The sequence below is a fragment of the Synechococcus sp. MIT S9451 genome (genome assembly GCF_047304725.1).
Classification (GTDB): Bacteria; Cyanobacteriota; Cyanobacteriia; order PCC-6307; family Cyanobiaceae; genus Synechococcus_C.
This window is the reverse complement of record NZ_CP138971.1, coordinates 1,234,264-1,458,671: the sequence shown is the minus strand read 5'-3', so window position 1 is coordinate 1,458,671 and position 224,408 is coordinate 1,234,264. Positions and strand designations below refer to the sequence as shown.

The 224,408-nt window shown below is 58.0% G+C and carries 241 protein-coding genes, 11 tRNA genes and 3 rRNA genes (2 of these 255 only partly in view); 166 read left to right on the top strand and 89 right to left on the bottom strand.

Annotation, left to right across the window (positions count from 1 at the left end):
- Positions 1-807: the 3' portion of a hypothetical protein gene (locus tag SIB72_RS07445; RefSeq protein ID WP_413743490.1), read on the top strand. 48 nt of this gene lie to the left of the window's left edge; 807 of the gene's 855 nt are visible here — the last part of the coding sequence; its start codon lies beyond the left edge, outside the window; it ends in the stop codon at positions 805-807.
- A 72-nt stretch (positions 808-879) separates the two neighbouring features.
- Here SIB72_RS07445 and SIB72_RS07440 read toward each other — a convergent pair whose 3' ends face one another.
- Both SIB72_RS07440 and SIB72_RS07435 read right to left on the bottom strand, forming a co-directional pair.
- The gene (locus tag SIB72_RS07440; RefSeq protein ID WP_413743489.1) at positions 880-1,569 is read right to left on the bottom strand and encodes a DUF4079 domain-containing protein; all 690 of its coding nucleotides are present in this window, start codon (positions 1,567-1,569) and stop codon (positions 880-882) included.
- A 407-nt stretch (positions 1,570-1,976) separates the two neighbouring features.
- Positions 1,977-2,684, bottom strand: a complete 708-nt coding sequence (locus SIB72_RS07435; protein ID WP_413743488.1) for an ROK family protein — start codon at positions 2,682-2,684, stop codon at positions 1,977-1,979.
- 330 nt (positions 2,685-3,014) lie between these two features.
- On the opposite strand from SIB72_RS07435, the gene SIB72_RS07430 reads away from it, so the two are divergent.
- Entirely contained in the window at positions 3,015-3,314 is a 300-nt protein-coding gene (locus tag SIB72_RS07430; RefSeq protein ID WP_413743487.1) for a hypothetical protein, read from the top strand.
- A gap of 2,223 nt (positions 3,315-5,537) precedes the next feature.
- On the top strand, positions 5,538-6,230 hold the full coding sequence (locus SIB72_RS07425) for an AAA family ATPase (RefSeq protein ID WP_413745069.1): 693 nt from the start codon (positions 5,538-5,540) through the stop codon (positions 6,228-6,230).
- Between the two features lie 207 nt (positions 6,231-6,437).
- On the opposite strand, the gene SIB72_RS07420 is transcribed toward SIB72_RS07425, so the two are convergent.
- Both SIB72_RS07420 and SIB72_RS07415 read right to left on the bottom strand, forming a co-directional pair.
- A complete protein-coding gene (locus tag SIB72_RS07420; RefSeq protein WP_244281594.1) occupies positions 6,438-6,710 on the bottom strand; it encodes a DUF3764 family protein in 273 nt (90 codons plus the stop codon).
- A gap of 122 nt (positions 6,711-6,832) precedes the next feature.
- Positions 6,833-7,441 (bottom strand): hypothetical protein, encoded by a 609-nt coding sequence (locus SIB72_RS07415; RefSeq protein WP_413743486.1) that lies wholly within the window; start codon positions 7,439-7,441, stop codon positions 6,833-6,835.
- A 971-nt stretch (positions 7,442-8,412) separates the two neighbouring features.
- Here SIB72_RS07415 and SIB72_RS07410 point away from each other — a divergent pair.
- The 4 genes from SIB72_RS07410 to SIB72_RS07395 all read left to right on the top strand — a co-directional run bounded on the left by SIB72_RS07410 (position 8,413) and on the right by SIB72_RS07395 (position 11,702).
- A complete protein-coding gene (locus tag SIB72_RS07410) occupies positions 8,413-8,598 on the top strand; it encodes a hypothetical protein (RefSeq protein ID WP_115120553.1) in 186 nt (61 codons plus the stop codon).
- A gap of 223 nt (positions 8,599-8,821) precedes the next feature.
- Positions 8,822-9,370, top strand: a complete 549-nt coding sequence (locus tag SIB72_RS07405) for a hypothetical protein (protein WP_413743485.1) — start codon at positions 8,822-8,824, stop codon at positions 9,368-9,370.
- 310 nt (positions 9,371-9,680) lie between these two features.
- Positions 9,681-10,934: an aminotransferase class V-fold PLP-dependent enzyme gene (locus tag SIB72_RS07400; RefSeq protein WP_413743484.1), complete on the top strand. Its 1,254-nt coding sequence runs from the start codon at positions 9,681-9,683 to the stop codon at positions 10,932-10,934.
- Positions 10,935-10,955: 21 nt separating this feature from the next.
- Entirely contained in the window at positions 10,956-11,702 is a 747-nt protein-coding gene (locus tag SIB72_RS07395; RefSeq protein ID WP_413743483.1) for a hypothetical protein, read from the top strand.
- 33 nt (positions 11,703-11,735) lie between these two features.
- Here the strand turns inward: SIB72_RS07395 and SIB72_RS07390 are convergent, their stop codons facing one another.
- From SIB72_RS07390 to yidD, 3 genes are read right to left on the bottom strand one after another with little or no spacing between them, the layout of a single operon-like run.
- Positions 11,736-13,259: a UDP-N-acetylmuramoyl-L-alanyl-D-glutamate--2,6-diaminopimelate ligase gene (locus SIB72_RS07390; protein ID WP_413743482.1), complete on the bottom strand. Its 1,524-nt coding sequence runs from the start codon at positions 13,257-13,259 to the stop codon at positions 11,736-11,738.
- A gap of 27 nt (positions 13,260-13,286) precedes the next feature.
- Entirely contained in the window at positions 13,287-13,562 is a 276-nt protein-coding gene (locus tag SIB72_RS07385; protein WP_244281643.1) for a glutaredoxin family protein, read from the bottom strand.
- 13 nt (positions 13,563-13,575) lie between these two features.
- Positions 13,576-13,875: a membrane protein insertion efficiency factor YidD gene (gene yidD / locus SIB72_RS07380; RefSeq protein WP_115121054.1), complete on the bottom strand. Its 300-nt coding sequence runs from the start codon at positions 13,873-13,875 to the stop codon at positions 13,576-13,578.
- Between the two features lie 42 nt (positions 13,876-13,917).
- On the opposite strand from yidD, the gene rpsD reads away from it, so the two are divergent.
- Entirely contained in the window at positions 13,918-14,526 is a 609-nt protein-coding gene (rpsD, locus tag SIB72_RS07375) for a 30S ribosomal protein S4 (protein WP_115018303.1), read from the top strand.
- A 482-nt stretch (positions 14,527-15,008) separates the two neighbouring features.
- Here rpsD and SIB72_RS07370 read toward each other — a convergent pair whose 3' ends face one another.
- The gene (locus SIB72_RS07370; RefSeq protein WP_413743481.1) at positions 15,009-15,320 is read right to left on the bottom strand and encodes a DUF3104 domain-containing protein; all 312 of its coding nucleotides are present in this window, start codon (positions 15,318-15,320) and stop codon (positions 15,009-15,011) included.
- Between the two features lie 227 nt (positions 15,321-15,547).
- Here SIB72_RS07370 and SIB72_RS07365 point away from each other — a divergent pair, with 227 nt between their 5' ends.
- The 3 genes from SIB72_RS07365 to cysK all read left to right on the top strand — a co-directional run bounded on the left by SIB72_RS07365 (position 15,548) and on the right by cysK (position 19,348).
- The gene (locus tag SIB72_RS07365; RefSeq protein ID WP_413743480.1) at positions 15,548-16,714 is read left to right on the top strand and encodes a trans-sulfuration enzyme family protein; all 1,167 of its coding nucleotides are present in this window, start codon (positions 15,548-15,550) and stop codon (positions 16,712-16,714) included.
- Entirely contained in the window at positions 16,711-18,201 is a 1,491-nt protein-coding gene (locus SIB72_RS07360) for a PLP-dependent transferase (protein ID WP_413743479.1), read from the top strand. The genes SIB72_RS07365 and SIB72_RS07360 overlap by 4 nt, the downstream gene beginning before the upstream one ends.
- A gap of 160 nt (positions 18,202-18,361) precedes the next feature.
- Positions 18,362-19,348 carry a cysteine synthase A gene (cysK, locus tag SIB72_RS07355; protein WP_413743478.1) on the top strand — a complete coding sequence of 329 codons (987 nt, stop codon included), beginning with the start codon at positions 18,362-18,364 and terminating at the stop codon, positions 19,346-19,348.
- Between the two features lie 59 nt (positions 19,349-19,407).
- On the opposite strand, the gene queA is transcribed toward cysK, so the two are convergent.
- From queA to lipB, 6 genes are all read right to left on the bottom strand, one after another.
- Positions 19,408-20,544 carry a tRNA preQ1(34) S-adenosylmethionine ribosyltransferase-isomerase QueA gene (queA, locus tag SIB72_RS07350; RefSeq protein ID WP_413743477.1) on the bottom strand — a complete coding sequence of 379 codons (1,137 nt, stop codon included), beginning with the start codon at positions 20,542-20,544 and terminating at the stop codon, positions 19,408-19,410.
- Between the two features lie 44 nt (positions 20,545-20,588).
- Entirely contained in the window at positions 20,589-22,451 is a 1,863-nt protein-coding gene (locus SIB72_RS07345; RefSeq protein WP_413743476.1) for an APC family permease, read from the bottom strand.
- An 81-nt stretch (positions 22,452-22,532) separates the two neighbouring features.
- Complete coding sequence (locus SIB72_RS07340; protein WP_413743475.1) at positions 22,533-23,870, bottom strand: dihydrolipoamide acetyltransferase family protein; 1,338 nt, start codon at positions 23,868-23,870, stop codon at positions 22,533-22,535.
- Positions 23,871-23,933: 63 nt separating this feature from the next.
- A complete protein-coding gene (locus SIB72_RS07335) occupies positions 23,934-24,377 on the bottom strand; it encodes a YlqD family protein (RefSeq protein WP_115121043.1) in 444 nt (147 codons plus the stop codon).
- 84 nt (positions 24,378-24,461) lie between these two features.
- Entirely contained in the window at positions 24,462-26,408 is a 1,947-nt protein-coding gene (locus SIB72_RS07330; protein ID WP_413743474.1) for an AMP-binding protein, read from the bottom strand.
- A gap of 29 nt (positions 26,409-26,437) precedes the next feature.
- Positions 26,438-27,208 (bottom strand): lipoyl(octanoyl) transferase LipB, encoded by a 771-nt coding sequence (gene lipB / locus SIB72_RS07325; RefSeq protein WP_413745068.1) that lies wholly within the window; start codon positions 27,206-27,208, stop codon positions 26,438-26,440.
- Between the two features lie 12 nt (positions 27,209-27,220).
- On the opposite strand from lipB, the gene hpf reads away from it, so the two are divergent.
- Genes hpf through SIB72_RS07300 form a run of 5 tightly spaced genes read left to right on the top strand, consistent with a single transcriptional unit; the run spans position 27,221 to position 31,944 of the window.
- Entirely contained in the window at positions 27,221-27,808 is a 588-nt protein-coding gene (gene hpf, locus SIB72_RS07320) for a ribosome hibernation-promoting factor, HPF/YfiA family (protein WP_413743473.1), read from the top strand.
- 18 nt (positions 27,809-27,826) lie between these two features.
- The gene (gene deoC / locus SIB72_RS07315) at positions 27,827-28,534 is read left to right on the top strand and encodes a deoxyribose-phosphate aldolase (RefSeq protein ID WP_115121040.1); all 708 of its coding nucleotides are present in this window, start codon (positions 27,827-27,829) and stop codon (positions 28,532-28,534) included.
- Complete coding sequence (gene recO / locus SIB72_RS07310) at positions 28,527-29,333, top strand: DNA repair protein RecO (protein WP_115121039.1); 807 nt, start codon at positions 28,527-28,529, stop codon at positions 29,331-29,333. The genes deoC and recO overlap by 8 nt, the downstream gene beginning before the upstream one ends.
- Positions 29,334-29,352: 19 nt before the next feature.
- Complete coding sequence (locus tag SIB72_RS07305) at positions 29,353-30,732, top strand: MFS transporter (RefSeq protein WP_115121067.1); 1,380 nt, start codon at positions 29,353-29,355, stop codon at positions 30,730-30,732.
- A 33-nt stretch (positions 30,733-30,765) separates the two neighbouring features.
- On the top strand, positions 30,766-31,944 hold the full coding sequence (locus SIB72_RS07300) for a glycosyltransferase family 4 protein (RefSeq protein WP_413743472.1): 1,179 nt from the start codon (positions 30,766-30,768) through the stop codon (positions 31,942-31,944).
- On the opposite strand, the gene proC is transcribed toward SIB72_RS07300, so the two are convergent.
- The 6 genes from proC to der form a co-directional block, all read right to left on the bottom strand.
- Complete coding sequence (gene proC, locus SIB72_RS07295) at positions 31,945-32,763, bottom strand: pyrroline-5-carboxylate reductase (protein ID WP_413743471.1); 819 nt, start codon at positions 32,761-32,763, stop codon at positions 31,945-31,947.
- A 22-nt stretch (positions 32,764-32,785) separates the two neighbouring features.
- Positions 32,786-33,367 (bottom strand): cell division protein SepF, encoded by a 582-nt coding sequence (locus SIB72_RS07290; protein WP_413743470.1) that lies wholly within the window; start codon positions 33,365-33,367, stop codon positions 32,786-32,788.
- Between the two features lie 92 nt (positions 33,368-33,459).
- Entirely contained in the window at positions 33,460-34,152 is a 693-nt protein-coding gene (locus SIB72_RS07285; protein WP_413743469.1) for a YggS family pyridoxal phosphate-dependent enzyme, read from the bottom strand.
- A 9-nt stretch (positions 34,153-34,161) separates the two neighbouring features.
- Entirely contained in the window at positions 34,162-34,428 is a 267-nt protein-coding gene (locus tag SIB72_RS07280) for a PipX family protein (protein ID WP_115121036.1), read from the bottom strand.
- Between the two features lie 21 nt (positions 34,429-34,449).
- The gene (locus SIB72_RS07275) at positions 34,450-35,364 is read right to left on the bottom strand and encodes an energy-coupling factor transporter transmembrane component T family protein (protein ID WP_413743468.1); all 915 of its coding nucleotides are present in this window, start codon (positions 35,362-35,364) and stop codon (positions 34,450-34,452) included.
- Between the two features lie 3 nt (positions 35,365-35,367).
- The gene (der, locus tag SIB72_RS07270) at positions 35,368-36,735 is read right to left on the bottom strand and encodes a ribosome biogenesis GTPase Der (protein WP_115121034.1); all 1,368 of its coding nucleotides are present in this window, start codon (positions 36,733-36,735) and stop codon (positions 35,368-35,370) included.
- Between the two features lie 133 nt (positions 36,736-36,868).
- On the opposite strand from der, the gene SIB72_RS07265 reads away from it, so the two are divergent.
- Positions 36,869-37,252: a L,D-transpeptidase gene (locus tag SIB72_RS07265; RefSeq protein ID WP_115018411.1), complete on the top strand. Its 384-nt coding sequence runs from the start codon at positions 36,869-36,871 to the stop codon at positions 37,250-37,252.
- 31 nt (positions 37,253-37,283) lie between these two features.
- Here SIB72_RS07265 and SIB72_RS07260 read toward each other — a convergent pair whose 3' ends face one another.
- Positions 37,284-37,772 (bottom strand): DUF1823 family protein, encoded by a 489-nt coding sequence (locus tag SIB72_RS07260; protein WP_244281641.1) that lies wholly within the window; start codon positions 37,770-37,772, stop codon positions 37,284-37,286.
- 59 nt (positions 37,773-37,831) lie between these two features.
- On the opposite strand from SIB72_RS07260, the gene SIB72_RS07255 reads away from it, so the two are divergent.
- Genes SIB72_RS07255 through SIB72_RS07245 form a run of 3 tightly spaced genes read left to right on the top strand, consistent with a single transcriptional unit; the run spans position 37,832 to position 41,476 of the window.
- Positions 37,832-38,413 (top strand): hypothetical protein, encoded by a 582-nt coding sequence (locus SIB72_RS07255; RefSeq protein ID WP_413743467.1) that lies wholly within the window; start codon positions 37,832-37,834, stop codon positions 38,411-38,413.
- A gap of 37 nt (positions 38,414-38,450) precedes the next feature.
- Entirely contained in the window at positions 38,451-39,470 is a 1,020-nt protein-coding gene (gene dusB, locus SIB72_RS07250; protein WP_413743466.1) for a tRNA dihydrouridine synthase DusB, read from the top strand.
- The gene (locus SIB72_RS07245) at positions 39,467-41,476 is read left to right on the top strand and encodes a glycosyltransferase family 2 protein (protein WP_413743465.1); all 2,010 of its coding nucleotides are present in this window, start codon (positions 39,467-39,469) and stop codon (positions 41,474-41,476) included. The genes dusB and SIB72_RS07245 overlap by 4 nt, the downstream gene beginning before the upstream one ends.
- On the opposite strand, the gene SIB72_RS07240 is transcribed toward SIB72_RS07245, so the two are convergent.
- Together SIB72_RS07240 and cobI are read right to left on the bottom strand one after the other, a co-directional pair.
- Positions 41,469-42,128 carry a DUF4079 family protein gene (locus SIB72_RS07240; RefSeq protein WP_413745067.1) on the bottom strand — a complete coding sequence of 220 codons (660 nt, stop codon included), beginning with the start codon at positions 42,126-42,128 and terminating at the stop codon, positions 41,469-41,471. The two genes, SIB72_RS07245 and SIB72_RS07240, sit on opposite strands and share 8 nt — an antisense overlap.
- Positions 42,129-42,143: 15 nt before the next feature.
- Positions 42,144-42,863, bottom strand: a complete 720-nt coding sequence (cobI, locus tag SIB72_RS07235; protein WP_413745066.1) for a precorrin-2 C(20)-methyltransferase — start codon at positions 42,861-42,863, stop codon at positions 42,144-42,146.
- Positions 42,864-42,981: 118 nt separating this feature from the next.
- Here cobI and SIB72_RS07230 point away from each other — a divergent pair, with 118 nt between their 5' ends.
- The gene (locus SIB72_RS07230) at positions 42,982-43,527 is read left to right on the top strand and encodes a 1,2-dihydroxy-3-keto-5-methylthiopentene dioxygenase (protein WP_413743464.1); all 546 of its coding nucleotides are present in this window, start codon (positions 42,982-42,984) and stop codon (positions 43,525-43,527) included.
- A gap of 27 nt (positions 43,528-43,554) precedes the next feature.
- Here SIB72_RS07230 and SIB72_RS07225 read toward each other — a convergent pair whose 3' ends face one another.
- From SIB72_RS07225 to SIB72_RS07205, 5 genes are all read right to left on the bottom strand, one after another.
- Positions 43,555-43,788, bottom strand: coding sequence for a hypothetical protein (locus SIB72_RS07225; RefSeq protein WP_115121061.1), 234 nt, complete (start codon positions 43,786-43,788; stop codon positions 43,555-43,557).
- A gap of 217 nt (positions 43,789-44,005) precedes the next feature.
- Entirely contained in the window at positions 44,006-45,154 is a 1,149-nt protein-coding gene (grrM, locus tag SIB72_RS07220; protein WP_413743463.1) for a cyclophane-forming radical SAM/SPASM peptide maturase GrrM/OscB, read from the bottom strand.
- Positions 45,151-45,459, bottom strand: coding sequence for a GrrA/OscA1 family cyclophane-containing rSAM-modified RiPP (gene grrA / locus SIB72_RS07215; RefSeq protein WP_115121028.1), 309 nt, complete (start codon positions 45,457-45,459; stop codon positions 45,151-45,153). The genes grrM and grrA overlap by 4 nt, the downstream gene beginning before the upstream one ends.
- Before the next feature lie 48 nt (positions 45,460-45,507).
- Positions 45,508-46,428 (bottom strand): extracellular substrate binding-like orphan protein GrrP, encoded by a 921-nt coding sequence (gene grrP / locus SIB72_RS07210; RefSeq protein WP_115121027.1) that lies wholly within the window; start codon positions 46,426-46,428, stop codon positions 45,508-45,510.
- Between the two features lie 720 nt (positions 46,429-47,148).
- Entirely contained in the window at positions 47,149-47,334 is a 186-nt protein-coding gene (locus SIB72_RS07205) for a hypothetical protein (protein WP_115121026.1), read from the bottom strand.
- A 197-nt stretch (positions 47,335-47,531) separates the two neighbouring features.
- Between SIB72_RS07205 and SIB72_RS07200 the strand changes: the two genes are divergently transcribed.
- Entirely contained in the window at positions 47,532-47,696 is a 165-nt protein-coding gene (locus SIB72_RS07200) for a hypothetical protein (RefSeq protein WP_206749557.1), read from the top strand.
- A gap of 251 nt (positions 47,697-47,947) precedes the next feature.
- Positions 47,948-48,202: a hypothetical protein gene (locus SIB72_RS07195; RefSeq protein ID WP_413743462.1), complete on the top strand. Its 255-nt coding sequence runs from the start codon at positions 47,948-47,950 to the stop codon at positions 48,200-48,202.
- 376 nt (positions 48,203-48,578) lie between these two features.
- On the opposite strand, the gene SIB72_RS07190 is transcribed toward SIB72_RS07195, so the two are convergent.
- The 3 genes from SIB72_RS07190 to aroQ all read right to left on the bottom strand — a co-directional run bounded on the left by SIB72_RS07190 (position 48,579) and on the right by aroQ (position 50,215).
- Positions 48,579-48,731, bottom strand: coding sequence for a hypothetical protein (locus SIB72_RS07190; RefSeq protein ID WP_170953917.1), 153 nt, complete (start codon positions 48,729-48,731; stop codon positions 48,579-48,581).
- 369 nt (positions 48,732-49,100) lie between these two features.
- A complete protein-coding gene (locus SIB72_RS07185) occupies positions 49,101-49,763 on the bottom strand; it encodes a tRNA-(ms[2]io[6]A)-hydroxylase (protein WP_413743461.1) in 663 nt (220 codons plus the stop codon).
- Complete coding sequence (gene aroQ, locus SIB72_RS07180; RefSeq protein WP_115121022.1) at positions 49,763-50,215, bottom strand: type II 3-dehydroquinate dehydratase; 453 nt, start codon at positions 50,213-50,215, stop codon at positions 49,763-49,765. Before aroQ ends, SIB72_RS07185 begins: the two co-directional genes overlap by 1 nt.
- A gap of 107 nt (positions 50,216-50,322) precedes the next feature.
- Between aroQ and SIB72_RS07175 the strand changes: the two genes are divergently transcribed.
- Positions 50,323-50,404, top strand: a tRNA-Tyr gene (locus SIB72_RS07175).
- Between the two features lie 10 nt (positions 50,405-50,414).
- Positions 50,415-50,486: transfer RNA gene (locus SIB72_RS07170), tRNA-Thr, on the top strand.
- Positions 50,487-50,657: 171 nt separating this feature from the next.
- Here SIB72_RS07170 and SIB72_RS07165 read toward each other — a convergent pair.
- Positions 50,658-52,136, bottom strand: coding sequence for a glycoside hydrolase family 13 protein (locus SIB72_RS07165; protein WP_413743460.1), 1,479 nt, complete (start codon positions 52,134-52,136; stop codon positions 50,658-50,660).
- 52 nt (positions 52,137-52,188) lie between these two features.
- On the opposite strand from SIB72_RS07165, the gene glpK reads away from it, so the two are divergent.
- Together glpK and SIB72_RS07155 are read left to right on the top strand one after the other, a co-directional pair.
- Positions 52,189-53,706, top strand: a complete 1,518-nt coding sequence (gene glpK / locus SIB72_RS07160; RefSeq protein ID WP_413743459.1) for a glycerol kinase GlpK — start codon at positions 52,189-52,191, stop codon at positions 53,704-53,706.
- Positions 53,703-55,271, top strand: coding sequence for a glycerol-3-phosphate dehydrogenase/oxidase (locus SIB72_RS07155; protein WP_413743458.1), 1,569 nt, complete (start codon positions 53,703-53,705; stop codon positions 55,269-55,271). Before glpK ends, SIB72_RS07155 begins: the two co-directional genes overlap by 4 nt.
- Here the strand turns inward: SIB72_RS07155 and SIB72_RS07150 are convergent.
- Positions 55,255-56,946, bottom strand: a complete 1,692-nt coding sequence (locus tag SIB72_RS07150; RefSeq protein WP_115121019.1) for an alpha-amylase family protein — start codon at positions 56,944-56,946, stop codon at positions 55,255-55,257. The two genes, SIB72_RS07155 and SIB72_RS07150, sit on opposite strands and share 17 nt — an antisense overlap.
- 101 nt (positions 56,947-57,047) lie before the next feature.
- Here SIB72_RS07150 and SIB72_RS07145 point away from each other — a divergent pair, with 101 nt between their 5' ends.
- Positions 57,048-58,448, top strand: a complete 1,401-nt coding sequence (locus SIB72_RS07145) for an aldehyde dehydrogenase family protein (protein WP_413743457.1) — start codon at positions 57,048-57,050, stop codon at positions 58,446-58,448.
- Between the two features lie 57 nt (positions 58,449-58,505).
- Positions 58,506-59,606, top strand: a complete 1,101-nt coding sequence (locus SIB72_RS07140) for a LysM peptidoglycan-binding domain-containing protein (RefSeq protein ID WP_413743456.1) — start codon at positions 58,506-58,508, stop codon at positions 59,604-59,606.
- A 12-nt stretch (positions 59,607-59,618) separates the two neighbouring features.
- Here the strand turns inward: SIB72_RS07140 and SIB72_RS07135 are convergent, their stop codons facing one another.
- Together SIB72_RS07135 and SIB72_RS07130 are read right to left on the bottom strand one after the other, a co-directional pair.
- Positions 59,619-61,097: a RecQ family ATP-dependent DNA helicase gene (locus SIB72_RS07135; protein WP_413743455.1), complete on the bottom strand. Its 1,479-nt coding sequence runs from the start codon at positions 61,095-61,097 to the stop codon at positions 59,619-59,621.
- Between the two features lie 42 nt (positions 61,098-61,139).
- Positions 61,140-62,225, bottom strand: a complete 1,086-nt coding sequence (locus SIB72_RS07130) for a hypothetical protein (protein ID WP_413743454.1) — start codon at positions 62,223-62,225, stop codon at positions 61,140-61,142.
- Positions 62,226-62,296: 71 nt separating this feature from the next.
- Between SIB72_RS07130 and SIB72_RS07125 the strand changes: the two genes are divergently transcribed.
- Genes SIB72_RS07125 through mtnC form a run of 4 tightly spaced genes read left to right on the top strand, consistent with a single transcriptional unit; the run spans position 62,297 to position 64,774 of the window.
- Complete coding sequence (locus SIB72_RS07125; protein ID WP_115121015.1) at positions 62,297-62,506, top strand: photosystem I reaction center subunit IV; 210 nt, start codon at positions 62,297-62,299, stop codon at positions 62,504-62,506.
- 5 nt (positions 62,507-62,511) lie between these two features.
- Complete coding sequence (locus SIB72_RS07120) at positions 62,512-63,378, top strand: DNA-formamidopyrimidine glycosylase (protein ID WP_413743453.1); 867 nt, start codon at positions 62,512-62,514, stop codon at positions 63,376-63,378.
- A gap of 38 nt (positions 63,379-63,416) precedes the next feature.
- A complete protein-coding gene (gene mtnB, locus SIB72_RS07115) occupies positions 63,417-64,022 on the top strand; it encodes a methylthioribulose 1-phosphate dehydratase (RefSeq protein ID WP_413743452.1) in 606 nt (201 codons plus the stop codon).
- Complete coding sequence (gene mtnC, locus SIB72_RS07110; RefSeq protein ID WP_115121013.1) at positions 64,019-64,774, top strand: acireductone synthase; 756 nt, start codon at positions 64,019-64,021, stop codon at positions 64,772-64,774. The genes mtnB and mtnC overlap by 4 nt, the downstream gene beginning before the upstream one ends.
- Before the next feature lie 159 nt (positions 64,775-64,933).
- Here the strand turns inward: mtnC and rrf are convergent.
- The 5 genes from rrf to SIB72_RS07085 form a co-directional block, all read right to left on the bottom strand.
- Positions 64,934-65,050: ribosomal RNA gene (rrf, locus tag SIB72_RS07105) — 5S ribosomal RNA — on the bottom strand.
- 108 nt (positions 65,051-65,158) lie between these two features.
- Positions 65,159-68,024 (bottom strand): 23S ribosomal RNA (locus tag SIB72_RS07100).
- A gap of 403 nt (positions 68,025-68,427) precedes the next feature.
- Positions 68,428-68,500: transfer RNA gene (locus SIB72_RS07095), tRNA-Ala, on the bottom strand.
- Between the two features lie 9 nt (positions 68,501-68,509).
- Positions 68,510-68,583, bottom strand: a tRNA-Ile gene (locus tag SIB72_RS07090).
- A gap of 184 nt (positions 68,584-68,767) precedes the next feature.
- Positions 68,768-70,252: ribosomal RNA gene (locus tag SIB72_RS07085) — 16S ribosomal RNA — on the bottom strand.
- Together the 16S, 23S and 5S rRNA genes with 2 tRNA genes alongside form the textbook arrangement of a ribosomal RNA operon.
- Before the next feature lie 681 nt (positions 70,253-70,933).
- Between SIB72_RS07085 and SIB72_RS07080 the strand changes: the two genes are divergently transcribed.
- Positions 70,934-72,427, top strand: coding sequence for a glycoside hydrolase 100 family protein (locus tag SIB72_RS07080; RefSeq protein WP_115016364.1), 1,494 nt, complete (start codon positions 70,934-70,936; stop codon positions 72,425-72,427).
- 56 nt (positions 72,428-72,483) lie between these two features.
- Here the strand turns inward: SIB72_RS07080 and petD are convergent, their stop codons facing one another.
- Both petD and petB read right to left on the bottom strand, forming a co-directional pair.
- Positions 72,484-72,966: a cytochrome b6-f complex subunit IV gene (gene petD / locus SIB72_RS07075; protein ID WP_115016366.1), complete on the bottom strand. Its 483-nt coding sequence runs from the start codon at positions 72,964-72,966 to the stop codon at positions 72,484-72,486.
- Between the two features lie 48 nt (positions 72,967-73,014).
- Positions 73,015-73,671 (bottom strand): cytochrome b6, encoded by a 657-nt coding sequence (gene petB, locus SIB72_RS07070; protein WP_115016368.1) that lies wholly within the window; start codon positions 73,669-73,671, stop codon positions 73,015-73,017.
- A 59-nt stretch (positions 73,672-73,730) separates the two neighbouring features.
- Between petB and ctpZ the strand changes: the two genes are divergently transcribed.
- The 7 genes from ctpZ (at position 73,731) to SIB72_RS07035 (ending at position 78,569) form a co-directional block, all read left to right on the top strand.
- Positions 73,731-74,996: a carboxyl-terminal processing protease CtpZ gene (gene ctpZ / locus SIB72_RS07065; RefSeq protein ID WP_115121377.1), complete on the top strand. Its 1,266-nt coding sequence runs from the start codon at positions 73,731-73,733 to the stop codon at positions 74,994-74,996.
- An 8-nt stretch (positions 74,997-75,004) separates the two neighbouring features.
- Positions 75,005-76,276, top strand: coding sequence for an HD domain-containing protein (locus SIB72_RS07060; protein WP_115121376.1), 1,272 nt, complete (start codon positions 75,005-75,007; stop codon positions 76,274-76,276).
- Between the two features lie 44 nt (positions 76,277-76,320).
- Positions 76,321-77,037: a septum site-determining protein MinC gene (gene minC / locus SIB72_RS07055; RefSeq protein WP_115121375.1), complete on the top strand. Its 717-nt coding sequence runs from the start codon at positions 76,321-76,323 to the stop codon at positions 77,035-77,037.
- Between the two features lie 63 nt (positions 77,038-77,100).
- Entirely contained in the window at positions 77,101-77,916 is an 816-nt protein-coding gene (minD, locus tag SIB72_RS07050) for a septum site-determining protein MinD (protein ID WP_115121374.1), read from the top strand.
- Between the two features lie 5 nt (positions 77,917-77,921).
- Positions 77,922-78,203, top strand: a complete 282-nt coding sequence (gene minE / locus SIB72_RS07045; protein ID WP_115016375.1) for a cell division topological specificity factor MinE — start codon at positions 77,922-77,924, stop codon at positions 78,201-78,203.
- A gap of 61 nt (positions 78,204-78,264) precedes the next feature.
- The gene (locus SIB72_RS07040) at positions 78,265-78,471 is read left to right on the top strand and encodes a response regulator transcription factor (protein WP_115121373.1); all 207 of its coding nucleotides are present in this window, start codon (positions 78,265-78,267) and stop codon (positions 78,469-78,471) included.
- A 26-nt stretch (positions 78,472-78,497) separates the two neighbouring features.
- A tRNA-Thr gene (locus SIB72_RS07035) sits at positions 78,498-78,569 on the top strand.
- Between the two features lie 44 nt (positions 78,570-78,613).
- On the opposite strand, the gene SIB72_RS07030 is transcribed toward SIB72_RS07035, so the two are convergent.
- The 5 genes from SIB72_RS07030 to SIB72_RS07010 all read right to left on the bottom strand — a co-directional run bounded on the left by SIB72_RS07030 (position 78,614) and on the right by SIB72_RS07010 (position 81,923).
- A complete protein-coding gene (locus SIB72_RS07030; RefSeq protein WP_170953947.1) occupies positions 78,614-78,772 on the bottom strand; it encodes a hypothetical protein in 159 nt (52 codons plus the stop codon).
- Complete coding sequence (locus SIB72_RS07025; protein WP_115121372.1) at positions 78,760-79,392, bottom strand: L-threonylcarbamoyladenylate synthase; 633 nt, start codon at positions 79,390-79,392, stop codon at positions 78,760-78,762. The genes SIB72_RS07030 and SIB72_RS07025 overlap by 13 nt, the downstream gene beginning before the upstream one ends.
- Positions 79,393-79,419: 27 nt before the next feature.
- Positions 79,420-80,316, bottom strand: a complete 897-nt coding sequence (gene prmC, locus SIB72_RS07020) for a peptide chain release factor N(5)-glutamine methyltransferase (protein ID WP_413743451.1) — start codon at positions 80,314-80,316, stop codon at positions 79,420-79,422.
- A gap of 8 nt (positions 80,317-80,324) precedes the next feature.
- The gene (gene dprA, locus SIB72_RS07015; RefSeq protein WP_413743450.1) at positions 80,325-81,392 is read right to left on the bottom strand and encodes a DNA-processing protein DprA; all 1,068 of its coding nucleotides are present in this window, start codon (positions 81,390-81,392) and stop codon (positions 80,325-80,327) included.
- Between the two features lie 81 nt (positions 81,393-81,473).
- Positions 81,474-81,923, bottom strand: a complete 450-nt coding sequence (locus tag SIB72_RS07010) for an acyl-CoA thioesterase (RefSeq protein WP_413743449.1) — start codon at positions 81,921-81,923, stop codon at positions 81,474-81,476.
- A 52-nt stretch (positions 81,924-81,975) separates the two neighbouring features.
- On the opposite strand from SIB72_RS07010, the gene SIB72_RS07005 reads away from it, so the two are divergent.
- Positions 81,976-82,824 carry a universal stress protein gene (locus SIB72_RS07005; protein ID WP_413743448.1) on the top strand — a complete coding sequence of 283 codons (849 nt, stop codon included), beginning with the start codon at positions 81,976-81,978 and terminating at the stop codon, positions 82,822-82,824.
- Positions 82,825-82,851: 27 nt separating this feature from the next.
- Here SIB72_RS07005 and psbM read toward each other — a convergent pair whose 3' ends face one another.
- On the bottom strand, positions 82,852-82,956 hold the full coding sequence (psbM, locus tag SIB72_RS07000; RefSeq protein WP_115016385.1) for a photosystem II reaction center protein PsbM: 105 nt from the start codon (positions 82,954-82,956) through the stop codon (positions 82,852-82,854).
- 59 nt (positions 82,957-83,015) lie between these two features.
- The gene (locus SIB72_RS06995) at positions 83,016-83,504 is read right to left on the bottom strand and encodes a 2Fe-2S iron-sulfur cluster-binding protein (RefSeq protein ID WP_413743447.1); all 489 of its coding nucleotides are present in this window, start codon (positions 83,502-83,504) and stop codon (positions 83,016-83,018) included.
- A 253-nt stretch (positions 83,505-83,757) separates the two neighbouring features.
- Here SIB72_RS06995 and psbB point away from each other — a divergent pair, with 253 nt between their 5' ends.
- The 11 genes from psbB (at position 83,758) to SIB72_RS06940 (ending at position 92,203) form a co-directional block, all read left to right on the top strand.
- On the top strand, positions 83,758-85,317 hold the full coding sequence (gene psbB, locus SIB72_RS06990) for a photosystem II chlorophyll-binding protein CP47 (protein ID WP_115121367.1): 1,560 nt from the start codon (positions 83,758-83,760) through the stop codon (positions 85,315-85,317).
- A 21-nt stretch (positions 85,318-85,338) separates the two neighbouring features.
- Positions 85,339-85,434, top strand: coding sequence for a photosystem II reaction center protein T (locus tag SIB72_RS06985; protein ID WP_028953714.1), 96 nt, complete (start codon positions 85,339-85,341; stop codon positions 85,432-85,434).
- A gap of 173 nt (positions 85,435-85,607) precedes the next feature.
- On the top strand, positions 85,608-86,084 hold the full coding sequence (nrdR, locus tag SIB72_RS06980; protein ID WP_115016391.1) for a transcriptional regulator NrdR: 477 nt from the start codon (positions 85,608-85,610) through the stop codon (positions 86,082-86,084).
- Positions 86,085-86,184: 100 nt separating this feature from the next.
- Positions 86,185-87,279 carry a 30S ribosomal protein S1 gene (locus tag SIB72_RS06975; RefSeq protein ID WP_413743446.1) on the top strand — a complete coding sequence of 365 codons (1,095 nt, stop codon included), beginning with the start codon at positions 86,185-86,187 and terminating at the stop codon, positions 87,277-87,279.
- A gap of 16 nt (positions 87,280-87,295) precedes the next feature.
- Positions 87,296-88,114: an HAD family hydrolase gene (locus SIB72_RS06970; protein WP_115121366.1), complete on the top strand. Its 819-nt coding sequence runs from the start codon at positions 87,296-87,298 to the stop codon at positions 88,112-88,114.
- Positions 88,115-88,151: 37 nt separating this feature from the next.
- Complete coding sequence (gene metK / locus SIB72_RS06965) at positions 88,152-89,378, top strand: methionine adenosyltransferase (protein WP_115121365.1); 1,227 nt, start codon at positions 88,152-88,154, stop codon at positions 89,376-89,378.
- Positions 89,379-89,384: 6 nt separating this feature from the next.
- The gene (locus SIB72_RS06960; RefSeq protein WP_413743445.1) at positions 89,385-90,638 is read left to right on the top strand and encodes an FGGY-family carbohydrate kinase; all 1,254 of its coding nucleotides are present in this window, start codon (positions 89,385-89,387) and stop codon (positions 90,636-90,638) included.
- Positions 90,639-90,855: 217 nt separating this feature from the next.
- Positions 90,856-91,128 carry a DUF2470 domain-containing protein gene (locus SIB72_RS06955; RefSeq protein ID WP_115016399.1) on the top strand — a complete coding sequence of 91 codons (273 nt, stop codon included), beginning with the start codon at positions 90,856-90,858 and terminating at the stop codon, positions 91,126-91,128.
- A gap of 46 nt (positions 91,129-91,174) precedes the next feature.
- Positions 91,175-91,891, top strand: coding sequence for a ComF family protein (locus SIB72_RS06950; RefSeq protein ID WP_413743444.1), 717 nt, complete (start codon positions 91,175-91,177; stop codon positions 91,889-91,891).
- Positions 91,882-91,954 (top strand) — tRNA-Phe (locus SIB72_RS06945). Before SIB72_RS06950 ends, SIB72_RS06945 begins: the two co-directional genes overlap by 10 nt.
- Entirely contained in the window at positions 91,925-92,203 is a 279-nt protein-coding gene (locus SIB72_RS06940) for a hypothetical protein (protein ID WP_413743443.1), read from the top strand. Before SIB72_RS06945 ends, SIB72_RS06940 begins: the two co-directional genes overlap by 30 nt.
- A gap of 9 nt (positions 92,204-92,212) precedes the next feature.
- On the opposite strand, the gene SIB72_RS06935 is transcribed toward SIB72_RS06940, so the two are convergent.
- The gene (locus tag SIB72_RS06935; protein WP_413743442.1) at positions 92,213-92,359 is read right to left on the bottom strand and encodes a hypothetical protein; all 147 of its coding nucleotides are present in this window, start codon (positions 92,357-92,359) and stop codon (positions 92,213-92,215) included.
- On the opposite strand from SIB72_RS06935, the gene SIB72_RS06930 reads away from it, so the two are divergent.
- The 12 genes from SIB72_RS06930 (at position 92,360) to SIB72_RS06875 (ending at position 103,083) form a co-directional block, all read left to right on the top strand.
- Positions 92,360-92,812, top strand: coding sequence for a hypothetical protein (locus tag SIB72_RS06930; protein WP_413743441.1), 453 nt, complete (start codon positions 92,360-92,362; stop codon positions 92,810-92,812).
- Complete coding sequence (locus SIB72_RS06925; RefSeq protein ID WP_413743440.1) at positions 92,788-93,330, top strand: CpcT/CpeT family chromophore lyase; 543 nt, start codon at positions 92,788-92,790, stop codon at positions 93,328-93,330. Before SIB72_RS06930 ends, SIB72_RS06925 begins: the two co-directional genes overlap by 25 nt.
- Before the next feature lie 426 nt (positions 93,331-93,756).
- Positions 93,757-94,338: a phycobilisome polypeptide gene (locus SIB72_RS06920; protein WP_115121360.1), complete on the top strand. Its 582-nt coding sequence runs from the start codon at positions 93,757-93,759 to the stop codon at positions 94,336-94,338.
- Positions 94,339-94,407: 69 nt separating this feature from the next.
- Entirely contained in the window at positions 94,408-95,166 is a 759-nt protein-coding gene (locus tag SIB72_RS06915; RefSeq protein ID WP_115121359.1) for a phycobilisome rod-core linker polypeptide, read from the top strand.
- A 419-nt stretch (positions 95,167-95,585) separates the two neighbouring features.
- Positions 95,586-96,488 carry a phycobilisome rod-core linker polypeptide gene (locus SIB72_RS06910; RefSeq protein ID WP_115016414.1) on the top strand — a complete coding sequence of 301 codons (903 nt, stop codon included), beginning with the start codon at positions 95,586-95,588 and terminating at the stop codon, positions 96,486-96,488.
- Between the two features lie 531 nt (positions 96,489-97,019).
- Positions 97,020-97,739 (top strand): pentapeptide repeat-containing protein, encoded by a 720-nt coding sequence (locus tag SIB72_RS06905; protein ID WP_115016416.1) that lies wholly within the window; start codon positions 97,020-97,022, stop codon positions 97,737-97,739.
- A gap of 164 nt (positions 97,740-97,903) precedes the next feature.
- The gene (locus SIB72_RS06900) at positions 97,904-98,788 is read left to right on the top strand and encodes a phycobilisome linker polypeptide (protein ID WP_413743439.1); all 885 of its coding nucleotides are present in this window, start codon (positions 97,904-97,906) and stop codon (positions 98,786-98,788) included.
- A gap of 64 nt (positions 98,789-98,852) precedes the next feature.
- Positions 98,853-100,499 (top strand): phycobilisome rod-core linker polypeptide, encoded by a 1,647-nt coding sequence (locus tag SIB72_RS06895; RefSeq protein WP_413743438.1) that lies wholly within the window; start codon positions 98,853-98,855, stop codon positions 100,497-100,499.
- Between the two features lie 77 nt (positions 100,500-100,576).
- Positions 100,577-101,311 carry a phycobilisome rod-core linker polypeptide gene (locus tag SIB72_RS06890; RefSeq protein WP_413743437.1) on the top strand — a complete coding sequence of 245 codons (735 nt, stop codon included), beginning with the start codon at positions 100,577-100,579 and terminating at the stop codon, positions 101,309-101,311.
- 294 nt (positions 101,312-101,605) lie between these two features.
- Complete coding sequence (locus tag SIB72_RS06885) at positions 101,606-102,142, top strand: phycobiliprotein lyase (RefSeq protein ID WP_115016426.1); 537 nt, start codon at positions 101,606-101,608, stop codon at positions 102,140-102,142.
- Between the two features lie 20 nt (positions 102,143-102,162).
- Entirely contained in the window at positions 102,163-102,774 is a 612-nt protein-coding gene (locus SIB72_RS06880; RefSeq protein ID WP_413743436.1) for a chromophore lyase CpcT/CpeT, read from the top strand.
- A gap of 3 nt (positions 102,775-102,777) precedes the next feature.
- Positions 102,778-103,083 carry a CpeR family transcriptional regulator gene (locus tag SIB72_RS06875; RefSeq protein ID WP_115121353.1) on the top strand — a complete coding sequence of 102 codons (306 nt, stop codon included), beginning with the start codon at positions 102,778-102,780 and terminating at the stop codon, positions 103,081-103,083.
- A 1-nt stretch (position 103,084) separates the two neighbouring features.
- Here the strand turns inward: SIB72_RS06875 and SIB72_RS06870 are convergent, their stop codons facing one another.
- From SIB72_RS06870 to SIB72_RS06860, 3 genes are read right to left on the bottom strand one after another with little or no spacing between them, the layout of a single operon-like run.
- A complete protein-coding gene (locus SIB72_RS06870) occupies positions 103,085-103,306 on the bottom strand; it encodes a Nif11-like leader peptide family natural product precursor (RefSeq protein ID WP_115016432.1) in 222 nt (73 codons plus the stop codon).
- Positions 103,307-103,341: 35 nt separating this feature from the next.
- Positions 103,342-103,638: a Nif11-like leader peptide family natural product precursor gene (locus SIB72_RS06865; RefSeq protein ID WP_413743435.1), complete on the bottom strand. Its 297-nt coding sequence runs from the start codon at positions 103,636-103,638 to the stop codon at positions 103,342-103,344.
- Positions 103,638-103,958 carry a hypothetical protein gene (locus SIB72_RS06860; protein WP_413745065.1) on the bottom strand — a complete coding sequence of 107 codons (321 nt, stop codon included), beginning with the start codon at positions 103,956-103,958 and terminating at the stop codon, positions 103,638-103,640. The genes SIB72_RS06865 and SIB72_RS06860 overlap by 1 nt, the downstream gene beginning before the upstream one ends.
- A 121-nt stretch (positions 103,959-104,079) precedes the next feature.
- On the opposite strand from SIB72_RS06860, the gene SIB72_RS06855 reads away from it, so the two are divergent.
- The 5 genes from SIB72_RS06855 (at position 104,080) to SIB72_RS06835 (ending at position 108,842) form a co-directional block, all read left to right on the top strand.
- A complete protein-coding gene (locus SIB72_RS06855) occupies positions 104,080-105,273 on the top strand; it encodes a HEAT repeat domain-containing protein (RefSeq protein WP_413743434.1) in 1,194 nt (397 codons plus the stop codon).
- Between the two features lie 198 nt (positions 105,274-105,471).
- Positions 105,472-106,008 (top strand): bleomycin hydrolase, encoded by a 537-nt coding sequence (locus tag SIB72_RS06850; protein ID WP_115016439.1) that lies wholly within the window; start codon positions 105,472-105,474, stop codon positions 106,006-106,008.
- A 46-nt stretch (positions 106,009-106,054) separates the two neighbouring features.
- On the top strand, positions 106,055-106,552 hold the full coding sequence (gene mpeA / locus SIB72_RS06845; protein WP_413743433.1) for a class 2 C-phycoerythrin subunit alpha: 498 nt from the start codon (positions 106,055-106,057) through the stop codon (positions 106,550-106,552).
- Between the two features lie 368 nt (positions 106,553-106,920).
- The gene (locus SIB72_RS06840; protein WP_115121347.1) at positions 106,921-107,802 is read left to right on the top strand and encodes a phycobilisome rod-core linker polypeptide; all 882 of its coding nucleotides are present in this window, start codon (positions 106,921-106,923) and stop codon (positions 107,800-107,802) included.
- 170 nt (positions 107,803-107,972) lie between these two features.
- A complete protein-coding gene (locus SIB72_RS06835; protein ID WP_413743432.1) occupies positions 107,973-108,842 on the top strand; it encodes a HEAT repeat domain-containing protein in 870 nt (289 codons plus the stop codon).
- Between the two features lie 5 nt (positions 108,843-108,847).
- On the opposite strand, the gene SIB72_RS06830 is transcribed toward SIB72_RS06835, so the two are convergent.
- The 3 genes from SIB72_RS06830 to SIB72_RS06820 form a co-directional block, all read right to left on the bottom strand.
- Positions 108,848-109,477, bottom strand: a complete 630-nt coding sequence (locus SIB72_RS06830) for a HEAT repeat domain-containing protein (RefSeq protein WP_413743431.1) — start codon at positions 109,475-109,477, stop codon at positions 108,848-108,850.
- 86 nt (positions 109,478-109,563) lie between these two features.
- Entirely contained in the window at positions 109,564-110,883 is a 1,320-nt protein-coding gene (locus SIB72_RS06825) for a HEAT repeat domain-containing protein (RefSeq protein WP_413743430.1), read from the bottom strand.
- Positions 110,884-111,370: 487 nt separating this feature from the next.
- Positions 111,371-111,796: a DUF2656 family protein gene (locus SIB72_RS06820; RefSeq protein ID WP_413743429.1), complete on the bottom strand. Its 426-nt coding sequence runs from the start codon at positions 111,794-111,796 to the stop codon at positions 111,371-111,373.
- Between the two features lie 86 nt (positions 111,797-111,882).
- On the opposite strand from SIB72_RS06820, the gene SIB72_RS06815 reads away from it, so the two are divergent.
- Entirely contained in the window at positions 111,883-112,776 is an 894-nt protein-coding gene (locus tag SIB72_RS06815; protein WP_413743428.1) for a HEAT repeat domain-containing protein, read from the top strand.
- A 62-nt stretch (positions 112,777-112,838) separates the two neighbouring features.
- Here the strand turns inward: SIB72_RS06815 and cpeA are convergent, their stop codons facing one another.
- Both cpeA and cpeB read right to left on the bottom strand, forming a co-directional pair.
- Entirely contained in the window at positions 112,839-113,333 is a 495-nt protein-coding gene (gene cpeA / locus SIB72_RS06810; protein ID WP_115016455.1) for a class 1 C-phycoerythrin subunit alpha, read from the bottom strand.
- 53 nt (positions 113,334-113,386) lie between these two features.
- Positions 113,387-113,941: a class 1 C-phycoerythrin subunit beta gene (gene cpeB, locus SIB72_RS06805; RefSeq protein WP_115016457.1), complete on the bottom strand. Its 555-nt coding sequence runs from the start codon at positions 113,939-113,941 to the stop codon at positions 113,387-113,389.
- A 364-nt stretch (positions 113,942-114,305) separates the two neighbouring features.
- On the opposite strand from cpeB, the gene SIB72_RS06800 reads away from it, so the two are divergent.
- The 9 genes from SIB72_RS06800 to SIB72_RS06760 all read left to right on the top strand — a co-directional run bounded on the left by SIB72_RS06800 (position 114,306) and on the right by SIB72_RS06760 (position 120,518).
- Positions 114,306-114,539, top strand: a complete 234-nt coding sequence (locus SIB72_RS06800; RefSeq protein ID WP_115016521.1) for a hypothetical protein — start codon at positions 114,306-114,308, stop codon at positions 114,537-114,539.
- 26 nt (positions 114,540-114,565) lie between these two features.
- On the top strand, positions 114,566-115,162 hold the full coding sequence (locus SIB72_RS06795; protein ID WP_413743427.1) for a phycobiliprotein lyase: 597 nt from the start codon (positions 114,566-114,568) through the stop codon (positions 115,160-115,162).
- Positions 115,155-115,862 (top strand): 15,16-dihydrobiliverdin:ferredoxin oxidoreductase, encoded by a 708-nt coding sequence (locus tag SIB72_RS06790; protein WP_413743426.1) that lies wholly within the window; start codon positions 115,155-115,157, stop codon positions 115,860-115,862. Before SIB72_RS06795 ends, SIB72_RS06790 begins: the two co-directional genes overlap by 8 nt.
- A complete protein-coding gene (locus tag SIB72_RS06785) occupies positions 115,859-116,632 on the top strand; it encodes a phycoerythrobilin:ferredoxin oxidoreductase (RefSeq protein ID WP_413743425.1) in 774 nt (257 codons plus the stop codon). Before SIB72_RS06790 ends, SIB72_RS06785 begins: the two co-directional genes overlap by 4 nt.
- 179 nt (positions 116,633-116,811) lie before the next feature.
- Positions 116,812-117,330: a phycocyanin subunit beta gene (locus SIB72_RS06780; RefSeq protein ID WP_115016465.1), complete on the top strand. Its 519-nt coding sequence runs from the start codon at positions 116,812-116,814 to the stop codon at positions 117,328-117,330.
- A 42-nt stretch (positions 117,331-117,372) separates the two neighbouring features.
- The gene (cpcA, locus tag SIB72_RS06775; protein WP_115016467.1) at positions 117,373-117,861 is read left to right on the top strand and encodes a phycocyanin subunit alpha; all 489 of its coding nucleotides are present in this window, start codon (positions 117,373-117,375) and stop codon (positions 117,859-117,861) included.
- A gap of 74 nt (positions 117,862-117,935) precedes the next feature.
- Positions 117,936-118,523 (top strand): chromophore lyase CpcT/CpeT, encoded by a 588-nt coding sequence (locus SIB72_RS06770; protein WP_115016469.1) that lies wholly within the window; start codon positions 117,936-117,938, stop codon positions 118,521-118,523.
- 98 nt (positions 118,524-118,621) lie between these two features.
- Positions 118,622-119,998: a HEAT repeat domain-containing protein gene (locus tag SIB72_RS06765; protein WP_115016470.1), complete on the top strand. Its 1,377-nt coding sequence runs from the start codon at positions 118,622-118,624 to the stop codon at positions 119,996-119,998.
- Between the two features lie 43 nt (positions 119,999-120,041).
- On the top strand, positions 120,042-120,518 hold the full coding sequence (locus tag SIB72_RS06760) for a low molecular weight protein-tyrosine-phosphatase (protein ID WP_413743424.1): 477 nt from the start codon (positions 120,042-120,044) through the stop codon (positions 120,516-120,518).
- On the opposite strand, the gene SIB72_RS06755 is transcribed toward SIB72_RS06760, so the two are convergent.
- Both SIB72_RS06755 and SIB72_RS06750 read right to left on the bottom strand, forming a co-directional pair.
- Positions 120,499-122,031 carry a bifunctional pantoate--beta-alanine ligase/(d)CMP kinase gene (locus tag SIB72_RS06755; RefSeq protein WP_413745064.1) on the bottom strand — a complete coding sequence of 511 codons (1,533 nt, stop codon included), beginning with the start codon at positions 122,029-122,031 and terminating at the stop codon, positions 120,499-120,501. The two genes, SIB72_RS06760 and SIB72_RS06755, sit on opposite strands and share 20 nt — an antisense overlap.
- Positions 122,028-122,609, bottom strand: coding sequence for a septal ring lytic transglycosylase RlpA family protein (locus tag SIB72_RS06750; protein ID WP_413743423.1), 582 nt, complete (start codon positions 122,607-122,609; stop codon positions 122,028-122,030). Before SIB72_RS06750 ends, SIB72_RS06755 begins: the two co-directional genes overlap by 4 nt.
- Before the next feature lie 372 nt (positions 122,610-122,981).
- Between SIB72_RS06750 and purM the strand changes: the two genes are divergently transcribed.
- Both purM and SIB72_RS06740 read left to right on the top strand, forming a co-directional pair.
- Positions 122,982-124,019 carry a phosphoribosylformylglycinamidine cyclo-ligase gene (purM, locus tag SIB72_RS06745; protein WP_413743422.1) on the top strand — a complete coding sequence of 346 codons (1,038 nt, stop codon included), beginning with the start codon at positions 122,982-122,984 and terminating at the stop codon, positions 124,017-124,019.
- A 132-nt stretch (positions 124,020-124,151) separates the two neighbouring features.
- Positions 124,152-124,793 carry a histidine phosphotransferase gene (locus tag SIB72_RS06740; RefSeq protein ID WP_413743421.1) on the top strand — a complete coding sequence of 214 codons (642 nt, stop codon included), beginning with the start codon at positions 124,152-124,154 and terminating at the stop codon, positions 124,791-124,793.
- Between the two features lie 37 nt (positions 124,794-124,830).
- Here SIB72_RS06740 and SIB72_RS06735 read toward each other — a convergent pair whose 3' ends face one another.
- The gene (locus SIB72_RS06735) at positions 124,831-125,790 is read right to left on the bottom strand and encodes an aldo/keto reductase (protein WP_413743420.1); all 960 of its coding nucleotides are present in this window, start codon (positions 125,788-125,790) and stop codon (positions 124,831-124,833) included.
- 70 nt (positions 125,791-125,860) lie between these two features.
- On the opposite strand from SIB72_RS06735, the gene SIB72_RS06730 reads away from it, so the two are divergent.
- The 5 genes from SIB72_RS06730 to SIB72_RS06710 all read left to right on the top strand — a co-directional run bounded on the left by SIB72_RS06730 (position 125,861) and on the right by SIB72_RS06710 (position 129,324).
- Entirely contained in the window at positions 125,861-126,043 is a 183-nt protein-coding gene (locus SIB72_RS06730; protein ID WP_413743419.1) for a hypothetical protein, read from the top strand.
- Positions 126,044-126,063: 20 nt separating this feature from the next.
- Positions 126,064-126,585: a hypothetical protein gene (locus SIB72_RS06725; protein WP_413743418.1), complete on the top strand. Its 522-nt coding sequence runs from the start codon at positions 126,064-126,066 to the stop codon at positions 126,583-126,585.
- A 193-nt stretch (positions 126,586-126,778) separates the two neighbouring features.
- Positions 126,779-127,081: a DUF1311 domain-containing protein gene (locus SIB72_RS06720; RefSeq protein ID WP_413743417.1), complete on the top strand. Its 303-nt coding sequence runs from the start codon at positions 126,779-126,781 to the stop codon at positions 127,079-127,081.
- Between the two features lie 128 nt (positions 127,082-127,209).
- Positions 127,210-127,602, top strand: coding sequence for a mannose-6-phosphate (locus tag SIB72_RS06715; RefSeq protein WP_413743416.1), 393 nt, complete (start codon positions 127,210-127,212; stop codon positions 127,600-127,602).
- A gap of 315 nt (positions 127,603-127,917) precedes the next feature.
- Positions 127,918-129,324, top strand: coding sequence for a hypothetical protein (locus SIB72_RS06710; protein ID WP_413743415.1), 1,407 nt, complete (start codon positions 127,918-127,920; stop codon positions 129,322-129,324).
- A 501-nt stretch (positions 129,325-129,825) separates the two neighbouring features.
- On the opposite strand, the gene SIB72_RS06705 is transcribed toward SIB72_RS06710, so the two are convergent.
- Complete coding sequence (locus tag SIB72_RS06705; protein WP_413743414.1) at positions 129,826-130,005, bottom strand: hypothetical protein; 180 nt, start codon at positions 130,003-130,005, stop codon at positions 129,826-129,828.
- Between the two features lie 14 nt (positions 130,006-130,019).
- On the opposite strand from SIB72_RS06705, the gene SIB72_RS06700 reads away from it, so the two are divergent.
- From SIB72_RS06700 to SIB72_RS06685, 4 genes are read left to right on the top strand one after another with little or no spacing between them, the layout of a single operon-like run.
- The gene (locus SIB72_RS06700; protein ID WP_413743413.1) at positions 130,020-131,873 is read left to right on the top strand and encodes a carbamoyltransferase; all 1,854 of its coding nucleotides are present in this window, start codon (positions 130,020-130,022) and stop codon (positions 131,871-131,873) included.
- Positions 131,874-131,875: 2 nt separating this feature from the next.
- Complete coding sequence (locus tag SIB72_RS06695; protein WP_413743412.1) at positions 131,876-132,268, top strand: SxtJ family membrane protein; 393 nt, start codon at positions 131,876-131,878, stop codon at positions 132,266-132,268.
- A 3-nt stretch (positions 132,269-132,271) separates the two neighbouring features.
- On the top strand, positions 132,272-132,433 hold the full coding sequence (locus SIB72_RS06690; RefSeq protein ID WP_413743411.1) for a DUF5989 family protein: 162 nt from the start codon (positions 132,272-132,274) through the stop codon (positions 132,431-132,433).
- Between the two features lie 3 nt (positions 132,434-132,436).
- Positions 132,437-133,495, top strand: coding sequence for a hypothetical protein (locus SIB72_RS06685; RefSeq protein ID WP_413743410.1), 1,059 nt, complete (start codon positions 132,437-132,439; stop codon positions 133,493-133,495).
- Positions 133,496-134,065: 570 nt separating this feature from the next.
- Here SIB72_RS06685 and SIB72_RS06680 read toward each other — a convergent pair.
- The gene (locus tag SIB72_RS06680; RefSeq protein WP_413743409.1) at positions 134,066-134,308 is read right to left on the bottom strand and encodes a hypothetical protein; all 243 of its coding nucleotides are present in this window, start codon (positions 134,306-134,308) and stop codon (positions 134,066-134,068) included.
- 6 nt (positions 134,309-134,314) lie between these two features.
- Here SIB72_RS06680 and SIB72_RS06675 point away from each other — a divergent pair, with 6 nt between their 5' ends.
- Positions 134,315-134,641, top strand: a complete 327-nt coding sequence (locus tag SIB72_RS06675) for a hypothetical protein (protein ID WP_413743408.1) — start codon at positions 134,315-134,317, stop codon at positions 134,639-134,641.
- A gap of 579 nt (positions 134,642-135,220) precedes the next feature.
- Here SIB72_RS06675 and SIB72_RS06670 read toward each other — a convergent pair.
- The 3 genes from SIB72_RS06670 to SIB72_RS06660 form a co-directional block, all read right to left on the bottom strand.
- Positions 135,221-135,799: a recombinase family protein gene (locus tag SIB72_RS06670; RefSeq protein WP_413743407.1), complete on the bottom strand. Its 579-nt coding sequence runs from the start codon at positions 135,797-135,799 to the stop codon at positions 135,221-135,223.
- 307 nt (positions 135,800-136,106) lie between these two features.
- Positions 136,107-136,177: transfer RNA gene (locus SIB72_RS06665), tRNA-Cys, on the bottom strand.
- Positions 136,157-136,297, bottom strand: a complete 141-nt coding sequence (locus tag SIB72_RS06660; RefSeq protein ID WP_413743406.1) for a hypothetical protein — start codon at positions 136,295-136,297, stop codon at positions 136,157-136,159. The genes SIB72_RS06665 and SIB72_RS06660 overlap by 21 nt, the downstream gene beginning before the upstream one ends.
- Here SIB72_RS06660 and SIB72_RS06655 point away from each other — a divergent pair.
- Positions 136,232-137,497, top strand: coding sequence for a lipid-A-disaccharide synthase-related protein (locus SIB72_RS06655; protein WP_413745063.1), 1,266 nt, complete (start codon positions 136,232-136,234; stop codon positions 137,495-137,497). The genes SIB72_RS06660 and SIB72_RS06655 overlap by 66 nt on opposite strands.
- Entirely contained in the window at positions 137,475-137,744 is a 270-nt protein-coding gene (locus SIB72_RS06650; protein WP_413743405.1) for a hypothetical protein, read from the top strand. The genes SIB72_RS06655 and SIB72_RS06650 overlap by 23 nt, the downstream gene beginning before the upstream one ends.
- Positions 137,745-137,772: 28 nt before the next feature.
- On the opposite strand, the gene SIB72_RS06645 is transcribed toward SIB72_RS06650, so the two are convergent.
- Positions 137,773-138,417, bottom strand: coding sequence for a ribonuclease D (locus SIB72_RS06645; RefSeq protein WP_115121316.1), 645 nt, complete (start codon positions 138,415-138,417; stop codon positions 137,773-137,775).
- 136 nt (positions 138,418-138,553) lie between these two features.
- Here SIB72_RS06645 and SIB72_RS06640 point away from each other — a divergent pair, with 136 nt between their 5' ends.
- The 3 genes from SIB72_RS06640 to SIB72_RS06630 are packed head-to-tail and all read left to right on the top strand — an operon-like array spanning position 138,554 to position 140,408.
- Positions 138,554-138,952, top strand: a complete 399-nt coding sequence (locus tag SIB72_RS06640; protein WP_115121315.1) for a helix-turn-helix transcriptional regulator — start codon at positions 138,554-138,556, stop codon at positions 138,950-138,952.
- A 33-nt stretch (positions 138,953-138,985) separates the two neighbouring features.
- Positions 138,986-139,543: a cofactor assembly of complex C subunit B gene (locus SIB72_RS06635; protein WP_413743404.1), complete on the top strand. Its 558-nt coding sequence runs from the start codon at positions 138,986-138,988 to the stop codon at positions 139,541-139,543.
- Between the two features lie 4 nt (positions 139,544-139,547).
- Positions 139,548-140,408: an N-acetylmuramoyl-L-alanine amidase gene (locus SIB72_RS06630; protein ID WP_244281667.1), complete on the top strand. Its 861-nt coding sequence runs from the start codon at positions 139,548-139,550 to the stop codon at positions 140,406-140,408.
- Here the strand turns inward: SIB72_RS06630 and hemF are convergent.
- Positions 140,335-141,441: an oxygen-dependent coproporphyrinogen oxidase gene (hemF, locus tag SIB72_RS06625; protein ID WP_413743403.1), complete on the bottom strand. Its 1,107-nt coding sequence runs from the start codon at positions 141,439-141,441 to the stop codon at positions 140,335-140,337. The genes SIB72_RS06630 and hemF overlap by 74 nt on opposite strands.
- 119 nt (positions 141,442-141,560) lie before the next feature.
- On the opposite strand from hemF, the gene SIB72_RS06620 reads away from it, so the two are divergent.
- From SIB72_RS06620 to SIB72_RS06585, 8 genes are all read left to right on the top strand, one after another.
- Entirely contained in the window at positions 141,561-142,649 is a 1,089-nt protein-coding gene (locus SIB72_RS06620; RefSeq protein ID WP_413743402.1) for an Mrp/NBP35 family ATP-binding protein, read from the top strand.
- Positions 142,649-143,983 (top strand): rod shape-determining protein RodA, encoded by a 1,335-nt coding sequence (rodA, locus tag SIB72_RS06615; RefSeq protein WP_115121311.1) that lies wholly within the window; start codon positions 142,649-142,651, stop codon positions 143,981-143,983. Before SIB72_RS06620 ends, rodA begins: the two co-directional genes overlap by 1 nt.
- Entirely contained in the window at positions 143,980-145,359 is a 1,380-nt protein-coding gene (locus SIB72_RS06610; protein ID WP_413743401.1) for a sensor histidine kinase, read from the top strand. Before rodA ends, SIB72_RS06610 begins: the two co-directional genes overlap by 4 nt.
- A gap of 104 nt (positions 145,360-145,463) precedes the next feature.
- Complete coding sequence (locus SIB72_RS06605) at positions 145,464-145,895, top strand: photosystem I reaction center subunit II PsaD (RefSeq protein WP_115121398.1); 432 nt, start codon at positions 145,464-145,466, stop codon at positions 145,893-145,895.
- Between the two features lie 39 nt (positions 145,896-145,934).
- The gene (locus SIB72_RS06600) at positions 145,935-147,467 is read left to right on the top strand and encodes an anthranilate synthase component I family protein (protein WP_413743400.1); all 1,533 of its coding nucleotides are present in this window, start codon (positions 145,935-145,937) and stop codon (positions 147,465-147,467) included.
- Positions 147,464-148,606, top strand: coding sequence for a glutamate--cysteine ligase (gene gshA, locus SIB72_RS06595; RefSeq protein WP_413745062.1), 1,143 nt, complete (start codon positions 147,464-147,466; stop codon positions 148,604-148,606). Before SIB72_RS06600 ends, gshA begins: the two co-directional genes overlap by 4 nt.
- A gap of 32 nt (positions 148,607-148,638) precedes the next feature.
- Positions 148,639-151,614 carry a phosphoenolpyruvate carboxylase gene (gene ppc / locus SIB72_RS06590; protein ID WP_413743399.1) on the top strand — a complete coding sequence of 992 codons (2,976 nt, stop codon included), beginning with the start codon at positions 148,639-148,641 and terminating at the stop codon, positions 151,612-151,614.
- Entirely contained in the window at positions 151,615-152,076 is a 462-nt protein-coding gene (locus tag SIB72_RS06585; RefSeq protein ID WP_115121308.1) for an N-acetyltransferase, read from the top strand. It begins immediately after the preceding gene.
- Between the two features lie 17 nt (positions 152,077-152,093).
- On the opposite strand, the gene SIB72_RS06580 is transcribed toward SIB72_RS06585, so the two are convergent.
- A tRNA-Arg gene (locus SIB72_RS06580) sits at positions 152,094-152,167 on the bottom strand.
- 103 nt (positions 152,168-152,270) lie between these two features.
- On the opposite strand from SIB72_RS06580, the gene recF reads away from it, so the two are divergent.
- Together recF and speD are read left to right on the top strand one after the other, a co-directional pair.
- Positions 152,271-153,368 (top strand): DNA replication/repair protein RecF, encoded by a 1,098-nt coding sequence (gene recF, locus SIB72_RS06575; protein WP_244281673.1) that lies wholly within the window; start codon positions 152,271-152,273, stop codon positions 153,366-153,368.
- A 29-nt stretch (positions 153,369-153,397) separates the two neighbouring features.
- Positions 153,398-153,886 carry an adenosylmethionine decarboxylase gene (speD, locus tag SIB72_RS06570; protein WP_115121396.1) on the top strand — a complete coding sequence of 163 codons (489 nt, stop codon included), beginning with the start codon at positions 153,398-153,400 and terminating at the stop codon, positions 153,884-153,886.
- A 62-nt stretch (positions 153,887-153,948) separates the two neighbouring features.
- On the opposite strand, the gene SIB72_RS06565 is transcribed toward speD, so the two are convergent.
- The gene (locus tag SIB72_RS06565; protein ID WP_115121306.1) at positions 153,949-155,343 is read right to left on the bottom strand and encodes a glutamate decarboxylase; all 1,395 of its coding nucleotides are present in this window, start codon (positions 155,341-155,343) and stop codon (positions 153,949-153,951) included.
- Between the two features lie 82 nt (positions 155,344-155,425).
- Positions 155,426-156,301 (bottom strand): ATP-dependent sacrificial sulfur transferase LarE, encoded by an 876-nt coding sequence (gene larE, locus SIB72_RS06560; protein ID WP_413745017.1) that lies wholly within the window; start codon positions 156,299-156,301, stop codon positions 155,426-155,428.
- 108 nt (positions 156,302-156,409) lie between these two features.
- Between larE and SIB72_RS06555 the strand changes: the two genes are divergently transcribed.
- Positions 156,410-157,567: a cob(I)yrinic acid a,c-diamide adenosyltransferase gene (locus tag SIB72_RS06555; RefSeq protein WP_115121305.1), complete on the top strand. Its 1,158-nt coding sequence runs from the start codon at positions 156,410-156,412 to the stop codon at positions 157,565-157,567.
- Between the two features lie 40 nt (positions 157,568-157,607).
- Here the strand turns inward: SIB72_RS06555 and moeB are convergent, their stop codons facing one another.
- Positions 157,608-158,780 carry a molybdopterin-synthase adenylyltransferase MoeB gene (gene moeB / locus SIB72_RS06550; RefSeq protein WP_413745016.1) on the bottom strand — a complete coding sequence of 391 codons (1,173 nt, stop codon included), beginning with the start codon at positions 158,778-158,780 and terminating at the stop codon, positions 157,608-157,610.
- Between the two features lie 24 nt (positions 158,781-158,804).
- On the bottom strand, positions 158,805-159,317 hold the full coding sequence (locus tag SIB72_RS06545) for a M67 family metallopeptidase (protein WP_413745015.1): 513 nt from the start codon (positions 159,315-159,317) through the stop codon (positions 158,805-158,807).
- A 20-nt stretch (positions 159,318-159,337) separates the two neighbouring features.
- On the opposite strand from SIB72_RS06545, the gene SIB72_RS06540 reads away from it, so the two are divergent.
- The gene (locus tag SIB72_RS06540) at positions 159,338-159,727 is read left to right on the top strand and encodes a CAAD domain-containing protein (RefSeq protein ID WP_115019230.1); all 390 of its coding nucleotides are present in this window, start codon (positions 159,338-159,340) and stop codon (positions 159,725-159,727) included.
- Between the two features lies 1 nt (position 159,728).
- Here SIB72_RS06540 and SIB72_RS06535 read toward each other — a convergent pair whose 3' ends face one another.
- On the bottom strand, positions 159,729-160,640 hold the full coding sequence (locus SIB72_RS06535; protein ID WP_413745014.1) for a fructosamine kinase family protein: 912 nt from the start codon (positions 160,638-160,640) through the stop codon (positions 159,729-159,731).
- A 6-nt stretch (positions 160,641-160,646) separates the two neighbouring features.
- On the opposite strand from SIB72_RS06535, the gene crtD reads away from it, so the two are divergent.
- Positions 160,647-162,167 carry a C-3',4' desaturase CrtD gene (gene crtD / locus SIB72_RS06530; protein ID WP_413745013.1) on the top strand — a complete coding sequence of 507 codons (1,521 nt, stop codon included), beginning with the start codon at positions 160,647-160,649 and terminating at the stop codon, positions 162,165-162,167.
- A 43-nt stretch (positions 162,168-162,210) separates the two neighbouring features.
- Here the strand turns inward: crtD and SIB72_RS06525 are convergent, their stop codons facing one another.
- Complete coding sequence (locus SIB72_RS06525) at positions 162,211-163,083, bottom strand: prephenate/arogenate dehydrogenase (protein ID WP_413745061.1); 873 nt, start codon at positions 163,081-163,083, stop codon at positions 162,211-162,213.
- Between the two features lie 82 nt (positions 163,084-163,165).
- Between SIB72_RS06525 and SIB72_RS06520 the strand changes: the two genes are divergently transcribed.
- From SIB72_RS06520 to SIB72_RS06510, 3 genes are all read left to right on the top strand, one after another.
- The gene (locus SIB72_RS06520) at positions 163,166-164,614 is read left to right on the top strand and encodes a helicase (RefSeq protein ID WP_115121300.1); all 1,449 of its coding nucleotides are present in this window, start codon (positions 163,166-163,168) and stop codon (positions 164,612-164,614) included.
- 64 nt (positions 164,615-164,678) lie between these two features.
- Positions 164,679-164,918, top strand: a complete 240-nt coding sequence (locus SIB72_RS06515) for a DUF2839 domain-containing protein (protein WP_115121299.1) — start codon at positions 164,679-164,681, stop codon at positions 164,916-164,918.
- Positions 164,919-165,039: 121 nt separating this feature from the next.
- A complete protein-coding gene (locus tag SIB72_RS06510) occupies positions 165,040-165,414 on the top strand; it encodes a DUF1815 family protein (RefSeq protein WP_413745012.1) in 375 nt (124 codons plus the stop codon).
- A 43-nt stretch (positions 165,415-165,457) separates the two neighbouring features.
- Here SIB72_RS06510 and recA read toward each other — a convergent pair whose 3' ends face one another.
- The 6 genes from recA to SIB72_RS06480 form a co-directional block, all read right to left on the bottom strand.
- Positions 165,458-166,618: a recombinase RecA gene (recA, locus tag SIB72_RS06505; RefSeq protein ID WP_413745011.1), complete on the bottom strand. Its 1,161-nt coding sequence runs from the start codon at positions 166,616-166,618 to the stop codon at positions 165,458-165,460.
- 152 nt (positions 166,619-166,770) lie between these two features.
- On the bottom strand, positions 166,771-167,547 hold the full coding sequence (locus SIB72_RS06500) for an HAD family hydrolase (RefSeq protein WP_413745010.1): 777 nt from the start codon (positions 167,545-167,547) through the stop codon (positions 166,771-166,773).
- A 16-nt stretch (positions 167,548-167,563) separates the two neighbouring features.
- A tRNA-Gln gene (locus SIB72_RS06495) sits at positions 167,564-167,635 on the bottom strand.
- Between the two features lie 104 nt (positions 167,636-167,739).
- On the bottom strand, positions 167,740-169,392 hold the full coding sequence (locus SIB72_RS06490) for an AAA family ATPase (protein ID WP_413745009.1): 1,653 nt from the start codon (positions 169,390-169,392) through the stop codon (positions 167,740-167,742).
- 36 nt (positions 169,393-169,428) lie between these two features.
- Complete coding sequence (locus SIB72_RS06485) at positions 169,429-170,463, bottom strand: LdpA C-terminal domain-containing domain (protein ID WP_413745008.1); 1,035 nt, start codon at positions 170,461-170,463, stop codon at positions 169,429-169,431.
- Between the two features lie 48 nt (positions 170,464-170,511).
- Positions 170,512-170,973 carry an NAD(P)H-quinone oxidoreductase subunit N gene (locus SIB72_RS06480; RefSeq protein WP_115019249.1) on the bottom strand — a complete coding sequence of 154 codons (462 nt, stop codon included), beginning with the start codon at positions 170,971-170,973 and terminating at the stop codon, positions 170,512-170,514.
- A gap of 381 nt (positions 170,974-171,354) precedes the next feature.
- Here SIB72_RS06480 and rplC point away from each other — a divergent pair, with 381 nt between their 5' ends.
- The 30 genes from rplC to prfA all read left to right on the top strand — a co-directional run bounded on the left by rplC (position 171,355) and on the right by prfA (position 187,984).
- A complete protein-coding gene (gene rplC, locus SIB72_RS06475) occupies positions 171,355-172,011 on the top strand; it encodes a 50S ribosomal protein L3 (protein WP_115121295.1) in 657 nt (218 codons plus the stop codon).
- Positions 172,011-172,646, top strand: coding sequence for a 50S ribosomal protein L4 (gene rplD, locus SIB72_RS06470; RefSeq protein ID WP_115019251.1), 636 nt, complete (start codon positions 172,011-172,013; stop codon positions 172,644-172,646). Before rplC ends, rplD begins: the two co-directional genes overlap by 1 nt.
- On the top strand, positions 172,639-172,941 hold the full coding sequence (locus tag SIB72_RS06465) for a 50S ribosomal protein L23 (protein ID WP_115019253.1): 303 nt from the start codon (positions 172,639-172,641) through the stop codon (positions 172,939-172,941). The genes rplD and SIB72_RS06465 overlap by 8 nt, the downstream gene beginning before the upstream one ends.
- Before the next feature lie 15 nt (positions 172,942-172,956).
- The gene (gene rplB / locus SIB72_RS06460; protein WP_115019256.1) at positions 172,957-173,820 is read left to right on the top strand and encodes a 50S ribosomal protein L2; all 864 of its coding nucleotides are present in this window, start codon (positions 172,957-172,959) and stop codon (positions 173,818-173,820) included.
- Positions 173,821-173,855: 35 nt separating this feature from the next.
- Positions 173,856-174,131, top strand: coding sequence for a 30S ribosomal protein S19 (gene rpsS, locus SIB72_RS06455; protein WP_115019258.1), 276 nt, complete (start codon positions 173,856-173,858; stop codon positions 174,129-174,131).
- A 4-nt stretch (positions 174,132-174,135) separates the two neighbouring features.
- The gene (rplV, locus tag SIB72_RS06450; protein WP_115019260.1) at positions 174,136-174,501 is read left to right on the top strand and encodes a 50S ribosomal protein L22; all 366 of its coding nucleotides are present in this window, start codon (positions 174,136-174,138) and stop codon (positions 174,499-174,501) included.
- A gap of 19 nt (positions 174,502-174,520) precedes the next feature.
- Positions 174,521-175,252, top strand: coding sequence for a 30S ribosomal protein S3 (rpsC, locus tag SIB72_RS06445; RefSeq protein ID WP_115019262.1), 732 nt, complete (start codon positions 174,521-174,523; stop codon positions 175,250-175,252).
- A 16-nt stretch (positions 175,253-175,268) separates the two neighbouring features.
- On the top strand, positions 175,269-175,745 hold the full coding sequence (rplP, locus tag SIB72_RS06440) for a 50S ribosomal protein L16 (protein ID WP_413745007.1): 477 nt from the start codon (positions 175,269-175,271) through the stop codon (positions 175,743-175,745).
- Positions 175,746-175,747: 2 nt separating this feature from the next.
- The gene (rpmC, locus tag SIB72_RS06435) at positions 175,748-175,957 is read left to right on the top strand and encodes a 50S ribosomal protein L29 (RefSeq protein ID WP_115019265.1); all 210 of its coding nucleotides are present in this window, start codon (positions 175,748-175,750) and stop codon (positions 175,955-175,957) included.
- A 20-nt stretch (positions 175,958-175,977) separates the two neighbouring features.
- A complete protein-coding gene (rpsQ, locus tag SIB72_RS06430; RefSeq protein WP_115019267.1) occupies positions 175,978-176,244 on the top strand; it encodes a 30S ribosomal protein S17 in 267 nt (88 codons plus the stop codon).
- Positions 176,241-176,606, top strand: a complete 366-nt coding sequence (rplN, locus tag SIB72_RS06425) for a 50S ribosomal protein L14 (protein ID WP_115019269.1) — start codon at positions 176,241-176,243, stop codon at positions 176,604-176,606. Before rpsQ ends, rplN begins: the two co-directional genes overlap by 4 nt.
- Before the next feature lies 1 nt (position 176,607).
- Positions 176,608-176,964, top strand: coding sequence for a 50S ribosomal protein L24 (rplX, locus tag SIB72_RS06420; protein WP_115121294.1), 357 nt, complete (start codon positions 176,608-176,610; stop codon positions 176,962-176,964).
- Between the two features lie 47 nt (positions 176,965-177,011).
- The gene (rplE, locus tag SIB72_RS06415; RefSeq protein ID WP_115019273.1) at positions 177,012-177,551 is read left to right on the top strand and encodes a 50S ribosomal protein L5; all 540 of its coding nucleotides are present in this window, start codon (positions 177,012-177,014) and stop codon (positions 177,549-177,551) included.
- Between the two features lie 19 nt (positions 177,552-177,570).
- A complete protein-coding gene (rpsH, locus tag SIB72_RS06410; protein WP_115019275.1) occupies positions 177,571-177,972 on the top strand; it encodes a 30S ribosomal protein S8 in 402 nt (133 codons plus the stop codon).
- 15 nt (positions 177,973-177,987) lie between these two features.
- Entirely contained in the window at positions 177,988-178,527 is a 540-nt protein-coding gene (gene rplF / locus SIB72_RS06405; RefSeq protein ID WP_115121293.1) for a 50S ribosomal protein L6, read from the top strand.
- A gap of 33 nt (positions 178,528-178,560) precedes the next feature.
- The gene (gene rplR / locus SIB72_RS06400; RefSeq protein WP_115019279.1) at positions 178,561-178,929 is read left to right on the top strand and encodes a 50S ribosomal protein L18; all 369 of its coding nucleotides are present in this window, start codon (positions 178,561-178,563) and stop codon (positions 178,927-178,929) included.
- 13 nt (positions 178,930-178,942) lie between these two features.
- Positions 178,943-179,584, top strand: coding sequence for a 30S ribosomal protein S5 (gene rpsE / locus SIB72_RS06395; RefSeq protein ID WP_115121292.1), 642 nt, complete (start codon positions 178,943-178,945; stop codon positions 179,582-179,584).
- Positions 179,585-179,590: 6 nt separating this feature from the next.
- The gene (gene rplO, locus SIB72_RS06390) at positions 179,591-180,043 is read left to right on the top strand and encodes a 50S ribosomal protein L15 (protein WP_115019283.1); all 453 of its coding nucleotides are present in this window, start codon (positions 179,591-179,593) and stop codon (positions 180,041-180,043) included.
- A 101-nt stretch (positions 180,044-180,144) separates the two neighbouring features.
- Positions 180,145-181,452, top strand: a complete 1,308-nt coding sequence (gene secY, locus SIB72_RS06385) for a preprotein translocase subunit SecY (RefSeq protein ID WP_115019285.1) — start codon at positions 180,145-180,147, stop codon at positions 181,450-181,452.
- Positions 181,453-181,525: 73 nt separating this feature from the next.
- Entirely contained in the window at positions 181,526-182,083 is a 558-nt protein-coding gene (locus tag SIB72_RS06380) for an adenylate kinase (protein WP_115019287.1), read from the top strand.
- 51 nt (positions 182,084-182,134) lie between these two features.
- Positions 182,135-182,248 carry a 50S ribosomal protein L36 gene (rpmJ, locus tag SIB72_RS06375; RefSeq protein WP_007100636.1) on the top strand — a complete coding sequence of 38 codons (114 nt, stop codon included), beginning with the start codon at positions 182,135-182,137 and terminating at the stop codon, positions 182,246-182,248.
- 86 nt (positions 182,249-182,334) lie between these two features.
- Entirely contained in the window at positions 182,335-182,700 is a 366-nt protein-coding gene (rpsM, locus tag SIB72_RS06370) for a 30S ribosomal protein S13 (RefSeq protein ID WP_115019289.1), read from the top strand.
- 77 nt (positions 182,701-182,777) lie between these two features.
- Positions 182,778-183,170, top strand: coding sequence for a 30S ribosomal protein S11 (gene rpsK, locus SIB72_RS06365; protein WP_115019291.1), 393 nt, complete (start codon positions 182,778-182,780; stop codon positions 183,168-183,170).
- Between the two features lie 46 nt (positions 183,171-183,216).
- Positions 183,217-184,155 carry a DNA-directed RNA polymerase subunit alpha gene (locus SIB72_RS06360; RefSeq protein ID WP_115019293.1) on the top strand — a complete coding sequence of 313 codons (939 nt, stop codon included), beginning with the start codon at positions 183,217-183,219 and terminating at the stop codon, positions 184,153-184,155.
- A gap of 36 nt (positions 184,156-184,191) precedes the next feature.
- Positions 184,192-184,542 carry a 50S ribosomal protein L17 gene (gene rplQ / locus SIB72_RS06355; protein WP_115019295.1) on the top strand — a complete coding sequence of 117 codons (351 nt, stop codon included), beginning with the start codon at positions 184,192-184,194 and terminating at the stop codon, positions 184,540-184,542.
- A 22-nt stretch (positions 184,543-184,564) separates the two neighbouring features.
- Complete coding sequence (gene truA, locus SIB72_RS06350; protein WP_413745006.1) at positions 184,565-185,443, top strand: tRNA pseudouridine(38-40) synthase TruA; 879 nt, start codon at positions 184,565-184,567, stop codon at positions 185,441-185,443.
- 197 nt (positions 185,444-185,640) lie between these two features.
- On the top strand, positions 185,641-186,102 hold the full coding sequence (gene rplM / locus SIB72_RS06345; RefSeq protein WP_413745005.1) for a 50S ribosomal protein L13: 462 nt from the start codon (positions 185,641-185,643) through the stop codon (positions 186,100-186,102).
- Positions 186,099-186,503: a 30S ribosomal protein S9 gene (gene rpsI / locus SIB72_RS06340; RefSeq protein ID WP_115019299.1), complete on the top strand. Its 405-nt coding sequence runs from the start codon at positions 186,099-186,101 to the stop codon at positions 186,501-186,503. Before rplM ends, rpsI begins: the two co-directional genes overlap by 4 nt.
- Before the next feature lie 9 nt (positions 186,504-186,512).
- The gene (gene rpmE / locus SIB72_RS06335; RefSeq protein WP_115019301.1) at positions 186,513-186,782 is read left to right on the top strand and encodes a 50S ribosomal protein L31; all 270 of its coding nucleotides are present in this window, start codon (positions 186,513-186,515) and stop codon (positions 186,780-186,782) included.
- Between the two features lie 107 nt (positions 186,783-186,889).
- Complete coding sequence (gene prfA, locus SIB72_RS06330) at positions 186,890-187,984, top strand: peptide chain release factor 1 (RefSeq protein ID WP_413745004.1); 1,095 nt, start codon at positions 186,890-186,892, stop codon at positions 187,982-187,984.
- A gap of 27 nt (positions 187,985-188,011) precedes the next feature.
- On the opposite strand, the gene SIB72_RS06325 is transcribed toward prfA, so the two are convergent.
- A complete protein-coding gene (locus SIB72_RS06325) occupies positions 188,012-188,512 on the bottom strand; it encodes an HNH endonuclease (RefSeq protein ID WP_413745003.1) in 501 nt (166 codons plus the stop codon).
- A 73-nt stretch (positions 188,513-188,585) separates the two neighbouring features.
- On the opposite strand from SIB72_RS06325, the gene alr reads away from it, so the two are divergent.
- From alr to SIB72_RS06310, 3 genes are all read left to right on the top strand, one after another.
- Positions 188,586-189,767, top strand: a complete 1,182-nt coding sequence (gene alr / locus SIB72_RS06320) for an alanine racemase (protein WP_115121390.1) — start codon at positions 188,586-188,588, stop codon at positions 189,765-189,767.
- Positions 189,768-189,836: 69 nt separating this feature from the next.
- Positions 189,837-189,925 (top strand) — tRNA-Ser (locus tag SIB72_RS06315).
- Positions 189,926-190,067: 142 nt separating this feature from the next.
- The gene (locus tag SIB72_RS06310; RefSeq protein ID WP_413745002.1) at positions 190,068-190,391 is read left to right on the top strand and encodes a hypothetical protein; all 324 of its coding nucleotides are present in this window, start codon (positions 190,068-190,070) and stop codon (positions 190,389-190,391) included.
- 171 nt (positions 190,392-190,562) lie between these two features.
- Here the strand turns inward: SIB72_RS06310 and SIB72_RS06305 are convergent, their stop codons facing one another.
- Positions 190,563-191,456: a serine hydrolase gene (locus SIB72_RS06305; protein ID WP_413745001.1), complete on the bottom strand. Its 894-nt coding sequence runs from the start codon at positions 191,454-191,456 to the stop codon at positions 190,563-190,565.
- A gap of 17 nt (positions 191,457-191,473) precedes the next feature.
- Between SIB72_RS06305 and SIB72_RS06300 the strand changes: the two genes are divergently transcribed.
- From SIB72_RS06300 to SIB72_RS06290, 3 genes are all read left to right on the top strand, one after another.
- A complete protein-coding gene (locus SIB72_RS06300) occupies positions 191,474-192,205 on the top strand; it encodes an NlpC/P60 family protein (protein WP_413745000.1) in 732 nt (243 codons plus the stop codon).
- A 42-nt stretch (positions 192,206-192,247) separates the two neighbouring features.
- Positions 192,248-193,006, top strand: coding sequence for a hypothetical protein (locus SIB72_RS06295; RefSeq protein WP_413744999.1), 759 nt, complete (start codon positions 192,248-192,250; stop codon positions 193,004-193,006).
- A gap of 67 nt (positions 193,007-193,073) precedes the next feature.
- Positions 193,074-194,048: a glycosyltransferase family 2 protein gene (locus tag SIB72_RS06290; RefSeq protein WP_115121285.1), complete on the top strand. Its 975-nt coding sequence runs from the start codon at positions 193,074-193,076 to the stop codon at positions 194,046-194,048.
- Between the two features lie 182 nt (positions 194,049-194,230).
- Here SIB72_RS06290 and SIB72_RS06285 read toward each other — a convergent pair whose 3' ends face one another.
- Positions 194,231-194,701 carry a HEAT repeat domain-containing protein gene (locus SIB72_RS06285; RefSeq protein WP_413744998.1) on the bottom strand — a complete coding sequence of 157 codons (471 nt, stop codon included), beginning with the start codon at positions 194,699-194,701 and terminating at the stop codon, positions 194,231-194,233.
- A 131-nt stretch (positions 194,702-194,832) separates the two neighbouring features.
- Between SIB72_RS06285 and SIB72_RS06280 the strand changes: the two genes are divergently transcribed.
- The 4 genes from SIB72_RS06280 to SIB72_RS06265 all read left to right on the top strand — a co-directional run bounded on the left by SIB72_RS06280 (position 194,833) and on the right by SIB72_RS06265 (position 200,502).
- Positions 194,833-194,949, top strand: coding sequence for a photosystem I reaction center subunit VIII (locus tag SIB72_RS06280; RefSeq protein WP_115019370.1), 117 nt, complete (start codon positions 194,833-194,835; stop codon positions 194,947-194,949).
- A 42-nt stretch (positions 194,950-194,991) separates the two neighbouring features.
- Positions 194,992-195,483, top strand: a complete 492-nt coding sequence (locus SIB72_RS06275) for a photosystem I reaction center protein subunit XI (RefSeq protein ID WP_413744997.1) — start codon at positions 194,992-194,994, stop codon at positions 195,481-195,483.
- A 263-nt stretch (positions 195,484-195,746) separates the two neighbouring features.
- Entirely contained in the window at positions 195,747-198,896 is a 3,150-nt protein-coding gene (locus tag SIB72_RS06270; protein ID WP_413744996.1) for an efflux RND transporter permease subunit, read from the top strand.
- Positions 198,897-199,449: 553 nt separating this feature from the next.
- On the top strand, positions 199,450-200,502 hold the full coding sequence (locus SIB72_RS06265) for a fatty acid desaturase (protein WP_413744995.1): 1,053 nt from the start codon (positions 199,450-199,452) through the stop codon (positions 200,500-200,502).
- A 649-nt stretch (positions 200,503-201,151) separates the two neighbouring features.
- On the opposite strand, the gene psaB is transcribed toward SIB72_RS06265, so the two are convergent.
- Together psaB and psaA are read right to left on the bottom strand one after the other, a co-directional pair.
- On the bottom strand, positions 201,152-203,368 hold the full coding sequence (psaB, locus tag SIB72_RS06260; protein ID WP_115019321.1) for a photosystem I core protein PsaB: 2,217 nt from the start codon (positions 203,366-203,368) through the stop codon (positions 201,152-201,154).
- 22 nt (positions 203,369-203,390) lie between these two features.
- The gene (gene psaA, locus SIB72_RS06255; RefSeq protein WP_413744994.1) at positions 203,391-205,694 is read right to left on the bottom strand and encodes a photosystem I core protein PsaA; all 2,304 of its coding nucleotides are present in this window, start codon (positions 205,692-205,694) and stop codon (positions 203,391-203,393) included.
- Positions 205,695-206,113: 419 nt separating this feature from the next.
- Here psaA and SIB72_RS06250 point away from each other — a divergent pair, with 419 nt between their 5' ends.
- Both SIB72_RS06250 and cobJ read left to right on the top strand, forming a co-directional pair.
- Positions 206,114-207,451, top strand: a complete 1,338-nt coding sequence (locus tag SIB72_RS06250) for a hypothetical protein (protein ID WP_413744993.1) — start codon at positions 206,114-206,116, stop codon at positions 207,449-207,451.
- A 140-nt stretch (positions 207,452-207,591) separates the two neighbouring features.
- Positions 207,592-209,373, top strand: coding sequence for a precorrin-3B C(17)-methyltransferase (gene cobJ, locus SIB72_RS06245; RefSeq protein ID WP_413744992.1), 1,782 nt, complete (start codon positions 207,592-207,594; stop codon positions 209,371-209,373).
- A 21-nt stretch (positions 209,374-209,394) separates the two neighbouring features.
- On the opposite strand, the gene SIB72_RS06240 is transcribed toward cobJ, so the two are convergent.
- Positions 209,395-209,468: transfer RNA gene (locus SIB72_RS06240), tRNA-Pro, on the bottom strand.
- Between the two features lie 27 nt (positions 209,469-209,495).
- On the opposite strand from SIB72_RS06240, the gene lipA reads away from it, so the two are divergent.
- Positions 209,496-210,365, top strand: coding sequence for a lipoyl synthase (gene lipA, locus SIB72_RS06235; protein WP_413745060.1), 870 nt, complete (start codon positions 209,496-209,498; stop codon positions 210,363-210,365).
- Between the two features lie 46 nt (positions 210,366-210,411).
- Here the strand turns inward: lipA and SIB72_RS06230 are convergent, their stop codons facing one another.
- A complete protein-coding gene (locus SIB72_RS06230) occupies positions 210,412-210,720 on the bottom strand; it encodes a YciI family protein (protein WP_413744991.1) in 309 nt (102 codons plus the stop codon).
- Positions 210,721-210,732: 12 nt separating this feature from the next.
- Positions 210,733-215,340, bottom strand: a complete 4,608-nt coding sequence (gene gltB / locus SIB72_RS06225) for a glutamate synthase large subunit (RefSeq protein ID WP_413744990.1) — start codon at positions 215,338-215,340, stop codon at positions 210,733-210,735.
- A gap of 117 nt (positions 215,341-215,457) precedes the next feature.
- On the opposite strand from gltB, the gene SIB72_RS06220 reads away from it, so the two are divergent.
- The 10 genes from SIB72_RS06220 to SIB72_RS06175 all read left to right on the top strand — a co-directional run.
- Positions 215,458-217,152 carry a phosphodiester glycosidase family protein gene (locus tag SIB72_RS06220; protein WP_413744989.1) on the top strand — a complete coding sequence of 565 codons (1,695 nt, stop codon included), beginning with the start codon at positions 215,458-215,460 and terminating at the stop codon, positions 217,150-217,152.
- A gap of 27 nt (positions 217,153-217,179) precedes the next feature.
- Positions 217,180-217,506 carry an AIR synthase gene (locus SIB72_RS06215; RefSeq protein ID WP_115019332.1) on the top strand — a complete coding sequence of 109 codons (327 nt, stop codon included), beginning with the start codon at positions 217,180-217,182 and terminating at the stop codon, positions 217,504-217,506.
- A 75-nt stretch (positions 217,507-217,581) separates the two neighbouring features.
- Complete coding sequence (rpsL, locus tag SIB72_RS06210; protein ID WP_007099836.1) at positions 217,582-217,956, top strand: 30S ribosomal protein S12; 375 nt, start codon at positions 217,582-217,584, stop codon at positions 217,954-217,956.
- Positions 217,957-218,030: 74 nt separating this feature from the next.
- Positions 218,031-218,501, top strand: coding sequence for a 30S ribosomal protein S7 (rpsG, locus tag SIB72_RS06205; protein ID WP_115019335.1), 471 nt, complete (start codon positions 218,031-218,033; stop codon positions 218,499-218,501).
- A gap of 86 nt (positions 218,502-218,587) precedes the next feature.
- The gene (fusA, locus tag SIB72_RS06200; RefSeq protein WP_115121277.1) at positions 218,588-220,663 is read left to right on the top strand and encodes an elongation factor G; all 2,076 of its coding nucleotides are present in this window, start codon (positions 218,588-218,590) and stop codon (positions 220,661-220,663) included.
- A gap of 42 nt (positions 220,664-220,705) precedes the next feature.
- The gene (gene tuf / locus SIB72_RS06195; protein WP_115121276.1) at positions 220,706-221,905 is read left to right on the top strand and encodes an elongation factor Tu; all 1,200 of its coding nucleotides are present in this window, start codon (positions 220,706-220,708) and stop codon (positions 221,903-221,905) included.
- Positions 221,906-222,058: 153 nt separating this feature from the next.
- A complete protein-coding gene (rpsJ, locus tag SIB72_RS06190) occupies positions 222,059-222,379 on the top strand; it encodes a 30S ribosomal protein S10 (RefSeq protein ID WP_006042265.1) in 321 nt (106 codons plus the stop codon).
- 58 nt (positions 222,380-222,437) lie between these two features.
- Positions 222,438-223,088: an LON peptidase substrate-binding domain-containing protein gene (locus tag SIB72_RS06185; RefSeq protein ID WP_413744988.1), complete on the top strand. Its 651-nt coding sequence runs from the start codon at positions 222,438-222,440 to the stop codon at positions 223,086-223,088.
- Positions 223,088-224,038 (top strand): methyltransferase domain-containing protein, encoded by a 951-nt coding sequence (locus tag SIB72_RS06180; RefSeq protein WP_413744987.1) that lies wholly within the window; start codon positions 223,088-223,090, stop codon positions 224,036-224,038. Before SIB72_RS06185 ends, SIB72_RS06180 begins: the two co-directional genes overlap by 1 nt.
- A 23-nt stretch (positions 224,039-224,061) precedes the next feature.
- Positions 224,062-224,408 carry the 5' portion of a phosphoribosyltransferase gene (locus SIB72_RS06175; RefSeq protein WP_413744986.1) on the top strand. Its footprint extends 244 nt past the window's final position, so 347 of the gene's 591 nt are visible here — the first part of the coding sequence; it begins with the start codon at positions 224,062-224,064; its stop codon lies off the right edge, out of view.

The window sequence follows — 224,408 nt, the reverse complement described above, 5'->3', positions numbered from 1 at the left end:
GGCTCGACAGATCGAGCAGCAGAAGCTGATTTCTCGACCCAAAGCACGATTTCTCGGCGCAACCACAAGGTTCTTGGTCGATTCGGAATTGAGCTGAAACGCACCAAGCGAGAGTTGGAGGTATCAGGCGACCTTCAGCTTCTGGATCTAGAACGCCAGGTGCACCAGATGGCTCGACTCAAACGTCGGTTACGCCTTCGTCTCCAGGCTCCCTTCTGGCTTCAGAACAGACACGGCGTTGTTCCACCCGAGGGCTGGACAATGAACCCGCAGCTAGCAGACCTCAGCTGCACAGATCCCGTGACGCTGTTGAGAGAGCACGTCCTGGACGCCTGCCTGGCCACGCCAACGCAGATTCCCGACGATCGCGACGATCTCTTCATCCTTGAGCTGCACAACCGCCCGATCGACCTCACGCTTCTGTGCAGGAACAATCAGAGCGAAAGCGACCTCGCGGATCGTTTCCAATGGAGCTTGGAGAAGGGCAATCTGCAGCTGAAGCTGATGCCCTTCCTTCCCGCCAGTTGTCGCGAGCGCTCCCAAGAGTGGTTTGAAGAGTTGCTCTCGATCAACCAGCCAGAGCGACACAAAACCTTGGCCCTGCGGCCATCAAGGCATTCGGGACAAAGCTTCCTGATGGCTTTTCTCACCCCAGAGATGCGAATGGCTCAACCACTGCCCTGGCAGGTGGATCAAAACTTCGAGCCGTACACCTACACAGAACACCTGGTGGTTTTGGCGCAACACGCCAATGAGCCGGCCGTGCTGGCCTTGCTAGAGAGCCTTCAGCAGCAAATCTGCCAATAAGAGCAAATCGGCCAATAAGACAGTGGAGTTCCAAGCAAAGCTGTTGCCTTGTTGATCGACGGTCATCACGCTCTACGGACAGCTCCGTAGAACGAAATCGCACCCATACACCGCTGGTTTTTGCCAGCTCAGCGGAATCTCCAGCAGATCCCTCGTGCCGGTGATGCCCTGCATCACAAAGAGCAGTGTTGCCAGCACCGACGCCGTGACATGCAAACGGCGCAGGCGAAGATCGCGCAGGATCTCTGGCCGGGCGCCAAGGGAAAACAGCATCAGTCCTGTGACGCCAACACCAGCCCAGTAATGCGATTGCCAGAAAGCAGGCGTCCAAGGGTTGTCAGAAAGGCGCCAGACCTCTGGCTGCGCTCCAAGGGTGAGAACTCCAAGCCAGGTGATGAGCGAGAACGCCAGGCGCAGGCCAGGAGCGCGACTGCGCCAGAGGGCCACCAAGCTCATCAGCGTGCCGAACAGAACCAGCATGAGCTGAATGGCACGGGGGGCACCTCCCGAGAAATCGGCGAGGGACGCCTTGGTGGCAATCACCACAGTGAGGGCCAGCAGCACCAACACCACCACTCCTGCCGCTAACCACCGACCCAAATCGGTATGACTACGGCCAACCGTTGGCGGAAGCTTGAGGTTGGTCTTCTGCCGGCGTGCCCTGGTCTGAAGACCGAGGCGCAACACCATGCCGATGAGGGGATAGATCAGAACCACAGCCAGACAAGGATGAAGAATCCAGAGCCAGTCCACTGCCGTCATGGCCAATCCGCGCAGGCTCTCGGACGCTAGCCATCAGCTTCAGTCATGACCTGGGAGTCAACGGCGTGATTCAAGAAGTGCAAAGAACGAACCGCCAACCACGACGTCATTCAGCCATCAAAAAAGTTTTAGCCATCAACCTGCGTGCAGACATCCCGGCAAGATCCACTCACAAGGGACGAGAAGAACTCAGCGATCCTGATCTGACGACCCAGACCATTGATGAGGCGACGACGATCATCACTGAAGGCCATTGGGCCGGCAGACCACACATCACTGCAGCAGGCACGATCAAACACGCCAAGAGCGACACCTGCCACCGAGAGCCATCACCCAAACAAGAGGCAAGACAGCAGCCCAGACCGAGCAATAAAGCAAAGAAAGCCAATCAAACTAGAAGCCCAAAATTAATCCTCACTCTTCCAAAGATAATATCCACCAAGAACCCCAGCTTTATTCGAATGGAGCTGAACATGTTCAGGCAGATCAACTTCCTTTAAAAGCTTGGCATTACCACCACCTAAATGCATGAGATCCCAATTCCAGATTGGCATGGTTTGCCGAATAACCTTTTTGACCCGCTTCACCCATTTCTCCTTGCCAATCAGCTCAAGAGCCTGTCGACCAACATAGTCTTCATAGGTCAAACCCTTCTTCAAAGGATGATGGGCGAGCTCAAGATTAGGCACCAAAACCCCATCAATAAAGAGCGCAGAACCCATTCCTGTACCCAACGTCAACACCATCTCCACTCCTTCGCCAGTGATGCAGCCATACCCCTGAACATCCGCATCATTGGCCACCTTGACAGGCTTATGGAGCAGCTGCTCGAGCTGCAAACCGAGCTCAGTACCTGGCCAATTCTCATCGAGATTGACAGCAGTCACAACCACACCAGCCCGAACGACCCCTGGAAATCCAACTGAAATCCTTGAGAAAACTGGCACGTCAAGCGTGAGCTCGACAAGGGCCTTCAAAACGGCATCAGGTGTTGCTGGATGGGGTGTCTCAACACGTTTCCGATCGCAAAGTGGAGCACCATTTGAGTCAAGAACAATCAGCTTCAGGCCTGTACCACCAATATCAACAGAGAGCGTATTTAGAGCTGAATCCATTGGACCCATGCTTGACAGCTCATCACATCATAGAGGCTTCAAGACAATGATTCAATCGTTTTGAAGTGGAAGACAAAGGCAGCAGAGACTACGCATCTTGCATGCAACCACACACGATCACTTATCAAGAAACAACAGGCTGACCAGTCGCTTGCAATAGTCACTGAGGACCACTCCAAACAGAAGAGGAATCGTGTCATCAGCAAGCATCATGGCGAAATTTAGATCAGTCCCATCTCAGGCGAGATGCATTCTGTCGCACATATCACCAGATCGATTCACACCGCTCAGCCCAGCAACCCCTAAACCAGAAGAGATCGCATTGAACTGATGCCTGTCAACCACGACGCCACCCGCTCCGAGAACGGCAGCGACGCACCAAGCGAGATGTACATGCTGCCGAAACCCGGTCACTACGTGATCGTCAACGAACACGGCAACCCCACAATCACAAACGACAAGCGATGGTGGATGGGCCAGGTCACCTGCGGCAGGCCAGAGCCAAACGCTCTGAAAGGCGAAACAAAGCTCGAGATTACCAACGTCACCGATGGAAGAACCAAACAGGTAAAAAGAGACCATATCATCCACATCCTTCACGATCTAGACCACATTCAGACGACAAGCTAAGTGAGCAAAAATGACAGGGATGGTCGCACTGATGATTATCGATTGCCAGATCAATCCAGCGCAGCAGCATATCTTTCAAGCGATGCCTAGCAAGCCACAAAGACATAAGGCCGGCTCTTGATTTAGACAGCAACCGGAACTGAGGAAACAGCCATGAATACCATCAATCAAAAGATCAGGCTGAACCATATCGATCAACAATCTCTAACTCTCCCAGCAGAATATTGCTTCTAACGAGAAGCCACGAAGCTGGGGCACCGAGCACAATTTGGTCCAACTTTGAGCTGAGGCTGATGCGGCATCGCCCCTAGCAGCAAGAGAGGAGAACAGAGGAAGGGACAGGTCATCCCTCCTCTGTTAACCGTTCACCAACGGAAGAGCCGTTTGAGCTCTTTCGTGGCGGAAGGTGCTGGAGAGACGCGACCGCCTCTCCTGAACCTTCTACTCAGCTGATTCGACTCCATCTGAGTTCGATGATTGTCCGCCATCAGCTGCGCAGATCGCGAAAGGGATGATGCATCGCTGAGTACCGAAAGGTGCTGTGGCCCATGTCCGGAGGCCTCCACAAAACGCACGCACACCATTCGAGTACAGGCGGATCCTCTTGCTTCCGTACGTCTCCATCAAAGTGCCAGCCTGGCTTGATCCAAATCTGAGCTTCAAGACTCGCCGGAACCGGCGGGATGACAGAACGCCATAGGCGGAGATTGTTTTAGCTCCAGAAACTGCACTGCAAAGCCGGGCAGATGCAGCGAATGGATTGGAAAGCAGGGGAGAGGATGCGACAACCAATCCCCCACTAACCAGGTCGGACCAAGGGAAGCCATTAAACCCTTGCCCACATCAAGTTTGAGTCAGAGCCCAAAAACAGACCGCATCAAAGAGACCCCTTGGAGCGATGAAAGGATCCTGGTGCCTGTCGCCGATGGACTGCGACTCAGCAGTGGGGCAAAAGATGGCACCAAACCATGAACACCACAGCCGTCGAGGTCCGAACACAGGACGCTGGAGGAAGGCAATGCCAGCTGGAGAGATGGGCATCTCACCGCGCAGGAGAGGGGCGGAGGATCTCAAGCAACACAAAACCAACGCGCAATGAGCACAGATACCCAGGCATAAGCTCACAAGAGAGCAGACACTGAAGGGGGGATCCGGCCCCACTCAGGAAGGGGTGTACGAGGGGTACACCCCTTTCTTGTCGTCAGGGACGGATCCAGGAATAGGTAAGAGACCTCATGCAAATGTTCCTAGGGCTACAGACAATGAATACAAGGGGACGTCGAGCACCCCTAACTGAAACCTGAAGGGTGGCTGTTGTGGGGCCGCCCTTTTTTGTGGCGCTGCCAGGGCTTGCGGATGATCCATCACCAACAATTTGTTTGGCAAAAAGAAAACTGATCAGCCAAAAAGGCAAAGGGAGCACCCACCTGGAGCGGAGACCCAACTGGTGACCCAGCCAACCAGCGAGGTGATCAATCCGACTCCGGAGCTATCCCTGTCATGGTCGTCAGCCCCGAAGCAAAGGGTGGATGAAGATCAGCTGCCTGCAGTCGACAATCAGTTGCAATCTTGTTGTGGGAGCTGTCACACACAATCAAGAGCTGCTCTGTGGCGAGAGAATCCAACGATTGGATGGTCCAGAAGAGTGGGAGGAGAAGAGCCTTGCTGAGGCCCAGCACTAGAGAGGATCAGAAGTGACCCTCGATTCAGTCTTCACCAACGCTTGAACGGGGATGCACAGAGCATTGAGGGGTCGTATCGTAGGGCCAAGCGGAAAGGCTGCTTCAGCAAATAATCCGAATGTCAACCCATCCAAAGCCAATACCAAAGAGGCTTATTGCACTTATTGACAAGGTGAGGAGACGCATTGCGTATGTTCCGGCGGTGAGTGACACGATCAATTCCATGAAGGAGTTAGGCATCAACCTGACAAACGATGCCAAAAAGAATGACTCGCCCCGTTCATGAGGCCGAAGAACTCTGCGGAAACAACAGCCACTCATCAACAGTGCTTGACCACAACACGGATCGCGCATGCACAGGCATGACACCTGGTGCACACACAATGGAGTGGGTCACAGCAGAGAAACAAACAGCGCCAAGCCAACAGAATCTCGAGCATGCCAATCCGCTCATTGACCCACTAGGCGAGCCTCCCTCCTGAAGAGAAGCCAGTTGCTCAACAGGGAATAGACGCTATAAATCGACAAATGGATGGTCGCCATGTTTATTACGGTCTTTGGTCAAAAAGGGGGAGTTGCCAAGACCTGCACGAGTGTTCACATAGCCGCAGGTCTTGCTAGCTCTTACCCATCGGTTGTTCTCGTCGATGCAGACCGCAACCGTTCTGCCAGCGCCTATGCCGCTCGAGGACTGCTTCAATTTGAAGTCGTACCGATTGAAGCTGCTGCAAAAGCCAGCCGCTATGCAGACGTCATTGTGACGGATGGTCAGGCAAGTAGCAGCAAAGAAGAGATCAAAAATCTTGTTGATGGCGCTGATGTCATCATTCTGCCGACAGCAGCACAAACTCGCTCACTAGAGCTCACTCTTGAGATGGCCGAACATTTAAAAGGTTTCAATGTGCCATTTGCCGCACTACTAGTCAAAGTCGACGCAAGGAAAAGCCAAGTCGCGAAAAAGATACGCCGCCAACTTGAGGAAGCAGATATCCCAGTTCTAAAAGCTCAGATTCCTCTTCTCAGCGCTTTTGAGAAAGCAGAGAATGCTGGAGTGACCGTCGACAAAGCAACAGCAAATTCAGGCAAATCAGACCCAAGACGAATGATTGGTTGGCACGCCTACCGAGTGGCCTGTGAGGAGATCAAAAAGCTAGTGCCTGAACGAGCAACCATCATTCCGATGCAACCCATTGGCTGGGACACAACGCTGATCGAGGAGAGAATCGCCGCCTGAAGCAGGCTGCTGAAAAGGTTGAGATGGTCGGAAGACTCAACAACAAGCCCGTTCCAGAGGGGAATAGAGACTTCTTGACCCTTCAACATTGAACGAAAGCAAGAACGGGATCTCTCCTCACAGACGTGTGTCGACAACGACAACAGAGAACAATGTCGGCGTCGCCGGCATCGAACAACGCAGAGGAAGTAAACCTGAGCCACCTACTCATGCCGACCACTCAGAAACCTCTGCTGTCTCAAGCAGAACCCCATGGCTGGCGATCCATTCACCATATTTGCCCATAAATTGACCTGCCGCACCCTCTGGGTGCTGGTGGATGATCATGATTTCCGAGGGATCTGTTGTACTGACACCACGAAACAAAGGCTTGATTCCGAATTCAAAATGACGCTCGGCCGCCAGCTCGCTGTCAAAATCTTTCGCCCACTGCGAGAAAGGTACGTTGATTTTGACTTTGATCACGCTGGTGACAGACATGCAATGCATCCATTCGTTTCACAAAGGATGCCGCTATCCAGGCCAGGCCCGCAAGAGACGATCAGGGCATCAAATTCAACACTGACACCCTTGAGCTGCAACGGTCAAAGACCGCCATGCTCTTAGGCGGCCGTGCCTAGGGATGGCCTAGGGGGGAGCTGCTTTGCCAGACGGATTGGGAGCAGCGCGATTGTAAAGACAAGCAATGGCAGATAAAGCCAATCCGGACCTTGCTTCACATGCTTGATATACGTGAACAGAAAAACCGTCCAAAGCCAATAACTACCAGTTAAATGAAGCCTTTTCCAACTTTTCATTCCCATCCAATGCTGGGCCCGATCACTTGAGGTCACTGCCATTAGAAAAACAAAACCATAACCAATTCCTCCAAATACCCACTGCCCCATGGACTGCCGACTCAAGAAAGGTTCAGGGAAGGCCAAGGACATCGAGAGAATCAAGGCGAGGTGAATGAAATGAGACGAAGCAAAACCCAAACCAATCCAACGCCTATTCAGCAATGTCCAAGTTGTAAGAGGTACCCTCCAAAGGCGGTGAAGACTAGACGCGGTGAAGGCAACAGAAAAGAGCAGCAAAGAGCAACGGCCCGTGGCATCAATCCCGCTCGTGATGGTTGTCGGGCTCCAGCCAGACAAGCCAAACAGAATTAATAAGGCCAGAAGGATCAGACCAGCAATCCAAGCAGTAATCGCCCAACCCTCAAGCTTCATCACTCAAGCAAAAACCCATCTTGATCAAGGAGAAAGGCAGAGACCACTTGGCGTAACACATGCTCATAGCAGAGCCTCATTAGGCTCAGGCCCAGTCAATGCAACGTCAAAGGCAAAGGCAAAGCCAAACTCCATTGCAATGATTTTTTCAGCGTCTGTGATCGCGAACCTCGATGTTGATCAGACACAATCCAGGTTGATCAGAGCATCAACAGCCACAACAACCCAAATCAAACAATCGCTTGGCAAAACGAGGGGATGAGCCCTTTGCAGTCCCCTCCCGGTTGGGCCATGCCTACACCGCTGGGGAATGAAGACTCGACGAAGACTTCAGCGTCCATCCAGAAAGATCGATGGATTCAGCATGGACGGAACGAACAGAGCCATGACGCGAGGGGCCACCCAGTTCCATCCCCTTGTGGTGGCCCCTTTCCCCTTTGCAATGGGTCAGGCGGAGTCCATAGCGCCTCTTGCCCACGCAGATGGGTTGCATTGGCAGACCGCGAGCGTCTTCGACAACTCAAGAAAAAGCCCTGGTGTTCGACCCAGGGCTCCGTCTCATGACGTGACTTTGTTCTAACAGGTCGCGTAAGTATTAATACGTACGGCTTGTACGACCGAGTGGTTCGGCCTCGTCATCCTTTATGGGCGTGATGGGATGGGCCTGGATAGACGGGACGGTTCAAAAGCTTCGGTTGCTTCGGGGCTATCTGCGGCTTGGCTTGTTCTGCTCTTTGGTTTCCGAAAGGCATAGCACCAGAAGCGGTTGGACTGGGTCTAGCCCTGGTTGTTGGTCGTGAGCAACCGTTCTCTTGCTCAACGTGCCACCGAGGCAGCGGAACGGCGTCTTGTGCGCAGCCAGTACTGCTTGTAAATAGCGGTTGCTGCATGCAGCACATCACCATGGATGCGCGCTTGAGTGGGTCGATGACCTGACGTTCGTGCTGACGTCTTTTGCCAAGAGCTGAGTGATGGCTGAACAGCAACCAGTCACGCCAATGACCGCTTTGAGGCTGGATCAAGACGGACGGCTCACCTACATGGCCGAGGACGGCAGCCGGCGCGTCATTGTTGGAGATGCAGAGCTTTTCGAGCGCCTGCAACAGCTCAATCAAGAAGAAGGTGATGAGCCACCTCAGGGCACCCAGCTGCGTTGACAGGGTTGTTGCAGGGTCAACTGTCGCCGGAAGTTCAAGAACTGATCTGAGCCTGAGGCAGCGCATCAAGCGCTCTCAGCCCAGCCACTGACTGGTGTTTGCGCTGTTGTGAGCAAGCTCACAGCACTGCTTGAGTCAGATCAGCAGGTCAGCTGGTGATTCCGGAGATGGTGAATGCATCGGAGGGAGCGATCCCACCTCACGCATCACCCCCATCAGAGCAATGACCATGATCAAAACCATCGCCGCCGCTGCTGCCTCCCTCGCCGCTGGTGCCACCTTGATGAGCGTTGCAGGCCCTGCAGCACAAGCCAATCCCTACAACACCTTTGGCCGTGCTGGCGGCTGTGATTCAGTCGCCCTTGGTGGTCGTGGCCCTAATGGTGGTGGATTCATCGCTGGCCGTGACTGCGGCGATCACCGCGACTGGGCCTCACGGGAAGCACGCCGCAATCGCCAGCACGACACCCAAACCCAACTGATTGGTCTTGGTGGTGGCCTGCTGGGCCAAATCATCAACGGCAGCCAGCAGCGTCAACAAGCTGCTTCTGTCTCGTCCTCTGAACTGGCTCTGCTCAGGCAGCAGCAAGAGATCGAGCTGCTCAAGATGCAACTGCAGATGCGGCAACAGCCTGGCTACGGCTACCAGACGGTGAACTACGCCCCTGCGCCTCAGGCTCCTGTGTATCACCAGCCTGCTTATGGCTATCAGCAGCAGAGCAGCTACCAGCAGCACTCCGGTTACGTGCAGCAGCCCCGCTACGGCTACTGATCAGACCGCCGGGGAGCCTGATGCCTGCGGGCTGAAAGCAATACAACACCAAGGATTGGAAAAGCAGGGCAGTCAGTGGAGGTGAGGACTGATCCATCCCCCGGCACAACACCACAAAGCCCCGCCACAAGCGGGGTTTTGTGGTGTTTGTTCAATCACATCGATAGAGCCGCTAACAAGCTGCCAATGCCTGGCATCGCTATGAAGACAGGGACAGGTGCTGATGTCTCCTGAAGCGGCCTTAGACATCTCTGGGGGGAGGTGTCGGCAAACCACCTAGGCCAAGATCTTGACCAACAATCCTCAAGCAATGCTGAGAGATCTCTGCCCAGCACTCTCCAATAAGACCTACTTCAACTACGGCGGACAAGGGCCGCTTCCCACACCCGCGTTAGAGGCCATCAGCCTCAGCTGGCAGCGGATCCAGCAGCTTGGCCCTTTCACCACAGAGGTGTGGCCTTTTATTAGCCGCGAGGTGAATAGCACCCGCGCATTGCTGGCTCAGCTTTGCGGGGTTGCACCCCATCGTCTTGCCCTCAGTGAAAACGTCACCACTGGTTGTGTTCTTCCGCTTTGGGGGCTGCCCTTCGATCCAGGCGATCGTCTGCTCATCAGCGACTGCGAACATCCGGGCGTGGTGGCGGCCTGCCATGAGCTGGCCCGGCGCCAACAGCTGCAGATCGACACCTTGCCGGCAAAACAGATCCGTGGGGGCCGAGATCACCAGTCCGAAACCGAAACGGCTGTGCTGAAGGCTCTGGAACAGAGCATGCACCCGAACACCCGCCTCGTGGTGCTCTCCCATCTGCTCTGGAACACAGGCCAGCTGATGCCGATCGAAGCGGTGGCAGCACAACTGCAAAACCAATCACGGCCTCCGTACCTCTTAGTGGATGCCGCCCAGTCGATGGGGCAGATTCCCGTCAAGGCTGCTGCTAAGGCGGCCGACATCTATGCCTTTACAGGCCATAAATGGGCCTGCGGCCCGGAAGGGCTGGGCGGCGTCGCCCTGTCCGAACGGGTGCTAGGCGAAGCCAGCCCCACTCTGATCGGTTGGCGCAGCTTGCAAGATGAAAGCAGAGCCGTTCTGGGTGATCCGGACCCCTTCCACCACGACAGCCGCCGCTTTGAAGTGGCCACCAGCTGCGTCCCTCTGCTGGCAGGACTGCGGACATCACTTGAAGTCCTGGAACGAGAGGGAAGCGCTCAGCAACGCCTGGAGCGGATCCAGGCGCTGAGCGGGCAGCTTTGGCAAGAGCTCATGGCCATGCCCACAGTGACCCCGTTGCTCGAGGGGCCCCCACCAGCAGGACTGGTGAGCTTCAGCCTGAACGGTGAGTCAGCGACGAGCACACCGGCCGAACTCGTGAAACGCCTTGGGAATGAGGGGATCTGGATCCGCGATCTGGCCGATCCCTCCTGTCTACGGGCCTGCACCCACGTCTGTACCCAGGCCAGCGAGCTGACAAACCTGGTTCAGGCCCTCGATCAGTGCATCACCAAAACCACGCAATCATCAACGCCTGAAGCGGATCGAACAGACCGGACAGTCCCATCAGACTGAGTCCTACGCATCACACCAGCCATGCTCTGGATCCTCGTCGCACTCTGTGTGTTCACCATCGGCAGCTGCCACTGGCTGGCGGCCCTGATCTCGAAACAGCCCACCCCAATCCAGATCCGATGGGCCTCTGTGGGTGGAGGTGCAGGTCTGGCCTACGTGTTCATCCACCTGCTTCCGGAACTCGCCAGTGGAGGGCAGACGATCAGTGACGCAGCAGGGATGCAGAGCTTTGTACCGAGCGCGATGACTGAAAGCTTGCTTTTTCTTGTCGCGCTGGTTGGTGTGCTGATCCCATACACGCTCAATGTGATCAGCAAGCAACACCCCAAGAGCACGCAATGGACCGGGGCAGCACGCCTCCTCACCTTTGCACTGATTAGTTATCTCTACGCCTATTCACTACCGTCGCTGCTCAGCACAGGCATCAGCTACGGCCTGCTCTTCACCATTGCCATCAGTGCCCATGTGCTGCTCGCCGATCGCACCTTGGCAGCTGAGCACCCGGTGACATTCCGACGCCGCTTGCGCTGGATTGGCAGCGCCGCACTACTTCTGGGGAGCCTGCATGCCGCAGTCCTCCATCCCGTCTCGGATCTCACCTTGGCAATCGCCACAGCCTTTGTCGGTGGCGGGTTACTGATCAGTGTGTTCCGGGAGGAGCTTCCCGACGCCGGTCAGTCACGTCTGCTCTGGTTTTCACTCGGACTGTTCAGCATGGGGGGCTTATTGCTGATTGCGACAGGCCACGGCACACCGATCCATCATTGAACGAGTCATCCCAACAGAAGAGATCCCAACCCATCAGCCTCCAACTCGACGGCGCAAAGCGATCTCTGCCTGCTCACGGTCATCGAAGTGCACCTTGCTGGTGCCGAGGATTTGATAGTCCTCATGGCCTTTGCCGGCAATCAACACGAGGTCATCTGGACCCGCCACCTCAATGGCTGCAGCGATCGCTGCAGCCCGATCGCACTCCACTGTCAGCGATGTTCCCGCCGGGATCCCCGCCACCACGTCCTCCAGGATCCGTTGAGGGTTCTCCGTGCGTGGATTGTCGGAGGTCACCACCACGCGATTGGCCAACTCAGCGGCAACGGCCGCCATCTGGGGACGCTTGCCTCGATCGCGATCACCTCCGCAGCCAAACACGCAGACCAGCGCTCCGGTCACAAACGGCCGGCAGGCAGCCAGGGCATTACGCAGCCCATCGGGCGTATGGGCATAGTCCACCACAACCGACGGCAGCAGGCTCATGGCCTGATCAGACGGCACCATCACCCGTTCCATCCGCCCAGGCACCCCCTTGAAGCAGCTCGCCGCCTTCAGCAGCAACGGCAGGGGCAACCCGTGCTGCACCAGCACCCCCACGGCCTGGAGCAGGTTCATCAGATTGAAATCACCCACAAGTGGAGACAGGAAGTCGGCGCTGCCCACCGGTGTGACGATCGTGCCAGAGACGCCCGAGGCAGTGAGGTTGAGATCCGTCATCGTCAGCTCAACAGTCTCAGGCTGGCGATCAGGCTTGAGCGAGCAGCGCCAACAGCGTTCACCAAGCTGCTGCGCCAACCTTTGCCCCCAAGGGTCATCGATGTTGACCACAGCGCATGCACCATCACCCACGAGTAACGGTTCGCTGAACAACCTCGCTTTGGCATCGAAATAGGCCTCCATCGTCGGGTGGTAATCGAGATGGTCCTGGGTGAGGTTTGTGAACACCGCCGCAGAGAACTGACAACCCGCAACCCTTCCTTGCTCGAGAGCATGGGAACTCACTTCCATGGCTGCCAACTGGGTGCCACCAGACACCGCTTCTGCCAGCTGAGCCTGGAGCCGATCTGCAAAGGCTGTGGTGTGAGTCGAGGTGATGCTGTGCCCAGGCCAGCGGTTCACCAACGTGCCGAACAGGGCAACAGGGATGCTGATCTGCTTGCAGAGATGCTCAATCAGATGGGTGGTGGTGGTTTTGCCATTGGTTCCAGTGACACCGATCAGGGTCATCCGCCCCGAGGGGTGCTGCCAAAACGCTGCCGCTAATGCCCCGGCCCAGGCCGCCACTGGATCGGGCACCACCACAACTGGATCCATCCGACCAGGTGGATCGGCCGCCGCCGCCGCCGGACCGATCACCGCAGCGACAGCGCCTGCCTCCAATGTCTGACGCCAGAACGAGCCACCATCCACCCTCTCGCCAGGGAGACCGAGAAAAAGGCTGCCAGCTCCGGCACAGCGTGAATCACAGGTCAGAGCCTTGATCGGCGCATTAGGCAAGCCTTCAGCCAGAGGCAAACCGACTGCATTGAGCAGCGAATGGAGTGTCTGAGCCATTAGCCGACCACCCTCAGTGGTGCAGTTCTAATCCGATCCAAGCGCGCTGGAGCAGGCCCGTTGTAACCAGGCGTACAAACCATCACCCTGAAGTCTTGGTGAGACTCGCGGTAGGGCGATGGAGGCGAAAGCCAACACAGGCACTTCGAGGTCATAGCGAGCCTTCAGAACAGGATCGGTACCCGGCGCATCGATATCGATGACTTCAAGCACCAGAGGCGGTTCGAGAGTGCCGAGATCCAAGCTCCGTAGACGTTGCTCCAGGCCCTCGCACAAACAGCAACCCTGGCGGCTGTAAAGCATCAGCTGCTGGGATTCAGTCAGGGACGGGGTCACAGCCGCAGGGGGTGAAGGGATGGCAACGCAACAACCGGCGCAGTGTGAGCCAGCCTCCTCGCCAGGGGCCATGGCGCTGGATCGCCTCCAGACCGTAGGCGCTGCAGCTGGGGATAAAGCGGCAACGAGGCCCAAAGAAGGGAGAGAACCAGCGACGATAAAAATTGATCAGTGCCAGCATCACCGCTGCAAGGGCGCGGTTAAAAGTGGCGGCAGGGCCGCCAGATAAGATTGTTGATTCGTGCGTCACAAGCCGCTGCGCAAGCCACAAGCCCAGCATGCCTGCTCAGACGCCCGATCGTTCCACGACACACCACTCCCTATGTCTCGTTACCGCGGCCCTCGCCTGAGGATCACGCGGCGCTTGGGAGACCTTCCCGGTCTCACCCGGAAGGCCGCAAAGCGGTCCTATCCCCCTGGTCAGCACGGCCAAGCCCGTCGCAAGCGCTCTGAATACGCAATCCGTCTCGAAGAGAAGCAGAAGCTTCGCTTCAACTACGGCGTCTCCGAACGTCAGCTCGTGCGTTATGTGAAGAAAGCGCGCGCCCAGGACGGTTCCACCGGAACCAACCTGCTCAAGCTGCTCGAGAACCGCCTCGACAACGTTTGTTTCCGTCTCGGCTTCGGCCCCACCGTGCCAGGCGCCCGTCAACTGGTGAACCACGGCCACGTGACCGTGAACGGTCGCGTCACCGACATCGCCAGCTACCAGTGCAAACCCGGTGATGTGATCACCGTCCGTGAGCGCAAGTGCAGCAAGAAACTGGCTGAGGCAAACCTGGAATTCCCTGGCCTCGCCAACGTGCCGCCCCACCTCGAACTCGATAAGAGCAAGCTCAGCGCGAAGATCGTTGGTCGCTGCGAGCGCGAGTGGGTCGCACTTGAGATTAACGAATTGCTGGTGGTGGAATACTACTCACGCAAAGTGTAAGTTTCTTCGACAAGCAAGGGGCTGGAGATTGTCCGGCTCCCTACTCAACCTTAGAAGCCAACTCTTGCAAACCGTTTTTATCAACGGCTTGCAAGAGTTTTTTTCATGCGAATGATCCAGAAAGCCACGATTTCGCGACACATCAGGGCATCAACTTTCCAGACACGCCCAAAGATGCCAACCCGAACGCACGAAGAACACTTGGGCTCAAACCATTCAGGGCCGATCAAATCGGGCCAAGTTGAGAACTAATCAAGACGCTATCTCCATAGAGGATTGATTGCATCAATCCAACCCGCTACACGCTCTTCCCTAACCCTTGATACTCATTGCACAACAAGGGAAGAGGCGCCTTCTCAACGGAGACACATCCTCGATCAGGATGAAACCAAATTAAGCAATACAAGAGCACCAAACAACCAGGCCAGCGTTGCACCCAACTTTCGCAAGGTCATCGACAGCACCGGAGAATGAGAACGCGATTAAAACCCCTCCCAACCCTCCTGACCAATGCCATCCAGTCCATGCAAAACATGTGAAACCTGATCCGCATTCACCCAACGGATCGCCCCATCATCCACATCTGCGACCTGGAACGATCGATTCAGCTTTGAATCCTTCAGACCTCCCTCACAAAACAACACTTGCCCCATCCACCAACCCGTATCTGTCGGAATCGAGTGGTTGCGGCTCTCGTTGACAATGACGAACTGCCCAGGCTTTACACGCAAGAAAAGCGGAGCAGCGTTGACAACATTTGAAGGGGGAATCCCTCCTGCACGATGCGCACTCATTGACCAATCCGTATTAGTACTTACGTTCTAGCCCTGGCGGCGTTGTGGATGCAATGAGTCAAAGCACCTCAAAAATCGTGACCCCAGACTGCACAGGGAAGCCCCTCAACAAAGGCTGGGGCGGTGAAGGTCCATGGCGATGGTTTCACCGCAAGGGATGGCGGTCTGACCGTTTCTTAGCCTGCAGCCTCAGAGGCGTGGCAGAACGCGTCATCCCCAACTGACCCGTGGCAAACGACTTCTCTTCCAGACCGCAACCCGCGGCAGCGACCCGTGCCATTCACCACGGCGAGAGCTTTGCCAGCGAAACCGGCACGGTGATGCCACCGATTTACACCTCATCCACGTTTGCCCACGGCAACCCAGGCGGGTTCGACTACACCCGCTCAGGCAATCCCAATTTCAGGATTTTGGAAGGGGTGCTGGCCTCCATTGAGGAATGCAGCCACGCCACCGTGTTCGGCTCTGGGGTGAGCGCCATCACAGCAATCGCCTCCTCTCTCAGCCAGGGCGACCTCGTGCTCTGCGAGGAGAACCTGTATGGCTGCACCGTGCGCTTGTTCGAGCAGGTCTTCGCCAAATTCGGCGTGGAGACTGAATGGATCGATTTCACCAATTCTGCTGCGCCAACCACGATCGCCGCCCGTCAACCAGCGATGGTCTGGCTGGAAAGTCCAACCAACCCCCTGCTCAAAGTGATCGACCTGGAGGCGGTCTGCGCAGCCGCCCATTCCGCAGCTGTGCCAGTGGTGGTCGACAACACCTTTGCCACTCCCCTGGTGCAGCGCCCCCTGCAACTGGGGGCCACCCTCTCCCTCACGAGCACCACGAAATACATCAATGGGCATTCCGACGCCCTCGGTGGAGTCGTTTGCTGCGACGACGCTGAATGGCAGCAGAAGATGCTGTTCGCCCAGAAAGCGCTGGGGCTGATGCCCTCCCCCTTTGACTGCTGGCTAATCACGCGAGGGCTCAAGACCCTTCCTCTGCGCTTACGCCAACAAATGGCCAATGCTTCCGCGGTGGCGAACCATCTCGCCCGTCACCCTGCGGTGGCCTGGGTGCGCTACCCGCTTCGGACGGACCATCCCCAACACGCTGTGGCCAGTCGTCAGATGAGCGGTGGTGGCGCGATCGTGACCATCGGCTTGAACGCCAGCCGCGACCAGGCCTATGCCGTCTGCAAGGCCCTGCATTGGTTCACGATGGCCGAAAGCCTGGGAGGAGTGGAAAGCCTGATCTGTCATCCAGCCACCATGACCCACGCAGCAGTGGCGACCACGGTCAAAGAGAAACTAGGAATCAGCGACGGCCTGGTTCGTCTCTCGCTGGGTTGTGAAGACGAAGCGGATCTCATCGCCGACCTCGACCAAGCCCTTTCTCTGCTGCCGTGAGCATCCGCGATCTTCTCATCGACCCCTGTTGGCAGGGGCATGACCTGGGCCAGCCCCTACCCGACAGCACGCATGCCGTCTCGGTGGCTCTACCCCGATGGAGCGACGTGATCGCCTACGAGGAGAACGATCCCGCCTGTCGCAACCAACTAAAAGCGGTCTATCCCCGCTTCGGGTTCCACCCTCTGGTGGCAGAACTGGCCCGCACAGCCCTGAGACAGTTCGATGCACCAGCTGACAGCCAAGCCTGGCCGTATCCCACAGCCGCGGCAGCCAAGGCCGCTCGGGAGCACTGCCTGCGCTGCCAGCCAAACGCTTGGGCCTCCATCGCGGTCGTCAACGGCCTGCCCTGCCTGATCACCGATTCCGCCGCCAGCCCTTCAGCGAAGGCCTTCTGGCAGCACGCTGGCCTGGGAGCAAGCTCCCGTCAGGCAGCGATAGCCCTGGGCCATGAAGCGTCGCCAGCCCAAAGCGCTGGGGATCAGGCCCGTTGGCGTATTCAGGAACGACTGGCTGCGATCTATGGCTGCCCTCAGGGTCAGATCAGCCTGCATCCTTCTGGCATGGCCGCGCTCCACAGTGCCCTGAAGCTGGTCGCCACACTCCATCCAGGCCGTCCCACCCTCCAGGTGGGCTTCCCTTATGTCGATGTGCTCAAGCTGCCCCAGGTTGTGTTTGCCGGCGCCGAGCTGCTCACCGACAGCTCCCCTGAGGCGGTTGCCGCCAGTCTTGACCGCCTCAACCCTGCAGCAGTCGTCGTGGAGTTGCCTAGCAACCCCCTGCTGCAGTGCGTTGATTTGATCACCGTGGCTGAACTGGCCCATCAGCGCGGTATCCCTGTGATTGCTGACGACACGATCGGCTCCGGGCTCAACATCGACGCGCTTCCCTTCTCTGACCTGGTCTTCAGTTCCCTGACCAAAAGCTTCTCCGGCAGGGGAGATGTGCTTGCCGGCACTCTGGTAGTGAGCCCTAGCTCCCCCTGGCGAGACACGTTTTGCAGCGAATTAAGCTTCGCCCCATCAGGCCTCGGCGATGCCGACGCCATTTGCCTGGAGGAGGCGAGCCGTGACGTCCACGCCCGGATCCCACGCCTCAATGCACACTGCAGTGCCCTCGTGGAACGGCTAAGAGGACACCCCGCCATCAAACAGGTTTTGCATCCTGACCGCTGCCCCACCTTTCAGGCTCTGATGCGCAGCGGTGCAGGCCATGGATGCCTGCTCTCGTTTGAACTGCATGGCGGAACCCCTAAAGCCCAATGCGTCTATGACGCTTTGGCTGTCTCCAAGGGGCCGAGCCTGGGCACCCATTTCACGCTGTGCTGCCCCTACGTTCTGCTAGCCCACTACGACGAACTGGATTGGGCCGCGTCCTGTGGCGTTCCCTCTCACCTGCTGCGGGTCTCTGTCGGCCTGGAAGATCCGGATCAGCTTTGGCAGCGGTTTGAACGCGCTTTGGCGACTAAGCACGACAACGCTCTCTGATCAACCCTGGCTTGGATTGGAGCAGAACCGAAGGAGAGTGCCCTCGCCGTTGCGTGGTGAAGCCATCGCCTTGTCAAAGTCTGAACAAGGCCTTAAAGCCAGAGCCCTAACGGGTTGATCTCACTAAGTTGACGGACCTGGGCATCCTGCGTACCCCTCCATGTCTCGCGTTTACGCCGATAACAGCCAAGCCATCGGCAACACCCCTCTGGTTCGTCTCAACAATGTGACCAAGGGCTGCAAGGCCACCGTGCTGGCCAAGATCGAAGGCCGCAATCCCGCTTACAGCGTCAAATGCCGGATCGGCGCCAACATGATCTGGGACGCTGAAAAAAGCGGCGCTCTCACGGCAGACAAGACCATCGTCGAGCCGACATCTGGCAACACCGGCATCGCCTTGGCTTACACCGCAGCAGCGCGTGGGTACAAGCTGATCCTGACCATGCCCGAGTCGATGTCGATCGAACGTCGCCGTGTGATGGCCGTCCTCGGTGCCGAGATCATTCTCACCGAAGCTGCGAAGGGCATGCCGGGCGCCATTGCCAAGGCCAAGGAAATCGCCGAGAGCGATCCGGCCAAATACTTCATGCCTGGTCAGTTCGAAAATCCGGCCAACCCCCAGATCCACGAGAAAACGACTGGGCCTGAGATCTGGAACGACTGCGACGGCGCCATCGATGTGCTTGTAGCTGGCGTCGGCACGGGCGGCACGATCACCGGCGTCTCTCGCTACATCAAGAACGAAGCGGGTAAGGCGATTGAATCCGTCGCTGTCGAACCAAGCCACAGCCCCGTGATCACCCAGACGATGAATGGGGAAGACATCAAGCCCGGTCCTCACAAGATCCAGGGTATCGGCGCTGGCTTCATCCCCAAAAATCTCGACCTCTCCGTTGTCGACAAGGTGGAGCAGGTGACCAACGATGAATCGGTGGAGATGGCACTACGCCTGGCCAAGGAAGAAGGGCTTCTGGTGGGCATCTCCTGCGGTGCCGCAGCCGCAGCCGCCATTCGCCTCGCCCAGCAGGATGCCTATGCAGGTAAAACCATCGTTGTGGTGCTCCCCGACCTGGCTGAGCGTTACCTGTCCTCAGTGATGTTCGCTGACGTCCCAGCAGGCATCATCGAACAACCGGTCCCGGCCTGATTCAGGCAAGCTTTCGAACAATCCCGTGCAGTCGCACGGGGTTTTTTATTGTCTACATGTCAGCGGCAAGGCCGTGCGGTCTCAAGCACCGCCTCCGGGGGGATCCACATGGCATCCCCGTAGGAATAAAAGCGGTAGTTGTGTTCAATCGCGCAGGCATAAAGCCCTAACAAACGCTCACGACCGATCAGAGCACTCACCAAAAGCAGCAACGAGCTTTTGGGCAAATGGAAGTTGGTGAGCAGACCCTGCACCACAGCGAAGCGATAGCCGGGCTGGATCACCAGATCCACTGGACCCTTTAACGGCTGCAGACGACCGCCCCCAGCCTGCGCAGCACCTTCAAGGGCACGCACACTGGTCGTCCCAACTGCGATCACCTTGCCGCCGCGTTGACGGCAGGCGTCTACGGCCTTCACCACCTCCGCCTTCACCTCCACCCATTCGCTGTGGAGCGTCAGCTGCGTGAGATCCTCGGTTTCAACCGGGCGAAACGTCCCCAGCCCCACATGCAGGGTGACTCGCGCAATCTCCACGCCCCGTGCCTGCAAGGCCGCCAACAGTTCATCGCTGAGATGCAAACCCGCCGTTGGTGCAGCGACCGCTCCCGGGCGGGAGGCGTAACGCGTTTGATAGCGCGTTTGGTCATCGGCATCGTGTCGAGAGATATAGGGAGGAAGAGGCACTTCGCCAAAACGCTCCAGCACCCCCTCAATCTCCAGGGCATCATCACAGCCAGCTGGGAACTGAATCAGTCTTCCCCCTGTCGCGGCATCAGTCGAAAGCACCTGCAACGACAGCGGTTCCTGCTCCAACCCTTCAAGCCAGAGCTGATCACCAGGCCGCAACTTCTTGGCTGGTCTTGCCAGACACAGCCACTGCCCATCCCCCCGGGGTTCCAGCACCAACAGTTCCGCCAAGCCACCGCCGGCGCGACGCACCCGCAGGCGAGCTTTGAGCACCCGCGTGTCATTGACAACCAGGAGATCACCAGGCTGCAACGCCTGCTGCCAGTCCCAGACCTGTTGATGGCGGGCCTTCTCCAGGGTGGCGTCCATGGGCGGCACCATGAGCAGGCGAGCCGCATGGCGAGGCTGCGCAGGCACCTGGGCAATGCACTCCTGCGGCAAGGTGTAGTCGTAAGAACGGAGCTGACGATCCCTGGAATCGGGCACAGATGCCTGTTGCACGGTCATTGCCCATGCTGCCGAATGGCAAGGACGCGCAGGTGCCGGTGGCGTCAATCCACCGGCTGCACAGGCTCCAGTGAAGTGCGCACCACGGAGAACACGTGCGTGCCCTGGGCCGAGAGCGCCCGATACAAGTAGAGAGCCCTCTGGTTGAGCAAAAAGCGATCGAGCAGATTGTCGGGCACAGCTACCGGCATCACAACAGTGGTTCTTCGCTCAGGATGGGTCGTCTCCTGATCGCGAACAAAAGCACAAAACGGCTGAATCACCGAGCTGTAGGGGCTGACCAAAAGCTTGAGCTGTAGATCACCGTTATCCGCTCCCACCAAGCGATCCCAATCAAGGCTGATCTGGCCGGGATCATCCCGATCCCCAACCACCATCACGGCCGTGACCTGTTCAGCGATCGAGCAGGCATACAGCACCGCCTCAAGGGTTGCGCGTGTCAGCCCCCCCATCCAAACAATCGCCTGATGCTGCACAGGCGATGGCAAAGGCGCTAGATAGAGAGGCTCAATCAGCGAATCCGGCACCAAGGCAGCAGTCACTTCCCGGTGACGCCGACGAATCGCCGCGAGAGCCCAAACCAGGAGAGGGATCGCGATCACGACCGTCCAGGCCCCTTCCCAGAACTTGCTGATGATGATCACCACCAACACCACAAATGTGGCGCTGGCACCAAGGGCATTCATCAGCATCCGGCCCTGCCAGCCCTCACCACGCTGACGCCACCAACGCAAAACCAAGCCCAGCTGAGAGAGGGTGAAGGCTGTGAACACGCCCAGGGCATACAAATTCACCGCCACGGTTGTGTCTCCTTGGCACACCCAAATGATCAGAGCCGTGCCAGCCAACAACACACCGATGCCGTTTTGATAGACCAGCCGATCGCCGAGCCACGCCATCTGACGGGGCAAGCAACGATCATCAGCCAACATTGCCGCCAAGCGGGGAAAGCCTGAAAACGCTGTATTGGCGGCCAGCACGAGAATCAACAGGGTGGAGATCTGCAGGCCCCATAGCAGCGGAGTGCCAGGCCCAAACACCTTGGCCCCGATCTGGGCCAGCACCGTGACGTTGGGGTCCGGGGCGATGCCGTAAAGGAACCCCATTCCACTCACGGAGAAGACCATCAACGCCAACAGTCCTCCCATCACCAGCAAGGTCTGCCTGGCATTGACGGGAGCGGGTTCGCGGAACACTTGCACGCCATTGGCGATGGCCTCGATACCGGTCATGGCTGAACAACCGGAGCTGAAAGCACGCAGGATCAAGAACAGCCCCAAGGGTTCCATGCTCGTGACCAGGGGCGGTGGATCAGGGCGAAAGCCGTGATGAGCCACAAGATCGTGCAATCCCACCAGGGTGAGCAGCGCGATCATCACCACAAACGCGTAGGTCGGCAGGGCAAAGATGCGCCCCGCTTCCCGCAAGCCCCTCAGATTCGCCCAGCCCACCAGTGACAGCAGCAGCAGCGTGAGCGCCACCTCATGGTGAAGCAGCGAAGGGATCAAGGAGCTGATCGCCTGACCGGCCGCCATCAAGCTCACTGCCGCGGTGAGGGTGTAGTCGATCAGCAGCGCCGCCGCCGCCACCAGGCCAACATTGCGTCCGAGGTTGTCACGGGCCACCACATACGAGCCTCCACCCTGGGGATAGGCAGCAATCACCTGCCGATAGGAGAGCACCACAATGGCGATCAGCAGGATGATCGCCACGGTGATTGGCAACGACAAGCTGAGAGCCTGGCTGCCGGCAAGAATCAGAACGCCGAGGGCCGCCTCCGTGGCATAAGCCACCGATGACAAAGCATCGGAGGAGAGGATCGGTAGTGCCTGCAGCTTGGGCAGGCGCTCATGGGCTGCCCTGGCCTTGGGGAGCGGCTGACCCAGCAGAACTGACAACAGATTCATGGAGCAAAGCGATGCTCACCTCCCCCTCACCATGGAGCGTGGATTCGATCGAGGCCTCGCCGCGATCGAATCCAAGGCAGATCAGACGGCCAGGCTCTCCGGACGGGTCTCGATTAATTCAGCCAGATCCTTCAGGAAGGCGGCACCGTCTGCGCCATAAATCACACGGTGATCAGCGGTGAGGTTCACCTGCATCTGACGCTTGACAGAGATCGAACCGTCCTTGCCGGCTACCACCGTGGGGCGAGAAGCGGCGACAGCCAGGATCGCACCGGTGCCAGGAGGAAGGATCGCATCAAAACGATCCACCCCAAACATGCCCAGGTTGGACAACGTGAAAGTGCCGGTGCTGTACTCCTCAGGTTGCAGTTGCTTGCTGCGAGAACGCTTCACCAGATCTGCCCACTGGCGAGACATCTCATACAGATCAGTGCGGTCGGCCTGTCGCAGGACTGGTGTGATCAAACCTCCGTCCTCCATGGCGACGGCCACCGCCACGTTCACATCGGCGGGATACGCCATCCCAGCCGCAGTGGTGGCTGCATTCACCTGGGGATGACGGGCCAAGGTCACGGCCACCGCCTTGGCCAGCAGCGCCGTCATCGTCACGCCCTTGGGCTTCACTTGTTTGTAAAAAACATCCAACTTGTCCGTGGTGATCGTGTATCCAACGCGGAAGCAAGGAACAGCCAGGCTGGCTTCCATGTTGCGGTTCACCGCGGCCTGGAGAGTGTTGAAGGCCACAGTCTCACCAGGAGCACCGAAGCTATTGCCTGCTGGGGCAGTCGGCACTGCTGGGGCGCCAGCACCAGCCACGATGGCAGCCGTGGTGCCTTCACCCACCCGCGGAACACTCACAGGGCGGCCTGCGGCCCGTTCGACATCTTCTGCCTGAATACGACCATTCGGGCCACTGCCGCGAACGCTGGCAAGATTCACCCCCATCTGAGAGGCGAGCTTCTTGGCCCGGGGGCTAGCAACAAGACGGCCATCACTGACGACAGGCGCCGGAGCCGCTGAAGGCACAGGGGTCGGTGCAGCCGCCACAGGTGCAGGAACTGCTGCGGCAGGAGCCGGGGCGGCTGCCGCAGGAGGCGATGACACAGCCTCTGGAGAGGGAGCTGGGGAGGCTCCACCAGCGCCACCGCCCTTGGCCTGAGCCTCAGCGATCTCAGCTTCGGTCTCCACGATCAAACCAATGGTTTCTCCCACTGGAGCGGTGCTGCCGGCCGGCATGAGCACAGCAGCCAAATAACCCTCGTTAAACGACTCCACATCCATGTCGGCCTTGTCAGACTCGACCACAAGCACCGACTCACCTCGGCCCACCTTGTCCCCTGGCTTTTTAAGCCACTCGACAATCTTCCCCTCCGTCATCGTGGAGCTGAGGGCAGGCATGAAGATGTCGTGGGTCGCCAAAACCTTCTCCAGTGGGGCTGAGTAGCGGAATTTTACGGGCCGGCAGGCCGAGCAGGAGCAGGATCAGCCCTGCTCGATCGACTCGACCACACCGTCGCGGACCACAACAGCGACCTGCATCTTGCTGACGAGGTTGTCGCCGACGGCCAGTTCACAGAAACTCTCGATCTGACCCTGATCGACGATCTCCTCCATCTCGACATCGCGCACCTGCGACTGCTGCTGGAGAAGATTGCGCTTCTGCTCTTCCAGTTCAGAGCGCTTGGCAGCGACCTGCTGCTGCACCTGTGCCACCTGATCCTGCACCCGGGGATCCAGAGGATTGGCGCTCTGACGACGCACCTCCTCAACCACCTGCTGCCCCTCCTGCTCCAGCTGGCCTAACTGCTGATCGGTGGTCGCGATCGCGGTGCTGAGTTCCCGCTCCGCTTCTTCCTTCCAAGCCGGCGTCACAACAGCACGGATGGCGATTGTGCGCTTAATCGACAGGGTGGTGCCGTCAGACATGGGTGAAAGGAAAGAGCGCCAAGCGTCTCAGTCCCAGCCTCGGGGGTCAAGCCACCCCGATGGCGGGTTCCCGATCCAGGAGGCTCAGCGCCCGTAGAAGCCTTGGATCACAGCACGATCGCGATCAGTGATGCGATCGCGACGTTGCTTAAGCGTTTGCGTCAGCAAACCATTTTCAATCGTGAATGGCTCCACCAGTCCCACCCCGGCCAGGCGCTCATCCGCCCTGGACCCCACGCGTGCTGTCAACAACCGATTGAACTCACCACGCAGGAGACGGCAAATCTCAGCCTGTCCAGGGGATCCACCCAGATCGGCCGCCACACTCACCCCCTGCTCCGCAGCCCAAGCCTGAATGGCGTCAGTTCGAGGGACCACAAGGGCACCAAGTTGACGCTCGTCCTGACCCACCAACATCACTTGCTCAACCAATGGGCTCGACACCAGCAGCTCCTCCAGCGGCCCCGGTTCAATGTTTTCACCGCTGCTGAGCACGATCGTGTCTTTGGCGCGGCCAGTCAGTACCACGGAGCCATCGGGCAGCAGCATGCCCAAATCACCCGTATCGAACCAGCCGTCGCCATCAAGCACCTTGGCAGTGGCGTCTGGCTTGCCGAGGTAGCCAGCCATCACCTGGGGACCGCGAACCAACACCACGCCGCGCTCCCGGAAGCCGAGGGGTGCACGAGTGTCGGCATCAACGATGCGAAATTCGGTTTCTGGCATGGGAAGCCCCGAACTTCCACGGATATTGCGCCAAGGTCGCCGGCAACTCACCACCGGACTGGTCTCAGTCAGTCCGTAACCCACCAAAAGCTCGATCCCTACCGCTTCAAAGAAGGCATCCACATGGGGGGCAATGGCACCACCGCCATTGATCGGGAACTGCAACTGGCCACCACTGAGCTGCAGACGCAACTTGGGCCAGATCAGCGTCGAGGCGAGGGCATGGGCGGGCCAGCGCCGAGTCATCTCAGCGGCAGCCTTCAGGCGCTGACGTCGCCCCAGGGACTCAAGCATCAGATTGCGATTACGACGGCGGGCCAGGCAGTAGGCGCTGCTATTGGCCAGAGCGGCGCGCAGGAGACGCTGGCGTGAGGCTGGAAAGGTCTTGAGCACATCCTCAAAACCAGCCTGCACTGCCTCCCAAAGACGCGGCACGGTGGCCATCACCACCGGCTTCACCCTGGGCAGATCACGCTTGAGCTGCTTGATCGTTGTGTAGCTCTGTGAGCAGGCGCAGGAAAAGAAGTAGTACTCCGCGCTGCGTTCATAGGAATGCCAGATCGGCAGCACGCTCAGCACAGGCGCTCCTGGAGCTGGATGGGCCACACAGGCGAGGCTGCGGATCTGATGCAACAAGTTGGCGTGGGTGAGTGGCACCCCCTTGGGCTGACCGGTCGTCCCAGAGGTGTAGAGGATCGTGGCCGTCGTGGAGCCTGCCGTATCAAGGCCTCGGCCAACGATCGGATCCGGTGCTGTGCCCAAAGCGCCCATGGCCAAAAAGGCCTCCCACCCGATCACACCCTCACAGGCCGGCTCACCTTCCAGCTGGATGATGCAGCGCAGACTTGCCCGCAGGGGCTCCGCAAGGTCCAGCCGTTGCAGCAGCTCAGCGTTCTGCACCACAAGGGCCACCGCTTTGCTGTCCTGAAGGATGTAATGCAGCTCCTGTACAGGAGCTGCGGCACCCCGCACAGCGCTGACAGCACCCGAACGCATCAAGCCCTGATCAACCACAAGCCAGCGAGGACTGTTCTCGGCAAACAACCCCACCACATCGCCTGAGCCGACGCCAAGGGAACGGAAGGCGGCAGCGGCGGCGGTGATCCGGTCCGCCAGCTGCAGGTAACTGAAGCATTCGGGATGGGCCGCGTGGGGCGCATCGACCGCCATCACATCCCCATGGTGACTCGCCAACCACGGCCAGATCTGATCCACCCTGCCCAGGTCGTCCACATGGGAATGAGCCTTGAGAGCTGCCTGCTCATGAGGGGTGGGGGTCCAGCTGGAGCGGGCGGCGATGGGCACGGGGATCGAGGGCAGACCGCCCAGGGCTATCACCCCCTCGGCTCGTCGGCAATCAATAAGTGGCTGAATGCGGCACCAGGCCCCTGCCAGCAGAGCCCAAAGCGTTGCCCAAGGGCATCCCGCAGCAGCGGCTGCACATCCTCCACTCTCAGACCCGGGATCCACTCACTCAGTCGCCCAACGGCCTTCCCTTTCAACCCGCAAGGCACAACTGCGTCAAAGCCGCTGAGGTTGCCACTCACATTGAGCGCCAGGCCGTGCTGGGTAATCCATCGGCGGCAGCCCACGCCGATCGCTGCCAGCTTGCGACCCTCCAGCCACACCCCAGTCATTCCCTCAATCCGTTCGCCGGCGAGATCAAGCTGGGCCAGTACATCAATCACCACCTGTTCCAGCTGCCGCAGATACCAGTGCAGATCACACTGGCGCCGGTGCAGATCCAGCACGGGGTAAGCGACCAACTGGCCAGGCATGTGATGGGTGACTTCCCCACCACGATCGATGCGGTGCAAAGGTGCCGGCGGATCAGCAGGATCGAAGAGCAAATGCTGCTCGGAGGCTCCGCGGCCAAGGGTGTAGCAAGAGGGATGCTGCAGCAGCCATACCGCTTCCGGAGGCTGCACGACTTCATGATCGTTTTGAACCGAACGAGTGGAGAAGGCCAACAATCTCTCCTGCCAGTGCTGCTGCCAGCTCCAGGCGACTGGAAACGGCACCAGTTGCCGCGGCTCAAAAAGAAATGCCGAAGGCCTCTGTGCGCCCTGGTTTGACGTCTCTAGCGTGCAGATATCAACCGGCACCGGAGAGATGCCATGAAGCTTCTGATCCATGGTCGCAACCTGGAAGTGACCTCGGCTCTGCGCGACTACACCGAATCGAAGCTTGAGCGGGCCGTTCAGCACTACAACGACATGGTGATGGAAGCGGATGTGCACCTGTCAGTCGCCCGCAACCCCCGCGTTCCCCAACAGACAGCTGAGGTGACGGTGTTTGCCAACGGCACGGTGATTCGTGCCCAGGAACGCAGCGAAAACCTTTACGCCAGCATCGACCTGGTGGCCAACAAACTGAGCCGTCAGCTGCGTCGTTACAAGGAACGCCACAGTGACCACCACCACAGCCATGGCCATCGAGCCAGCACCACCCCGACCACCGAAGCGGTGATCGACGAATCATCTGTGGATGGCTCACTGCTCGATGGGAAAGAGGCCCACCTCCCTGATCCTGGTGTGCGTCGCAAGTATTTCCCGATGCCCCTGATGCGCGTTGAGGAAGCGCGCCATCAGCTCGATCTGATCGACCACGACTTCTATCTGTTTCGCGACGCAGAGACCAAGGAGTTGCAGGTGATTTATCGCCGCAATCATGGGGGCTATGGCGTCATCCAGGCGCGAGACTGACGCTTCCCACCCAAGCCCATGAACCGGTTGCCCCGGCAGCAGGAGCTGCCGGATCTCGCCCCCTTGATCCATCAGGCCCTGCTGGATCCCCTCCTCAGCCGTGATCGTCTGAACGAGGGCTGCGATGCAGCCCGCCAGCTCGGGCTTGGAAAGTTATGCACCAACCTCAGCCAGCTAACGGCCGTGAGGGAGCGTCTCGGCGCTCCGGGGCCCACGGGCCTGATCGCAGTGATCGCCTTCCCCTTCGGTGCCATCCCCACAACCCTGAAACAAGCGCAAGCGGAGTGGGCCGCTGAGCACGGCGCTGAAGCACTCGACGTTGTGCCTGACCTGACAGCACTGGCTGAAGACCGCCCCAATGCCTTTGCTGAGGAGCTCGCCATCCTGATCAACGTTGGGTTACCGGTCACCGTGATCCTCGACATGGCGAGGCTGGAAGACGCGCAGCTGAAGCTGGCGGTTGAGGCCGCCATTGATGCAGGCGCTGAAGCCGTACAGACGAGTAATGGCTTCGGAGCCGCCACCACAGCCAGCCATGTCCAGCAGCTGCGAAGTCTCACCCGCGGACGATGTGGCATCAAGGCGGCCGGCGGCGTGCACACCCTGGAGCAGTGTCAGCAACTGATCGAAGCGGGCGCCACTGCTCTGGGCACAAGCAGCGGACCGCAGTTGATGCAGGCTCTGCGTACCCCCATCGCCAGCGGCAACGGACGCATCGATGGCTGATCGCCGGCTAGTAGGGCTGGCGTTAAAGGTGGGCCCCCTGGGGGAGCATGACCGGCTGCTGACCCTGCTCAGCGCAGAAGCGGGGGTCATCCGTCTGGCAGTGCCCGGTGCCCGCAGACCACGCAGCAGCCTGGCCGCCGCCGTGCCCCTCACCCAGATGGAGGTGCAGGTGGTGGGCCGTCGCGGTTTGCCTCGGGTGCGTCAGCTCAGGGTGCAGCACAACTTCGGCGCCGTCGGGCAACGGCTGGAAACCTTGGCAGGGGCTCAAGCCCTGGCCGAACTTTGCATGGCCCTGGTGCAAGACGACGACCCCTTAGCAGGCCTCCTTGACACCGTGGTGATCCACCTGGAGCGACTGGAAACGATCAGCCGTGATCAGCAGAGCGACTGCACAGCCCTTGCCAGCAGCGTTCAAGCCTGTGTTCATCTTCTCGCCCTTGGTGGCTACGGCCTACCGCTGCAGAACTGCTGCCGCAGCGGTGACGCCCTGATCCCACCCATCGGTCAATGGGACTGGCGCTGCAGCCTGATCGTCGATGAGGGCCTGGCCATCGGTCGCCAACCTGGTGCGGCCGTGCAGCTCAATCCCTCGGAGCTGGCCCTGCTCCAGCGCCTGCCCCGTGCAGAACTGCCACGCCGCCGTGATGGCGGCCTGATGGGCCCTGAAGACGTGTGGTTGCGCCTCCTGGCCGTTGTGGAGTGCTGGATCCGCTGCCATCTGCCCAGGCCGGTGCGATCCCTTGCCATGCTGCGGGAGTCAGTGATTGTCTCCGGCCGTGACGGCGCTGGGCGATCATGAGCCGGTCTTCTCTGGCATTTTGAGCGGTCCCTCCATCAACAGCCCGGAGCCAGCCCTCCCCACTGGCGGCAACCCCGAAGGAGGGCGCGGACTTCAAGCAGTCCTGCGCCTGAACGACTTCCGCAAGCTCTGGATCGGCCAGATCTTCTCGCAGCTGGCTGACAAGTTCTACATCGTGCTGATGGTCTTTCTGATCGATCAGCACCTACTGCTGACATCCCAGCAGAACGGTGTCCTGGCCGATGTGGCGTCGGAGGTCGGATTCGACATCAGTACGCGCACGCAGGTGATCACGCTCTTGGCCACCGGCATCTTCGTGGCCAACACGCTCCCTGCGATGGTGCTCGGCAGCGTGGCAGGGGTTTGGGTGGACCGCTGGCCAAAACGGCGGGTGATGGTGGCCTCCAACGGTCTGCGCGCCCTGATGGTGCTGTTCACACCTCTTTTTCTGATCCCTGGTCCGGTGATCCTGGGGCTGCCTTGGGGCTACTGGGGATTGGTGTTGATGACCTTCGTGGAGTCGATCCTCACCCAGTTCTTCGCCCCGGCAGAACAGGCCGCTATCACTCTGCTCGTACCCAGCGAGCATCTTCTAGCGGCCAACTCCCTGTATCAGACCACCAGCATGGGCGCCACGATTGTGGGCTTCGCCCTCGGTGAGCCGATCCTGCGCGGCCTCAACCATGTGTTCAGCACGATTGGCATCCATGGCGGTGAATTCATCCTGTTGCCCTTCTGCTACGGCATGGCTGCCCTCAGTCTGCTGGCCATCCGGCACCGGGAGCAGGCGATCCGCAGCGATGGTCGTTCCGTTTGGCATGAGATTGGGGAGGGCCTACAGGTGCTCAAACGCATCCCCACCGTGCGCAACGCCATGGTGCACCTCGTGCTTCTTTACAGCCTGCTGGCCGCCCTCTATGTGCTGGCGCTCCAGCTGGCAGGGCTGATTCAGAGCCTCGGCCCCTCCGGTTTCGGCACCCTGCTGGCCATGAGCGGCCTGGGCATGGCCGTTGGCGCCGTGGTGATCGCCCAGCTTGGCCACCACTTCAACCGCCGCCGCCTCACTGCAGCTGGCCTCGGAACCATCACGTTCTCATTGGTGCTGCTCAGCCAGTTCAAGGGCTCTTTGAGCAGCACTCTCACCCTCTGCGGAGTCCTCGGAGTCGGAGCAGCCCTGGTCGCCATTCCGGCTCAAACCACCATCCAGGAGGAGACCCCAGAGACCCAGCGCGGCCGCGTGTTTGGCCTTCAGAACAACCTGATCAACATTGCCCTGAGCCTGCCCCTAGTGCTGGCAGGAACGCTGGTGAGCAGCGTCGGCCTGAGTCCGGTGCTGTGGCTACTGGCCCTGTTAGCGATGTTCGCCGCGCTGATGGAGCGTCCTTGGGAGCGCTGCTAACTTGCTTGTTCAGAAGCGGGAAAGGCAGAGCGGGTGGCCCACATCGCCTGGCTGGGAAAAAAATCACCGTTCTGCGGCAATGTCACCTACGGGCTGAGCACGACCGAAGCCCTCAGAAGACGCGGACATCAAACCAGCTTTATTCATTTCGATAACCCTGGCTCCCCTGCGAGCAGCACCACGTCTTTGCTGGCCAACGACCCAGACGTGAGCCTGCCGTATCTGGTCAAATCGCAGGTTTACACAATTCCATCCCCGCGCGCCCAGCGGGAACTGCGTGAATCGCTCGAACGACTGCGCCCCGATCTGGTGCACGCCAGCCTCACCCTCTCACCGCTGGATTTCCGCCTACCGGAGCTCTGCCAGCAACTGGGTGTGCCCCTGGTTGCAACCTTCCACCCAGCCTTTGATGCAGGCCTGCGCAACCTCACTGCCGGCACCCAGCAACTCACGTATCAGCTCTATGCCCCTGCCCTGGCGCGTTATGACCGCGTGATCGTGTTCTCCGAGCTGCAGGCAGATGTGCTGGCGCGGCTCGGGGTGAGTGAAGACCGACTGGCGGTGATCCCCAACGGCGTGGATCAGCAGCTCTGGGCCCCCCCCTGCTCCATGCCTGCCGCACCCAGAACCGATGCAATCCGCTGCCAGGTTGAAGAGAGGCTGGGCAAGGAACGGATCTTTCTCTACATGGGCAGAGTCTCCACTGAAAAAAACGTTGAAGCCCTGCTCAAAGCTTGGAAATTGGTCAATCCTCCCGGTTGCAGGCTGGTGATCGTGGGCGATGGCCCTCTGCGCACCACGTTGCAGAACGCTCATGGCAACAACAGTGTGATCTGGTGGGGCTACGAGTCCGATCTTGAGACCCGGGTAGCCCTGATGCAGGCCGCGGAGGTCTTTGTCTTACCCAGCCTGGTCGAAGGACTCTCTCTTGCCCTGCTGGAAGCGATGGCGAGCGGATGCGCCTGTGTGGCGACCGATGCTGGGGCCGATGGCGAAGTTCTGGCCGACGGGGCCGGCATTGTGCTCAGCACTCAGGGAGTCACCACCCAGCTGCGCACCTTGCTGCCTGTGCTTCGGGATCAGCCGGTACTCACCGCTGAATTGGGCCAACGGGCACGTCAGCGGGTGATGGAGCGTTACACACTGAACCGCAATATTGATGCTCTTGAACAGCTTTACCGAGGTCTTCTGGTCACACCAGTGGCCGCCTAATCAGCGCAAGCTGCGACCATGCTCGGCGGCAGCCACAACAGCTTCGATCAGAGCCGATCGCAAACCCGCCGCCTCCAACCTGCGGATTGCGGCCATGGTGGTGCCTCCTGGGGAAGCCACCATGTCCTTGAGCTGGGCTGGGTGAAGCTTCTGCTCATGCAATAACGCTGCGGTGCCTGCGAGGGTGCGGTGGGCCAAATGCTGGGCCTGATCGCGGGGCATCCCCACCGCCACTGCACCATCCGCCATCGCTTCGGCAATCATGGCCACATAGGCCGGACCTGAAGACGTGAGAGCAAGAAATGCATCCAAACGCTCTTCAGGCAACTCCAGCACTTCACTGACGGGCGAGAACAAGGCCTGCACCTGAAGCTTTTGCGCTTGCGTCACTCCCTGCCCCCAAGCCAATCCCGTCAGCCCAGCCCGAACCAGCGAAGGCGTGTTGGGCACAGCCCTCACACAAACCCTCCCAGGGAAGGAACTCTGAAGTCGCTCAAGTGTGATGCCCGCCAGAACTGAGATCAGCAGCGGCGACGATTCATCGTGAACCGGAGGCGCTGCAGCCGCCACCTGATCCAACTGATAGGGCTTGATCGCCAGCAATTGCATCGGTGCTCTCCAAGCCGAGAGCGCTTGCGGGTCAGAGGCGGCAAGCAAGGTGAGCTCAGCAGGCAGCTCTGAGGCCAGTCGCGTCACTGTTGCAGCCTGCCCAACGACAGCAATCACCTCGTCAGCGCTCGGGGTCCCCTGCTCCAAGAGGGGTAACAACAAAGCCTGGGCCATCCGGCCCAGGCCAATCACTCCAAGGGAAAGGGTCACGCTGATCAGCCGATCAATGTTCTCAGAGTGCCGCAGCGCTGGCTTCACCCCAAGCCGGTGCCGGAGCAACACTGGCTTCGGCAGAACTTTGTTCCACGTCCTTGGTCACCACCGTTGGGGAAGAAGCCTCGTCCTGACTGGCATTCGTGACGGTGACACAGCTTGGGGCAAACAAGAAGATGCTTTCGCCCACACGCTCTTGATGACCATCGATGGCGAAGGTGCCACCGGCCACAAAGTCAACGGCCCGCTGTGCCTGGTCGGGCTCCATCATCGTGAGATTGAGGATGACTGTCTTGCGCTCGCGCAGCGCCTGGATTGCCCGTGGCATCTCATCAAAACTGCGCGGCTCCATCAACGTCACCTCAGCGGCGTTGGTGCTGATGCCGGGCATGCCGATCACGTTGGAACTACCACTGGAGAAGGGCTCAGCATCGGCGAAAGGGTTACCTGCATCGAGAGGAGCCAACGCCCCACCGACGGCATGGCTGGCACCATGATCCGCTTCAAGCTCTTCGCCAGTGTCGTAATCGAGATCGTCATAGTCACCGTCGAGATAATCATCGCCAGCAACAACAGCACGAAGGCGGGAAATCAACGACACCGGGAGACTGCAAAAACCTTGACCCTGGATAGCGCTCCGACCAGGCCTGAGCAAGCTCTGCAGCCGATTTCAATTATTTCAATTCATCGAACTCATGTTGGGGGAAGCATCGCGTTAGGAGGGGATTGACGGGCACCGAACAGCCCGGAACCCACGCGCACCCAGGTTGCTCCTGCCGCCGCCGCCGCCTGCCAGTCACCACTCATCCCCATCGAGCACTCCTGCAAGCCCAGACGATCCGCCAGCGAACGACAGTCTCGGAAAAGAGCAGGCCGCTCAGCAACGGCCAGATCCAACGGCGCCATGGTCATGAGCCCGCTGAGGTGCAGATTTGGCAACGTCTTCAGCTCGGGCAAAGCTTCCTGCAGCTCGGCAGGATCCCAACCCGCCTTGGCGGGATCAGGTCGAAGCTTCACCTGCAAGAACACCTTCGGCTCCAGCCCCTCCTCAGAGGCAATGCGAGCCACGCGCCGCGCCAACGCAAGGGAATCGATGGAATGAATGACCGCAAAGGCACGGACCACTGGCCTCACCTTGTTGGCCTGGAGGCGACCGATGAAATGCCAGCGCAATTGTTGGAGATCCTCCAATTCACGCTGTTTTGGCAATGCCTCCTGGACGCGACTTTCCCCGAAATCAATCTGGCCTAGTTCTGCGATCTGGCGCACCGGAGCAGCCGGATGCCCCTTGCTCACCGCGAGCAGATTGACCCCCTTCGGCAGGGCGACTTGAAGAGCCTGCCAACGCTCAGTCCTTTCCTGCACTGCACTCACCGTGTGGCCCACCTCGACCGATCAGATAAAGGTCTGGTCAAACAGCTCTTTCCATCGCTGATGCTCGTCCTGACCATCGCGACGGCTGCGAGCGAGATTGATTTCAGCGTGATGGCGCGCATCCTGAAATGGAATCACCTCAAACTGGGCCCCACGAGGCTGGAGAGTGACCAGAAAGAACATGCGCTGGGCATAAAGGGTTGCATAGACATCTCTTCCCTCACCGGCTGGAGCCACGCGATAGAGCATGCCGAAAGTGGGGTGATTGAGATAACGCTCGGCTCCCACAGATCGCAAACGCAAACATTTTCAGAGGGAACCGTACCTCCCACGCAAGCCAACCACCACGATCAGCAGGATGCCCCCCAGCCAGTTCAATGGCCTAACTCCTGCTGCAGAGAGGCTTTCAGGGCGGAAGTGCTCGGATGGCAACCATTGCCCACCGCGAGCGATCAGGGCCTCAGCACCCTGTTCAGCACGCAGCAGGATGTTGGCGAGCAGACGTTCTCCCACCGCCAACACCAACCCAAACGAGGCTTTCCATCCGAGGCGCTTGAGATTCACCGCCCGACTGGCCAACGCGCGCAGCAGATTCTGCAACTCCTCCTGCACAAGCGGAAGAAAGCGGAGGGCAAGCAACAGCTGAAAACTGAGCCGATCCACCGGCAAGCCCAACGCGGCCAACGGCGACAGCAGCCAACTCAGAGCCCACACCAAATCCTCACTGGGCGTGGTGAGCAGCATCAAGTTGACACTGTGCACCACGGTGAGGATCAGGGTGGCACTGTTGAGGCCGAGCTCGGCAGAACGTCGATTCACGACCAGGGGGCCGAAACTGAAACCTCCAAATTTCAGTGGCCCGAGACGCAGCAGTTCCCAGGCGGGCGTGGAAGGCAGCGTGACAGCCAGCTCTTGCTGGGGACGGTACGGCAGCAGGGCAGGGGCATCACCGGTGGGAAGCAAGGTGGCCAGCACCCCAGCCAACAGGGCCAACACGGTCACCAAGGCAAGCGAGCGCCACCAGACCCGCACCGATAGACCACTGCAGAAGGTGATCAGCAACAGCAACAGCAGCAACGACACACGCCAAAGCGGCCCGGCCAGAACCGGCGTGAGCAGGAACATCAACACCCAGCCCAGCTTCAGGCGTGGATCCAAACGGCGCAGCCAGCCCGAGTTGGCATCGACGTACTGACCGATGGGAATCTGACGCAACCAATCCATCGGTCAGCTGGAACGGCTCTGCTGCCGTGCCAAATCGCGCTCGGCATCCCGTTGCTGCTTCCCACGCCAAAACAGCTTCAATGGCGTTCCCTCAAAACCAAGGCCTTCACGGATCTGACGCTCCACATAGCGCCGATACGTGTCACCAAAAAGCTTGGGATCATTCACGAACAAGGTGAAGCTCGGTGGTCGGCTGGCCACCTGGGTGCCGTAATACAACCGACCCTGACGGCCGCCGCGGGTGGTGGGTGGACTGCGCCAGCTGAGCGCTTCCTTGAGAACTTCATTGACCACGGACGTACTGACCCGCCGACGGTGCTGCTCCACCGCCAGGGCCGCCAAGGCAAAGATGCTGTCGACCCTCTGACCAGTGAGGGCCGATGTAAACAGCATGGGAGCCCAATCGAGGAAATAAAGCTTGGAGCGGAGCTCCTTCTCCATCGCGGGCATGGTGTGGCTGTCCTTCTCCACAGCGTCCCATTTATTGACGACCACCACACAGGCACGGCCCTCATCTTCGATCCGACCCGCCAGGCGCTGATCCTGCTCGGTGACACCATCAAGAGCATCAATCACCAGAACGCAGACGTCACTGCGCTCGATGGCTTTGAAACTGCGGTTGATCCCAAAAAACTCAGGGCCGTAGCTCACACTGCGCCGCCGACGGATGCCGGCGGTGTCCACCAACTTCCAAGGGAATCCTTGGCGCTCAATGCTGGTGTCGATCGTGTCGCGAGTCGTGCCACGGATCGGACTGACGATCGCCCTCTGCTCACCGCAAATGGCATTGAGCAAGCTCGACTTGCCCACGTTGGGACGCCCAACAATGGCCATCTGAATCGGCTCATCATCAGTGCCTTCCTCATCCTTTGGGGGAAGAAAGGTGAGCACCAGATCAAGCAAATCACCAGTTCCTGCACCATGGATTGCGGAAATCGGGTGGGGTTCACCCAAGCCCAGCCCCCAAAAATCCGCTGCCATCGCCAGTCCCTGATCTGGCGACTCACACTTGTTCACCGCCAGCAGGGTGGGGCACTTCTGAGTGCGCAGCCATTCGGCAATCGCTTCATCCGCTGCCGTCACCCCTTGCTGCCCATCCACGATCACCAGAGCGACGGAAGCCTCCGCCATGGCCAAGTTCGCCTGCTCACGGATCTCAGGCAAAAACTCACTGTCGTCGTCGAACACCAAACCGCCGGTGTCGACAACTTTGAATTCACGATCACCCCAATACCCATCTTGGTAGGTCCGGTCCCGCGTCACCCCAGGCTCGTCATGAACGATGGCTTCCCTGCTGCGGCAGAGACGATTCACCAGCGTTGACTTGCCAACGTTTGGGCGTCCGATGATGGCAACGACCGGACGCGCCACGACATGCCACGAGAGAGGTCCTTTGACCCTACAGAGGCGCGAAAGGCAAAACCTTTCCGTTTGCGACGCACGAGACGCGAGTGAGACAGCTATGGATCGGACAGTTGCCTCCGCCCCGTAAGCGGATCTTTCCATGATCGAACTGATCGCCTCCATGGTGGTGGATCTCTCCGAGCAAAAACTGACGGTGTATGACCACCAGGATCAGATCGTGCGGGTCATCCCCGTCAGCACCGGCAAAGCCAGCACCCCAACGCCCACTGGCATCGGATCAGTGCGTACGAAATACCGTTCGGTGACCATGCGCGGCCGCAACTACGTCGCCCCTGGTGTGCCCTACGCCATGTGCATCACGGCCAACGAAATGATTTGCCTGCACGGCGCCCCCTGGCAGGAAGACGCTGGTCAGGCCTTCGGAGTTCCCAGAAGCAATGGATGTGTTCGCATGCCCACCCATCAGGCACGGTGGCTGTTCGAGAACACACGCAAGGGCACCGAAGTGCTGATTCAGGTCTGAAACTGACGCCGTTCCGGCGTGGTTCTCAGGCTCAACGCACTGGCAAATCTCCAGGGTGGCCACAAACGGGATCCACTGGAGGCTCCAAACGTTCCGGCAGAAGCCCCTCCTCAGCGAGGGGTTCCTGCCGCTCCGCCAGCCAAGCCAATAGCCAGTTCACCACCGTGGCCCTGCGGGTACGACGTGGATAAAGCTCGCCGATTTTGTAACCCTCAAAGCCAAGCTGCTGCTTAAGCAACTGCTTGAGCGGCTTGGGGACCGACCGAGTCAGGGCCACAGAGGCCGGTCGGGTGGCGATCACTTCTGGAGCCTTCGGAAAGGCCTGACGCCATGTCTCTGGCGTCGTCGGTCCAGCCTGCCAACAGGCCGAGCCATCGTCCTCAGGCAAGCAGACATAACCAAGTCGCTCCCAGACCCGTTCGGCCACGAAACGATCCGTGGTGCGATCCTCGAGAATCTGCAGCAGCAGGGAGCGACTGAGAGGCCAGCAGGTCTCCACGATGACCCATGCGTGACCCACTATCGTTTCACGCCTCCACGACACAGACAGGCCGCCAGCGCCTCCGATAACGTCCAGAGATGTATGTCATCGATACAACCCTGGCGCCAGGCAGCCGCATCAGCCCGGACTCAACCCTGCAGCGCCTCGTCTTTGCTCTCCCTGCCGCCATCCAGGCCAAGGTGCGCAAAGACCAGAGCAAGCTTCTGGGCAAGGACGCGGCCAAGCAAGCCCCTCTGCCCTGGGACGAACACGGCCTGGTGACCTTCAGCTTCCTCCGAACCTCCCGACGAAGCCAACCGCTGATCTGCGACCGTCGGGATGAGCCCCTGCCCCGCCGCAGCCGAGATCAGCTGCGGGTCGGACAGAGGGTGCGCCTGTCGCTCCGACAAGTCCCCCGTCTCGGGACAGTCGGGAGCACCCGTCTGGAAGTGTTGAAAGTGCAGTTGCCGCTGGTCGATGCCCCCGCCGGCAAAGGCAAACCTGCGAGTCCCCACAGCATCCAAACGGTCAAGATGCCCCTCCCTGTGGATCTGCTTCAGGAGGTGGAACGGCTTGCAGACACCGATGGCTGGTCCGTGTCTGCCTGGTTGCGGAACGCCATCGAATCCCAAGTCAGTCGAGAACAGGGCAGGATCGGCACGAACCGTCCAGCGGCCTGAACACCGACAAGGAGAATGTCCACCTCTGCTGGAAGCCATGTCGGCACAAACGGTTGAGCGCTTCGCCACCCCTCTTGCCTTAAAAGGGGGTGCCAGCGTGCGACAACTGCGCTGCCGGGTCTTGCAATCACCCCTGGCTGGGGTGAGCGATCGCATCTTCCGCCAACTCGTGCGTCGCTGGGCTCCAGATGCCCTCCTGTTCACCGAAATGGTGAATGCCACCAGCCTGGAACTAGGCCACGGACGGCACAAAGTCGAAGAATTAGCCCAGGAAGCCGGGCCGATCGGAGTGCAACTGTTCGACCATCGCCCCCAAGCCATGGCGGAGGCCGCCCGTCGCGCTGAGGCCGCCGGGGCCTTTCTGATTGATATCAACATGGGCTGCCCCGTGCGCAAAATCGCCCGCAAGGGCGGCGGCAGTGGCCTGATTCGTGAGCCAGACCTAGCGGCGAGGATCGTTGATTCAGTGGCAAGGGCCGTGAGCATCCCCGTCACTGTGAAAACCCGCCTGGGCTGGTGTGGCAGCGATGGCACGGCCTCAGCTGCTGTGCAGTGGAGCCAGCAATTGGAAGCAGCCGGAGCCCGACTGCTCACCCTTCACGGCCGCACCCGTGAACAACGCTTCAGCGGCAAGGCCGACTGGGAGGCGATTGCAGCCGTCAAAAAGGCACTCACGATTCCTGTGATTGCCAACGGTGATGTGAACAGCCCGGACGATGCACTGCTTTGCCTGAAGGTCACGGGTGCCGATGGGGTGATGGTGGGGCGGGGAACGATGGGAGCGCCCTGGTTGGTCGGGCAGATCGATGCCGTCCTGTCTGGACGATCGGTGCCCGCCACACCCAGCGCCGAGGCACGGCTCCACCTTGCCCGTGAACAACTCGTGGCCCTGGTCGCTGATCGAGGCCACCACGGCTTGCTGATCGCCCGCAAACACATGAGCTGGACCTGCAACGGCTTCCCGGGGGCACCCCAACTGCGCCATGCCCTGATGCGAGCACCCAGCCTTGATCACGCCCTTGCCTTGCTCGACGCCCAGATCAACCAGCTGGCATGAGTTGGTGGGCACTGCTGACGCTGCTCTGGCCGCTCTGGCTTAGCCGTCGCCCAGAAGCCCTCACGCCTCTCTGGGGCCGTCGCAGCCTGATCGTGCTGATTGGCGCCCTCACCCTCCGCTACCTGAGCTGGCGAGTGAGTGCCAGCCTCAATCTGACCAGCGTGACCTCCACCAACCTGAGCCTGGTGCTCTTGATCACGGAAGGCTGGCTACTGCTCAGCGGCCTGATCTCAATCAGCCTTGCCTGGAAACGCGTTCCTGATCGCCGCGGCCAGATCCAGACACTGCATCAGCAATGGCAAATGAGCGGATGGAGGCCTGCGATTGATCTCTATGTGCCCACATGCGGAGAACCGATCGCGGTGCTCGAACGCAGCCTGATCGGCTGCACGCAGCAGAGCTATCCCAACACCACCGTCTGGGTGCTGGATGACAGCGGCCGCTTGGAGGTGAAGCAGCTGGCCTCCCGACTGGGATGCCGCTATCTGCACCGCCCAGACCGGGTGCATGCCAAAGCCGGAAACCTCAACCATGGCCTCAGTCATGGCCAGGGTGAGCTGGTTGCGGTGATGGATGCCGATTTCATTCCCCAGAGTGACTTTCTCAGCAGTTGCATCGGCTTTCTGGCGCAACCGGACGTCGGCCTTCTGCAAACGCCGCAGTGCTTTCTGAATGCCGACCCGGTGATGCGCAACCTGGGCATGGAGTCTTGGCTGCTGTCGGATGAAGAGAGCTTCTATCGCTGGATTCAACCGGTACGCGACGGATGGGGTGCTGTCGTCTGTTCCGGCACCGCGTTCCTGGCACGTCGATCAGCCCTCCAGAGCGTTGGCGGTTTTGTGGAGAGTGCCATCTCCGAGGATTTCGTCACCGGCATCGCCCTGCGAGCGAAAGGGTGGCAGTTGCTGTATCTCCCAAAGAAATTGAGTGCAGGCCTGGCAGCAGAAACCATGGCCGATTTCGTGCGCCAGCGGCAGCGCTGGGCGGAAGGCACGCTGCAGAGCCTCACCCTTCCCCAGGGCCCACTACGCAGCCCAAATCTCAGCCCAGGCCAACGACTGGCCTACCTAGAGGGGGTCCTCCATTGGTTCAACAACCTGCCGCGCCTGCTGCTTCTGCTGATGCCACTGAGCTACGGGCTGCTTGGCGTGGTGCCAATCCTGCTCAGCTGGCAGAACGCGCGCGACCAACTGCTGCCGCTTTGGGGGACACTCCTGCTCAGCGTGGGCTGGCTGAACCGCGGTTCCCGTGGAGCACTCATTAGCGAACTGACTGGCTGGGTACTCACAGTGCCCCTCAGTCTCACCTTGATCAGGCATGGCAGCCGCCTGCTGCGAGGGCGAACCAGCAATCAATTCCTCGTCACCCCAAAGCACCAGCGACGGGACCGGGGCAGCTGCAGTGCCCAACTGGTGCTGCCGCTGCTACTGCTCACCCTGCTCACGTTGATCAATCTGCGCGGACTGCTCCTGCCGGCTGCGTCGCTTGATCCGATTGCCCTCAGCGGACGCCCGATCGGCTTGGTCTGGGCCAGCCTCAATCTGGTCAGCCTCTTGATCGCCCTGCGAGCCTGCTGGGACCCGCCAGCAAGCAATCCAGCACCCTGGCAACAACTCAGCAGTGAGGCATGGCTTGAAGACGACGGCGGACACCGCCATCCCTGCCGGATCAACGCCATCAGTGAAACCGGCGTGGAATTGAGCTTCACGGGTTTTGCACCGGAGTTCGTCATCAGTAGCCGCCTCATCTGGTGCGACAACGTTGCAGCACTCCCCGTGACCCTGGTCCGCCGCAGGGGACCGCAGCTGGCCCTGGCCTGGGCAGAGCTGACGCAGCACCAACACATGGCGCTAATCCACTGGCTCTACGGACGGCCCGATTGCTGGCCAGACCGAAAGGCCAAACAGGAATGGAGAGCTCTACTGATCCTGATCAGCAGGGTGATCCGACCCGCTGCCCCACCTGGACCACTGCAGCGCAGCATGATGCCCCAACAGCTCAAATGAGCAGATTGCGGGTTCCGCTGATCGCCTGGGTGGCCAACAGCAAGGCCACCACAAGATTCAGAGCGACATGCAGGCGACGAATGGAGGGCCAGCGGTCGATCTCCGCTTGCAAACCCATCGACAACAACAACAAACCGGCAAGAACCACGCCTCCCCAATAGTGCGATTGCCAGAAGGCCGCCTGCCAGGGCCAATCGGCACCGCGGTGCACTTCAGGCTGCGACCCCAGCAGCAACAACATGATCCACGTGCTGATCGCCCATCCCAAGCGCAGAGCAGTGCGACGGCAACGCAACAACGCCACAAATGCTGCAATCACGCCGGCTTCAGCAGCCAAAAACGCAATCAGGCGGGGCAGGGAAGGCGACACGGCAGCAAGATCAGCAACCGGACGCTCAATCCAGGCCTCGGCAACGTCATGGGCAATGGCAATCAGGGACGCAAGGATCACAACAGCCGTCACCCAGCGACCGTGATCAGCGTGCTCCACCGGAACGGTTGGAGCAATCGGGTTGATCTCGAGACGCCGCTCCCGCGCCAGGATTCCCAGCCTGATTGTGGCTCCCACCACGGGGTAGACAAACAGAATGATCAACACTGGATGCACCAGTCCAAGCCACTGCATGGCAGACAGCGAGGGCACGGAAAGCAGGGTCACAATCTCCTCCTATGGCAAGACGACACTGCTGCTTTGACGGACCAGCAGCAATGAGAAATAGGGCCGCGACCCAGCTTGCACGGCGGCCGCAGGCACCACCTGCTGATCACCCCAACCGATCCGCTCAGCAAACAGAGTCTGATCGAGCAGCCCCCGAGCCCGAAGCAGAGGCTGGATCCACTGCCAACGCACCCCCAACTTGATCAGAGCGAGAACAGTGCCACTCTCCTCAGCCTGATCAAGCAAGGCCTCCATCGCTGCTGGTGTTTCAGGGCAAGGACGGATCAGCAAGCCCTCCCGTTGCAAGGCCAATGGCCAGGCGCCAGCGGCGGCAGCGGCGGACACCGAGGAAATCCCAGGGATCACTTGCAAGCTCACGTCAGGGTGATAGCGCTGAAGCGCCATCAGCACGTAACTGCCAGTCGCGAACAACGAGATATCCCCCTCACAAAGAAATACCACCCGATGCCCCTGGCTCACTTCCTTGGCGAGGGTGGTAGCAGCTGCTCGCCAGGCCTCCTGCAGAGCATCAGGCTCTGTGACCATGGGGAAGACCAGGGGTAGATGGCGCTGATTCGGCTGCAGATACGAAGCCACAATCGAAGCGGCCATCCCCACGGCCTCCGGCCGTGCCACTGGATAGGCCACCACCTCAGCTGCGCAGAGACAGCGATGGGCCCGAAGCGTGAGCAGATCAGGAGCACCGGGACCGACTCCGATCAGGACCAGCGGCGACGTTGAGGGAACAACGGGGGATGCAGTAATGCTCAGACCCCTGGGTGCAACTGGGCTTGTTCTAGGTCACGCCGGCCCTGCCCCCAGAATGCTCAACGACCTCGAAGCGGCAATGAGCACACTTCGCATCCATCAAGCCGCCCAGCCATCCGCACCGCCGTTCCTCGAAGCCTCTGATCCAGACCAGATCCAGCAGGAGCTGGCTGAGAGGGGGATTGACTTCCAACGCTGGCCAACCAGCCAACATCTGCCAACCGGAGCCAACCAGGAGGTCATCCTCCAGGCCTACGCCAATGAGGTAGCCAGAGTGCAGGCTTCCGGTGCCTATCCCACCGTTGACGCCATCCGGATCACACCGGATCACCCCGACAAAACAAGCCTGCGTGAGAAGTTTCTGCGGGAACACACCCACAGCGAAGACGAGGTGCGGTTGTTCGTGGAAGGGAGGGGGCTATTCACCCTTCACATCGGCGAGGAAGTGCTGCAACTGCTCTGTGAAGCTGACGACTGGATTGCCGTTCCGGCAGGCACCAAACACTGGTTTGACATGGGAAGCGAACCAAACTTCTGCGCCATCCGTTTCTTCAATCAGGCCGAGGGCTGGGTCGCAGAGTTCACCGGCGACACCCTGGCCGAACACTTCGATCGATTGGAATGATCAGGGAATGGACTGGGATGAAGGCTCTCAGGCAGCGAGCAGCAGATGAGCATCCACAACGGACTTCAACGCAATTCGGTTGCTGCTGGGAGGCTGCTGCGGAACGGACTCACCCACCAGCAACGCCGCCTCAAGATCAGAGCACTTGCGCAACAGGTCTTTGACCAAAGGGTTGGCCTTCAGGACATCCCACTGATCATCTGTGGTGCCATTCCGAAGAGCCTGGAGGGAATCAGCAACCGCCACAACAGGTTCAACCATCGCCAGACAAGCAACGACAGGACCAATACTAAAACTGCCCACAGGGCACTGGTCAATCTCTTTGGACTTCTTTTGGACTTTGATTGCGATTGCGTAGCGATTGCAACCCTGGCGACACCGAACCCCAGCAAGAAGGCCACCAGGCAGAGCTCTGGGCAGCACACGACCACGGCAGGCCGGCGGCAGGCCAGCTGGATTGCACCGCTCCAATCCGCAGTCAGCTGGCCGTAGCCGACTGCTCCTCTAGCTGCTCAAGCAGCACGTCTACAGGGATCTTGGTGGAAAAGCGACAGGCACAGGTCTCACTCGCATTGAGCGTGCCGTGCTCCCAATACTTATTGCTCCCGGTACCGCCACCACAGAAACCGTAGTAATCGCATTGGCTCCGGCACTGAGCCATGCCGGCATTCATATCGTGCTGCAATTGGCGAAACGCTTCCGTTTGCGTTGCATCCTCCAGTGAAAGATCGCGAAGGTTGCCAAGATTGAACAGGCCATAGCGTTCGGTTTCAACCGAGAGCAGCTCCGGATCAAAGGTTGAGAAATTCCCCGCCGCATCCACACTGAGAATTGAATAAGGGCGATTCATCTCGTTCTGGCGAAGACGTTGCCCAACGCTGATCATCTCCAAAACCTGATCAAACTCCCGCAGCTTGATAGGAAAGCCATCCCGTTGATTACGGCGCCAGAAACGCCGCAAAAACTCTCGGTACTGCTTCTCACGCCTCAACCCCTGCATGGAGGAATGGGCATGAACACCTTCCTGCTCCTCGACATTAAAGCCGACGTGATGAATGCCTTCATCTCGCAGAAATTCATACATCTCATCAGGCTGATCTAGCGCTTCATGGGTAAGCACAGCAATAGCGTGAAAGGGAATATCATGATCTTGAAGGGTGCGAATTCCACGCATCGTGAGCCGATGGGATCCGTTGCCGTTACGGAAGCGTCGATGGGAGTCATGAATGCACTCAGGGCCATCAATACTGACACCAACCTCAATCTGATTTCTCTTAATACATGCTGCCCATTGATCATTGATCAGGGTGGCATTCGTCTGAATGTGCTGATCAATCACGACGCCCTGCTGCTGCAGCTCAGCAGTCGCTTTTTCAAGGCATTTCGTGGCCTCATCGTAATAGCTACAGGGCAAGGTGAGAGGCTCACCGGCATGCCAGAGAATCGAAAGATGAGGGCCCCAGAAGGGACTCTCGTAAATCCTCTGCAACAACAGCGGCAGCTGATTGAGATCAAACTGGTGACGCTTCTGACGGTCAGGCAGGTAGCAATAGCTGCAATCAAGATTGCAGAGAGATGTGGCCTGGATCACCACCAGGCCAATAGGACCGTAGTCAGCGCTGTTCACCAGTTTGCGAATCCTCCCCGGTACGCATTACCAAAGCCCCCTCCGCCACCATTGGCAAAACCGCGACCACGGCCATTGCCCCAGGCACGTCCACGACCATTCCCCCAGGCCCGCGCCACCAAGGGTGGCGTTTGGGGGGGCTCATGATCTAGGTCGCTCCAGGCTTGATGATCAATCTTTTGAATCCGTTGCTCCAAAGCATTGCTTGCATCAGGCTGACTGTGCACAGCCGCACGACTGGATTCACAGAGCACAGAGCTGGCAGCCAGTGCAGCAGCAAGACTGAGAAGTGTGGTCTTGTTCATGGTGAAGCTCAAAGAAACAGGACGTGATTGCAAAGAGTGCGCAAGGCACTACTTGTTACTGAACTGTGCAGTGGTCGACAGAACCATCCGGAAGAAAGTGCTGATCTTCTGGTCGCTCAGGTCAATGCCACTGTCGCTTCCGATCCAGCGATTGATTTCCGAACGCACCGCAGGATCGTTGTCGATGTAGGCAGAGAGCAGACGACCGATCGCCAGATTGCTGACATTGAGTAAATGGGGCGTTGAATCACCCACCACACAGCCAACGCCTGAGCGGCTGTAGGCCCGGTCAGGAACCAACGCATCATCGGGAGCGGTCGCCTGTCGATTGGCCTTCAACCAAAGACTGTCACCACCGAGGAAGGTCACATCACCATTCTTGAGGCCGGCTAAAGCCTGCTCCGGAGTATCGAAGAACTGAAACTGAGCGTCGTCGAGCGACCGTGCCAACACATCGGCAGCAACCGTGTTCTGGACAACACCGATGGTTTTGCCCTGGAGACTGCCTGGAGTGCCATCGTTCCCCTGGGGGGCCAACACCCGCACACCACCATTCGCGAAGGGGATGGTGAAATCAAGCGTGCGCTGACGCTCCCAACTGAATGCCACACCACAGGCGATATCTGCAGCACCGGAGCGAATTTTGTCGAGCCCTTCTCGAGCTGATGTCACCGCAACCGGTTCGATCGCGAAGCTGTCGGCCTTGGCATGGGGCGCCGTTTTCATCTGATCACGGATCGCCTCCAGCACAACAAAAGACAGGCCGTCATAGTCGTCGCCATTCTTCTGAACCATCGGCAAGGCATCACCGATCACCACGGCCCGCAAGCTTCCGGTTTCAAACGCGTTAGCTGTGGCCTGTGCTGCCTTAGACCCACCATCCGACTCGGCGGCGGGCTTCTGACAGGCCACCACTGCCATGGCCGAGAGAGCGAGCAATCCGCATGTGGCTGTCTTCCGCAAACCCATTGTGCTGACCTTCGAATGAGATCCAACAGACCTCAGATCTAGACAGAGAAGCCAGAAGCGACCACAGATCAGATCTGAACCAGCACGATCGGGATCAGAACGGCAACCCGGCTTCCGTCAATTCATGCAGACGAAACGAAGCCCACTCTGAGCACAGGCATCCGGACGCCTTCGCAATACACCCACCAACCTCTCCAGCTATGACATCAAGCATGGTGTGGTGTGGAACCTGCAGTCCCGAGCCGATCGGAAAAGTCGCCAAAGGCACGGACGTGCGCAACAGTTTGCACCAGGGTTATGACTGACCCAACCGCCTCTGGTGTCCATGTCCTTCCACGACTCAAACACGGCTCAGCAGAAGAAATCCGAGGCCGGGAAAACAGGAGCTGCGAAGCAGAACACACTCCTGGCTCGACCGATTTATCCAGGTACACGCGGAACATCTCACCCTTCTTCCTAATCCAGTGCACTCTTTGGCGAACCAAGTGCTCACCAACCGTGGGCACTTGGTTCGCCTGACCACGGCAGTTCGCCAAGCTGCTCCTGCTCACAAGCCAGTCCTTCTTAAATCTCGTGCTTCACACGGCTGAACAAGCAACCCTTCACAGCAGAGGGGCCGGAGAATACAACAAGGCGCCTTTCCCGATGCAACGGACATAGGCCTTCACAGCGCACCAAGCCGCACTGCCTCAACAGTCCCTCAAGGCCGCAACAACGTATTTAGATCGCGGCACTTTGGAACGAATACTCAGCGAGGCATCGAAACACTTCTTGCTTCTTTTGAAGCAGAAACTCTTGCTCGCTTGGATCACCTCCGCCCCAACCCCTGAGCGCATCGCAGGTCGTCTTGTATTCGAGCCTTAAGGCATTGAGATCGTACGAGAAAGAAGCAACGGTCTCGTCCATGGCACCGAAAAGAGAATGGCCAAATTATTACAAGACGCTTCATCTCCTTGACGTATCAAGGGCGACTCTCCTCGATTCGAGTGAAGGACGATAACTGCAGGTCGCGCGCACCGCGATCCAGCCAAGGTGTGGGTATCTCCGTCTCGGCCAGCAGCCAGTCTTGGCCACAGTTTCTGAGTTCGTTCAGTCGTTTTGACATGACCACCGAAATTCGCAATTGGGCCGTTGTTGCGGCAGCGATGGAAGCCCAAGGAGCCACCCACAGCGAGATGTATCGCCGCGCCAAAGCGCTTGCAGAAGGCCAGGCCGACCCGATGCCGACCAGCTTCCCAGCTGCACCGTTAAGTATCTCCGCTGCTTGAGCACCTCGCAAGCAGCCCACTGGACCGATACACCTCGAGCTTCGGCTCGGGGTGTTTTTTTTGGCCAGCATCGTTGCCTGCGCAAACCCGAAGCCAGGCCCTGGGGCGACCCTTTCCCCACCAGGAATCAAAGAGACCGGAAGGGCAATCCAGCCAGAACTTCCATCACCAAGACGGGGCAGCATGTAAAAACTGCTACTCCACAAAAGCTTGAACCAGAGCTAAGTTGAATCAAGACAGTCTGGTACTTGATGCAGGCATTGCTCTTTCTTGCGCTTGCGCTGTTTAATATCGCCCTAGTCATTCACCTAGGCGAAAAAGTTCGTCAATACATTAACAACTGGCGTCATTACAAGCGCCTGGTCAACGACCATCCCGAGATGAATAGCGTGGATCCAGATCAAGGCTTATTCGTGTTTGAAAGTGATGATGCTCTCCGCGCTCTCGTACTCGACAACGACCAACCCGGGGCAAACGAACCTTTCTACGTCGCTGAAGAAGAGTAGCCGTCAGCAACCATGCCAAGCAAACCGGCTGCACACCCTCAATCAGGCCAAGAGCTCAACATCTGAGCTCTAACCAGTCAGGAATTCAAACATTCCCAGAACGTCAATTCCCCCTCTGACGCACCAAAGGACCACAAAGGCGATGATTCCAGCATTCAGAGCCAGAAATGCAGAAACGGTTTTCAACTCATCTCTCATGAAGAGATGCTCGCAAAGACCGCAAAACAACCGCGGGTCGAAACCTTTTGCAATGCCAAAGATCTTTCCATTCGACAGGCCTGACCTCAGGATGTGCGGGGCTTCATCAGAGCCTCACCCCCCTACTTGATGGCAACGAAGCCAGAGATGACGTTGGTTCTGGAGCCAGCGATAACCATCAGTCGTCGTGTTCATTCTCGACGACATCAACATCCACAACTTGCCCATCCTCATTGGCCTCACTCTTGATCTCCTTCACTCCACTCAGAAGCCCTTTAACAAGACGGCTCAAGAAGTAGATCGTCAGGGCTAGCCAGAGGATCTTGATCATCAACGCCCAGCCACAACAAGCATCAAGCCTCCACTGTGAGACGCATCACCGCTGGAAAGCAATGAGCATGAAGACGGGTCAGCAGCCGGCTCAAACACGCAGAGCGCCAGACCATCGCGACAGAAGGCGCCCATAACAGCCGACACAGCAGCACAAACACTCTCCACCACAGACTGGACTCGCCGATCAACCGGCCTTCCTGACCTCAATAAAAAGGAGCCCTCCCCCCAGAAGACTCCCAGACTCGACGCACCGACCACCAACAGGCCGGCTAAGTAATTTTGCTGTGTCAGCGCGATACAAAAAGTCGTCAAAAGCACGGTCTAGAGGGTTCCTCTAAACCAAATACCAAGAGCGCAGGCGGCTGAATTAGGGGCTGACCACCCCAACGGAATGCATGCGAACATCCGCCGGATTCTCCAACTCTCCAGTGAGGATCTGGGCTTCATGCGCGGCCAGCTGCTCCAAACGAGGTATCACGACGGACCGATCCCAACGCTCTTCGCACAGCATCCAGTAGAGACCGAAGTGGCGGGCCTCGCTAGCCAGTAACGCTCCATAGAGCTGCCGTAACTCCTGATCAGGACTGTGCTCTGCAAGCAATGCCATGCGTTCATGGCTGCGCGCCTCGATCAGACCGGCGACGAGAAAGGAATCCAGCATGCGGTCCGGCTCGGGCCGGCGCACCTGTTTCGCCAGCTTCGCGCCGTAACCCGGTGAAGGCAGAGGTTCTAGGTAACGCCCTCGTCGCTTGAGCACCGCCAGCACCTGCTCAAAATGCTGGAGCTCCTCGCGAGCAAGTGGGCTCAGGGCTTCCCCAAGGCCAGGCTCACACAGGTATCGAAACATCAGCTGAACGGCCGCACCCGCAGCCTTTCGCTCGCAATGGGCATGGTCGATGAGCACTTCGATCGGCCTGGCATTGGCTTGATCCAGCCATGAGGCACTGGTGGGAGCGGCGAGCCAGCGGATACTGGCGACAGTTTTTTGAAGGCTCTGATCACCAGCCTGAGCAGGAGACAAGAGCACCATCAAACCGCCTCTTTCACACGAGCCCGCAGATGGCTCACCAGTCCATCGAGAGCCAGGCGATAGCTGTCGGCACCGAAGCCACAGATCACACCGACAGCCTGATCGGCCAAATACGACTGATGGCGAAAGGGCTCCCGTGCATGGATGTTGCTCAGATGCAGTTCCAGATAGGGAATCGCCACTGCCAACAAGGCATCCCGCAGAGCGATCGAGGTGTGGGTGTAGGCGCCGGCATTGATCAAGATCCCATCCACCTGGCCCATCGCCTCATGGATGCGATCCACCAGAGCTCCCTCAAAATTGCTCTGGAAGCAGTCCAGCTCGACGCCGAGATCATTGGCTTGGAGCGCCAGCGCAGATTCAATCGCTGGAAGCGTCGCAGATCCATACAACCCTGGTTCGCGCTTCCCCAGCAGGTTGAGATTGGGGCCATTAAGCAAGAGCAGGCGCATGGCCCTCACGCGGACTGAATTGAATCTGATCGTATCGAGCTTCTGCTTCTTGCCCTGATCAACGAAGAAAACGGCAGGCCGGCTGGTAAATTCTCTTGGTGTGGTTCGGGTCGGTGCCCGAGTGGTTAATGGGGGCGGACTGTAAATCCGCTGGCTCTGCCTACGTTGGTTCAAATCCAACCCGGCCCATCCTCCACATGCCCTTGTAGCTCAGCGGTAGAGCACTCCCTTGGTAAGGGAGAGGTCTCGAGTTCAAGTCTCGACAAGGGCTTCTTCTCCACCCCCTGGCACCGGGGGTGGCTCTTGTTGAGTGATTCAAATGGCTTGCGTGAGGCATGGCCGTTGAAGCGTTTGCCCCTTGTCTCGCGTCAGTGGCAACGCAAGGTTCGGGTTGATGGCGTCCATGCCGACAGCCAAGATCTGAGCCATCGCCTGGATGTCGTCAGTCCAAACAGCCTGAGCTTCCTGTGCCTTGGCTCAACAGCACCGCCGATTGCGGAGACAGTGTCAAGGGTGAAGGCCCAACGTCCCCGATCAGCAACTCACAGTCGAAAGTTGCGTCTGATGCCTGACGCACAAGCTGAGAATCCAGAGTCAGGACCCGCTGCCGACTGCGGTTGAGGGCAACCGCCAAGCCGGGGGCGAGACCGATCAGCCCATCGCGGCCCTGAGGATGCCAACACAATCCGCCCTTCCTGAGGATGGGGAAGCGACGACGCAACTGCAAAAACGCCTGGATCGCAGAGCACAAGTCATGCGGCCAGGGCTGCCCCCAAGGCATGGCTTCGCGGCACCCAGGCTCCTCACCACCCTGCAATCCTGCTTCAGTGCCGTAATAGATACAGGGCGCTCCAGGCTGCAGGATCAACAACAACAGGGCCAGGCGCAACGCGGCTGCATCTCCCTTAAGCGTGTGCAATGCCCTGGGGACATCATGACTATCAAGCAGGTTCAGCTGGGCAGTGTTGACCTCAGGCCGGCAGCTGTCTTGGGTGGCCGTCCAAATCGCGAGCAGCGCATCAGCGTCAAGCGGCTCCAGCGGGTATTGAGGGTTGTTGTAGGCCTCTGACAATCGTCCTGCCGCGGCCCAGCAAAGACTGCTCCAACCGAGGCGATAGTTCATCACACCGTCGAACTGATCCCCTTGCAACCAAGGGACCGCATCACCCCAGATCTCCCCAACAATCCAGGCCTCCGGATTGACCGATCGCACCATGCGCCGAAATGAAATCCAGAACCCAGAAGGAACCTCATCAGGCACATCCAGTCGCCAGCCATCAATGCCTCGCTCGAGCCAATGGCGTCCCACTTGCAAGAGAAAATCCTGCACCGGAGGATGCGCGTGATTGAACTTGGGCAGGGCCGGATCATTCCACCAACAGCTGTATCCGCACGACTCTCCGGCGCGGGGATAGGGATGCATGGGCCAGTGGTGGATGTGAAACCAATCCCGATAAGGAGACGTGATGCCGTTTTCCAGTAAATGGTGAAACGCCCAAAAGCCACGGCCGCAATGGTTGAACACGCCATCCAGGATCAAGCGCATCCCGCGGCGATGCAGCTCCGCCAGCAATGCATCGAAGGCCTGATCACCCCCAAGCAGCGGATCCACCTTGAGGTAGTCGTAGGCGTGGTAGCGGTGATTGGCGGCCGAGGCGAAGATCGGTGTGAGGTACAGACAGGTCACGCCCAGTCCCTGCAGGTGATCAAGGCTTTCGATCACGCCCCAGAGATCACCACCTTGAAAGCCCTGGAGCATGGGATCGCTTCCCCAGGGCTGCCACTGCAGCCCAGCCACCTGTCGCTGCTGAGACGCGATCGGCGTCACCTCAGCGCGCCGAAAACGATCGGGGAACACCTGATAGACCACGGCATCCGAGACCCAAGCAGGTGGTAGTGCAAACGCATCACTCAAAGCCAACCCCCTTTGCAGGAGCGTGCCCCACCGCTAGCACTTGAAAAACGAGTCGGCCATGGCAGCAACGCCTCTCCTCCTGGCGCTAGACCAGGGAACCAGCAGTTCGCGTGCAGCCCTGTTTGACAGCAGTGGAACGCTGGTGGCAAGCGCTTCTGCCCCCCTCGCGATCCGCTATCCCGCCGATGGCTGGGTGGAACAGGATCCCTTGGCAATCTGGGAGAGCCAGCGCCAGGCCATGGCACAGCTCGAGGCAACGCTGACTGACGAGCAGCGTCGGTCTGTGACCTGCTGTGGCATCACCAACCAGAGGGAAACCACGCTGCTGTGGCAACGCAGTAACGGAGCCCCGTGCGGCCCAGCCCTGGTCTGGCAAGACGGACGCACCGTCGAGATCTGTCGTCAGTGGAAAGATCAAGGCCTCGAAGCCAACTGGTGCCACCGCACAGGCCTGTTACTTGACCCCTATTTCAGCGCAAGCAAGATTCGCTGGCTGCTGCTGCATGAACCAACAGCCCGCGCTGCCGCAGAGCGCCACGACCTCTGCTTTGGCACCGTCGAAAGCTGGCTTCTCTGGCATCTCAGTGGCAGACGCCTGCACTACTCAGACATGAGCAATGCCAGTCGGACCCTCCTGATGGATTTGGAACAGCGCCAATGGATGGAGGCGTTCTGTGATGCAGTGACCTTGCCGAGTTCAGCCCTGCCCGAGCTGGTGCCGTGCCGCGGTGACTTCGGAGCCATCAGCGAGGGGCTGCCCTTTGCCGGCGTTCCGATCAGAGCCCTGCTGGGAGATCAGCAGGCCGCCACCCTCGGCCAGCTCTGCCTCGAACCGGGGGAAGCGAAATGCACCTATGGCACTGGGGCGTTCCTGGTGGTGAATACCGGTTCAGAGCTGCGCCGATCCAATGCTGGACTGCTCACCACGCTGGCCTGGACCGATGCCGACGGCACCCCCACGTACTGCCTGGAGGGAAGCCTGTTCAATGCGGGCACCGTGGTGCAGTGGCTGCGGGATGGCTTGGGACTGATTCGTGAAGCCGCTGAGATCAATGCGCTAGCCGCCAGCGTCGACTCTGCGGCAGGGGTGATGTTGGTGCCCGCATTCACCGGTTGGGGCACGCCCCACTGGGACCCCAGCGCACGTGGCCTCCTCATCGGCCTGACCCGCGACAGCCAACCTGGTCACATCGCCCGCGCGGCCCTGGAAGGGATTGCTCTGTCAGTGGCCAGCCTCGTGCAGCTAGCCGAACAATCGATTGGCCATGGCCTGGGGGAACTGGCTGTGGATGGCGGTGCTGCCGCTTCCGATCCCTTGCTGCAGGCCCAAGCCGACAGCACCGGCCTGCGGGTGAGACGTCCTGCCAGCCTCGAGAGCACAGCACGGGGCGTCGCCCTTCTGGCAGGTGCAGAGGCCGGGGTGATTGCAGATCTGCGCGACCTGGTACCCGCCAAGATGGAAGGAGGAGACCTGTTCAAGCCCGGCCTCGACAGCAACCAGCGTCAGCGCTGGTGCGAACGCTGGGATGAGGCCGTGCGCCGCAGCCTGCACTGGAGCGAAGGAGGGCAGGGATGAGCGACCCCCTCGACCTTTTGATCATCGGTGGGGGTGCCAGTGGCGCCAGCGTGGCCTATGAAGCCGTGTGCCGCGGCCTTCGGGTCGCCCTACTGGAAGGAGCCGACATCGGCGCTGGCACGAGTTGCCGCAGCACCAAGCTGCTGCACGGCGGGGTGCGCTATCTAGAACTGGCCTTCAAAACCGCCGACCCGGCCCAGTTTCGCCTGGTGCGCGAAGCCCTATTGGAACGCGGCCACTGGTTAGAACAGGTTCCGTTTCTAGCCCACAGACTCGAGCTAGCCCTACCAACCACCAACGTGGTGGGACAGGGTTATTACCGGATTGGGCTGGGCCTTTATGACGCCCTGGCAGGGCGCACAGGCATCGGCGCCAGTCGCTGGCTGTCCAAAGCGCAACTTGAACAGGCTCTTCCGTTGCTGAAGCCTGGGCTCAATGGTGGCGTCGCCTACAGCGATGGGCAATTCGACGATGCCCGTCTCAACCTTCTACTGGCACTCAGCGCCGAACAAGCCGGTGCTCAGCTCCACACAGGTTGCCGTGTGACCAAGCTGGAGAAGACCCCTGAAGGACGCATTTGCGGTGCAATCAGCCTCACGGCTGATGGCCGAGAACAACGTTGGAGCGCGCGGGTGGTGGTCAATGCCACAGGCATGCAATCCGACGCAATCCGGCGCATGGCCGATCCCGACTTAGCAGAGCGCATGCTCACCAGCAGAGGCGTGCACCTGGTGCTGAAGGCCAACCTCTGCCCGGAGGGAGTCGGCCTGCTGCTGCCCGCCACCGATGACGGTCGGGTGCTGTTCATGCTGCCGTTCTTTGGCCGAACCCTTGTCGGCACCACCGACACGGCCTGTGACATCGCGACCGCCTCAGCTCCCTCCGCCGAGGAGCAGGAGTATCTGCTCGCTTATGTGCGTCGTTGGTTTCCCCAGCTCAGCGACCTCAGCGTCGGCAGCTGCTGGGCTGGTGGCCGCCCCCTGCTTCGGCCTTCGGGCGACGACCGCAACAGCAGTCGGGTCGTGCGTGAACACGAGGTTGAAACCCTGCCAAGCGGGCTGGTGAGCGTGATGGGGGGAAAGTGGACGACCTGCAGACCCATGGCAATCGACACGCTCGAGGCCGTGGCCGCGCAACTTGAAAGACCGTTGCCGCCCCGACAAGCGCTGCCTCTGCTGGGCTCCGCCACGGTGCCCGGGCAGACCAGTGCCCTGTTGAGCCAGCAACGGCAGGAGCTAGAGGCACTGCTTCCGAACACGGCCTTGCGCACCGCTCAAGCCAACCATCTGCACAGCAACTTCGGCTTGCGGGCCCCAGCCTTGGTGGGTGGCTGGAGCGAGAGCGATCGCCAACCTCTCAGCGAGGTCATCCCCATCTGCCGAGGCGAACTCCATCACGCCATCCACTCCGAACACGCTCGCAGCGCGACCGATGTACTGGCCCGACGCTGCCGGTTGGCGATGGTGGATCAGAGCGAAGCCGAGCGGCTCGTGCCTCTCGTGAATGAGCTACTGGAGGACCAGGGGTATGCAGCCGGTGGGCAGAGCCTCAACCTTGCGCACTGACCGACTGGTCCTGCTGGACCGATTCCTGATCGGCTTCCTCATCCACTTCCCCGATGAGCCACCAGCTGAAGCCATGGGCAGGCAGATAAACAAACCAATTCTGATCCGCCTCAGGGAATTCACTGCCCCAGAGCACCTCCCGTGTGCGCTGGCCCTGCCAGCGGCTCAAATCCAAGCGAAGCGAGGCGCCGGCAGCCGAGAGATTGGCAGCCACCAACACGGTCATCGACTCACTGGTTCGCACGTAGACAATGACTGCCGGATGGCTGCAATCCAGCAACTCAAACCCCCCGTGCCGCAAGGCCGGAAGCAATCGCCGACAAGTGAGCATGCGGCGATGCCAATTGAGCAGTGACCCCTGCAATTGCTTCTGAACCTCCACGTTCACCACCCGGTGGTGATAACCAGGAGCCGTGATCGAGGGCAGCACCAGTAAGGGGTCAGGTGCGGTTGAGAAGCCGCCGTTGCGCGCTGGGGTCCAGGCCATCGGCGTGCGATTGGGATCCCGGTCCCGTAAGCCAGGCCAATCGCCCATCCCCAGCTCATCGCCGTAATAGAGGCAGGGCATTCCAGGCAGGCTGTAGATCAGCGCATGCAGCACCCGATTGGAACCGGGATCACCGTTCAGGAGCGGAGCCAGGCGGCGATTGATGCCCCAGTTGAGCCAATGCCCCTGGCCCTGATGCAAGCCAGCTCTGATGGTCTGCACCACGTCATCACTGACCAGGTGACCATCCCCCAGCCAGAGCTCGTCGTGGTTTCGCAAGGGCAGAGCCCAGCGACAACCCTGCACAGCCTCCTGTGCTTCATCCAGGCAAACGCGCAGAGCCTCGGTACGACCACTGGCAATGGCCGCAAACAGATGGGCAGTGAGAGCGAAATTGAACGCCCCGTGCAGCTCGTCATCCTGCAGATACGGAGCCGCCTCATCCACCGGCTGGATCGCTTCGGCCAGCAGAAGCACTTCCCGGCTGTGGGCATCCACCCGTTTCCGCAGTCGTTTCAAAAACGTATGCGTGGCCGGCAAGCCCTCACAGCGCGACCCTTCCTCTTCAAAGAGGAAGGGAATGGCATCAAGGCGAAAGCCATCTACACCGCGGTCGATCCAAAAGTCGACCACCTCGAGCATTGCCTCCTGCACCAGAGGGTTCTCGTAATTCAGGTCGGGCTGATGACTGAGGAAACGATGCAGGTAATACTGCTGAGCCACCTCATCCCATTCCCAATTCGAAGATTCGAAATGGCGAAAGAGCACAGGGGCATCGGCATAACGCTGGGGGTCATCGCTCCAGACGTAGACATCCCTTTCAGGACTGCCCTTAGCCGCCCAGCGGGCCCGCTGGAACCAAGGATGCAAGGTACTGGTGTGATTCAGCACCAGATCGAGCACCACCTTGATGCCGTGCTTGTGAGCAGCAGTGAGAAAACGATGGAAGGCTGAAAGGTCCCCCAGGTCGGGATGAATCTCGGTGAAATCGGTGATGTCGTATCCACCGTCCTGCAGGGGCGAGGGGTAGATCGGCGTCAACCACAGAGCATCCACCCCAAGCCAGCGCAAATAGGGGAGACGCCCAGCCAATCCTTGAAGATCACCGATACCGTCGCCATTGCCGTCGGCATAACTGCGCACGATCAGCTCGTAGATCACGGCGCCGTTCCACCAGGGCTGCTGCATTCCGTTCTGCGTTAGCCAATCCCATAGCTAGACCCGGATCAGACCGACGTCAGCCCTTTCGCCCGGATGAATTGCCAGCATGGCGCCGTAACGGTTTGCCCATGACGCTCAGTTCACCGCCTGCACCCCAGAGCTTGCCAGACTTGCCTTCGCTTCGAGGGCCGGTCGCCCTTGGTGCAACCCGCGGGGAAGCCTGGCGTCGCAAACAATTGCAGACGATGCGCGCCCTGCTCGATCAACACGAGGGCGAGATCCTCGAGGCCCTGCGGGCAGATCTGGGCAAACCCACAACGGAAGGGATGGTGGAGGTGCTGGCCCTGCGGCAAGAGCTGCGGCTCTGTGACACGCAACTGCGCCGCTGGATGCGCCCACGCCGGGTTCCGGTCCCGCTACCGCTGCAACCGGGCAGGGCCGAAGTCATCCGCGAACCCCTTGGCTGCGTTCTGATCATTGGCCCCTGGAACTATCCCTTCCATCTCACCCTGCAACCACTGATCAGCGCCCTTGCGGCAGGCAACACCGCCGTGGTCAAGCCCTCAGAGCAGGCTCCAGCCACAGCTGCCCTCATCGAGCGGCTGCTTGGCAGCGCCTTTGACCCTGAGGTGGTGCGGGTGGTGCAAGGCGACGGGTCCACAGCAGCTGCCCTAGTGGATCAGGGCTATGACCACATCTTCTTCACTGGCGGAGGCAGCATTGGTGCCAAGGTGATGGCTGGAGCCGCACGGCATCTCACACCGGTCACCCTGGAGCTGGGCGGCAAGAGCCCCGCGATCGTGCTGCCAGGTGCGGATCTCGCCGTCACAGCACGACGATTGATCTGGGGGAAAGGGCTGAATGCAGGCCAGACCTGCATCGCCCCCGACTACCTACTGGTTGAAGACAGCCTGCGGGATCCCCTGGTCAAAGCCCTTGCAGCGGCCCGAGTCGATCTCTATGGAACGGATCCAGTGGGATCAAGCGACCTCGGCCGGATCATCAACGACCGTCAGTATCAACGGCTGGAGGCTCTTCTCGATGGAGCCCGTGCCAATGGCCAGGTCCTGATCGGCGGCGAAAGCGATGCCAACAGCCGGCGAATCGCCCCAACCGTGCTGACGGTGGACACGCTTGAAGATCCGTTGATGCAAGAAGAACTGTTCGGACCGCTGCTACCGCTGATCGCCGTTCGCGATCTGGCCATGGCGATGGAACGGATCCGCCGCCTGCCCAAACCCTTGGCCCTCTATCTCTTTGGCGGAAAGCAGCAACAGCAGAACGAGCTGCTGATGGGCACCAGTTCAGGCGGTGTGTGTTTTAACGACGTGGTGATGCACGTGGGCATTCCAGACCTGCCCTTCGGAGGCGTGGGGCCCAGTGGGATGGGCAGCTACCACGGCGAAGCAGGCTTCCGCACCTTCTCCCACGAACGCTCAGTGTTGAGACGGCCATTTTTCCTCGATCTGCGCCTGCGCTACCCCCCCTACCGGCTTGGTCGGGATCTGATGCGACGCATCCTTGGCTGAATCGGGACTGGCGCCCTTGCTGAATCACCTTATGGTTTGCCGAGAGGAAATAAAAACATGCGCCGAGCCCTGTTTGCAGCCCTGGCCCTGTCGGCCTTGATGCCGCTTCAGGCCCTCAGCGGCACTGTCACGGTGCGAAGTGGAGACACCCTTTCCGACATTGCCGACCGTTACGGGGTGTCGGTGGGATCGCTGATGCGTTTGAACGGATTGCGCAACTCCAATCATGTTGAAGCCGGGCAACGCCTCAGGGTGCCGGGCCCAACAGTCACAGCTGGAGCCGGCCGTCACACCGTGGCCCGTGGCGAAAGCCTGAGCACAATTGCCAGCCGTTATCGCGTCAGCGAAAGAGATCTGATCACCCTCAACCATCTCCGCGATGCCAACCATGTTGAGGTGGGCCAACGGCTCCGGCTGCCCAGCAATGCGGTACTGCCCCAACCGAAAGCAGCCAAAACCAAACCTGTGCCGGTCAATCCGGTTCCGAACGCCAACAGCCACACGATTGCCCGCGGCCAAACCCTGACCCAAATCGCCAAGGCTTACGAAGTTCCGGTTGCCTCCCTGGTGGACATCAATGGCCTCACTGATCCCAACAAGGTGAAGGTGGGCACCAAGCTGCTGCTCAGACAGGCACCCTCTGAGGCTGCCACCAGCCTCAGCACCCAGTCGGTGATCGAACCCAGCCCCAGCAACAACAACGCCACCAGCAACGAAGCCATCAGCACCGGCGTAGCTCCAGCGCGGGATGAGCTCACCTCTGCCAGGGAAACAGCGAGCTCCTCTTCCGTCGAAGAGGCCTCCATCACCAGCGCCACCCCCAACGCTGCTGTGCAACCGGCCACCACAGCCAGCAAATCCGACCTCATCGCCAAGGCCTCTACCAAACCAGCTGCATCGGTAGCCCCCAATCAGGCCGACTGGCGCAGCTACGGCCCACTGAAAGTGGACTGGAGCAACTGGCAGACCATGGCGGGCAGTGATGTAGCCCCAACCCTCAATGCTGACGGCAAGCCCTTGTACATCGCTGTGAACTGCGGAGCGCGCAAGATCAACGTCACCGGAGCTAATGGCGCCTGGAAAACCTGGAATGCACCCCAAAGCAACTACGAGCAGGATCTTGTCAAGGACCGATGCCGCCAGGGAAGCGGCGCCTGAGACAGCCTGCCCTCAGGCGACATAGTGCAGCGGCCAAGGCTGGCGCAGAAATCGTCGACCGCTGTCCCTTAAGAACAGCCTCTGGGCCCCGTCATTGCTCTCGCTGATCAACTCTTCCTGGACCATCCGCCTGGTCAACCATCCCCAGCGCAGAGGTTCAACCTCGGCAAGAGTGTCACTGAGGCTGCGGAGATCAGTGCCATGGTCTTTCTCCAAGGCCTGAAGCACGGCGAGAGCCGCTTCCGACCAATCATGACGAGGGAGGCTCTCCTGACATCGGTCACAACGACCGCAGGGCGCAGCCAGTTCGCCGACCGCTAGCAATAACGCCTGCTGGCGGCACATCTCACCTTCCGCCACGGCTTCCATCCGTCGCAACTGCTGCTGCGCCAGTTCCACGCGACTGCGGTCTGCCTGCTGATCGGCCGACGCGTGGCGCAATGAAGCCTGCATCGCCCAACCGAGGCTGGTGCGATCACCCGGAGAGAACAGCACGATGCACTGAGCAGGATGGCCATCACGGCCGGCCCGGCCAGATTCCTGGAGGTACCCCTCGGGGGTTGCCGGCAGATCGAGATGGAGCACAAGCCCCACATCACCTCGATCAACGCCCATACCGAAGGCCACCGTGGCCACCAGCACAGGCCTCTCGGCCTCCAGGAAGTGGCAAAGCGCTTGCTGACGCCGCCCGGGCTCCAAACCGGCGTGATAGGGGATCGCCTCAACCCCATTGGCCTCCAGGCGAACGGCCCAGCGCTCCACCGATCGCCTGGTGCGTGCGTAGATCAACGAGGCACCACGGGAGTTGTCCAGCGCTTTCAGCACTTGATCCAACGGATCCTTGGGACGTCGGCGCATGACGTAATGAAGATTGTCCCGCTGGGCGGAAGCCACCTGCACCAGAGGACGCTGGAGATCGAGCAGGCGAAGGATGTCGGCTCGCACCCGCGGCGCAGCGGTCGCGCTGAGCGCCACCACTGGCACACCCTCACACAGGGCACGAACGTCGCCCAGACGTCGATAGTCGGGGCGGAAATCATGCCCCCAGGCACTGATGCAATGGGCTTCATCCACGGCCAGCGCCACAAGCCGACCTTGGGCATGCGTCTTGGCGATCAGCTCCCGGATCTGCGCCGACTGAAGCCGTTCTGGGGCGAGATAGAGCAAGCGGAGCTCGCCTTCCACCAAAGCACGACAGACCTGTTGGCGATGCTCCGGCAGTAACCCCGCATGCAGACAGGCGGCAGGAATGTCACGACTGCGGAGTTGTCGAACCTGATCCTCCATCAAGGCGACCAGTGGTGAAATCACCAGCACCAACCCCTGCTTGACGAGTGCCGGCAGCTGATAGCAAAGCGATTTACCACCACCGGTGGGGAGCACAGCCAGCGCATCCCTGCCAGCCAAGAGGGCTTCGATCACCGGACGCTGGCCGGTCCGAAAATCATCCCAGCCGTAGTGGTCATGCAGCGTCGCCAGCAGCGGATCCAAACCACACCAGCGATAGGGCCCTCAGCTTAACGGCCACTACATCTAGGGGACCAACGGCGATTCCAGCTGCTCTGGCGACTCCTCAACCAATTGCAATCGCACCCGCTTGCCACCGGCCAGTTCACCTAACGAGACCCGCATGGTCGCGCCACTCAAGCTCTGCAGCGCCGAGAGCACATCGCGCAGGTAAGGAGTGCTGCTGCCGCTTTCGACCCACAGACGCTCCTGCAGCCCCCCCAACCGACGCCAGGAGGTATGCAACTTGAGAACCGCCGACTCAAGCGCTTGGGCCTGGCCAACGGCATCGGCCAGCAATCCAAGGGCATCCAGGCGCTGCGCCTCCTGCATGGCCTTCTCAAGGTCCAGCTCCCCCTGCTGGAAAGCACGCACGGCCACACCACTCTCGGTGGCCTTCGTGATCCAACGAGCTGTACTGGTGACATCCTTGATCCGGTCGAGTTCAGGCTCATCGCGCAGCACCTTGCGCAGATCCTCCTGCTGCAGTTCTGGCAGCTTTGCGAGCTCCTTCACGAGCGGAGCCACCACTCTGGGTGGCAACAGATTTTGCTGGGTACGCTCGCGAATTTCCTCGGGCAGCAGAGGACTGGTCGCCGCCGTGAATTCATCGGTCAGCCTCCGCACCTGCTTGCGCGTGATCTCCTGGCCCTCATTGGCAGCTTCTGAAATCATCAGCTGCACTTCCGGGGCCGCCTGCGCCGTTTCAAGGAAGGCCCGCTTGGAGAAATGGTTCACACTCTCTTGATCGAGCATGCCGCCCCCGACCAGATCTTCGGCGGATTCAGCAAGCTGGATCAGGCTGTAGGCACGGGTCTTGCTGATTTCACGCTCGCGCAACCACTGCAGAAAGCCAGCACCACGACCTTCGCCACCGCGTTTCTCACGATCGCGAACCGCCTTGAGGATGCGCCCCCTGAGGATCTCGGTCTGGAGGTCGAACCGATCACAGACTGCCCAGGCCTGGTCCAGCTGCTCAAGGAACTCCAGCGTGCTGATGTCATCCCGCTCAGGATCAGGGAGATCCATCTGCAGCATGGGGGGCTCAGGACTGAGACTGGAACTCACAGCGGCATCAGAGATGGAGCTGGATGCTGCCACGGCGAACGACATTGTGTGACGCTCACGGCGTGGGAGCACCCGCCCGGAGATATCGTCCCATTGCATCCCGTTCCTGCGCAGCGATGGCGATCTCCCGAGGTGACAAGGTGCGCATCAAGCGCCCTGAGTCCTACTGGTTCAACGATGTGGGCACTGTGGCCTCAATCGACAAATCCGGAATCCGTTACCCAGTTGTGGTTCGCTTTGAAAAGGTGAACTACAACGGCCTCTCCGGCTCAGAAGGTGGCATCAACACCAACAACTTCGCTGAAGCTGAACTGGAAAAGGCCTGAGGCCATTGCCAGAACTGCCTGAAGTTGAGACGGTTCGCCGCGGATTGGCAGACCGTCTCAGTTCATTTCAGATTCACGATGTTGAAATCCTCCGGGACAGGGCCATTGCCAGTCCCGGAGGATCTTCTGTGTTCGCAGAAGGTCTCCGAGGAGCATGGGTCGGTCGGTGGCACCGACGCGGCAAATACCTCTATGCCGAACTGCACGACCACAGCGATGGCGACCAGACCGCCAGTCGAGGCCTTTGGGGCGTGCACCTGCGCATGACAGGCCAGTTTTTATGGCTGGATAGCGAACAGCAGCAGGAGCCCTGCCGCCATACACGAGTGCGTTTCTGGGACCCCAGCGGTCACGAACTGCGCTTTATTGACATGCGCAGCTTCGGCGAGATGTGGTGGGTTCCCCCCGAGTTGCCAGCTGAAGCAATCATCACCGGGCTGAAGAAGCTAGGGCCGGAACCCTTCAGCGACTCCTTCAATGGACGCTATTTAAAGCAACGACTAAAAGGCAGCAGCCGTTCGATCAAAGCGGCGTTACTGGATCAGAGCCTTGTGGCAGGAGCCGGCAATATCTACGCCGATGAAAGCCTTTTTGCAGCAGGGATCGATCCTCACACCGCCGCCGGCTCACTCAACCGAGAGCAGCTCGATCGGCTTTGCGACTGCCTTACCGCCGTACTCCAACAAAGCATCGGTGCAGGCGGCACCACGTTCAGCGATTTTCGAGACTTAGAAGGCGTGAATGGCAACTACGGAGGCCAGGCAGCTGTTTACAGGCGAACAGGCAAGCCCTGCCACGTCTGTGGCACACCGATCCAGCGTGAGAAACTGGTGGGCAGAAGCACCCACTGGTGCCCAAACTGTCAGCACTGAGATCAATCAGGGCTATCGCAAGCGAGACGCAGCCGGTGGTGACGCCCCATCAGGATCTGATTGAAGCCATTCAGGATTTGCACCGGCGTGGATGGTGCGACGGCACAGGCGGAAATTTCAGCGTTGTCCTGCACAAGCAGCCAACAACCCTGCTGATGGCACCAAGTGGAGTCGATAAGGGCAAAGTCGAAGCAAACATGCTGATCGAAGTGAATCACAACGGAGAGGTGCTCAGCGGCCTGGGGAAGGCGAGTGCGGAAACGTTGATGCACCTAACCATTGTCGAAACATGTGGCAGTGGTGCTGTGCTGCATACCCATTCGGCAAACGCAACGGTTGTGTCCAAACACGCAGTCAGCAAGGGATTCGTCACTCTCGAGGGATGGGAAATGCTGAAAGGCCTGCGTGGCATCACCACCCACAACACCTGCATTGAGCTACCGGTGATCGCCAATCATCAAGACCTGAAGATGATGTGCAAGCATGCTGAGCCTTTGCTGGCCGATGCACCCTATGGCCTGCTTGTCGCTGGTCATGGCCTTTACGCTTGGGGCGAAACATTGAACGAAGCAAGGCGTCATGTTGAAATCCTTGAGTTCCTACTGAAGCTGTACTGGAAAGAACAGTTGCTGAGGGTGAGATGACACAAACCACGCACCTACTACTCGATATTGAAGGCACAACCTGCCCAATCAGCTTTGTGTCATCTGTGCTATTCCCCTATGCGAAAAAGCAACTGGATCCCTACCTGAGCTTGCATGCACACAACAAAGAAGTGCAGGCTGTCATCACAGAAGCCTGGCAGGAATGGCGGATTGATCAAGACGAAATAAGCCAAAAGCTCTTACAGCAATCTCCAACGGAAGAGGAAGACACGGCCCACCAAGCCATCAGCAACTATTTTCAGCACCTCATCAGCATCGACAGGAAATCGACCAGCCTGAAGGATCTGCAAGGACGCATATGGGAACAGGGATATCGAGATAGAGCTCTTCAAACCGAACTTTTCCCCGAGGCTCTGCAAGCACTTCGCAGCTGGAACAGGGCAGACTTAAAGCTTGCCGTGTATTCATCTGGAAGCATCAATGCCCAGAAACTGCTCTACCAATACACACCAGAGGGAGATATCAGAGATCTATTCTGCGCTTGGTTTGACACCCATACTGGCCCCAAAAAGGCAAGCGTCTCTTACATCAACATCGCAAAGCAGCTCGGCATTCGCTCCCAGCAGATCACGTTTATCAGCGACAACAAGGCGGAGTGCGATGCGGCTGAGGAGGCAGGACTAAGAACACTATTTAGCCTTCGCGACAACAACCCCGATCAGGATCCAGGCCATCACTGCGTGATCCGATCACTCAACGAAGTGCTTTCACAGCTACAACTGTCGAACTGAGGCGAACTGCGCAGCCAGGCCATGTGTGATGGCTGCGCGGCCATCGCCTTGACTGAAAGCACAAAAAAAGCCGCCCCATCAGGAGCGGCTTCGGTTGAGGATGATTGCAGGCATTGCTCAACAATGCACAAGCAATCATCAGAAAAAGAGAATTGTTTTACCTGGCATCGAGCTATTTTCTCAGGGGGCTACCCCCCAAATATCGTCGCCGCTGCTGCGTTTCACAACCGAGTTCGAGATGGATCGGAGTGGGACCACAGCGCCATGGACACCAGGATAGTTTCAATTCTCAAGGGGTGAACCCTGAGAACTGCATAGGTTCTCATAGCTTGCGCTATGTCATCTGAATTGAATAAAACTTGTCTCTTAGGCAAGAACCAAATGTTGGTCAAGCCCTCGGTCTATTAGTACTCCTCCGCTGCATCCATTACTGGACTTCCACGTAGAGCCTATCAACGGGTGTTCTTCCCGTGACCTTACTGGGTTACCCCATGGGAATACTCATCTTGAGGTGGGCTTCCCACTTAGATGCTTTCAGCGGTTATCCACTCCGCACATGGCTACCCAGCGTTTACCGTTGGCACGATAACTGGTACACCAGAGGTGCGTTCCTCCCGGTCCTCTCGTACTAGGGAGAAATCCTCTCAATATTCCTACGCATACACCGGATATGGACCGAACTGTCTCACGACGTTCTGAACCCAGCTCGCGTACCGCTTTAATGGGCGAACAGCCCAACCCTTGGGACCGACTTCAGCCCCAGGTTGCGATGAGCCGACATCGAGGTGCCAAACCTCCCCGTCGATGTGAACTCTTGGGGGAGATCAGCCTGTTATCCCTAGAGTAACTTTTATCCGTTGAGCGACGGCCCTTCCACTCAGAACCGTCGGATCACTAAAGCCGACTTTCGTCCCTGTTCGACTTGTAGGTCTCACAGTCAAGCTTCCTTCTGCTTTTGCACTCGTCAGCTGATTTCCAACCAGCCTGAGGAAACCTTTGCGCGCCTCCGTTACCTTTTAGGAGGCGACCGCCCCAGTCAAACTGCCCACCTGATACTGTCCGCTCCCCGGATAACGGGTGAACGTTAGAACCCTAGCTCTGAAAGAGTGGTATCTCACCATTGACTCCCTAGTACCCACGAGCACTAGATCAACGTCTCCCACCTATCCTGCGCATTCAGAGCCCGGGCACAATACCAAGCTACAGTAAAGCTTCATAGGGTCTTTCTGTCCGGGTGTATGTAGTCCGCATCTTCACAGACAATTCTATTTCGCCGAGCCTCTCTCCGAGACAGCTCCCAGATCGTTACGCCTTTCGTGCGGGTCGGAACTTACCCGACAAGGAATTTCGCTACCTTAGGACCGTTATAGTTACGGCCGCCGTTCACCGGGGCTTCAGTCGCCAGCTTCGCTTACGCTGACCGGCTTCCTTAACCTTCCGGCACTGGGCAGGCGTCAGCCCCCATACATCGTCTTGCGACTTAGCGGAGACCTGTGTTTTTGGTAAACAGTCGCCTGGGACTCTTCACTGCGACCAGCTCTCGCTGGCACCCCTTCTCCCGAAGTTACGGGGCCATTTTGCCGAGTTCCTTAGAGAGAGTTACCTCGCGCACCTCGGTATTCTCTACCACCCCACCTGTGTCGGTTTCGGGTACTGGCAGTTATGCCTTAACGGGTATAGAGCTTTTCTTGGAAGCATGACATCACCAACTTCGCTGCCGTAGCAGCTCGTACTCACGCCTCAGCTCGGAACGTTTTCGCCGCTCCTCATAGCCTCGAACGCTTGAACCAGTAACCAACATCTGGCTTGGCTAGCCTTCTCCGTCCCTCTTCCCAAAACATAACCGGTACAGGAATGTTGACCTGTTATCCATCGACTACGCCTTTCGGCCTCGCCTTAGGTCCAGACTAACCCTCCGCGGACGAGCCTGCCGGAGGAACCCTTAGGGTTTCGGTGCATGGGATTCTCACCCATGTTTTCGCTACTCAAGCCGACATTCTCACTTCTATGCAGTCCACGCCCGCTCACGCTAACGCTTCACCCCACATAGAACGCTCCCCTACCATAAATCCGCAGCTTCGGTACAACACTTAGCCCCGTTCATTTTCGGCGCAGGATCGCTCGACCAGTGAGCTATTACGCACTCCTTTGAGGATGGCTGCTTCTAGGCAAACCTCCTGGTTGTCTGGGCAATCCCACCTCCTTTATCACTTAGTGTTGATTTGGGGACCTTAGCTGGCGGTCTGGGCTGTTTCCCTCTCGACCATGGAGCTTATCCCCCACAGTCTGACTGCCTCGCTACACACAGGGTATTCAGAGTTCATCTCGATTTGGTACCGCTCTCGCAGCCCGCACCGAAATGGTGGCTTTACCCCCCTGCTGGAGCACGAGACGCTACGCCTCAACGTATTTCGGGGAGAACCAGCTAGCTCCGGGTTCGATTGGCATTTCACCCCTAACCACAGCTCATCCGCTGATTTTTCAACATCAGTCGGTTCGGACCTCCACTTGGTATCACCCAAGCTTCATCCTGGCCATGGTTAGATCACCCGGGTTCGGGTCTATAAACACTGACAAACGCCCTATTCAGACTCGCTTTCGCTATGGCTCCACCATTTCCGGTTTAACCCGCCAGTGCCTATAAGTCGCCGGCTCATTCTTCAACAGGCACACGGTCACCCGATTAGTCGGGCTCCCATTGCTTGTAGGCTCACGGTTTCATGTTCTATTTCACTCCCCTCCCGGGGTTCTTTTCACCTTTCCCTCGCGGTACTGTTTCGCTATCGGTCACACAGGAGTACTTAGCCTTACGAGGTGGTCCTCGCAGATTCACACGGAATTTCACGTGCTCCGTGCTACTCGGGATACAGCTAGGTCAGTTCAGTTTTCGTGTACGGGACTTTCACCCTCTGTGGTGTGCCATTCAAACACTTCCACTAACATCCCTTTTCCACATTGCTGTCCCACAACCCCGATGGTCGAAACCATCGGTTTAGGCTCTTCCCCGTTCGCTCGCCGCTACTCAGGGAGTCGTTTTTACTTTCCTTTCCTCCAGCTACTAAGATGTTTCAGTTCGCTGGGTTGGCTCGTGCCAGCCTATGGATTCAGCTGGCCGTACTAGGGGTTGCCCCATTCGGAAATTCCCGGATCAAAGCGTGTTTCCAGCTCCCCGAGACTTATCGCAGGTAACCACGTCCTTCATCGCCTCTGTGTGCCAAGGTATCCGCCGTGAGCCCTTTGTAGCTTGACCAATTAATCTCCATCACGCTTACCGTCGTTGAAACGGATTCTTCCCCATTCATTGCTGAATTAAGGAATCAAACTCTTTAGTGCTCGACACACTAAAAAGAACGCCATGGAGTCTCGGCTCTTGCTCAAGAATCAAACATCATCCAATTAAGAATGATGCATCCATGAGATGCTTTATTCTTTCCAGACTTCACCTATGCAGTTGTCAAGGTTCTGCTAGACATCAAACTTGGCTGATGATCTCTCACCAGCCAAACTCGAGCCCAGCATCTTATCAACCAAATCAAGAAAATCTTTCCTTGCTTTGGAATGACAGGAAGCTGGGGTCATCCAGCGGACACATCTAAATCACACTCCATCCGAGCTCATACTCCAATCTTGGAGATGGGGATTGAGTCGGTCAGTGGAGGTTAGGAGACTCGAACTCCTGACATCCTGCTTGCAAAGCAGGCGCTCTACCAACTGAGCTAAACCCCCAACACCGAATGGGCCATCCTGGACTTGAACCAGGGACCTCACCCTTATCAGGGGTGCGCTCTAACCACCTGAGCTAATGGCCCAGGAGTCTCATCCCTTATGGGGTGTGACCTAGACAAAGTTTAGGAACTAAGAATCTCCATGACTCTCTTCAACATCGCTGCTGAATTAGTCACTTCAAAGCTGAGGTACCGATCGACCTAAGGTGACAGGATTTCGGCCTAAGAATAAAATACTCAGACATCAAAATCGTTGTTTGTCTCCCTGTTAGGAGGTGATCCAGCCGCACCTTCCGGTACGGCTACCTTGTTACGACTTCACCCCAGTCATCAGCCCCACCTTCGACGTCCTCCTCCACAAGGGTTGGAGTAACGGCTTCGGGCGTGGCCAACTTCCATGGTGTGACGGGCGGTGTGTACAAGGCCCGGGAACGTATTCACCGCAGTATGCTGACCTGCGATTACTAGCGATTCCTCCTTCACGTAGGCGAGTTGCAGCCTACGATCTGAACTGAGCCACGGTTTATGGGATTTGCTAGCTCTCGCGAGTTTGCTGCCCTTTGTCCGTAGCATTGTAGTACGTGTGTAGCCCAGGATGTAAGGGGCATGATGACTTGACGTCATCCACACCTTCCTCCGGTTTATCACCGGCGGTCTCTCTAGAGTGCCCAACTAAATGCTGGCAACTAAAGACGTGGGTTGCGCTCGTTGCGGGACTTAACCCAACATCTCACGACACGAGCTGACGACAGCCATGCACCACCTGTCACTGCGTTCCCGAAGGCACTCTCCCGTTTCCAGGAGATTCGCAGGATGTCAAACCCTGGTAAGGTTCTTCGCGTTGCATCGAATTAAACCACATACTCCACCGCTTGTGCGGGCCCCCGTCAATTCCTTTGAGTTTCACACTTGCGTGCGTACTCCCCAGGCGGAACACTTAACGCGTTGGCTACGACACCGGAGGGGTCGATTCCCCCGACACCTAGTGTTCATCGTTTACGGCCAGGACTACAGGGGTATCTAATCCCTTTCGCTCCCCTGGCTTTCGTCCATGAGCGTCAGTGATGGCCCAGCAGAGCGCCTTCGCCACTGGTGTTCTTCCCGATATCTACGCATTTCACCGCTACACCGGGAATTCCCTCTGCCCCTACCACACTCTAGCCCAACAGTTTCCACTGCCATGATGGAGTTAAGCTCCACTTTTTAACAGCAGACTTTTTGGGCCGCCTGCGGACGCTTTACGCCCAATAATTCCGGATAACGCTTGCCACTCCCGTATTACCGCGGCTGCTGGCACGGAATTAGCCGTGGCTTATTCCTCAAGTACCGTCAGATCTTCTTCCTTGAGAAAAGAGGTTTACAGCCCAGAGGCCTTCATCCCTCACGCGGCGTTGCTCCGTCAGGCTTTCGCCCATTGCGGAAAATTCCCCACTGCTGCCTCCCGTAGGAGTCTGGGCCGTGTCTCAGTCCCAGTGTGGCTGATCATCCTCTCAGACCAGCTACTGATCGATGCCTTGGTGAGCTCTTACCTCACCAACAAGCTAATCAGACGCGAGCTCATCCTCAGGCGAAATTCATTTCACCTCTCGGCATATGGGGTATTAGCAGCCGTTTCCAGCTGTTGTCCCCCTCCTGAGGGCAGATTCTCACGCGTTACTCACCCGTCCGCCACTAACCCGAAGGTTCGTTCGACTTGCATGTGTTAAGCACGCCGCCAGCGTTCATCCTGAGCCAGGATCAAACTCTCCGTTGTAGATCAATTCCTTTTGATGGCTTTCACTATCTCAAATTGATTTGCATCACCCACATCTCAGCTTCTGCTGGTTGCAGTTGAAGCCTCCTTTCAGCTGACACAGAAAGGGTTCTTAAGAGTGCACTTAGAATCTCTCCTTCGTGACTTTCCAGGATCTCAGATCCGGTCGTTGCTCCACATTGCGCACACCGACAACCTCAAGGCTCGTGAAAACCTTGCTGCTGTAAGCGCAATGCTTCTCTGCAACTAAAAAATTGTTGACGGGACCTCACACCTTTATCGCTCTTCATTCAAAACTTCCCCTCAGCTTCGCAGCCTCGGTTCGGCCCTGAACGCGATAAAAGCGTCAGTTCCTAAACTTTTCGATTGTCCAGGTTCTCGCTTCCCTACTCCCTCTCAGGAGTGGTTCAGCGGCGCGGCCTCGTCAGCCGCTTGAAGAACTTACAACACCGTGGGATCGCTCCCTTGACGCTGCCGTAAGCACCACAGACGCCAAAGGCTCTCGCCCTCAGACCTGTGGTCCGCGCGCTCGCCTCTCGGCTCCCGCGCAGTCCAAAACCATAACTCACAACTCACCCAACTCGCAAGCCCTTCGAGACACGACACTTCTCCAGACTTGCTTCCACTACCCAAAACCTTTGCCATCACTAGTTTCTAGATAGGACGAACAGACCATGCGCCATGGCAGGACGCTTCAGCCAGCAGCACCAACGTGTGCGGCCGAGCTCCAAGGAAGACCAGGTGGTGGAAAAAGCCAGAGAGCACTTCGAACGAACCCTGATCCAGGTCGCAGGTTCAGTGGCTGGAAGCGTTGCTGCTCTGGAACATCCCAGCCATGACGAAGCGCTGAATTATGGAGAGATCTTCCTGCGCGACAACGTGCCGGTGATGGTCTACCTGCTGACCCAGAAGCGATTTGACGAGGTGCGTCATTTCCTCACGGTCTGCCTCGACCTCCAGAGCACGACGTATCAGACCCGTGGGGTCTTCCCCACCAGCTTTGTGGAGGAAGGGAACGAGCTCATCGCGGACTATGGCCAGCGCTCCATCGGTCGGATCACCTCCGTGGATGCAAGCCTCTGGTGGCCAATCCTCTGCTGGCTCTACGTGAAGCGGAGTGGAGACGAAGAATTTGGCTCCAGTCAGAAAGTGCAACGCGGTGTTCAGTTGCTGTTGGATCTGGTCCTTCACCCCACCTTCGAAGGCACACCGGTGCTGTTCGTGCCGGATTGCGCGTTCATGATTGACCGTCCAATGGACGTCTGGGGTGCGCCCCTCGAGGTGGAGGTGTTGCTGTATGCATCCCTCCGCAGTTGCATCAAATTGATGGAGCTGAGCCGACGCCACCACGACAGTCGACTGTTGGATCAGCGCCTGGTCCTGACAAGGCAATGGGTGCATGATCTGCGCCAATTCCTTCTCAAGCACTACTGGGTCACCAGCAAAACCATGCAGGTGCTGAGGCGTCGGCCGACCGAGCAATACGGAGAAAATCAGCACCAGAATGAATTCAACGTGCAGCCTCAGGTGATTCCTGACTGGTTGCAGGATTGGCTTGAGAACAGAGGCGGCTACCTGATCGGAAACATCCGGACAGGACGTCCAGATTTTCGCTTCTACAGCCTGGGCAATTCCCTCGGCTGCCTGTTCGGGCTCCTGACCAGTCCACAACAACGGGCTCTGTTCCGCCTGGTGCTGCACAACCGTGATCACTTAATGGCCCAGATGCCTATGCGTATCTGCCATCCACCGATGGACGGCCTGGAATGGCAGAACAAAACCGGATCAGATCCCAAAAACTGGCCTTGGAGCTATCACAATGGCGGCCATTGGCCAAGCCTGCTCTGGTTTTTCGGAGCCGCCATCCTGTTGCATGAGCGGCGGCATCCCCATGCTGATGTGCTGCTGATGGGGCAGATGAAGGCGCTACTGGAAGAGAGCTACTGGAGTCAGCTCAACCAGTTACCCAGGCAGCAATGGGCTGAATACTTTGATGGACCGACTGGCACTTGGGTTGGGCAGCAATCAAGGACCTACCAAACCTGGACCATCGTTGGCTTCTTGCTGCTGCACCACTTCTTACGCACCAGGCCCGAAGATGTCGAAATCCTCGACCTTGAGGAGCTTCTACCCAACCATGACCCCGCCTCAGAAGAGGAGCAAGCAGAGATTTAGCCACAAAAAAACCCGGTCCGAAGACCGGGTTTGAAGTTGGAGGTGTGTGATCCGACTCAGAACAGCCCCAGGGTGAGGGACTTGTCGATCGGGAGAGCAGCACCAATGCCCAAGTAAATGGTGGTCACGGTTCCAAACAGGAAAACAGCCATCGCCACTGGACGACGGAAGGGGTTTTGGAACTTATTAAAGCTCTCAATGAACGGAACGAGCATCAGGCCAAGGGGCACCAAGGTCTGCAAAGCAATGCCAAGAAGCTTGTTCGGAACAACCCTCAGAATTTGGAACACGGGGTAGAGGTACCACTCAGGCAGGATTTCCAGCGGAGTCGCGAAGGGATCAGCCTTGTCACCAAGCATGGCTGGATCAAGCACTGCCAGGCCCACAACACAGGCAATGGTCCCCAGGATCACAACGGGGAAGATATAAAGCAGGTCGTTAGGCCAGGCAGGCTCGCCGTAATAGTTGTGACCCATTCCCTTCGCGAGCTTTTCGCGCAGCTTTGGATCGGTGAGATCAGGCTTCTTGAGGATGTGCATTGAATTGACCAGTGAGTGTTCGAGTGCAGCTGAACGTGAGTCGCTGGATCACAAGGGACCGGAGATGCCCTGCTTCCTGATCATCAGGAAGTGCATGAGCATGAACACGGCGAGAAGCCAGGGCATCACAAAGGTGTGGAGGCTGTAAAAGCGAGTGAGAGTGGATTGACCAACGCTCTCTCCTCCGCGAAGCAGCTCAACCATGAAGTCACCAACAACAGGGATTGCCGCTGGAACACCTGAGACGATCTTGACGGCCCAGTAGCCGACTTGGTCCCAAGGGAGGGAGTAGCCAGTCACACCAAAGGAGACGGTGATCACTGCCATGGTGACGCCAGTCACCCAGGTGAGCTCCCGAGGCCGCTTGAAACCACCTGTCAGATAGACGCGGAAGACATGCAGGATCAGCATCAGCACCATCATCGAGGCGCTCCAACGATGGACGGAGCGAATCAGCCAGCCAAAGCTGACGTCGGACATCAGGTACTGAACGGAGGTGTAAGCCTCAGCCACAGTTGGCTTGTAGTAGAAGGTCATCGCAAATCCAGTGGCGAACTGGATCAGGAAGCAGACCAGGGTGATCCCACCGAGGCAATAAAAAATGTTGACGTGCGGGGGCACGTACTTAGTGCTGATGTCGTCAGCGATGTCCTGAATTTCAAGACGTTCCTGGAACCAGTCGTAGACAGGTGAGGAGTTCGCCATGCAGAAGTGGGCTTGGATTGCGAGAGTCTACTGAACACGTCCCAGCGAACGCGCCGGGTATGAAGCCGATGTTGCCGACTGTTAATCGCCGCAAGAAAGCCTTGCGACAACTGGCTTGCTGCCTGCTCAGTCTTCTCCTGACCGGCTTTGCCTGGTCCTCGCCGGCACTGGCGCTCAACGATGCCCAGCAGCTGGTGGTGGAGAGCTGGAAGCTTGTGAACCAGAGCTATGTGAGCCCAGAGAGCTTCGACAAAATTCACTGGAAACGACTGCGGCAGAAGGCCTTAGAAGGAAAGATTGAAAGCAGTGAACAGGCCTATAGCGCCATCGAAACGATGCTGACGCCACTGGGGGATCCCTACACGCGCCTGCTCCGACCCGATGACTACGCCGTAATGAAAGAGAGCAATCAAGGCAGCCTCAGCGGCGTGGGGTTGCAATTGGCCCATGGGAACGCTGACGGAAGGGTCGTGGTGATCGCACCTCTTGAAGGCTCCCCGGCCGCGGAAGCCGAGGTCATCAGCGGAACAGCGGTGCTTGCCGTGAATGGCGAATCCACTGCCAGCCTTGGCCTGGAAACCACCGCAGAGCGCCTGCGCGGCGAAGCCGGAACGCAGGTGGTGCTCACGCTTGAAGCCCCGGATGGAACCAACGAAGAGCTGACCCTCGAACGCCGCAGTGTCGACCTCAGACCCGTGCGCACCAGGCGGCTGCGTCGCGACGAGCACACCCTCGGCTACCTACGTATTACCCAGTTCAGCGAAGGGGTACCCCAACAGGTGCAGGAAGCGATTGCCGAGCTTTCCGACAAGGGAATCGAAGGCTTAGTGCTTGACCTCCGCAACAATTCAGGCGGACTCGTGAGCGCAGGACTGGCCGTGGCCGATGCCTTCCTCAGCAACGAACCAATCGTGGAAACCCGCAATCGCGATGGCATTGCAGACCCAATCCAAGCCAACCTCCCAACCCTCTATGACGGTCCGATGGTGACGTTGGTGAATGGGGGGACCGCCAGTGCCAGCGAAATTCTGGCCGGGGCCCTTCAGGATGATGAGCGTTCGCTGCTGCTGGGCAGTCGCACCTTCGGCAAGGGGCTGATCCAGACCCTCACCAACCTCAGCGATGGCAGCGGACTTGCCGTCACGGTGGCCGGATACCTAACCCCAAGTGGGCGGGACATCCAAGGGCAAGGACTCGAACCCGACCGATTGCTGGACCAACCCGAACCGCTGAATCCAGGCGGAGACGGTGATCGCTGGCTGATTGATGCCGAACGAATCATGGAAGCAATGCTCGATCGCAGCGAGCCCTTGGACGCCACGTGACCGCGTTGATGTCCACGCGCACCTATCACGATCCGCTCCACGGCAACATTCAATTGGATGGCCATGACCCCGCCGAAGCCATGGTCATGGGTTTGGTGGATAGCTCCCCGTTCCAGCGACTGCGGCGGATCCGCCAACTCGGCCCCGCCTTTCTCACGTTCCATGGTGCCGAATCCAGCCGGTTCACCCACTCCCTCGGGGTGTTTCAGCTGGCACGCAAAGCCTTCAACCATCTGCTTCCCCAGGATCCGAGCCTCGAGCAACACAAGGGCGTGCTCTATGCAGCAGCCCTGCTGCACGACCTAGGCCATGGCCCCCTTAGCCACACAGGGGAAGAGATGTTCGGCCTCCATCACGAGACCTGGTCGGCTCGACTGGTGAGAGAGCATGCAGACATCCAGCCTTTGCTTGAGAGGGTCGCCCCCGGCACCGCAGCTGCCGTGGCGTCACTGCTGGAGCACGGTCAGGCAGAACGGGGCGTGATCAAGGCTCTGGTGAGCAGTCAGCTCGATTGCGACCGACTGGATTACCTGATGCGCGACAGCTACAGCACGGGCGCCCGCTACGGACAACTGGATCTGGATCGAATTCTTTCCGCCCTGACACTGGCTCCAGATGGCGACCTAGCCATCGCCCCCAAGGGATTGATGGCTGTTGAGCATTATTTAGTGGTTCGCAATCTGATGTATCGCAGCGTCTACACCCACCGCCTCAACGTGGTGTGTAACTGGATGCTGCAGCAATTAGTCCGTGAGGCGCGACGCCTTGGCCCGGAGCAGGTCTGGAGCGATCGCGTCATGGAGACCTGGCTCTGGGCCCCCCGTGACATCACACCAAGCACATTCCTCGCCAATGACGACCTACGGCTGGGCTATCACTTGCAACGCTGGGCGGAGGAGGGGCCAGCCCCCCTGGCAGAGCTTTGTTCTCGCTTCCTGAACCGCAGGCTGCTCAAGGCCACCAGCGTGGCTCAACTTGAGCCTGCACAGCAGTTGGAGGCTCTGGCGCTGGCTCGCCGACTGAGCGAAACAGCCCAGATGAATCCTGACCAATGCTGCGGGCTGAGCCATCAGCAGCTTCGGGGTTATCACCCCTACCGGGGAGGTCTGCGTCTCTGGGACGGAACGACGTTACGCGGACTGGAACAGATGTCCCCTCTCGTCAACAGTCTCTCCACTCCAGCAGCAACAGCCTGGCTGATTCACCCGAGTGAGATCCAATCACAGCTTCGCCATGATCTGGACAACCTCGCGGCAGGCGCAGCGGCTCAATCCTCCTAGCGTCTAACAACGGTTCGTGCCGTTGCCCTTCCATAAAGACCCTGATGGCAGCTGATCAAAACTCCGGTCTGCTTCAGCGCCTCGTGCTCCCACCCATCAAGCAAGCGCACTGGAAAGACACCTTGCCCGATCAATTGCAAAGGCTTCGGCCTGGATCTCTCAACTTGATCTCTCATCACTGGGAGATGCGTTGCCGGGATCTGTCGTCCTTGATCGAACTATTGCAGGGTGAAGGATTCAGGATCGCAAGCCTTCACACCCAGGAGCCGCTGACCGCCATCAGTGCCCAAGCCCTCGGCCTGCCCGTGCAGCTGCTGGAGAGCGACCCCATGGCTTCGGATGCCACTCCCAGTGATGACAGCGGAGACCAATCCAGCGATACCAAGCCAGATTGCACAACCCAGTTACGACTGCATCGCGGCACCCTGCGTGCAGGCGAGCAGATTGAAACTGCCGGAGACCTTTTAGTGCTCGGCGATGTGAATCCTGGCGCGAACGTCGCGGCAGCTGGTGACGTCATGATCTGGGGACGTCTACGGGGAATCGCCCATGCAGGCCGCGATGGAGACCGTTCCGCCAAAGTCGTTGCGCTTCAACTCAGGCCTCTGCAGCTCCGCATTGCTGATCAAGTGGCGCGTGGGCCGGATGATCGGCCCCAACCCGGCCTCGCGGAAGAAGCCCGGATCGATGCCGGTGACATCGTGATTGAGCCTGCCAATCCTCGCCTGAGAGCAAGGATGTCCATCCCAGCGACGGACTGAGGAGAACAAACGCTGGCCTGAATCTTCAACCCCCATTAAGGTGACGCGACTTCCCGGGGAGCCGTGGCGTCCACTTCGCGAACGATCCTGATCTGCTCTGGAAAAGGAGGGGTCGGCAAAACCACACTCACGGCCAACCTTGGCATTGCCCTGGCAAGGCTGGGGCTACGCACGGTTGTTCTTGACGCCGATTTCGGCCTCCGCAACCTCGACCTGCTACTCGGCCTGGAAAACCGCATCGTGTTCACGGCCCAGGAGGTGCTTGCTGAGAGCTGCCGTCTGGAGCAGGCTCTGGTGAAGCACAAACAGGAACCAAACCTGGCCCTGCTTCCTGCTGGCAATCCCCGCATGCTCGAGTGGCTGAAGCCAGAGGACATGCAGACGATTGCAGCAATGCTGGAAAAACAATTCGATTATGTGCTGATCGATTGTCCAGCAGGCATCGAAGACGGCTTCAAGAACGCCGTTGCAGCGGCAAAGGAGGCCATCGTGATCACCACTCCTGAGGTGTCTGCTGTTAGGGATGCCGATCGGGTCATCGGACTGCTCAACACCCATGGGGTGACCCCGGTTCAACTTGTGCTTAACAGGGTGCGGCCCAAGATGATGGCCAGCCAAGAGATGTTGGCGGTCGATGATGTCACTGACATCCTGGCCCTCCCCCTGCTTGGTCTCGTCCTGGAGGATGAGCAGGTGATCGTGAGCACCAACCGGGGCGAGCCCCTCACGCTGAACGGCAGCAGTTCTCCAGCAGCTCGTGCCTACGGCAATGTGGCGCGTCGCCTGCAAGGAGACGATGTTCCTCTGATTGACCCATCCAAAGAAGGGCGTGGCCTTCGCGCCAAGGTGCGCCGACTGATGCAAAAGAAAATCTTCTGAAACCGATGACAGTGCGCGAAATCCTCGACAAGCTGCTCCGCCGCCAGCCCGCCAGTGCGAGCACCGCCAGGGATCGGCTGCAATTAGTACTGGCCCATGACCGCAGTGACCTCAGCCCCGAATTGCTGGACCAGATGCGACGCGAAATCTTTGAGGTTGTGGCTAAGTACGTCGAAATCGACCTCGACGAGGGCGACGTGAGCCTTGAGACCGAAGACCGGGTGACGGCTCTCGTGGCCAATCTTCCGATCCGCAGACCTCTGGCCGTGAGCCAAAGCGAAGGCTGATCTCAAGCCGGCTGCACGGAACGGGGAATCTTCACTGCAACCACACGTGTCCAGTGAAGCCATGCCCAGTTGTTCTCTCAGTCCGGCTGAACGCGCCGTCACCGATCTATTGGTGCAGGGTCTCAGCAACCAGGCCATCGCCGATGCACTGGTGCTGAGTGTGCGCACCGTTGAAAGCCATGTGAGCCATTCGTTGGTCAAAACTGGATGCACCAGCCGTCTTGAATTGGTGGTGTGGCTGTTAGGTCAACAACAACTCCAGAGCTGAAAGCAGGCCGGTACACTTCCGACGTTGCCGGCTTAGCTCAGTGGTAGAGCAGCGCTTTTGTAAAGCGAAGGTCATCGGTTCAAATCCGTTAGCCGGCTTCGAAGACATGGCCTGATCTCTCGCCCTCTTCAAGGGCGAGAGATCAGGCCTTACGGCCAGCCAGCAGCCAGCCCCCCACCACCGCCAACAGCAAGGGGAGAGCTTTCAGGCTGATCAGTGCTGTTGCTACGTGCACAAGCGGGTCACCCAACCAGAACCCCAGGCTCTGCAGCACCAACACCAATGCGATCAGCCAAAGCATGACGGCGGAGAACCCACTCCTGCTGGCATCACAGCACCCTGGCGCAACATCTGCCAGCGGTTCTGAGGCTCCCAGGCGAGAACGGTACTGGCCAAACCCAATGGCTGCGGCCAGTCCAGCGGGCCCAACAGTGGCAATTGGGGGAAGTAGCGACAGGCCTGTTCAGGATTGAGCGCGGCAGCAGCCCCCGCAGGATTGCAGCTGGTGGTTGCCAAAGGGCCGGTTTTGGCCAGTAAGGCTCTGGCCTGCTGACAGGCGGGTACTCGCAGGCCAAGACTTGTGGCAGCTGGGTTGAGAGCCTGGAGCATGGCCTGCGCGGCAGGATCAGCACCGACCGGCACCACCAACGTGAGAGCTCCAGGCCAGTGCTGGTGGGCGAGGCTGGAGGCCGTTGGCTGGGCCTCAGGCACAGCAAGCTGCAGAAGAACCTCACCGCTTGCTGCCATCAAGATCAAGGGCTTCTCCCGCGGGCGTCGCTTCAATCTCCATAACTGACCGGCATGGGCTGGAACGGCTGCCATGGCGGGCAGTGTGTCCGTAGGCATCACAGCTGCTCCCCCCTTGAGGAGATGATCGGCAATCGCGTCGCTGGAAAGAACGATCGGCTGCTGACCTGACATGAACAACCCGACGGGTGGAGAACTCCCTCAGCCTGCACGACTAGCGACGGCAAACCGGCGAATGCCCTGAAGATCCTTCTCGGACCTGGCATTGATCAACCCAGCCTTGGCCATGAGCGACAGAACGGCATCACTCTGATCATGGTGGTGTTCCAACAGCAACCACCCCCCTGGGGCCAAGGCGACGGCTGCTCCAGCGACAACCGTGCGGCAGCTCTGGAGACCATCACTGCCTCCATCAAGAGCAAGGCGTGGCTCATGATCACGCACCACTGGATCCAGTTGATCCACCACAAGCTCAGGGATATAGGGGGGGTTGCACACCACCACATCCAAATGTCCCCACCACGGCCGAAGCGGATCCCACCAACATCCCTGGTGCAAGTTCCAGTCAGCACCCGGTGCCCATCGGGCAAGGTTTCGGCGCGCCAGGGCAAGGGCAGCAGCGCTGCAATCCACAGCATGCCCCTGCCATTGAGGCCAGTGAGCAGCCAGAGCAAGGGCCAACGCTCCGCTGCCCGTACCCAGATCAGCCCACATCCGAAGCCTCGAAGCGGGTTCGGCCTCACACTCAGCGCCAAGAGCAAAGGCCAGATCAACCAGCTGCTCTGTTTCCTGACGGGGGATCAGAGCATCCGGCGACACAAACAGCTCAAACTGCCGCCAGGGACAACGGCCAACAAGGTGCTGTAGAGGGATCTGATCATGACGATGCCGCCACCACAATCGCTCCAGTGCATCCAGTGAACAGGTGAGATGAACCTGGACACCGCCGGGATCGAGCTGCACTTTCTGAAGATCTCGCCAACGCAGGCCGCCACCCAGATCCAGCAGCCAATCGAGATCCACCCTGCGACCTCCCTCGGCTAACAGACGACGCCGCCAAGCCAGCAGGTCTTCCCCTCTCAGCACCCGTGATGCCATCGCCCCAGCTAAGCAAGCCGCCAGCGCATGCCAGGCTCCGCTTTCAAGACACCCTCCAACTCAAGCGCCACGAGTTGTTCCGCCAGGTCAACAGGACTGCGAGCCAGGCGATTCGCCAGGCTCTGAAGCGTGGCGCCCTCCTCAAGCATGGCCTTGAGCATGGGGTCTCGCTGCAATAGCCGCCGCCGGGCTTCCACCAGGGATCGCCCTGAAGGATGGCGAGAAGCAGCCGACGAAGGCAACTCAGCGAGAGGGGCCTGGCCAAGGGTCTGCAGCAGCTGGTCAGGATCGAGCAACGGCCTGGCACCCTCCAGAAACAAACGATTGCTTCCCTGACCGGAAGGACGCAGCACGTCTGCAGGCATGGACCAAAGCGCACGTCCTTGCTCCAGCGCGGCCCGGGCAGTGATGAGCGCACCACTGTTTTGGGGGCACTCAACCACCACCACCGCACGGGCCAGTGCCACCAGCAACCGATTGCGCAAAGCAAAACTAGACCGCTGCACCTTGGACTCAGGGGCCAGCTCGGTGAAGAGCAGTCCCGCCTCAGCCACGTCAGCCTGAAGCTGATGATGCTCCGGTGGATAGACCCGCTCCAATGGGGTGCCCAGCACCGCCACCGGCTGCCCTCCTGCCTGCAGGCAACCACGATGGGCAGCAGCATCGATCCCCTCCGCCAAACCACTCACCACAGGCCAACCAGCACGAGCCAAAGCCTCCCCGAGAAGCTCTGCCGCCTTTAGCCCATGCATGGATGGGCGCCGAGAACCCACAACAGCAACGGCCTGACCTGAACCCAAGGCGTTCAGCAAAGAGGCATTGCCCCGCCAGAACATCCTCAAAGGTGGACGGCGGAGGTCCTTAAACCCTGCTGGCCATTGCCGATCCATCGGTAGCAGCACCTGATCAGGAGGGTCACAAGCTGGACAGGACCCCACCAGGCCTCGATAAGCATTAATGCTTAACAACAGGTGGTCAGGCCACCCCAGCTCAGCCTGCAACCGAGCGCTCGACCACCCCCAGAGGCCCGCAAGGTCAGTGTCATAACGGTCAGCCAGCTCCAGCAAGCGAACCATCCGCGCCGCGCCAATCCCAGGGCAATGACTCCAGACCCACCACCATCGCCGCACAGCATCGAATAGTACGCATGAACTAGACTACAGGCTGGGGCCCTGCGTCAGTGCGGCCAGCGCAGGCGCCAGGAAAGCTGGAGGCCGTCTCAACACCCCGCGACCTTCTCCCGAGCTCTGCACGATGACAAGCTCCACCTCCGCCTCCGCCGCGCAGGTCCCATCCGGGAGACAAAAGCGTGCATGCCAGGGCCATCGAACACCCAGACGCGGAAGCACCTGACTCTCAACAATCACACGATCCCCATGGGAAAGCGCCTGCCGGTAGTGGAGCTGAAGGCGCACCACCGGCATCTCATACCCCTCGTCCGAAACACGGCAATACGGCATACCCACGGCAGCAAGCGCCTCAACCCGGGCCTCTTCAAGCCAAGCCAGGTAAGCCCCATGCCACATCACTCCGGCGTAGTCGGTGTGCTGAGGAAGCACGCGCTTCTCCAGCTTCCAGGGGGAGGTCGTAACGCTCTCAATCGCCATGTCTCAGGGGCGGGAGTCTCGCCATAGGCTGCAGCACAGCCAAAACGAGATCGTGTTTAAGAACCTGCTGATCGCCGATTCTGGCAAGGGGCATGTGGAGGAGATGGTTTGCATGCTGCGCGATCTTCCCGGATTCCGCGCCGCTCGCATCAACCTGCTCCACGTTGTACCTGAGCAAGGCTCAGTTGACTCTGAAGAGCACTGGGGAGCTGCCGCGTCATTGATGGCCCAAGCGGTGGGACGCATGGGCCTTGATGCCACTGAAGTGAACTCGATCATTCGCAACGGCGACGCCAAGCAAACCGTGCTGAAGGTGGCCGAAGAACTCAACGCCGATCTGATCGTGATGGGATCCAGAGGGCTTGGCCGCCTCCAGTCGATTCTCGCCAACAGCACGAGCCAATACGTCTTCCAACTCTCCACCCGCCCGATGCTGCTGGTCAGGGATGACCTTTACGTGCGCCACGTGAACAGGGTGATGGTCACCGTGGATGGCACAGGCGTTGGCGATGACGCCCTCAAGCTGGCCTGCGAAATGGTTCGCGACATCCCAGGCGGCCAGCTCATCGGTGTCCATGTTGCCCGCCAGGACCTCGCACCCTCCAGGGGCGCCAACAGCAAGCGTGATGAGCTCTTGAACGCAGCAGTGCAACGGGCGAGAAGCTTCGGGGTCGACATGAAGCCCATGCATATCACCGACGCAGACGTGGGTCGGGGGGTCTGCAAAGCGGCGAAAGACACCAATGCAGATCTTGTGGTGATTGCCTCCCAAGACCGACGTCCACTCGTGGCCCGTGGCCTTGTGGATCTCGACAAGTTGTTGGGCGGCTCAGTGAGCGACTACATCAGGGTGCATGCACCTGCCCCCGTGATGCTGGTGAGAGAACCGGAGCGCAGCTGAGCTGCCGGCTCCGGCAATACCTCCAGTTCAACCCTGACGGCTATTGGTCTGGATATAGAGAATGATCAGGAAGACAGTCGGAACCAGAACGAACAGAAGACTGGCAACAAAGCCGAGATCGTTGGTTTCCATGGCTGATGAAAGATGCAATCGGAAGGTATCACCGTTCGGCGACCTTCCGGAACGTTGCTTCAGCCCTCGTCATCGGGCGTAGCAGCTTCCCCCTTTCCAGGCTGGGCCGAACCAGCAGGATCTGTCGCGTCGGTGTCTTCATCGCCTGAATCCTCAATGGGCTCAATCACAGGCCAAGCCGTAGGACCCGCGGGAAGTGTCTCGGCAAGAGCAGCCTTGATCTTGAGATCACGATTCGGAAGACCAGCCTGAGGCTTGGTCAGCACGATGACCGACTGCTCAACCAAGGACTGACAAGCCAACCTCCAAGCATCAGGACGACGCTTGAGCTTTGCATCCTCCACAGTCGTGCGCGGAGACAGCGATGCAGGAGCACCACCTGAGATCTCAACGAAGCAGGTAATGCACTGCCCACAGCCGTTGCAGTTGCCAAGTCGACCCTTGAGCCCATACAGCTCGATGCCTTCCCTGAGCGCCACATCCCGCAGGTTTTCGCCTGGATAACACTCAACATCACGCCCTTCGCGGACGAATCGGATCACAGGCATGGCGAACTGGTGGATCGAGATTGGTGCATTCTGAGGGCAGGCGTTTCGTTTTGTAACCGGAGCATGGAGGCATCCCGATCAAGCGGGGCCGCTTCGAGGCTGCAACATCACAGGGCCTGGGGATTGCCTGCGCGTCCAAATCCCATGCCACAACACGTTGCAGCTCGCGACAGCAGAGCACGAACGCCGTGGAACAACCCTTACGATCCCTGGGTCTGGCTGCATTGGCAGCTCGTTCCCCTGAACCTGACCCATGGGATTGCCCTGGTATCGGGTGCACACAGTCGTCATTAACGACCCCGGCCGACTTCTGGCCGTGCACCTCATGCACACAGCCCTCGTTGCCGGCTGGGCCGGCTCGATGGCTCTCTACGAACTCGCCATTTTCGACCCATCGGATCCAGTCCTGAATCCGATGTGGCGTCAGGGCATGTTTGTGATGCCCTTCATGGCCCGCCTCGGTGTCACCGGGAGCTGGGGAGGCTGGAGTATCACCGGCGAAACCGGTGTAGACCCTGGCTTCTGGAGCTTTGAAGGCGTCGCTGCTGCCCACATCATTTTCAGTGGCCTGCTGATGCTGGCCGCCATCTGGCACTGGACCTACTGGGATCTTGAGATCTGGCAGGACCCCCGCACAGGGGAACCTGCTCTGGACCTTCCCAAGATCTTCGGAATCCATCTGTTGCTTGCCGGACTGGGCTGCTTCAGCTTCGGAGCTTTCCACCTCACTGGTGTCTTCGGCCCAGGGATGTGGGTCTCGGATGCCTATGGAATCACTGGTCACCTTGAACCGGTTCAGCCGGCCTGGGGGCCAGAAGGATTCAATCCCTTCAATCCAGGCGGCATTGTTGCCCACCACATCGCTGCTGGCATCGTCGGCATCATTGCCGGCATTTTCCACATCACATCCCGTCCCCCAGAGCGCCTCTACAAGGCCCTTCGGATGGGCAACATCGAAACGGTTCTGGCCAGTGCCATCGCAGCTGTTTTCTTCTCAGCTTTTGTAGTGGCTGGAACGATGTGGTACGGCGCTGCTGCCACACCCATCGAGCTGTTTGGCCCTACCCGTTACCAATGGGATCAGAGCTACTTCAAAACTGAGATCAACCGTCGCGTCCAGACCGCAATGGACGAAGGGGCCTCAGCGAAAGAAGCCTACGGAGCCATTCCGGAAAAGCTTGCCTTCTATGACTATGTGGGCAACAGTCCTGCCAAGGGCGGCCTCTTCCGCGTTGGCCCGATGGTGAATGGTGATGGCCTTGCCACTGGCTGGGTTGGCCATATCTCCTTCACCGATAGCGAAGGCCGTGATCTTCAGGTTCGTCGGATTCCCAACTTCTTCGAGAACTTCCCTGTGGTGATGGAAGACAGCGAGGGCATCGTCCGCGCTGACATCCCATTCCGCCGCGCTGAAGCGAAATACTCCTTCGAACAACAAGGAGTGACTGCAACGGTCTATGGCGGAGCTCTCGACGGACAAACCTTCACTGATCCTGCGGTCGTGAAGCGTCTGGCGCGTAAGGCTCAACTGGGTGAAGCCTTTGAATTCGACCGCGAAACCTATAACTCCGACGGCACCTTCCGCAGCTCACCACGAGGCTGGTTCACCTTCGGGCATGCGGTCTTTGCCTTGCTGTTCTTCTTCGGACACATCTGGCACGGTGCTCGCACCCTTTATCGCGACGTGTTTGCTGGTATCGATCCCGATCTTGGCGAACAAGTTGAGTTTGGTCTGTTCCAGAAGCTGGGCGACCGCTCAACCCGTCGACTTCCCGAGGGCTTTGTGCCCCCGGCAGGCTCACCTCTTAGCTGATCGCCCTACCGGAGATTCTCGATGGACAGCCTTGCTTACATCCTCATCCTCACCCTGGCGATTGCCACTCTCTTCTTTGCGATCGCATTCCGCGATCCCCCGAAGATCGGCAAGTGATTCAGGTTTCCTTCAATCAACCCCGCCATCAGGCGGGGTTTTTTATTGGGAAAAAAGATGAATTCAAACCTTGATGCCGATAGCAAAACCAAAGAACACGGAATCGCCCACTTCTCATCGCTCGACAACGCGTCTAAACTTGGAACAAATTTGATCTAAGGAGACGCGCGGGCGTGCAGTGCCCTTCCTGCCAAAACACAGATAGTCGGGTGCTGGAATCCCGTTCTGCCGACGGCGGAAAAAGTGTGAGGCGGAGGCGTGAATGCCTGAATTGCGAATTTCGCTTCACCACCTATGAACGGGTGGAGACGATGCCGATCACGGTGTTGAAACGCAATGGCAACCGTGAAACGTTCAGTCGCACCAAACTTCTTCACGGACTTGGTCGCGCCTGTGAAAAAACTGGTTTATCCGCAGACCGACTGGAAAATGTCGTCGATGAACTGGAGCTGTCTCTCCAGCAACGAAGCAGCAGGGAAGTGTCTAGCCAAGAGATCGGCGAGCTTGTCCTGAACCAGCTCAAAGATCTCAATGAAGTTGCCTATGTGCGCTTCGCCTCTGTCTATCGCCAATTTCAGGGGATCAGTGACTTCGTCGCCACCCTCGAAGGCATGCACAGCAGCAGCAACGGCAAGCTTGTCGTCGTTTGAGCCTGGGGCTGATCTGTAGGATGAAAGATCGATTGCCTGAGGTCGGCGGGCCTCAGCATCCTTCTTTTCGCACTGCCTCAGGGCAGACCGCCAACCCTCCATGTCTGTCACCTCCACTGATCAGGTTCAGGATCCAGCAGCAACCAGCGAGCAGGACGCTGCAATTGAAGCCACCGGCGCAGAAGCCATGGCTGAAGCCTTCGCCGAAGAGGATCTGATCATTCCGGAGGATGTGCCCACTGCTGACGACCCCAGCAGCCGGGCCAACCCAAGCGATCTGGAGAGCGCAGGCTTCTCCATTGATGAGTTTGCTGCTCTGCTGAGCAAATACGACTACAACTTCAAGCCCGGAGACATCGTCAATGGCACGGTGTTTGCGCTTGAGTCGAAAGGGGCAATGATCGATATCGGCGCCAAGACGGCAGCCTTTATGCCCATGCAAGAGGTCTCGATCAACCGGGTCGAAGGCCTCAGTGATGTGCTGCAACCCGGAGAGATCCGCGAGTTCTTCATCATGAGTGAGGAGAACGAAGACGGTCAGCTCGCTCTCTCCATTCGCCGCATTGAATATCAGCGGGCCTGGGAACGAGTCCGTCAACTGCAGAAAGAAGACGCGACGATCTACTCAGAAGTGTTCGCCACCAACCGTGGTGGTGCCTTGGTCCGCGTTGAAGGTCTGCGCGGCTTCATTCCTGGCAGCCACATCAGTACTCGCAAGCCGAAGGAAGAGCTTGTGGCCGACTTCCTGCCACTGAAATTCCTCGAAGTGGACGAGGAGCGGAACCGCTTGGTGCTCAGCCACCGCCGTGCGCTGGTGGAACGCAAGATGAACCGCCTCGAGGTGGGCGAAGTTGTGATTGGCACCGTGCGTGGCATCAAGCCCTACGGCGCCTTCATCGACATCGGTGGTGTCAGTGGCCTGCTGCACATCTCTGAGATCAGTCATGAACACATCGAGACCCCCCACTCGGTGCTGAACGTGAATGATCAGATGAAGGTGATGATCATCGACCTTGATGCCGAGCGGGGACGCATCTCCCTCTCCACCAAAGCCCTCGAACCCGAACCCGGTGACATGCTCACTGATCCTCAGAAGGTGTTCGACAAGGCAGAGGAGATGGCAGCCCGCTACAAGCAGATGCTGCTCGAGCAGGCTGAAGAGGGCGAAGAGGCCTACGGCGGCATGATGGGTTGATCGTCGCCTGAGATGAATGGCTCAGTTGCTGCTTAGGGGCGAGCTTCTGGGTGAGATTGAAGGGGTGCTGTTCGATAAGGACGGCACCCTTTCCCATAGCGAACCCAGACTGATCACACAGGGGACCAGTCGCATCAATGCGGCCTGCCAGTGCTATGCCGACATCACGGCCGGCTCAGATCAACGCGACAGTGCTGCTGAAACAAAGCTCAGGGCGCTACTCCATCGCGCTTACGGACTCTCCGACCAAGGCGTCAGCCCTGACGGCCTTCTGGCTGTGGCTTCGAGGGAGCACAATCTTCTAGCAACGGCAACGGTGTTCAGCCTGATGGGCCTGAGCTGGCCGAGGGCACTCCTGCTGGCAGAGCGAACCTTTGCAGAGGCCGTCAACAACGAAGTGGGCCTTGCCAAGCTCGACAAGCCAAGGCAATCCAGCCCGTTATTACCAGCGGCAAGAACATTTCTCGACCAACTCAGAGACGCCGGTGTCACCTGTGCAGTGATCAGCAATGACACCCGAGCGGGTATTCAGGCCTTTTTACGCAGCCACGATCTGGACGGTCACATCGCCGGCATCTGGAGCGCAGAGGATCTGCCGAGCAAACCCAATCCGGAGGCCGTCCAAGGCCTATGCAAGATCTTGGGGCTGAACCCACGTCAATGCGCCCTGATCGGTGACGCCGATTCTGATCTGCTAATGGCTCGTCAGGCAGGCGTCAGCCATAGCCTTGGTTATGTGGCGGGCTGGCAGCAAGATCCCGACCTCACAGAGCACGAACATCTCATCACCCACTGGAACGAACTGAACGTGACTGGGCGCAGCAACTGCTCTTGAGACCAACCCTTAAAGTCTCGGACGAACTAGAGCGCTCATGAGCCAATACGTCTTTACTTCCGAATCGGTGACGGAAGGACATCCCGACAAGATCTGCGATCAGGTCAGTGATGCGGTCTTGGATGCCCTGTTGGCACAAGATCCTGCCAGCCGAGTCGCCTGCGAGACAGTTGTGAATACTGGCCTCTGCATGATCACTGGCGAGGTGACCTCCAACGCCCAGGTGGACTTCATCCACCTTGTCCGCAATGTGATCAAGGAAATCGGCTACAGCGGAGCCCGTGCCGGCGGCTTTGATGCCACTAGTTGTGCCGTGCTGGTCGCTCTGGATCAGCAGTCGCCCGACATCGCCCAGGGGGTGAACGAAGCCGACGACCATGCCGGGGATCCACTGGACAAGGTGGGGGCCGGCGACCAGGGCATCATGTTTGGCTATGCCTGCAACGAGACGCCAGAACTGATGCCCCTTCCCATCAGCTTGGCCCATCGTCTCTCCCGCCGCCTGGCTGAAGTTCGCCACAACGGCAGCCTCAACTACCTCCTCCCGGATGGCAAAACCCAGGTCAGCGTCGTCTATGAAAACGACAAACCTGTTGCGATCGACACGATCCTGATCTCCACGCAGCACACTGCCGAAGTTGACGGCATCAGTGATGAACAAGGCATTCGTGAGCGCATCACGGAGGACCTATGGACCCATGTGGTTGAGCCGGCCACCGCAGACCTAGCGCTCAAGCCCAGCCGTGAAGGCACGAAGTATCTGGTCAACCCCACCGGCAAGTTCGTGGTGGGTGGTCCCCAGGGCGATGCCGGGCTCACAGGCCGCAAAATCATCGTGGACACCTACGGCGGCTACGCCCGCCACGGTGGTGGAGCCTTCTCGGGCAAGGACCCCACCAAAGTGGACCGCTCGGCAGCTTACGCCGCACGTTATGTGGCCAAAGCCCTTGTGGCTGCTGGCCTTGCTGAGCGTGCTGAGGTGCAACTCAGCTACGCAATCGGTGTCGCCAAGCCTGTCTCGATCTTGGTTGAAGCCTTCGGCACCGGCAAGGTGAGCAATGCTGAGCTCACCAACTTGGTGCAACAGCACTTTGATCTGCGTCCTGGCGCAATCATCGAAACCTTCGGTCTGCGCAACCTCCCACAACAACGCGGTGGTCGCTTCTACCAAGACACCGCGGCCTATGGACACTTCGGCCGCCCCGACCTCAACCTGCCCTGGGAGGATGTCAGCGCCAAAGCTGAGGCCCTGCAAAAAAGCTGAGATGCCATGACCCCGCTGGCGCTCGGAATTGATCTGGGCACCAGCGGTGTACGCATTGCGGTGATCGATGCAGCCGGTCACATCCTCCACAACACAGCAACGACCTATCGGCAAGGACTTCAACATCCAGAGGACTGGAGATCCAGTTGCCGCAGCCTGATTCAGGCCATCCCCGCCAACCTTCGCTCAGCCATCCAAGCCATCGCTGTCGATGGGACCTCTGGCACGCTTCTGGCCTGCGATCATCACGGCACGCCCATTGGCCATGCACTGAGCTACGCCCAGTCCTGTCCAGAATTCGCTGAGACGCTGATGGGTCTGCTCCCTGGAGGTGGGCCAGCATCCAGTTGCAGCGGCAGTGTGGCCCGGGCCCTTCGGCTGATCCAAGACCACGGGGAAGGGCTGCTGCTCCGCCATCAAGCTGACTGGATCAACGGCTGGCTGCTTAACGACTGGCAGTGGGGTGAAGAAGGCAACAATCTCCGCCTGGGCTGGGACCTTGAACGGGGCCAGTGGAACGAAGCGATCGCAACACTGCCCTGGGCAGACAGTCTGCCCACGGTGCGCCCGAGCGGCAGCGACCTGGGCAGACTCGCGGCAAAGCCTGCCCAGGAACTGGGACTCTGCAGCGATGTCACCGTGGTGGCAGGCACCACAGACTCCAATGCTGCGGTCCTCGCCGCCAATCCCGGTGACAACGATGGCATCACGGTGTTGGGCAGCACCCTGGTGCTAAAGCGCTTCACAACCAAGCCCCTGACAGGCCCTGGCATCACAAGCCACCGAGTGGCAGGTCGATGGCTATGCGGTGGCGCCTCCAACAGCGGCGGAGTCGTCCTTCTCCAGCAGTTCCCAGGCATCAATCTCGATCAGCTCAGCCGCCAGATCAACCCTGAACAATCCAGTGGCCTAGAGCTTCGTCCACTCCCTGTTCCTGGGGAACGCTTCCCCTCTGACGACCCAACGCTGGAACCGGTTCTGACACCCAGACCAGTGAGTGATTGCTTATACCTCCATGCCCTTCTAGAGGGCATGGCCCGGATCGAAGCTGAGGGATGGAAACGATTAACGGAACTGGGAGCTCAACCTCCAAAACGGGTGATCACATTGGGCGGAGGTGCCCGCAACCCTCAATGGAGACGCTTGCGTGAGCGCATCCTCCACTGCCCGGTGCTCACCTGCCTCACGCCTCCAGCTGCAGGAGTAGCCCGCCTGGCCCTCAACCACCTGCAGGGGAAGGGGCTGACCGCGAGGCCCTGATCCGAGCGAGAATTGGAGTCGATCCGATTCCTGCGTCAGTGCCCAGCAAATTGCGCGATGCTCTTGCCATCGGCCTGTTTATTGTTTTAGCCGGCTACGTGACCTTCAGCGGGATGCGGCTTGGCGTCCTGCTCTGGCAGCATTTCTCCTAATTCGCTGATCATCGCCTTCGCAGACGTGAAGGCTGCCCTTCAACCTCTTACTCCCCGCACGATCCATGGCTGCAGACCCCCTCACTCCCGCCGTTAGCGACCGCATCTGCCGGCACATGAATGATGATCACAAAGAAGCTGTTCTGCAGTATGCCCAGCATTACGGCGGAATGATCGACGCCAAGTCCGCCTCGATGACGGCAGTGCATCCAGAGGCGATGGAACTGAACGTCGATGGCAAAGCCGTTGAGATTCGCTTTGATCACCAGCTCACTGACAGTGATGATGCCCACCGCACCCTGGTTGCGATGCTGAAGGCCATGCCCAGGAGCGACTGAAGACTGCAGACAGGGGGGAACGCTTCCGCAAGCTGTGAATCGATCGATGTGGTCTTCACTCTGCGGAGGGATCCAGGATCTGCTGATCCAACCGGCCTGCGCCATCTGCATGCAACCACTCGCCAGCCTCACCAATGCAGAAGAGCCGTGCCCAAAGTGTCGGCAGTGCCTAGGCCTTGCAGACATCCCCCTGCAAGGGTTGGATCCGCTGCCGTGGTTAGCAGCAGCCCGCTATGAGGGCCGATTCCGCCAGATCCTGTTCAAGCTAAGGCGAAGCCAAGAGCCAAGATTGCTGGCATCCCTGATCGGCGCTCTCAACCAAACCCTGCCAACCGATGCTGTTTTGGTTCCCATTCCAAGCTGGAAACGGGCGAGCCGGGCCAACCCGCTCCCCAACCTGATGGTGAAGGCTTTAGGTCGGGAGCATCGGCCTCTACTGCAGCGATGCCGAGCCGCTGTCGGCCAGCACCATCTGAATCGGAAGCAGCGCTGGCAGAACCAAAGGGATGGCTTCTATTGCGATCGCGAAAACAGCATTGAAGTCCGTCAGTCCCGCAAGGGGGTGTGGATCGTCGATGACATTCTCACCACTGGAGCAACCGCCTATGCGGCTTACCTGACGCTCCAGCAATCCAACATCAATGTCCAGGGTGTCGCCTGTCTGGCACGTACGCCTAAGGCAGTCAGGCACTCGCGCCTGCCGGCTGCACAGACCGGCTGTGATCTACAATTCATAAGTCGCGAAGGCGACGGGCCGGGATAGCTCAGTTGGTAGAGCAGGCGACTGAAAATCGCCGTGTCCCCAGTTCAAATCTGGGTCCTGGCATTGAGACGCAAACAGCTGAAGGCCCACACTATGGACAGGGTTTTTAATAACGCCGACAGTTTTGCTATGGCCTTTGATGATGCATGGAAGGCATCAAACAGAAAACCATCCGAGCAAGATCTCAGCGTAGACGAAAGAGTTAAGGCCATCTTCACTGACTACATCAGCGATCATCCCTTCCTCCTATCTGAACCGGAGCAAGCAAAAAAAGTGGCAGATTTCCGAATCAGACTGCTTGATCTGGGCTGACGTTCACGATCAGGCCGACAGAAGATCGATCTGAGGGTCATCAACGTAGATCGTCTCAGGCTCCTGGAACTCGATCAACTGATCAGCCGCGTCGTCCGAAGCCTGGTCAGATTGAATGACATCTGGAGCAGCGGGAGCGATCTCGGCCTGATCCACTTGAAGGATTTCGCGGAGGTCGGTCAAGCGCCCTCCAACAACATCAAGCAGTTCATGCAAATCGCCGCTTTCTGTTGCGACAGAGACTTGCTGAACGGATTCTTCAAGCATCTGGCAGCGTCGTTCAACGTCAAGAATCCGAAGCGTCAACGATTCAGCAATATGCGTAATTTCATGAAGCTGGCGACAGACATGCTGCAGCAAACAAGCCTCGGTCACGTTTGCCTTCAAGTCCATTTCTCACGACAGCGAAGTAGGCGAATCGTATCGATCCTCACCCCCCTGTCCAGCGCCAAAGGATTAGCTGCGACCATGGTCGTCAAGAATGCCTCCGCACCAAAGCACCTCCGCAAGGATGCAGCCGAAACAGCATCAGCAGCATCACCTTATGGACACAGGCAAGGACAAGCTGAACAGGGCTCTCCGCCATGGATCAACCACTCACCCGCCTGACGCAAGGCCTCAGAGCGAGCTTCAGCAACAAACACCAGGCTTTTGAATCCCCCCCTCTGTGCGGGAATATCCTCGTGCGCCTTCACCCCCTCAGCCACTGGCATCCAGGCTCTCTTCTTTTGGAGCAGGCCGATGCCATTGCTGCCGCCGATCCCTATCGCGTGCGGGCGCCGAGAGCTGACATCGGCCCAAAACGCGGGCTGATCCTCCACAACCATTCCAGCAAAGAAGCCCAGAGGTTCTGGGCAGACATGGATCACCAGCAACGACGCAACCCGATCCAAGAGGATGACTTAAACCGACTTGAAGGCTGCACATACATGACCAAAGAAACACCAACAAGCTGTCGAATCGATCGCGGCCACGATCGAATCATGCATGAACACCTTTGGGGAGCAATTACAGAACCATTCCGCTTTGAGAAGACACAAGATTTCTTTTCTGAAACACCAAAAGCCTGGATCAACAAACTGAATGAAGCCCAGACACAGATGCCAACCGCCCCAACCCTCCAATGACAGACCTCAACTCCCTCCTTCAATCAGCCGACAAGAATGGCGAAGTCATTCACACAATCAATGGCTCAAGGTTTCGCATTGACCTAAAGCCTGACGACATCAGGCTCTGGTACGAAACCCTTGAATCTCTATCAACACCTTGCAACCTCCTACTGGCCTGCCAACACGGCGGTGGCAACCTTAAAGATACCTGCCTCACGTGGGTGGTTGGGTCTGCAATTCGCCCCTTTCAGATTGAATCTCCCGAAGAAGTTGCACCCCTTCTACACAGCCTTGGCATTGAACTCAATTTGGCCAGATCGCTACCAGATCACTGCCCAGGCCTAGCATCTGAGACAACATGGGCATTTTATCTGGACCGACATGGTCAACTCAGCGCATCACCAGTGCTGAACCGTTCAGCCCGTAACAGCTAAAGCGCTAGCCATGCAAAGCAAGGAGATCCAAAAACTCTGCGAACAAGCTCAGGTCTGTGGCCTCCAACACAATCACCACATCCCCGAGGAACTACGGAAGCGCATCAACATTGCAGACACAAGCAAACAGCAGCTCTGCCCAGACGATGTGAATCAAATCTGCCGCTGGTCAGGCACAGACCCAAGCGCCATTGCTGCTCTCCAGGAGGCAGCAGAGCATTTGGTTAACCAAACAAAAACGCAATTGATTAAAAACCATCCGGAACTGATTCTCCCGGGTGGGGGCCTGCACCCCGAGCAACGTGCCGAAGCATGCTGGAGAGATTGCTGGAATTTTCTACGTGTGTGCATCTATGCAGTCGCATCTTCTTGCCCGCACTGCACTGACGATGAGGGCATGAAAGCCGTACGCGCGCTTTACGCATTCATGGCCGTGCCGATGGACGGCATGAACCTGGCTCTAGAAACCCTTGAGGAACTCTGCAAGACACGACTCGATGCAACGTCAAACCGCAAAGAAGCAGAGTGCGCCCAGCAAGCCTTTCAGCACATGAGAGAGCAACTCAATCAAACTTCAATGAACAGCTGCTAAGGATGCGAGCGGCCACCTGCTTGCAGGGGTGAGGATGCAACCCAAGTATTTTTACCCAGCAAGACTCAGATGTCTCTGCCACTGCTGACCTACCCACTTGAGGCTCAGAACTCCCGCGTCAGCAACCTGGCTGGAGACAGCAGCACGGTCAAAGCTCAGCCGCAAGGTTCGGCCAGCTCATCCGGCGAAAACCTGAGAACAACGATTGACTGCCAAATTGAACGCGCGTATCAGCAAGTGTTCTTCCATGCAATGCGCAGTGACAGAGATCCGAATCTCGAATCACAGCTGCGCAATGGAACCATCACCATGCGCGATTTCATTCGTGGACTTCTCCTGTCTGAACGCTTCCAACAGGGGTACTACCAATGCAGCTCCAATTACAGAATGGTCGATCAGGTGGTAGGACGCGTGCTCGGTCGCCCGGTCCATGGAGACGCTGAGCGACGTGCATGGTCAATCGTGATCGGACACAAAGGATTTACACGCTTTGTCGACGAGCTTCTCGATAGTGAGGAATATATGAATTCGTTCGGATACGACTTAGTTCCGTCACAGCGTTCTCGTGTTTTACCCGGGCAAGCAACTGGTGAACTTCCGATTTACCAATCGTTTCCGCGTTATGGCGCTGATTGGCGTGATTCGCTCCAGAATCGTGCGCCGAGTGAGGCTGCGAATCTCATCGCACAGTTAAAGGTTTCAGAGGCTTGGGCCAATGGTCAACCGCCTGCATGGGCCCTCAAAGCTTGGCTGGCCTTTGCAATCGTGGGAGGATTCGAACTTGTACGAGTGTTCTTGACCATCACAGTCTCAATGCTTAGCAACTGAGAAAGAGATTTGAATTGCTATTCACCAAGAAGCCAAAAGAGTGACTTCTGCGTCTCAATCGAGGTCAATCAATAGACAACTTATAAAAGACTTGGCCATTTCCTCCCGATTCAGAGCCGCTTTCGGGAGGAAGACAAAGCTGATCAACAGATCGGCCAAGGCAATCCAAGAAGGCTACAGATCAAGCTGTAGGCTCACCAAAAACTGCGCAAGCAGCCAACAAGAGGCGCGGCAAGCCAGGCAAATGCAAAGCAACGTTCAAGAAGCTTGCGGAAATTGAACAATCCATGTATATGACCAGGGCAGGCACTTTAGCAATCTTGCGGAAAACTTTTTGTTGCAAGCGCATGAAGGCCTGGATTCGGCTTAGGCCAATCGTTTTAAGCTAACTGATACAAATCATTTTTTAGAGATCAGCAATGGTTGCCATCAAGCCGACCCGCGATTTCACAAGCCTCAATCGAGTTTCATACGCCGTCAAAAATTCAGCAAAGCTCAAACAAGGCAAGGCAATCAACGTTTACAGAGAGGAAATCGACCAGGGCGTGCTCCTGACTCGCGTCGGCGAGCCATCCACCAGCATTCATGAATACAAAGAGAATCTCTGCAACGCCATGGGCCTTGGCATCGGCCCAAGGATTCACAGCGAGTGTCCCTTTAGTAGCACTGCTGATCAATTCGCAGCGACAGGAAGCGATGCCCTAAAGGCAACGATCTCTGCTGCTTACAAGCAAGTTCTTGGCAACTTAGGGCCCATGGGCAGCCAGCGTTGCAGCGAACTCGAGTCCCAGCTCTCAAACGGAGACATCAGCGTCCGTGATTTTGTTGCCGGCCTGGCCAAGTCTGACCTCTACAAGCAAAATTACTTTTTCAAGGTTTCCCCCATCCGTGGCGTTGAACTGAACTACAAGCACCTTTTGGGGCGTCCTCCTCTTAACCAAGCGGAGGTCAGTGCAGCAATCAGCCTGATTGCAGAGCAGGGATTTGATGCTCTCGTTGAGAAGATCACACACTCAGGTGAATATCTCGAGGTGTTCGGCACACAGACAGTTCCCTATCAGCGGGCTTGGACATCTGAAGCAGGCAAGTACTGCTCAACCTTCGTCAACCTGGCTCGGATTTCGCCAGCCAATGCGGCCTCAGACACCATCATCGAAGGGCGTAGCCAGCTCGTGATGGAATTCACCAATGCTCGCAGCATTAGCGGTGCAGGCAAGGGCTATGACGTCAGCGGATTCGTCTACTCCAAAGCAACCAGCGATCCAACATCCGAAGCATTCCGCAGGATGTACCAATCCAAAAATTGCAAATCCTGGGCCTGAGCCAACGTCAAGCTCGAACCAAGCACCAACGTTATGGGTCTAGTGCAACACTAGGCCTTTCAATCAGTTCCTTCAAAGCACCGGACCCTTATGGTTTCGGTGCTTTTTTCATCCCCATTCCACTAGCCATTGGCCTAGACAACAAGCGCAGCTACTCGCTCTTGCTCTGGCTGTTGCGCTTGCATCATTGAGCCCAAAAGCTGTACGGACTCACAACTCAAGCCGGCATTAAGCATCGACCTAAAGCATGAATGACAAGTATTGCCAATGACGACCCTGTCATTGACGACAAACAAGCCAATCATCAGCGGGATGATGAGTCTCGCTCCTAAAATCAGACATCTGTTTCTAAATGAATGAGAGCCAAAGACTGACCATCCCACCGAGCATCAAGCACAACTTTCCAAGCAAGCTGCGTATGCAGCAAACACAGCGTAGAAGCAGAACGCCAAGGAGGCCTAGAGCGAGTCTTGTGTTTGAGAGCCAGGCTTTATTATTGAGATGATTTGATCGTGAGAGCCTGAAGCGCGAATGTCACGTCCTGCATCCTTGAATCTTTGGGAATGGTCAGCGCCGGAGGATGCACGAGCCAATGACACGCAACAAAGCCCCCTCGATGCGCGAGGGGCTAACTGGAATGGTGAGGATTTAGGCCCATCTGATTTACGTGAAGCCCAACTCTGCCGTTGCGATATCCGCGGTGCCAATCTCAGTCAATGCCAACTGGAAGGTGCAGATCTTCGACTCGCCCTTTACGACAGTCACACCGTCGTGCCTGAAGGATTTGAGCTGCGAACAAGCGGTGCAGTCGGTCCAGGAGCGAAGCTCAATGGTGCGTTCCTCAACAACAGCGATTTAAGGGGCATGGATCTTCGCGGAGCAGTGCTGCTGGGCTCTTATTTGAGCGGAGCAGATCTCAGTGGGGCCATTCTTGACGGGGTGTCCTTGGCGGGATCGGATCTTCGCTCAGCCAACTTGCGGGGTGCGATGTGTCGTGGCACCCGTTTCGGTACTTGCGAAATGCAGATGACGGACATGAGAGGCGCCGATCTAGAGAACGCGGCCTTGGACACGGTCGAATCGATCAAAGGAGCTGACTTCTCGCTCTGTTCCGGCCTGGAGAAAGCTCAGATTGAAGCCCTGCTGGCCAGAGCTGTGGAGGAATTGGACTGCTGGAATCCCCATACCAGGGCAACGACCCGTTCCAGCCTTGAATCGCTGCTCCCCTCCTCAGCAAGCTTGAGCACTTGAGGGGAAGCACTGGCAGGCGCTCGGCTAAAGCAGGAAAGGCACCAATAGCCGAAGAACTGTCATGCCACGCAACATTCGGACATACTTGATTGAGGTTTATAAAGAACAAGACCGCTCACGGCGCTTCTGAAGGACTATTAACAAGCGAAAACGCGAGAACCTACATGCCCTTCGGTCCTGCCTCGCTTTTGGGGGTCGAGCGCTTCTCGGACGAGAGTGAGGCTCCCCTTGAACTTCTTCCCGGTGACGAAGATGCCAAGAAGGAGCAAATCATCCGTGCCGTCTACAAGCAGGTGCTTGGCAACGCCTACGTGATGGAGAGCGAGCGTCAGCTCATTCCCGAATCCCAGTTCAAGCTGGGCGAGATCAGTGTGCGGGAACTGGTTCGCCGCATCGCCAAGAGCGAGCTCTACCGCAGCCGCTTCTTCGATTCCTGTGCGCGCTACCGCTATATCGAACTCACCTTCCGCCATCTGATGGGTCGGGCACCGGAAGACTTCGAGGAGATGCGCGAGCACGCTGAACGCCTCGACAGCAAGGGATATGACGCCGATATCGATAGCTTCCTCGATTCAGCCGATTACCAAAACGCCTATGGGGAGTGGACTGTTCCCTTTCAACGCGGCTGGAAGACCGAATGCTGCACCACACTCCAGGAGTTCACCTGGAGCTTCCAACTGCTGCGAGGAAACAGCAGCAGCAGCTTGAAGGGTGATCTCGCAGGCAAGAGAAGCAAACTCGGTGGTGCCGCATATCAGAATCTCCCTCTTCCGGTGATTCCGCCATCCTCTGGCGAAACCACTGGTTGGAGCTTCCGACCCTCCCGAAATCTGCAGGACGCACCCACGCGACTGGGTGTTGGTGCGGGTGAGGAAGGCGTGACCTACCGCGTGGAAGTAACTGGATACAGCGCCAATAATCTGCGTCGCATCTCGCGCTACACCCGTTCCAACAGGGTGTTCTATGTCCCGTTCGACAAGCTCTCAGAGCAATTCAAACGGATCCACCGCGAAGGCGGAAAAATCGCAAGCATTACACCGGTGACCTGATCCATTCAGGAACAAGCACTCGAAATCAACACTCCCCAACTCCCCCTCAACCTGAACCTGAACCATGGCCACCAATCAAGTCTCAACCGGATTCGGCGCTGAAACCAAGTGGAGCAGCCCAGTCAGCTTCAAGCACAAGACGAAGTCCGCTCAGAAAGCAGCCCTAACCAACGGCGAATTCCTCAAGCAGTCCTGTGATCAGATGAGCATCGGGGTCGGTCCCCGCAGCCATGAAGACTGCCCCCATCGCGTCACTTTTGAGTGCTATAGCCCCTCCGATGCATCAGCGCTGAATGATGTCATCGCTGCCGCCTACCGCCAGGTGTTCGGCAACGCCCATGTGATGGATTTCGAGCGTTCTAATGAGCTGGAAGCACAGCTTTGCAACGGAGAACTCGATGTTCGTAACTTCATCCGTGGCCTAGCCAAGTCAAGCTTCTACAAGAGTCGGTTTTTTGCCGCCGTGGCGCCACAGCGCGGTATCGAGCTGAACCTCAAACACCTTTTGGGCCGTGCTCCTCATTCTCAAGCCGAAATCGGTGCGAAAATTGCCCTGCAGTCAGAGCACGGACACGATGCACTGATTGACAGCATCATCGATTCTGCCGAATACCTCGAAGTATTTGGCAGCGATGTTGTTCCTTATGCTCGCGCCTGGAATTCTCCCGCGGACCTCTCAACAGCAGCATTCCCAATGCTGGCGGCTCTTCAGAAGAGCTTCGCAGGCAGCGACAGTGCTCGAGGCGGCAGCAGTGCGCTCACCAGCAGCATGGGCAGCGGCATGGCACCCCGCATTAGCCTGACCTCTCAAGCTATTGGCATTCGCCCAAGCGCAAGCTTCGCGAAAGGTCGGATCGCCAGCAAAGATCCAGGCGTCACGAGCGGCAAGGATTCCGCTCCGATGCGTGGTGATTCCTACGTGTTCTTTGGGCTTGGCCAGAGAGAACAGGAAACGTACCAGCGCTGCCCCGGCGATAGCACCGATCAACTGAACGCTCTCATCCGTGCTTCATACAAGCAAGTGATGGGCAACCCTCATCTGATGGAGTTCGAACGGGCAATTTCAGCTGAAAGTAAATTCATTGACGGCTACTTGAGCACACGCGAATTCGTGCGTGCTATCGGTCTTTCTGCCGAATACAAGCGCCGTTTCTTTGAAACCAACGCTCCTTACCGTTTCATTGAGCTGAACTTCAAGCACTTCTTGGGTAGGGCTCCTAAATCACAAGCCGAGATCAGCGAACACACCCGTATCCTCGCCGAAGGTGGTTACGACGCTGAAATCAGCAGCTACGTGGATTGCGAGGAGTACCAAAGCACCTTTGGGGAAGATACAGTCCCCTTCGCTCGCATCCTTTCTGAAAACGGCCGTTCACAGGTTGCCTTCAACCGCCATCTCAAACTGGCAGAAGGTTATGCAGCCAGCGACACCGTACAGACCAGTTCAGCCCTGGTGACCTCGGTGGCAACGAAAACAGTGCCTGGTGGCTGGAGCTCAACGACCACCCGGATCAATCGCACAGGCACCCAATCTGGCTCTCCTGATCCCACCACAAAGCGGTTCCGGATCGTTGTTGCTGCTCAGTCAGCACGCACGCGCCAACGCACAGCAGGGAGCACCTACTTGGTGTCCGGCAAGGACATGTCCAGCCAGATGAAGTACATCCATGCTCGCGGCGGCAAGATCGTCTCCATCACTGAAGTGATGTAAGACAAAGCAGTCGATTTGAACAATAGGAGTCTTGATTGATCAAGGCTCCACCGACACTTCTCCCTATTCCCAGACCAATGACGGAAACCACAACCCTTGCAGCGCAGGCGAATACTGACCTCGGCCACGCTGAAGAGGTCATCCAAAGCGTCTACAAACAGGTGTTTGGCAACCGTCATCTGATGGAGCTGGATGTGAATCCATCTCTTGAAGCATTATTCATCAACGGTGATCTGACTGTTCAAGGCTTTGTTACTGCACTTGCCCAGTCAGAAACTTACAAAAAGCTGTTCTTAGAAAGCAACAGCCCTTACAGATTCGTCGAACTCAATTTCAAACACCTCTTGGGGCGCTCACCTCATGATCAAGCTGAATTGATGGAGCATGTCAGGCGATTCAATGATGAAGGCTACGAAGCTGAAATTGAAAGCTACACATACAGCGAAGAGTATCTCTCCTCATTTGGTGTTGACCAAGTTCCATACAACCGCTCCAAACAGACCGTAACCGGTAGCAGAACGATCAATTTCACACGATCCACTGCTCTGGATGCTGGATTTGCTGGATTTGATGGAGCAGAGCGAAGTTCAAAACTACTGAACAGCCTCACCACAGGCGATGTTCCAAACATCGTCAATCGCAAGGGTGTGGGCAATGGCAATACGCTCGCGATCACTTGGAGCTCTGGCAGGCAGATCGGAGCCAACCGTCGTGCTGTCCAACGATCTGTGGTGAGCCAAAGCTCAATGTCTGCCACGATTCAAAGCATTCTGGCTCAGAAAGGCAAAATCCTCTCTATTGCGAAGACTTAAGCCTTTGCGTGATGGCCACCACCTCTATCGTTAGTCCTGTCATGATTGGACTTGGCAAAAGCCAACCCTGACAGGGCAAGTATATATACCCACTAGCTCAGCCTCAAAATCCTCAAATCATGCCAATTCTCCGGAATACAACCAGCACACAGTCGAATCAAACAGAAGAGTTCCAAACTTCTGTATCCTCTGTGCCCATGGCCATGTCCATGATGGTTGACTCGATGGTGAGCATGATGAAGAACAACCTTGAGCCCGCCCAAACCAACACGATTAATCCGCTAACTCACAACGATGAATATTGAGCAATTTGTTGCTCAAAGTGCAGGCGAATGGCGATCGATGCGCTCTGGCCATTCTCTCGCATTTCAACAATTCGAAGATGTTCTTAGCGAAGTTTCAATCGAAGCCATAAGTCCCAAAAGCGAGGCAATTGCAGAGTTAATAGATAAATCAAATTTATCATCTGATTCAAAATTTCAATCTCCATTCAAAATGGAATGGAGTGCCGAAAGCGATTGGGAGCCCGATGATCCAAACGAAGTATCGAGCGGATCATGCATTATTATTCCGATTCCAAAAGACAGTAAATCAGGCTGGCTACTGAGAAGCTTAGGCTATGCAGAATCAGTCCCTGCAGAATCAAGCTATGAGTTCCTTGATGACGGAACATTCATCCTGAATACAAAGTACGATCAGTCAATGGCAGAGGAGAGAATTTGGTTTGTATCCGAAAATGTACGGTGTCGATCATCCGTCTTGAGAACCTCAGAGGGATCTGGCATCTTACAAACTTCATTCGCGTCTGAGGTTAGAAGAATCAAGGCCTAATCATCCAATTACACAACCACATGAATCAAGACGATATCCTTAGGTTCACCAAAACACTTGCCGGCATCTACGATAATTTCACGCAGGCACAAGAGAATCCCAAAGACTTTGCCCGTATCCATATTGTCTTCAGGCCATTACCATGGTCAATCTTTCAGGGTCCCGGATTTTATTCAGAGCAATATTACGATTACGCTCCGTGGGATCCATACCGACAAGGCATTCATCGTCTTAGGGTCGAAAACGAAACATACGTGATGGAAAATTTTGGCTTTGCCAACAAAGAAAGGCTGGCAGGAGCAGGACGAACTCCAGAACTACTTGAAGCAATCGACACCAAAAACCTAGAGCCCCGCTGTGGTTGCTCGATGCATTTCATTGAAAGCAAACCAGGACATTATATTGGCAATGTCGAACCCGGGAAAAAATGCCTCGTACCGAGAGATGGAAACCTTACCTACCTAGTCAGCGAAGTTGAGGTCGATCAAGACACGTGGATTAGTCGCGATCGTGGTTTTGACCCCCAAACAGATGAACCAAAATGGGGTTCAGAGCATGGCCCACTTCGCTTTGCCAGAGTTCAAACAATATCAGAACTAATTACACCTGATTGGACAAAGATAAGACAGTAATGCATGGAAAATAGCAAAAAACAAATCAAGGCCTGGATTCGATCTCAACACCTAATATGCGAAGGAACTGATTTTGTTTTTGAGACAGTCGATCAAACACAGCTTGAAAAATTTGAACAGTGTGTTGAAGCAATTGGTGGACGAGTGAGGACTGTGAAAGCAGTGGGGAATTGGCCCATGGGTCCTAACAGGTCATTTAAAATCCTAAGAGCGATCGCCAGTGTACCCAGGCCTGGGGGAGAAGAACTCGTCACATACTGGGCAAAAAAAGGGAGCAATCAGACACGATACTCAGACATCAACACCTGATTCAGTCGTCAAACCAACCCAACCATGTTGGCTTTGAAAAATCAGTGTGCTTGCTCCATTTTCGCAGAATTGCAAGTGAATCAACTGAAAAGCCCCTCGCCTGGGCAATGGATATAATTTCATCTTGGTTCAATGCCGCCTTGATCTCATCCCTTAAAGACTGATCCGAACGAGCTTGAGTAATAAAATCCTCAAGAATCTGATCCTGCTGAGCATCAGACATGGCTATTAAAAGTCAGGTTGACAACAATGCAGGGCTCAAGACCGACCGTCTCCAGCGCCTTCCATCAGCATAGCTCTCCAGCAAGACAGTTGACGAAAAGCCCACGACCAGTGGCAAGGATCGGCCTGACGCACAGACTCTTGAACAGCGCTTTGCTGACTCAAGAAATCCTGGTCATACAAATTAGACCAATCCGAGGGAGTGAAATCAAAGCCCTGACTTTGCCCATAAGCAATAATTTGTTCATGCGTGGCAAGCCCCTTAAGACCTGTAGCCAGCTCATGGGAGCGGACGACTTCATCAATAAAGCGATGTAACTCCTTAGCAGACATCAGCAACTCTCGATCCAAACCGCAAAATTTGCTTTTTTGCAGATCATTTGCAGAACCAAAGGACCACCGGGGCAGCGAAGTAGGCGCCAGGGTATCTCCTGGTTCGTCACTCCAGAATTCACAAGGATTTTAGGGGGCAGAGTCGCCTGATCCAAGGGGATCACAGCAGCACCTGTCAGAGTAGAGTCAACCGATTGAACGAGGTGACGAAGAGAATCAATCTCTTCGACTTGGTTGAACTGGTCCTGAAGTGAGGTCTGAGAAGCGATTGCATCGACAAAACGGTGCAAGGCTTGTTCCGCTTCAGCAGAGACAGGCATAATACGCAAGTATCTGTACAGAAGATTACCAGATACAAGCTGCACCCATTCAAAGCTGGCACTGTTACAAAGAGAAGCAAGCTTGAGGTGCTAATTTTCGAAGAATGAAGCCACGTCGGTCATGTCTGAAAGATTCGATATTTTATTTGAGGGGCTTCCAGAAGAGAAAGCGCTGGAATTACTGAGAACCAACCCCGAAGAGCTATCCAATCCAGTCGAGAAATACACAGCAGCAACAAGGCTGGCTGCCTGTCGTAGCGATCGATCACTAGAAGGTTTGATCGAAGCCATTGAGCTAGATCCTGAAAATCTGTTTAACCGGATCACAAGGCGAAAGGTTCTTGAAGCGCTAGGAAGACGACGAGATCCAAGAGCTTTGCCAGCACTTTTTACAGCTCTAGGGTTTGACGACGAAGCATCGGTGATCAACGCCGTGGATTCGATAGCACAAATTGGAGCCCCTCTTAGCAACCATCAAAGTGAGCAGCTCCTTTGTGCACTCAATGGCAGCGACAACCAGAAGCGTTCCGTAATTCAAACCCACGCTCGTCTTGGCATCGCCTCCGGAGAACAAGCGATTGCGGCCCTAGAACGGGATGACAACCCGCTCGTTGCCGGCGCAGCTCGGGCTTATGCAGCCAAGGTGCATGGCCAATTCGACCAACTCGCTCCCCTGATCCCACAGCTGACCGATTCCATTCCCGGTCGACGGCGGGCCGCTGTGATCGACCTTGGCGATGCCGGTGACGTCAGCGTGCTGCCTCATCTCGTGACGTGCCCGGTGTCGATGCCGTTGCGGGCGAAAAGTGCGTTTCAACTCGTCGATCCCCAAAAGAGTGGAACGGTTCCGATCGCGCACAGCGACCTCATCATTCAACTCCTCCAAGACGACCCTTCAATGCTTTCACTCCAGCACGACTGGATTTGCAGCGAAGAGATCGCGGAAATCGAAAAAAACCTGCAGCACAGGGATGAAGGTAAACAATACGGGGGAGCATTAAGCGTGATAAAAATGCCGAAGGGGCAACAACTCGATACAATTGATCACATCCATTCGCGCTTCTGGAGTGATTACGGAGTCAACTATCTGCTGACGGCAGTTGTTGGCCTTCAGGGCCTACAAGAACGTAGTGATCTTGTCCGCACCGCCCTGGCTGAGACGCTGCCGCAGTACGCCAAGTCACGCGTAGCAGCAGCTTGGTCCTGCCTGAGGCTAGGGCTGAAAGACCAGGTAGAGCCGCTTATGCAGATTCAGCAGACGACAAGCTGGCTGCCTCTCAAATGGAGCTGCGAGCAAGTCCTGAAAGGGTTGTGATGAATTCTGCAACCGCAGCAGACTGCTGTGCTGCCAGAGCCGAGGCAATTCCTGTTCCGTTTTTTTTAATATTCTGACTCTGACTCGGGTTTGCAAACTTGTGTGTCTTCAAATTCGGGTTCCCGGTTCGGAGACTGAGAGCAGGGTTACTGTCATTCGTGATGCGGATTTGCATCCCCCTCTAACTTTCAAACACCCATGCTCGACGCATTCTCCAGGAAGGCCATCTCGGCCGATTCCAGCGGTGCTTTCATCGGCGGAGGCGAGCTGGCCTCTCTGAAGTCCTTCATCGCTGATGGCAACAAGCGCCTTGACGCTGTGAACGCCATCTCTGGCAACGCTGCTTGCATCGTCTCTGACGCTGTTGCCGGCATCTGCTGCGAGAACACTGGCCTGACCGCTCCTAACGGTGGTGTGTACACCAACCGCAAGATGGCTGCTTGCCTGCGCGATGGCGAGATCGTCCTCCGCTATGTGAGCTACGCCCTGCTCGCCGGTGACGCTTCCGTGCTTCAGGACCGCTGCCTGAACGGTCTTCGCGAGACCTATGCCGCTCTGGGCGTTCCTACCGGTTCTGCTTCCCGCGCCGTGGCCATCATGAAGGCCGCCGCCGGTGCTCTGATCACCAACACCAACAGCCAGCCCAAGAAAGCTGCTGTGACCCAGGGTGACTGCTCCAGCCTGTCCGGCGAAGCTGGTAGCTACTTCGACATGGTGATCAGCGCCATCAGCTGAACCAAGTCTGTTTAAACGTCCAACACCCTAACTAGCTTCCTAAATCATGAAGTCCGTCATCACCACCGTTGTCGGCGCAGCCGACAGCGCTTCCCGTTTCCCCTCCGCCTCCGACATGGAGTCGGTGCAGGGTTCAATCCAACGCGCTGCTGCTCGTCTCGAAGCTGCTGAAAAGCTTGCTTCTAACTACGACGGCATCGCTCAGCGCGCTGTTGACGCTGTGTACGCCCAGTACCCCAACGGCGCCACCGGCCGTCAGCCCCGCAAGTGCGCCACCGAAGGCAAAGAGAAGTGCAAGCGTGACTTCGTTCACTACCTGCGTCTGATCAACTACTGCCTGGTTACCGGCGGCACCGGCCCTCTGGACGAGCTGGCCATCAATGGTCAGAAGGAAGTCTACAAGGCTCTCAGCATCGACGCTGGCACCTACGTTGTTGGTTTCTCCAACATGCGTAACGACGGTTGCTCACCTCGTGACATGAGCCCCCAGGCTCTGACCGCTTACAACACCCTGCTGGACTATGTGATCAACTCCCTGGGCTGATTCTTCAGCTTAGATGTTTATCACTTCAGCAATGTGACCGGGGTGGGCAATACTGCCCACCCCTTTTTTTTACCGTCGAGGCGCACCTTATTTAGGCAACCCAAACGCCTGGTTGGCTAGGTTTTCGCGCAAGACACACATTGCCGACATAGAGGCGTTAACCAAACGCCCGGAATATAACAATTCCAACAAGTGAACAATTAGCCTATTGGCTTTAACACATAGAATATGCGTTGACAGCAAAAAATCCACAGAAACATTTTTCTGCTTCAACCATTTGTCTATGGCTTAACTCTTGATCTGCAAACACAACAGCATGAGTCAGGAGTGAGTCGGGACAAAAAGCAAAACTCAACCCAATTCTCATCATGCTCGGCACTGAAACCAGCCTGAAAGCCCTCACGTCAGCCACAAGAACAGGGCCCGCTTCCTTCTCCACAGCGAGCAAAGCCGGCAAAAACACCGCTCCTCGCACCGTTGCAGGCGCTATTGCTGATTACAAGCGTCAGCATTGTGCCGCGATGGGTATTGGTATTGGGCCAAGACTCCACGCCGAGTGCCCCTTCGCAGTCACCTTTGATCAGTACAGCCCAGAGAACAGCGCAGCACTCGAGCGCGTGATTGCGGCTGCTTATCGTCAAGTGCTGGGCAACCTCCCACCCACAGAGAACCAGCGCGAAACATCGCTGGAAGTTCGTCTGATGAATGGCGAAATCACTGTTCGTGATTTCGTGAACGGACTGGCGAAGTCTGACTTCTACAAAGCCAACTTCTTCCATGCTGTGGGCGCACAGCGCGGAATTGAGCTGAACTTCAAGCATCTGCTTGGCCGTGCTCCACTGAATCAGGCAGAAGTTCAAGCCAACATCAAGCTGCAAGCCGAAGAGGGCTTCGATGCACTGGTTGATAGCTTGACTGACTCTGCGGAATACACAGAGGTGTTTGGCTCAGACATCGTGCCTTACGACCGCAGTCAGGATTCCTACGCAGGTATGTTCACGCGTACCTTCAACCTGATGCGTGAGCTGGGTGGCGCGAAGGTTGCCATCAGTGACAACGCACAGGGTCGCAACAGCCGTACGGTCAACCCCTTGGCCACCGCGGCTCGCGCAAGTGCAAAACCAATGCCGTTCACTTATACCGCAGTGACGCGCATTCCGGTGAAACTGCCTGAGCAGCAGTACGCCGGCCACCAGACACCGAAGATGACTGATTACGTCGCCTTCCGTCCCTTCGGAGTTCACTTCTGATCTAACGGAAGTTCAAACTCGTTAACACAATTAGCCTCCTCGCACCAAGATGTGAGGAGGCTTTTTTATGCTCCAATCAGGTGGATCATCAGCCAGGATGTAATCGCACTCAGGTAGAGTTTGTATACAAGGCAAAATGAATAGTGACGGAACAAACTCCAAACTCTTCGATGCTTGAGGTCGGAGAGCTAACCGAAGCTGAGGCCTACCAGCTGGCCGAAGCCTTAAAGCTTCAACTCGCTGATCATCTGCGGCCAAATTCAGACGATGATTCTCTCAGAAGAATGGTGGCTGGATTAGGAGACCAAAGGGGCTCACTTCGCCTTACCTTTGCACAAAGCCTAGGGTCCGTGGGCGAGGCCGCGGTGCCAATCCTTTGCCATGCATTGAAAAACAATCCGAATGTTGTGATCAGACGGGCATCTGCAAAAACCCTCAATATCATCGGCAGTGAGTTAGCCCTACCGAACCTGATCGAAGCGTTCGAGACGGATGATGATCCAGTCGTTCAAGGCTCCTCGGCTGGAGCGATGGCAACCATCGGCATCCCCGCAATCGAATCAATATTCAAAATACTTTCAGATAAAAAATGCACCGCGTTTCAAGTTGGCCTGATCAATCTCGCCCTCAGTTTTATTGGGGCTAAAGCCCCAGATGCATTTAACACAGCGGCAAAATCAGGAAATCCAGAAATAAGAATAGCTGCACTTACTGCGTTATCCGAACAGGTTCAGTCTGGCTCAAGCCGATCAGCACGAAATCTTTTACTCGAGGCTTTGGAAGATGAAGAAGAAGAAGTGAGAGCGGAAGCAGCAACAATCACCGGCAAAACGTTAGACCCAGAGGATGCGGAAGACCAACTGATTATTCTGCTTCAAGACACAGCACCACAGGTACGCAAGAATACTGCCCTTGCACTGATGAAAATGGAAGCATGTCATTCAATTGAACCCCTGATGACCGCAATCAAGAGCGAACCTGACAATCAAGTCAAGGCTGTCATGGAAGTGGCACACAACCAACTGAAAAGAATTTCATGAAAGCATCAGCCAAGATTGAGACTTTCTCGACGTTCTAAACTTGCTTGAGCCATTTCTCGCACCAAGCTGTCTTTACTCATATCAGAGGCCAGTTTCTCTAAGCAATCATTCACCAAAGGTGCATCAAGTTCTGCCAATGCCATCAAAGCACCCTGAACATGAGCAATATTATCCCTTTCGCATGCCTTGATCAGAAGAGGAATGACACGCTCTTTTTCAGAGTCCTGCTTGGAAAGATGACCGAGGGTCATCAATGCTGACTGTGCAACAACTGGGTTCGCTTCATCAAGAGCTTTTTCCAATACATCCATCGTCTGAGCCGGAAAGGCTTGCGTCGGGAAATTCACTGAAACTTGAACAAGAGCTTTAATGCAGCAAGCCTTGACTGTTCCATTATCCGACGTTTCAAACAGCTCTAACAAATGCGGAACACTTTGGTGACCCAGAATCCCAAGCCCCTTGACAGCCGTTCTGTAGACGGTTGGATCCGGATCATGGAGCAAAGAGATCAGCTGAGGCAATGCCTGATCAGCAAAATGCTCGGCCATGAGGCTACAAGCATTGTCACGGATATTCGGATTCGGATGAGCAAGATCAGCAAGGAGCTGGTCAAATGATTGAGAAGGAGAATCCATATGAACAGTTTGCTTAATTCTTCTCTAATTTTAGCATTTAACCGATTTAGCCTTGGCGATGATACTAGACAATTTTATTTCTCAATTCAGCCTATAGAAGAGAGAGCCGAAGCAGCTCGAGCCTGAACGAAAGCGTCGGCATCTTGTTGACAATTGACAAGTAAATCCCTGATTTGATCACCACCTCCGATGGATAAGCTCTCCATGCACATGATGGTGACGTAGCGACACTCCCAGGATGCAGGGATCGAACCACGAAGCAGCTGCGAACCGAGTTCTAAAAACAAATCAGGCCTCAGACTATGAAGTGCTTGAATTGCAGCTGCACGGCTTTTTTGGAACTGAGGCCTCCGATTGATCGCGGCTTCATTCAACAAGTTAACGATCCACTCAAGAGCGGAGGAGCTCCAGTCATCTCTTGAGCCAAAAACATGCATGAAAAAATAGTGGGCCCCATAATCATTATGGGCTTCTTCCTCCCATGACTTTTGCAAAATTGGAATCAGCACTTCAGCAGAATACTCTGGCAAATTCTGCATCGCCAGATAACAACGACTAAAGTCAGTACTATATAGCTGGCGAACCAGAAACTCAGGAGCCGGAGCCTCATCATATTGATGGATCACATTAATCTGGACCGGATCGTCCCTAAAGACGACATCTATTAAATCCAGGCCAACATCTGCTGAAAGAAGAACCTTTGCCGTTGCGAGAATTTCACGGCAAGCTCGTATTCGAAAAGCCGGAGAAACAGGTGCAGTGGCAATGGAAGGGAGAAGTTCAATTGCACCCCCGTCGACAAGATCCTGAACGGCACATTGCCGATCCATCTGATTGGGAAGCGTCAAATACCCCTTAATTTGTAACAAGCTAGCCCTATCTTGCGTACACTTGGCAACCGCAGCAATTGCAGCACCACGAACACCAGGGCGATCAGAGGCTTGAAGCGAGCGAATCGAGTCAAAACTCTGATCGATCGCAAGCGTAGCGAGAGCCTTAATCAAAACCCTTTGATTTTGAGAAGCGTCCTTTAGCAAGCCAATCATCTGCTGGATCAAATCATGACGATTACAGCTCAATTTTTCGAGAGCCCAAACAGAATTTTCAACGAGGTAAATATCATCAGACCAGAGACATTGGCCAATCAGTGGGACTGAAGACTTAGAACCAAGTCGCGCTAGAACCTCAACGGCTTTTCTTTTTGCTATCTTGATCGCCTGATCATCTACTGCACAGACAAGAAGTGATTGAAGTGCATCCTCAGTTTCTGCGCAGGGGCAATTGATCAGGTGGGCTGCAGCCATATAAAAGTCACTTTTGGATTCCAACTCATCAATGGACAATGAAAGGATGTGGCGTGCATGATTACATGTAAGGCCAGGGTGGATATTATCAAAACGGCCCAAGGTCACATCAAGATGAACTGATTCCCCTGAATCTTAAGGCATTCGACCGAGGCAAGCCTTAACCAAACTCAACCCAATTAATAAAAGTAAAGCTTTGGCATTCGAGCCAAAACGAGCATACAATTTACTTATCCAATAGACTATAAAAAAATGGGGCCATTTTCAAGCGCGCATTTTAAGGTGCAAGTCAATGCGCTAAATCGCTCAAGGCCAGGCATATCAACTCACTTCAGCCTGCCCTTTAACTCTCTTTGCCATGGCATGCAAGTCATGCATAGAAGCGGTTATGTGATTACCGATATGAGGCCAATATCAACGCCCAAAAACCCTGGCTCGGCAGCCCAAAACAATGAAGGAACAGCTGCAAAGATTGGAAAGGCGCTGATCAGCAAATTATCATCGCAAGATAAAGATGGAGGCAACAAAGAGAAGTCATCCCAGCGGCGGCGTCAACGCAAAAAATGAATCATCGAGCCTGATCTCATTCTTAAGCCCTTAACTCAAAAATACCGCCTGAAGGTCGAGCTGACTTAAGGGCATCCCAGTTAATGCTCGCAAGAAATGTGTCGGGGTCGGTACATTCAACAAAATCGACCCCCCAACTTCCCATCTGAAGTGGTGCTTCAGGTAGGGCAGCGCTATCTTTTCGGCCTCCTAGGGCCAAACAAGAGTGATCCACTGAATGCCCCTGATGAATCCGGAAAGCCTTCCACGCTCTTACGAGTTCGTTGGCCATATCATTCACAGATAAATCAGATTCAAGTTTCACCAACCAATGTGGGTGATCCAAAGCATCGGAACATGAGAAGGCAGTCGAATGATGCATCAAACCCTTCGCCAACTGCTCTGCAGAAAAATCTGGTGTCTGCGGCGAGTTCAATTGGAGGTTATGGGAAACAACGAAAACTGTCATGGTCGGGGTCTATGGTTGGTGATAACTTGAACGAGGCAATCGGAGGGCTATGAAGCCAGCAGCCATTTCTCATCAAAGGGGATCTAATGGAAATTCCTGAGAAGAGCTCTGCTGAAATCCAACTCAGCGAAGAAGAAGCTCTTGATCTGGCTACGCATCTCAAAGAGAAACTTAGAGCAGGATTACCAATCGAGTCTGATCCAGATTCGATCGCAAAAATGATAGCTGGGCTTGGCGATCCCCGAGGCCTATTACGCCGCAGTTTTTCGGATAGCCTTGGATCCGTTGGTCAAGCTGCCGTACCTGCTTTATGCCAAGCCATGCGGCATAGCTCTCAAGTCACAGTCAGACGAGCAGCTGCCAAAACACTGACGCTGATTAGGGACCCGGCAAGTCTTCCCGATCTACTCTCAACCTTTCTTTCCGATACTGACTCAGTTGTTCAAGGATCAACCATGGGTGCAATGGCATCGATGGGAGAAGAATCTATCGACGCAATCCTGAGCATTATTGCGGCTCCCGACAGTACGGAAATGCAAATTGGGCTAGCAAATTGGGCTCTAACTCTGATCGGAGACAGGGCTCCACAAGTACTGCGTCAAGCCGCCACATCAGAAAATGCCAATGTAAGGAAAGCATCCATTTCTGCATTAGGAAGCCAAATCCAAGCTCTCGAGACAGAGGAGGATAAAGAACTTTTGCTCAATGCACTATCTGATCCTTTTGCAGAGATCCGTGCAGAAGCAGTCACGCTCTTGGGTAAATTTGACGATGCAAAAATCGCGACCCCGCTGCTCATCCCCAAGCTTTCCGATTCCGATTCCTGGGTACGAAAGAATAGTGCACTTTCGCTAATGAAGCTACGCGAGATTTCTTCAATCGATGCTCTTCAAAGCAGGGCGACCGAGGAAAACGATGAGAACGTTTTAAGTGTTTTAAAACTTGCTATTAATCAGCTGCTAAGAGCCAGCGAAAACTAGCAGTTTTTAGCATCAAAAAAAGGGGGCATTTGCCCCCTTGTATTAGATCGCTGAGGGATAACTCAGGAAAGAGCGTTGATCAGATAGTCAAGATAGCTCTTGTACTCGTTCAGAGCTTGTGGGCTCATATCACGGGGTGAGCAAGCGCGGTCACGGGTGTAGATCAAAGCCTCGACATAGGGGCCAGTAGGAAGACCCAGGCTGCGATACACCTCACGGGCGCCAGCGATGCCCCACTCATCGAGAGGGCCGGTGCCACCAACAACGAGGCAATAGTTGATCAGACGCAGGTAGTGGCCCAGATCGCGGTAGCACTTGTCCACCTTCACCTGGCTATCACCAGCTTCACCTGGCTGCTTCAGATAGGCGTACTTGTTGAAGCAAGCATCGCCAGCTTCACGGGTGACCTTGTCCAGACCAGCAGCCAGCTTTTCAGCAGCTTCCAGACGAGCAGCGGCACGCTGGATATTGCCCTGAACGGCCTCAAGATCGTTCTGAGAAGGGAAGCGACCAGCTGCGTCTGCAGCAGTCACAACAGTGGTAACGACGGACTTCATTGATGGTTTCCTTTAAAGGGGAGAATTGCTGAAAATTAAATTGATAACGCTGATCAGGAAACGGCGCCGATCACACGATCGAAGTAAGCACCAGCTTCTGCAACCAGCGCAGAGCAGTCACCCTGAGTGGTGTCCATCTTGCGGAAACGCTTACCACCTGAAGCAGGAGAGTTGGTTTCACCGATGAGAGCTGTTGCTGCAGCTTTCATGATCGCAACAGCGCGAGCAGCCGACTGAGTTGGCACGCCCAGAGCGATGTAGGTCTCCTTCAGGCCATTGAGGCAGCGATCATCCAGGACGGAAGCATCGCCAGCCAGCAAGGCGTAGCTGATGTAGCGGAGAACGATCTCACCGTCGCGCAGGCATGCGGCCATGCGGCGGTTGGGATAGCAGTTGCCACCAGCCTGAATCAGGCCGGTGTTCTCGCAAATCATGCCAGTGACGGCATCAGAAACGATGCAGGAGGCGTTGGAGGTGATGGCGTTGACTGCGTCCAAACGCTTGTTGCCATTCTGGACGTAGGACCGGAGACCAACGAGGTCACTACCACCAACGGGAGCAGTTTTGGCGTCAGCGCTGACGACCGAACGGGAAAATGCGTCGAGCATTGTAGGCCAGACAGTTTTGTAGGGGGAAGGCTTCTGGTGCAGTGAGGTAGCCGCCAAGACAAGTCCTTTAGGGAAAGGCTTGACCTGACAACAATTGACCCCAGTGGGCTGAAGCGCTCTTGCAAGCTAAGCCTGTACTGCCAAGCACTGGCAGGGGATCTGCCGATCACGCAAGAGTTCGTCACCTTGCAGCAGTCGACCACCACCCACCTCGCGACAAGCCAAGGAATAAAGGGGAGCCAGGGACAGGCTTTGCGAGAGACATAGCAATCGTTGGAAGCAAGTCACCAAGCGCAACGCCTGAGGCTTGTCTATGGCGGCCAGAGGTAAGGTTGTCACAGAATTTTCTTGGCCTCTCACCAGGATGACGGACCAAATTGATCAGGCCCCAACAGTTGAAGAGCTACAAGAATCCATTGAGGAACTCTCCGCTTACCGTGAGCGGCTCTACAACGATGTCGTCGGACTTGGCAAAAAGCTCCGACTCTCTCAGAAGAAAATTGAAGCGACCATAAAAGACCACCCTGAACTATCCCGGATAGACGAGATCCTTAGCCAGCTCAAGCAACAACGGGACTTCCAAGCGAACAACCCATGAAAGGAATGGCCAATCCACCGCGAACGATGGCGGCTTTCTTTGAAGCCAGTCGCGGCACATGGATGATTCGACGCGTGGTTCATCATCTTGACAGTCAGGATGATGAATCAGGGGATTCCAATTTAATCATTGAACCCTTCGAGAATGACGATCCTGTCGTCGAAAAGGTCTGCGACGCTCTAAGCGTCAAGCACCAAGACACGGCTGGGGGTGCAAGATTCTGGTGGGAGAGCAATCTGATGCAAGAGACTCGAAATGATGACTATGCGGCAGTCGTCGTTAATGCTCCAAACCCCCAAGACCCCAGCACAGGCTTCCTGCTTCGTGATGTTGGCTATGTCGAGAAAAAATCTGTCGTCAGTACTTACAACTTTACCGACGATGGAATTTTAACAATCAAGACTCGTTATGATACCAATGTGGGAATTGAACGCTGCTGGTTTGTTAACGATCAGATCAGGATGCGTGTGAGTTCGGTGCAATTCCTGAATGGAGTCGCCATGACCACCTATTGCACTGAATTTCGTTGTCCTACTGAGGCCGATCTTGCTGCGATTTCAGCAGAAGCAAGAGCCCAAGCGGATGCACCACCTTCTTCCGTTGCGGAGCTGAATCGTGTTTGACCCCTTTCTCGACGAACTGCATCAGAGCATCACTGCCAGGGGAGGCACGCCACTTCAGGTCCCGAGTGGGCTCGAAGAATGCCATTCAGCCAAAGGGAACAGCGTGATCCGCAGTTGGCTTTGGCAGGTCCCAGGCTTTCGCCGTTGGCGTGTTACCAGGCTCGATGCCGGTGACAGCCTCCAAGTCCTGAATTCAGTTGCCTACCCCGACCATGACTTCGACCACCCACTGATGGGAGTGGATCTGCTCTGGTTTGGGGCACGGCAAAAACTGGTGGCGGTGCTGGACTTTCAACCTCTGGTTCAGGATGCTGATTACCTTGACCGCTATTTCGAGGGTCTTAAGAGTCTGAACGCACAATTTCCCGATCTCAATGGGGAAGAAACCATGCGTTCCTTTGACCCGAATCAATATTTCTCCTCATGGTTACTGTTTTGCCGTGGAGGAGCCGATCAAGCTGAAACATCACTTCCACCCGCCTTCAGTGCCTTCCTGAAGGCCTACTGGCAGCTTCACGATCAAGCCTGCGGTGGCAAGGCTTCCATTCCTGCTGATGAGGTCAAGCTTCTGCAGGAGAATTACGACGTTTACAGCGCAGAGCGCGATCCTGCCCACGGCCTATTCACCAGTCACTTTGGCAAAGAGTGGTCGGATCGATTCCTGCATGAATTTCTATTCCCCGCTTCTGCGAATCAATGAGCCCGACTCGACTCAAGAGCACAGATCCTGTCGACATTCCCGGATGGACCTGGCAACCCTTTCTTGAGGACGCCATCAAGGCCATGAACAGCCTCAACATCGAGTCCTATCCGGTCAAAGACGAATTCCTGTTCAAGCAAGATCAGACGGGCTCGAAAGCAAAGCCCGTGACGGTCACCACAGCAACCTGGGCCTGCAAAACAGAGAAATTCCGCCAGGTGAGGGCAGCCTGCGTGAGCGCAGGAGGAGCTGCCTCGGTGCTCAACTTCGTCATCAATCCGCTAGCTCGCTTCGACCTGCCCTTTTTCGGCGGTGACCTGGTCACCCTTCCAGCTGGCCACCTTCTTGCCCTAGACCTTCAACCAGCGGACAAATCCGACGAGAGCCATACACAACCCGTGTGGGATCGACTTTTGCCACTGTTTGAACATTGGCGATCCAAATTGCCAGATGGAGGACCAATCCCTGACGAAGCCCAACCCTTCTTCTCACCAGGCTTTCTCTGGACCCGTCTGCCTTTGGGGGAGGAAGGCGATCATCTGATCGAGACCGTGGTACGGCCCGCCTTCAATGAGTATCTGAAGCTTTATCTGGAGTTGGCAGCAACCGCCCAACCCGTCTCAGACAGCCGCCGTGATCACCTCCTTGCCGGCCAACGGCGCTACACCGACTACAGGGCAGAGAAAGATCCAGCACGCGGCATGCTCACCCGCTTTCACGGAGGAGAGTGGACAGAGGAGTACATCCATACTGTGCTTTTTGATCTGTAGGGGGTCTCTTTCCTGCATGTGCGAGATCCCTGTGAGCAAAAGGCGATTAAGCATTATGAACAGCTTTCGGGAGCCTCCGCTCCACTTCGCGAGAATCTTGAACGACTCAGACGGGACTTTTGTCGATGTCCCTCCTGTGTCTGTGACACACACTTAGACGCTGCCAAGAGGAGTTCCAAATGTTCGACGCCTTCACCAAGGTGGTCGCCCAGGCCGACGCCAGGGGCCAGTTCATCACCGCCAGCGAAATCGATGCGCTGGCAGCCATGGTTTCCGACAGCAACAAGCGTCTGGATGCCGTCAACCGTATCTCCAGCAACGCCTCCAGCATCGTTGCAAACGCTGCCCGCGGCCTGTTCGCCCAGCAGCCTGCCCTGATCGCCCCCGGTGGCAACGCTTACACCTCCCGCCGCATGGCCGCTTGCCTGCGCGACATGGAGATCATCCTGCGCTATGTCACCTACTCGATCTTCACCGGCGATGCTTCCGTGATGGAAGACCGCTGCCTGAACGGTCTGCGTGAGACCTATCTCGCCCTGGGAACTCCCGGTGCTTCCGTGGCAGCCGGCGTGAACCTGATGAAGGACGCAGCATTGTCCACCGTCAACGACAAGTCTGGGATCTCCTCAGGTGACTGCGCCTCCCTGAGTAGTGAAATCGGCACCTACTTCGATCGCGCTGCAGCCTCCGTCGCCTGATCAAGGCGTCGCACTCAACGTTATTAATTCCTCTCTATAGCAATGAAAACTCCCCTCACCGAAGCTGTTGCAGCAGCAGACTCCCAAGGTCGGTTCCTCAGCAACACTGAAGTTCAGGCGGCATCCGGTCGTTTCAACCGCGCCACGGCAAGCCTTGAGGCAGCCAAAGCCCTCACCACCCAGGCTGATGCTCTGGTGAACAGTGCAGCTCAGGCTGTCTACACCAAGTTTCCCTTCACCACCCAGATGGAAGGCGCCAACTACGCCTCGACCTCTGAAGGTAAAGCCAAGTGCTCCCGTGACGTCGGCTACTACCTGCGCATGATCACCTACTGCCTGGTCGCTGGTGGTACTGGCCCCATGGATGATTATCTGATCGCCGGACTGGCTGAGATCAACCGCACCTTTGAGCTTTCTCCTACTTGGTATGTTGAAGCTCTGAAGCACATCAAAGCCAACCACGGCCTTTCCGGCAGTGCTGCCACCGAAGCCAACAGCTACATCGACTACGCAATCAATGCCCTGATCTGATTAAGCAGATCTAAGCAAGTAGCTTACAAAGCCTCCCTACTTAGGGAGGCTTTTTTCATTCTGCATGGCTTTGGATGACACCTTCTCTTCAACGATTTCTCAGCCTGCTTTGCGGAGAGTACAGCAACCAACAGCAAGCCTTTGAGAATCCACCATTTTTTGCACATATTCTTCTTCGTTATAGGCCAATAGAACATCTTCAACCAGGGTCACTTCTTCTAGAGCAGACGTATGCAGTTGACCCCAAGAATCCATATAGATTGCGAATGATCCGGGCTGAAGAGCTTGAAACAGGAGCGATCAAACTCTGGAACCATAGCTTTCGTGAGCCTGCAAGGTTCGCCAACGCGACACTTGATCGTCGCAGACGCCAAGAAATCAGCACTGACGACCTGACAGTTTTAGAGCAATGCCACTATCAAGTTATTGAGAGGGAAGATGGCTACCACGGAGAAATTGAACCCGGATGTCTCTGCATCGTGCGCCGAGACGACAAGGACACAGTGCTCAAAAGCCATTTCCACCTTAAGGGGAATACACTCTCAACCCTGGATCGAGGATATGACCCTACAACTAATCAACGATGCTGGGGCTCTATTGCAGGAGAATTTTGCTTTAAGCGATCAGAATCCTGGGATGCAGACTGGGCAGATGCCAGCTGAAGGGATATCAATCAAGAATTACACCAAGCAAGCAAAATAACAACCAAGTCAATTTCCTAGACTGCAGCACCCATTGTCACCGAGAGAAGGGAAGCGACTTGACTCTGATCAATTCGGCAAAAACGGCCATCGATGCCCTTAATCATGAAGACTCAGGCATTAGGTATCACAGCGCTTGGTGGCTGGGTAAACACAGAATCAAATCCGCCGTTCCAAAACTGGTTCAATGCTTAAACGACGAACGCGATAGAACAGCAGCGGGAGGATATCCCCTAAGACGCCAGGCCGCGCGTTCACTAGGAATGATCGGAGACTCTAGCTGCATTCCAGCGTTGCTACAGACTCTGCAGACGAAGGACGTACAGCTACACGAGGCAACACTTAGAGCACTAATCGCAATCAATAACAATGACTGTATCGGTCCTCTGATCACCTACCTAGACAGACAAGACATCAACAAGCCCATCGAGGCTCTCATCGAAACATTGACAACCTTCAAAGCCTGCCATGTTCGCGATAAAATCGAGCCCTTCCTCGATTCAGACTCAGAAAGAATTGCCAGCTCAGCCGCATCATTCTTTTTCATCTGCACAGGAGAAGCATCATACTTAGAGAACGTGATCACACTGCTTGACCACAACAATCGATTCATAAGACAAGCAGCAGCATTCGACCTTGCACGAATCGCAACAATCAGCAGTGCAGACGCAATCCTTGAGGCGAACATCCCCAACAACATTAAAATGTTCGCCATTAAGGCCATTCTCTGCGAACTTAGCAATCAACAATCAGATCACACAAGCGAAGAATCGCCTAAGGAAAGCGCTCTTCGCAGCAACTTATTTGCAAGGTTAGATGCCCTTATTAAAGAAAACTTTTCCGGAAACCTGCCAACGAGCAGCCAAGAAACCAGGCCTCAAGGTCGCCAAGAAGACTGGCCAAAAACGACTCAGAATTCAACTCCGGAGGCTTTTTCAATGCTTCGGGAGCCATCCCTTTCAAGTCGCATAGAGGGGATAAAATTACTGGTCAGAATTTTCGAAAATAACCACAAAGGGCTCTCAGAGCTATATTTCTCCGAATCAGATCAAGATATAAAAATGGGAATCATTAAGGCGATGTCAGAACTCAAGAATCCTTCTTACTTACCAGCTTTCGTTGATGCCATTGGAGTAGAGATAGGAAACCACTGCCAGGGCAACATACGCCGCGTCGCAGCCAACGCGCTTGGGGAAATTGGATCTATACAAAGAGAGGCTGAGGAATCCCTCTCATTAATCATTGAAAAACTCAACTGGACCCTGAATCAGCCTGATGACTGGGGCCTCCGCTACAGCGCATGCCTTGCGCTTGAAAAAATGAGCAGCATAAAAGCAAAGAACCTTCTAATTAGCGCAAAAGACAGCGAACCCGATCCTGTCGTCGCATCAAGAATTTCGATGGCCCTGGCAGAGGGTGTAGATCACTGCAATTAATCTGTGAGTCCATGAACAAGCCCATGCCCCGCCCAAGTCAGAGATGAAACTGCTCTTCGTCTGCCTCGGCAATATCTGCCGCTCCCCCGCTGCCGAAGGTGTCTTCCTGCATCTGCTTGAGGAGCATGGTCTCAGCGATCAGTTCGTTGTCGATTCCGCCGGAACGGGCGGATGGCATGTGGGCAATCCAGCGGACCGACGCATGCAGGCTGCAGCCAACCGCCGCGGCATTCAGCTGCCCAGCCGCGCACGACAGATCAGCCTCGACGATTTCTCGAGTTTCGATCTGGTGCTGACCATGGACGACGACAATCTCACCGCCGTTCAAGGACTGGCTCGCGAAGCTGGGCCCAGGGCAACGGCCAGCATCAAACCGATGCTCAGCTACAGCCGCCGGTTCTCTGAAACGGAGGTCCCTGATCCCTATTACGGAGGCGAGCAGGGGTTTGAACACGTGCTCGACCTGCTTGAAGACGCCTGTTCCAACCTGTTGGACGAACTCAGTCCACCGCTGGCGTAGGCCAGGCTTCCTCCGCCACCCGAGACCGGAACTGCCCCACCAGGGCATCGATCACAGCCTCAATGCTCATGCCATCGGTCACGAGCTCCACAGCATCGTCCGCCTGCACCAAGGGAGCTTCCTCGCGCGTGCTGTCGAGATGATCCCGTTCGGCAATCTGTGCCTCGAGCTCAGAGCGCTCAGGGACTGGGAAACCCCGCTGCTCCAGGTCAAGGGCGCGACGCCGGGCCCGTTCGCCCACGGTGGCCGTGAGGAACACCTTCAGATCAGCATCCGGGAAAACAGCGGTGCCGATGTCGCGACCTTCTGCTACCAAGCCACCCTTGGCACCCATCGCTTTCTGTTGAGCAGTCAGTGCTTGCCTGACGCAGCGGTGCGCCGCCACAGCCGAAACCGACGCAGTCACTTCAGGCGAGCGGATCGCTTCACTCACGTCCTGCCCATTGACCAACACCTGCTGACCGCCAGCGGGCAGTGACCGCAGCTGCAGGTCGAGGTCGTTCAGCAGCGGCGCAATGGACGCCCCATCCTTGGGGTCCACACCGTTCTGTTGCACCAACCAGGTCACCGAGCGGTACATCGCTCCGGTATCCAGGTAGATGAGTCCAAGCTGTTCAGCAAAGGCTCGAGTCACGGTGCTCTTGCCGGCGCCGGCCGGGCCATCGATCGCAACGAGGGGCTGACGACTCATCAGAAAAACATGATCAATTAAACGGGTCGTCCGGCAGCGAACCGCCGCGGCCAGCAGCGAGATCGCTTTCTCGGGGCCACAAGGCTGGAGGCTGAAGGGATCGACCCTCTCTACATACTCCAGCTCCAATCCAGCAGCTGCAATGGCGACACGAGCCGAGGCCACAGGTGTCTGCAAATCCACAGCACGAAGCGCTGCCGAAAACGCCGCCGCTTGTTGGCGTTCAGGGGCGGTGAGATAGAGGTTCCGGGAACTGCTCGCTACACCATCTGGCTCGCGAACCGTTGGGACTGCACAGATCCGCACAGGCCAGTCCAGATCCATGACCAGATGACGGAGAATGGTGAGCTGCTGCCAGTCCTTCTCACCGAGCACCAGCACGGCGGGACGCACGAGCGCCAACAAACGGCTGACCACCGTTGCCACACCATCAAAATGCCCAGGACGCCCTGCACCACAGAGATGCTGCTGCAATCCTCTGGGTACTTGGATGCGGAACACCTGATCAGCACCATCGGGATACATCTCGACATCGCTGGGGCACCAAAGGGCATCCGCACCGGCCAGTGCTGCCCTACGGCAATCAGCCTCTAGGTCTCGGGGATAACGCTCGAAATCCTCACTTGGCCCGAACTGAAGAGGATTCACATAGACGCTTGCCAAAACAGAGCAAGCTGCGGGGCTGAATCCACGAGCAGCGGTCATGAGCCGCGCATGACCTTGGTGGAGCCCACCCATGGTGGGTACGAAATGGACGGGATGGGTCTGCTGAGCGCGCCAATGGCGCAATGCAGACACTGATCGAAGAACCTGAAAGGTCAGCGCAGTACCTCGAGCTTCACCTGTGCGATACCAGAGGCCGTCAGACCAAGACGACTGGCGGCACCGTGGCCAAGATCGATCACACGATGGCCCACAAATGGTCCACGATCGTTGATTCTGATCACGGCGATACGCCCGTTCCAGAGATTGGTCACCCGCACCTTGGTGCCGAAGGGAAGCGTGCGATGGGCAGCGGTCATTGTGCCGGGCCGGTAGACCTCACCATTGGCCGTGCGATTTCCGTAGAAGCCAGGGCCATACCAGCTGGCCTCACCTGTACTCACCGAGACCACAGCAGGCTGGGGAACGGGAGGAGGGGCAATCAGTGAAGTTGGAGGAACACTTCCTTTCGACACCGTGTCGTCTGCAGAAGCAGGAACGACCGTTTGGTTGATGCTGCTTCCGCTGTCTTCGCTGTCAACAAAGGATGAACGGACAGGCTGAATGGGTTGACTCAGCACTGCTTCAAGCGATTCACGCACCGAGCCTGGGGCCAGTTCACGAGACAGAACTGGCAGGAGAGCGACTCCGCTCGAAACCAGGCCGGTGAACAGCAGAAGAGCGAAAGGTGAGCGCATGCGTGACGGATGCCTGGATGGCTGGAACGCTTCATCGCCTGACGGGAGCTGCGTTGAGCCTGCAGATTCCCAATGGGAATCAAATCCGAGCAACCTGATCAAATAAATATCGATCGAACGGTAAGGAGGCCTGCAGGATGCGCGCAGCAGCACAAAGGCCTTCCAACCGATGGGACGCAACCAGGCCAAAGCGCTCAACCAGTTGCACTGCAATGCGACAGAAGAGCAAGGCCCATCAAAGCCTGATTAGCCAGCCTTATCGGCGAGACAACGCCACCTAATCAGCCGTGTGGACGGCCACGCAACCGGGCCTGGGACCACGGGGAGAGAGGATCGAAGAAAGCGCGATTCGGGGGCCGCCCCCGCACGAGGATGGATTACAAGACCGCGGGCGTGGACGTCGAGGCGGGACGAGCCTTCGTTAGCAGGATCCGCTCGAGCGTGGAATCCACCTTCCGGCCAGAAGTGCTGGGAGGCCTGGGGGGATTTGGGGGACTGATGCGCCTCCCGGCAGGGTTACGCAAGCCGCTTCTTGTGTCCGGGACGGATGGAGTGGGCACCAAGCTTGAGCTGGCGCAGGATTATGGCCGTCATCACAACGTTGGCATCGACCTGGTGGCGATGTGTGTGAACGATGTGATCACCTCAGGGGCGTCCCCTTTGTTCTTCCTTGACTACATGGCAACGGGCGCGCTCAGCCCCGAGGCCATGGCCGAGGTCGTGGAAGGAATCGCCGATGGCTGCAGACGCAGTGGCTGCTCTCTCTTGGGAGGGGAAACGGCGGAAATGCCAGGGTTCTATCCAGCAGGCCGCTACGACCTTGCCGGGTTCTGTGTGGCGGTCGTGGAAGAAGACGAACTGATTGACGGACGTGCGATCGAAGCCGGTGATTCAATCGTGGGTGTGGCTAGCAACGGAGTCCACAGCAATGGATTCAGCCTTGTGCGCAAGGTTCTTGCCATGGCCAATGCCGATGGCGGCACCCGCTTCGGCCCCGGACAGCAGCCCTTGATCGAGGCGTTACTGGCTCCAACCACGCTGTACGGCGACCTGGTGCAGAGCCTGCAGACAGCGAAACTTCCCCTGCATGGGATGGCCCATATCACCGGTGGAGGCCTTCCCGAGAATCTGCCGCGGTGCCTGCCTGAAGGCCTGAGTGCCAGCATCAACCGAGACAGTTGGTCACGTCCCGAGCTCTTCCACTGGCTGCAGCAGAACGGTGAGATTCCGGAACGCGACCTCTGGCACACGTTCAACATGGGAATCGGTTTCTGCCTGGTCCTCCCCGAGACAGCAGTGGCCGAGGCCCTCTCCCTCTGTCAGGCACTCAACCTTCCCGCCTGGCCGATCGGGGAGGTTGAGCAGATCAGCAGCGCCCATCGCGATGGGATCAACGGTCTCCCGAGCTGAATCAAAGCTGACAACCGCACGTAAATCGGCGTTTCAGGTCATCACCCGCGACCAATAACCGCTTTAACATTTCCCGGAAGCTTTGTTGCGTCATCCGCGCAACATCCGCGCCGTTACATCCCCTTAGGTTTGATGCCTTTCGATAAACCCCAACGGACCACCAGAAGGCGTTCGTCTGCAGGCCCCGTTCCTCCACGTCGTCCTGCCGTATCCCATCACGATCGCGGCCATCTCAACCGCCAGGGTCCACGGCCCACCTTCCTGGCTCTCAAGGACCACGGCAAGGTGTATGTGGCCGATATGCCCTACCTCTCCGATGGTCAGCTCACCCACATCAGCAAAGAAGCCGAAGAGGTTCTGGCCAGCCTGGAACGACGCATCAGCGAACTAGAAAGCAACCACAGCATTGCCCAGGCAGAGCGCGACACCCTGATCAAGGCTTGCACCAAAAGAGATGTCACCCATCGCTTCCTACGTGCAATTCGCGATGAGCAAGAGCATCGCCGCAACAACCCGGCGGTAAGAAGCGCAGCCAATGAGTCTCTACCGCGAACCTTTCTTGAGATCGCGCGCCATCGCCTACCAGGCGCCACCTTTGACTCTCTCCTGCAGGAAGCCCTCAACGCCTGCGAACAGCATCGTGAGGAACCCGAGAGCACGCCAGCCAACCAGAAACCAACACCCGTGAAGGTGGTGTCCCTCACCAACCCTGCTTCCAGCCTGCCTGTGGTGGTCAGTCCAGACCCGGAGCCTGGCGAAGCCGCAAGCGGTTGAAGCTGTTGGCCACCCACTGGAGCCGTGTCAGATCTGGCTAGGCACTCATGAATGGATTGGCCGGCATCCGCGCTGAGCAAGCAAGCGCCAAAGCATCCAGTTGATCCCGCTCCTCATCACTGAGCGACCAAGCCAATGCCGCCACTGCATCTTGGGCCTGATGCACACGGCGGAGACCGGGTAATGGCATCGCGCCATGGGCTCGGCACCAATTGAGTGCCACCTGAGCCAGCGATCCCCGATGGGCAGCGGCGACCTCGGCCATACCAGCCCGCAAGGCCTCACTCCCTGGCAACAGCCTGCGGAACAAACCAGCGCGCAAGCGGGTGCACTCTGGCGGCAGATCCCCAGGACTGACCGTCAACACCCCAAGGGCCAAGGGGCTGTAAGCCAAAAGTTCAATCCCCAGATCAGAACAGGTCTGCTTCAGGCCTCCTGCCTCGATTGCATCAGGGGCCAACAAGGACATCTGAACCTGAACACTGCGCAAAGGGATGCCACGGGCCGCCAGCCGGGCCTGCAACGCCCTCAAACGGCGAGGCCCCAAATTCGACACCCCTAGCTCTGAAACCCGGCCCTGATCGACAAGATCTGCGAGGCCATCAAGCAAAGCCCCTTCCTGCCAGGGGGCATAACGAGCTGTACTCCAGTGCAATTGCACCCTCTGAAGATGACCGTGGAGGCGTGCCTGACTGGCAGCAAAGGCACGGTCAAAACCGCGCCGTCCCAGGCGCCAGGGGAACGGAGCCAACTTGGTCGCCACCGTCAACCTGGAACGGAGTTCACCGCTGCAATCCTCAAGGATCCGACCCAGGAGAGCTTCGCTGCGACCGTTAAAACGCCCGGTGCCATAGGAATCAGCCGTATCCACCAAGGCCAACCCACCGGCGACGGCTTCCTGAAGCGTGGCCGACAGTTCAGGGTCATCACGATCCGGGTCGTAGCCCCAAAGCAATTGATTCCCCCACGACCAGGTGCCAAAACCGATCCCTGCCACACGATTGCCCCACTGGACGCCATGATCGCCTGACCAGATCCTTCAACGGAAGCCCTGCACCAAGGCAGTCATGGCAGCGAGCGAACACGTAAAACTCAAACCCTCCTCAGCACCAGATGGCACGTCCGCCGATACTGAGGCGTCCTCACCCTCTGCAGTGCCCGCCTCACCGGTGCTCTGTTCCCACTGCAAAAGAACAGCCGAGAACGGCCTGCGCTGTCTGGGGATGTGTGTGGCCGACAGCGACTACTAAATCAAGACGGCGCCAGTCGCATGACCGAAACCCTCCACGATGCTGAAACTCTGGGTTCGTTTGTAGGGGGTGCTGTGGCACTGGTGCTCCTGTGTACACCCACCTCAAGCAAGGCTCTCCCTGCGATTGGACGCCTGCAAAGCAACACGTCGCAATGCAGTTACGTCGACACCTCAGGGACAAACCATCGCTGCAACCAGCTGCAACTGGACCGCAAAACCGACACCGTGATGCGTCTGCGTTTTCTCGGCGAGGCCAACAGCAATGGAGCAACGCACTCCCTCACCTTTGTGACGGTGGATGCTGCTCAAAGCATTCCAATGGACTGCGAGCAAGGCCACTGCAGATTGAACGGGAGAAGCTGGACGGGAGCAGTGATGGGCGCCGCCGAGGCCCTAATGAATCAGCTGGGGCTTGCCGAAGGACTGCCAAAAGCATGGTCTGCCCGTGGCAGCTGCACCATTGATCAACAACGCATCAGCTGCAAAGCCAGCGCGAGCAATGGCAGCGAACTGATGGCGGAGGCGAGTCTCAAACCCTGAATCGCATCCACCACACCCCACACCACTTCAAGGGCCTCTCCGATCTGCACCAAGGTCGACCAGCAGCCCTGCCCGACTCCAAGGCAACTGCCAATGCGATTGCTCCCGAGCAAGACGGCAAGACCGTTTGAGACCGAGTGAAGGATGCTGTGGTGGAGAAAGTTGTATTAGAAGAGGAAAAGTGAAAGCACTGGTGCTCCTGCTGCTTCTGCCTGTGGTGCCTGTGAAGGCAGAGGAACCAGAGATCCAGTGCCCTGGTCTTACGACCTATGAAATCAGGTTCTGTGCCGCTCAAAAGTGGGAGGAGTCCAACCAGGCACTCAAAAAGCAACTCAACCCAGTGACCCTGGAGAAGTGGAAAGCAGCAACACAGGAGGTCTGCGCTGCTGCCTACGCCCCATACAGACAGGGAACCATCTACCCCCAGATGGTTGTTGGATGCGACGACAGACTCAACCGAGTTCTCTTGGAAGAACTCAAGGGGTTGGGCAGATGAATCCCTTGCTCTTCCTGCTGCTGACTAGCCCTCAGGATCTGACTGTGCCTCAAGAGCATGTCCTTCCTGTCTTTGGTTGTGGAACTGGGTGCCGTGTCGAAACCGAGCAGTTGTCACGGCCAGAGCGGATGCCTGATGGTTGGATCCGCCTCAAGGTTCGGCGCAGGACTTGGATTCAGAACTGCAATTGGGAGACCAAGAAGTGCGTTGATGAACCAGCGTCAGGCAGAGCAGGTCCTCCTGTTGCTGATGTCTGGTTGTTCGCTGACTGCAAGGGAGAACAGTTCGCCAGCAGTTCGCGCCCTGATCGGACAGATGCCTGGATGCAGGATGTTTACTGGCGCGACGGGGATGCAGCAGGAGAACCGAAGTTCCAAACAGTCGCTGGCAACCCGTTTATGCAGTGGGCGAAGTTATGCCCCGCTGAGGCAATCGAAGGGATCAAGTTCATCGACGGATTCTGGGAGCCGTTCCGCCAAGAACTTCAGAAGCTGAGGCGAGATGCCACCCCCGACCTGTAGATGTGCCTCTAAGTCACTCGGAAGCTGAATCTGGGAGACTTCTTTGAGGCGTATCTGCATTACTGATTCACCTTCCACTCACCTTCCAGTGTTGTCCAAGAAACAATCCCTGAGGATGCAGCATCAATCAGCACTCTCAGGGATTGTTTCAAAGGCGGCACCCAGATCCGAACTGGGTTTTTTCGAGATAAATTACCGTCAATACTGGGGTTTTAGCAACTAAAAGCAACAACTTACCTACCCCTTACCTACCAGAGCGGGCAAAGTGGGGCAGTCGTCAGCACTGGGGAGAAACATCCCAGGTAGGTAAGCAAGTTGGGCAAAGCAGCACTCCCTGAGACCTGGACGACCCTGAACGTGTCGAGAGACTTTGGTGTGCGTGGTTCCTACCCGCAGAACCTGAGGATCAAGCGACAGACCCATACACGGGTTCTGTATGCGGAATGGTTACCTGATCCCAGCGACGACCCCAGACCCCATCAAGGACGATCAAGGGGTGGTTTAGGTAAGCGTCTGACCATCCAAAGGAGTACAGGAACAGAAGATCCCTATGAGGCAGCAAAGAGATCTGTCTCTCTTTTCCAGCACTGGCAAGACGAAAGCAAAGCAAAACTGAATCTGCAGGAAGAGGAGAGCAAGAACTCACTTGGCGATTACTGGGAGCGATATTTCGCGTCTGAATCTCGAACACGGGAGATAAAACGCAACTTCAAACGGTGGAGGCGAGAGGAGACCTTGAAGTGGGAGGCAGAGGAATACGGCATCCGTCACCAACCATGGGCATCCAGGAGCATTGACCTGATCACGAGTCAGGACTTCAGGGATTACTTCTCTCTTCTGGAGAGACGAGCACGTGGAAGCGGTGGGTCGAATGGCAGCGGGATGAAAGGGCAGCAGAAGACCCTGATCAACAAACTCCTGGTATTGGCAGAGGACGACTTCCCTGGGCATGCATTCCCAAGATTCCCTGCGATCAGCAAGCAGACCAAACAGGTTCAGCATCTGACCCAGAAACATTGGGATCAACTCCTGGCAGCAGTGGTTGATTTATCTCTCGATACGGCAAGACAACTTCTGGATCCAGATGAGTACTTGGAGTTGGAGTGGAGCAAGGGCAACCGACTGAACCAACGCAACTGGGTCGATCTGTATGACGCACTTCTCTTGGAGTGGTTCTTCTACCTGCGAGCAGAAGACATGTACCGACTTAAGAGCGAGTGGTTTAAGGACCAGGGGAACAGAACTGTCGTCTGCAATTTGGAGACAACGAAAAAGGATCGTCCAATTCATCAGACGACCCACTACAGAAATGACGGATACAGGTTCTGGGAACGAATCAAGAGGAGAAAACCATCTGGATATCTCGTTCTTCCTCAGATCGAAAGACCTGCGGGCAATCCAGCAGACAGTCATGTCCTGGAAACCCTGAACTACCTCTTGAAGCACGTGATGGAGAGAACCTTTGGTGATGAGTTCCCTGCATCAGGCAGGAAGTGGACAACCATTCGGCACACTGCATTTCGTTTGACACTTGAGGAAGACCCTGCATTGGCAATCCCTCCAAAGATCAACTCTTTTGCAGACAACGGTCATACCAGTCCAGACCAACTCAGAAATACATACCTGAGGTACATCGATGCAGAAAGGACAGCAAAAGAATCTCGTCAGACGATTGGAGAAGGTAAGTGGACGATGGTCAGGAGAACAGACCAGGACTATTAATCAGCATCTGTGCAAGAACTGCGATACGAGCATCCAGTACGCGCAGGAGCATAACTTTCACTACGACACGAAGAGAGCGACTGATGCACTCGCGACTGGTCGGGGAGAACTAAAAGGAGCGACTGGGTCCGACTGGATGCGGGATTCATTTGTTCACGACTCATAGGGCAGGCATCACTTAAAACCGGCGATAAATTTTTGATTATCGAAATAATCCAACCTCAGACTGGTCCACCTATAGATTGCGATTCAAAAAATCCTTTTGGGAGACCCAGACGGTTTTCCCTCCTGATTCTCGACCAGTTGGACGGCAGCAATCTTTTCTTCTTTTGAGGACATGAGGCGGACCTTTAGGTCCTGGTCCTGATGGCAGAGACGTCATAGACATTAGAAATGCAGTTTCGGAATAAAACCATGGATACTTAATGAGAAACGAAGAACTAAATAAAGTCATCCTATCCCCTACAAAACGAACCAGCATGCACAAAGAGATATATGCATTTAATGCAAAAAATAAAATGAACTAGGCATGCCAGGTGTTCTTGGAGGAGTCTGCGGTAGGAGGTAAAAGATTCGAGGTATGATCAATTGCACCTCCAGCACCTCCAGCACCTCCAGCACCTCCAGCACCTCCAGCACCTCCAGCACCTCCAGCACCTCCAGCACCTCCAGCATATTCACGACAACTTTTTCTGATGGACCAATATATTCTCGGAATATCTTGTTATTACCATGATAGTGCTGCTGCCCTCATCAAAAGTGGGGAGATTGTTGCTGCAGCACAGGAAGAAAGATTCTCAAGAAAGAAACAAGATTCAAGATTTCCCAAGAATGCAATTTCATATTGTCTAAAATCTCAAGGAATCAGTCTTGCAGATGTCAAAGAGGTAATTTATTACGAGAAACCTCTTCTAACCTTTGAGCGACTTTTAGAGACATATTTAGGTGCTGCCCCAAGAGGCGGGAGGTCTTTTGTTGCAGCAATGCAGGTTTGGTTAAAAGAGAAACTTTTTCTAAAAACTGAACTCAAGAAGAATCTGAAAGAGGTACAAGTAGCATCTAATGCCAAGGCATCAGATATCCCAAACTTACTGTTTTCAGAGCACCATCTTTCACACGCTGCTGCTGCTTTCTACCCAAGTCCATTTGAGGAATCTGTTGTCCTCTGTATGGATGGTGTCGGAGAGTGGGCAACAACCTCTGCCTGGATCGGAAAAGGAAAACAAATCAACTCTCTGTGGGAGATTAGTTTCCCTCACTCCCTTGGTCTTCTTTACTCAGCATTTACCTACTACTGCGGGTTTAAAGTCAATTCTGGTGAATACAAATTGATGGGTCTTGCTCCTTATGGAGAACCCATATACGTCGACAAGATAAAAGACAATTTGATTGATATCAAAGACGATGGGACGTTCCGTCTCGATATCAGTTATTTCAAATACCACCGTGGTTTCCGCATGACAGGGCGAAAATTCCACAAACTCTTTGGTAGACCACCACGAAAGGGAGAAACAGAACTCACTCAGTTCCACATGGACCTGGCGGCATCGATTCAGGTTGTGACAGAAGAGATCGTCCTGAAGTTGGCAAAATCACTAAGAGAAGAAACAGGAATTAAAAATCTCTGTCTCGCTGGTGGTGTTGCGCTCAACTGCGTTGCCAACGGGAAACTTCTTAAAGAGAAGATCTTTGATGACATCTGGATCCAACCTGCCAGTGGTGATGCAGGTTCAGCACTAGGTGCCGCCTTGGTTGGATGGCATCAACATCACGAGCAAGAGAGAACCGTCAACAAAAATGACTCCATGAATGGGACTTACTTGGGTCCTGAGTTCAGCAACGAAGAGATCACTCAATACCTAAAGCAAATTAATGCTCCCTTCCATACTCAAAATGATCCCGAATTATTTGCAGCACTAGCGGAGGAATTGGAGAAGGGTCATGTGATCGGTTGGTTCAATGGTCCCATGGAGTTTGGACCACGTTCCCTAGGTGGAAGATCAATCCTTGGTGATCCACGCAATCAGAAGATGCAGAGCGTGATGAACCTCAAAATCAAGTACAGGGAGAGTTTTCGTCCGTTTGCGCCATCTGTTCTCGAAGAAGACGTCAACAATCAGTTTGAGATGAATGCCAAGAGTCCTTACATGCTTCTGGTTGCTCCAGTTAAAAAGGAACTCTGTAAGCAGATGAGCAAGGAAGAAGACAAACTCTTTGGAATCGAGAAACTCAATATTCCAAGGTCATCACTTCCTGCCATTACTCACGTCGATTACTCAGCAAGAGTTCAGACTGTAAGCAGTACGACAAATCCTCGCTATCACAACTTGATCAGTGCGTTTAAACGAAAAACTGGTTGCCCAACAATCGTCAATACATCATTCAATGTGAGAGGTGAACCAATTGTGTGTACTCCGCAGGATGCTTACAGGTGTTTCATGAGGACAGAAATGGACGTATTAGTTCTTCAAAACCAAATCCTCTATAAGAGCGAACAACCCAAAGTTGAAAAAGATGAAACCTGGATGCAGGAGTTTGAACTCGATTGATCATGAAAGAAACAATCTCTAAAAAACAACTGCGTGAGTTTGGACTCCTTATCGGATTTGGGTTCCCAATCCTGATCGGTTGGTTGCTTCCTGCTGTCGCGGGACACGGGTTCAGAGCGTGGACTCTAGGGGTAGGTATTCCAGGATTGATTTTTGGACTCACAGCACCACGCTTGCTTCACTACCCATACAAAGGTTGGATGGCACTCGGTCACGCTCTTGGATGGGTTAATAGTCACATCATCCTTGGTCTGGTCTTCATTGCTGTTCTTCAACCAATCGCTTACGTCATGCGCCTTACTGGATATGACCCATTAAGAAGAAGGCGAAAAGGAGAAAAGACTTACAGGGAAAATCGAAAAGACCACCTCACAGACCTCACTCGCATCTTTTGAACCATGGAAGCATTTCTTGATTTAGTCAAAGACATCTGGGACTTCATGCAAGTCCGGAAGAAGTATTGGTTGGCGCCATTAATTATCACTATTGTTCTTATGGGAGCGCTCATTGTGTTCACCCAAGGATCAGTAGTTGCGCCTTTCATATACTCTATTTTTTAAAACATGAAAAAGTCAAAACTTCTAAACATTGTTTCGAACGGAGCAATAGTCGCTTTTTCAGTATTGATCGGTGCGCGGGTCATTAATGAGTTCCTGAGATTCAACGATAAACCCCAAGGTCAATACAGTTACTCATACAGGGACCTATCAACTGGCGAAAAACTTAGAGTCGCACATGAAAGTGATTACGATATAAACTCATCAGGAAAAGATACTATTATCTTAATATCCGATAGTTTCGGGGAGGGCGCAAAATGTGGTAACGACAAAAATATCGCAGGATGTCTAAAAAGTACCAGTGGCAAAAAAGTTGTGAATCTCTCTAAAGGCGGAACATCTACTGGATTTTATCTCAAGCAACTCAAGAAGTACCTGGCAAATTCAAGGAATTTGAGTCCAACGGTCGACGGCGAAACCGTTGTAATTTCCATTTACTCCAATGATATAGTGCTAATAAAAGATAACTGCAACTACTTTAGCGATAACTTAACAAGTATATCTCTAAGTGTCGACAAAGATCAACTTAGTTTTCTAGAAGAGAGATGTAAAAGCATCTTGGGATTGACTAAATCTGAATATGCCAAAGTCATGAACTTTTCGCTTCCCATTTCAGGCGTATTATCTAAAACTATTGGAAGTTACTCTTATGCTCTGTTAAGAGAACTCGTTGCACAGGCAACACTAAGGTTAAATCTTGACACCACCATTGGGCGAGCAGGTTACATTCCGAAATGGGGCGCTGATAATTCGCCTGAAAGGACTCTCACTCTAGAAATCCTTAAGGATATTCAATCTACCTGTGATCTACATAATTGTAATGTCACATTCGCGACATTTCCTAATGTTGAGCAACTTACAGAAGAATCTGTTGTTCGGAAATCGCTAGTTTCTTTTAGTGATTACGCGATGAAAGATAATTTAATTGTGCTTGATGGTTACACCCCCTTTCTAGAAAAGGGCATTGAAAATGCCTGTTATTCTTTAAGCGATTGTCATTCAGATTGCGATGGATACAAGACATATGCAGAATGGTTATGGTCGAACATAAAGCAAAATCAATAGAGTCATCCTGGGGATGAGTTCAGACGAATTACGGAAAAGACGATACGCACGTTCTCCTTCCAGAAATCCCTTAAGGACTGAAGGGATTTGTGCCGTGAAATGTGCTAGATTTTTTTGATGATTACCCTTCGCTTTACAACTAAATTGGCAATTTGCGAAGAAATGATTGAGAAGAGATATCTAAATAGTATTTCTTCAGTCGGGTGATCATTTTACTTCAAGGATATGTGGTCTTTCAGCATTTCTCCTCTGACCTTGTCCTCTAATCCCTTCTTATACCTCTTATCTTTCTTCTGAAGTTCCTTCAGTATCTCAAACTCAACCTTGGTCAACCGAATAGTGATGTTCATCTGACCAACTCACTACGGTTGTTCTGGAACCATTCATAGTGAGTGATTAAGTAATCAAGGGTTCCTGTCCTGGATCGTCTGAGTTGATGGGATAAGGAATCAAACTTCTGCAGGGTGGTCTGATTCCGTCTCCCAAAGAACAAATTGATATTCCTTTGATCTGATCTTGCAAGGGTCTTCATAGAGATGTCTCTGGTGGGGATATCTCTATTTATTCTCTCTAGAACACCAGGTCTGAATTCTGATAATCCAAAACCAGATCAGGGTCCTGATGATGTTTGTAGGAGTAGTAGTCCTTCAGGTTGTAAATCGCATGGTGGTCCCAGTTCCATGGTTTGATCACCACACCCCTATTCCCCTCTGAAGTGGTCTTGAGGAGTTTCTGGACCCTTGGAGAGACCTTCTGATGAATCAGGTGATCTAAGTACCAGAGATGGTTCAGAGGGTCGGGTAGAGCACCCATATGGAGATGGGTGTGGAACGCGAGGACCTGACGACCCTCATGGATCAGAAGTTTCCGTTCATGGAAGAAGACCAGATGAGGTCTAAAGGGTGGTTCAGGAAGTTTCTTGAGGGGTTGGTTCAACAGCGAGGTCAAGAACAAATTCCTGAAGTGTCTGGAGTGACTGATGACAGTTTCAGATCGAGTCGGGAGATCATTCCAGAGCAAGGTGATGAACCACTGGGGTTGGAAGTTGTTTTCCCATTGATCTCTGATCAGTTCCTGGAGGACCTTTGGATGAGAAGTGGTCTTCTGATGGATCCTTTGGAGTCTGTGGTTCAGAAGTGTCCTTGAATGATTAGAGGAATTCACTCCCGTTGGTCGTGAATGAACCTCTCTGCGATCGGTTCTTCTCTGGTGATTTGTTTTGGTTGATTTAATGTGACTCATTGGTATTAGTGGTTTTATGGAATATTTCTGAGATTTAAGGGCTATCTCTGGGTACACCGAGTCCCTTACGAAATCCATCTGATTTCAAGGTCTCTTAAAGCAAAGTTGGACGATCTCTACCTCTGTAAAGGGTCTAAATCTCTTTGTCTTTATATTCAGTAACTATATAGGCAATTTATGCTTAAGTCAAGTAGTTTTGGGTGTGTGCAGGGCAAGGCTGCGAGAGTTATTTAAAGCATTTATGTTTATAAAGGCATTTCCATTAAATAGGATCTCTATACAGTCTTTATAGATTAAATAATCTATTTTCACCTCAGGGATTGATCAAGTCCAGAAGAGTTCCGTCTTGATCGACTAGTCGATGACGTTTTCCCGTGGATCGTGCGCGGTTAGCGGCAGATCGATGCGCATCACCTTCGTTGTGTTTGTTTTGGAGGTGTCTCCATTTACCGAATTGGTCTTGATACTGAATATCGATCTTGGTCATGACGCGACCTCTTGGTTCTGGAGGATTCGTTGAATCGTTGATACGGAAATTCCTGTCTGATCGCGTATTGATCTGTAGGAATCACCCTCTGATCTCAAACGCAGCACAAGACGTTCTTTCTTCTCTAAGGTCTTTGGTCTCCCACCGAGGTTTCCTCCCGTCTTCCTGCGGTGTTCAACGGACTCTCTTGTGCGTTCTTGGATTAATGATCTCTCCACCTCAGAGAGACCCGTCAGCAGTCCAATCACCAGTGGGGCAAGTCGTCCCAGTCCTTTGGTATTGATCAGTCCATCAAGAGTGCGGATATAGATCCCCTTGGTCTGAAGATCAGCAAGGCGATTGATCACCTCAACCTGAGACCGTCCCAGACGATCGAGTTTGGAGACCACCAGTTCATCTCCCTCCTGCAGGATCTCCAGGCAGGCACGCAACTGGTGACGTTTCTCCAGCGGGGCACGGGAGGACACCTTCTCGGCGAACACCTCTACGCATCCAGCACCCCTCAGTTCAGCGGTCTGAGCGGCGGTGTCTTGGTGAGTGGTGGAGCATCTGGCGTATCCAATTGATCGCGTCATGGTCAAAACCCACTGGGTTTTCAGCACATGGCAACCATACAGAGTTTTGAACACGGCAAAACCCCAGTTGTGACGGCAGTTTTTGGCGTCCTGGCAACCCTTGGGTTTTGGTTCAAATGGGCAGCGGTTCCGCCCAAAACCGCATTGGTCCAAATCCCTCTGCAATAACCAGCAGGTAGGTAAGTCCTGGGGACGTTTGAGAGACTGGAGGGAATGAGGCGGTTACCTACCGCTTACCTACCCGTGTCGCCCAGGAAGAAATCCCTCAAACACCAGATCCTGTCAGACATTCGAGGGATCTTGAAAAAGGCGGCACCCAGATTCGAACTGGGGATAAAGGATTTGCAATCCTCTGCCTTACCACTTGGCCATGCCGCCGCTGGGGAAACACTGCTCCCACCAGCGGATCGTATCAGCGAGAGCACTGGGTCCCTGCTCGTTCTCTCCAACGGCCATGGCGAAGATCTCATCGCCCTGCGCATCCTGGAAGCACTGCATCGCCGCTCACCTCGGCTCGTGCTCTCCGTGCTTCCCCTTGTTGGAGAAGGGAAAGCGTTTACCAATGCGTTGCAACAGGGATGGCTGGAGCTGGTCGGGCCTAGTGCTCCACTACCCAGTGGCGGCTTCAGCAATCAGAGCCTTAGGGGCCTGATCGCCGATCTGATGGCCGGCCTGCCTCTGCTCACTTGGCAGCAATGGTGCTGCATCCGTCGCCTGCGCAGAAATGTGGACGCCATGCTGGCGGTGGGCGACCTCCTTCCACTGCTGATGGCCTGGGGCTCTGGCAGACGCTTTGGCTTCATCGGCACACCCAAGAGTGATTACACCTGGAGTAGTGGCCCAGGACGAAGCCTGAGCGACTGCTATCACCGCCTCAAGGGCAGCGAGTGGGACCCCTGGGAGTGGGCCGTGATGGGCAGCCGTCGCTGCCAACTCATCGCTGTGCGCGATCGCCTGACAGCTAGAGGACTGAGACGTCATGGCATCGCAGCCCTCGCACCAGGCAATCCGATGATGGATGAGCTGGCCCTGGGTAGCCCGCCCATGGCCCTCGCACGCTGCCGCCGGATCCTGCTGCTCTGCGGCAGTCGCATGCCGGAAGCGCTCACAAACGCTGAACGTCTCTTGCGCAGCCTTCAGGGATTGCAGAGCCAGGTGCCAGTCTCCCTGCTCATGGCCACGGGCTCTCAGCCGTCCAAAAGCACGCTTGAGCCGCTCCTGGAGCGACTTGGATTCATCTCTTGCCCTCCACCCGCTGATGCCTTGGGAGCCGAGGCCTGCTGGGTGAACGGCGTGCAGATGCTCCTGCTTGGACGCGGCCGCTTCAACCGCTGGGCCGGCTGGGCTGAAGTGGGACTGGCAACCGCCGGTACCGCCACAGAACAACTTGTAGGGCTAGGCATCCCAGCCCTATCGCTACCAGGGCGAGGCCCACAATTCACCAAGGGATTCGCCCAACGTCAGAGCCGGCTGCTGGGGGGCGCGGTGCGCACTTGTGCCTCTGCCGAAGAACTTCGGCGATGCCTGAAAGCATTGCTCGAGGAGCCGATGCTGCGCGCAGAGCTGGGAGGCATCGGACGGCAGCGCATGGGGCGATCCGGAGGCAGTGAGGAGATCGCTCGCTTGGTGAACGAAAGGCTGATCACGGATACTGGGCAAACCTCCCGCCTTCGCGATGGCCGGCCTCCAGGACCATGACTATCTAAGGCTCTGCGCTGAACTGGCCAGCTGCCTGGGCATCAGCCAATCCGCAGCTCGTCGCCGGGTTGAGATGGCTGCTGCCCAGGAGGGCCTTCGCGACGTTGAGGCCCGCAAACGGATTGCCCGTCAGCTCCTGGAAGTCAGCCGCAGCGAGCAGGAATCAGGCGAAGCGTCATCGCCTCCAAGACTCGATGCACTACTGGCGGCACAACCAGAGGACGAGAACTTCATGCTCGAGGACTGAAGCGGATTGAAGCCGCTCAGCTTCATCATCAATGCTCAAAAACCTGATTGAAACGCAGACGGTCCAGGTCAGAGATCACCGGAATACAAGGGAAGCAGCGTTGAGCAAGATCCCACCGTCCTTCCCTGCGCAGCATGACTTCTAGCTGCTCCCGAGCTGGAAGCAGGAAACGGGCATCGTTAGCCGCATAGGCCAGCTGAGCATCACTGAGCTCATCAACCCGGCCCCAGTCGCTGCTCTGCGCCTGCTTGTCAAGCTCCACACCCACCAACTCCATCACCAGATCCTTGAGGCCATGGCGAGGGGTATAGGTGCGTGCCAAGCGACTAGCCACCTTGGTACAGAAAATCGGATTGACCGCAATCCCGAGTCCACTGGCCAAGGCCGCCACATCGAAGCGCGCGAAATGAAACACCTTCTCGACCGAGGTGGATTCCATCAGCGCCTGAAGACGCGGTGCATCGGTCTGACCCAGACCGATGCGCACACAGGCCACATGATCGTCGGGATCGCAAAGCTGCACCAGACAAAGGCGATCACGACCATGAATCAGCCCCATCGCCTCGGTGTCAACAGCAACGGCCCGGGCACGACCGAAACGCTCAGCCCAAGCAGCATCAAGGTCTCCATCAAACACAGCGAACTCACGGGGTGCGGCAGGGGCATCAGCCATCGGGATCGCGGGAGGAGCACAAGAACAACCCCAGTCTGACCAACCACCCCACCCCTCCCGATCTAGAGAATTTCTGCCTGTTGCTTGAAAATCAGAATGAGACCGGATTAGACAACATTGAGACCGCTTTGTTTCTGTGCACAGCCGCCGCAATCCAACTCGCGCCTGCCTGGCCGACATCGAAAGCTATTTCCGCCAGCCCCCACCGCGCTTTCTCGATCTGGAGCTCGCCGTCTGCTGGGTACTCGATTGTCTCCTGGAAAACGACAGCTATCCGTCCGGGCTGCTCCAACGTCTGGAACATGAGCATCCCCAGCTGCGCCTGTCTGAAACCGTGCTCCATCAAGCCCTCGACTTCCTCGAAAGCCAAGGCATGGTTGACCACTACAGCAAGCGCTGTCCAAGCCGAGGCCGCCCCAGGCGCATGCTGCACCTGCACCAGGACGTTCGCGGCCAAGCCGAGCGACTGATGGGGCCCTGGCAGAACTGGCTGCGACAACTGACCCACAGCCACGCACTGACCATGGCGACCTAGAAAGGATGGGCACCCAAGCGCCGTGGCCTGCGGATGCCCTCCTTTCAGACCTCCACTCTGCTGCTGACCGCTTTACTGGCCATCGGGCTGGTGTTCTTCCTGCGGGCAGCTAGCAAAGACCGCACCACCGTGGTGGATGTGGCCTCGCCGCGCCCTCCTCTGGAAGTGCTGGAAGGCCTCAGCGCCTGGCTAGTGCAACGGGGCTGGGCACCTCAAGGCGGCGATGCCGATCGCCAGGTGCTGCGCTTCCAGGGACGGGTGGCGGCGAGCCCGCCACTGTCTTTGCTGCTCTCTTTCCTGGGCAGCATCGGAGCCGGCAGCCTGGGCTTGGTGATCCGTGAACTTCAGCCCTCCCTGGGATGGTGGCCGCTGCTGCTCGCCCTGCTAGGCCCACTCGCCGGCGTGATCTACCGCAAACGGGCCGACCGCATCGAAGCAGTTGAGATCCGGCTGATGAATGAGGTCGATCAGACCCAGGGCAGCACCATTCGTCTCCGCGCCCATCGCGATGAACTGATCGCACTTGAACTGGAATTAGCCGGGCCGCTCGACCTCGCCAGTGATGGATCACTGCTGTCGTCTCCGATCTAGTGCCATGCCGATCTCCAGGCAAATCCCAGTCTCACGTCGCCGCCTCTCCCTGGCGCTTGCCGCAGGGGGAGTGGTCTTCATCAGCCTGAGCCTTGCGACTGCAGCAGAAGCACCAAGCCCCCCAAGCATCGATCCTCTTTTGGGACAAAGGGTCCAACTCAAAGCCCGTTGGGTCGGAGAAGGTGCTGTGACCACCAAGATCCCCATCCTGGTGCTGGCAGGGCACGCCGATTCGCAGAAGATCAATGGCTCCGGAACCTCCGGCGCCGCAGTGGATTTACACGGAGCCCGGCCGATGGATCCACGCATGCGCGATGAACTCTTCTGGAATTTCCAGGTTCGGGATGCCGTCGTGAAGCATGGCCAGACACGAGGCCTCAACATCAGCGCTTATACGCCGCCTGCGCTCACCATCCGCAACGGTGATCACCCAAGCACCAACTGGTCAACCGGGCGTCAACACGCCGCGAAAGGTGGTTACGCCTTTGAGATCCATTTCGATGCCTATGGCAGTTACGGCTATGGATCTGGCTTGATTCCAGCGATTCATAAGCATCCCAATAGGATCGACGAAAGCCTGGCCGCCAGCTTTGGCCGCTATCCAATCAACTTCCGAGGAGGGCTTGGCGCGCCTCGCCGTGGCATCAGCATCCTTGAGATCGGCAAGCTAGAAGGCAACCTCGAACAACGGCTGAGGTCTGTCAAAACCCGTCAGGCCACCCTGGACGCGATCGCCCGGAGAATCACCGACGCCATCCTCAACGGAATGCCGCCGGCCTCCAGCCCCATCGTCAATTCACAGCCTGATGCGGCTGACACCGTGCCTCCAGAGACGGATCTTCGAACCAGTTCTGAGGACGAGTGAAGAGATCAGTGAGCAGGGCTTCTCTGGACCCCTCTTCAGCCTGATAGCCGTATTCCCATCGCACCAGCGGAGGCAGGGACATCAAGATGGATTCCGTGCGGCCATTGGTCTGCAAACCAAAGATGGTGCCGCGGTCCCAAACGAGATTGAATTCCACATAACGCCCACGGCGATAAAGCTGGAACTGCCGCTCACGCTCCCCATAGGAAAGCGGATGGCGTTTCTCCACAATCGGTGTGTAAGAAGGCAAAAAGGCCTGGCCACAGGCCCGAGCCAAATCATGAAGCTGCTCCCAGTTCATGGGTCTTGACCCAATCTGCTGGGCCATCGCTGCGGCTGGGCCCTCGGGATTCTGGCCCTTGTAAATCCGACCGTTTCCATCCTGGTAGTCGTAGAAAATGCCTCCAATTCCACGGGTCTCATTGCGGTGCTTCAGGCAGAAATACTCGTCGCACCAGGGCTTGAAGACTGGGTAAAGATCGTCACTGACTGAATCGCAGGCCTGCTTGAGGGTGCGATGGAAGTGACGGGCATCCTCCAGGAACGGATAAAAGGGAGTGAGATCCGCCCCACCACCAAACCACCACACCGGACCTGCTTCGAAATACCGGTAATTGAGGTGCACCGTTGGCACATAGGGATTTCGGGGATGAAGCACCATTGAGGTGCCGGTGGCAAACCAAGGGTGCCCCTTCGCTTCAGGACGCTGTTTGAGGATGGAGGGGGGCAGCTCCTTGCCATGCACCTCCGAGAAGTTGACGCCACCCTGCTCAAACACGCGCCCCTCACGCATCACCCGGGAGCGGCCACCTCCTCCCTCGGGGCGATCCCAGCTCTCCTCCTGAAAACGGCCAACGCCATCCAAACGCTCCAGGCCGGCGCAGATGTCATCCTGCAAACCCATCACCAAGGCCCTGGCCCGTTCTCTGGAGTCAGAGGGAGGGGGCGAAATCTCTGCAACAGCACCAGCGGAGGCTGCACCGGAGGCGCTGGAGAACGAGCCCTTGAGGCGCCTCAGCAGTGAACGAACCATGGATGGAATCCCGCAGGTACTGACAGGAACCTTTTCAGCCCGTGCCCCCCTCCGACAAGAGCACGTGAAGGACTGTTATGGGAGCCCACACCTAGGATCCGCCTCAACGAACCGGATCCATGGCGACCGCAGAGCAAGCCAGCGAAGCACTGGCAACCATCCTTGATGCCGGCAGCGGACGCCCGGCCCTCGATCTCGGCTGGATTGACAGGGTGCGTTTAGACCCTCCTAGGGCCGTGATCCGGCTCAGCCTGCCTGGCTTCGCCCAGGGCCAACGTGAGCGGATTGCCCAGGAGAGTCGCGAACGACTGCTCCAACTCGATGGCATCAATGAAGTCCAGATCGAGCTCGGCAATGCGACGAGCCAACAGCCGACCCCAGGGGGCATCGGCCAGGCCGGCCACGGCCAAGTAGCCGAACGCCAGTCGATTCCAGGCGTGAAGCAAGTCATCGCCGTGAGCAGTGGCAAAGGCGGTGTGGGCAAAAGCACGGTGGCCGTGAATCTGGCCTGCGCACTGGCGCAGCAAGGCCTTCGCGTTGGCCTCCTCGATGCCGACATCTACGGCCCCAATGCGCCAACGATGCTCGGGGTCGCAGACCGCACACCGGAGGTGCAAGGGAGCGGTGGCGAGCAACGCATGACACCGATCGACAGCTGCGGCATCGCGATGGTGTCGATGGGCCTGCTGATCGATGCCGACCAGCCAGTGATCTGGCGCGGACCCATGCTCAACGGCATCATCCGTCAGTTCCTCTATCAGGTGAGCTGGGGTGAGCGAGATGTGCTTGTGGTGGATCTTCCCCCCGGCACCGGGGATGCCCAGCTCTCCCTCGCCCAAGCGGTCCCCATGGCCGGTGTCGTGATCGTGACCACCCCTCAACAGGTGGCCCTGCAGGATGCCCGCCGTGGTCTGGCCATGTTCCGCCAGATGTCGATCCCAGTGCTCGGCGTGGTTGAGAACATGAGTGCCTTCATTCCACCTGACCAGCCCGACAAGCGCTACGCCCTCTTTGGAGAAGGGGGTGGCCAAAGCCTTGCCGATGAATTCGACACACCTCTGCTGGCCCAGATCCCTCTGGAAATGCCTGTTCTCTCCGGAGGCGACCAAGGACGACCGATCGTGATCAGTCAACCCGACTCAGCCAGCGCCGGCAGCATCCGTTCCCTGGCCGGACGGGTCACAGAGCTCATGGGAGCTCCAGCCTGATGGTTTGGGGAGCTTGGCGGAGGCGGCGATCCAGTCTTCACGCCCACGCGGGCTCTCAACTCCGCCGCCGCCAAGAGTTTGAGGTGGTGCTGTGGGGTGTGCCTCTTGCAATGGTGGCAATTTCCAGCCTTTTAATTCTCAGCATCGAGCGTCAAGAGGCATTGGAAGGATGGTCTTCATTCTCATTCAGCCTCTTAGGACTACTTCAATTCATTAATAGCCAGCTGTGGTTATCGCAGCTTGTGACAGCGCTATTTGGCATCGTTGTTGCACTACTTCTCGCGACATTTAGGCTCGAGAGATTCAAGCCTTTATTACTCCCTATCTACATCACCACTGTGATCAGCCTGATCGCGGTGAAGGTCATTGGCACCTCTGCACTCGGCGCACAGCGCTGGATCAGCATCGGGCCGTTCCACATTCAGCCTTCAGAGTTTGCAAAGTTATCCGCCATCCTTCTGCTCGCTGCAGTCCTCGACCGTTTCCCTGTAGAGCGCCCCGTGGATTTACTTCGCCCTCTTGGGGTGATTTCGATCCCATGGGCTCTGGTGTTTATCCAGCCCGACCTAGGCACATCACTGGTGTTTGGAGCCATGCTGCTGACGATGCTCTATTGGTCGGGCATGCCCTTTGAGTGGCTGGTGCTGCTGCTCTCGCCGCTTGTCACGGCTCTGGTTTCAGGGCTGATCCCCTGGGCACTAGCCCTCTGGGTCCCTCTGATCGTTCTGATCGCTTACCGGTCGCTGCCCTGGAAGCGAATTGCCAGCGCATTCGTCCTGATCGTGCAGGCCACGGTTGCGGGGATCACACCATGGCTATGGATGCATGGGCTCAAGGATTACCAACGGGATCGTCTGGTGTTGTTTCTCGACCCGGGCAAAGATCCCCTTGGCGGTGGTTACCACCTCTTGCAAAGCACCGTCGGCATCGGCTCCGGCGGCTGGTTCGGCACGGGTCTGCTGCAGGGGCAGCTCACCAAGCTGCGCTTCATTCCCGAACAGCACACCGATTTCATCTTCAGCGCTCTGGGCGAGGAGGTGGGTTACCTCGGCACGGTCTTGCTGGTGATTGGCTTCGCGCTGCTGATGACACGCCTGGTGCAGGTGGCCAATCGAGCCCGCACAGACTTTGAGTCGCTCATGGTGATTGGAGTCGCCACGATGGTGATGTTCCAGGTAGTCGTGAACATCTTCATGACCATCGGCCTAGGCCCCATCACCGGGATTCCTCTTCCCTTCATGAGCTATGGACGCTTCGCCATGGTCGTGAACTTCATCGCCCTCGGCCTCTGTCTCTCTGTCGCCAGACGTGGTCGACAGCAACAGCTTCGGTGACCAAACCAATCACGCTGCAGAGCCTGCAGGAGTGCATGGCTGAGGGGCTTGACGCAGGACGGGTCGACGACCCGACGGCCCGACGATTGTGGTGGGCCGCGCTGGAAACCATCCAGGCAGAAGTCTTGCTTGCTGATGGAGAGGCGCCTGCAGGCGTGTGGATCGCCGCCCCCCTCCCGGCGCTCTACGACCCGGGACTCCTGGAGACGATGCAGGGCTGGGTCTGGACCCCTGACGAGCTCCACTGGACCACGGGCCAGAAAGGAGCCCTACTGCCCCCAGAACGTTTCAGCGGCAGCACAGAGGGCAAGACGCAGACCAAGCCCCCTTATCAACGCCTCTCGCTGCTCGAGAGCGATGGACTCGATCCGCTGCTCATCGTGATTACGGCTGAGCTCCAGGTGGCCTTAGCCCTTCACGGCAAGAGCGATCAACGCCAATTGCTGATGCGTTGCGACCCAGAAACTCTCAGCACCTTGCTGGCGATGCTCGACCAACGACTGCAGGATCAAGCAGCGGAGGAGGCCATGGGTCTGCGCAGAGCAATGAGCGCTCTCGGCCGCCTGCAGAGCAGTGAACTCTTCGCCCAACGATTCTGGCCGGGGCTGGCCGAACGACTGGCTTGCATGGCCCCGAGTCTCACACTCCAGACCCTTCGGACTGTGGATGACGCCAACGAGGAGGACAACAGCAAAGAGGACGCTGCAGATGCAGAGCTCTCACTGCTCGAAGCGATCACCCATGAAGTGCGCACCCCGCTGGCAACGATTCGAACCCTGATTCGATCGCTGCTGCGACGAAAAGACCTACCGGCTGTCGCACTCGACCGTCTGCAACAGATCGACAGCGAATGCACCGAGCAGATCGACAGGTTTGGCCTGATCTTCCATGCCGCAGAGATGCAGCGACAGCCACCAACTCCAGGCGGGCTGGCCCGCACCGACCTGGGCAGGATGATCCAGGAGCTTTCGCCGGGTTGGCAGCAACAGCTTCAACGACGTGACATCAGCCTGGTGCTTGACATCAGCCCCAACCTGCCACCGGTGTTGAGTGATCCCGGTCGCCTAGAACCGATGCTCGGTGGCCTGATCGACCGCAGCAGCCGCAGCCTGCCCGCAGGGGCCCAACTGCTACTCCAACTGCGGCCGGCCGGAGCACGGCTGAAGCTGCACCTACGCAGCCAACTCAACGATCGCGGATCGACCAGCCAAGAGGTGGAAAGCACCTCTGAACTCGGCCCGGTGCTGAGCTGGAATCCAAGCACCGGCAGCCTGCAACTGAGCCAGGGAGCGACTCGACGGCTGCTGGCAAGCCTGGGAGGACGACTGATCCAACAGCGTGACCAGGGACTCACGGTGTTCTTTCCCGTGGCCTAACAATGTTGACGGGTGTGAAGCTTGCTGACGGGACGGGGGATCAAGGCCGAATCACGGTGCTACTTTCCAGCCGTAACGGCATGCCGATTTTTCCGAGGACAGCCATGACAGCAACGGCGTTGAACGGTCAGCTCCCCCAGTTCATCGGCAGCACCGGTGGACTTCTGAACGCCGCAGAGACCGAAGAAAAGTACGCGATCACTTGGAGCAGCTCAAACGCTCAGGCGTTTGAGCTGCCCACAGGTGGCGCGGCAATGATGAACGCAGGCGACAACATCATGTATTTCGCCCGCAAGGAACAGTGCCTGGCCCTGGGCACCCAGCTGCGCACCAAGTTCAAGCCCCGGATTGAGGACTACAAGATCTATCGGATCTTCCCCGGTGGTGACACCGAGTTCCTCCATCCCAGCGATGGCGTCTTCCCTGAGAAGGTGAACGAGGGTCGCGAGATTGTGGGTCACAACCCCCGCACCATTGGCAGCAACACGGATCCTGCCAAGCTCAAGTTCAGTGGACGCAACACTTTCGACGCCTGATCTCGTCGAAAACAGGCGGTCGGCTGCCACAATCCCCCCATGCTCAGCCCCGACCGCGCCGCGTTCCTAGAGGCCGCTGCCGCTGGTGCCACGTTTATCCCCGTGGCACACAGCTGGCCGGCAGATCTTGAAACCCCGCTCACCACATGGCTCAAGGTGGGAGAAGGGCGCCCACCAGGGGTGTTACTTGAATCCGTCGAAGGCGGAGAAACTCTTGGGCGTTACAGCGTTGTCGCCTGTGATCCGCTTTGGACGCTAACGGTCCGAAACGATCACATTGAGCAGGTTTGGCGCGACGGCCACAAGGTGGATCTGAAAGGGAATCCTTTCGATGTGCTGCGCTCTTGCCTCACCCCCTACTGCCCTGGGGAGCTGCCTGGACTTCCCTCCATCGGCCAGCTGTTTGGGATCTGGAGCTACGAATTGATCCGCTGGATCGAACCTTCGGTACCCACCCATCCCGTGCCGGACGATGCCCCTCCTGACGGGGTCTGGATGCTGATGGACAGTATCCTGATCTTTGACCAGGTCAAACGGCTGATTACCGCTGTGGCCTATGGAGATCTCAGCCGCGGCCACAACAGTGCTGCAGAACCTGAGGCGGCCTGGGATGCGGCGATGGCACGGATCACCACCCTGGAAGAACGGATGGCTGCACCCCTCCCGGCGATCCGCCCGCTGCGCTGGAACCCATCCGAGCAATCCACACCGAACACGACCAGCAATCGCAGTCGCAAAGACTTTGAACACGCCGTGGAGCGCGGCCGAGAACACATCGCCGCCGGCGATGTGTTCCAGTTGGTGCTCAGCCAGCGACTGGAAAGCAGAGTTCCACAAAAACCCTTGGAGCTTTTTCGCAGTCTGCGCATGGTGAACCCATCGCCCTACATGGCGTTTTTCGACTTCGGAGACTGGCAGCTGATCGGCTCGAGCCCCGAGGTCATGGTGAAAGCTGACCCAGTTGCCAATGGCATCCGCGCCAGCTTGCGGCCGATCGCGGGGACACGACCTCGCGGGCAGTCCGAACTTGAAGACCGCAATCTCGAAACCGACCTCTTGGCCGATCCCAAGGAACGGGCAGAGCACGTGATGCTGGTCGACCTCGGTCGCAACGACCTTGGACGCGTCTGTCAGCCCGGCTCCGTCGAAGTCAAAGACCTCATGGTGATCGAGCGTTATTCCCACGTGATGCACATCGTCAGCCAGGTGGAGGGGCTTCTCGCCAATGATCACGACGTCTGGGATCTACTGATGGCCTCGTTCCCGGCAGGCACCGTCAGCGGCGCCCCAAAGATCCGAGCCATGCAACTGATCAACGAACTCGAACCCGATGCCCGCGGCCCCTATTCAGGTGTCTACGGATCAGTCGATCTCTCAGGGGCGCTCAACACGGCGATCACGATTCGCACCATGGTGGTTCGCCCCCACCCGGATGGAGGCTGGCGCATTCAGGTGCAGGCAGGCGCCGGCGTTGTCGCCGACTCCAAACCCGAAGCGGAATACCAGGAGACCCTGAACAAAGCAAAGGGCATGCTCACTGCGCTTGCATGCCTGCAGGACCCCTCGGCATGACGGTCCCATTGCTCCTCAAGGGCTTTGAAATCGAGCTTTTCACCGGACGGGCCAATGGCGACAACGTCGGGGTGGCCGTGGAAGCAGCGCGTGAGCTCAATGGTTTCGTCACCGAACCAGACCACCGCAACCTGGAATACATCACAGCTCCTGAAGCGAGCTATGGCCCCCTGCTCGAGGCACTGCTGGCTCCGAGACGGCAACTGCGCCAGTGGCTAGCAGGCCGAACTCTCACCCTGCTACCAGGCAGCACCTTGAGCCTGGGGGATCCCGATCGCTTCGAACGGTCAGACCCCAGCAACCCCTATCACGCCCTGATCGAGGCCAGCTACGGCACCCGTGTCGTGACCGCCAGCATCCACATCAATCTTGGAATCGCGGACATCACCCCCCTGTTCACGAGCCTGCGGCTGATCCGCTGCGAAGCAGCGCTATTGCTGGCCCTAAGCGCCAGCTCGCCCTTCCTGGGGGGACAGATCACAGGTGCACATTCGCAACGCTGGTTGCAGTTCCCCCTCACGCCGGCCTCAGTACCCCTGTTTGAGGATCACGCCCATTACGTGAGCTGGATCGAAGACCAACTCAAAGCGGGCGCGATGCACAATGTGCGCCACCTCTGGACCTCAGTGCGCCCGAATGGCCCACAGCGGCCGCATGAGCTCAATCGACTGGAGCTGCGCATCTGCGATCTGATCACCGACCCAGCCCTGCTGCTGGCCGTCACCACCTTGCTTGAACTGCGAGTGCTGATGGTCCAACAGGACCCCAATCGCCTCGATCCCTTCCGTGCCAGCAGCCTCAGCCCAGAAGCGCTGCAAGCGCTCTGCGACCAGAACGACGCAGCAGTAGCCCGCACCAGCCTTGATGCCGATCTGCGCCACTGGCGCGATGGACGATCTCTGCCCTGCCGCACCTGGATCGCAGAACTGCGCGCAGACGTCACCCCCCTTGCCGAAACCCTCGGTCTCGCCCAACAGCTTGAGCCGATTGACAGCGTGCTCCAGAACGGGAATCAGGCCATGCGCTGGCTAGATGCCGTGCAGAACGGGGCCTCCATTCCGGAAGTGATCCAGATGGGGATCACGGAAATGGCCCTCCAGGAGCAAACCCACGCTCAGAAAACAGGCGCTTTGGGATGATCATGTCGTCAGCCGATTCTCAGCACGCCTCGATGCTCTCGACCTCCGCCCAGACTCCTGAGAGCGACCGGTCGACGATCGCTGAGACAATCAAGAGCGGAGGTCACTTACTGCAGCAGCGTCTGGCCCTGGTCGAAGACCTGTGGGAGACGGTTCTGCGCAGCGAATGTCCGCCCGATCAGGCCGAGCGTCTGCTTCGCATGAAGCAACTCAGCGATCCAGTCGCCAGCGATGGCGAAGCGGTGAGCAGCGATGCCGTGGCCCAGATCATCCGTGAGATGGATCTTGTCGAAGCGATTGCCGCCGCCCGTGCCTTTTCGCTCTATTTCCAGCTGGTGAACATCCTCGAGCAGCGCATCGAGGAAGACAGTTATCTGGAGAGCATGAGCCGCTCTCAGGAGCACCCGGAACAGGTCGATCCCTTCGCTCCCCCCCTCGCCAGCCAGACGGAACCAGCCACCTTCCGGGAACTGTTCGAACGGCTGCGCCATCTCAATGTTCCACCAGGTCAGCTGGAGGCACTGCTACAAGACCTGGACATCCGCCTGGTGTTCACAGCGCACCCCACCGAAATCGTCCGACACACGGTGCGGCACAAACAACGGCGAGTGGCCACATTGCTGCAGCAACTGCAAGGCACACCCGCCATCGCCTATGGAGAACGGGACAACCTCCGTCAGCAACTAGAAGAAGAAATCCGCCTCTGGTGGCGCACCGACGAGCTGCACCAGTTCAAACCCACCGTGCTGGATGAAGTCGACTACGCCCTTCACTACTTTCAGCAGGTGCTCTTCAATGCAATGCCGCAACTGAGGCGGCGCATCAGCACTGCCCTTGCCAGCAGCTATCCAGACGTTCGCCTCCCCCCTTCGGGCTTCTGCACCTTCGGCTCCTGGGTCGGATCCGACCGTGACGGCAACCCCTCGGTCACACCGGAGATCACCTGGCGAACAGCCTGTTATCAGCGCCAACTGATGCTCGAGCGCTATATCGGCGCCGTACAGGCCCTGCGCGACCAACTGAGCATCTCGATGCAGTGGAGCCAGGTCAGTGCACCTTTACTGGAATCTCTGGAGATGGACCGCCTCCGCTTCCCGGAGGTCTACGAAGAACGGGCAGCCCGGTACCGGCTCGAACCGTACCGCCTCAAGCTCAGTTACATGCTGGAGCGACTTCGCCTCACCCAGCTGCGCAACCAGCAGCTGGCTGAGGCGGGCTGGCAGACCCCACCCGAGGGACTGGTCACCAACACCAAGGCTGTGAGCAGCGGAGAAGCACTCCATTACGGGTCAGTCGCCGAATTCCGCAGCGATCTGGAACTGATCAGAAACAGCCTGGTCAGCACGGAACTCACCTGCGAACCACTCGACACCCTCCTGACCCAGGTGCACATCTTCGGGTTCTCTCTGGCCAGCCTCGACATTCGCCAGGAAAGCACTCGCCACAGCGATGCCCTGGATGAACTCAGCCGCTACCTACGCCTGCCCAAGTCCTATGAGGACATGGAAGAGAGCGAAAGGGTGGCCTGGCTGCTGGAAGAGATGCAGACCCGGCGGCCTCTGATTCCTCAAGCCGTGGAGTGGTCAGCAAGCACCGCGGAGACCATCGCAGTATTCCGCATGCTGCACCGTCTCCAAGAGGAATTTGGCAGCCGCATCTGTCGCACCTACGTGATCTCGATGAGTCACACGGTGTCAGACCTGCTGGAGGTACTACTGCTCGCCAAAGAAGCCGGACTCGTTGATCCAGCAGCTCAACATGCAGAGCTGCTGGTGGTGCCCCTGTTTGAAACAGTTGAGGATCTCCAGCGCGCTCCGGAGGTGATGGAACAGCTGTTCAACAACAGTCTTTATCGCCAGCTTCTACCCAGGGTGGGCGAGAACATGCAGCCCCTTCAAGAGCTGATGCTCGGCTACTCCGACAGCAACAAGGATTCCGGATTTCTGTCCAGCAACTGGGAGATTCACCAGGCCCAGATCGCTCTTCAAGATCTCGCGAGCCGTCATTCTGTGGCCCTACGCCTGTTCCACGGACGGGGTGGATCGGTGGGTCGTGGCGGTGGCCCGGCCTATCAAGCGATCCTTGCCCAACCGAGCGGAACCCTTCTCGGCCGCATCAAGATCACCGAACAGGGTGAGGTTCTGGCTTCTAAATACAGCCTCCCAGAACTGGCGCTCTACAACCTTGAGACAGTGACCACTGCGGTGGTGCAGAACAGCCTCGTCACCAACCAACTGGACGCAACTGCCAACTGGAACGAGCTGATGTCAAGGCTCGCAGCACGTTCTCGAAGCCATTATCGAGCTCTGGTGCACGACAACCCCGACCTGGTGGCCTTCTTCCAGCAGGTCACACCGATCGAGGAGATCAGCAAGCTACAGATCTCGAGCCGACCGGCTCGCCGCAAAAGCGGGGCCAAGGATCTCTCCAGCCTTCGGGCCATTCCATGGGTATTCGGCTGGACGCAGAGCCGCTTCCTCCTTCCCAGCTGGTTCGGAGTTGGCACCGCTCTAGCGGAAGAGGTGAGCTCCGACCCTGAGCAGCTGATCGTGCTGCGACGTCTGCATCAGCGTTGGCCCTTCTTCCGGATGCTGATCTCGAAGGTGGAGATGACACTCTCAAAGGTCGACCTTGAGCTCGCCCGTCACTACGTGACCAGCCTCGGTAGCAGCGACCATCGCGACGCCTTCGAAAAGATCTACAGCACGATTGCGAAGGAGCATGCCCTCACCCGTCAACTCGTGCTGGACATCACGGGGCATGAAAGGCTCCTGGATGCCGATCCGGGCCTGCAGCTATCAGTGGATCTGCGCAACCGCACGATCGTGCCCCTTGGCTTCCTCCAAGTGGCACTGCTGCGTCGCCTACGCGACCAAAACCGCCAGCCCCCCATGCGCGAGTCTTCAGGAGGAGAGTCCGACGGGCGCACCTACAGCCGCAGTGAACTGCTTCGGGGCGCACTGCTCACGATCAACGGCATTGCCGCTGGCATGCGAAACACCGGCTAAGTGGCCTTTCTTCCCTTTCGTCAGCAGCCTGCCGAGCCGAAGCTACCCGAGGGTTTTGAGCTTTTTAGCGACCTGAAGCCTTCAGCCGAGGCGATTAACTGCCTGTTGGCAGCTTGCGAAGAGCCCACTCCTCCCTCAGAGCGCTGGCAGGCGGCCCTGGAACAAAGCCTGTGGCATCTGTGCATTCTGGAGGTCAGCAGCGGCGAACTCGTGGGGTTCGTGCGTGTCACCAGTGATCGGGCCCTCAATGCCAACCTCTGGAACCTGGCAGCCAAACCTGGTCCGAGGCAGGCCGAGATGCTGGCGGTACTAGTTCACCGTGCCCTGAGCGGCTTGCGCAAGCAATTGCCCGGTTGCAGCATCTCGATCGCAGCACCGCCATCAGCGCTTGACGCCTTGAAGAAGCAAGGCTTTGTGCTGGATCCTGGTGGCATCAGAGCCATGGGATTGAGGCTCCGTTAACCGGTGGAGCCTGATCACGAGCATGGCAGGACTCGAACCTGCGACCCTCAGAACCGGAATCTGATGCTCTATCCAACTGAGCTACATGCCCACACCGGCTGAAGCCGCTGCATCGAGTCGATCCGCGAATCGCTCCGATCCAGGTACCTTAGCGACACGTCGCAACAGGACCGATTCGGCTTCTCCAGCTGGAACTGCATGGTTTCCGCAATTACAGCCATCTACAGCTGGAGATCGATGCACCACGCCTGCTGGTCATCGGCCGCAATGGGGTGGGCAAATCCAACCTGCTCGAATCGGTGGAGCTGCTCGCCAGCCTGCGCTCCCATCGTTCCAGTCAGGATCAGGATCTCATCCACTGGGACGCCTCGGAGGCGCGGCTGCGGGCCCGCACAGCCGACCAGGATGAGCTGGAGCTGCAGCTGAGGCGACGGGGCGGTCGCGAGGCCAAGCGCAATGGCAAGACGCTGGAACGCCAACTCGATCTGATCGGTCCCCTCCGCTGCGTGGGTTTCAGCGCCCTTGACCTCCATCTCGTGCGCGGCGAACCGGCCCTGAGACGCCAATGGCTCGATCGAGTGGTGCTCCAGCTCGAACCGGTCTATTCCGACCTGATCAGCCGTTACAACAGGCTGCTACGCCAACGAGCTCAGCTCTGGAGACAGAGCCGTGGCAAGGCATCGACCGAACGAGACACTCTCTTAGACACTTTCGACGTGCAGATGGCCCTGGTGAGCACCCGCATCCACCGCCGTCGCCGCCGGGCCCTGGCCCGACTGGAACCACTCGCCAGCCGCTGGCAAGACCATCTCAGCCAGGGTCGTGAACAGCTCACGCTGCGCTATCAACCGGGGAGCGTCCTTGAGGGCGAAGAGGAGGAGAGCACCTGGAGCCTGGCGATCAGCCAGCAGCTCAGACAGCAACGCAACGAGGAAGAACGCCTGGGCAGCTGCCGGGTCGGTCCACAGCGCGATGAAATCGGCCTCAACCTGAACGGCAGCCCAGCTCGCCGGTTTGGATCCGCCGGCCAACAGCGCACCCTTGTACTCGCCCTCAAACTGGCGGAACTGGAACTGGTGGGAGAACTGTGGGGACAGCCGCCGCTTCTGCTACTTGATGACGTGCTTGCAGAACTCGATCGAGAACGCCAGCTCACTCTGCTCGATGCGGTGGGTGATCGCCATCAGTGCCTTGTGAGCGCCACGCACCTCGAGGCCTTTGAGGGGCGTTGGTGCAAGCAGTCACAGGTGCTCGATGCCAGCGACTTGAATCCTGAAGCAAATGTGAGGTAGGTTCGCAAACTCTTTTGGTGTTGAGCCTGATGAAGCAGACCCTGTCTTGCCTGCATCCCAACCCGGGATGGGGCAGTGGCGAATCCCCTTCAGCCCTCAGTTCCCCAACGCCCAGTGCCACCGAGATGGTGGGCAAACACTGCATTCTCGAGCTTTACGACTGCGACCACGCCAAGCTCGACGACGAAGCCTTCCTCAGGGACACCATCACCACTGCAGCAAAAAGTGCTGGTGCCACCCTGCTCAACCTGATCACCCATCGGTTCGAACCGCAGGGCGTGACGGGGCTAGCCCTTCTGGCTGAATCCCACATCTCCATTCACACATGGCCTGAAAACGGCTATGCGGCTGTTGATGTCTTCACCTGCGGCGACCACACCATGCCGGAGCGTGCCTGCGATGTTCTGTGCTGTGGTCTTGAAGCCCAGCGTTACCAACTCAAGAGCTTCCTGCGGGAAACCCCTGCGGCCGTGGCCCACACCCCTCGTGATCCCCAGATGATCGCCGCTGCTGCCTAAGCCCTGAAACGATGGCCACCATCCCCATGGCCAGAGCCTTCTTGCCATGGGGATGGTGCGAATCACAGATGGTTGTAGGAGGCGGCTTCTGAGGCATCAAGATTGCTTGTGATCGGATGCTTCTGGAAATGCTCCAGTGCCACGCGGATATCACCAAGCAGCAAATCAGCCATCTCCCTGGTGAAATCACGCTTGACCAGGATGCGCTGGAAGGCCTGATTCTGGAACGTGCCGGTGAATGGATAGGCAGGGACCTGCCAACCGCGTAGGCGCAGTCGATCCGCCAAGTCGTAAAGGTTGAAACCTGGATTGGAGTGATCTTCGAGAGTCCAGACCACGGTTGGGATTCCTTGATCAGGAGAACCATCGTGAATGATCTTGAAGAGACCGAATTGGCGTAACTGCTCGGCCACATACATCGCATTGGTGTGGCTTGCCTGATGCAGCATCCGATAGCCCTCGTGGCCAAGGCGCACGAACTCGTGATATTGGGCAATCACCTGACCCGCAGGCCTGGAGAAATTGATCTGGAAGGTCGGCATGTCCCCTCCCAGATAGCTCACATGAAACACCAATTCATCGGGAAGATCCTCGGGCGAGCGCCAGATCACCCAGCCCACGCCAAGGGGGGCCAGCCCGAATTTGTGCCCCGAGGCATTAATCGACTTCACCCGTTCCAGACGGAAATCCCAGGGCGCTAGATCAGGGGCGCAGAAGGGGGCGAGGAATCCCCCGCTAGCTGCATCCACATGGATCGGGATATCGGTGCCGGTGCGGGCTTGATAAGCATCGAGGGCGTCGCTGATCGCAGCAACGTTTTCGTAAAGACCGTGGTAAGTCACCCCAAGGGTGGGGACCACAAAGATCGTGTTGTCGTCCACCGCCTCAAGAACCCGCTCTGGCGTGATGCACATCTCGCCGGGACGCATCTCCAGCTCACGCATCTCGATGTCCCAATAGCGGGCAAACTTCTTCCAGCAGATCTGCACACTGCCGCAGACCATGTTGGGCTTGTCCGTCGACAAACCCTGATCCCGGCGCCGTTGGCGCCAGCGCCACTTCGCCGCCATGCCACCAAGCATGGAGGCTTCACTACTGCCAATTGTCGAACAGCCGATTGCCTCCCCGGGTGCATTCCAGAGGTCAGCCATCATCGACACACAGCGCCTTTCCACCTCTGCGGTCTGGGGATATTCATCTTTATCGATCAGGTTCTTATCGACACCCAGTGCCATCAGTTCCATCGCACTGGCTGACTGATAGGTCTGGCAGAAGGTGGCCAGATTCTGTTTGCTATTTCCATCAAGAAGCAACTCCTGCTTGAGGAGCTGCGCGGTGGTGTCGTCAGAGCGTCCGCCAACGGGGAAGCGATCCTTAGGCAGCGGCGCCACCATGGCATCCACGAGCGCCTGCTCTTCACTGTCGAGCAGATGATGCCTGGAGCGATGAATGCCCATGAATCCGATGCCTCTATCGGGGAAGGTATTCACACCTGCGCAAACCGGCCGTCAGCCGTCACCGCATCGGAGCACTCACCAATCAGCCACGGTTGAGCTTGCCACTGATCAAGCCCTCCAGGTCGAGGCTGACTGCAGTAAATCCGAGGGCAAGAAAGGTCTCCACCAGCGTCTCGCGCTCGTTGTGCAGCGCCAGATCTGCGATGCGATTGGCCGGCACCTCGATACGGGCCGAGAGGCCCTGACTGCGGACCCTGACGTCGGAGAAGCCACGTTCGATCAACCAGGCTTCAGCCTGAGCGACCCTGTTCAACCGCTCAGCACTGATCACTTCGCCATAAGGGAAACGAGATGCCAAACAGGGCTGGGCCGGTTTGTCCCACCAGGGAAAGCCCAGCGCCTTGGAGAAAGCGCGCACCTGAGCCTTGCTGATCCCCAAATCAGCCAAGGGTGAACACACCCCTGCCTCCTGAGCAGCCCGGATCCCTGGCCGATGATCACTGAGGTCATCGGCATTCACTCCATCGATGACCTGGGCTCCATCGGCATTGGCGGCAAGAGGCCCAAGATGATGATGAAGCTCCCGCTTGCAGGCGTAGCAGCGATCAGTGGGGTTGTTGCTGTAATCGGGGTCCGCCAATTCCTGAGTGCGCACTTCCTTGTGCTGGATACCCAGCCAGGCGGCCTGCAGACGAGCCTCCCGGAGGAGATGGGGGGCTAGAGCGGGCGACACACCAGTGATGGCAAGGGCATCAGCGCCCAACTGTTCCTGAGCAATCGCCGCCACCAGAGCGCTATCAACGCCACCGGAATAGGCGACACAGACCCGACCCCATCGACGAATCTGGTCCCGAAGGGATTCCAGCTGACGCTGGTCAGCCTCCCCAAGGGGCTCGAGCTGAGGGAAGAGCCGAGAGGGCAATCGCAACGCCTGCTTCGCCGGGCGCACTTCGGTCACAGCCTCCTCAAATTCCCTGCTTGTACCACGCTAATGCGAACCGAGACACAACTGAAAAGGCCGCATCGCATGCACACTCACTAAGCTCCGAGGGCGTCCGGTCGGTTCATGGCAGGGAATCGAAGACCAGCCGTCGGAATCGTCACTGCAGCCGACAGTCGCGAGCGCAGTCACGGTCAGCTGCACATTTACGACGGTGAAGGCAAAGGCAAAAGCCAGGCAGCACTTGGCGTCGTGCTGCGCACGATTGGTCTGGGAATCTGCGAACAACGCCGCACCAGAGTGCTGCTGCTGCGCTTCCTCAAAGGACCAGGCCGTGCTTACGACGAAGACGCAGCGATTGAAGCCCTGCAGCAAGGTTTCCCTCACCTGATCGACCAGGTGCGCACGGGCCGGGGCGAACATTTCGGCCCAGAAGACGTCACCCGCTTCGACCGCCAGGAAGCGCAAAGGGGATGGGATATCGCCAAGGGAGCCATCGCCAGTGCTCTCTACTCAGTGGTGGTGCTCGATGAGCTCAATCCTGTTCTGGATCTCGGCCTGCTCGACATCGAGGACGTACTGCGCAGCCTCAAAGCGAGGCCTGAGGGGATGGAGATCATCGTCACCGGACGAGCTGCACCACGCCCCTTGGTCCAAATAGCGGATCTGCATTCAGAGATGCGCGCCCATCGCCGCCCTGACCCTGATGCAAGCAACGAGCAATTCGATGCCCAGGGGGCGATCGAGATTTACACCGGAGAAGGCAAGGGCAAATCCACCAGCGCCCTCGGCAAAGCACTCCAGGCCATCGGTCGTGGCATCAGTCAAGACAAGAGCCACCGGGTTCTGATCCTGCAATGGCTCAAGGGAGGCAGTGGTTACACCGAAGACGCAGCCATCGCCGCGCTTCGGGAGAGCTACCCCCACCTGGTAGACCATCTCCGCTCCGGACGGGACGCGATTGTCTGGCGCGGTCAACAAGAACCGATCGACTACGTGGAAGCAGAACGAGCCTGGGAAATTGCCCGAGCAGCCATCTCCAGTGGGCTCTACAAAACCGTGATCCTCGATGAACTCAACCCCAGTGTTGATCTCGAACTCCTCCCAGTCGAGCCAATCATGCAGACCCTGCTACGCAAACCAGCAGAAACCGAGGTGATCATCACGGGACGATGCAAGAATTCCCCGGCCTACTTCGATCTGGCCAGCGTGCACTCCGAGATGGTGTGCCATAAGCACTACGCCGAACAGGGAGTCGACCTCAAGCGAGGAGTCGACTACTGAGCATGAGCATCACGATCCATCCCAGATCTGACAGCAAGCTTCAATAACGAGGAACGCCAGGATCAATCTGCTGCGACCAGGCATCGATCCCGCCTTCAACGTTGATGGCTCCGATGCCATGGCCAGCCAAAGCCTGGACCGCCTTGGCAGAGCGCCCACCCATTTTGCAGTGCACGAAGAGCGGCTTATCGGCGGAAAGAGCACGAATTCGTTCCACGGCTTCGCCGCTTTCGATCGTTGCCAGAGGGATCAGTTCCGCACCGGGGATCACGGCCACCTCCGCCTCCGGCGGATTACGCACATCCACCAACACCAAAGCCTCGCCTGCATCAAGTCGTTGCTTGAGCTCCTGAACGCTCACGCTATCCATGCCTTCCATGTCCTCCAGAACCGATCCGACGCCACTGGCGCCGCAGAACGCTTCGTAGTCAATCAGCCGATCGATCACCGGCCTCTCAGGAATGGGCTTCAAACGGAATTCACGGAACCGCATGGCCAACCCATCCACCACGAGAAGCCTCCCGTCCAGAGGTTGACCGATGCCGGTGATCACCTTGATCGCCTCGGTGGCCTGCAGTAAACCGATCAATCCCGGCATCACCCCGAGGACACCCCCTTGCGCACATGAGGGCACAAGACCCGGCGGCGGGGGTTCGGGCACCAAATCGCGGTAATCCGGACTGGAAGCGGTGAGGTTGAACACACTCACCTGACCTTCAAATCCCTGCACAGAGCCATAGATGCATGGCTTGCCTAACAACACACAGGCGTCATTGATCAGATATCGACTCGGGAAGTTATCGGTGCCATCACAAATCAGGTCGTAAGGGCGAAACAGCTCAAGGGCATTGGTCGACGTGAGCCTCGTGTTGTAGGTCTCCACCCTGGAAAAAGGGTTGAGATCGTTGATCCGGGCACGCGCGGAGACAACCTTGTCCTCGCCCACGGTGGACGTGCCGTGGATCACCTGACGCTGAAGGTTGGAGTGATCCACCACATCGAAATCAACGATGCCGATACGCCCAACCCCTGCAGCCGCCAGGTAGAGCAGCAACGGTGATCCAAGGCCACCGCTGCCGACACACAGCACCGATGCAGCCTTCAGGTGCCTCTGGCCTTCAATCCCAAGCTCAGGCAGGCTGAGATGACGGGCATAACGGGCCCTCTCTTCCGCACTGATGTCAGCGGTGTGATCCGCAGAATCGCCTGACACAGATGAACAACGAGAACGACAGCCTTAGTCAGTGTGTGCCACAGCGCCAGCCTCGGGCTCGAGCCACCAGGCGCGAAAGGAGTGATCTTTGGCCATGATCACCATCAACGAAGGCTCATAAAGCCAGCGGCGATCAGTGAGCGACGGGATGGCCTCACCGCCAGGGTGGGAGTGTGCGCTGCCAAGCACCTGACATCCGCAATGGCGCCCCCAGCGCTGGGCATGAAGCTGCTCCCGCGGATCGATTGCGAAACGGTTGTGGAGACTGGGTGCAGCCTGCGTTGACGGGTCTTCAGGGGCGCCATGCCACTGATCCGCCAGCTCGGGCAATCCCTCCAGACCTGAACGCCAGACGTTGCAGCAGGGCCACACCGCTCTGACGTTCCAACCCTGATCGCTGCGGTCTCCTAGCAGCAGGGCACATCCCTCGCGAGGGAAAGCGGAGACGAGCGTGCGGCGAAGAATGATCAGGACATCGGAATCGAATGCCAGCAGCCATGGCGTTTCGACAGAATGACCGATACGCTCAACGAACATTTTGCAGCTGCACCGGGCTCATGAGTGAGGACACCACTGCGGTCAAGGACCCCACGTCAACCGAAACCATGCCTGACAGCGACTCCAACCCCACCACTGAAACGATCAACTTCACCGAGCGCTACAGCGAAGTGCTGGGCAAGGTGAATGAAACCCTCGACCAAGTGGATTGGAGTCAAGTCGGCCGAATTGGCAAGGTGGTCGGCATCTTGGCAGCTGTGATTGTTGCTCAAATTCTGATCAAAGGAATCCTAGACACGATCAACTTGCTGCCAGTGGTGCCAGGTCTTCTCGAGCTCCTGGGTGTCGTTGTCGTCGGCCAATGGAGCTGGAATAACCTCACAACCAGCGACAAGCGTTCCGCTTTGGTGAATCGTGTTCAAACGCTTCGCCAGGAATACCTCGGCTGATTCAATCGAATCGCTGTTTCAACAGGCGGATGGATTGGCGGCACTGCTGCCGATAACCACCGCCAAAAAGATTGGCGTGATTGAGCAGGTGATACAGGTTGTAGACCTCGATCCGGTCTGAGGCCCCGAATGCCAGGGGCCATTCCTGCTCATAAGCCGAATAAAAGCCCTGGCTGAATCCACCGAAGAGATGGGTCATCGCCAGATCCACCTCACGATCAGCCCACCAGCTGGCTGGATCAATCAAGGCACCGCGGCCATCAGCCAAGACGGCGGCATTTCCACCCCAGAGGTCTCCATGGACAAGCGATGGGGCTGGGCTGTGCTCTTCCAGCACCTGCGTGAGCACCTCCAGCCATGGCTTGGAAGGGAGCTCCAAGCCCCAGGCTTGAGCGAGCCGGAGCTGCGGGCACAATCGCAGCTGCACGAATGCCTCCCCCCAGCTGTCACGCCAGCCTCCTGGTTGCGGACCCAAGCCGATATAGCCATCACTGGACCAGCCATAACGGCCAGGACCCCGCTGCATCGAATGCCGATGCAGCTTGGCCAGCCCCCGACCAAGGGCCTCCTGATCGCCACCCGTCTGGTCCAGCCAAGGCAACACCAACAGTGCCTGACTGGCTTCGGCACGAAGCAGGGCCAAGGGCTTCGGCACCATCAAATCGCGAGGATCTGCAGCGGCATTCAAGGCCTGAAGGCCCAGCCTTTCCGCCTCCAACATTGCCTCTGTGCCCTGCTTGGCAAAGAGCACCTTGCCGTCCGAGAACTGAAGCTGCCAGGCGGACTGGCTGCAACCACCACCGAGGGAACGGCAATCCTCGAGGCGTGCTCCGCCCATGAGAGAGGACTTCTGACGGAGAATCTGTTCCAGTTCTGCCCGCATCCACGGCACCAGGCCCTGCACTGCCAGCATGGCCCGATGGAGCCTGAACAGGACGTCATCGTGATTGGCGGTGGCATCGCCGGACTGACTGCCGCCGCATTACTCGCCCACGAAAACATCAACGTGACCCTGCTGGAGGCCCATCACCAGCTCGGGGGATGCGCCGGCACATTCCGGCGAGGACCGTATACGTTTGATGTTGGCGCCACCCAGGTCGCAGGCTTGGAACCGGGCGGAAGCCATGCCCGCATCTTTAGACACCTCGGGCTTGTCCCACCGGCTGCCGAGCAGCTCGATCCCGGCTGTGTTGTGGATCTGGCCGATGGCAGTGCGCCGATCCACCTCTGGCATGACCCAGACCGTTGGCATCAAGAACGTGCCCATCAATTCCCAGGCTCCGAGCGGTTCTGGGCTCTCTGCTCCTGGCTGCATCAACAGAACTGGGCCTTTGCCGGGCATGACCCCGTGCTGCCAGTGCGCAACGGCTGGGATCTTCAACGCACCCTCAAGGCGATCGGACTCGGCACCTTGGCTAGCAGCCCATTCAGTCTGATGAGCGTCGCAGACCTGCTTCGTCTCTGCGGCTGCGCAGACCAGCCGCGGCTGCGACGTTTTCTAGATTTACAGCTGCGGCTGTACTCCCAGGAGCCCAGCGAGCGAACGGCCGCTCTCTATGGCGCCACCGTGCTGCAAATGGTTCAGGCACCGCTGGGGCTCTGGCATCTCCACGGCTCGATGCAGGTGCTGAGTGAACTGCTCGCGAGCGCCATTCGCCGCGACGGAGGAGAGGTCAGCCTGAAGCGGCGTGTGACCCGACTGGAACGAACCAAGACCAATCACTGGATTGTTCACGGACAAGAGCGCAATGGCACCCGTCACCACTGGCGCTGCCAAGAGCTGATCTGCAGCTTGCCTCCCCAGTGCCTCCCCGCGCTGGTCACCCAAGGCGACAGCCAAAGATCGGCACTGCCCGCGCACTACGGAAACCGACTGCAGAGCCTGCAGGCCCCAAGCGGAGCACTGGTGCTTTACGGAGCCCTGGATCGCAGCCTGCTGCCGCACGATTGTCCTCTCCATCTCCAGCGCGATGGAGAGGATCCTGGTTCCCTGTTCGTCTCTGTCAGCCGCGACGGAGATGGGCGAGCCCCGAGCGGACAAGCCACCCTGATCGCCAGCGTGTTCACCGATCCACGCCAGTGGGCGGAGCTATCGGAGCCAGAACACCAGAAACGCAAGCGCAAGACCTTAGACACCATGCGCAGCACCCTGGAGAGCTGGCTCGGCATTCCCACCCAGGGGTGGAATCACCTTGAGCTGTCGACGCCAAGAGCCTTTGCCCACTGGACCGGACGGCCTCAGGGCATCGTGGGAGGCCTGGGCCAGCACCCCCACCATTTCGGCCCGTTCGGGCTAGCCAGCCGCACACCGGTTCCAGGTCTATGGCTTTGCGGAGACTCCATCTATCCCGGGGAAGGGACCGCCGGAGTGAGCCTCTCAGCCCTGATGGCATGCCAGCAACTGATGGCGCGCCGTGGCAGCTCACTCACGCTTGGATAAGCAGAATCGACAAGCCAACAGCGACAAACAACCTCTCCAACAGCTAGAGGAACTCGGGTCGTTGGCTCTGCGTCTGCCTGAGCACACTCTCAAGCTGATCCCAGTTCCCTTCCAGAATCGTCTCTTCCAGCTGCTCCAAGCTCCAGCGATAAGCGGCCAATCCCCTGAGGACTGCCGCCGTGTTGCTGGCCGCCATCGCCGTACCTAACTGCGGATTACCACCACCAACCCGGGTGGTATCGGCAAAACCGCTGGAGGCCAGCTGGCGAGCCAACGCCAACACCGCTGGATCCCGCTCAGAACCGACGGCCTGCAAGAGAGCGGCACTCACCAGCACAGGCACATGGGAGATCAGCGCCACAGCCTGGTCGTGGCGGTCTGCCTCCGTGACCAAACAATGACTACCCACCGCTGTGGCCAACGACTCCACCATTGCCAGTGCTTGGGGATCGGTCCCAGCCTCAGGAGTGACCACCCATGGACGCCCTCGAAACAAATCCCTCAGCCCTGCTTCGACGCCAGCCTCCGCGGTACCAGCCATGGGATGACTAGCGACGAAACGCGGGTGCAGCGAGCGCCAAGTCGCCAGCACCGCTCCCTTCACCGAGCCCACATCCGTCACCACCGCCTCCCGGGGCAAAGCCGAGATCAGAGCAGCATCAGGGTCAAGAAGCCGATTCAACGGCAGCGCCAGAATCACCAATTCAGAGCCCGCAAGCGCTTGCGGGTCGGTACTCACCTCCTGCACAAGGCCACGTTCGAGAGCCCGATCAGCGGTGCATTGACGATGGGCAATGCCCCTCACACGACAACCAAGAGCCTGAAGATCTAGGCCAAGCGAGCCACCGATCAACCCAAGCCCCACCACTCCCACAGTCGTGGGCAATCCAGCCAGGGCGACCTTCTCGCGCTGCATTCCCACCCGATCGACTCGCCCCATGTTGATCGACGGTCAAGCGCACACCAACGCCCATGAGGGGGCCAATTAGGCTCTGCAGATGCTGGAAGCGCGTGCCCATCAGCAGCTCAAGCACCTGCTCCAGCAGGACCGCTCCTCCTGGCCCCATCACCTCACCCTCAGCCGCCTGATGGCACGGGGACTGCGACGCAGGGATTCGGCCTTGTTTCAACTTGCCCCAAGCAGCCAGGAGCACTGGTGGCTTGGTGTTCTCGTACCTCTATGCCTGCAGAGCCGGCGGGCGGTGCTGGTCCTCGAAGAGCCCCAGAAACGACGACTGCTGGAGGTGGAACGGCCACGCCTGCTGGAGGCTGGCCTCAAACTCGCCTGTTGGACAGCCGAGACCCCACCGACAGGAGATCAAGTCTGGGTTCTTTCCACAGCTGGTTTGGTGCGAGCCCACCAGCAAGGACTGCTGATGCCTGACCACCAACTGGTCGTGCCAGAAGGACAACACTTCAGCCAGCGTCTTCGCAACGCACTCTCAACGGAGATCGGCCCCAGTGACTGGGAACGGCTACGCCAGGCCCATCCTTGCGCGGATGCCGCGCTACTTGAGCTGCACGAACGCATCAGTCGCCGCGTGTTCGCGCAGGCCACCCGCAACGATGCTCAGGTGCGCCTCGATGGCAGCGCACTGTTGGCCCTGCGGGATCTGGTAGGCCTGCTGGGCCCCTTACCCGACCCCTGGACGGAACTCATCCGCGCCCGAGAAGACCAGTGGGTGAGTTGGGCCTCTTTGGACCATCGTCTGCTGCAGTGGCGCTGGCATCTGGAGGTGCTCGAACCTTTGCAAGAGCTCCGTGAGCTCATTGAGCACCAACCAGCGCTGCTGCTCAGTGGAAGCGGCCAGGCAGACCCACTCCAGCAAGAATTAACGGCCGCCGGACTCAATCTGGATGTGGTCGTGCATCTGCGCGAACCCTCACTGTTGGAACCATTGCCTCTGTTTGCCCCACGTCGCCAGCCGCTGCCCAATACCGAAGTGTTCTCAGAGCACTTGCTGGATCAGGCGCGTCGATTAATCCTCGGTCGATCCGGACTGACCGTGGTGCTGCTCAACGATGACGGCATGCGCCAGCGGCTGACCAGCGAACTGGCGGGTGAATTTGGCAGTCGGGTGATCCACGAGGCCACGAGCCCTGAAAGCAACGGCGTGATCTGCTGCCGCTGGGACTGGTGGTTACAACACCAGGATCAACTGCCGCTTCCTGAGCAGCTGATTCTGGCCCTCCTCCCGCTGGCCAGTTTGGAGTCACCACTCACCGCTGCGCGCGTGGAAGCACTGAAACGCCAGGGACGCGACTGGTTCCGCGAACTTCTACTGCCAGAAGCCCTCCTGCAACTGGCACCAGCCGTGGCTCCTCTGCGCCGCAACGGTGGCCGCCTGGCCATCCTTGATGGTCGGGTGAGGGGACGGAGCTGGGGGGAACAGGTGCTGACGGCCCTTCAACCCTGGACCCCTCTGCAGCGCCTGCTCCCCCAATGAGCCCATCCGAGAACAAACCACAATCACACCCCTAGGCTGCTGCCTATCCAGAGCACTGCTCCGCATGGGAGAAGCCCGCCGCCGCGCCAGCCAGGGGATGCCGCCCCGAACGCCGAAACCCGCCAACGGGTCATCGGAACGGGTCGTCTCCTGGCTCCCCCTCACCAAGCAACAAACCAGTCAGTTCATGGCCATCACAACCCGTGGGGCCTGGATCGGCATCGGCTCTTTGGTGGTGTTCTGGGTCGTCGTGCGTTTCATCGGTCCAGCCGCAGGTTGGTGGAGCCTGGCTGATACACGTTGATTGAAGTCGCAACGACGACGGCGACTCCTGCAGAGACAACAGGCCTGTCCGCAGGCCCACACATCCGCCACGAATCTAAAGGAAACATTTAAAATGCTTGAGGTCCCGTGGCCTCAAACGCATGTTTCATCGCCTGGCCCAGCAGTACCGCTCTGTCGTGCATGACCTGGTCATGAGTCTTCAGGCTCTGGCCAGCAGTCTGAAGACATCCGGGATGACCGCCTCCTGCTACGTCTGCGACGACGGAGGCGAAGAGCATGGCGCCTCATTCGTGGCCGACCTGGGTGATCAACACATGGTCAGATTCCTGGTCTCCGATTACGGCATCAGCTGGGTTGAATCCCGCAATGGGCGCGAACTCGTGAAACTCGAAGGCGCCGAGGCCATTCAAGAGCTGGAGCGCCTTTCGCAGTTCCTACAAGGACTCAGCAAGGGCAGCAATGAACTTGCTGCCAAAGCCGAGACCAACAAACAAGCAGCTCTGCCCCCTGACTGATCCCCATATCGATCAGCTTGCTACGACCTCAGCGCAGCACCCCTTAGGCCGCAGCTGATGCAGCCTTGGGATCGTCGACCTTTTTATCGGCGGTAGCTGCAGCTGCATTGCCCTTGGCAGCCGCCGTGCGCGCAGCCGCTGCAAGAGGTCGCATCGAGTTGGAGGTCACTTCTGAGCCATCGGTGAGCTTCTGACGCACCAACACCTCGATCGTCTCCTTGGCTTCGGGGTTCTGCTCGAGCCAGCCGATGGTGTTGTCGCGACCCTGACCGATGTTGTCGCCTTCGTAGCTGTACCAGGCCCCTTTGCGGATCACCACACCGGTTTCTTCAGCGAGATCCAACAAGCAACCAAGGGTGCTGATGCCACGGCCGAACAGGATGTCAAATTCTGCGATCCGGAACGGGGGCGCCACCTTGTTTTTGGCCACCTTGACCTTGGCCCGGATGCCGTATTCCTCGGTACCGCGCTTCAGGGTCTGAATGCGACGAATATCAAGCCGCACTGACGCATAGAACTTGAGAGCGTTACCACCAGTCGTGGTCTCCGGATTGCCATAGGTGACCCCAATCTTCAGGCGCAACTGATTGAGGAAAATCACCGTGCAACCAGACTTGCCAATGTTGCCAGTGATCTTGCGCATCGCCTGGCTCATTAAACGAGCCTGACTCCCCACAGCCAAATCACCCATTTCCCCTTCGATCTCAGCGCGGGGAGTCAGAGCTGCCACAGAGTCGACCACGACGATATCCACCGCGGCCGAACGCACCAGCTGATCCACGATCTCCAACGCCATCTCACCGGTGTCGGGCTGGGAGACGAGAAGATTCTCGATGTCGACGCCTAGCGACGCGGCATACACCGGATCGAGGGCGTGCTCAGCATCCACAAAGGCAGCCACACCACCCCGACGCTGCACTTCAGCGATCGCATGCAACGTCAGCGTGGTCTTACCAGAACTCTCCGGGCCGTAAACCTCCACCACACGCCCTTTGGGATAACCGCCACCCAGAGCGAGATCGAGAGTGAGGGCACCAGTCGAGATGGTTTCAACCCGCATTCGGGAGGCATCCCCAAGGCGCATGATCGATCCCTTGCCAAAATTGCGCTCGATCTGACCAAGCACAAGGTTCAGGGCTTTATCGCGCTCACCGGGGCGAGCATCGGATCCGGAGGACTGGGCGGCTTTCACGTCAACTGGCATGGCAGAAAAAACTAAGGGGTGGAAGGGCGTTACAGGCCGCAGACCAGGACGGCGCAAAAAGCGCTGCAACTGAACCACTAGGCACTGAACAGACCATCCAGTGCCCAAGACGCAGTCGATCGTCCCATGTAGTACAGATGTACGTTAACGAATCAAGTCCAGTCCGCCAAGGGGGCAGCGAACTGCGTCAGTCCCAACAGCTGAACGCCTTGGGGCAGGGCCTGACGATCAGACGGACGCAAATAGCCCCACTCGGCAAGGAAACAGGGAAGAGACCTCAGCCCCGGAGTCGCCAGCACCGTCTCGAGCGTGGCCAGGCGATCCTCGACAAAACCACACAGCGATTGCTCAGCGATCAATCGCAGCAATACATCAGGTTTTGAACCGGCTTCATGGCCGAACAGCAGCGCAGGCTGGAGATCAAATGCGTCCAACAATTCGGCGGTAAAGGCCCGCCCCTTGGTAGTGAGAACAGCCCAGTCGATACCCTCAGAAGCGAGGGATCGCAACCGTTGGGGGACTCCGGCAAAGGGCCGATGACGATTGAGCCAGGTGGAACGATCCTCCGCCATAGCCGAGTGCCTGACATGCTCGAGAGCCTCCTGCAATTGCTGAGGCGACCAGTCCCTGGCCTCGAGAGCCTGACGACAGTGCTCCGAATAGGCAGCAACAAAAGCATCCACACCGATGCGCTGCAGCAGACCGTCGCGCTCCTGCAGCAGCGACGCCATCAGCACCATCTCCCAGCCATGGTGAATCCAGGGGCGAAGCTGTCTGAAGCCATCAGGCACCCGATTCGGGACCTGGTGCCGCATGCCGTCAGCAGCACTCAATCTCAGGCAGGCCAGACAAGCACTCCACCAGTACTCCTCCATACCGTCGACGATCACACCGTCGAAGTCGAAGACCAACAAAGGACGGTTGGACACCGAAAAGAACTGAAAACTGGGCCGCTAGGATTCGAACCTAGGAATGGCGAGACCAAAACCCGCTGCCTTACCACTTGGCGACGGCCCAACGCGCGCAATCTGCATTCCCGAAGGTCTGCTGACTGGTGCCTGAATAGTTACCCACATTGGAGTGGCCTTCGTCAATCCATTGTTCCGGAGGTCAACAGTGGCTCAGGGTGGGAACACTCGGAGCCGCCTCTGTTCCGCCTGACCGAAGACGTCGCTACGCAAGCGATAACGCTCCACTAAATCCGCCTGCATCCGGCGGACCTCCTCCGTACGGGGGAGAAGCTCCACGGGTCGACCCAAGGGCACCACCACCTGCTCGACAGCGAGACGGCATTCCTCTAGAGCAGCAAAGGCATCCGCACGATCATCACTGGAAGTAGGCAGAGCCTCTTCCGTTCGGCGTGCCAGCAGACGCTCCAGTGCACGCTCCACCTGCGGCAGGGTATCGGCCTTAATCACAAGAATGGGCACCCGAGCCTCGCGGGCCTGACGCCGCAAGCCTGGTTGCCGCCCTAACCCCTGTCGAATACTGAGCACCACATCGGCCTCGACGAGGTCCTCCACCAGCCGAACAGGCCAGTCGTGACGTCGCGTGGCCTCCTCGATCAGACGAGGATTCAACCCGCAACAGAGCACCTGCAGTCCGTCCCAGCCATCACTCGGCCCATCCTGAGGCCCCTCGGCCTGACCCTCGCCAACCGAACTGATGGGATCGGGCAGCGGCACCACAGCCAGCGGTGGCTTCACCCCTGACCACCGCGAGGGCGGTCGCTGCGGATCGCGGGGGCGACGCGGCCCGTCGCCGACAGGCGCTCCCTCAACAAGCCGAACCGTGCCATCAGACTCGAGCTCCCGCAGCTGAGCCCTGGGTTGATGCCCCCTCAGCAGAAGATCCACCGTGGCGCCCACATCAGGATGTACCGCCCAGCGATGACGCTGATGCATTTCCACCGCCAACGGAAACGTTGGCTCAGCGGCACGTTCCAACACCGTTTTTTGGCTGCGCCGCCGCCGTGCCTCATCATCACCAAGCGTGACCGACTCAATACCACCAACCAGATCACAAAGGGTGGGGTTCTTGATCAGGTTGGCCAATGCGTTGCCATGCGCCGTAGCCACCAGCATCACGCCACGCTCAGCAATCGTGCGTGCCGCCTGGGCCTCGAGTTCTGTGCCGATCTCATCGATCACAATCACCTCGGGCATGTGGTTCTCCACCGCCTCGATCATCACCTGATGCTGAAGCTCGGGGCGGGCCACCTGCATGCGCCGAGCCCGGCCGATCGCCGGATGGGGGATGTCACCGTCGCCGGCAATCTCATTGCTGGTGTCGATCACCACCACCCGCTTACCGAATTCATCAGCAAGAACCCTGGCGATCTCACGCAGCGCTGTGGTCTTGCCCACCCCCGGGCGACCCATCAGCAGGAGCGACTCACCGCTATCGAGCAGATCGCGCACCATCGCGACAGTGCCGAACACAGCACGGCCGACGCGGCAAGTGAGGCCCACCACATCACCGCAACGGCTTCGGATCGCACTGATGCGATGGAGGGTTCGTTCAATACCGGCACGATTATCGGCACCGAACCGTCCCAGTCTTTCAACGGTGGCCTGAAGCGCATCTCGACTGAGACAACCATCGCCCAGGGGCATCGAACGGCCTGGGTAGCGGGCTTCCGGCACACGACCAAGATCCAAGACCACTTCCAGCAGCTCATCCCTGGACTCGGAGGACGCCAATGCTTGCTGCACATCTGCTGGCAACAGCATCAGCAAACGATCGAGGTCGTCAGTGATGTGCTCGGTGGTCATCTGCCAACCCTTCGACCCAGAGGCGTTGACCGCCTTCTAGCAGGGAGAACGGCCATAACGAGTCTGCAACCAGGGATTGACCAGTGTTTTGGCCTTACTGAGGGCCTGAGCCCAGCCCTCTGGCCAATCGACCAGATGCTGGCCCCGCTCCAACGCCGCCTGAAGCCAAGGCTGAACCAAAGCCCTGGCTTGGCCTCCGAACGCAACGCCAGCGGGACGAAAGGCCTGAGCTGACGAAGTCTCCAGCAACAGGTCCAACGTGCTGGCATTGGTTCCACCAGCCAGCTGAAGAGGGCCGGGAGGCGCAAGCGGCCGTATGTGCTGCCAAAGCTGAATAGCGGCACGGGCAGTGCCCCTCCCCACATCACCGCTCATCGGCCTGCCATCAAGCTGCCAAAGCGGACGCAGACCATGGCGACGCAACACGCCAAAACGCTGCCAGAGCTCCCTCGCAAGATCAGGCGCCGTCAGCCCGTGTCCCTCCAGTCCGCAACTCACTGCCAGACGCTGTAGAGGAACCTGGGCATTGACCAGCGCCTGGACGGCATCGGAGAAGGTCTTGCCTCGACCAGGTGCTGTATGCACCTCGACGGCATCGGGATGAAGCGCCCTTAAGAGCGGCACAAGATCCTCAAGACTCTGACGATGCTCAGAGGCTTGGATCAAGCCAAGTGGACAGGCCGGAAGGCAGCGACCACAGCCATAGCAGCGAGACGCTTCGACCCCTCCACAACCAGCCTCCAAAAATTCTGGCGCAGCAGGGATGGCATCAGCGGGGCAGACGCGAGCACAGGGTCTAGGGCAGTCGCTCGGACAGAGCTTGGGGTCGAATTGAGCCTTGCGGAAATGGGCGTCACTGCCGTCACTGATGCTCACCATCAACCAGACCGGTGGAGCGCCATGGTCGCGAGCCCAGGCCAGACCGGAACGGGCGGCGCGTACAACAGCTGCATCGGCCGCCACATCCACACAATGCACCCCTGCACAGGCATAAAGAGCGCAGAGGTCGGCGATACCAGGCAAATCCTGATTACTGGCACCGCAAATGAGCTTCACCCATTGCCCTGACATCAAGGCCGTTTCAGCGCGAGAGCGCGGCTGGGGGTGCACTGGAAAGGCTCAGGCCTCCAGATAGCTGGCCATGGACTGCCAACGCAGGCTGCGGGCCCCACCCATTTCGACAACGACCTTCAACCTGGGCTCACGACGGCAGAGCTCACAGAGCGATAGCAACTCTGATCGGCAGAGCACCTGCCCCTCGAGAAGCCACAAAGCCAAAGGTTTTGCCCCGAGAAGCCGTTCGCCAAGAATCGGCATCACCTCCTGCACCTCGCCAACGGCAGCACCTCGTCCGACGCTCTGATGGCCGAGGTGGGGAGGACGGATACCGTGCTTCTCAAACAGGAAGACTTCAACATCACCGAGACCGCGTGCGGAGGTCATATAGGTGTTGTATCCAGCCCCTCGTAGACGGCGAAGCAACCGTGTTTCCGCACCGCCTTCCAAAGGAACGTGAATGGCCATGCATCCTGCAGCCTCCAGCTCACGGCGGAAACCCCGTCCTGAGAGGAGCAGCGGCATGGAACGAACACGGCTGAAACGGAGTCTGGCAGTCGAAGGGCCCATTGGAGAGGGGGGTGGGCTGTGGTGTAGTGTTTTTGTTTGCTCCGTGACTCTGTGCCCGTCCGCTAGCCGGGCCTCCAGATCGCGAAGCAGATTCAGCGATTGCGCTGGATCTCTAGGCCAGAGCAGTTGAGGGTTTCACCCAAAGCTGCCGGGAAACTGACCGACCACGTCGGACAAGTCCCAGCCCGCTGATTCGCTCGCTAGCTCCATTCCGGATTCTTCGCCTCAACTTGAGGTGTCACGGCATCCGGCCATGACTGCGTTATCACGATCAGCACCCAAACCCCCGTTCATTTCATGAATGGAGGGCGTCCACGCTGGCGTTCTTACCTCCCCATGTCCATCGGCATCCTTGGGAAGAAACTGGGTATGTCCCAGTTCTTCGACGAGCAAGGTAAATCCGTCCCGGTCACCCTGATCGAGGCTGGTCCTTGCCGCATCACCCAACTCAAATCATCTGAAACCGACGGCTATTCCGCCGTACAGATCGGCTTCGGCGACACTCGCGAGAAGTTGATCAACAGGCCAGAAAAAGGCCATCTCGCCAAATCTGGCGAGGGGCTTCTCCGCCACCTCAGCGAATACCGCGTCGACGACTTAAGCGGTTTCGAACTGGGCAACAAAGTCACCGTTGGTGATTTTGAAGCCGGTCAGAAGGTGGACGTGAGCGGCGACACCATGGGTCGCGGCTTCTCTGGCTACCAGAAGCGTCACGGCTTCAGCCGCGGTCCGATGACCCACGGTTCTAAGAACCACCGCGAACCCGGCTCAACCGGCGCAGGCACCACGCCCGGCCGCATTTATCCCGGCAAGCGCATGGCTGGTCGCTACGGCGGCAAGAAAATCACCACTCGCGGTCTCACCATCCTCAAGGTGGACAGCGACCGCAACCTTCTGGTGGTGAAGGGATCTGTTCCCGGAAAGCCGGGCTCCCTACTCAACATCCGCCCCGCGAACCGGGTGGGTGCCAAGCCTTCCAAAGGAGGTAAGTGATGGCTAACTGTGTAGTCCGCGACTGGCAGGGCAAAGAAGCTGGCAGTGCCAGCCTTGACCTGAAGGTGGCAAAGGAAGCCACGGCAAACGACCTGATGCATCGCGCTGTCCTGCGCCAGCAGGCCCACAGCCGTCAAGGCACCGCCAGCACCCTGACCCGAGCTGAGGTTCGCGGTGGTGGCCGCAAGCCCTACAAACAAAAAGGAACGGGTCGGGCCCGTCAGGGTTCGATTCGCACACCACTGCGTCCTGGTGGCGGCATCGTCTTCGGACCGAAGCCCCGCTCCTACAACCTGGCGATGAACCGCAAGGAGCGTCGTCTCGCCCTTCGCACAGCCCTCATGGCCCGTGTGGAAGATCTGGTTGTGGTGAAGGACTTCGGCACCAACCTCGAAGCTCCCAAGACCCGAGAAATCACCGATGCTCTGGGGCGCCTCGGCATCGCTGCCGACACCAAGATCCTGATCATCCTCACCAACCCCTCCGAGGTCGTGCGCCGTTCGGTACGCAATCTCGAGAAGGTGAAGCTGATCTCTGCTGATCAACTCAACGTCTTCGATCTGCTGAACGCCAACAGCCTCGTGGTCGGGGAGACCGCACTCGCAACGATTCAGGAGGTCTATAGCGATGACTGAGCGCTTCACTGGACGACTGGCCGATGTGATCCGTAGACCGTTGATCACTGAGAAAGCCACCCGTGCACTGGAACTGAACCAGTACACCTTTGAGGTCGATCACCGAGCTGCCAAACCCGACATCAAGGCCGCCATTGAGCAGCTGTTCGATGTCAAGGTCACCGGCATCAGCACCATGAACCCGCCCCGACGCTCCCGTCGCGTTGGTCGCTTCGCCGGCAAGCGTGCCCAGGTGAAGAAGGCAGTGGTGCGTCTTGCCGAAGGCAGCTCCATCCAACTCTTCCCTGAGTCCTGAGGGGTCTGAAACGTCATGGCAATCCGTACATTCCGCCCCTACACCCCCGGAACCCGCACCCGGGTGGTCACCGACTTCAGTGAAGTCACCGGCCGCAAGCCGGAACGCTCCCTGGTGGTGGCCAAACACCGCCGCAAGGGTCGCAACAACCGCGGTGTGATCACCTGCCGTCATCGCGGCGGTGGCCACAAGCGCCTCTATCGACTGGTGGATTTCCGCCGCAACAAACACGGCGTCACCGCCAAGGTTGCAGCAATCCACTACGACCCCCACCGCAACGCCCGTCTCGCCCTGCTGTTCTATGCAGACGGCGAAAAGCGCTACATCCTTGCGCCTGCTGGTATCACCGTTGGCCAGACCGTGGTCTCCGGCCCAGAGTCTCCGATTGAGACCGGCAATGCTTTGCCTCTGTCTTCGATCCCATTGGGCTCGAGCGTTCATTGCGTTGAGCTTTATGCCGGCCGGGGTGGCCAGATGGTGCGTACCGCTGGTGCGAGTGCCCAGGTGATGGCGAAGGAGGGTGACTATGTCGCTCTCAAGCTTCCCTCCACTGAGGTGCGTCTCATCCGCCGCGAGTGCTACGCCACCCTCGGTGAAGTCGGCAACTCCGAGATCCGCAACACCAGCCTGGGTAAAGCCGGCCGTCGCCGCTGGCTTGGACGTCGCCCTCAGGTCCGAGGCAGTGTGATGAACCCTTGTGATCACCCTCACGGTGGTGGTGAGGGTCGCGCACCGATCGGCCGATCAGGTCCTGTCACCCCTTGGGGCAAACCCGCCCTCGGTCTGAAGACCCGTAAGCGGAACAAGCCCAGCAACAAGTTCGTCCTCCGCAAGCGTCGCAAGACCTCCAAGCGGAGCCGTGGCGGACGCGATTCCTGATGCAACTCACCGTTCTGCCGTTCGCTTAATCCGCCATGGGACGTTCACTCAAAAAAGGCCCGTTTATTGCAGACAGCCTGCTTCGCAAGGTTGAAAAGCAAAACGCCGCTGATGACAAATCCGTCATCAAGACCTGGTCAAGGGCCTCCACCATCCTGCCGATGATGATCGGCCACACCATTGCCGTTCACAACGGCAAAAGCCACGTGCCGGTCTTTGTGACCGAGCAAATGGTGGGTCACAAACTGGGCGAATTCGCCCCCACCCGCACCTTCAAGGGCCACATCAAAGACAAGAAAGGAGGCCGCTGAGACCATGACCACGTCATCCCCGACAGCCCCCATCGCCCAGGCCCACGGTCGCTTCATCCGCGGCTCAGTGTCCAAGGTGCGGCGGGTCCTCGATCAGATCAGAGGTCGCACCTATCGCGATGCCTTGATCATGCTCGAGTTCATGCCCTACCGCTCCACCGGCCCGATCACGAAAGTGCTCCGGTCTGCTGTCGCCAATGCTGAGCACAACCTGGGGATGGATCCGTCCTCCCTGGTGATCACGAACGCCACAGCGGACATGGGTCCTTCCATGAAGCGGTATCGGCCCCGCGCCCAAGGTCGCGCCTTCGCGATCAAAAAACAGACCTGCCACATCAGCATTGCTGTGGCAGCCCAGACCGACTCCTGACCCCCGAGTACACCGACTGATGGGACACAAAATCCATCCAACCGGCTTACGCCTGGGGATCACCCAGGAGCACCGGTCCCGCTGGTATGCCTCCAGCAAGAACTATCCGTCTCTTCTTCAAGAAGATGACCGGATCCGCAAATTCATCCACAAGAAATACGGCTCCGCCGGCATCAGCGATGTGCTGATCGCCCGCAAAGCTGATCAACTTGAGGTTGAACTCAAAACAGCACGTCCCGGCGTGCTGGTTGGTCGCCAGGGCAGCGGCATTGAGGAGCTGCGCAGCGGCATCCAGAAAACCGTCGGAGATTCGAGCCGTCAGGTCAGGATCAATGTCGTTGAAGTCGAGCGGGTCGATGCCGATGCATTTCTGCTTGCTGAGTACATCGCTCAGCAATTGGAAAAGCGAGTGGCCTTCCGCCGCACGATCCGCATGGCCGTCCAACGGGCCCAGCGCGCTGGCGTGCTCGGCCTGAAGATCCAGGTAAGCGGCCGTCTCAACGGTGCTGAAATCGCCCGCACCGAGTGGACCCGTGAAGGTCGTGTTCCCTTGCATACCCTTCGCGCAGACATCGATTACGCCACCAAGGTGGCCAGCACCACCTACGGGGTGTTGGGCATCAAGGTCTGGGTGTTCAAAGGCGAAGTGCTGGGTGATGAAGCCCCGCAACAACTGCCAGTGGGGGCCACCCCACGGCGCCGGGCCGGTCGCAGGCCCCAACAGTTCGAAGACCGCTCCAACGAGGGTTGAACAGGAGGCCTGAACCATGCTGAGTCCAAAACGCGTCAAATTCCGCAAGCAGCAGCGCGGCCGCATGCGCGGCGTCGCTACCCGTGGCAACACCATTGCCTTCGGTCAATTCGCACTGCAAGCCCAGGAGTGCGGCTGGATCACCTCGCGTCAGATCGAGGCCAGCCGTCGTGCCATGACCCGCTATGTCAAGCGGGGCGGCAAAATCTGGATCCGAATCTTCCCAGACAAACCGGTCACCATGCGTCCTGCTGAAACCCGTATGGGTTCCGGTAAGGGCAACCCAGAATTCTGGGTGGCGGTGATCAAGCCTGGACGGGTTCTGTTCGAAATGGGCGGTGAGGAAATCACTCCCCAAATCGCACGGGAGGCCATGCGCCTTGCGCAGTACAAGCTTCCTGTGAAGACCAAGTTCATCACCCTGGAAGACCAGGAGACAGCCGCACAAGGCAGCGATGCCAAGGCTGCGTCCACCGCAACTGTGGAGGCCTGACCATGGCACGCCCCAATGCTTCCGAAATGCGTCAGCTCTCTGACGCAGAGATCAATGAACAGATCGACGGTCTCCGCCGCGAGCTGTTCGACCTGCGCTTCCAGCAGGCCACACGGCAACTCGCCAACACGCACCGCTTCAAGGAAAGCCGCATCAAGCTGGCCCAACTGCTGACGGTGCAATCGGAGCGTCAAAGCTCCACTGCTTCCTGATCCCCTAAGGAGAACCAACCATGGCACTCAAGGAAAGGGTCGGCACCGTCGTCAGCGACAAGATGGACAAAACGGTGGTTGTCGCGGTGGAGAACCGCTTCCCCCACCCCATCTATCAAAAGACGGTGAGCCGTACCACCCGTTACAAGGCTCACGATGAAGACAACAACTGCCGGGTCGGCGACCGCGTTCGCATCACCGAAACCCGGCCGATGAGCCGCCACAAGCGCTGGGCAATCGCCGAAGTGCTCAGCCACAGCCCTAAAGCTGACGAGGCCGCCAAATGATTCAGCAAGAATCTTTCCTCACCGTCGCTGACAACAGCGGCGCCAAGCGCATCCAGTGCATCCGTGTGCTGGGCAGCAATCGGCGCTACGCCCATGTGGGCGATGTCATCGTGGCCGCCGTCAAGGACGCCATGCCCAACATGGGCGTGAAAAAGTCCGATGTCGTGAAGGCCGTTGTGGTGCGCACGCGAGCAACTCTGCGTCGCGATACCGGCAACTCAATCCGCTTCGACGACAACGCAGCGGTGATCATCAACGACGACAAGAATCCCAAGGGCACCCGCGTCTTCGGTCCTGTGGCCCGTGAACTGCGCGACCGCAACTTCACCAAAATCGTCTCCCTCGCTCCGGAGGTGATCTGAGATGGCAACTGCAACTCCGAAATCCAACACCACTCAGCGCATCAAGATGCGTCTGCGCAAAGGTGACACCGTTCAGGTGATCACTGGTAAGGACAAGGGCAAGACCGGTGAAGTGCTTCGCACCCTGCCCAATGAGAACCGTGTGATCGTGCAGGGCATCAACCTGCGCACTCGACACGTCAAGCCCACCCAGGAAGGTGAATCTGGTCGGATCGTCACCGAGGAAGCATCACTGCATGCCTCCAACGTGATGCTCTATTCGACCTCAAAGAAGGTCGCCAGCCGCGTTGAGCTCGTCACTGAAAAGGACGGCACCAAGAAACGTCGCCTCAAGAAAACCGGCGAAGTGATCGATTGATCCTCGACCCTCTCTTCTGACCAAGTCCAGAAGTCCATTCCCCAGCTATGTCACTCAAACAGCGCTACAGGGAGACCATTCAGCCCAAATTGCTGAAAGACCTCAGTCTCTCCAATGTCCACGAAGTCCCCAAGGTGGTGAAAGTCACCGTCAACCGGGGCCTCGGTGAAGCAGCCCAGAACGCCAAGTCCCTAGAGGCCTCGGTGAATGAACTGGCACAGATCACCGGCCAGAAGGTGTTGGTCACCCGTGCCAAAAAGGCCATCGCCGGCTTCAAAATTCGCCAGGGCATGCCGATCGGCTGCGCAGTCACCCTTCGCGGCGACCGCATGTATGCCTTCCTGGAGCGTCTGATCAACCTCGCACTGCCGCGCATCCGCGACTTCCGCGGCGTCAGCCCTAAAAGCTTCGACGGTCGAGGGAATTACACCCTGGGGGTGAGGGAACAGATCATCTTTCCTGAAATCTCGTTCGACCAGATCGACGCCATTAGGGGCATGGACATCACCATCGTGACCACTGCCCGCACGGATGAAGAGGGCCGGGCCCTCCTCAGCGAGATGGGAATGCCATTCCGCAGCAACTGAGCCCCCCTCGGAAACCACTATGGCCAACCACGACCCTATTTCCGACATGCTCACCCGCATTCGCAATGCGAGTGAGAAACGTCATCAGTCCACAAAAGTTCCCGCCTCGCGTATGTCGCGCAGCATCGCAAAGGTGCTGCAGCAGGAGGGTTTCATCGCTGAAATCAGCGAAGAAGGTGAAGGGATTCACACCAGCCTGGTCCTGGAACTGAAGTACAGCGGCAAGCACCGCCAGCCCACCATCCGCTCAATGCAGCGGGTCAGCAAACCGGGCTTGCGCATCTACAAAAACACCCGTGGCCTACCCAAAGTCCTCGGCGGATTGGGGGTGGCAATCATCTCCACCTCCAAGGGTGTGATGAGCGACCGCGATGCCCGAAAAGAGGGCGTCGGTGGTGAAGTGCTCTGCTACGTGTACTGACCAGGAGCCAGAACTATGTCTCGTATTGGTAAATCTCCAATCCCCATCCCCGAGAAGGTCAACATCACCCTCGACGGTCTTGCCGTGACGGTGAAGGGCCCCAAGGGTGAACTCAAACGAACCCTGCCTGATGGCGTCACCATCAGCCAGGTCGATAACACCATCGTTGTGGCCCCTAGCAACGACAAGCGGCGCTCTCGTGAGCGCCATGGTCTTTGCCGCACTCTGGTGGCAAACATGGTTGAGGGGGTCAGCAACGGCTACAGCAAGAAGCTTGAGATCGTTGGCGTGGGTAACCGCGCTCAGGTCAAAGGCAAAACCCTCGTCGTTAGCGCCGGCTACAGCCACCCAGTGGAAGTGGTTCCCCCCGAAGGCATCACCTTCGCAGTGGAGAACAACACCAACGTCACCGTCTCCGGCACCGACAAAGAACTGGTCGGCAACGAAGCCGCCAAGATCCGCGCCATCCGTCCGCCTGAGCCCTACAAAGGCAAAGGCATCAAATATGCGGGCGAGCGCATCCTGCGCAAGGCAGGCAAGTCGGGCAAAAAGTAATCCCCTGCCAGGCAACCCTCCGTTTCCCCCACCATGTCGACCCTTTCCCGCAAACAGCAGACCCAGAAGCGCCACCGGCGCCTGCGTCGCCATCTCAACGGTTCCGCCACGCGTCCGCGCCTGGCCGTGTTCCGTTCCAACAACCACATCTACGCCCAAGTCATCGACGACGATGCCCAGAGCACCCTCTGCTCAGCATCAACCGTTGACAAGGAACTGCGCACCAACCTCAAGGCTGACGGCAGCAGCTGTGATGCCTCCGTCGCGGTGGGCTCACTCCTAGCCAAGCGCGCCATCGCCAAGGGCATCCAACAGGTGGTCTTCGATCGCGGCGGCAACCTGTACCACGGCCGGGTGCAAGCCCTCGCCGATGCCGCCCGGGAAGCGGGCCTTCAATTCTGATCCTGCTCTCAACATGACCGAACCAAACACTCAGACCCCCGCCAACGACGTCCCGGCAGCGTCCGATGTTCCTGCAGCAGCTGAAGGCCAGCAGCAGGAACAGCGTCGTGGTGGACGCGACCGCGGCGACCGACGTGGTGGACGCCGCGGTGATCGCCGCGGCCAGGAGCGTGATTCCGAATGGCAGGAACGCGTCGTGCAAATCCGCCGTGTCTCCAAAACCGTCAAGGGAGGCAAAAAGATGAGCTTCCGGGCCATCGTCGTGGTCGGTAACGAGCGCGGCCAGGTCGGCGTCGGCGTCGGCAAGGCGGGCGATGTCATCGGTGCCGTGCGTAAAGGGGTTGCCGACGGCAAAAAGCACCTTGTGAAGGTGCCGCTGACGCGTCACAACTCCATCCCCACACTGTCCAATGGACGTGATGGTGCCGCCAGCGTTCTGATCCGTCCTGCCGCACCGGGTACCGGTGTGATCGCGGGTGGTTCCATCCGCACCGTGTTGGAACTAGCTGGCATCAAGAACGTGCTGGCGAAACGCCTCGGCAGCAAGACGCCTCTAAACAACGCCCGGGCTGCGATGGTGGCCCTGGCCGAGCTCCGCACCCACAAGGACACCGCCAAGGAACGGGGGATCTCCCTCGAGCAGATCTACTCCTGATTCCCCATGACCCTTCGTCTCGATTCCCTCAAACCCAACAAAGGCGCCCGTCGCCGCAAACTGCGTAAGGGCCGCGGCATCGCCGCAGGCCAAGGCGCCAGCTGTGGCTTCGGTATGCGTGGCCAAAAATCCCGCTCAGGCCGTCCGACCCGCCCCGGTTTCGAGGGTGGTCAAATGCCGCTGTACCGCCGGGTGCCCAAGCTCAAGCACTTCCCGCTGGTGAACCCCAAGTTCTTCACCGTCTTGAATGTGTCAGCTCTCAATGAGCTCAAGGCCGGGAGCACCGTCAATCTCGACTCCCTCGTCAAAGACGGAGTGGTAACGAGCCCTAAGCACCCACTCAAAGTGCTGGGCAACGGTGAACTGAAGGTGAAACTCACCGTTCAGGCAGCAGCATTCACCGCCTCCGCCCGCAGCAAGATCGAAGCCGCAGGTGGCAGCTGCGAAGTGCTCGACTAGTCACCCCGATTGTCGCAGGCACTTCTAATGTCTGAGCCGTCTGCATGACTTCGGTCATCAGACGGCTTTTTGGCATCACGCCCCACTACCCCATCTCATTCATGCTCGTCAGTCGGGGACGAAACCCCAGCGCCGGAGAAGTGATCACCCAGGCGGTGAGCAATCCCGAACTGCGTGGTCGAATTCTGACCACCATCGGACTGCTTCTGCTGGTCCGCGTTGGCATCTACATCCCGATGCCGGGGATCGACCGTGTGGCCTTCCAACAGTTCCTCGAAGGTGGTGGACAGCTGATCGGATTCCTCGACATCTTCACCGGTGGTGGTGTGTCGAGCCTGGGCATCTTTGCCCTCGGGATCCTTCCCTTTATCAACGCTTCCATCATCCTGCAGCTGCTCACTGCAGCCCTGCCGCAGCTCGAGGATCTACAGAAGAACGAAGGCGAAGCAGGACGGCGAAAGATCGCTCAGATCACGCGCTATGTGGCCCTTGGCTGGGGTCTTGTGCAGAGCGTTGTGTTTTCGCTAATCCTGCGTCAATACGCAACTGAGGGCTTGAGCGATCTGGTCTTCGTTGTGCAGACATCGCTGGCACTGGTGACCGGATCGATGGTGGTGATGTGGCTCAGTGAAGTGATCACCGAGCGGGGGATCGGCCAGGGTGCCTCCCTTGTGATCTTCCTGAACATCGTGGCCACGCTGCCGCAGACAGTGGGTGGAGCCGTGACCCAGGCGCAGACAGGTGATCGGGGCACCGTGCTCGACCTGATCAAGATCACGCTTGTCTTTCTGGCCACGATTGTCGGGATCGTGTTCGTGCAGGAAGCCTCCAGACGCCTGCCGATCGTGAGTGCGAAACGCCAGGTGGGTGGAACAGGCACCCTGCCCAATCGCCAGAGCTACCTACCGATGAAGCTGAATGCAGGTGGGGTGATGCCCATCATCTTCGCTTCGGCCATGCTGTTTCTTCCCGTCACGCTGGCCCAGTTCGCCAAGCAGGAGTGGTTATCGAGGGCTGTCGGTGCGATTCAGCCCGGTAACTGGCCGTACTACTTGCTCTACTTCGCTCTAATCCTGGCCTTTGCCTACTTCTACGCGTCACTCACCCTCAATCCAACCGACATTGCCAGCAACCTCAAGCGAGGGGGCGTAGCCATTCCTGGCGTGCGCCCGGGAACGGCCACAGCCAACTACATCTCCGGAGTACAAGCGCGCCTCACCTTGCTGGGCGGCCTGTTCCTAGGGGCCGTTGTGATCATCCCGTCGCTGATCGAAACCACCAGCCAGGTGAAGCTGGGAGGGCTCGGCTCAACGTCTCTCCTGATTCTGGTGGGCGTCGCAATCGACACCGCCAAGCAGGTTCAGACCTACGTGGTCTCTCAACGCTATGAGGGCCTCGTACGCCAGTAGATCAACAGCAAAGCGCAGTCAACCTTCCATTGGCTCGCAATCGTGCCAATCACACCCCATTGCCATCGAAGCCATGAAAAAACGTCTCCTCTTTCTCGGCCCACCAGGTGCCGGGAAAGGCACCCAGGCGGCCCGATTGTGTAGTCAGCATGGGATGAAGCACCTCTCGACCGGCGACCTGCTGCGGGCCGAGGTGGCAGCAGGAAGCGATCTCGGCAAAGAAGCCGAAGCCGTGATGAACCGCGGAGAACTGGTGAGTGATGCCCTGGTCCTGGCGATCGTGAAGGGGCAGCTCGGGGCACTGGGAGACGGGGGCTGGCTTCTGGATGGCTTCCCTCGCAATGTTGCTCAAGCTGAAGCCCTGGAACCGCTTCTGCAGGAGATCAGCCAGCCATTAGAAGCCGTTGTGCTGCTCGAACTCGACGACGCTGTCTTGATGGCACGCATGCTTGCCCGCGGTCGAGATGACGACAACGAAGAGGTCATCCGCCATCGTCTCGAGGTCTATCGCGAGCAAACAGCACCTCTGATTCACCATTACCGCCAACAAAACCTGTTGATTTCGGTGGAAGCGCAAGGCAGCATCGAATCGATCACTGAGCGGATCGAAGAAGCCTTGAGAAAGGGGTGACAACCGCCCTGTGGTAAGTTAGCTGTTTGGAATTTTGGAGAGCCACACCCCATGAAGGTGCGCGCCTCGGTCAAGAAAATGTGCGAAAAGTGCCGCGTGATTCGTCGTCACGGCCGGGTCATGGTGATCTGCACCAACCCAAAGCACAAGCAGCGCCAGGGTTGAGCCCTAGCTGCCGGTCAGCTGACCGCTGACCACCGCCTCAATTGCCACCGTTAGGTGGCGCCTGTCCCCCCTCGATTGTTTGCTCAGTGGCAAGGATTGCTGGTGTCGACATTCCCCGCGATAAGCGGGTTGAAGTCGCCCTCACCTACATCTACGGAATCGGTCCCACCCGGGCCCGCACCATCCTGTCCAAGACTGGTGTCAACCCCGACACCCGAGTCAAGGATCTGGAAGATGGCGATGTGCAAAAGCTGCGCGGAGCCACTGAAGCCTTCACCATCGAAGGTGACCTACGTCGTCAGGAGGGCATGGCCCTCAAGCGTCTGCAGGACATTGGTTGCCTGCGTGGTCGTCGGCACCGCATGAGCCTTCCAGTTCGCGGTCAACGCACCCGCACGAACGCCCGCACCCGTCGCGGCGCCCGCAAAACCGTGGCCGGCAAGAAGAAGTAAGGCGTGCCACATCGCCCTAAAGGCGAGCCAGCGTCAGCTTCGATCGTCCCCTTTTCACTGCCTTCAGGCCCCCGTTCATGGCCAAGACCGCTAAAAAATCTGGCCCCAAAAAGGCCAAGCGCAACGTCCCCAACGGCGTTGCCCACATTCAGAGCACGTTCAACAACACGATCGTCTCAATCACCGATACCACTGGAGAAGTGATCTCCTGGTCGTCCGCCGGTGCTAGCGGATTCAAAGGTGCACGCAAAGGCACCCCCTTTGCTGCTCAAACAGCTGCAGAGGCAGCCGCCCGGCGTGCGCTTGAGCAAGGCATGCGCCAGATTGAGGTGCTTGTCCGTGGTCCGGGCTCCGGCCGTGAAACCGCAATCCGTGCTCTCCAAGTCGCAGGACTGGAAATCACCCTGATTCGCGACGTCACGCCACTGCCCCACAACGGCTGCCGCCGCTCCAAGCGCCGTCGCGTCTAATTCGCAACGGCCCACTGGATTCTCTCCCTTAACCCCGCTTCAGATCGTGCTGCAATACCAGATCGACCGTATCGAGCATCAGATCGCTGATGATCGCGCCCAAACCGGCGTGTTCCTCATCGGTCCGCTGGAGCGCGGTCAAGCCACCACGTTGGGGAACTCCTTACGTCGTGTGCTCATGGGTGGCCTTGAAGGCAGTGCCGTGACCGCCGTGCGAATCGCCGGCGTCAATCACGAGTACGCCACTGTGCCAGGAGTGCGTGAAGACGTTCTCGACATCCTGCTCAACTGCAAGCAGGTGAGTGTCAATAGCCGCTCAGCTGAACTCGAAATCGGACGCCTGGTCGTCGCTGGTCCCTCTGAGGTCAAGGCGCGCGATCTGCAGTTTTCCTCTCAAGTGCAGGTGGTTGATCCCGACCGCACCATCGCCACGGTGAGCGACGGCCATAGCCTTGAGCTTGAGGTTCATGTCGAGCGCGGCATCGGTTATCGACCGGTTGATCGACACAGTGAAGACACCAGCGCCATTGATCTTCTTCAGATCGATGCTGTCTTCATGCCCGTGCATCGAGTGAATTTCACCATCGATGAAACGGCTGTTGCCGAGGGTGGCTCCGCTCGTGAACGCTTGCGCATGGAGGTGGTGACCGACGGCTCGATCACACCCGATGACGCCATCGCCGAGGCAGCGAATCAGCTGATTGAGCTCTTCCAGCCTCTTGCCACCGTCACGATGGTGGAAGAGCCCGGCCTGGAACCCGAGCCTTCGGCGGAAGCCCAGATTCCTCTTGAAGAGCTCAACCTTTCCGTTCGTGCCTACAACTGCCTGAAGCGCGCACAGGTCAATTCCGTCTCCGACCTGATGGGCTTCAGCTATGAGGACTTGCTGGAGATCAAGAACTTCGGTTCCAAGTCAGCCGATGAGGTGATCGAAGCCCTCGAGCGCATCGGCATCTCGATTCCCCAGAGCCGCACGAGCGCCTGATTTTTTCGTTCTTTACACCCCGCGTCTGCCAGAACCATGCGTCACCAATGTCGAGTTCCTCAGCTAGGCCGTCCGGCTGACCAACGCAAGGCCATGCTTCGCGGCCTGACGACCCAGTTGATCCGCGAAGGTCGTGTCACCACCACCAAAGCCCGTGCCAAGGCGCTGCGTGATGAAGCGGAGCGGATGATCACCCTGGCCAAGGACGGCAGCTTGGCCGCCCGGCGCCGGGCTATCGGCTACATCTACGACAAGCAGCTGGTTCACACGCTGTTTGACAAAGCTCAAGACCGCTACGGCGATCGCAAAGGTGGCTACACCCGCATCACACGCACGGTGCCCCGTCGTGGAGACAACGCCGAAATGGCCATTATTGAATTGGTCTGATCGGGCCTGAGTCCTGATCAGCATGGAGCCCTCGTCTGCTGCTGAGGAGCCGTCACTTCGACGGATTGCCCTCAGCCTGCAGTACGAGGGTTCCTCATTTTGTGGGTGGCAGCGACAACGGCAGGGCAAAAGCGTGCAGGCCGTTTTGGAAGATGCCATCGGCCAATTAGACCCCCATCGTCCCGTGCAGACGTTTGCCGCCGGGCGCACCGACGCCGGCGTTCACGCAGCCGGGCAAGTGGTGCATTTTGACTGTTGCGGCCCAATTCCAGCCTGGCGTTGGGCACCAGCTCTGAATGGTCGTTTACCAGGAAGCATCCGGGTACGCGAGGCAGTGGAACGGCCTCTTTCCTGGCATGCCTGTTATTCAGCCACGTATAGGCGCTACCGCTACACCGTCTACAACGGCCGACGGCCAAATCTGTTCCTGGCCCCGTGGAGCTGGCATCGCTATCAGAGGAAGCTGAACGATGGCTTAATGACCGAGGCGCTCGAGGGCCTGGTGGGACTCCATGATTTCAGCGCCTTCATGCGCGCCGGCAGCCGACGAGCCCATGCACGCACCACCATTCAGGAGGTGAGCCTGGAGCGCCAAGGGGACCTCGTGAACGTCGAGATCCAGGCCAGTGGATTTCTCTACGGCATGGTGCGCCTGCTCATGGGGCAACTCGTGGCCTTAGGCGAGCAGCGGCTCACCTTGGAGACCTTCGAAAGGCGCTGGCGAGAGCGGCGGCGCAGTGAAGTGAAGAATGCCGCCCCTGCGCAAGGTCTCTGCCTTCTTCGAGCCGGTTATGGGGAGTCCATCTTTACGAAAGGCGGGTGGTACGATTGCCAGCCGCGGTATTTTCTGGCATCGCAGGATCCCCCGCCGGATCCGCCAGCGTTGCCGAAAACAGACTGACGCCATGCCGGAGCAGTCATGCGCCGGCCAGATCGGCCCGCTCCGCTCCCTCCAGAGTCTTATTTCCCACCAGGGTGAGACCCACGACGAGGTAAGCTCAACCATTGAGCTTTGATCAGGACGCACTCTGCGTCCGATCCTTTTTGCCCAGCTCCGCCAGCTCAGGTGGGGCATACCCGAACCGGCATGCCGGCGCGATGAACAAGACATCCGTTCCCTCAATCGATTCAATCGAACGCCAGTGGTATCTGGTGGACGCTGAGAATCAGACCCTTGGCCGTTTGGCCACTGAGGTCGCTTCCGTGTTGCGTGGCAAGAACAAGGCCAGCTTCACCCCCCACCTCGACACCGGCGATTTCGTCATCGTGGTGAACGCTGACAAGATTCGCGTCAGCGGCAACAAGCCCCAGCAAAAGCTGTACCGCCGCCATTCCGGTCGCCCGGGCGGAATGAAGGTGGAAACCTTCGAGCATCTGCAGGAGCGTCTGCCCGAGCGGATCGTGGAAAAAGCCATCAAAGGCATGCTTCCTCATAACGCCCTAGGACGCCAGCTGTTCCGCAAGCTCAAGGTCTACAAGGGCAGCGAGCATCCTCATGCCGCCCAGCAGCCCCAGCCCCTCCAGCTCGATCCCGCCGCTTCCGCCGCTTCCACCAAATGAGCACCAACAATTCTGTCGTCTACTGGGGCACTGGTCGCCGTAAGACCTCTGTCGCACGTGTTCGCCTTGTGCCGGGCAATGGCACGATCACCATCAACGGGCGCCCTGGTGACAATTACCTGAACTACAACCCCGCCTACATCGCAGCTGTCAAAGCTCCTCTTCAGACTCTGGGCCTGATTACCGAGTACGACGTCCTGGTCAATGTGCGTGGTGGCGGTCTCACCGGCCAGGCGGATGCCATCAAGCAGGGCGCAGCCCGTGCTCTTTGTGAGCTGTCTGCCGACAACCGCAAGCCCTTGAAAACCGAAGGCCACCTCAGCCGCGACCCCCGCGCCAAGGAACGCCGCAAGTACGGCCTCAAGAAAGCCCGCAAAGCTCCTCAGTTCTCCAAGCGCTGATCTTCTGTCATGCCTAAGCCCGACATTCACCCCACCTGGTATCCCGATGCCAAGGTCATTTGCAACGGAGAGGTGGTGATGACCACCGGCTCCACCCAGCCCGAGATCCATGTCGACGTCTGGAGCGGGAACCACCCCTTCTTCACCGGCACCCAGAAGATCCTCGACACCGAGGGACGGGTGGACCGTTTCATGCGCAAGTACGGCATGGGCGGTGCAGGTGAAGCCGCAGGCGAGAAGAAAGCCGCCAAGAGCGACGCTGCAAAAACCGAAGCCTGAAATTGCTCCAAGCAACGGTCTGACTCCCTTTTCTGACCCTCTTGCCCCCAGTCGCGGAGACCTCTCTGCGACTGGGGTTGTTTTTTGATCACTGCGTGCCGAAGGGGATGGAGATCGCAACCCTGATCAGCCGGCTGGAAGCAGCCACGACGAGTTTTCACACTCTGGAACGGCAACTGGCTGATCCAGACGTCGCCTCCGATCCCAAACGACTCCAGGCGATTGCCCGCGAACGCTCCAGATTGGAACCCCTCGTGCAGGACTACCAGAGCCTGCAGCAGGTGGACGAAGAGCTCCAACAGGCAGAAGCGTTGCTGAGAGAAAGCCGAGGGGATGAGGCCATGGAGGAGCTGGTCCGACAGGAGGTCCAGGAACTGACGCTGACGCAAGACGCCCTCGTTCGGAAGGTGACACTGGCACTGCTCCCTAGTGATCCCCGCGACGAACGCAGCGTCATGCTTGAGATCAGAGCCGGAGCCGGAGGTGATGAAGCCTGCCTTTGGGCCGGTCATCTGGCGCGCATGTATGAACGCTATGGCAGCCGCCAGGGATGGAACGTGCAGCCTGTCAGCGCCAGTGCGGCGGATCTAGGTGGTTATCGCGAACTGATTCTCTCCGTGAAGGGCGACGCGGTGTTCAGCCAATTGAAATTTGAAGCGGGCGTGCACCGCGTGCAGAGGGTACCGGCCACCGAATCCCAGGGCCGTGTTCACACCTCAACGGCCACCGTGGCCGTAATGCCAGAAGCGGACCCTGTTGAGGTCCAGATCGATCCCACTGATCTGGAGATCAGCACCGCCCGATCCGGTGGCGCAGGTGGCCAGAACGTCAACAAGGTGGAAACAGCCGTAGACCTGCTGCACAAACCCAGCGGCATCCGTGTGTTCTGTACCCAGGAGCGCTCTCAACTGCAAAACCGCGAGCGTGCCTTGGAGATTCTGCGCGCCAAGCTTTATGAAAGGCAGCTGGCGGAAGCCAACGCCAAGGAAAGTTCAGCCCGTCGCGCCCAGGTCGGCACTGGTGACCGCAGTGAGAAGATCCGCACTTACAACGCCAAGGACAATCGGGTGACCGATCACCGACTCGGCCGCAACTTCAGCCTTGACCCCGTACTCGAGGGGCAAATGGAAGACGTGATTGGAGCCTGTATCGCCGAGGAACAGCGGGCAAAGCTCGAATCGCTCAGCGACGATGTCGACTGAGTCAGCCGTCGACTGAGGCAGCCACGGTCATGCCCCAATCATATATTTGGCCCAGTCGGCCCGTTGGCCTGAATCAATCTGGCGTCTGGCTTCAAAGCTGAGGTGCCCCATGGGTCGATGCGGCTTGCGCCGCAGCGGCATGTTGGCCTCCTGTGGGGTGCGGTTGCCCTTGCGAACATTGCAGCGAAGGCAGGCAGTGGTCACGTTCTCCCAGAGGTCACCACCGCCGCGGCTGCGCGGCAGCACGTGGTCAATCGAGAGCTGACCACCTCGACAACCGCAGTACTGACAACAGTGATTGTCGCGGTGGAAGAGGTTCCGTCGAGTGAGAGCGAGCTGGCGGAAGGGCACATGCACGTACTGGCGGAGACGGATCACCGTTGGCACATGGAAATCTCCGCGGAGGCAATGGTTGGGGTCATGCTCGAGCCCCTCTGCCTTGCCCTTCAACATCATCACCGTGGCACGGCGCCAGGTGGTGATATTTAGCGGTTCATAGGACGCATTGAGAACGAGAACCTGGACCATGCCAGCCCGCTGATTCCAAGGCATGCTACGGGCAATCCACGGATTGTTCCGTGCCCAGCGCGACCTTCGCTCCATGCGTGATCTGATCAGCAGCGGTCAGGAGGCATCAGGCCTGAATGACCAGAGGCAGCTGGACCCGCGACAGCGAGCCTGGCTGGAGGTCTCCCCGGCTGCGATCGAGAGCAACGTGCGGGCGCTGCGGCGACTGCTTGCGCCCAAATGTGCGCTGATGGCCGTGGTGAAGGCGGACGGCTACGGCCATGGGGCCTCCACCGTGGCCAGAGCTGCGGTGAAGGGAGGTGCGGAGCAGTTCGGAGTGGCCACACTTCAGGAGGGCATCGAGCTGCGTCGAGCAGGGCTTGATCAACCCATCCTGGTGTTGGGCAATCTTCATCAGGCTGACGAGCTGAGGGCCTGCCTGCACTGGCAATTGATGCCCACCCTGAGCAACATGCGAGAAGCCCTGCTCTGCCAGAACCTCGCCGATGGCAGTGGTCGTCGCTTCCCCGTGCAACTCAAGCTCGATACGGGCATGAGCAGGCTGGGCTGTGACTGGGAGGATGCACCCCGTCTGACCGAGACGATCACCCAGCTAGACCAGCTGAAACTGAGCGGCATCTATAGCCACCTGGCCATGGCCGATGGTGGCAGCGATGGAGAGGGAGATCGGGTCACCCGCCTGCAGCAACAACGTTTCGAGCAGGTGCTTCGGGCCCTGCCTACGTCAGGCGCCTTGCGTCATCTCGCCAATTCAGCTGGCACCCTGCGCGATCCGAGCCTGCATCACGATCTAGTACGCGTCGGTCTGGCCCTCTACGGCCACAGTCCCAGCGACCATTTTGAGTCAGTCGTGTCTCTTGAGCCGGCGATGGGAGTGAAAGCGCGCGTCACCTTGATCCGGGATGTTCAAGCAGGAGTTGGGGTGAGCTACGGGCATCGTTTCGTCACGGCAAGACCGAGCCGATTGGCCGTGGTGGGCATTGGGTACGCCGATGGGGTGAGTCGTTGCCTGTCTGGGAAGATCACCGCCCTGTACAACGGCAAGCCCTTGCCCCAAGTTGGGGCTATCACCATGGATCAACTGATCCTTGATGCCACCGATCAACCCAATCTGGAGGCCGGTGATGTGGTGACCCTGCTCGGTCGCGATGGTGATCAGTGCATCAGCCCCAGACTCTGGAGCAGCCTCAGCGATTCGATCCCCTGGGAAGTGCTGTGCAGCTTCAAGCATCGCCTGCCCAGGGTGACGGTCTGAGCGCAGGCCCTGTTTGGCCCAAGCCGCTGCCGAGAATGGGCCACTGCTTGGTAAGGTGTGCAGGCCGCTGGAGAGGTGGCTGAGTGGTTGAAAGCGGCTCCCTGCTAAGGAGTTACAGGAGGCAACTTCTGTCGAGGGTTCGAATCCCTCCCTCTCCGTTGCACTGAGGGTTGTGGAGGTCATCCGACCTCCAAATCCGTTGATGCCTTTCTCTCAGATCTGGCGCATCGTCACTGTCCAAACGTGTGGTGCCCCTGTCCCTCTGTTCCCTCTCGGGGATTCTCCCAATCCCGCAGATCGTTGTTCCAGTCTCCATCCCGCAAGCGTTTCAAGACTCTCTGCCGCGAGCAGGGATTGCAGTCGCGACAGGTTCTCGACCAGCTCGTTGACCTCTACGTGGCCAGCCAAGGTGCCGTGCTTCATGGGCCCGGACACTCGATTCCGCCATCCCCGGTTCCTCTGCCAGAGGAAACCACAAGCGAGCTGATCGAACGCATTGAGCGGCTCGAATGCGATGACCGGGAATTCGTGCATGCCTTTGAGGTGCTCATTCACCGGGTGGAAGCTCTTGAGAGCCGGATTGGGCCACCGAGCGACGAACCCAAACACAAGCCCAAGCCTTGAGATGAAGAAGGGGTGGTCGCAACCACCCCTTGCCCTTGAGACCTCTTTTTGCGATCCGAGGGTGGCGGTCTCCTTGGGGATCTCTTTGTTCTAATCAACGTGCAGGTGCCTCCGCATGAGTGAGAGCACCTGTTCGGATGGCTTGGCTCGGCAAACGAGAGCAACGGTTGCTCAACCCTGAAACGCAGCCAGCTGTTGGGCCAGCTCCGGAAGGAGACCTTCATCACGGGCGCAATCAGCACCTTGGGTGAACACAACCAACAATGTGGGGGCACCTTCTGGAGGGATCCACCAAGCAGCATCATGGCGGGCCTGACTCATCCAACCGGCCTTACTCCACAAGCAACTGCCTTCTGGCAGCCCTGCCCCCAAAAAGCCATCCACCTGATTCTCAGGGTCACGAGACCGCTCCTGCAAGTCGAGAGAGCGCAGCAGCAGATCGCGCAGACGCTTACAAGCCGGAGGGGACAACACTGCATCGGTCATCACCGCCTCAAGCATTCTGGCGGTGACTGATGTGCTGAGGGCATTGCGATTATCGAGGGTCGGACCGTAAAAATCACGGTCCCGGCCGTAGGGTCCGTCGCCCCAAGTTTTCTGACAACAATTGACGTGTTCCAGTTCCGGCCAGCCGAGCTTCAGCAACCAGTCATTCACCAACCGGCGCTGATGTTGCCAGAGCCTCCAGGCCTCCCCATGCAGGGATGGACCACTGGTCGTGCCAGTGAGCAGATCCACCAGCAGTCCTGTGGCGTCATTGCTTGAGTCAGCAATCATGTCGCGCATCGCTCGGCGCAACTCCGGCTCTTCTGGCAACAGATCCTGCTGAAGCCAGGCCTCAACGGCCACGGCGTAAACCAGTTTGACCACACTGGCGGGATAGATCAGTCGTTGCTCTCCCCACGCAGCCCCGGAGCCACTCCCAGAACTCGGATCCGATCGGTCGTAACGCACCCAGGTCAGAGAAAGGTGCTCCAGCAGGTCATCACACCCATGGGATGCCAAGCGCTTGAGCTGAGCCGCCAGGTACTCCTGCATGACCTGGTCGGGACGGTAGAACGCCATGGCACTGGCATCTGACAATGCCGACCCTAGGCACCCTTCTGGCTCCTGAACTTCTCCATCCCGGAAGTCTGTGGGTCCTCGACTCCGGCGTGAACGGCTATGCCCGTTTTGCCGGGTCAAACCTGACGACTCAAGCTGCAGCAGGCCGATGCTTCCAGGTCCTCAACTGGCCATGTCACGGTCGGGTGCGAGTGCGTCTTTGCGAAGACGGCTATCCCTGCTGGCTGGCAGTGGTCGACCTGATGGGGCAGGCCAAAGCCACCCCTGATTGGCGCCCGATTCTTTTCGACACTCCCACCATCGCAGCCCGACTTCCCGCAGTTCTGGACTGGGTCGCCATCGCTGCCGAGAGACACAACAGCTACCTCTGGGGGGGAACCCTGGGCCCAGACCTGGACTGTTCGGGGCTGGTGCAGAGCGCTTTCGCGAGCCAGGGAATCTGGTTGCCACGCGACGCTTATCAGCAAGAGCGCTTCTGCACCCCCATTGCCGTACAACCTGGACAAAGCCACCTCCTTCGTCCAGGGGATTTGCTCTTCTTTGGCACAGCCAAGCGCTGCACCCATGTGGGCATCCATCAGGAGAGCGGGCGCTACTGGCACAGCTCCGGGCGGGACCACGGTAGAAACGGCATCGGCAGAGACAGCATCGACCCCCGTGACGAACACCCCGTGGCCTCTCACTACCGCAACGAGCTAAGAGGTGCAGGCCGAGTGGAACGCTGCCATGACGGCAGCACGCTGCCATAGCGAACACACAGCAAGATGGTTGGCAGGACAAGCCGACGCACGATGGATCCGCTCTCCCTGATTGCAAGCAGCCTTCTCGCCCAGTCGAGCTTTAGCCCCCCAGGCAGGTCTGCCCAGGGCATCGATCTGGCTGGAAAGTACCTCCCTGGTGGCTTCCCAGCCCAGGGGCTCCCACCGGCTGGATATCCACCGACTGGCTATCCAGCTCAGAGCTATCCAACCAGTGGATTCGCTGCCAGCGGCCACTTTCTGCAGCACAGCCAGCCGATCCAGCAGTTGACTCTGGTGAGAACCATCTTTCAGGGGGATTGTCCTGGGGAAAGCGTGAATCCCGTCAAGGGAATCAGCTTCCTGGCCTCCACCCCCCCGGCAAGCAAGCAGCGGATCGTCATCCGCAACCGCCGCACCGGGGGATACACCGATCGTGAATACGACGGTGGTCGCAGCAAGTCAGAGCGCTTTTGGATCAGCCTCGGCACCAAACAGCATGGCAGCTTCCTCTCAGTGCAACCCGGAGCGAACCAGTTCAGTTGGAGAGTGACTCGGGCAGCCAACGCAGCCCTCCCCAAAGAGGGTGCCGCGACGCTCTATGTGACGACTGAAGACCGCATGAGATATCGCGATTTCCGTTCAATCAATGAAGACGCCTATTGCCCAGGGGAGAAATACTCCAGTTCACGCACACCACTCAGTCAATGCAACCACGGGTACTACAAAGTTGAACGGGAAGGGGTTTGCCCTAACGGCACGAAGAGGATGCTGGGCACGCAAACCATCTACCGGCGCAATCGCACTTGGTGAGAGCCTCCGATGCGTGCTTGAGCTCTGCCCCGTGGGCCTAGGTTGCTGTGAATGATCCAACAATGGGATGGCCACCACCCCTGCGACCACACTCAATCTCTCTGTGGTGGTGCCTCTCTACAACGAGGAGGAGAGTCTGCCGGAACTGGTGGAACAGCTTCTGAAGGCTCTGCACCCAACCGGCGAAAGCTTTGAACTAGTGCTGGTGAACGATGGCTCCAGCGATCGAACTGCTGAGGTGCTTGAACGCCTCAGTGCTGAGGTGCCCGAGCTCGTCGGCGTGCTTCTCCGCAAGAACTATGGACAGACAGCCGCCATGGCGGCTGGTTTTGACGTCGCCCGCGGCGAGGTCATCGTCAGCCTCGATGGCGATCTACAAAACGACCCTGCCGACATTCCCAAGTTGCTGGCCACCTTGCGTGAGGGCTACGACCTCGTGAGCGGCTGGCGCCATCAGCGCCAGGATGCAGCCCTGCAGCGGAAGCTTCCATCCAAGATCGCCAACCGGCTCATTGGTCGGGTGACGGGTGTGCGACTCCACGACTACGGCTGTTCGCTCAAGGCCTACCGACGTGAAGTGCTCTCCGATATGCGTCTGTATGGAGAGCTTCATCGTTTTCTACCTGCACTGGCCTTCATCGAAGGCGCCAGGATTACGGAGGTGAAGGTCAATCACCGTGCCCGTCAGTACGGAAGCAGCAAATACGGCATCGACCGCACATTCCGCGTGCTGATGGACCTCCTCACCGTTTGGTTCATGAAGCGATTCCTGACACGGCCGATGTACGTGTTTGGCTTTGCTGGTCTGGTCGCGATTGCCACAAGCCTGATCGCCAGCACCTATCTGCTCGTGATCAAGCTGATGGGAGCTGACATTGGCCATCGTCCACTGATGACCCTGGCAGTCGTTCTCGGCTTGGCCGGAATCCAACTGTTCTGCTTCGGACTGCTAGCGGAGCTGTTGATCCGCACCTATCACGAAAGTCAGGATCGGCCGATTTACCGCATCCGCGAAACATTGCGAGGTGCCGGGGGCAACTAAGCCAGCCTCCGGCCCCATGAACGAATGAATTGAGCGCGGCTGGAGTGCGAGAGCACTGCAACTGCGCTGAAATCGAGTGGTATCGCGTGACATCGACCACAAGCTGAGAAGCACAGCTTGAGCCACCCCGACTGAATGGCTCTTGATCGGACCAATGGAGGCCTCAGCCCTTCGAGATTGACCTAGCTGGTCTTTGAAGCATTGCGAGGAGGAGAGACAGGTGCAGAGGGGCGCACACGGGTGGCACCACGTTGATCAGCCAAGGCCGCAGCAGCTGCCTCCATGACACGACTGTCTGAATCCCTGAGGCCTCGCCTTAACAACGGGAGCATGGACTGATTACCCCAGCGACCCGCAAGGGTCACAGCCTCAAGGCGCTCATCAGGCCCACCATTCATCGCCTTGCGCAGACGTTGCTGCAATGCAAGGGACTCTCTTGTGGACCTTGGTGAATGCCACTCCAGCTCAGCTGATGACGATGCAGCCTCGGCCTCGGCCACTGCCGCCTGAACAAGCTCGACTTGAGCGCGGTTGAGGGCAGCAACTCCAGACACATCTGTGCTGCGCAGAAAGGGTCTGCTCGGACGCCTCCCGAGGGAGTAGAGAACCAAAGCAAGAATGAAGGCAGCGCCACCAACGAAGAACTGAGACATCGCAACAAACGGGGAGCGGACAACCCCGACCAACGTGAAACGGGGATTGAACTTTTATGTCGCCGGGAAAGCCTCAGGGAGGCCCATTGACTCTAGGACTCTAAAATCGTATCGATGCTTTGGGCCTGATCATGACTGGAGACTTTGCAGCAGCGTGGCTGCCTGTGGTGTTCGTGCCAATCATCGGAATTGTTTTCCCAGCTGTTTTCATCGTCCTCGTCGGTCGCGTTATTACCGCAGCCGAATAAGGACAACTTGCCACAAGTGCCCTTACCAGCCATCAATCTCCAATGACCGTCACCCCCGCTGCCGATCCTTGCGTCGGCGACCTTTCAACACCTGTCAACAGCGGCTACTTCATCAAGTGGCTTATCAATAACCTGCCGCTTTACCGCCAAGGAATTACTCCCAATTTCCGTGGAATCGAAACGGGCGCAGCCTTCGGCTATTTGCTGTATGGCCCCTACACAATTTGCGGCCCCCTTCGCAATACCGACTACGCACAAACAGCCGGCCTCCTTGCTGCCATTGGTGCTGTTCACCTGCTTACCCTGCTGTTTCTTCTCTACAACCAGCCAGGAAAGCATCCCAACATTCCTCCTTCAGATGTCACGGTAGAGAATCCTCCTGCCGACCTTTTCACCAGAAATGGTTGGGCTGAATTCACCAGTGGATTCTGGCTTGGCGGATGTGGCGGCGCAGTCTTCGCTTGGCTGCTGTGCGACACCCTGCATGTCCAAGATTTGGTGAAAATTGCAGCTGGCGTTTGGAGCGTCGGCTGAATCAGCCAACAAGAGGGGCAGAGCGTCCCTACGATTTGAGCAATCAATCAAACAAAAGCCTGGGGCATTCTTTTGCTCCAGGCTTTTTCTTTGCAAGTATCCAATCAATTCAATCAACCAAGCCCGCCAAAACACGCAGACTGATCAATAACAACCGTCAAGACATCTCCAACTAAATCCAGCCAAGCCGTCTCGGAAACCCTCTCCATCCACACAGCTGCTCTGGCAGGATCTGGTCTTGTTTCTACCCTTTGCCGGTCAACTTGAGATCCGTCTCCCAACCATTTCTCAAGAGACCTGTCCTGACGGTGGTGTGCACGCTGCTTGTGCTGCTCACTGGTCTGGTATCACTCGTCGGTCTTGGCCTGGAAGATCTGCCCGAACTCGCTCCCACCCAGGTGAGCGTGAGAGCGAGGTTTCCATCTGCCGCTCCAGAAGTTGTTGAACAGAGCGTCACCACCGTTCTGGAACAGCAGCTCAACGGTCTCGATGGACTCGACAGCATCCAGTCCACCAGCAGCCAAGGTCAGGCACGGATCAGCTTGCGCTTCAAAGAGGGCGATCCACAGCTCAACGCGATCAAAGTCCAAAACGAAGTCAATCTGGCGATGCGACGTTTACCTCAGGCGGTGACACGCCAGGGGCTGAGCGTGAACAGGTCCTCCAATGATCTACTGATGATCATTGGATTTAGCCACCCAGGCGATCAGTACGTCTCCACATTTCTACCCGGTTGGATTGAGAAATCCCTGCGTGAGTCGCTGCGCACGCTTCCTGGTATTGGAGAAGTGCGCGTGTTCGGGAGTAGCGAACTGGCCTATCGCCTCTGGCTTGATCCCCAGAAACTCGAGCAGGCCAATCTCACCGTGACCGACGTGAGTCGAGCTCTAGCGGAGCAAAACGTTCTGGCGGCCATTGGATCAATCGGCAGTGCACCGGCTCCAGCCGGTCAGCTGCTGTCTCTTCCCGTGGATGCCGATGGGCGACTGCGCAGCCAGTGGGAACTCGAAGAGATGGTGATTCAGAGATTGCCGAATGGGGGGCTGATGCGTCTCCGTGATGTCGGACGGGTCGCTCTGGGACAACGCAGCTATGGACGAGCGGCCATGAACCTCCAGGGAGAGCGTTCGATCGCCGTTGGCATCTGGCAACGTGATGGTGCCAATGCCTTGAAGCTCAGTCGCGCCATCCAGACGACTCTCGAACGCCTGGAAAAAGGGTTCCCACCAGGGATCACGATGCAGATGATCGTGGATCGAGCCGACACGATTCAGGCCAATCTTGACCGCACAATTGGGACCCTCCGGGATGCAGTGATCCTGGTGTTGATCGTGCTGGTGCTGTTTCTCGGGCGATGGCGTCTGGCCATGGTCCCAGGGATCACCGTACCGATCTCCTTGGTGGGCAGCATTCTTCTGGTTCGACTAAGCGGGTCCAACATCAACAGCCTGATCTTGTTTGGCTTGGTTCTGGCCACAGGGATCGTGGTCGATGACGCGATCGTCGTGAGTGAAGAGATCGCCGATCGCATTGAGAAGGGCGATCCACCGCTCGAGGCAGCGGAACAAGCGATGGAGGAATTATCCGGGGCGGTTGTGGCCACATCGCTGGTGCTAGCCGCAGTGTTTGTCCCGGTTTTGCTCATACCTGGTTCAATCGGACGGCTTTATCAGCCAATCGCCATTGCCATCACCGGGGCGATCCTGTTCTCAACCCTGAACGCTCTGACCTTCACGCCGATGGCCTCGGCACGGGTGCTCAGTCCTGGAGGCGGACGACTCCCAGAGCCGATCCGAAGCGTGAGCAATCGTCTGCGCACCTGGATGCAGAAGACCGAATTGCACTATTCCAGGAATCTTCGTCGCGTACTGACTCAGCCCCAGGTGATGGGGGTGGTGCTGCTCGTTTGCTTAGTGATCACAGCGATCGGGTTAACAACGATGCCTACGGCATTCATCCCGAATGAAGATCAAGGCCAGATTCGCGGTTATTTCACCCTGCCTGAGGGAGCAAGTCTGGAACGCAGTGTTTCCACAATGAACGAAATCCGAGCAGTGATTAGTAAAGAACCCTTGATTCGTTCAGGCAATTTCTATGCCGGAAGTTCCTTTGGCCAGAGTGGTGAAGACAAAGGCTCCTTTTTCCTAAGGCTGCGATCACTGGAGCAGAGGCGTGGTTCGAGCCAAAGCGATCAGGCCATCAAAAGACGGCTGCAATCAAGCCTGAATCAGAGCATCAAAGCGGCCAGGGTGGTGCTGTTCACACCACCAACGGTGGGAGGGTTCAGCGGAGATTCAGCACTGACGGTTCAATTGCTGGATCGCAGCGGAGGACAACTGAGCCTCTCCCAATTCGAACAAGTTGCTGATCAGTTCATCCGCATCGCAAGAGACAGTGGAAAGTTTGAGCGCGTCGGTACCCGTTTTGATGCGAGCTCCTCCCGCTGGATACTCGAACTGGATCGGGACCAGATGGCGGCACTCAATCTTCCTTACAGAGAAACATTGAATGCGATCGGTACTGCCATCGGAGGGCGGTACCTCGACGATACGTTTGCCGATGGGGAAATCCGCAGCATTTGGCTGCAACTGGAAGGCCAAGACCGCCGTAGCCCTGAAGACATCCTGTCTCTGATGCTGCGCACGAATGACGGAAAGCTGATCAGCGCATCAAACGTTGCATCATTGAGACTCGGCGAAGCGACTGCCTCGATCGATCACTTCGCCTTGAATCGATCCATCTCTGTGAGTGCAGTTCCGGCCCGAGGAATCAGCAGTGGTCAGGCGATCACCCTGCTCGAAGAAGCAGGCGAACAGCTCGGCGCCGGCAACATTGGGCTGGCCTTCACGGGGCTGGCAGCAGAGGAGCGGAATGCCGAGGGGGTGACATGGGCCTTCTTCGGCCTCGGTGTGTTGGTGGTCTATCTGCTTCTCGCGGGCCTGTACGAAAGTTTTCTTGATCCACTGGTGATTTTGCTCACGGTGCCGATCGCTTTGATGGGGGCCCTAGCCGGCCTCAGTGTGCGAGGCCTGCCTTTGGATGTATTCGCACAGATGGGGCTGCTGGTGCTGATCAGCCTTGCAGCCAAAAACGGCATCCTGATCGTTGAATTTGCCAATCAGAGGCTGCGCTCGGGACTGCCCCTCCTTGAAGCGATCACTGATGCCGCAGAGGAACGCATGCGTCCAATCCTGCTGACCGCCATCACCTCTCTTGCTGGCTTTGTGCCTTTGCTTCTGGCCAGCGGCAGTGGATCCGCCAGTCGTATCAGTATCGGTACGGTTGTCTTCAGTGGCTTGCTGGTGTCCACGCTGCTCTCGCTGTTTGTGGTGCCGTCGATGTATCTGCTCCTAAAGCAACGGGATGGCTTGGACTTTCAGGGCTGGAATAGAGGAACAGGGAAAAGCTCTTGACGAGTGGTATTGCTTCAAACCAGCCATTCCAGGCCAAAACCATGTGCACCTCCAAGCTGGATCGGCAGGCATCGGCAATCGCCTGAACCACCAGCGAGAGCAGCTGCCAAGGCTGCTGCGAAGTGTTTCGCAGGCATGGAGACCACAGAATGGTGATGCCCGCTGGGGGAGCAGCCCATGTTCCTGCTCATGGAGGTGCGTTGCAGGGGGCGTCCACTCATGCCATCGGCCTGTATGGGCAAGACGACAAACCAGCGAGGCCAGGACCTCTAAGACAATCCAACAAGCAACTGACATCGCTTGGGAATGGAAGGCTCGTTCCACAACCAAGCGATCCATCGCCACTCCAATCAACCTGGTGATCAGCAAAAGCAGCTTGTATGAGTCAGACCGAGACCAAAAAGATTCGACGTATCACGACCAAGCCGAATAGATTCACGGGCCGTGTCCATAGCGGCACCAGTATTGAGGCGAGAACCGCTTGACGACCACTAGCTCGCATCCATCGATATCGGCAGCTCCAAGGCGGATCGACTTCGATCTCAACCCCTTCATGGCGAGCGATGACCGCATTGCCCTCTGGCAAATTTTTAGCACCGTGGCACCAATCATCGCGGTAGCCATGGCACTTGGGTCCGTCACCGAGTCTTTCAACATGCAGGCATTGGTGCTGACACCAGCGCTTGTGATCCTTCTGGTTCTGCTATTGAGCAGAAGCTTTTCGCTCATGCATGACTGCGGTCATCAGAGCTTGTTTCGATCTAAACAAGCCAACCGCATCGCTGCCTTTGGCCTGAGCCTGATTCACGGCATGCCACAACATCCCTGGTCACGAGGACACGCGTTTCACCACCAACACAATGGCAATTGGGATCGCTACCGCGGCCCATCGGCACTGATCACACGCCAAGAATACGAAGGAAAATCAAACCGAGCCAAATTCATCTACAGAATTCTCCGCCACCCTCTACTGCTATTTCCTGGTGGATTTTTCTATCTCATCATCAAACCAAGGATGGCACTTCTTCTCGGCTTTGCCGAGTTTGTGCTTCATTCAATCAAAAGCGTCTATGCGATGGCAAGAGGCGGCAGGTGGCTCTCCCCTACTCAAATCATTAGGAATCATCAATCAAGCTTTTTCTATACGCGCGGGGAGGTAGTCGATACGATTGCAAATACAATATGCGTTGCACTTCTCTGGTGGTGGATCGGCAGCAGCATTGGCCATTGGCACTTTTGGGCTCTCTATGCCCCTGTGATGGCATGCAGCGCAGCACTGATGATTGCTGTATTCTTCATCCAGCATAATTTCCCCGGTTCATACACCAGTGGAGAAGAAAACTGGAGCTATTTCAAGGGCGCAATTGAAGGCTCTTCTTTTCTCCAACTCCCTGCTGTCTTGAATTGGTTCACTGCTGACATTGCCTACCATCATATTCACCACCTCTCTGAGCGGATACCGAACTATCGATTAAAGCAGTGCCATCTGGCCAACCTTCATTTATTGGACAACATCCGGTACCTGCACCTAGAAGAGATTGGAACGTGTTTTTCATTGATCCTTTGGGATCGCAACCAACTCGAACTCACTTCACCAACACAATGAACAGAGCCAGTTGGGTCATTCCTGTTGGCTAAGGGTTAAGGGTCAGCGTCAACATGACGAGGCTCGATCATCAGCCAAAGGACTGCAGGCTGATGACATTCTTGTCATCAGCCTTTCAAGCGTGGCTGAGTGAATGCATCGCAGTTCATGGCTGAACAATCAACAGAATGCAGTGGTCAAGTCGGATCCAACCGTGATTGCATGCCTTCAACGCCTTGATGGACAGCCGAGCACTCAGGGCCTGAGAGCAGAGCAGCAACCCTCCCCGAGTGAACAAGCCAATCCAAGGCAGACATTGAGCATTTCCGCACGAGTCTCAGCGAAGAGAACGATGGCAGCGACAAGGAAAAGCTGCCCAGATGGACTGCAGGAGACCAGCCCTGAACTGCCGATGCAGACGCACAGACAGAACTGAGGGTGCGATCGAGGCTGCAGCTGATTCAGAAAGCTTCACCAGTGTCCGACGTCCGACGCACCAAGCAAGGGGAACCAGACAGGCCAACTTGAAGCCTTGTCGAATCAGTGCTTACAGGTTGAGCGCCAACCAACCAGACAGAGAAGTCACAGAGATGTCAATGAAAAACCCCGCCCGGAAAACCGGACGGGGCCAAGGAACGACTCTTGAAGAATCGAGCAGGTGGCTAACGAGTTAGCCGAACTTGCCAGATGTTGAGGCGATCAGGAATGCTGCGTACGTGAGTACGTAGCCAACAGTGAAGTGGGAGAGTCCCACAACACGGGCCTGAACGATGGACAGAGCGACAGGTTTGTCGCGCCAGCCCATCATGTTGGCGATGGGGCTGCGCTGATGAGCCCAGACGATGGTCTCAATCAGCTCCTGCCAGTAACCACGCCAGGAGATCAGGAACATGAAGCCTGTCGCCCACACAAGGTGACCGAACAGGAACATCCAAGACCACACAGCGAGGTTGTTGCTGCCGAAGGGGTTGTAACCGTTGATCAGCTGTGAGCTGTTCAGCCACAGATAATCGCGGAACCAGCCCATCAGATAAGTGCTGGACTCATTGAACTGAGCAACGTTGCCCTGCCAAATGGCGAGGTGCTTCCAATGCCAGTAGAAGGTGAGCCAACCGGCTGTATTCAAGGCCCAGAAAACGGCCAGGTAGAAGGCGTCCCAGGCAGAGATGTCGCAGGTGCCGCCACGGCCAGGGCCGTCGCAAGGGAAGGAGTAACCGAAGTCCTTCTTATCAGGCATCAGCTTGGAGCCACGGGCATCAAGCGCGCCCTTCACCAGGATGAGGGTGGTGGTGTGCAGACCCAGGGCGATCGCATGATGCACCAGGAAGTCACCAGGACCGATCTGCAGGAACAGATCGTTCGCACCGCCATTGATGGCGTCCATCCAATAGTGCTCTCCAGGGATGTTCTGCGACGCCAGGGTTGCAGAGCTGGAGGCATTGGCGAGGAACACATCAAAGCCATAGATCATCTTGCCTGAAGCGGCTTGGACGAACTGGGCGAAGACGGGCTCTACAAGGATCTGCTTCTCAGGAGTACCGAAGGCAACAACCACGTCGTTATGGACGTAGAGGCCCAGGGTGTGGAAACCGAGGAACAGGGTGACCCAACTCAGATGGCTGATGATCGCTTCCTTGTGCTCGAGCATCCGAGCCAGGACGTTGTCCTTGTTGGCTTCGGGGTCGTAGTCACGGATGAAGAAGATCGCGCCGTGAGCGAAGGCACCGCACATCAGGAAGATGGCGATGTACTGGTGATGGGTGTACAGCGCTGCCTGGGTTGTGTAGTCCTTCGCGATGAAGGCATACGAGGGCATCGAGTACATGTGCTGCGCCACCAAGCTGGTGACAACGCCAAGGGAGGCCAAGGCGAGGCCAAGCTGGAAGTGCAGGCTGTTGTTCAGGGTGTCGTACAGACCCTTGTGGCCAGCACCCAGGTCACCAGGGGTTCCCTTGGGTGGGTTGTGCGCTTCGTGGATTTCGCGGATGGAATGACCGATACCAAAATTGGTGCGGTACATGTGACCTGCGATCACGAAAATGCAACCGATGGCCAGATGGTGATGCGCGATGTCTGTGAGCCAGAGGGCTTCCGTCTGGGGGTGGAAACCACCCAGGAAGGTGAGAATCGCAGTTCCAGAACCTTCGGCGGTGCCGAAAATCTGACCTGTGGAGTCAGGGTTCTGGGCATACACACCCCAGTTGCCGGTGAAGAACGGCTGAAGACCTGCCGGGTGAGGCAGAACATTCAGGAAGTTGTCCCAACCAACGTGCTGACCGCGTGACTCAGGGATGGCCACGTGAACCAGGTGACCGGTCCAGGCAATCGAGCTGAAGCCGAAGAGAACGGCGAGGTGATGGTTGAGGCGTGATTCAGCGTTCTTGAACCAAGCCAGGGATGGACGGAACTTGGGCTGCAAATGCAACCAGCCGGCAAAGAGTGCCCATGCCGACAGGATCATCATGAAGATGGATCCCTGATACAACTCGGCATTCGTGGTCATGCCGATTGTGTAGAACCAGTGATACAGGCCTGAGTAGGCAATGTTCACCGGGGAGGAAGCACCCGCCTGAGTGAAGGCGTCAATGGCGCCTTGACCGAAGTGGGGATCCCAAATTGCGTGAGCGATGGGGCGCACGTGCAGAGGGTCGGCGACCCACTGCTCGAAGTTGCCCTGCCAGGCGATATGGAACAGGTTTCCCGAAACCCAGAGGCCAATGATGGCGAGATGCCCGAAATGGGTGGAGAAGAGCTTTTGGTAAAGCTTCTCCTCCGTCATTCCGTCATGGCTCTCGAAATCGTGAGCCGTGGCGATCCCGTACCAAATGCGGCGGGTTGTCGGGTCCTGTGCCAGACCCTGGCTAAACGAAGGAAATTTCGTTGCCATTAGAGGGAAAGGTCAGGAGAGGTCAGCCGACCACAAGGATGTGGGCGTGGAAGAAGGCCCACGTGGTCGCGATGCCGCCCAGAAGATAGTGAGCGACACCCACAGCACGGCCCTGGGTGATGGACAGCGCACGGGGCTGGATGGCCGGAGCCACTTTCAGCTTGTTGTGAGCCCAAACAATGGACTCAATGAGCTCTTGCCAGTAGCCGCGGCCGCTGAACAGGAACATCAGGCTGAAGGCCCAGACGAAGTGAGCTCCAAGGAACATCAGGCCATAGGCGCTGGTGTTGGAGCCATAGCTGTTGATCACCTGTGCGGCCTGAGCCCACAGGAAGTCACGCAGCCAGCCATTAATCGTGATGGCGCTGTTGGCAAAATTGCCGTTGGTGATGTGCTGGACAGAGCCATCAGCATTCACCGTGCCCCACACATCGCTTTGCATCTTCCAAGAGAAGTGGAAGATCACGACGGAGATGGAGTTGTACATCCAGAACAGACCCAGGAACACGTGGTCCCAAGCAGACACCTGACAGGTGCCGCCACGACCAGGGCCATCGCAAGGGAAGCGGAAGCCCAGGTTCGCCTTATCGGGAACCAGACGTGAATTACGGGCGTACAGGACACCCTTCAGCAGGATCAGAACCGTCACGTGAATCGTGAAGGCATGGATGTGGTGGACCATGAAGTCAGCGGTGCCCAGAGGAATCGGGGCAGCGGCGACCTTGCCACCAATGGCCACAACGGAACCGTTGAACACTTCGCTGACGCCAGCAAGAGCGTTAGGAGCGGTGCTTCCGGCTGCAGCGCCATGAAGGCCCTGGATCCATTGAGCAAAGACAGGCCTCAGCTGGATTGCGGAGTCACTGAACATGTCCTGGGGGCGACCCAGAGCACGCATGGTGTCGTTGTGCACATACAGGCCGAAGCTGTGAGCGCCGAGCCAGATGCACACCCAGTTGAGGTGGCTGATGATGGCATCGCGAGCCTTGAGCACCCGGTCAAGCACGTTGTCCACGTGCTGTGCGGGGTCGTAGTCACGAACCATGGCGATGGCAGCGTGCGCTGCACCACCAACGATCAGAAAGCCACCAATCCACATGTGATGGGTGAACAGACCGATCTGAGTCGGGTAATCGATACCGATGTACGGATACGGAGGCATCGCATACATGTGCTGGGCAACGACGATGCAAACCGAGCCACCCATTGCAAGGTTCACGGCTAGCTGGGCATGCCAGGAGTTCGTCATGAACTCGTAGATGCCTTTATGGCCGTTGCTTGCAGGGAAGAGCAGAGGATCTCCCTGATGCGCTTCGTGGATCTCCTTAATGGAGTGCCCGATGCCGTAGTTGTTGCGGTACATGTGACCAGCAACGATGAACATCACGGCAATCGCCAAATGGTGATGCGCGATGTCGGTCATCCACAGGCTTCCAGTCACAGGGTTGAGACCACCCTTGAAGGTGAGGAAGTCGCTGTAAGCAGCCCAGTTACCGCTAAAGAAGGCACCGATGCCGGAGCCGATTCCTGGATAAAGCTGAGCCAGGAGATCCTGGTTGAAAAATTCGTGAGGCAGAGGGATGTCCGCCACAGACGCGATGGTCTTGCCATTCAGGACCAGCGGTTGGCCGGCATCAATGGCATCCATCAGCTTGGTGGTGGGAGCCGAGACATGGATCAGGTGACCCGCCCATGACAAGGAACCCAGACCGAACAGAACCGCCAGGTGGTGGTTCAGCATGGCCTCGGCATCTTGGAACCACTCCAGCTTTGGAGCTGCCTTGTGGTAGTGGAAGACGCCTGCATTAAGCATGAGGCCGGCCATCACCAGAGCGCCGATCGCCAGGGCCATCAACTGGGTTTCAGTCGTGATGCCCCAGGCACGCCACATTTGGAAGAGGCCTGAGGTGATCTGGATGCCTTGATGACCGGCACCCATGTCACCGTTGAGAATTTCCTGACCGAACACCGGCCACACCACCTGAGCACTGGGCTTCACGTGAGTGGGGTCGGCAAGCCAGCCGGAATAGTTGGAGAAGCGGGCTCCATGGAAGAAGGCGCCGCTCAGCCAAATGAACACCACGGCCAGATGGCCGAAGTGAGCACTGAAGATTCTGCGAGAAACCTCTTGGAGGTCGCTCGTGTGTGAGTCGAAATCGTGAGCGTTGGCGTGGAGGTTCCAAACCCAGGTTGTGGTTTTGGGACCTTTCGCAAGAGATCTGTCGAAATGTCCGGGCTTACCGAACAGTTCAAAGGTCGCAGGGTTGTCGACCTTGACAAATTTGCTCTTGCGAGTGCTCCCACGCTCTGGTGGGCTTTTGGTCATCGAGTCGTTCCTCGAGGGACGGGATCGAGGTGGTGGGCCACCCCTCCGATAAACCGGAAGGCTCATCGGGGCCCCGGGCGCAGCTCGGCAAAGCCTCACAGCATCCGGGCGCCAGTGGTTTTCGGGAGAAAGGCCTCCCGACTCTCACTGGAGCATTGGGCCCCAAAGAGGGGACCGCTGGCGGAAGCATAGAGGCGAATGTCGACCCTCTGGCCAGGTGAGTTACAAAGGTTCAATCCGTCAGCGCCCCAGTGAGGACAGGGGGTCTGCCAGAGAGCGACTAACAGCCCAGTGCAGACATTTTGGAGGAATCAATAACAATTAAGAACTAATTTTTTGAATCCCATTAACACAAAACTTGAGGCCCGCTGGGTCAGCGGATGGATTGTTCAGAATGCTTCTGAACTGCTGCAGCCTCCATGGGCACGTTGGCACGCCGCCATGCCATCGCAATCCTGATCACCGTGCTGATCGTTTTGATCGGTGTGGCACCTGCATCCGCCCTTGACATTCCAGCCATCGCCTGGGGAGATCGCACCGTCAACAATCGCCCCAGGCGAGTTGTGACACCTGAGGGACCCAAGGGCGGGCTCCAGGAAGTCACAGCGCCAGGTGGCGTCCAGCAGCTGCGCAGCCGTCTGGCCGATCATCACCCCAGGCTGACGCTCAAAAACCCGCAGGACGGTGCCGTTCTGAACGGGAAGGAACTGAAACTGGTTGTGGAAGTCGAAGACTGGCCCCTGGTCAACGATCCTGACCTAGGCCTTGGCCCCCACGTGGCTCTCCAGATCGACAACGAGCCCCCGCTTCGTTTCAGCAGTGGTGAAAAAAGCTCCGGAGCAGGTCTCACGGTGAAGGCAACCCTGCCGGCACTCAGTCCTGGCAGCCATCGCCTGAGTGCATACGCCGCTTATCCATGGGGAGAAGCCGTCAAGGCGCCAGGGGCCAGCCTGAACTGGCGCCTGCATCAATTTCAGGCTCTCAAAGGCACCCAGCCAGATCCGAACGCCCCCTGGATGGTGATGGTTAGCCCCGCTGAGCTTGGTAACGGTGAGCCACTGCTATTGGACTGGCTGATTTGGAATGCACCTTTACAGAACCTGCGCGAAGGCGACGGGCGCTGGCGCCTGCGCCTCACCCTGAATGGAGACAGTTTCCTGGTAGACCGCCAAGACGCAATCTGGGTCCGTCAGAACGAAGCCAGCGAGATCGTGCAGATGGAACTGCTGGACGGTCTAGGAGATCCGATTGATCCAACCTTTAACAACCAACTGCGTTTCGTCCCACCGCGAACCAGGCAGAAACCGGCTTGGCTTCAGTCAAGACTGAGCGAAAGCGATGTTGCCCGCCTCGTGGGCGACCCCGCTCCTCAGCCTGAGCCAGAGCCTGCAGCGGCGCTGCCACAGGAAGAACCAAGCGCCAACACCCCCCGGGCCGACGCAACCGAGCCCAAGAAGGAGGACACCAAAACGCCATCGGTCGAACAGACAGACGTTCCCATTCCGGTTGAAGAAGGCAACGACAACCACTCCGGCACGAACGAAAGCCTGGATGAGCAGTCAACGGCCATGGCAGAGGTCATGACAGAGGTCATGCCCCCAATCAGCGAACGGTCGAATCGCAAGATCTCCGCCAGCGGGATCGTCGATCCAACCACCCCTCCACCGACAAAATCTGCTGAAAAGGAACAGTCACCCACCATCAGCCTGGGAGGATCAGATCGGGAGCCGTTGAACACTGACGAGCCCCAGCGCTGATTTCCGAGCCTGCTGTCCTGAACGCTGCAACGCCCCCTCTCTCCGAGGTTGACCCTGTCCTGCAACACCAAAGCGGTTTCGCGCTGGGGCTGTCGTGCAGTGCCCTGCCTCTGCTTCAACGACTTCAAAAGACTGGTTATGTGAAGCAGATCGCCCTAACAGTCAAGGCAGCGGAAGCGATCCAGACCCCTCCAGCGGATCTGATCCGCGGTAGCGGAGCTGCACTTCTGCAGCAGCATTGGCGGGGCACGGTGATCGTGATCGGGGCTTTAGGGGCCGTCACCCGTCTGATCGCCCCGCTGATTGCAGGCAAGTCCACAGATCCGGCCGTTCTTGTTTTGGATGCCGAAGCCCGAGTGGTGGTGCCACTGCTGGGCGGACATCAGGCCAGAGCGGAAGCCCTCGCCTACGAGCTCGCAGCGGTTCTTGGCGCTATTGCCGTCATCACAGGCGACTGCGTCAGCCAGAAACGACTTCCCCTCGATGCCTTTGGTCGCGACTGGGGCTGGCGTCCTGGAGGCGAGATCGGCGCCTGGCGTGCCCTCATGGTCGAGCAGGCCCAGGGGCATCCGATCAGATTCAGTCAGCAAAGCGGCAGCAAGCACTGGCGTCTTTGCAGCGCAGCGGCTGCTCTTGTGGACAGCTCGCCTGATGGTGACAGCGAAGAAAGCGCTGAGGCCTTGGCCACAATCCGTTTGCGAATCACAGCAGAGCGGCGCTCCTCCTCCAGCTCAGGCGTCTGCCATTGGCATCCTCCCGTCCTCTGGATCGGGGTGGGGTGTGAGCGCAACACCAGTTTCAGCCTGGTCGAACGGGCGATTCACAGAGGCTTAGCGGAAGCAGGCCTGGCGCCGGAAGCAGTGGCGGGCCTGAGCACGATCGAGCGTAAGGGTGATGAACCTGCACTGCTAAAGCTCGCTGCAGAGCAGGGCTGGCCCCTGAGACTGAAGAGCCCAGAAGCCCTCGCCTCCATTGACGTACCCACACCATCAGCGGTGGTCGCCGCCGAAATGGGAACAGCTTCGGTGGCAGAAGCAGCAGCGTTGCTTGCTGCTGGAGAGGGAGGCCATCTACGGCTCTCGAAACGGATCGAAAAGCCTCAGGACTCCAAAGAATGCGGAGCCGCCACCGTGGCCATCGCCGAAGCGATGGAGCCCTTCGCGCCCCAACGCGGCGAACTGCATCTGATTGGCAGCGGCCCCGGCGACCTGACTCTGCTCACTGCCGATGCGAAGCAAGCCCTCAGCCGCTGCGTGTCGTGGATTGGCTACGGCCTCTACCTCGACCTGCTGGAGCCCCTGCGTCGCCCCGATCAAGTGCGTTTGGATGGCCAATTAACCCGCGAACGAGACCGGTGTCTCCAGGCCCTGGAGCTAGCGCGTCAGGGTGCCCGAGTCGCCTTGGTGTCTTCAGGCGACAGCGGCATCTATGGCATGGCAGGCCTGGCTCTAGAACTTTGGCTATCGCTGCCTGAGCAGGAGCGCCCCCGCTTCGAGGTGCATCCGGGGATCTCCGCCCTTCAACTGGCTGCAGCCAGGGTCGGAGCCCCGCTCATGCATGACTTCTGCACCATCAGCCTCAGTGATCGTCTCACTCCATGGGAGGTGATCGAGAAGCGACTTCAGGCAGCCGCTGACGGAGATTTTGTCGTGGCGCTGTATAACCCCCGTTCCAAAGGACGAGACTGGCAACTGGAACGCGCACGCCAGATCCTGCTCAGCGGCCGGGAGGTGACCACCCCCGTTGTTTTGGCCCGTCAACTCGGGCGCAGCGAAGAAGCCGTCGAGCTTCATGCGCTTGGAACACTGCCTGTCGACGCCGTCGACATGCTCACTGTGCTGGTGATCGGCAACAGCACCAGCCGGGAATCAGATGGACGACTGGTCACACCACGTGGTTACCCAGGGGCCGACCTGACTTGAGCAATCCTCATGACAGTGGAGTCGGGATGACAGGATTCGAACCTGCGGCCCCTTCGTCCCGAACGAAGTGCGCTACCAAGCTGCGCTACATCCCGATGACGGGACTTTAGAAGATGACCTCCCTGCAGAAACCAGACTGGTTGCGCGTCAAAGCACCACAACGGGAGCGCATCGGCGCCGTGGCCGACATGCTTGTCGACCTGAAGCTGAACACCGTTTGCCAGGAAGCAAGTTGTCCCAATATCGGCGAATGCTTTGGAGGGGGCACGGCCACCTTTCTGATCATGGGGCCCGGCTGCACCCGGGCCTGCCCCTACTGCGACATCGATTTCGACAAGAGCGTGCGCACGCTCGATCCCACAGAACCAGAACGACTCGGCGAAGCAGTGGCACGCCTTGGCCTCAAGCATGTCGTCATCACTTCGGTGAACCGAGATGACCTCGACGACGGCGGCGCATCCCAGTTCGTGGCGTGCATCCAGCAGGTGAAGAAGCGCTCACCGCTGACCACGATCGAACTGCTGATCCCCGACTTCTGCGGCAACTGGGAGGCCCTGGCCACTGTGATGAACGCAGCGCCTCATGTGCTGAACCACAACATCGAAACCGTGCCCAGGCTTTACCGCAAAGCAAGACCCCAGGGCCTCTATCAGCGCTCTCTCGAACTCCTGCAGCAGGTGCGAGACAACTGGCCACGGGCTTACACAAAATCAGGCCTGATGGTGGGCCTTGGCGAAAACGATGCGGAAGTCATCGAGGTGCTGCAAGACCTACGTGCCCACCAAGTGGACATCGTCACCATCGGCCAGTACCTCTCCCCTGGCCCCAAGCACTTGCCGGTGGACCGCTTCGTCACACCCGGGCAGTTCGAGCACTACCGCCAACACGGCGAGAAGGAACTCGGCTTTTTGCAGGTGGTGAGCACCCCTCTGACTCGCAGCAGCTACCACGCCGGTGAGGTCCAACGCCTGATGCAAGCCCATCCCCGCTGAGCTGTCTCCGATCTACGCGCCCCACCACTGCTAGGGATCGCGAACGTCACGCCTGCAGCTCCCCTGACACCGGGACCCATTCATGCAAGCTCCAGGTCACCAAATCGCGGCAAATCATCGGGTCCTGGCGAATCAGTTCCAGGGCAGAGGCATAGCTGGGGGCTTCAAACAACAACAGACCACCACCACCGGGTTTGTGCTCACCGTCCACCAGGAAACCACTGGCCATACGCACACCAGAGGAGCGCTGGGCCTCGACCCATTGACGATGATCGCTGAGGTGAACACGCCGCTCATCTACCGGTAACGCCGTCAGCGCATCGGTAAAAATCTCCTGCTTGATGAACCAGGCCATGGGTCTGCGTGATCAGACGGCCACTGCAGCCTGATCACGCAGACCCATGGCAGCGCGCTCACTCGGAGGAACCAACAGTTTGAAGCGCTCCTTGGCTGCTGACCAATCGGCCAGCAGAGCCACGGCTTTCTCACTGCACGTAGCAGCCACATAAGCCTCGAGTAACCCTTTCAGAGTGGCCTCCTGTTCACGCGTCGTTAGAGGGCAAACCTCAACGATCTCGTGGTTCACCCGGTCAGTGAGACCGCCATTGGTATCAAGGATGAAAGCCACACCGCCGGTCATCCCAGCACCCACATTGCGGCCCGTGCTGCCCAGCACCACCACCACCCCGCCAGTCATGTATTCACAACAGTGGTCACCCGTGCCCTCAACGACGCACCGAGCACCGCTGTTGCGCACCGCGAAGCGTTCACCGGCGCGCCCATGCACAAACAGTTCCCCTCCGGTGGCACCGTAAAGACACGTGTTGCCGAGAATCACTTGTTCACCAGGGGATGCCGTCCCGGGATTCGGGACGAGAACGATGCGACCACTATTCATTCCCTTGCCGATGTAGTCATTGGCTTCGCCCTGAAGGCGAACATCCATTCCCTGCACCAGAAAAGCTCCAAAGCTCTGACCTGCCGCTCCGTGGAAATGAAGCTGCAACTCTCCCTGAAAACCACGGTTGCCGTGAAGGGCAGCAATTTCACCGGCCAATCGGGCACCGATGCTGCGATCGGTGTTGATGATCTCCAAGGTGCGAGAAATAGACCCATGGGTCTGAATTGCCGCCAGCACATCGGCATCAGCGAGCAACTGATCTTCAAGGGTCGGTCCATTGCCATGAGCCGAAGCCGCATGCGTCAGCCAGCTGCGACTGTTACTACCAACAACTGGCGCCAACAAGGTGGTGAGATCCACTGACTTGGTCTTGGCCAAGCTCACCGCACGAGGCTTCAGCAGATCATTACGACCGATCAGCTCCTCAAGGCTTGCCACGCCAAGCACGCTCATCAGCTGGCGCACCTCCTCGGCGACATACAAGAAGAAATTCACCACATGCTCGGGGAGTCCTGTGAAGCGCTTTCGCAGAGCTTCTTTCTGGGTCGCAACACCCACTGGACAATTATTGGTGTGGCAAACGCGGGCCATGATGCAGCCCTCCGCGATCATCGCCACCGAGCCGAAACCGAACTCCTCTGCGCCAAGGAGCGCAGCCATCACGACATCCCAACCGGTCTTGAGGCCTCCATCGGCACGAAGGAGGACGCGATCACGCAGACCGTTCTCCATCAGGCTGCGATGCACCTCGGTGAGGCCCAGTTCCCATGGTCCTCCCGCATGCTTGATGGAGCTCAACGGTGAGGCACCCGTGCCACCATCGTGACCGGAGATCTGGATCACGTCCGCATTGGCCTTGGCAACGCCTGCGGCGATGGTGCCAATACCGATCTCGGCCACGAGCTTGACCGACACCCTGGCACTGGGGTGCACCTGATGGAGATCGTGAATTAACTGCGCCAGATCCTCAATCGAATAGATGTCGTGATGGGGAGGCGGAGAAATCAGAGCCACACCTGGCTTGCTATTCCGCAGCCAGGCGATGTACTCATCCACCTTCGGTCCAGGCAGCTGGCCACCCTCTCCGGGTTTGGCACCCTGAGCCACCTTGATCTCGAGCTGTCGACCACTGCGCAGATATTCGGCCGTCACACCAAACCGCCCAGAAGCGATCTGCTTGATCGCCGAGCAGGCCGTATCACCGTTGCTGAGGCCCCGAATGGCAGGCAGGGTCTCTGATCGACCTTCACTGTCCACATCGGCAAGCACCTTGAAACGGGCCGGATCCTCTCCACCCTCACCACTATTGCTTTTGCCGCCGATGCGGTTCATGGCCACGGCTAAGACCTCGTGAGCCTCCCGCGACAGCGCCCCGAGACTCATGCCACCCGTGCAAAACCGTTCGCAGATGCTTTGCACACTCTCAACCTGGTCCAGGGGCAGTGGCGTGGCAGCAGTCCTGAACTCAAGCAGGTCGCGCAGGGCAGTGACCGGACGGTTCTCCAGCAGGGTGCGATAGGTCGAGAAGTGGTCGTAGCCAGGGCCGTCCTTGACAGCTTTGTGGAGAGCCTTGGACATCTCCGGGCTGTTGAGGTGGTACTCCCCACCAGTTCGATACTGCACAAAGCCCATGAACTCGAGCTTGGTGCGGTTGAGCTCTGGGAAGGCCTTGGCGTGCAGGAGCAGGGTCTCGCGAGCCAATTCCTGAAGGGAGAGACCCGCGACTCGGCTCGTTGTGCCGGTGAAAGCGCACGTGATCACATCGGCACCAAGACCGATCGCTTCGAAGATCTGGGCCCCGTGATAGCTCGCCAAAAGGGAGATGCCGATCTTGGAGAGAATCTTGCGAAGACCATTCTCAAGAGCGAGGCGGACATTGGCCTGAGCCTTGGCCGCAGTCAGGGCCTCAAGCTTGCCCTGCTCGATCCGCTTCTGGGTCTTGGGATGAACCAGCCAATGCCGGATGGTCTCCCAGGTGAGCCAAGGGCAGACGGCGCTGGCGCCATAGCCGATCAGGCAAGCCAAATGATGGGTGCTCCAGCACTGCGCTGTGTCAACCACCAAAGAACACTTCAGGCGTTGCCCCTCACGCAAGAGGTGATGGTGTACGGCACCAACAGCCAGCAGAGGCGGAAGGGCTGCGACTGTTGCCGCCAGGGGAGCGGGCTGACCTTGAGCAGCCACTCGGTCACTCAGCACAAGTATCTGTGCCCCCTGGTCCACAGCACTGCTAGCGGAAGCACAGAGTTGATCCAAAGCAACCTGCAAGGCCTCGGCCGAGAGGGTGGGATCAAACTGAGTCGAGAGATGTCGAGAGGGCAGTCCCTGATTGGCGATAGCGGCCAGTTCGGCTTCGTTCAGGACAGGTGAATCGAGGTGCACCAAGGCAGCGGCCTCAGGCTGCGGACAGAGAGCCGGCCGCCGTTCACCTAGATGCATCTCCAGGCTCATCACCAGCTTTTCGCGCAGAGGGTCGATCGGCGGATTGGTGACCTGAGCGAAGCGCTGCTTGAAGTAGTCGTAGAGAAGATGTGGCTTGTCCGAGAGCACTGCTAGGGGAATGTCGTCGCCCATGCAGTAGGTGGGCTCCTTGGCAGCGCCTGCCATGTCTTCAATCACCAGCTCAAGGTCTTCAGCGGTGAAACCGGTTGCAGTCTGCAAACGCAACAGATCGAGATCGGCCAGCTGGCTGTCGTCCGTCCAGGGCTGCGCGTCAAGATTGCGGCGATGCTCTTGTAGCCAGCTGCCATACGGATGGCGTGCGGCAGCATCTTCCTTCACGGCCCAATTGTCGAGCAGTTCACCCCGCTCAAGATCCACAGCAAGCATCTGACCAGGGCCGAGGCGACCACGACTGACCACGGTCTTGTCGCTGAGATCCACCACGCCGGTTTCCGAGCCCATGATCACAAAGCCGTCGCTGGTGGTGCACCAACGGGCTGGACGCAGACCGTTCCTGTCCAGAGTGGCACCCACACGCTTGCCGTCTGCAAACACCAACAAGGCAGGACCGTCCCAGGGCTCCTGGATACCGGCATTGAACTCGTACATCGCCGTCACGTCTGGACGAGAATCGAGATCGGGCTGATTGCGAAAGGCCTCGGGGACCAACGTGATCAAGCTGTCGGTGATCGAACGCCCACTGCGCACCATCAACTCGAGGTTGGCGTCGAGATTGGCGGAATCACTGAAGGCAGGATTCACCACAGGGTTCAAGTCAGCCGCGGCATCGCCCCACACTTGGCTGAGTTGGGACTCGGAAGCACGGGCCCAGTTGAGATTGCCCAAAAGGGTATTGATCTCTCCGTTATGGCCGAGCAGTCGCATCGGCTGAGCCAGCGGCCAGCGAGGAAGGGTATTGGTACTGAAACGGCGGTGATAAACCGCAAAGCTCACCGCGAAGCGAGCGTCGCGGAGGTCGGCATAGAAAGCCGCCAGCACCTCAGAGCGCACCATGCCTTTGTAAACAACGGTGCGACTGCTCAGCGAAGCGACATAAAGGTCTCTTGCACCTTCGGCACCGAAGGCTTTGCGGGCACGATCGCCCAGACGGCGCCGCAGGCGAAACAAGAGGGCCTCAAGGGCATCTCCGGCCTGCTCGCCCTCAACAAGCCACTGGTAAATGGAGGGAGCCGTCTCACGCGCGAGAGGACCGAGGACAGCTGAATCAACCGGCACTTCACGCCAGCCCTTGGATTGGAGACCCAGGGCTGCAGCCTCCTCAGCGGCAAACATCTGAGCCTGCTCACGACGACTGGGATCAGATGGAAGGAACAGCATTCCCAGGCCTCGGCCATCCCCAGAAGCAGCAACCTCCGGCCAGACAGCCTTGAGATAGTCCCAGGGGATGCCACAGAGCACACCCGCGCCGTCACCAGAATCTCCATCCCCGCCACAGCCGCCGCGGTGCTCCATGCAGCCCAGGCCTCGCAGGGCTTGCTGAAGCAACCAATGGCTGGCCTCTCCCTGCAGCTGGGCCAGAAAGCCCACACCGCAGGCATCCTTCTCTCCGGCCACGGCTTCAGGAGCTGGGGTATCGCAGTGGGGCCAGGCTGAGTCGGAAAGTTGGGTCATGTCCTTCGGTCGAATCGAACGTCAGCCGCAGACGCAAAGACCCAGCGGCGGCGCTGACGCGATTGATGATCCTAAGGACGCGTGGTGCTGCACAAAAATCCGGCTAGCGTCCGAGCCATGGTTTCGCCGCCGCCGCCACCCGCACCGATCCCCGAAGTCCGTGCCGTTGGCCCCATCCAGGGCTCAAGCTTGCGCCTGGCCGGATCCGAGATCACAACGCCCTGGCTTTGGATCGGCACTGATCGTCATAAGCCCGACCAGATCTGGCTGCCTCTGGATGTCCTCGTCGCCCGTTTCGGTTTCCAGCGAAACAACGCTAGAGAGGGTGAGGAGCTCGAATGGTATGGGCACAAGGCATCGCTTCGGAGCTTGACCCAGCGCTCAATTGATGACGAAGTCGCCATCGAGGTGAGTGGTTGGCTGAGCGCCGTAGGCGTGAAGCTCGAGCGAACCGGCGACACCCTCGCCATCAGACTTCCGGCTCCCAAGGTGATCCGCCTACGCAGAGGCAAAGGCAGCACCGCGAACCGGCTGGTGATGGATCTCAATGGACCGGCCTTGCTGCAAAGGGAGGGCAACGATCTCGTCCTTGGACTCCGTTCAACCCCCACGCAGGACGGGCAGCTGCGGGCGATGGGGTTACGTCCGAAGCGAAGTCGTAGCAGCCTGACCCTGAGCGGCCAGAGCACGACCCTGTCAACTCTGACCCTGGCCCGCCCATGGCGGATCGTTCTGGACGGTCTCAGCAGCGGGAACCGGGGTGCTGCGATCGGTCGCGACCCACTGGCGGCGCCCTTGCTCAACCCTGCGATTCAGAGCTTCGTGCGGCAAGGGCTGGTCCTGGACAAACGGGTGGTGAAGGTGGGAGTCAAGCCACTACTCATCTACCGAGTGGGAACCGATCCCAACAGTCAGGGGCTAGAGCTACGCCCACTCGCACCGAGGAGTGGTCAACAGGGGCTCCGCTTCCTCAACCAACTCGCCCAACCTGCTGGCGCCGTGTTCGCGATCAACGGAGGATTTTTCAACCGCATCCGCCAATTACCCCTTGGAGCGGTGAGGGTCGACGGCAACTGGCTTTCCGGGCCGATTCTCAACCGCGGAGCGATCGGCTGGAACGGTACAAATCGTCTTTACTTTGGCCGTCTGCGCCTCAATCAAGAACTGATTGTTGAAGGCGGGCAGCGCTGGGGCCTCGGCCATCTGAACAGTGGCTATGTGCAGCGCGGACTGAGCCGCTATGACCACGCCTGGGGCCCTGTTTATCGAGCCTTGAGCGGGAGAGAGCAGGCGATCACCGTCATTGACGGAGACGTTCGTTCTCTGCACAACAACGCCGCACTGACAAGAGGGGTGCCAATCCCTCTCAAAGGAGACTTGGTCGTGGCCCGTGGGGGCGCACCGGTGCCGGCCCGCCCTGGCCAACGGGTCACGATCCGCACCAGCAGCTCAAATCCTGTGGGCGATCAGCCTCAGGTACTCGGAGGAGGCCCCCTCTTGCTGCAAAACGGTCGTGTGGTTCTCAACGGTCGCCAGGAAGGCTTCAGCGCCGGCTTCCTCGCCCTGTCAGCACCGCGGACGGTGGTTGCTCAGGACAAAGAGCGTCTCTGGCTCATGACACTGAAAGGAGCTGGCAGCAGCGATCCAACCCTGCTGGAAAGCAGCCTGGCTCTGCGCCAGCTGGGCATCACCGATGCCCTCAACCTGGATGGCGGCAGCTCCACTTCCCTGTTAGTGGCCAACCGTCTGGTGATGACCGGCCGCGGTATGGCCCCCAGAGTGCAGAACGGCCTTGGGCTGGTGCCAAAATGACGCGGATGTCTGTCTGACCCCAGTCCAATGGGCGCCACTCTGCAGATCACTCCATCCGCAGCAGCAGAGCTCGGCCGCCAGGCTGCTGTTGCTGGCACGGCCGGACAGATGCACCTCGATCTGGTGTCTGGGCACTGCGAACGTCATGTGATCCGACTTCAGCCGGGTTCTCTGGGGGGGGTGCCTGTGGCCCGCGGCGACGGGCTCACCCTGCATGCTCCCGCCGCGCAGGTGAGCGAGCTGGGAGGCCTCTGCCTCGACTACCGCAGCGATCTAAGTGGTGGTGGCTTCCTGATCACAGCCCGCAGCGGAATCCGCAACTGCGCCTGCGGCAGCGCCTTCACTCGCCTGTAAGGAAAGGGGCAGGCGACCCGGTATGGTGGTGGATTGTCGAATCAGGTCGGGACTCCGGCCGCAAACCGACCGTCGATGCCAACCATCCAACAGCTGATCCGTAACGAACGCCAGAGCGTCAAGGCGAAGACCAAATCGCCCGCTCTTCGTTCCTGCCCTGAGCGCCGGGGGGTATGCACACGTGTGTACACCTCCACTCCGAAGAAACCCAACTCGGCCCTGCGCAAGGTGGCCCGTGTGCGCCTGACCTCAGGTTTTGAAGTCACGGCCTATATCGGCGGCATCGGCCACAACCTCCAGGAGCACTCTGTGGTTCTGATTCGCGGTGGCAGGGTCAAAGACCTTCCCGGTGTTCGGTACCACATCATTCGCGGCACCCTCGACACCGCCGGCGTCAAGGACCGACGTCAATCTCGCTCCAAGTACGGCGCCAAGACGCCCAAGGAATGATGCGTGAGGGCGTGCACCCCAAGCGCTCCCAATCCATCCATTTGCAGTATCCATTTCCCATCCACTGACAGTTCATGTCACGCCGTAACGCCGCCGTCAAGCGCCCGATCCTTCCCGATCCTCAGTTCAATAATCGCCTGGCCACAATGATGGTGGCCCGCCTGATGAAGCACGGGAAGAAGTCCACTGCGCAGCGGATTTTGTCTGATGCCTTTGGCCTAATCACCGAGCGCACCGGGGGCGATCCGGTCGAACTGTTCGAAACCGCAGTCAAGAATGCAACTCCCTTGGTTGAGGTCCGTGCCCGGCGAGTGGGCGGTGCGACCTACCAGGTGCCGATGGAAGTTCGCCAAGAGCGCGGCACGGCCATGGCCCTGCGCTGGCTGGTGAGCTTCTCCCGCTCCCGCAACGGCCGCAGCATGGCTCAGAAGCTGGCCGGCGAACTGATGGATGCCGCCAATGAGGCTGGCAATGCCGTTCGCAAGCGCGAAGAAACCCACAAGATGGCCGAAGCCAACAAGGCCTTCGCCCACTACCGCTACTGATCCCCAGTCGTCCCGGAAGCCACTGAGTTCCGGGACGGACCTGTAGGATCTCCACCGCCTTTTTACGCCCCACCCCGGAGTTTTTTGTGGCTCGCGCCTTTCCCCTGGAACGCGTCAGAAATATTGGTATCGCCGCCCACATTGACGCGGGCAAAACCACCACGACCGAACGGATTCTGTTCTATTCCGGTGTGGTGCACAAGATCGGCGAGGTGCACGACGGTGCAGCTGTCACCGATTGGATGGCCCAAGAGCGTGAGCGGGGCATCACCATCACCGCCGCTGCGATCTCCACCAGCTGGAACGACCATCGGATCAATATCATTGATACCCCTGGTCACGTGGACTTCACCATTGAGGTGGAGCGTTCCATGCGGGTTCTCGACGGTGTGATCGCCGTCTTCTGTGCAGTGGGTGGTGTTCAACCCCAGTCAGAGACTGTCTGGCGTCAAGCCGACCGTTACTCCGTGCCCCGCATGGTGTTCGTCAACAAGATGGACCGCACCGGCGCCGACTTCCTGAAGGTCCATGGCCAAATCAAGGATCGTCTCAAGGCCAACGCCGTACCGATCCAGCTTCCGATCGGTGCTGAAGGTGAGCTGAGTGGAATCATCGACCTGGTGGCCAACCAGGCGCATATCTACAAAGACGATCTCGGCCAAAACATCGAAGTCACCGATGTTCCTGCCTCCATGAAGGATGAGGTAGATGAGTGGCGCAACGTGTTGATGGAAACAGTTGCGGAAAACGATGAGACTCTGATCGAGAAATTCCTTGAAACCGGAGAGCTCAGTATTGAGGAGCTCAAGCGCGGCATCCGCGAAGGCGTCTTGAAGCATGGTTTGGTGCCTGTGCTCTGCGGCTCAGCCTTCAAGAACAAAGGAGTTCAGCTCGTTCTCGACGCCGTTGTTGATTACCTGCCGGCTCCTGTTGACGTTCCACCGATTCAAGGTTTGCTTCCCAACGGCAAAGAAGCCGTTCGACCTTCCGACGACAAAGCCCCTTTCAGCGCCCTCGCCTTCAAGGTGATGGCCGATCCCTACGGCAAGCTCACCTTTGTGCGGATGTACTCGGGTGTCCTTGAGAAGGGCAGTTACGTCCTGAACTCCACCAAAGACAGTAAAGAGCGCATCTCGCGCTTGGTGGTGCTCAAGGCGGACGACCGCGAAGAGGTTGATGCACTTCGAGCCGGAGATCTGGGAGCTGTGCTCGGCCTGAAGGCCACCACCACCGGCGACACACTCTGTGCTGTTGACGACCCGATCGTTCTCGAGACCCTGTTCGTTCCCGAACCGGTGATCTCCGTTGCGGTTGAACCGAAGACCAAGGGTGACATGGAGAAACTCTCCAAAGCCCTGGTATCTCTGGCCGAGGAAGATCCAACCTTCCGCGTGCGCACCGACTCTGAAACAGGTCAGACCGTGATCGCTGGCATGGGCGAACTGCACCTGGAAATCCTTGTCGACCGGATGCTCCGTGAATTCAAGGTGGAGGCCAACATCGGCGCGCCTCAGGTGTCCTACCGCGAAACCATCCGTGCCTCGTCACGGGGCGAGGGCAAGTTCTCCCGCCAGACCGGCGGTAAGGGTCAGTACGGCCACGTGGTGATCGAAATGGAGCCGGGCGAGCCTGAATCCGGCTTCGAATTTGTCAACAAGATTGTTGGCGGCGTCGTTCCCAAGGAATTCATCAAGCCCTCCGAAATGGGCATGAAGGAAACATGCGAATCCGGCGTGATTGCAGGCTTCCCGATGATCGACGTGAAAGTCACCATGGTCGATGGTTCATATCACGATGTGGACTCATCGGAAATGGCGTTCAAAATCGCCGGTTCGATGGCTTTCAAAGATGCGGTCAAGAAGTGCAATCCTGTGCTGCTTGAACCGATGATGAAGGTCGAGGTTGAGGTCCCCGAGGATTTCCTTGGCTCGGTCATTGGCGACCTCTCCTCCCGTCGAGGCCAGGTCGAAGGTCAGGCGATTGACGATGGCACGTCAAAGGTCTCGGCCAAGGTACCCTTGGCTGAGATGTTCGGCTACGCCACCGAGCTCCGATCCATGACCCAGGGTCGGGGTATTTTCTCGATGGAATTCAGCCACTATGAGGATGTTCCTCGCAATGTGGCAGAGGCCATCATCTCCAAGAATCAGGGCAATTCCTGATCTCTACCCCCCCTTAAATCCACCCCCGATTCTTTAAACAAAATGGCTCGCGAGAAGTTCGAAAGGAACAAGCCCCACGTCAACATTGGCACCATTGGCCACGTTGACCACGGCAAAACCACCCTCACGGCTGCGATCACCAACGTGCTCGCCAAGAAGGGTCAAGCCGAAGTTCAAGACTATGCCGATATCGACGGTGCCCCCGAAGAGCGTGAGCGCGGCATCACCATCAACACCGCCCACGTCGAGTACGAAACCGATACCCGTCACTATGCCCACGTGGACTGCCCCGGCCACGCGGACTACGTCAAGAACATGATCACCGGTGCCGCCCAGATGGACGGCGCCATCCTGGTCTGCGCCGCCACAGACGGCCCGATGGCACAGACCAAGGAGCACATTCTTCTTGCCAAGCAGGTGGGCGTGCCTGCGCTGGTGGTGGCTCTGAACAAGTGCGACATGGTCGATGACGAAGAGATCATCGAACTGGTCGAAATGGAAATCCGTGAGCTGCTCTCCAGCTACGACTTCCCCGGTGACGACATCCCCGTCATCCAGGTCTCTGGCCTGAAGGCGATTGAAGGTGAAGCTGAGTGGGAAGCGAAGATTGAAGAGCTGATGGCTGCGGTGGATGCCAACATCCCCGAGCCTGAGCGCGAGGTCGACAAGCCCTTCCTGATGGCTGTCGAAGACGTGTTCTCCATCACTGGTCGCGGAACAGTCGCAACCGGTCGTATCGAGCGTGGCAAGGTCAAAGTTGGTGAGGAGATCGAAATCGTTGGCATTCGTGAACCTCGCAAAACCACCGTTACCGGTGTTGAGATGTTCAGGAAGCTCCTCGACGAAGGAATGGCTGGAGACAACTGCGGCCTTCTGCTCCGCGGTATCCAGAAAGAAGATATCGAACGCGGCATGGTGCTGGTGAAGCCCGGTTCGATCACGCCCCACACCAAATTCGAAGGTGAGGTCTACGTTCTGAAGAAGGAAGAAGGTGGCCGCCACACCCCCTTCTTTGCTGGCTACCGCCCGCAGTTCTACATTCGTACCACTGACGTGACCGGTCAGATCACTGCATTCACCGCCGATGACGGCAGTGCTGTTGAGATGGTGATGCCTGGTGATCGCATCAAGATGACCGGTGAGCTGATCTGCCCTGTGGCCATGGAAACCGGCATGCGCTTCGCTATCCGCGAGGGCGGTCGCACCATCGGCGCCGGCGTGGTCTCCAAAATCATCGAGTGATCACGATCGCTTGATTGAGGTGATGGGTGCGTCGTTCGCGACCCACCCATCCCTTACAGTTTTCAGCAACGGTGCTGCCCTCGTTGATGGCAGCGTCTGAACCTCGACAACTCACTCTCTCCGTTCCCTGCGGGAACCGTCTCTGCGCTTCCTATGTCCACCGCCATTGCTCAGCAGAAGATCCGCATCCGCCTGAAGGCGTTTGACCGCCGCATGCTGGATCTCTCCTGCGACAAAATCATTGAAACCGCCGACAACACGGCTGCAACCGCCATCGGTCCCATCCCCTTGCCGACAAAGCGCAAGATCTACTGCGTCCTGCGTTCTCCCCACGTGGATAAGGATTCTCGCGAGCACTTTGAGACCCGTACCCATCGCAGGATCATCGACATCTACAGCCCTTCGGCTAAAACGATCGACGCCCTGATGAAGTTGGATCTACCCAGTGGCGTTGACATCGAAGTCAAGCTCTGAGCTCTCCACGCCCTTTAGGTCAGCTGCCTAAAATCATCGTTCTCGGAATCCATCTCTAGTGGCTGACCTGTCCGTCAGAGAGTTACCCCTCTTCCCTCTGCCGGATATCGTCCTGTTCCCTAGGGACGTGTTGCCATTGCACATCTTCGAGTCTCGCTATCGAATGATGCTGGAGACCGTTCTGGAGGATGATCGCCGCTTCGGTGTGGTGCGCTGGAACCCGAACACTCAGACCATGGCATCGATTGGATGCTGCGCTGAGATCCTTCAGCATCAGACATCAGAAGATGGCCGGAGCAATATTGTCACCCTCGGCCAGCAAAGGTTCCGCGTGCTTGACGTGGTCCGTGAGGCCCCCTACAGGACGGCAATGGTGAGTTGGATCGAAGACGATCCTGTTGAGGACCGCGACCAGCTCACAGAACTTGCCCAGAACGTCAGCCAAGCCCTCAGAGATGTTGTGGAACTGACTGGCAAACTCACCGACTCGCCAGCAGCACTACCTGAAGACCTACCTGAACTGCCGCGAGAGTTGTCGTTCTGGATTGGGGCCCATCTCGGTGGACCAGTCGCTGAACAACAGCAAGAGCTACTCGAACTCACTGATACCAGCGAGCGCCTGAAGCTGGAATTCGAGATGCTCGATGAGACCCGGCGTCAGCTTGCCGCTCGCACCGTGCTTCGCGACACCCTGGCCAACGTCGACTGATGAATACCTCAGCTGTGCTCGGGGTCGCCGTAGCCCTGTCTGTTGCGATCGTTGCTGGCGTGGTCGTTTGGACCAAGCGCAATCGCGCCTATCACTCGAGCGACAGCGTGGCGGCGGCCTACGACGCCTGGACAAACGATCGCCTGCTGGAATCTCTTTGGGGTGAGCATGTGCACCTCGGTCACTATGGTGACCCGCCACGTCAACGCGATTTCCGAGACGCCAAGGCCGACTTCGTGCATGCCCTTGTGCATTGGAGTGGTCTCGACCAACTCCCCGCAGGCTCCAGCGTGCTCGACGTGGGGTGTGGGATCGGCGGCAGTGCACGGATCCTCGCCCGCGATTACGGCTTTAACGTGCTTGGGGTCAGCATCAGCCCAGCACAGGTCGCCAGAGCAACAGCCTTGACCCCAGAGGGAAGCACCTGCCGCTTTGCCGTGATGGATGCGCTCGATCTGAAACTGGATGATCAGCAGTTCGATGCCGTCTGGAGCGTTGAAGCAGGGCCTCACATGCCTGACAAGCAGCGCTATGCCGATGAGCTGCTGAGGGTCTTGAAATCTGGCGGGACTCTGGCAGTCGCGGACTGGAACCGGCGAGACCCAAGCGATGGCGAGATGAACGCAATCGAACGCTCGGTGATGCACCATCTCCTCACCCAATGGGCCCATCCCGAGTTCGCCAGCATCAAGGGGTTTCACCACAACCTTGTGGCGAGCATCCACCAACGCGGAGCGATTCAGGTGGATGATTGGACCAAGGCCACCCTCCCCTCCTGGATCGATTCGATCGCCGAAGGGGTCCGCCGCCCTGGAGTGGTCCTGCGGCTAGGACCATCGGCCTTACTCCAAGGCTTGAGAGAGACTCCAACCTTGCTGCTGATGCATTGGGCCTTCGCGACCGGGCTGATGCAGTTCGGTGTCTTCCGCAGCTCTCGAGCCCAAACCTGATTCGATCGATACTCCCCAAAGCTGTGGTTGAAACTGTGGTTAAACCTGTCGTTGAGAAATCTCTCAGACCAGAGCCCATCTGCGATCCCAGTGATGGGGAACTGCGGGTGAGCTGGGAGCATTACCACCGTCTGATTGAACATCTCGCCCTGCAGCTGCAGCACTCCGGACACAGCTTTGATCAGGTCGTCGCCCTCTCTAGAGGGGGGCTACGGGTGGGAGACACGCTCTCCCGTCTGTTCAAGCGGCCCCTGGTGATCATGGCCGCCAGAAGCTATGGGGGAGGAAATGGCCGTGCGCAGGAAGAACTCAGGCTTGGGAACCAGCTAGCCCACACCTGCGATGCCCTCGGCCCGAAGCTGCTACTGGT

Excerpts from the sequence above, each read along its gene's own strand:
- SIB72_RS07230 (WP_413743464.1), top strand. The coding sequence starts at position 42,982 with ATGAGCACACTTCGCATCCATCAAGCCGCCCAGCCATCCGCACCGCCG.
- SIB72_RS06835 (WP_413743432.1), top strand. The coding sequence starts at position 107,973 with ATGCTTGAGGTCGGAGAGCTAACCGAAGCTGAGGCCTACCAGCTGGCC.
- rplP (WP_413745007.1), top strand. The coding sequence starts at position 175,269 with ATGCTGAGTCCAAAACGCGTCAAATTCCGCAAGCAGCAGCGCGGCCGC.
- crtD (WP_413745013.1), top strand. The coding sequence starts at position 160,647 with ATGGAGCCTGAACAGGACGTCATCGTGATTGGCGGTGGCATCGCCGGA.
- rplO (WP_115019283.1), top strand. The coding sequence starts at position 179,591 with ATGACCCTTCGTCTCGATTCCCTCAAACCCAACAAAGGCGCCCGTCGC.
- SIB72_RS06685 (WP_413743410.1), top strand. The coding sequence starts at position 132,437 with ATGAAAAAGTCAAAACTTCTAAACATTGTTTCGAACGGAGCAATAGTC.
- SIB72_RS07185 (WP_413743461.1), bottom strand. The coding sequence starts at position 49,763 with ATGGTGCTCTTGTCTCCTGCTCAGGCTGGTGATCAGAGCCTTCAAAAA.
- SIB72_RS06925 (WP_413743440.1), top strand. The coding sequence starts at position 92,788 with ATGGATCAACCACTCACCCGCCTGACGCAAGGCCTCAGAGCGAGCTTC.
- SIB72_RS06960 (WP_413743445.1), top strand. The coding sequence starts at position 89,385 with ATGACCCCGCTGGCGCTCGGAATTGATCTGGGCACCAGCGGTGTACGC.
- rplM (WP_413745005.1), top strand. The coding sequence starts at position 185,641 with ATGAACAAGACATCCGTTCCCTCAATCGATTCAATCGAACGCCAGTGG.
- mpeA (WP_413743433.1), top strand. The coding sequence starts at position 106,055 with ATGAAGTCCGTCATCACCACCGTTGTCGGCGCAGCCGACAGCGCTTCC.
- rplV (WP_115019260.1), top strand. The coding sequence starts at position 174,136 with ATGACCACGTCATCCCCGACAGCCCCCATCGCCCAGGCCCACGGTCGC.
- SIB72_RS06180 (WP_413744987.1), top strand. The coding sequence starts at position 223,088 with ATGAATACCTCAGCTGTGCTCGGGGTCGCCGTAGCCCTGTCTGTTGCG.
- SIB72_RS06695 (WP_413743412.1), top strand. The coding sequence starts at position 131,876 with ATGAAAGAAACAATCTCTAAAAAACAACTGCGTGAGTTTGGACTCCTT.
- rpsK (WP_115019291.1), top strand. The coding sequence starts at position 182,778 with ATGGCCAAGACCGCTAAAAAATCTGGCCCCAAAAAGGCCAAGCGCAAC.
- SIB72_RS07410 (WP_115120553.1), top strand. The coding sequence starts at position 8,413 with ATGGCTGAACAGCAACCAGTCACGCCAATGACCGCTTTGAGGCTGGAT.
- rpmJ (WP_007100636.1), top strand. The coding sequence starts at position 182,135 with ATGAAGGTGCGCGCCTCGGTCAAGAAAATGTGCGAAAAGTGCCGCGTG.
- yidD (WP_115121054.1), bottom strand. The coding sequence starts at position 13,875 with ATGCTGGGCTTGTGGCTTGCGCAGCGGCTTGTGACGCACGAATCAACA.
- rpsQ (WP_115019267.1), top strand. The coding sequence starts at position 175,978 with ATGGCACTCAAGGAAAGGGTCGGCACCGTCGTCAGCGACAAGATGGAC.
- SIB72_RS06285 (WP_413744998.1), bottom strand. The coding sequence starts at position 194,701 with ATGTCTCAGTTCTTCGTTGGTGGCGCTGCCTTCATTCTTGCTTTGGTT.
- SIB72_RS07245 (WP_413743465.1), top strand. The coding sequence starts at position 39,467 with ATGAGTTGGTGGGCACTGCTGACGCTGCTCTGGCCGCTCTGGCTTAGC.
- SIB72_RS06600 (WP_413743400.1), top strand. The coding sequence starts at position 145,935 with ATGCTCAGCCCCGACCGCGCCGCGTTCCTAGAGGCCGCTGCCGCTGGT.
- SIB72_RS06555 (WP_115121305.1), top strand. The coding sequence starts at position 156,410 with ATGGCAGGGAATCGAAGACCAGCCGTCGGAATCGTCACTGCAGCCGAC.
- SIB72_RS06275 (WP_413744997.1), top strand. The coding sequence starts at position 194,992 with ATGACCGTCACCCCCGCTGCCGATCCTTGCGTCGGCGACCTTTCAACA.
- SIB72_RS07440 (WP_413743489.1), bottom strand. The coding sequence starts at position 1,569 with ATGACGGCAGTGGACTGGCTCTGGATTCTTCATCCTTGTCTGGCTGTG.
- hemF (WP_413743403.1), bottom strand. The coding sequence starts at position 141,441 with ATGGTTCGTTCACTGCTGAGGCGCCTCAAGGGCTCGTTCTCCAGCGCC.
- SIB72_RS07335 (WP_115121043.1), bottom strand. The coding sequence starts at position 24,377 with ATGTCTGACGGCACCACCCTGTCGATTAAGCGCACAATCGCCATCCGT.
- SIB72_RS06920 (WP_115121360.1), top strand. The coding sequence starts at position 93,757 with ATGCAAAGCAAGGAGATCCAAAAACTCTGCGAACAAGCTCAGGTCTGT.
- SIB72_RS06895 (WP_413743438.1), top strand. The coding sequence starts at position 98,853 with ATGGCCACCAATCAAGTCTCAACCGGATTCGGCGCTGAAACCAAGTGG.
- SIB72_RS06295 (WP_413744999.1), top strand. The coding sequence starts at position 192,248 with ATGGATCCGCTCTCCCTGATTGCAAGCAGCCTTCTCGCCCAGTCGAGC.
- SIB72_RS07405 (WP_413743485.1), top strand. The coding sequence starts at position 8,822 with ATGACCATGATCAAAACCATCGCCGCCGCTGCTGCCTCCCTCGCCGCT.
- SIB72_RS06780 (WP_115016465.1), top strand. The coding sequence starts at position 116,812 with ATGTTCGACGCCTTCACCAAGGTGGTCGCCCAGGCCGACGCCAGGGGC.
- SIB72_RS06880 (WP_413743436.1), top strand. The coding sequence starts at position 102,163 with ATGAATCAAGACGATATCCTTAGGTTCACCAAAACACTTGCCGGCATC.
- SIB72_RS06750 (WP_413743423.1), bottom strand. The coding sequence starts at position 122,609 with ATGCGCTCACCTTTCGCTCTTCTGCTGTTCACCGGCCTGGTTTCGAGC.
- SIB72_RS06785 (WP_413743425.1), top strand. The coding sequence starts at position 115,859 with ATGAGCCCGACTCGACTCAAGAGCACAGATCCTGTCGACATTCCCGGA.
- SIB72_RS06250 (WP_413744993.1), top strand. The coding sequence starts at position 206,114 with ATGGGCACGTTGGCACGCCGCCATGCCATCGCAATCCTGATCACCGTG.
- SIB72_RS07195 (WP_413743462.1), top strand. The coding sequence starts at position 47,948 with ATGCAGGCATTGCTCTTTCTTGCGCTTGCGCTGTTTAATATCGCCCTA.
- SIB72_RS06515 (WP_115121299.1), top strand. The coding sequence starts at position 164,679 with ATGGGAGAAGCCCGCCGCCGCGCCAGCCAGGGGATGCCGCCCCGAACG.
- minE (WP_115016375.1), top strand. The coding sequence starts at position 77,922 with ATGACAGTGCGCGAAATCCTCGACAAGCTGCTCCGCCGCCAGCCCGCC.
- SIB72_RS07030 (WP_170953947.1), bottom strand. The coding sequence starts at position 78,772 with ATGCTTTGGCTGATCGCATTGGTGTTGGTGCTGCAGAGCCTGGGGTTC.
- SIB72_RS06815 (WP_413743428.1), top strand. The coding sequence starts at position 111,883 with ATGGAAATTCCTGAGAAGAGCTCTGCTGAAATCCAACTCAGCGAAGAA.
- SIB72_RS06885 (WP_115016426.1), top strand. The coding sequence starts at position 101,606 with ATGAATATTGAGCAATTTGTTGCTCAAAGTGCAGGCGAATGGCGATCG.
- rplC (WP_115121295.1), top strand. The coding sequence starts at position 171,355 with ATGTCCATCGGCATCCTTGGGAAGAAACTGGGTATGTCCCAGTTCTTC.
- dusB (WP_413743466.1), top strand. The coding sequence starts at position 38,451 with ATGTCGGCACAAACGGTTGAGCGCTTCGCCACCCCTCTTGCCTTAAAA.
- rplE (WP_115019273.1), top strand. The coding sequence starts at position 177,012 with ATGTCACTCAAACAGCGCTACAGGGAGACCATTCAGCCCAAATTGCTG.
- recO (WP_115121039.1), top strand. The coding sequence starts at position 28,527 with ATGGCTGATCGCCGGCTAGTAGGGCTGGCGTTAAAGGTGGGCCCCCTG.
- psbB (WP_115121367.1), top strand. The coding sequence starts at position 83,758 with ATGGGATTGCCCTGGTATCGGGTGCACACAGTCGTCATTAACGACCCC.
- prmC (WP_413743451.1), bottom strand. The coding sequence starts at position 80,316 with ATGGCATCACGGGTGCTGAGAGGGGAAGACCTGCTGGCTTGGCGGCGT.
- SIB72_RS06715 (WP_413743416.1), top strand. The coding sequence starts at position 127,210 with ATGCCTGATGGTTGGATCCGCCTCAAGGTTCGGCGCAGGACTTGGATT.
- grrP (WP_115121027.1), bottom strand. The coding sequence starts at position 46,428 with ATGGGTTTGCGGAAGACAGCCACATGCGGATTGCTCGCTCTCTCGGCC.
- rpsC (WP_115019262.1), top strand. The coding sequence starts at position 174,521 with ATGGGACACAAAATCCATCCAACCGGCTTACGCCTGGGGATCACCCAG.
- metK (WP_115121365.1), top strand. The coding sequence starts at position 88,152 with ATGAGCCAATACGTCTTTACTTCCGAATCGGTGACGGAAGGACATCCC.
- SIB72_RS07025 (WP_115121372.1), bottom strand. The coding sequence starts at position 79,392 with ATGTCAGGTCAGCAGCCGATCGTTCTTTCCAGCGACGCGATTGCCGAT.
- SIB72_RS07390 (WP_413743482.1), bottom strand. The coding sequence starts at position 13,259 with ATGGCTCAGACACTCCATTCGCTGCTCAATGCAGTCGGTTTGCCTCTG.
- SIB72_RS06795 (WP_413743427.1), top strand. The coding sequence starts at position 114,566 with ATGGCGGCTTTCTTTGAAGCCAGTCGCGGCACATGGATGATTCGACGC.
- SIB72_RS06910 (WP_115016414.1), top strand. The coding sequence starts at position 95,586 with ATGGTTGCCATCAAGCCGACCCGCGATTTCACAAGCCTCAATCGAGTT.
- SIB72_RS06660 (WP_413743406.1), bottom strand. The coding sequence starts at position 136,297 with ATGCAGTGCTTCCAGGATGCGCAGGGCGATGAGATCTTCGCCATGGCC.
- ppc (WP_413743399.1), top strand. The coding sequence starts at position 148,639 with ATGCTCTCGACCTCCGCCCAGACTCCTGAGAGCGACCGGTCGACGATC.
- SIB72_RS06770 (WP_115016469.1), top strand. The coding sequence starts at position 117,936 with ATGACACCTTCTCTTCAACGATTTCTCAGCCTGCTTTGCGGAGAGTAC.
- hpf (WP_413743473.1), top strand. The coding sequence starts at position 27,221 with ATGAAGCTTCTGATCCATGGTCGCAACCTGGAAGTGACCTCGGCTCTG.
- SIB72_RS06485 (WP_413745008.1), bottom strand. The coding sequence starts at position 170,463 with ATGTCAGGGCAATGGGTGAAGCTCATTTGCGGTGCCAGTAATCAGGAT.
- SIB72_RS06855 (WP_413743434.1), top strand. The coding sequence starts at position 104,080 with ATGTCTGAAAGATTCGATATTTTATTTGAGGGGCTTCCAGAAGAGAAA.
- SIB72_RS06675 (WP_413743408.1), top strand. The coding sequence starts at position 134,315 with ATGGGTGTGGAACGCGAGGACCTGACGACCCTCATGGATCAGAAGTTT.
- SIB72_RS06820 (WP_413743429.1), bottom strand. The coding sequence starts at position 111,796 with ATGACAGTTTTCGTTGTTTCCCATAACCTCCAATTGAACTCGCCGCAG.
- SIB72_RS07200 (WP_206749557.1), top strand. The coding sequence starts at position 47,532 with ATGACCACCGAAATTCGCAATTGGGCCGTTGTTGCGGCAGCGATGGAA.
- prfA (WP_413745004.1), top strand. The coding sequence starts at position 186,890 with ATGGAGATCGCAACCCTGATCAGCCGGCTGGAAGCAGCCACGACGAGT.
- SIB72_RS07010 (WP_413743449.1), bottom strand. The coding sequence starts at position 81,923 with ATGGCGATTGAGAGCGTTACGACCTCCCCCTGGAAGCTGGAGAAGCGC.
- SIB72_RS06995 (WP_413743447.1), bottom strand. The coding sequence starts at position 83,504 with ATGCCTGTGATCCGATTCGTCCGCGAAGGGCGTGATGTTGAGTGTTAT.
- SIB72_RS06950 (WP_413743444.1), top strand. The coding sequence starts at position 91,175 with ATGTGGTCTTCACTCTGCGGAGGGATCCAGGATCTGCTGATCCAACCG.
- petB (WP_115016368.1), bottom strand. The coding sequence starts at position 73,671 with ATGGCGAACTCCTCACCTGTCTACGACTGGTTCCAGGAACGTCTTGAA.
- SIB72_RS07125 (WP_115121015.1), top strand. The coding sequence starts at position 62,297 with ATGGCGATCTCCCGAGGTGACAAGGTGCGCATCAAGCGCCCTGAGTCC.
- SIB72_RS06870 (WP_115016432.1), bottom strand. The coding sequence starts at position 103,306 with ATGTCTGATGCTCAGCAGGATCAGATTCTTGAGGATTTTATTACTCAA.
- minC (WP_115121375.1), top strand. The coding sequence starts at position 76,321 with ATGGCAGCTGATCAAAACTCCGGTCTGCTTCAGCGCCTCGTGCTCCCA.
- SIB72_RS06635 (WP_413743404.1), top strand. The coding sequence starts at position 138,986 with ATGCCCTCCTTTCAGACCTCCACTCTGCTGCTGACCGCTTTACTGGCC.
- SIB72_RS06465 (WP_115019253.1), top strand. The coding sequence starts at position 172,639 with ATGACTGAGCGCTTCACTGGACGACTGGCCGATGTGATCCGTAGACCG.
- alr (WP_115121390.1), top strand. The coding sequence starts at position 188,586 with ATGCGTGATCTGATCAGCAGCGGTCAGGAGGCATCAGGCCTGAATGAC.
- cpcA (WP_115016467.1), top strand. The coding sequence starts at position 117,373 with ATGAAAACTCCCCTCACCGAAGCTGTTGCAGCAGCAGACTCCCAAGGT.
- SIB72_RS07395 (WP_413743483.1), top strand. The coding sequence starts at position 10,956 with ATGCTCTGGATCCTCGTCGCACTCTGTGTGTTCACCATCGGCAGCTGC.
- SIB72_RS07155 (WP_413743458.1), top strand. The coding sequence starts at position 53,703 with ATGAGCGACCCCCTCGACCTTTTGATCATCGGTGGGGGTGCCAGTGGC.
- SIB72_RS06545 (WP_413745015.1), bottom strand. The coding sequence starts at position 159,317 with ATGTTCGTTGAGCGTATCGGTCATTCTGTCGAAACGCCATGGCTGCTG.
- SIB72_RS07265 (WP_115018411.1), top strand. The coding sequence starts at position 36,869 with ATGATCGAACTGATCGCCTCCATGGTGGTGGATCTCTCCGAGCAAAAA.
- mtnC (WP_115121013.1), top strand. The coding sequence starts at position 64,019 with ATGACACAAACCACGCACCTACTACTCGATATTGAAGGCACAACCTGC.
- SIB72_RS06890 (WP_413743437.1), top strand. The coding sequence starts at position 100,577 with ATGACGGAAACCACAACCCTTGCAGCGCAGGCGAATACTGACCTCGGC.
- SIB72_RS06860 (WP_413745065.1), bottom strand. The coding sequence starts at position 103,958 with ATGCCTGTCTCTGCTGAAGCGGAACAAGCCTTGCACCGTTTTGTCGAT.
- SIB72_RS07190 (WP_170953917.1), bottom strand. The coding sequence starts at position 48,731 with ATGATCAAGATCCTCTGGCTAGCCCTGACGATCTACTTCTTGAGCCGT.
- SIB72_RS06290 (WP_115121285.1), top strand. The coding sequence starts at position 193,074 with ATGGCCACCACCCCTGCGACCACACTCAATCTCTCTGTGGTGGTGCCT.
- SIB72_RS07370 (WP_413743481.1), bottom strand. The coding sequence starts at position 15,320 with ATGAGTGCGCATCGTGCAGGAGGGATTCCCCCTTCAAATGTTGTCAAC.
- SIB72_RS07205 (WP_115121026.1), bottom strand. The coding sequence starts at position 47,334 with ATGGACGAGACCGTTGCTTCTTTCTCGTACGATCTCAATGCCTTAAGG.
- tuf (WP_115121276.1), top strand. The coding sequence starts at position 220,706 with ATGGCTCGCGAGAAGTTCGAAAGGAACAAGCCCCACGTCAACATTGGC.
- SIB72_RS06830 (WP_413743431.1), bottom strand. The coding sequence starts at position 109,477 with ATGGATTCTCCTTCTCAATCATTTGACCAGCTCCTTGCTGATCTTGCT.
- glpK (WP_413743459.1), top strand. The coding sequence starts at position 52,189 with ATGGCAGCAACGCCTCTCCTCCTGGCGCTAGACCAGGGAACCAGCAGT.
- SIB72_RS06525 (WP_413745061.1), bottom strand. The coding sequence starts at position 163,083 with ATGCAGCGCGAGAAGGTCGCCCTGGCTGGATTGCCCACGACTGTGGGA.
- rpmC (WP_115019265.1), top strand. The coding sequence starts at position 175,748 with ATGGCACGCCCCAATGCTTCCGAAATGCGTCAGCTCTCTGACGCAGAG.
- SIB72_RS06840 (WP_115121347.1), top strand. The coding sequence starts at position 106,921 with ATGCTCGGCACTGAAACCAGCCTGAAAGCCCTCACGTCAGCCACAAGA.
- rpsE (WP_115121292.1), top strand. The coding sequence starts at position 178,943 with ATGACCGAACCAAACACTCAGACCCCCGCCAACGACGTCCCGGCAGCG.
- SIB72_RS06670 (WP_413743407.1), bottom strand. The coding sequence starts at position 135,799 with ATGACGCGATCAATTGGATACGCCAGATGCTCCACCACTCACCAAGAC.
- psaB (WP_115019321.1), bottom strand. The coding sequence starts at position 203,368 with ATGGCAACGAAATTTCCTTCGTTTAGCCAGGGTCTGGCACAGGACCCG.
- SIB72_RS06955 (WP_115016399.1), top strand. The coding sequence starts at position 90,856 with ATGGCTGCAGACCCCCTCACTCCCGCCGTTAGCGACCGCATCTGCCGG.
- SIB72_RS06850 (WP_115016439.1), top strand. The coding sequence starts at position 105,472 with ATGCTCGACGCATTCTCCAGGAAGGCCATCTCGGCCGATTCCAGCGGT.
- SIB72_RS07275 (WP_413743468.1), bottom strand. The coding sequence starts at position 35,364 with ATGGATTGGTTGCGTCAGATTCCCATCGGTCAGTACGTCGATGCCAAC.
- rplR (WP_115019279.1), top strand. The coding sequence starts at position 178,561 with ATGTCGACCCTTTCCCGCAAACAGCAGACCCAGAAGCGCCACCGGCGC.
- SIB72_RS07140 (WP_413743456.1), top strand. The coding sequence starts at position 58,506 with ATGCGCCGAGCCCTGTTTGCAGCCCTGGCCCTGTCGGCCTTGATGCCG.
- SIB72_RS06605 (WP_115121398.1), top strand. The coding sequence starts at position 145,464 with ATGACAGCAACGGCGTTGAACGGTCAGCTCCCCCAGTTCATCGGCAGC.
- SIB72_RS06760 (WP_413743424.1), top strand. The coding sequence starts at position 120,042 with ATGAAACTGCTCTTCGTCTGCCTCGGCAATATCTGCCGCTCCCCCGCT.
- SIB72_RS06800 (WP_115016521.1), top strand. The coding sequence starts at position 114,306 with ATGACGGACCAAATTGATCAGGCCCCAACAGTTGAAGAGCTACAAGAA.
- SIB72_RS06970 (WP_115121366.1), top strand. The coding sequence starts at position 87,296 with ATGGCTCAGTTGCTGCTTAGGGGCGAGCTTCTGGGTGAGATTGAAGGG.
- SIB72_RS06875 (WP_115121353.1), top strand. The coding sequence starts at position 102,778 with ATGGAAAATAGCAAAAAACAAATCAAGGCCTGGATTCGATCTCAACAC.
- rplF (WP_115121293.1), top strand. The coding sequence starts at position 177,988 with ATGTCTCGTATTGGTAAATCTCCAATCCCCATCCCCGAGAAGGTCAAC.
- aroQ (WP_115121022.1), bottom strand. The coding sequence starts at position 50,215 with ATGCGCCTGCTCTTGCTTAATGGCCCCAATCTCAACCTGCTGGGGAAG.
- SIB72_RS07225 (WP_115121061.1), bottom strand. The coding sequence starts at position 43,788 with ATGGTTGAACCTGTTGTGGCGGTTGCTGATTCCCTCCAGGCTCTTCGG.
- SIB72_RS07430 (WP_413743487.1), top strand. The coding sequence starts at position 3,015 with ATGCCTGTCAACCACGACGCCACCCGCTCCGAGAACGGCAGCGACGCA.
- SIB72_RS07080 (WP_115016364.1), top strand. The coding sequence starts at position 70,934 with ATGGCAGGACGCTTCAGCCAGCAGCACCAACGTGTGCGGCCGAGCTCC.
- SIB72_RS07255 (WP_413743467.1), top strand. The coding sequence starts at position 37,832 with ATGTATGTCATCGATACAACCCTGGCGCCAGGCAGCCGCATCAGCCCG.
- grrA (WP_115121028.1), bottom strand. The coding sequence starts at position 45,459 with ATGAACAAGACCACACTTCTCAGTCTTGCTGCTGCACTGGCTGCCAGC.
- SIB72_RS06730 (WP_413743419.1), top strand. The coding sequence starts at position 125,861 with ATGGCAGCGAGCGAACACGTAAAACTCAAACCCTCCTCAGCACCAGAT.
- SIB72_RS06650 (WP_413743405.1), top strand. The coding sequence starts at position 137,475 with ATGGCCGGCCTCCAGGACCATGACTATCTAAGGCTCTGCGCTGAACTG.
- secY (WP_115019285.1), top strand. The coding sequence starts at position 180,145 with ATGCTCGTCAGTCGGGGACGAAACCCCAGCGCCGGAGAAGTGATCACC.
- SIB72_RS06645 (WP_115121316.1), bottom strand. The coding sequence starts at position 138,417 with ATGGCTGATGCCCCTGCCGCACCCCGTGAGTTCGCTGTGTTTGATGGA.
- SIB72_RS06325 (WP_413745003.1), bottom strand. The coding sequence starts at position 188,512 with ATGGTCCAGGTTCTCGTTCTCAATGCGTCCTATGAACCGCTAAATATC.
- SIB72_RS07400 (WP_413743484.1), top strand. The coding sequence starts at position 9,681 with ATGCTGAGAGATCTCTGCCCAGCACTCTCCAATAAGACCTACTTCAAC.
- SIB72_RS06520 (WP_115121300.1), top strand. The coding sequence starts at position 163,166 with ATGCTGGAAGCGCGTGCCCATCAGCAGCTCAAGCACCTGCTCCAGCAG.
- SIB72_RS06740 (WP_413743421.1), top strand. The coding sequence starts at position 124,152 with ATGCCTTTCGATAAACCCCAACGGACCACCAGAAGGCGTTCGTCTGCA.
- SIB72_RS06915 (WP_115121359.1), top strand. The coding sequence starts at position 94,408 with ATGTCTCTGCCACTGCTGACCTACCCACTTGAGGCTCAGAACTCCCGC.
- cysK (WP_413743478.1), top strand. The coding sequence starts at position 18,362 with ATGTCTCGCGTTTACGCCGATAACAGCCAAGCCATCGGCAACACCCCT.
- rplD (WP_115019251.1), top strand. The coding sequence starts at position 172,011 with ATGGCTAACTGTGTAGTCCGCGACTGGCAGGGCAAAGAAGCTGGCAGT.
- rplQ (WP_115019295.1), top strand. The coding sequence starts at position 184,192 with ATGCGTCACCAATGTCGAGTTCCTCAGCTAGGCCGTCCGGCTGACCAA.
- cpeA (WP_115016455.1), bottom strand. The coding sequence starts at position 113,333 with ATGAAGTCCGTCGTTACCACTGTTGTGACTGCTGCAGACGCAGCTGGT.
- SIB72_RS06215 (WP_115019332.1), top strand. The coding sequence starts at position 217,180 with ATGGGCGCCACTCTGCAGATCACTCCATCCGCAGCAGCAGAGCTCGGC.
- speD (WP_115121396.1), top strand. The coding sequence starts at position 153,398 with ATGAAGCAGACCCTGTCTTGCCTGCATCCCAACCCGGGATGGGGCAGT.
- rpmE (WP_115019301.1), top strand. The coding sequence starts at position 186,513 with ATGCCTAAGCCCGACATTCACCCCACCTGGTATCCCGATGCCAAGGTC.
- SIB72_RS07415 (WP_413743486.1), bottom strand. The coding sequence starts at position 7,441 with ATGAAGCTTGAGGGTTGGGCGATTACTGCTTGGATTGCTGGTCTGATC.
- SIB72_RS07385 (WP_244281643.1), bottom strand. The coding sequence starts at position 13,562 with ATGCTTTACAGCCGCCAGGGTTGCTGTTTGTGCGAGGGCCTGGAGCAA.
- rplX (WP_115121294.1), top strand. The coding sequence starts at position 176,608 with ATGGCAACTGCAACTCCGAAATCCAACACCACTCAGCGCATCAAGATG.
- cpeB (WP_115016457.1), bottom strand. The coding sequence starts at position 113,941 with ATGCTCGACGCATTTTCCCGTTCGGTCGTCAGCGCTGACGCCAAAACT.
- SIB72_RS06510 (WP_413745012.1), top strand. The coding sequence starts at position 165,040 with ATGTTTCATCGCCTGGCCCAGCAGTACCGCTCTGTCGTGCATGACCTG.
- SIB72_RS06865 (WP_413743435.1), bottom strand. The coding sequence starts at position 103,638 with ATGTCTGCTAAGGAGTTACATCGCTTTATTGATGAAGTCGTCCGCTCC.
- SIB72_RS07150 (WP_115121019.1), bottom strand. The coding sequence starts at position 56,946 with ATGCAGCAGCCCTGGTGGAACGGCGCCGTGATCTACGAGCTGATCGTG.
- SIB72_RS06985 (WP_028953714.1), top strand. The coding sequence starts at position 85,339 with ATGGACAGCCTTGCTTACATCCTCATCCTCACCCTGGCGATTGCCACT.
- SIB72_RS06725 (WP_413743418.1), top strand. The coding sequence starts at position 126,064 with ATGACCGAAACCCTCCACGATGCTGAAACTCTGGGTTCGTTTGTAGGG.
- purM (WP_413743422.1), top strand. The coding sequence starts at position 122,982 with ATGGATTACAAGACCGCGGGCGTGGACGTCGAGGCGGGACGAGCCTTC.
- SIB72_RS07420 (WP_244281594.1), bottom strand. The coding sequence starts at position 6,710 with ATGTCTGTCACCAGCGTGATCAAAGTCAAAATCAACGTACCTTTCTCG.
- SIB72_RS06620 (WP_413743402.1), top strand. The coding sequence starts at position 141,561 with ATGGCGACCGCAGAGCAAGCCAGCGAAGCACTGGCAACCATCCTTGAT.
- deoC (WP_115121040.1), top strand. The coding sequence starts at position 27,827 with ATGAACCGGTTGCCCCGGCAGCAGGAGCTGCCGGATCTCGCCCCCTTG.
- rplB (WP_115019256.1), top strand. The coding sequence starts at position 172,957 with ATGGCAATCCGTACATTCCGCCCCTACACCCCCGGAACCCGCACCCGG.
- SIB72_RS06380 (WP_115019287.1), top strand. The coding sequence starts at position 181,526 with ATGAAAAAACGTCTCCTCTTTCTCGGCCCACCAGGTGCCGGGAAAGGC.
- gltB (WP_413744990.1), bottom strand. The coding sequence starts at position 215,340 with ATGACCCAACTTTCCGACTCAGCCTGGCCCCACTGCGATACCCCAGCT.
- rpsD (WP_115018303.1), top strand. The coding sequence starts at position 13,918 with ATGTCTCGTTACCGCGGCCCTCGCCTGAGGATCACGCGGCGCTTGGGA.
- SIB72_RS07435 (WP_413743488.1), bottom strand. The coding sequence starts at position 2,684 with ATGGATTCAGCTCTAAATACGCTCTCTGTTGATATTGGTGGTACAGGC.
- SIB72_RS06700 (WP_413743413.1), top strand. The coding sequence starts at position 130,020 with ATGGACCAATATATTCTCGGAATATCTTGTTATTACCATGATAGTGCT.
- SIB72_RS06565 (WP_115121306.1), bottom strand. The coding sequence starts at position 155,343 with ATGGGCATTCATCGCTCCAGGCATCATCTGCTCGACAGTGAAGAGCAG.
- SIB72_RS06690 (WP_413743411.1), top strand. The coding sequence starts at position 132,272 with ATGGAAGCATTTCTTGATTTAGTCAAAGACATCTGGGACTTCATGCAA.
- SIB72_RS06630 (WP_244281667.1), top strand. The coding sequence starts at position 139,548 with ATGCCGATCTCCAGGCAAATCCCAGTCTCACGTCGCCGCCTCTCCCTG.
- SIB72_RS06490 (WP_413745009.1), bottom strand. The coding sequence starts at position 169,392 with ATGACCACCGAGCACATCACTGACGACCTCGATCGTTTGCTGATGCTG.
- SIB72_RS07145 (WP_413743457.1), top strand. The coding sequence starts at position 57,048 with ATGACGCTCAGTTCACCGCCTGCACCCCAGAGCTTGCCAGACTTGCCT.
- SIB72_RS07425 (WP_413745069.1), top strand. The coding sequence starts at position 5,538 with ATGTTTATTACGGTCTTTGGTCAAAAAGGGGGAGTTGCCAAGACCTGC.
- rplN (WP_115019269.1), top strand. The coding sequence starts at position 176,241 with ATGATTCAGCAAGAATCTTTCCTCACCGTCGCTGACAACAGCGGCGCC.
- SIB72_RS06305 (WP_413745001.1), bottom strand. The coding sequence starts at position 191,456 with ATGGCGTTCTACCGTCCCGACCAGGTCATGCAGGAGTACCTGGCGGCT.
- rpsG (WP_115019335.1), top strand. The coding sequence starts at position 218,031 with ATGTCACGCCGTAACGCCGCCGTCAAGCGCCCGATCCTTCCCGATCCT.
- recA (WP_413745011.1), bottom strand. The coding sequence starts at position 166,618 with ATGCCAGTTGACGTGAAAGCCGCCCAGTCCTCCGGATCCGATGCTCGC.
- psaA (WP_413744994.1), bottom strand. The coding sequence starts at position 205,694 with ATGACCAAAAGCCCACCAGAGCGTGGGAGCACTCGCAAGAGCAAATTT.
- SIB72_RS06265 (WP_413744995.1), top strand. The coding sequence starts at position 199,450 with ATGGCGAGCGATGACCGCATTGCCCTCTGGCAAATTTTTAGCACCGTG.
- petD (WP_115016366.1), bottom strand. The coding sequence starts at position 72,966 with ATGCACATCCTCAAGAAGCCTGATCTCACCGATCCAAAGCTGCGCGAA.
- ctpZ (WP_115121377.1), top strand. The coding sequence starts at position 73,731 with ATGAAGCCGATGTTGCCGACTGTTAATCGCCGCAAGAAAGCCTTGCGA.
- SIB72_RS06300 (WP_413745000.1), top strand. The coding sequence starts at position 191,474 with ATGCCGACCCTAGGCACCCTTCTGGCTCCTGAACTTCTCCATCCCGGA.
- SIB72_RS07345 (WP_413743476.1), bottom strand. The coding sequence starts at position 22,451 with ATGAATCTGTTGTCAGTTCTGCTGGGTCAGCCGCTCCCCAAGGCCAGG.
- rpsS (WP_115019258.1), top strand. The coding sequence starts at position 173,856 with ATGGGACGTTCACTCAAAAAAGGCCCGTTTATTGCAGACAGCCTGCTT.
- truA (WP_413745006.1), top strand. The coding sequence starts at position 184,565 with ATGGAGCCCTCGTCTGCTGCTGAGGAGCCGTCACTTCGACGGATTGCC.
- rpsL (WP_007099836.1), top strand. The coding sequence starts at position 217,582 with ATGCCAACCATCCAACAGCTGATCCGTAACGAACGCCAGAGCGTCAAG.
- SIB72_RS06680 (WP_413743409.1), bottom strand. The coding sequence starts at position 134,308 with ATGGGTGCTCTACCCGACCCTCTGAACCATCTCTGGTACTTAGATCAC.
- SIB72_RS06280 (WP_115019370.1), top strand. The coding sequence starts at position 194,833 with ATGACTGGAGACTTTGCAGCAGCGTGGCTGCCTGTGGTGTTCGTGCCA.
- dprA (WP_413743450.1), bottom strand. The coding sequence starts at position 81,392 with ATGGTTCGCTTGCTGGAGCTGGCTGACCGTTATGACACTGACCTTGCG.
- rodA (WP_115121311.1), top strand. The coding sequence starts at position 142,649 with ATGGTTTGGGGAGCTTGGCGGAGGCGGCGATCCAGTCTTCACGCCCAC.
- SIB72_RS06230 (WP_413744991.1), bottom strand. The coding sequence starts at position 210,720 with ATGGCCTGGTTCATCAAGCAGGAGATTTTTACCGATGCGCTGACGGCG.
- SIB72_RS07130 (WP_413743454.1), bottom strand. The coding sequence starts at position 62,225 with ATGTCGTTCGCCGTGGCAGCATCCAGCTCCATCTCTGATGCCGCTGTG.
- psbM (WP_115016385.1), bottom strand. The coding sequence starts at position 82,956 with ATGGAAACCAACGATCTCGGCTTTGTTGCCAGTCTTCTGTTCGTTCTG.
- queA (WP_413743477.1), bottom strand. The coding sequence starts at position 20,544 with ATGACCGTGCAACAGGCATCTGTGCCCGATTCCAGGGATCGTCAGCTC.
- SIB72_RS06905 (WP_115016416.1), top strand. The coding sequence starts at position 97,020 with ATGTCACGTCCTGCATCCTTGAATCTTTGGGAATGGTCAGCGCCGGAG.
- SIB72_RS06535 (WP_413745014.1), bottom strand. The coding sequence starts at position 160,640 with ATGCTGGCAGTGCAGGGCCTGGTGCCGTGGATGCGGGCAGAACTGGAA.
- rpsJ (WP_006042265.1), top strand. The coding sequence starts at position 222,059 with ATGTCCACCGCCATTGCTCAGCAGAAGATCCGCATCCGCCTGAAGGCG.
- SIB72_RS06975 (WP_413743446.1), top strand. The coding sequence starts at position 86,185 with ATGTCTGTCACCTCCACTGATCAGGTTCAGGATCCAGCAGCAACCAGC.
- SIB72_RS06480 (WP_115019249.1), bottom strand. The coding sequence starts at position 170,973 with ATGCCGCTGCTCCTCTCAGGACGGGGTTTCCGCCGTGAGCTGGAGGCT.
- rpsI (WP_115019299.1), top strand. The coding sequence starts at position 186,099 with ATGAGCACCAACAATTCTGTCGTCTACTGGGGCACTGGTCGCCGTAAG.
- SIB72_RS06220 (WP_413744989.1), top strand. The coding sequence starts at position 215,458 with ATGGTTTCGCCGCCGCCGCCACCCGCACCGATCCCCGAAGTCCGTGCC.
- gshA (WP_413745062.1), top strand. The coding sequence starts at position 147,464 with ATGACGGTCCCATTGCTCCTCAAGGGCTTTGAAATCGAGCTTTTCACC.
- SIB72_RS06900 (WP_413743439.1), top strand. The coding sequence starts at position 97,904 with ATGCCCTTCGGTCCTGCCTCGCTTTTGGGGGTCGAGCGCTTCTCGGAC.
- SIB72_RS06540 (WP_115019230.1), top strand. The coding sequence starts at position 159,338 with ATGAGTGAGGACACCACTGCGGTCAAGGACCCCACGTCAACCGAAACC.
- rpsH (WP_115019275.1), top strand. The coding sequence starts at position 177,571 with ATGGCCAACCACGACCCTATTTCCGACATGCTCACCCGCATTCGCAAT.
- SIB72_RS07040 (WP_115121373.1), top strand. The coding sequence starts at position 78,265 with ATGCCCAGTTGTTCTCTCAGTCCGGCTGAACGCGCCGTCACCGATCTA.
- SIB72_RS07060 (WP_115121376.1), top strand. The coding sequence starts at position 75,005 with ATGTCCACGCGCACCTATCACGATCCGCTCCACGGCAACATTCAATTG.